Annotated in this window: 220 protein-coding genes, 5 pseudogenes and 1 riboswitch (2 of these 226 running past the window's edge); of the genes and pseudogenes, 100 read left to right on the top strand and 125 right to left on the bottom strand. The window is 52.8% G+C overall.

What is annotated here, in order from left to right; all coding sequences use genetic code 11:
• Positions 1-475 carry the 5' portion of a dicarboxylate transporter/tellurite-resistance protein TehA gene (gene tehA / locus ACT9TW_RS16590; protein ID WP_446493083.1) on the bottom strand. It extends 530 nt beyond the left edge of the window, so 475 of the gene's 1,005 nt are visible here — the first part of the coding sequence; its start codon is at positions 473-475; the stop codon falls past the left edge of the window.
• Between the two features lie 122 nt (positions 476-597).
• Between tehA and ydcK the strand changes: the two genes are divergently transcribed.
• On the top strand, positions 598-1,578 hold the full coding sequence (gene ydcK / locus ACT9TW_RS16585) for a YdcK family protein (protein WP_446493082.1): 981 nt from the start codon (positions 598-600) through the stop codon (positions 1,576-1,578).
• Here ydcK and rimL read toward each other — a convergent pair.
• From rimL to ACT9TW_RS16565, 4 genes are all read right to left on the bottom strand, one after another.
• Positions 1,573-2,112 (bottom strand): 50S ribosomal protein L7/L12-serine acetyltransferase, encoded by a 540-nt coding sequence (gene rimL / locus ACT9TW_RS16580; RefSeq protein ID WP_446493081.1) that lies wholly within the window; start codon positions 2,110-2,112, stop codon positions 1,573-1,575. The two genes, ydcK and rimL, sit on opposite strands and share 6 nt — an antisense overlap.
• Before the next feature lie 65 nt (positions 2,113-2,177).
• On the bottom strand, positions 2,178-3,833 hold the full coding sequence (locus ACT9TW_RS16575) for a glucan biosynthesis protein D (protein WP_182061058.1): 1,656 nt from the start codon (positions 3,831-3,833) through the stop codon (positions 2,178-2,180).
• A 285-nt stretch (positions 3,834-4,118) separates the two neighbouring features.
• Positions 4,119-4,892: an ABC transporter substrate-binding protein gene (locus ACT9TW_RS16570; RefSeq protein ID WP_446493080.1), complete on the bottom strand. Its 774-nt coding sequence runs from the start codon at positions 4,890-4,892 to the stop codon at positions 4,119-4,121.
• 10 nt (positions 4,893-4,902) lie between these two features.
• Positions 4,903-6,072 (bottom strand): methionine aminotransferase, encoded by a 1,170-nt coding sequence (locus ACT9TW_RS16565; protein ID WP_446493848.1) that lies wholly within the window; start codon positions 6,070-6,072, stop codon positions 4,903-4,905.
• Positions 6,073-6,185: 113 nt separating this feature from the next.
• Between ACT9TW_RS16565 and ACT9TW_RS16560 the strand changes: the two genes are divergently transcribed.
• Positions 6,186-7,028 (top strand): LysR family transcriptional regulator, encoded by an 843-nt coding sequence (locus ACT9TW_RS16560; RefSeq protein ID WP_446493079.1) that lies wholly within the window; start codon positions 6,186-6,188, stop codon positions 7,026-7,028.
• Here the strand turns inward: ACT9TW_RS16560 and ACT9TW_RS16555 are convergent.
• Both ACT9TW_RS16555 and hglS read right to left on the bottom strand, forming a co-directional pair.
• On the bottom strand, positions 7,015-8,523 hold the full coding sequence (locus ACT9TW_RS16555; protein WP_446493078.1) for a carboxylesterase/lipase family protein: 1,509 nt from the start codon (positions 8,521-8,523) through the stop codon (positions 7,015-7,017). The two genes, ACT9TW_RS16560 and ACT9TW_RS16555, sit on opposite strands and share 14 nt — an antisense overlap.
• Before the next feature lie 42 nt (positions 8,524-8,565).
• The gene (gene hglS, locus ACT9TW_RS16550) at positions 8,566-9,909 is read right to left on the bottom strand and encodes a 2-oxoadipate dioxygenase/decarboxylase HglS (protein ID WP_446493077.1); all 1,344 of its coding nucleotides are present in this window, start codon (positions 9,907-9,909) and stop codon (positions 8,566-8,568) included.
• A gap of 272 nt (positions 9,910-10,181) precedes the next feature.
• On the opposite strand from hglS, the gene ACT9TW_RS16545 reads away from it, so the two are divergent.
• A complete protein-coding gene (locus ACT9TW_RS16545; RefSeq protein ID WP_446493076.1) occupies positions 10,182-11,105 on the top strand; it encodes a LysR substrate-binding domain-containing protein in 924 nt (307 codons plus the stop codon).
• Positions 11,106-11,395: 290 nt separating this feature from the next.
• Positions 11,396-13,780: a membrane-bound PQQ-dependent dehydrogenase, glucose/quinate/shikimate family gene (locus ACT9TW_RS16540; RefSeq protein WP_446493075.1), complete on the top strand. Its 2,385-nt coding sequence runs from the start codon at positions 11,396-11,398 to the stop codon at positions 13,778-13,780.
• A 121-nt stretch (positions 13,781-13,901) separates the two neighbouring features.
• Here ACT9TW_RS16540 and ACT9TW_RS16535 read toward each other — a convergent pair whose 3' ends face one another.
• The 3 genes from ACT9TW_RS16535 to ACT9TW_RS16525 form a co-directional block, all read right to left on the bottom strand.
• Entirely contained in the window at positions 13,902-15,593 is a 1,692-nt protein-coding gene (locus ACT9TW_RS16535) for a methyl-accepting chemotaxis protein (protein ID WP_446493074.1), read from the bottom strand.
• Positions 15,594-15,752: 159 nt separating this feature from the next.
• Positions 15,753-16,871: an S-(hydroxymethyl)glutathione dehydrogenase/class III alcohol dehydrogenase gene (locus tag ACT9TW_RS16530; protein ID WP_014070233.1), complete on the bottom strand. Its 1,119-nt coding sequence runs from the start codon at positions 16,869-16,871 to the stop codon at positions 15,753-15,755.
• 32 nt (positions 16,872-16,903) lie between these two features.
• Positions 16,904-17,179: a metal/formaldehyde-sensitive transcriptional repressor gene (locus ACT9TW_RS16525; protein ID WP_006175178.1), complete on the bottom strand. Its 276-nt coding sequence runs from the start codon at positions 17,177-17,179 to the stop codon at positions 16,904-16,906.
• Positions 17,180-17,311: 132 nt separating this feature from the next.
• Here ACT9TW_RS16525 and ACT9TW_RS16520 point away from each other — a divergent pair, with 132 nt between their 5' ends.
• A complete protein-coding gene (locus tag ACT9TW_RS16520) occupies positions 17,312-18,055 on the top strand; it encodes a DeoR/GlpR family DNA-binding transcription regulator (protein WP_446493073.1) in 744 nt (247 codons plus the stop codon).
• Positions 18,048-19,157: an oxidoreductase gene (locus ACT9TW_RS16515; RefSeq protein ID WP_446493072.1), complete on the top strand. Its 1,110-nt coding sequence runs from the start codon at positions 18,048-18,050 to the stop codon at positions 19,155-19,157. Before ACT9TW_RS16520 ends, ACT9TW_RS16515 begins: the two co-directional genes overlap by 8 nt.
• A 36-nt stretch (positions 19,158-19,193) precedes the next feature.
• Here the strand turns inward: ACT9TW_RS16515 and ACT9TW_RS16510 are convergent, their stop codons facing one another.
• Together ACT9TW_RS16510 and cybB are read right to left on the bottom strand one after the other, a co-directional pair.
• Complete coding sequence (locus tag ACT9TW_RS16510) at positions 19,194-20,471, bottom strand: MFS transporter (RefSeq protein WP_446493071.1); 1,278 nt, start codon at positions 20,469-20,471, stop codon at positions 19,194-19,196.
• The gene (gene cybB, locus ACT9TW_RS16505) at positions 20,468-20,998 is read right to left on the bottom strand and encodes a cytochrome b561 (RefSeq protein ID WP_446493070.1); all 531 of its coding nucleotides are present in this window, start codon (positions 20,996-20,998) and stop codon (positions 20,468-20,470) included. The genes ACT9TW_RS16510 and cybB overlap by 4 nt, the downstream gene beginning before the upstream one ends.
• Positions 20,999-21,188: 190 nt before the next feature.
• Between cybB and gap the strand changes: the two genes are divergently transcribed.
• The gene (gene gap / locus ACT9TW_RS16500; RefSeq protein ID WP_446493069.1) at positions 21,189-22,190 is read left to right on the top strand and encodes a type I glyceraldehyde-3-phosphate dehydrogenase; all 1,002 of its coding nucleotides are present in this window, start codon (positions 21,189-21,191) and stop codon (positions 22,188-22,190) included.
• Between the two features lie 38 nt (positions 22,191-22,228).
• Here the strand turns inward: gap and aldA are convergent, their stop codons facing one another.
• Together aldA and ACT9TW_RS16490 are read right to left on the bottom strand one after the other, a co-directional pair.
• Positions 22,229-23,668 carry an aldehyde dehydrogenase gene (gene aldA, locus ACT9TW_RS16495; RefSeq protein WP_446493068.1) on the bottom strand — a complete coding sequence of 480 codons (1,440 nt, stop codon included), beginning with the start codon at positions 23,666-23,668 and terminating at the stop codon, positions 22,229-22,231.
• A gap of 198 nt (positions 23,669-23,866) precedes the next feature.
• Positions 23,867-24,670 carry a YdcF family protein gene (locus ACT9TW_RS16490; RefSeq protein WP_446493067.1) on the bottom strand — a complete coding sequence of 268 codons (804 nt, stop codon included), beginning with the start codon at positions 24,668-24,670 and terminating at the stop codon, positions 23,867-23,869.
• Between the two features lie 337 nt (positions 24,671-25,007).
• Here ACT9TW_RS16490 and ACT9TW_RS16485 point away from each other — a divergent pair, with 337 nt between their 5' ends.
• Positions 25,008-25,667, top strand: coding sequence for an O-methyltransferase (locus ACT9TW_RS16485; protein WP_446493066.1), 660 nt, complete (start codon positions 25,008-25,010; stop codon positions 25,665-25,667).
• 44 nt (positions 25,668-25,711) lie between these two features.
• On the opposite strand, the gene hrpA is transcribed toward ACT9TW_RS16485, so the two are convergent.
• On the bottom strand, positions 25,712-29,614 hold the full coding sequence (gene hrpA, locus ACT9TW_RS16480) for an ATP-dependent RNA helicase HrpA (protein ID WP_446493065.1): 3,903 nt from the start codon (positions 29,612-29,614) through the stop codon (positions 25,712-25,714).
• 204 nt (positions 29,615-29,818) lie between these two features.
• Between hrpA and azoR the strand changes: the two genes are divergently transcribed.
• Together azoR and ACT9TW_RS16470 are read left to right on the top strand one after the other, a co-directional pair.
• On the top strand, positions 29,819-30,424 hold the full coding sequence (gene azoR, locus ACT9TW_RS16475) for an FMN-dependent NADH-azoreductase (RefSeq protein ID WP_014070219.1): 606 nt from the start codon (positions 29,819-29,821) through the stop codon (positions 30,422-30,424).
• Between the two features lie 90 nt (positions 30,425-30,514).
• On the top strand, positions 30,515-31,201 hold the full coding sequence (locus ACT9TW_RS16470; RefSeq protein WP_446493064.1) for an RluA family pseudouridine synthase: 687 nt from the start codon (positions 30,515-30,517) through the stop codon (positions 31,199-31,201).
• 7 nt (positions 31,202-31,208) lie between these two features.
• Here the strand turns inward: ACT9TW_RS16470 and ACT9TW_RS16465 are convergent, their stop codons facing one another.
• Complete coding sequence (locus ACT9TW_RS16465) at positions 31,209-31,748, bottom strand: DUF2058 domain-containing protein (RefSeq protein ID WP_182061025.1); 540 nt, start codon at positions 31,746-31,748, stop codon at positions 31,209-31,211.
• A gap of 245 nt (positions 31,749-31,993) precedes the next feature.
• Between ACT9TW_RS16465 and ACT9TW_RS16460 the strand changes: the two genes are divergently transcribed.
• The 13 genes from ACT9TW_RS16460 to ACT9TW_RS16400 all read left to right on the top strand — a co-directional run bounded on the left by ACT9TW_RS16460 (position 31,994) and on the right by ACT9TW_RS16400 (position 46,766).
• On the top strand, positions 31,994-32,302 hold the full coding sequence (locus ACT9TW_RS16460) for a hypothetical protein (protein WP_446493063.1): 309 nt from the start codon (positions 31,994-31,996) through the stop codon (positions 32,300-32,302).
• Positions 32,303-32,972: 670 nt separating this feature from the next.
• Positions 32,973-33,320 (top strand): HNH nuclease YajD, encoded by a 348-nt coding sequence (yajD, locus tag ACT9TW_RS16455; protein ID WP_014070216.1) that lies wholly within the window; start codon positions 32,973-32,975, stop codon positions 33,318-33,320.
• A 388-nt stretch (positions 33,321-33,708) separates the two neighbouring features.
• Complete coding sequence (locus tag ACT9TW_RS16450; protein WP_446493062.1) at positions 33,709-35,097, top strand: undecaprenyl-phosphate glucose phosphotransferase; 1,389 nt, start codon at positions 33,709-33,711, stop codon at positions 35,095-35,097.
• Positions 35,087-36,373, top strand: a complete 1,287-nt coding sequence (locus ACT9TW_RS16445) for an outer membrane beta-barrel protein (RefSeq protein WP_446493061.1) — start codon at positions 35,087-35,089, stop codon at positions 36,371-36,373. Before ACT9TW_RS16450 ends, ACT9TW_RS16445 begins: the two co-directional genes overlap by 11 nt.
• Positions 36,370-36,924, top strand: coding sequence for a polysaccharide biosynthesis/export family protein (locus ACT9TW_RS16440; protein ID WP_182061011.1), 555 nt, complete (start codon positions 36,370-36,372; stop codon positions 36,922-36,924). The genes ACT9TW_RS16445 and ACT9TW_RS16440 overlap by 4 nt, the downstream gene beginning before the upstream one ends.
• 1 nt (position 36,925) lies before the next feature.
• Positions 36,926-39,013 (top strand): GumC family protein, encoded by a 2,088-nt coding sequence (locus ACT9TW_RS16435; protein WP_446493060.1) that lies wholly within the window; start codon positions 36,926-36,928, stop codon positions 39,011-39,013.
• 5 nt (positions 39,014-39,018) lie between these two features.
• Positions 39,019-40,236, top strand: a complete 1,218-nt coding sequence (locus tag ACT9TW_RS16430) for a lipopolysaccharide biosynthesis protein (protein ID WP_446493059.1) — start codon at positions 39,019-39,021, stop codon at positions 40,234-40,236.
• Positions 40,227-41,609 (top strand): capsular biosynthesis protein, encoded by a 1,383-nt coding sequence (locus ACT9TW_RS16425; protein WP_446493058.1) that lies wholly within the window; start codon positions 40,227-40,229, stop codon positions 41,607-41,609. The genes ACT9TW_RS16430 and ACT9TW_RS16425 overlap by 10 nt, the downstream gene beginning before the upstream one ends.
• The gene (locus ACT9TW_RS16420) at positions 41,602-42,627 is read left to right on the top strand and encodes a glycosyltransferase family 2 protein (RefSeq protein ID WP_446493057.1); all 1,026 of its coding nucleotides are present in this window, start codon (positions 41,602-41,604) and stop codon (positions 42,625-42,627) included. Before ACT9TW_RS16425 ends, ACT9TW_RS16420 begins: the two co-directional genes overlap by 8 nt.
• On the top strand, positions 42,608-43,822 hold the full coding sequence (locus ACT9TW_RS16415) for a glycosyltransferase family 4 protein (protein WP_446493056.1): 1,215 nt from the start codon (positions 42,608-42,610) through the stop codon (positions 43,820-43,822). Before ACT9TW_RS16420 ends, ACT9TW_RS16415 begins: the two co-directional genes overlap by 20 nt.
• A complete protein-coding gene (locus ACT9TW_RS16410; protein WP_446493055.1) occupies positions 43,819-44,919 on the top strand; it encodes a glycosyltransferase family 4 protein in 1,101 nt (366 codons plus the stop codon). The genes ACT9TW_RS16415 and ACT9TW_RS16410 overlap by 4 nt, the downstream gene beginning before the upstream one ends.
• An 11-nt stretch (positions 44,920-44,930) precedes the next feature.
• Positions 44,931-45,344 carry a hypothetical protein gene (locus ACT9TW_RS16405; RefSeq protein ID WP_182060998.1) on the top strand — a complete coding sequence of 138 codons (414 nt, stop codon included), beginning with the start codon at positions 44,931-44,933 and terminating at the stop codon, positions 45,342-45,344.
• A gap of 6 nt (positions 45,345-45,350) precedes the next feature.
• Positions 45,351-46,766, top strand: a complete 1,416-nt coding sequence (locus tag ACT9TW_RS16400; protein ID WP_446493054.1) for a DUF4832 domain-containing protein — start codon at positions 45,351-45,353, stop codon at positions 46,764-46,766.
• Positions 46,767-46,782: 16 nt separating this feature from the next.
• On the opposite strand, the gene ACT9TW_RS16395 is transcribed toward ACT9TW_RS16400, so the two are convergent.
• Positions 46,783-48,744: a putative bifunctional diguanylate cyclase/phosphodiesterase gene (locus ACT9TW_RS16395; protein WP_446493053.1), complete on the bottom strand. Its 1,962-nt coding sequence runs from the start codon at positions 48,742-48,744 to the stop codon at positions 46,783-46,785.
• Between the two features lie 17 nt (positions 48,745-48,761).
• Positions 48,762-49,256 carry a molybdopterin-dependent oxidoreductase gene (locus tag ACT9TW_RS16390; protein ID WP_446493052.1) on the bottom strand — a complete coding sequence of 165 codons (495 nt, stop codon included), beginning with the start codon at positions 49,254-49,256 and terminating at the stop codon, positions 48,762-48,764.
• A 945-nt stretch (positions 49,257-50,201) separates the two neighbouring features.
• On the opposite strand from ACT9TW_RS16390, the gene ACT9TW_RS16385 reads away from it, so the two are divergent.
• The 4 genes from ACT9TW_RS16385 to ACT9TW_RS16370 all read left to right on the top strand — a co-directional run bounded on the left by ACT9TW_RS16385 (position 50,202) and on the right by ACT9TW_RS16370 (position 55,237).
• Positions 50,202-50,735: a fimbrial protein gene (locus tag ACT9TW_RS16385; RefSeq protein ID WP_446493051.1), complete on the top strand. Its 534-nt coding sequence runs from the start codon at positions 50,202-50,204 to the stop codon at positions 50,733-50,735.
• A 131-nt stretch (positions 50,736-50,866) separates the two neighbouring features.
• A complete protein-coding gene (locus ACT9TW_RS16380) occupies positions 50,867-51,556 on the top strand; it encodes a fimbrial biogenesis chaperone (protein WP_446493050.1) in 690 nt (229 codons plus the stop codon).
• An 83-nt stretch (positions 51,557-51,639) separates the two neighbouring features.
• A complete protein-coding gene (locus ACT9TW_RS16375) occupies positions 51,640-54,207 on the top strand; it encodes a fimbria/pilus outer membrane usher protein (protein ID WP_446493049.1) in 2,568 nt (855 codons plus the stop codon).
• Between the two features lie 82 nt (positions 54,208-54,289).
• Positions 54,290-55,237 (top strand): fimbrial protein, encoded by a 948-nt coding sequence (locus ACT9TW_RS16370; RefSeq protein WP_446493048.1) that lies wholly within the window; start codon positions 54,290-54,292, stop codon positions 55,235-55,237.
• 201 nt (positions 55,238-55,438) lie between these two features.
• Here ACT9TW_RS16370 and ACT9TW_RS16365 read toward each other — a convergent pair whose 3' ends face one another.
• The 6 genes from ACT9TW_RS16365 to ACT9TW_RS16340 form a co-directional block, all read right to left on the bottom strand.
• Positions 55,439-55,900, bottom strand: coding sequence for a LuxR C-terminal-related transcriptional regulator (locus ACT9TW_RS16365; RefSeq protein WP_446493047.1), 462 nt, complete (start codon positions 55,898-55,900; stop codon positions 55,439-55,441).
• 131 nt (positions 55,901-56,031) lie between these two features.
• A complete protein-coding gene (locus ACT9TW_RS16360; protein ID WP_446493046.1) occupies positions 56,032-56,514 on the bottom strand; it encodes a hypothetical protein in 483 nt (160 codons plus the stop codon).
• Complete coding sequence (locus ACT9TW_RS16355; protein ID WP_446493045.1) at positions 56,511-57,395, bottom strand: winged helix-turn-helix domain-containing protein; 885 nt, start codon at positions 57,393-57,395, stop codon at positions 56,511-56,513. Before ACT9TW_RS16355 ends, ACT9TW_RS16360 begins: the two co-directional genes overlap by 4 nt.
• Positions 57,396-57,725: 330 nt before the next feature.
• Positions 57,726-58,124: a cell envelope integrity TolA C-terminal domain-containing protein gene (locus ACT9TW_RS16350; protein WP_446493044.1), complete on the bottom strand. Its 399-nt coding sequence runs from the start codon at positions 58,122-58,124 to the stop codon at positions 57,726-57,728.
• A 10-nt stretch (positions 58,125-58,134) separates the two neighbouring features.
• Positions 58,135-58,989 carry a diaminopimelate epimerase gene (gene dapF / locus ACT9TW_RS16345; protein ID WP_446493043.1) on the bottom strand — a complete coding sequence of 285 codons (855 nt, stop codon included), beginning with the start codon at positions 58,987-58,989 and terminating at the stop codon, positions 58,135-58,137.
• A 186-nt stretch (positions 58,990-59,175) separates the two neighbouring features.
• Positions 59,176-60,108, bottom strand: a complete 933-nt coding sequence (locus tag ACT9TW_RS16340; protein WP_446493042.1) for a LysR family transcriptional regulator — start codon at positions 60,106-60,108, stop codon at positions 59,176-59,178.
• A gap of 86 nt (positions 60,109-60,194) precedes the next feature.
• Between ACT9TW_RS16340 and ACT9TW_RS16335 the strand changes: the two genes are divergently transcribed.
• Complete coding sequence (locus ACT9TW_RS16335) at positions 60,195-60,671, top strand: N-acetyltransferase family protein (RefSeq protein WP_446493041.1); 477 nt, start codon at positions 60,195-60,197, stop codon at positions 60,669-60,671.
• Between the two features lie 125 nt (positions 60,672-60,796).
• Positions 60,797-61,687, top strand: a complete 891-nt coding sequence (locus ACT9TW_RS16330) for a LysR family transcriptional regulator (protein WP_446493040.1) — start codon at positions 60,797-60,799, stop codon at positions 61,685-61,687.
• 39 nt (positions 61,688-61,726) lie between these two features.
• Here the strand turns inward: ACT9TW_RS16330 and ACT9TW_RS16325 are convergent, their stop codons facing one another.
• On the bottom strand, positions 61,727-62,473 hold the full coding sequence (locus ACT9TW_RS16325) for an SDR family oxidoreductase (RefSeq protein ID WP_446493039.1): 747 nt from the start codon (positions 62,471-62,473) through the stop codon (positions 61,727-61,729).
• Positions 62,474-62,869: 396 nt separating this feature from the next.
• A complete protein-coding gene (gstA, locus tag ACT9TW_RS16320; protein WP_446493038.1) occupies positions 62,870-63,475 on the bottom strand; it encodes a glutathione transferase GstA in 606 nt (201 codons plus the stop codon).
• A 127-nt stretch (positions 63,476-63,602) separates the two neighbouring features.
• On the opposite strand from gstA, the gene ACT9TW_RS16315 reads away from it, so the two are divergent.
• Positions 63,603-64,478, top strand: a complete 876-nt coding sequence (locus ACT9TW_RS16315; RefSeq protein ID WP_446493037.1) for a LysR family transcriptional regulator — start codon at positions 63,603-63,605, stop codon at positions 64,476-64,478.
• A gap of 26 nt (positions 64,479-64,504) precedes the next feature.
• Here the strand turns inward: ACT9TW_RS16315 and ACT9TW_RS16310 are convergent, their stop codons facing one another.
• From ACT9TW_RS16310 to ACT9TW_RS16295, 4 genes are all read right to left on the bottom strand, one after another.
• Positions 64,505-64,987, bottom strand: coding sequence for a glutathione peroxidase (locus ACT9TW_RS16310; RefSeq protein WP_446493036.1), 483 nt, complete (start codon positions 64,985-64,987; stop codon positions 64,505-64,507).
• Positions 64,988-65,250: 263 nt separating this feature from the next.
• Positions 65,251-66,294 carry an alpha/beta hydrolase gene (locus tag ACT9TW_RS16305; RefSeq protein WP_446493035.1) on the bottom strand — a complete coding sequence of 348 codons (1,044 nt, stop codon included), beginning with the start codon at positions 66,292-66,294 and terminating at the stop codon, positions 65,251-65,253.
• A gap of 85 nt (positions 66,295-66,379) precedes the next feature.
• The gene (locus tag ACT9TW_RS16300; protein ID WP_446493034.1) at positions 66,380-67,588 is read right to left on the bottom strand and encodes an arabinose transporter; all 1,209 of its coding nucleotides are present in this window, start codon (positions 67,586-67,588) and stop codon (positions 66,380-66,382) included.
• Positions 67,589-67,786: 198 nt separating this feature from the next.
• Positions 67,787-68,524 carry an SDR family oxidoreductase gene (locus ACT9TW_RS16295; RefSeq protein WP_446493033.1) on the bottom strand — a complete coding sequence of 246 codons (738 nt, stop codon included), beginning with the start codon at positions 68,522-68,524 and terminating at the stop codon, positions 67,787-67,789.
• A gap of 243 nt (positions 68,525-68,767) precedes the next feature.
• Between ACT9TW_RS16295 and ACT9TW_RS16290 the strand changes: the two genes are divergently transcribed.
• On the top strand, positions 68,768-69,664 hold the full coding sequence (locus tag ACT9TW_RS16290; protein WP_182060965.1) for a LysR family transcriptional regulator: 897 nt from the start codon (positions 68,768-68,770) through the stop codon (positions 69,662-69,664).
• Between the two features lie 122 nt (positions 69,665-69,786).
• Here ACT9TW_RS16290 and ACT9TW_RS16285 read toward each other — a convergent pair whose 3' ends face one another.
• The 3 genes from ACT9TW_RS16285 to ACT9TW_RS16275 all read right to left on the bottom strand — a co-directional run bounded on the left by ACT9TW_RS16285 (position 69,787) and on the right by ACT9TW_RS16275 (position 72,903).
• Positions 69,787-71,166, bottom strand: a complete 1,380-nt coding sequence (locus ACT9TW_RS16285) for an MFS transporter (RefSeq protein WP_446493032.1) — start codon at positions 71,164-71,166, stop codon at positions 69,787-69,789.
• A gap of 202 nt (positions 71,167-71,368) precedes the next feature.
• Positions 71,369-72,310, bottom strand: coding sequence for an AraC family transcriptional regulator (locus tag ACT9TW_RS16280; RefSeq protein WP_446493847.1), 942 nt, complete (start codon positions 72,308-72,310; stop codon positions 71,369-71,371).
• Between the two features lie 101 nt (positions 72,311-72,411).
• The gene (locus ACT9TW_RS16275) at positions 72,412-72,903 is read right to left on the bottom strand and encodes a hypothetical protein (protein WP_182060962.1); all 492 of its coding nucleotides are present in this window, start codon (positions 72,901-72,903) and stop codon (positions 72,412-72,414) included.
• A 323-nt stretch (positions 72,904-73,226) separates the two neighbouring features.
• Between ACT9TW_RS16275 and ACT9TW_RS16270 the strand changes: the two genes are divergently transcribed.
• Together ACT9TW_RS16270 and ACT9TW_RS16265 are read left to right on the top strand one after the other, a co-directional pair.
• On the top strand, positions 73,227-74,957 hold the full coding sequence (locus ACT9TW_RS16270; protein WP_446493031.1) for a SulP family inorganic anion transporter: 1,731 nt from the start codon (positions 73,227-73,229) through the stop codon (positions 74,955-74,957).
• Positions 74,958-74,982: 25 nt separating this feature from the next.
• A complete protein-coding gene (locus ACT9TW_RS16265; protein WP_446493030.1) occupies positions 74,983-75,201 on the top strand; it encodes a DUF7661 family protein in 219 nt (72 codons plus the stop codon).
• A gap of 231 nt (positions 75,202-75,432) precedes the next feature.
• Here the strand turns inward: ACT9TW_RS16265 and ACT9TW_RS16260 are convergent, their stop codons facing one another.
• Genes ACT9TW_RS16260 through ACT9TW_RS16240 form a run of 5 tightly spaced genes read right to left on the bottom strand, consistent with a single transcriptional unit; the run spans position 75,433 to position 79,559 of the window.
• Positions 75,433-76,638 (bottom strand): MFS transporter, encoded by a 1,206-nt coding sequence (locus ACT9TW_RS16260; protein WP_446493029.1) that lies wholly within the window; start codon positions 76,636-76,638, stop codon positions 75,433-75,435.
• 4 nt (positions 76,639-76,642) lie between these two features.
• Entirely contained in the window at positions 76,643-77,671 is a 1,029-nt protein-coding gene (locus ACT9TW_RS16255) for a zinc-binding dehydrogenase (RefSeq protein WP_446493028.1), read from the bottom strand.
• A 27-nt stretch (positions 77,672-77,698) separates the two neighbouring features.
• Positions 77,699-78,217, bottom strand: a complete 519-nt coding sequence (locus ACT9TW_RS16250; protein ID WP_446493027.1) for a carboxymuconolactone decarboxylase family protein — start codon at positions 78,215-78,217, stop codon at positions 77,699-77,701.
• Positions 78,218-78,254: 37 nt separating this feature from the next.
• Positions 78,255-78,737 (bottom strand): OsmC family protein, encoded by a 483-nt coding sequence (locus tag ACT9TW_RS16245; protein WP_446493026.1) that lies wholly within the window; start codon positions 78,735-78,737, stop codon positions 78,255-78,257.
• Between the two features lie 45 nt (positions 78,738-78,782).
• The gene (locus ACT9TW_RS16240) at positions 78,783-79,559 is read right to left on the bottom strand and encodes an SDR family NAD(P)-dependent oxidoreductase (RefSeq protein WP_446493025.1); all 777 of its coding nucleotides are present in this window, start codon (positions 79,557-79,559) and stop codon (positions 78,783-78,785) included.
• Between the two features lie 176 nt (positions 79,560-79,735).
• On the opposite strand from ACT9TW_RS16240, the gene ACT9TW_RS16235 reads away from it, so the two are divergent.
• The 5 genes from ACT9TW_RS16235 to ACT9TW_RS16215 all read left to right on the top strand — a co-directional run bounded on the left by ACT9TW_RS16235 (position 79,736) and on the right by ACT9TW_RS16215 (position 83,344).
• Positions 79,736-80,650: a LysR substrate-binding domain-containing protein gene (locus ACT9TW_RS16235; protein WP_446493024.1), complete on the top strand. Its 915-nt coding sequence runs from the start codon at positions 79,736-79,738 to the stop codon at positions 80,648-80,650.
• A gap of 216 nt (positions 80,651-80,866) precedes the next feature.
• Positions 80,867-81,148 (top strand): hypothetical protein, encoded by a 282-nt coding sequence (locus ACT9TW_RS16230; RefSeq protein WP_446493023.1) that lies wholly within the window; start codon positions 80,867-80,869, stop codon positions 81,146-81,148.
• A gap of 36 nt (positions 81,149-81,184) precedes the next feature.
• Positions 81,185-81,529, top strand: a complete 345-nt coding sequence (locus ACT9TW_RS16225; protein ID WP_446493022.1) for a carboxymuconolactone decarboxylase family protein — start codon at positions 81,185-81,187, stop codon at positions 81,527-81,529.
• Between the two features lie 34 nt (positions 81,530-81,563).
• Positions 81,564-82,253, top strand: coding sequence for a cupin domain-containing protein (locus ACT9TW_RS16220; protein ID WP_446493021.1), 690 nt, complete (start codon positions 81,564-81,566; stop codon positions 82,251-82,253).
• Positions 82,250-83,344, top strand: a complete 1,095-nt coding sequence (locus tag ACT9TW_RS16215; RefSeq protein ID WP_446493020.1) for a flavin monoamine oxidase family protein — start codon at positions 82,250-82,252, stop codon at positions 83,342-83,344. The genes ACT9TW_RS16220 and ACT9TW_RS16215 overlap by 4 nt, the downstream gene beginning before the upstream one ends.
• Positions 83,345-83,521: 177 nt before the next feature.
• Here ACT9TW_RS16215 and ACT9TW_RS16210 read toward each other — a convergent pair whose 3' ends face one another.
• Positions 83,522-84,412, bottom strand: coding sequence for a LysR substrate-binding domain-containing protein (locus ACT9TW_RS16210; protein ID WP_446493019.1), 891 nt, complete (start codon positions 84,410-84,412; stop codon positions 83,522-83,524).
• A gap of 165 nt (positions 84,413-84,577) precedes the next feature.
• Here ACT9TW_RS16210 and ACT9TW_RS16205 point away from each other — a divergent pair, with 165 nt between their 5' ends.
• The 3 genes from ACT9TW_RS16205 (at position 84,578) to ACT9TW_RS16195 (ending at position 86,580) form a co-directional block, all read left to right on the top strand.
• Positions 84,578-85,099, top strand: a complete 522-nt coding sequence (locus tag ACT9TW_RS16205; protein WP_182060955.1) for a sugar ABC transporter — start codon at positions 84,578-84,580, stop codon at positions 85,097-85,099.
• 50 nt (positions 85,100-85,149) lie between these two features.
• The gene (locus ACT9TW_RS16200; RefSeq protein ID WP_446493846.1) at positions 85,150-85,989 is read left to right on the top strand and encodes an MBL fold metallo-hydrolase; all 840 of its coding nucleotides are present in this window, start codon (positions 85,150-85,152) and stop codon (positions 85,987-85,989) included.
• A gap of 126 nt (positions 85,990-86,115) precedes the next feature.
• Positions 86,116-86,580 (top strand): Lrp/AsnC family transcriptional regulator, encoded by a 465-nt coding sequence (locus ACT9TW_RS16195; RefSeq protein WP_446493845.1) that lies wholly within the window; start codon positions 86,116-86,118, stop codon positions 86,578-86,580.
• Between the two features lie 31 nt (positions 86,581-86,611).
• Here ACT9TW_RS16195 and ACT9TW_RS16190 read toward each other — a convergent pair whose 3' ends face one another.
• The 8 genes from ACT9TW_RS16190 to ACT9TW_RS16155 form a co-directional block, all read right to left on the bottom strand.
• A complete protein-coding gene (locus ACT9TW_RS16190; RefSeq protein ID WP_446493018.1) occupies positions 86,612-86,821 on the bottom strand; it encodes a hypothetical protein in 210 nt (69 codons plus the stop codon).
• A 107-nt stretch (positions 86,822-86,928) separates the two neighbouring features.
• Positions 86,929-88,248, bottom strand: coding sequence for a branched-chain amino acid transport system II carrier protein (gene brnQ, locus ACT9TW_RS16185; protein ID WP_446493017.1), 1,320 nt, complete (start codon positions 88,246-88,248; stop codon positions 86,929-86,931).
• Positions 88,249-88,285: 37 nt separating this feature from the next.
• Entirely contained in the window at positions 88,286-88,579 is a 294-nt protein-coding gene (locus ACT9TW_RS16180) for an AzlD family protein (protein WP_446493016.1), read from the bottom strand.
• Complete coding sequence (locus tag ACT9TW_RS16175; RefSeq protein WP_446493015.1) at positions 88,576-89,310, bottom strand: AzlC family ABC transporter permease; 735 nt, start codon at positions 89,308-89,310, stop codon at positions 88,576-88,578. The genes ACT9TW_RS16180 and ACT9TW_RS16175 overlap by 4 nt, the downstream gene beginning before the upstream one ends.
• A 255-nt stretch (positions 89,311-89,565) precedes the next feature.
• Positions 89,566-90,561, bottom strand: coding sequence for an LLM class oxidoreductase (locus tag ACT9TW_RS16170; RefSeq protein ID WP_182060949.1), 996 nt, complete (start codon positions 90,559-90,561; stop codon positions 89,566-89,568).
• Between the two features lie 152 nt (positions 90,562-90,713).
• Complete coding sequence (locus tag ACT9TW_RS16165) at positions 90,714-91,871, bottom strand: NADH-dependent flavin oxidoreductase (RefSeq protein ID WP_446493014.1); 1,158 nt, start codon at positions 91,869-91,871, stop codon at positions 90,714-90,716.
• Between the two features lie 153 nt (positions 91,872-92,024).
• Positions 92,025-93,014 carry an LLM class flavin-dependent oxidoreductase gene (locus ACT9TW_RS16160; RefSeq protein ID WP_446493013.1) on the bottom strand — a complete coding sequence of 330 codons (990 nt, stop codon included), beginning with the start codon at positions 93,012-93,014 and terminating at the stop codon, positions 92,025-92,027.
• A 170-nt stretch (positions 93,015-93,184) separates the two neighbouring features.
• The gene (locus ACT9TW_RS16155) at positions 93,185-94,108 is read right to left on the bottom strand and encodes a LysR family transcriptional regulator (RefSeq protein WP_182060946.1); all 924 of its coding nucleotides are present in this window, start codon (positions 94,106-94,108) and stop codon (positions 93,185-93,187) included.
• 204 nt (positions 94,109-94,312) lie between these two features.
• Here ACT9TW_RS16155 and ACT9TW_RS16150 point away from each other — a divergent pair, with 204 nt between their 5' ends.
• Both ACT9TW_RS16150 and ACT9TW_RS16145 read left to right on the top strand, forming a co-directional pair.
• A complete protein-coding gene (locus tag ACT9TW_RS16150; RefSeq protein WP_182060945.1) occupies positions 94,313-95,224 on the top strand; it encodes a nuclear transport factor 2 family protein in 912 nt (303 codons plus the stop codon).
• A 26-nt stretch (positions 95,225-95,250) separates the two neighbouring features.
• Positions 95,251-95,772, top strand: coding sequence for an NAD(P)H-dependent oxidoreductase (locus ACT9TW_RS16145; protein ID WP_182060944.1), 522 nt, complete (start codon positions 95,251-95,253; stop codon positions 95,770-95,772).
• Positions 95,773-95,928: 156 nt separating this feature from the next.
• Here the strand turns inward: ACT9TW_RS16145 and paaY are convergent, their stop codons facing one another.
• The 13 genes from paaY to paaA all read right to left on the bottom strand — a co-directional run bounded on the left by paaY (position 95,929) and on the right by paaA (position 107,059).
• Entirely contained in the window at positions 95,929-96,525 is a 597-nt protein-coding gene (paaY, locus tag ACT9TW_RS16140; RefSeq protein WP_446493012.1) for a phenylacetic acid degradation protein PaaY, read from the bottom strand.
• A 9-nt stretch (positions 96,526-96,534) separates the two neighbouring features.
• Positions 96,535-97,470 carry a phenylacetic acid degradation operon negative regulatory protein PaaX gene (gene paaX, locus ACT9TW_RS16135; protein WP_446493011.1) on the bottom strand — a complete coding sequence of 312 codons (936 nt, stop codon included), beginning with the start codon at positions 97,468-97,470 and terminating at the stop codon, positions 96,535-96,537.
• Positions 97,471-97,549: 79 nt separating this feature from the next.
• Entirely contained in the window at positions 97,550-98,866 is a 1,317-nt protein-coding gene (gene paaK / locus ACT9TW_RS16130; protein ID WP_182060942.1) for a phenylacetate--CoA ligase PaaK, read from the bottom strand.
• Between the two features lie 26 nt (positions 98,867-98,892).
• On the bottom strand, positions 98,893-100,095 hold the full coding sequence (gene pcaF / locus ACT9TW_RS16125) for a 3-oxoadipyl-CoA thiolase (protein ID WP_446493010.1): 1,203 nt from the start codon (positions 100,093-100,095) through the stop codon (positions 98,893-98,895).
• A complete protein-coding gene (gene paaI, locus ACT9TW_RS16120; protein WP_014070176.1) occupies positions 100,095-100,517 on the bottom strand; it encodes a hydroxyphenylacetyl-CoA thioesterase PaaI in 423 nt (140 codons plus the stop codon). The genes pcaF and paaI overlap by 1 nt, the downstream gene beginning before the upstream one ends.
• Positions 100,507-101,934 (bottom strand): 3-hydroxyacyl-CoA dehydrogenase PaaH, encoded by a 1,428-nt coding sequence (gene paaH / locus ACT9TW_RS16115; RefSeq protein WP_446493009.1) that lies wholly within the window; start codon positions 101,932-101,934, stop codon positions 100,507-100,509. Before paaH ends, paaI begins: the two co-directional genes overlap by 11 nt.
• A 1-nt stretch (position 101,935) precedes the next feature.
• Complete coding sequence (gene paaG, locus ACT9TW_RS16110; RefSeq protein WP_088201862.1) at positions 101,936-102,724, bottom strand: 2-(1,2-epoxy-1,2-dihydrophenyl)acetyl-CoA isomerase PaaG; 789 nt, start codon at positions 102,722-102,724, stop codon at positions 101,936-101,938.
• Entirely contained in the window at positions 102,724-103,491 is a 768-nt protein-coding gene (gene paaF, locus ACT9TW_RS16105) for a 2,3-dehydroadipyl-CoA hydratase PaaF (protein WP_446493008.1), read from the bottom strand. The genes paaG and paaF overlap by 1 nt, the downstream gene beginning before the upstream one ends.
• Positions 103,488-104,558, bottom strand: coding sequence for a 1,2-phenylacetyl-CoA epoxidase subunit PaaE (paaE, locus tag ACT9TW_RS16100; protein ID WP_446493007.1), 1,071 nt, complete (start codon positions 104,556-104,558; stop codon positions 103,488-103,490). Before paaE ends, paaF begins: the two co-directional genes overlap by 4 nt.
• A 7-nt stretch (positions 104,559-104,565) precedes the next feature.
• Positions 104,566-105,063 (bottom strand): 1,2-phenylacetyl-CoA epoxidase subunit PaaD, encoded by a 498-nt coding sequence (gene paaD, locus ACT9TW_RS16095; protein ID WP_182060937.1) that lies wholly within the window; start codon positions 105,061-105,063, stop codon positions 104,566-104,568.
• Positions 105,064-105,074: 11 nt separating this feature from the next.
• Entirely contained in the window at positions 105,075-105,821 is a 747-nt protein-coding gene (gene paaC, locus ACT9TW_RS16090) for a 1,2-phenylacetyl-CoA epoxidase subunit PaaC (protein WP_446493006.1), read from the bottom strand.
• 8 nt (positions 105,822-105,829) lie between these two features.
• Positions 105,830-106,117 (bottom strand): 1,2-phenylacetyl-CoA epoxidase subunit PaaB, encoded by a 288-nt coding sequence (gene paaB / locus ACT9TW_RS16085; protein WP_003857353.1) that lies wholly within the window; start codon positions 106,115-106,117, stop codon positions 105,830-105,832.
• Positions 106,118-106,129: 12 nt separating this feature from the next.
• A complete protein-coding gene (paaA, locus tag ACT9TW_RS16080) occupies positions 106,130-107,059 on the bottom strand; it encodes a 1,2-phenylacetyl-CoA epoxidase subunit PaaA (protein WP_446493005.1) in 930 nt (309 codons plus the stop codon).
• Between the two features lie 284 nt (positions 107,060-107,343).
• Between paaA and paaZ the strand changes: the two genes are divergently transcribed.
• The 4 genes and pseudogenes from paaZ (at position 107,344) to ACT9TW_RS16060 (ending at position 115,291) form a co-directional block, all read left to right on the top strand.
• The gene (gene paaZ, locus ACT9TW_RS16075; RefSeq protein WP_446493004.1) at positions 107,344-109,389 is read left to right on the top strand and encodes a phenylacetic acid degradation bifunctional protein PaaZ; all 2,046 of its coding nucleotides are present in this window, start codon (positions 107,344-107,346) and stop codon (positions 109,387-109,389) included.
• Between the two features lie 165 nt (positions 109,390-109,554).
• Entirely contained in the window at positions 109,555-111,828 is a 2,274-nt protein-coding gene (gene tynA / locus ACT9TW_RS16070) for a primary-amine oxidase (RefSeq protein ID WP_446493003.1), read from the top strand.
• Positions 111,829-112,150: 322 nt separating this feature from the next.
• Positions 112,151-114,114 (top strand): annotated as a pseudogene (locus ACT9TW_RS16065) (alkyl/aryl-sulfatase).
• A 70-nt stretch (positions 114,115-114,184) separates the two neighbouring features.
• Entirely contained in the window at positions 114,185-115,291 is a 1,107-nt protein-coding gene (locus tag ACT9TW_RS16060) for a membrane-associated sensor domain-containing protein (RefSeq protein WP_446493002.1), read from the top strand.
• 59 nt (positions 115,292-115,350) lie between these two features.
• On the opposite strand, the gene ACT9TW_RS16055 is transcribed toward ACT9TW_RS16060, so the two are convergent.
• Entirely contained in the window at positions 115,351-116,850 is a 1,500-nt protein-coding gene (locus tag ACT9TW_RS16055; protein ID WP_315688575.1) for an aldehyde dehydrogenase family protein, read from the bottom strand.
• Positions 116,851-117,091: 241 nt separating this feature from the next.
• Here ACT9TW_RS16055 and feaR point away from each other — a divergent pair, with 241 nt between their 5' ends.
• The gene (gene feaR, locus ACT9TW_RS16050; protein WP_182060929.1) at positions 117,092-118,000 is read left to right on the top strand and encodes a transcriptional regulator FeaR; all 909 of its coding nucleotides are present in this window, start codon (positions 117,092-117,094) and stop codon (positions 117,998-118,000) included.
• Here the strand turns inward: feaR and ACT9TW_RS16045 are convergent, their stop codons facing one another.
• From ACT9TW_RS16045 to ACT9TW_RS16035, 3 genes are read right to left on the bottom strand one after another with little or no spacing between them, the layout of a single operon-like run.
• On the bottom strand, positions 118,001-118,321 hold the full coding sequence (locus tag ACT9TW_RS16045; RefSeq protein ID WP_446493001.1) for a YdbL family protein: 321 nt from the start codon (positions 118,319-118,321) through the stop codon (positions 118,001-118,003).
• A gap of 7 nt (positions 118,322-118,328) precedes the next feature.
• Entirely contained in the window at positions 118,329-118,520 is a 192-nt protein-coding gene (locus ACT9TW_RS16040) for a YnbE family lipoprotein (RefSeq protein ID WP_014070162.1), read from the bottom strand.
• The gene (locus tag ACT9TW_RS16035) at positions 118,517-121,159 is read right to left on the bottom strand and encodes a YdbH family protein (RefSeq protein WP_446493000.1); all 2,643 of its coding nucleotides are present in this window, start codon (positions 121,157-121,159) and stop codon (positions 118,517-118,519) included. The genes ACT9TW_RS16040 and ACT9TW_RS16035 overlap by 4 nt, the downstream gene beginning before the upstream one ends.
• Before the next feature lie 394 nt (positions 121,160-121,553).
• Between ACT9TW_RS16035 and ACT9TW_RS16030 the strand changes: the two genes are divergently transcribed.
• The gene (locus tag ACT9TW_RS16030; RefSeq protein ID WP_446492999.1) at positions 121,554-122,543 is read left to right on the top strand and encodes a 2-hydroxyacid dehydrogenase; all 990 of its coding nucleotides are present in this window, start codon (positions 121,554-121,556) and stop codon (positions 122,541-122,543) included.
• 612 nt (positions 122,544-123,155) lie between these two features.
• Positions 123,156-124,298: an IS481 family transposase gene (locus tag ACT9TW_RS16025; RefSeq protein ID WP_446493844.1), complete on the top strand. Its 1,143-nt coding sequence runs from the start codon at positions 123,156-123,158 to the stop codon at positions 124,296-124,298.
• A gap of 133 nt (positions 124,299-124,431) precedes the next feature.
• Here ACT9TW_RS16025 and dcp read toward each other — a convergent pair whose 3' ends face one another.
• A complete protein-coding gene (dcp, locus tag ACT9TW_RS16020; protein WP_446492998.1) occupies positions 124,432-126,462 on the bottom strand; it encodes a peptidyl-dipeptidase Dcp in 2,031 nt (676 codons plus the stop codon).
• 143 nt (positions 126,463-126,605) lie between these two features.
• Here dcp and ydfG point away from each other — a divergent pair, with 143 nt between their 5' ends.
• Both ydfG and ACT9TW_RS16010 read left to right on the top strand, forming a co-directional pair.
• Positions 126,606-127,352: a bifunctional NADP-dependent 3-hydroxy acid dehydrogenase/3-hydroxypropionate dehydrogenase YdfG gene (gene ydfG, locus ACT9TW_RS16015; RefSeq protein WP_182060924.1), complete on the top strand. Its 747-nt coding sequence runs from the start codon at positions 126,606-126,608 to the stop codon at positions 127,350-127,352.
• A 91-nt stretch (positions 127,353-127,443) separates the two neighbouring features.
• Positions 127,444-128,130, top strand: coding sequence for a GntR family transcriptional regulator (locus ACT9TW_RS16010; RefSeq protein WP_182060923.1), 687 nt, complete (start codon positions 127,444-127,446; stop codon positions 128,128-128,130).
• A gap of 43 nt (positions 128,131-128,173) precedes the next feature.
• Here the strand turns inward: ACT9TW_RS16010 and ACT9TW_RS16005 are convergent, their stop codons facing one another.
• Positions 128,174-128,605, bottom strand: a complete 432-nt coding sequence (locus tag ACT9TW_RS16005) for a universal stress protein (protein ID WP_182060922.1) — start codon at positions 128,603-128,605, stop codon at positions 128,174-128,176.
• Positions 128,606-128,892: 287 nt separating this feature from the next.
• Here ACT9TW_RS16005 and ydfZ point away from each other — a divergent pair, with 287 nt between their 5' ends.
• Positions 128,893-129,096, top strand: a complete 204-nt coding sequence (gene ydfZ / locus ACT9TW_RS16000; protein WP_446492997.1) for a putative selenium delivery protein YdfZ — start codon at positions 128,893-128,895, stop codon at positions 129,094-129,096.
• Positions 129,097-129,138: 42 nt separating this feature from the next.
• On the opposite strand, the gene ACT9TW_RS15995 is transcribed toward ydfZ, so the two are convergent.
• The 6 genes from ACT9TW_RS15995 to ACT9TW_RS15970 form a co-directional block, all read right to left on the bottom strand.
• Positions 129,139-130,602, bottom strand: a complete 1,464-nt coding sequence (locus tag ACT9TW_RS15995; protein WP_446492996.1) for a mannitol dehydrogenase family protein — start codon at positions 130,600-130,602, stop codon at positions 129,139-129,141.
• Between the two features lie 216 nt (positions 130,603-130,818).
• Positions 130,819-132,375, bottom strand: coding sequence for an MFS transporter (locus ACT9TW_RS15990; protein ID WP_446492995.1), 1,557 nt, complete (start codon positions 132,373-132,375; stop codon positions 130,819-130,821).
• Between the two features lie 183 nt (positions 132,376-132,558).
• Positions 132,559-133,935: an MFS transporter gene (locus ACT9TW_RS15985; RefSeq protein WP_315688500.1), complete on the bottom strand. Its 1,377-nt coding sequence runs from the start codon at positions 133,933-133,935 to the stop codon at positions 132,559-132,561.
• A gap of 73 nt (positions 133,936-134,008) precedes the next feature.
• Positions 134,009-135,028, bottom strand: a complete 1,020-nt coding sequence (locus ACT9TW_RS15980) for a Zn-dependent oxidoreductase (protein WP_446492994.1) — start codon at positions 135,026-135,028, stop codon at positions 134,009-134,011.
• 14 nt (positions 135,029-135,042) lie between these two features.
• The gene (gene manD, locus ACT9TW_RS15975; RefSeq protein WP_446492993.1) at positions 135,043-136,257 is read right to left on the bottom strand and encodes a D-mannonate dehydratase ManD; all 1,215 of its coding nucleotides are present in this window, start codon (positions 136,255-136,257) and stop codon (positions 135,043-135,045) included.
• Between the two features lie 111 nt (positions 136,258-136,368).
• Positions 136,369-136,695 (bottom strand): YnfA family protein, encoded by a 327-nt coding sequence (locus ACT9TW_RS15970; protein WP_041162057.1) that lies wholly within the window; start codon positions 136,693-136,695, stop codon positions 136,369-136,371.
• A 152-nt stretch (positions 136,696-136,847) separates the two neighbouring features.
• Here ACT9TW_RS15970 and ACT9TW_RS15965 point away from each other — a divergent pair, with 152 nt between their 5' ends.
• Together ACT9TW_RS15965 and speG are read left to right on the top strand one after the other, a co-directional pair.
• The gene (locus ACT9TW_RS15965) at positions 136,848-137,186 is read left to right on the top strand and encodes a DUF1283 family protein (protein ID WP_182060917.1); all 339 of its coding nucleotides are present in this window, start codon (positions 136,848-136,850) and stop codon (positions 137,184-137,186) included.
• A 15-nt stretch (positions 137,187-137,201) separates the two neighbouring features.
• Positions 137,202-137,762 carry a spermidine N1-acetyltransferase gene (gene speG / locus ACT9TW_RS15960; protein WP_182060916.1) on the top strand — a complete coding sequence of 187 codons (561 nt, stop codon included), beginning with the start codon at positions 137,202-137,204 and terminating at the stop codon, positions 137,760-137,762.
• Positions 137,763-137,783: 21 nt separating this feature from the next.
• Here speG and ACT9TW_RS15955 read toward each other — a convergent pair whose 3' ends face one another.
• Positions 137,784-138,530 carry a YnfC family lipoprotein gene (locus tag ACT9TW_RS15955; RefSeq protein ID WP_395678269.1) on the bottom strand — a complete coding sequence of 249 codons (747 nt, stop codon included), beginning with the start codon at positions 138,528-138,530 and terminating at the stop codon, positions 137,784-137,786.
• A gap of 74 nt (positions 138,531-138,604) precedes the next feature.
• On the opposite strand from ACT9TW_RS15955, the gene ACT9TW_RS15950 reads away from it, so the two are divergent.
• From ACT9TW_RS15950 to dmsD, 5 genes are all read left to right on the top strand, one after another.
• Positions 138,605-138,898, top strand: a complete 294-nt coding sequence (locus ACT9TW_RS15950) for a DUF1161 domain-containing protein (RefSeq protein WP_446492992.1) — start codon at positions 138,605-138,607, stop codon at positions 138,896-138,898.
• Between the two features lie 144 nt (positions 138,899-139,042).
• A complete protein-coding gene (ynfE, locus tag ACT9TW_RS15945; RefSeq protein ID WP_446492991.1) occupies positions 139,043-141,481 on the top strand; it encodes a selenate/tellurate reductase subunit YnfE in 2,439 nt (812 codons plus the stop codon).
• A 10-nt stretch (positions 141,482-141,491) separates the two neighbouring features.
• A complete protein-coding gene (locus tag ACT9TW_RS15940) occupies positions 141,492-142,109 on the top strand; it encodes a DMSO/selenate family reductase complex B subunit (RefSeq protein ID WP_446492990.1) in 618 nt (205 codons plus the stop codon).
• 1 nt (position 142,110) lies between these two features.
• Positions 142,111-142,965, top strand: coding sequence for a dimethyl sulfoxide reductase anchor subunit family protein (locus ACT9TW_RS15935; RefSeq protein ID WP_182060911.1), 855 nt, complete (start codon positions 142,111-142,113; stop codon positions 142,963-142,965).
• Between the two features lie 44 nt (positions 142,966-143,009).
• The gene (dmsD, locus tag ACT9TW_RS15930; RefSeq protein ID WP_182060910.1) at positions 143,010-143,624 is read left to right on the top strand and encodes a Tat proofreading chaperone DmsD; all 615 of its coding nucleotides are present in this window, start codon (positions 143,010-143,012) and stop codon (positions 143,622-143,624) included.
• Positions 143,625-143,667: 43 nt separating this feature from the next.
• Here dmsD and atzF read toward each other — a convergent pair whose 3' ends face one another.
• From atzF to ACT9TW_RS15880, 10 genes are all read right to left on the bottom strand, one after another.
• Positions 143,668-145,470 (bottom strand): allophanate hydrolase, encoded by a 1,803-nt coding sequence (gene atzF / locus ACT9TW_RS15925; protein WP_446492989.1) that lies wholly within the window; start codon positions 145,468-145,470, stop codon positions 143,668-143,670.
• Entirely contained in the window at positions 145,467-149,069 is a 3,603-nt protein-coding gene (gene uca / locus ACT9TW_RS15920) for an urea carboxylase (protein WP_446492988.1), read from the bottom strand. The genes atzF and uca overlap by 4 nt, the downstream gene beginning before the upstream one ends.
• 152 nt (positions 149,070-149,221) lie before the next feature.
• Positions 149,222-149,854, bottom strand: a complete 633-nt coding sequence (locus ACT9TW_RS15915) for an urea amidolyase associated protein UAAP2 (protein WP_182060907.1) — start codon at positions 149,852-149,854, stop codon at positions 149,222-149,224.
• A 10-nt stretch (positions 149,855-149,864) separates the two neighbouring features.
• Positions 149,865-150,578 carry an urea amidolyase associated protein UAAP1 gene (locus ACT9TW_RS15910; RefSeq protein WP_446492987.1) on the bottom strand — a complete coding sequence of 238 codons (714 nt, stop codon included), beginning with the start codon at positions 150,576-150,578 and terminating at the stop codon, positions 149,865-149,867.
• A 4-nt stretch (positions 150,579-150,582) separates the two neighbouring features.
• Positions 150,583-151,359: an ABC transporter ATP-binding protein gene (locus ACT9TW_RS15905; protein ID WP_182060905.1), complete on the bottom strand. Its 777-nt coding sequence runs from the start codon at positions 151,357-151,359 to the stop codon at positions 150,583-150,585.
• The gene (locus ACT9TW_RS15900; RefSeq protein ID WP_446492986.1) at positions 151,356-152,171 is read right to left on the bottom strand and encodes an ABC transporter permease; all 816 of its coding nucleotides are present in this window, start codon (positions 152,169-152,171) and stop codon (positions 151,356-151,358) included. Before ACT9TW_RS15900 ends, ACT9TW_RS15905 begins: the two co-directional genes overlap by 4 nt.
• 18 nt (positions 152,172-152,189) lie before the next feature.
• On the bottom strand, positions 152,190-153,248 hold the full coding sequence (locus tag ACT9TW_RS15895) for a putative urea ABC transporter substrate-binding protein (RefSeq protein WP_446492985.1): 1,059 nt from the start codon (positions 153,246-153,248) through the stop codon (positions 152,190-152,192).
• Positions 153,249-153,304: 56 nt separating this feature from the next.
• A riboswitch (guanidine-I (ykkC/yxkD leader) is annotated at positions 153,305-153,403 on the bottom strand.
• Positions 153,404-153,760: 357 nt separating this feature from the next.
• Positions 153,761-154,201: a GNAT family N-acetyltransferase gene (locus tag ACT9TW_RS15890; protein ID WP_446492984.1), complete on the bottom strand. Its 441-nt coding sequence runs from the start codon at positions 154,199-154,201 to the stop codon at positions 153,761-153,763.
• A 333-nt stretch (positions 154,202-154,534) separates the two neighbouring features.
• Positions 154,535-154,984, bottom strand: coding sequence for a nuclear transport factor 2 family protein (locus ACT9TW_RS15885; RefSeq protein ID WP_446492983.1), 450 nt, complete (start codon positions 154,982-154,984; stop codon positions 154,535-154,537).
• Positions 154,985-154,996: 12 nt separating this feature from the next.
• On the bottom strand, positions 154,997-155,551 hold the full coding sequence (locus ACT9TW_RS15880) for a VOC family protein (protein WP_446492982.1): 555 nt from the start codon (positions 155,549-155,551) through the stop codon (positions 154,997-154,999).
• A 124-nt stretch (positions 155,552-155,675) separates the two neighbouring features.
• Here ACT9TW_RS15880 and ACT9TW_RS15875 point away from each other — a divergent pair, with 124 nt between their 5' ends.
• The 3 genes from ACT9TW_RS15875 (at position 155,676) to ACT9TW_RS15865 (ending at position 157,571) form a co-directional block, all read left to right on the top strand.
• Positions 155,676-156,593, top strand: coding sequence for a LysR family transcriptional regulator (locus ACT9TW_RS15875; protein WP_446492981.1), 918 nt, complete (start codon positions 155,676-155,678; stop codon positions 156,591-156,593).
• A gap of 141 nt (positions 156,594-156,734) precedes the next feature.
• The gene (locus ACT9TW_RS15870; protein ID WP_446492980.1) at positions 156,735-157,139 is read left to right on the top strand and encodes a nuclear transport factor 2 family protein; all 405 of its coding nucleotides are present in this window, start codon (positions 156,735-156,737) and stop codon (positions 157,137-157,139) included.
• Between the two features lie 39 nt (positions 157,140-157,178).
• The gene (locus tag ACT9TW_RS15865; RefSeq protein WP_446492979.1) at positions 157,179-157,571 is read left to right on the top strand and encodes a putative quinol monooxygenase; all 393 of its coding nucleotides are present in this window, start codon (positions 157,179-157,181) and stop codon (positions 157,569-157,571) included.
• 224 nt (positions 157,572-157,795) lie between these two features.
• Here the strand turns inward: ACT9TW_RS15865 and ACT9TW_RS15860 are convergent, their stop codons facing one another.
• Positions 157,796-158,812 (bottom strand): GlxA family transcriptional regulator, encoded by a 1,017-nt coding sequence (locus tag ACT9TW_RS15860; RefSeq protein ID WP_446492978.1) that lies wholly within the window; start codon positions 158,810-158,812, stop codon positions 157,796-157,798.
• Between the two features lie 118 nt (positions 158,813-158,930).
• Between ACT9TW_RS15860 and ACT9TW_RS15855 the strand changes: the two genes are divergently transcribed.
• Genes ACT9TW_RS15855 through ACT9TW_RS15845 form a run of 3 tightly spaced genes read left to right on the top strand, consistent with a single transcriptional unit; the run spans position 158,931 to position 160,683 of the window.
• Positions 158,931-159,710 carry an alpha/beta hydrolase gene (locus tag ACT9TW_RS15855; protein WP_446492977.1) on the top strand — a complete coding sequence of 260 codons (780 nt, stop codon included), beginning with the start codon at positions 158,931-158,933 and terminating at the stop codon, positions 159,708-159,710.
• Between the two features lie 25 nt (positions 159,711-159,735).
• The gene (locus ACT9TW_RS15850; RefSeq protein WP_446492976.1) at positions 159,736-160,371 is read left to right on the top strand and encodes an FMN-dependent NADH-azoreductase; all 636 of its coding nucleotides are present in this window, start codon (positions 159,736-159,738) and stop codon (positions 160,369-160,371) included.
• Positions 160,372-160,374: 3 nt separating this feature from the next.
• Positions 160,375-160,683: a YciI family protein gene (locus ACT9TW_RS15845; RefSeq protein ID WP_446492975.1), complete on the top strand. Its 309-nt coding sequence runs from the start codon at positions 160,375-160,377 to the stop codon at positions 160,681-160,683.
• 214 nt (positions 160,684-160,897) lie between these two features.
• Here the strand turns inward: ACT9TW_RS15845 and ACT9TW_RS15840 are convergent, their stop codons facing one another.
• The 3 genes from ACT9TW_RS15840 to ACT9TW_RS15830 all read right to left on the bottom strand — a co-directional run bounded on the left by ACT9TW_RS15840 (position 160,898) and on the right by ACT9TW_RS15830 (position 163,334).
• On the bottom strand, positions 160,898-161,812 hold the full coding sequence (locus tag ACT9TW_RS15840) for a pyridoxamine 5'-phosphate oxidase family protein (RefSeq protein WP_446492974.1): 915 nt from the start codon (positions 161,810-161,812) through the stop codon (positions 160,898-160,900).
• 117 nt (positions 161,813-161,929) lie between these two features.
• Positions 161,930-162,322: a VOC family protein gene (locus ACT9TW_RS15835; protein WP_446492973.1), complete on the bottom strand. Its 393-nt coding sequence runs from the start codon at positions 162,320-162,322 to the stop codon at positions 161,930-161,932.
• 97 nt (positions 162,323-162,419) lie between these two features.
• A complete protein-coding gene (locus tag ACT9TW_RS15830; RefSeq protein ID WP_446492972.1) occupies positions 162,420-163,334 on the bottom strand; it encodes an alpha/beta fold hydrolase in 915 nt (304 codons plus the stop codon).
• A gap of 92 nt (positions 163,335-163,426) precedes the next feature.
• Between ACT9TW_RS15830 and ACT9TW_RS15825 the strand changes: the two genes are divergently transcribed.
• The 4 genes from ACT9TW_RS15825 to ACT9TW_RS15810 all read left to right on the top strand — a co-directional run bounded on the left by ACT9TW_RS15825 (position 163,427) and on the right by ACT9TW_RS15810 (position 166,895).
• Positions 163,427-164,002, top strand: coding sequence for a CGNR zinc finger domain-containing protein (locus tag ACT9TW_RS15825; protein ID WP_446492971.1), 576 nt, complete (start codon positions 163,427-163,429; stop codon positions 164,000-164,002).
• 577 nt (positions 164,003-164,579) lie between these two features.
• Positions 164,580-165,155: a TetR/AcrR family transcriptional regulator gene (locus ACT9TW_RS15820; RefSeq protein ID WP_446492970.1), complete on the top strand. Its 576-nt coding sequence runs from the start codon at positions 164,580-164,582 to the stop codon at positions 165,153-165,155.
• Between the two features lie 49 nt (positions 165,156-165,204).
• On the top strand, positions 165,205-165,681 hold the full coding sequence (locus tag ACT9TW_RS15815) for a nuclear transport factor 2 family protein (RefSeq protein WP_315688485.1): 477 nt from the start codon (positions 165,205-165,207) through the stop codon (positions 165,679-165,681).
• A gap of 206 nt (positions 165,682-165,887) precedes the next feature.
• Positions 165,888-166,895, top strand: coding sequence for an alpha/beta hydrolase (locus tag ACT9TW_RS15810; protein ID WP_446492969.1), 1,008 nt, complete (start codon positions 165,888-165,890; stop codon positions 166,893-166,895).
• Positions 166,896-167,111: 216 nt separating this feature from the next.
• On the opposite strand, the gene ACT9TW_RS15805 is transcribed toward ACT9TW_RS15810, so the two are convergent.
• Positions 167,112-167,837 (bottom strand): type 1 glutamine amidotransferase, encoded by a 726-nt coding sequence (locus ACT9TW_RS15805; RefSeq protein ID WP_446492968.1) that lies wholly within the window; start codon positions 167,835-167,837, stop codon positions 167,112-167,114.
• Positions 167,838-167,951: 114 nt separating this feature from the next.
• Here ACT9TW_RS15805 and ACT9TW_RS15800 point away from each other — a divergent pair, with 114 nt between their 5' ends.
• Entirely contained in the window at positions 167,952-168,719 is a 768-nt protein-coding gene (locus tag ACT9TW_RS15800) for an AraC family transcriptional regulator (RefSeq protein WP_446492967.1), read from the top strand.
• Positions 168,720-168,801: 82 nt separating this feature from the next.
• Here ACT9TW_RS15800 and cynS read toward each other — a convergent pair whose 3' ends face one another.
• Entirely contained in the window at positions 168,802-169,272 is a 471-nt protein-coding gene (cynS, locus tag ACT9TW_RS15795; RefSeq protein WP_446492966.1) for a cyanase, read from the bottom strand.
• Positions 169,273-169,299: 27 nt separating this feature from the next.
• Positions 169,300-169,959, bottom strand: a complete 660-nt coding sequence (locus tag ACT9TW_RS15790; RefSeq protein WP_446492965.1) for a carbonic anhydrase — start codon at positions 169,957-169,959, stop codon at positions 169,300-169,302.
• Between the two features lie 109 nt (positions 169,960-170,068).
• On the opposite strand from ACT9TW_RS15790, the gene cynR reads away from it, so the two are divergent.
• A complete protein-coding gene (gene cynR / locus ACT9TW_RS15785) occupies positions 170,069-170,956 on the top strand; it encodes a transcriptional regulator CynR (RefSeq protein ID WP_446492964.1) in 888 nt (295 codons plus the stop codon).
• Positions 170,957-171,171: 215 nt separating this feature from the next.
• Here cynR and ACT9TW_RS15780 read toward each other — a convergent pair whose 3' ends face one another.
• Both ACT9TW_RS15780 and ACT9TW_RS15775 read right to left on the bottom strand, forming a co-directional pair.
• Positions 171,172-171,606, bottom strand: coding sequence for a VOC family protein (locus tag ACT9TW_RS15780; RefSeq protein ID WP_446492963.1), 435 nt, complete (start codon positions 171,604-171,606; stop codon positions 171,172-171,174).
• A 128-nt stretch (positions 171,607-171,734) separates the two neighbouring features.
• Positions 171,735-171,902 (bottom strand): annotated as a pseudogene (locus ACT9TW_RS15775) (transposase); the annotation flags it as partial.
• Positions 171,903-172,276: 374 nt separating this feature from the next.
• On the opposite strand from ACT9TW_RS15775, the gene cspE reads away from it, so the two are divergent.
• Positions 172,277-172,489, top strand: coding sequence for a transcription antiterminator/RNA stability regulator CspE (gene cspE / locus ACT9TW_RS15770; RefSeq protein WP_182060886.1), 213 nt, complete (start codon positions 172,277-172,279; stop codon positions 172,487-172,489).
• 382 nt (positions 172,490-172,871) lie between these two features.
• Positions 172,872-173,030, top strand: coding sequence for a YnfU family zinc-binding protein (locus tag ACT9TW_RS15765; RefSeq protein WP_220458419.1), 159 nt, complete (start codon positions 172,872-172,874; stop codon positions 173,028-173,030).
• 323 nt (positions 173,031-173,353) lie between these two features.
• Here the strand turns inward: ACT9TW_RS15765 and ACT9TW_RS15760 are convergent, their stop codons facing one another.
• From ACT9TW_RS15760 to ACT9TW_RS15735, 6 genes are all read right to left on the bottom strand, one after another.
• Positions 173,354-173,572, bottom strand: a complete 219-nt coding sequence (locus ACT9TW_RS15760; protein ID WP_182060885.1) for a cold shock domain-containing protein — start codon at positions 173,570-173,572, stop codon at positions 173,354-173,356.
• A 152-nt stretch (positions 173,573-173,724) separates the two neighbouring features.
• Positions 173,725-173,967, bottom strand: coding sequence for a hypothetical protein (locus ACT9TW_RS15755; protein ID WP_446492962.1), 243 nt, complete (start codon positions 173,965-173,967; stop codon positions 173,725-173,727).
• Positions 173,968-174,072: 105 nt separating this feature from the next.
• Positions 174,073-174,720, bottom strand: coding sequence for a formate dehydrogenase-N subunit gamma (gene fdnI, locus ACT9TW_RS15750; RefSeq protein WP_446492961.1), 648 nt, complete (start codon positions 174,718-174,720; stop codon positions 174,073-174,075).
• Positions 174,713-175,600 carry a formate dehydrogenase subunit beta gene (gene fdxH, locus ACT9TW_RS15745; protein ID WP_446492960.1) on the bottom strand — a complete coding sequence of 296 codons (888 nt, stop codon included), beginning with the start codon at positions 175,598-175,600 and terminating at the stop codon, positions 174,713-174,715. The genes fdnI and fdxH overlap by 8 nt, the downstream gene beginning before the upstream one ends.
• Before the next feature lie 11 nt (positions 175,601-175,611).
• Positions 175,612-178,665: a formate dehydrogenase-N subunit alpha gene (gene fdnG, locus ACT9TW_RS15740; protein ID WP_446492959.1), complete on the bottom strand. Its 3,054-nt coding sequence runs from the start codon at positions 178,663-178,665 to the stop codon at positions 175,612-175,614.
• A 77-nt stretch (positions 178,666-178,742) separates the two neighbouring features.
• Positions 178,743-179,917 (bottom strand): IS3 family transposase gene (locus tag ACT9TW_RS15735; RefSeq protein WP_446492749.1). Its coding sequence is split into 2 segments (ribosomal slippage): positions 178,743-179,659 and positions 179,659-179,917, totalling 1,176 coding nucleotides; the frame shifts between segments, so codons are not numbered across the junction.
• A 121-nt stretch (positions 179,918-180,038) separates the two neighbouring features.
• On the opposite strand from ACT9TW_RS15735, the gene ACT9TW_RS15730 reads away from it, so the two are divergent.
• Positions 180,039-180,575 carry a dihydrofolate reductase family protein gene (locus tag ACT9TW_RS15730; protein ID WP_446492958.1) on the top strand — a complete coding sequence of 179 codons (537 nt, stop codon included), beginning with the start codon at positions 180,039-180,041 and terminating at the stop codon, positions 180,573-180,575.
• 22 nt (positions 180,576-180,597) lie between these two features.
• Here the strand turns inward: ACT9TW_RS15730 and ACT9TW_RS15725 are convergent, their stop codons facing one another.
• Positions 180,598-181,122 (bottom strand): phosphoribosyltransferase, encoded by a 525-nt coding sequence (locus ACT9TW_RS15725; RefSeq protein WP_446492957.1) that lies wholly within the window; start codon positions 181,120-181,122, stop codon positions 180,598-180,600.
• A gap of 361 nt (positions 181,123-181,483) precedes the next feature.
• Here ACT9TW_RS15725 and ACT9TW_RS15720 point away from each other — a divergent pair, with 361 nt between their 5' ends.
• On the top strand, positions 181,484-181,963 hold the full coding sequence (locus ACT9TW_RS15720) for an RrF2 family transcriptional regulator (RefSeq protein ID WP_436355098.1): 480 nt from the start codon (positions 181,484-181,486) through the stop codon (positions 181,961-181,963).
• A 67-nt stretch (positions 181,964-182,030) separates the two neighbouring features.
• On the opposite strand, the gene oqxB is transcribed toward ACT9TW_RS15720, so the two are convergent.
• Together oqxB and ACT9TW_RS15710 are read right to left on the bottom strand one after the other, a co-directional pair.
• The gene (gene oqxB, locus ACT9TW_RS15715) at positions 182,031-185,183 is read right to left on the bottom strand and encodes a multidrug efflux RND transporter permease subunit OqxB (protein WP_446492956.1); all 3,153 of its coding nucleotides are present in this window, start codon (positions 185,181-185,183) and stop codon (positions 182,031-182,033) included.
• Between the two features lie 24 nt (positions 185,184-185,207).
• Entirely contained in the window at positions 185,208-186,383 is a 1,176-nt protein-coding gene (locus ACT9TW_RS15710) for an efflux RND transporter periplasmic adaptor subunit (RefSeq protein ID WP_446492955.1), read from the bottom strand.
• A gap of 336 nt (positions 186,384-186,719) precedes the next feature.
• Here ACT9TW_RS15710 and ACT9TW_RS15705 point away from each other — a divergent pair, with 336 nt between their 5' ends.
• Complete coding sequence (locus tag ACT9TW_RS15705; protein ID WP_182060868.1) at positions 186,720-187,073, top strand: helix-turn-helix domain-containing protein; 354 nt, start codon at positions 186,720-186,722, stop codon at positions 187,071-187,073.
• 33 nt (positions 187,074-187,106) lie between these two features.
• On the opposite strand, the gene ACT9TW_RS15700 is transcribed toward ACT9TW_RS15705, so the two are convergent.
• Positions 187,107-187,982, bottom strand: coding sequence for a LysR family transcriptional regulator (locus tag ACT9TW_RS15700; RefSeq protein WP_446492954.1), 876 nt, complete (start codon positions 187,980-187,982; stop codon positions 187,107-187,109).
• Positions 187,983-188,082: 100 nt separating this feature from the next.
• Here ACT9TW_RS15700 and ACT9TW_RS15695 point away from each other — a divergent pair, with 100 nt between their 5' ends.
• Entirely contained in the window at positions 188,083-189,063 is a 981-nt protein-coding gene (locus tag ACT9TW_RS15695) for a nitrilase family protein (protein WP_446492953.1), read from the top strand.
• Between the two features lie 77 nt (positions 189,064-189,140).
• On the top strand, positions 189,141-189,458 hold the full coding sequence (locus ACT9TW_RS15690; protein ID WP_182060865.1) for a YebG family protein: 318 nt from the start codon (positions 189,141-189,143) through the stop codon (positions 189,456-189,458).
• A gap of 329 nt (positions 189,459-189,787) precedes the next feature.
• Here ACT9TW_RS15690 and ACT9TW_RS15685 read toward each other — a convergent pair whose 3' ends face one another.
• Positions 189,788-191,221: an aminotransferase-like domain-containing protein gene (locus ACT9TW_RS15685; RefSeq protein ID WP_315688463.1), complete on the bottom strand. Its 1,434-nt coding sequence runs from the start codon at positions 191,219-191,221 to the stop codon at positions 189,788-189,790.
• Between the two features lie 94 nt (positions 191,222-191,315).
• On the opposite strand from ACT9TW_RS15685, the gene ACT9TW_RS15680 reads away from it, so the two are divergent.
• A complete protein-coding gene (locus ACT9TW_RS15680; protein WP_446492952.1) occupies positions 191,316-192,086 on the top strand; it encodes an arylamine N-acetyltransferase family protein in 771 nt (256 codons plus the stop codon).
• Between the two features lie 91 nt (positions 192,087-192,177).
• Here ACT9TW_RS15680 and ACT9TW_RS15675 read toward each other — a convergent pair.
• The 6 genes and pseudogenes from ACT9TW_RS15675 to ACT9TW_RS15650 form a co-directional block, all read right to left on the bottom strand.
• Positions 192,178-192,321, bottom strand: a pseudogene (locus ACT9TW_RS15675) (glyoxalase); the annotation flags it as partial.
• Between the two features lie 53 nt (positions 192,322-192,374).
• Positions 192,375-193,325: a bifunctional helix-turn-helix transcriptional regulator/GNAT family N-acetyltransferase gene (locus ACT9TW_RS15670; protein WP_446492951.1), complete on the bottom strand. Its 951-nt coding sequence runs from the start codon at positions 193,323-193,325 to the stop codon at positions 192,375-192,377.
• Positions 193,326-193,424: 99 nt separating this feature from the next.
• Positions 193,425-193,739 carry a PTS sugar transporter subunit IIB gene (locus ACT9TW_RS15665; RefSeq protein WP_315688462.1) on the bottom strand — a complete coding sequence of 105 codons (315 nt, stop codon included), beginning with the start codon at positions 193,737-193,739 and terminating at the stop codon, positions 193,425-193,427.
• Between the two features lie 195 nt (positions 193,740-193,934).
• Positions 193,935-194,366 (bottom strand): hypothetical protein, encoded by a 432-nt coding sequence (locus ACT9TW_RS15660; protein WP_182060860.1) that lies wholly within the window; start codon positions 194,364-194,366, stop codon positions 193,935-193,937.
• Positions 194,367-194,394: 28 nt separating this feature from the next.
• The gene (locus tag ACT9TW_RS15655; protein WP_446492950.1) at positions 194,395-194,604 is read right to left on the bottom strand and encodes a hypothetical protein; all 210 of its coding nucleotides are present in this window, start codon (positions 194,602-194,604) and stop codon (positions 194,395-194,397) included.
• Positions 194,605-195,475: 871 nt separating this feature from the next.
• Positions 195,476-196,360: a LysR family transcriptional regulator gene (locus ACT9TW_RS15650; protein ID WP_182060858.1), complete on the bottom strand. Its 885-nt coding sequence runs from the start codon at positions 196,358-196,360 to the stop codon at positions 195,476-195,478.
• A gap of 113 nt (positions 196,361-196,473) precedes the next feature.
• Here ACT9TW_RS15650 and ACT9TW_RS15645 point away from each other — a divergent pair, with 113 nt between their 5' ends.
• The 3 genes from ACT9TW_RS15645 (at position 196,474) to ACT9TW_RS15635 (ending at position 199,627) form a co-directional block, all read left to right on the top strand.
• Entirely contained in the window at positions 196,474-197,601 is a 1,128-nt protein-coding gene (locus tag ACT9TW_RS15645) for an alpha/beta hydrolase (protein WP_182060857.1), read from the top strand.
• Between the two features lie 48 nt (positions 197,602-197,649).
• Positions 197,650-198,825: an MFS transporter gene (locus tag ACT9TW_RS15640; RefSeq protein WP_446492949.1), complete on the top strand. Its 1,176-nt coding sequence runs from the start codon at positions 197,650-197,652 to the stop codon at positions 198,823-198,825.
• A 178-nt stretch (positions 198,826-199,003) separates the two neighbouring features.
• On the top strand, positions 199,004-199,627 hold the full coding sequence (locus ACT9TW_RS15635; protein ID WP_182060851.1) for a glutathione S-transferase family protein: 624 nt from the start codon (positions 199,004-199,006) through the stop codon (positions 199,625-199,627).
• 31 nt (positions 199,628-199,658) lie between these two features.
• On the opposite strand, the gene ACT9TW_RS15630 is transcribed toward ACT9TW_RS15635, so the two are convergent.
• Positions 199,659-200,159: an Lrp/AsnC family transcriptional regulator gene (locus ACT9TW_RS15630; protein ID WP_182060850.1), complete on the bottom strand. Its 501-nt coding sequence runs from the start codon at positions 200,157-200,159 to the stop codon at positions 199,659-199,661.
• A gap of 83 nt (positions 200,160-200,242) precedes the next feature.
• On the opposite strand from ACT9TW_RS15630, the gene ACT9TW_RS15625 reads away from it, so the two are divergent.
• Complete coding sequence (locus ACT9TW_RS15625) at positions 200,243-201,418, top strand: MFS transporter (protein ID WP_446492948.1); 1,176 nt, start codon at positions 200,243-200,245, stop codon at positions 201,416-201,418.
• A gap of 13 nt (positions 201,419-201,431) precedes the next feature.
• On the opposite strand, the gene ACT9TW_RS15620 is transcribed toward ACT9TW_RS15625, so the two are convergent.
• Positions 201,432-201,830, bottom strand: coding sequence for a MerR family transcriptional regulator (locus ACT9TW_RS15620; RefSeq protein ID WP_446492947.1), 399 nt, complete (start codon positions 201,828-201,830; stop codon positions 201,432-201,434).
• 101 nt (positions 201,831-201,931) lie between these two features.
• Between ACT9TW_RS15620 and ACT9TW_RS15615 the strand changes: the two genes are divergently transcribed.
• The 6 genes and pseudogenes from ACT9TW_RS15615 to clcB all read left to right on the top strand — a co-directional run bounded on the left by ACT9TW_RS15615 (position 201,932) and on the right by clcB (position 208,000).
• A complete protein-coding gene (locus ACT9TW_RS15615) occupies positions 201,932-202,873 on the top strand; it encodes an NAD-dependent epimerase/dehydratase family protein (RefSeq protein ID WP_446492946.1) in 942 nt (313 codons plus the stop codon).
• A 280-nt stretch (positions 202,874-203,153) separates the two neighbouring features.
• Entirely contained in the window at positions 203,154-203,867 is a 714-nt protein-coding gene (osmY, locus tag ACT9TW_RS15610) for an osmoprotectant ABC transporter permease OsmY (RefSeq protein WP_446492945.1), read from the top strand.
• 18 nt (positions 203,868-203,885) lie between these two features.
• Positions 203,886-204,785 (top strand): osmoprotectant ABC transporter substrate-binding protein OsmX, encoded by a 900-nt coding sequence (gene osmX, locus ACT9TW_RS15605; protein ID WP_446492944.1) that lies wholly within the window; start codon positions 203,886-203,888, stop codon positions 204,783-204,785.
• A gap of 8 nt (positions 204,786-204,793) precedes the next feature.
• Positions 204,794-205,441, top strand: coding sequence for an osmoprotectant ABC transporter permease OsmW (gene osmW, locus ACT9TW_RS15600; protein ID WP_446492943.1), 648 nt, complete (start codon positions 204,794-204,796; stop codon positions 205,439-205,441).
• Positions 205,441-206,587: pseudogene (osmV, locus tag ACT9TW_RS15595) on the top strand (osmoprotectant ABC transporter ATP-binding protein OsmV). Before osmW ends, osmV begins: the two are co-directional and overlap by 1 nt.
• 102 nt (positions 206,588-206,689) lie before the next feature.
• Complete coding sequence (gene clcB, locus ACT9TW_RS15590) at positions 206,690-208,000, top strand: voltage-gated ClC-type chloride channel ClcB (protein WP_446492942.1); 1,311 nt, start codon at positions 206,690-206,692, stop codon at positions 207,998-208,000.
• Here the strand turns inward: clcB and bioD are convergent.
• The 3 genes from bioD to ACT9TW_RS15575 all read right to left on the bottom strand — a co-directional run bounded on the left by bioD (position 207,935) and on the right by ACT9TW_RS15575 (position 211,007).
• Entirely contained in the window at positions 207,935-208,630 is a 696-nt protein-coding gene (bioD, locus tag ACT9TW_RS15585; RefSeq protein ID WP_446492941.1) for a dethiobiotin synthase, read from the bottom strand. The two genes, clcB and bioD, sit on opposite strands and share 66 nt — an antisense overlap.
• Before the next feature lie 130 nt (positions 208,631-208,760).
• A complete protein-coding gene (gene mlc, locus ACT9TW_RS15580; RefSeq protein ID WP_182060840.1) occupies positions 208,761-209,981 on the bottom strand; it encodes a sugar metabolism global transcriptional regulator Mlc in 1,221 nt (406 codons plus the stop codon).
• Positions 209,982-210,101: 120 nt separating this feature from the next.
• Positions 210,102-211,007: a LysR family transcriptional regulator gene (locus ACT9TW_RS15575; protein WP_446492940.1), complete on the bottom strand. Its 906-nt coding sequence runs from the start codon at positions 211,005-211,007 to the stop codon at positions 210,102-210,104.
• 122 nt (positions 211,008-211,129) lie between these two features.
• Here ACT9TW_RS15575 and ACT9TW_RS15570 point away from each other — a divergent pair, with 122 nt between their 5' ends.
• From ACT9TW_RS15570 to ACT9TW_RS15535, 8 genes and pseudogenes are all read left to right on the top strand, one after another.
• Complete coding sequence (locus ACT9TW_RS15570) at positions 211,130-212,383, top strand: MFS transporter (RefSeq protein ID WP_446492939.1); 1,254 nt, start codon at positions 211,130-211,132, stop codon at positions 212,381-212,383.
• Between the two features lie 174 nt (positions 212,384-212,557).
• Entirely contained in the window at positions 212,558-213,040 is a 483-nt protein-coding gene (locus ACT9TW_RS15565; protein ID WP_446492938.1) for an Hcp family type VI secretion system effector, read from the top strand.
• 13 nt (positions 213,041-213,053) lie between these two features.
• Positions 213,054-213,502: pseudogene (locus ACT9TW_RS15560) on the top strand (STM2901 family protein).
• A complete protein-coding gene (locus tag ACT9TW_RS15555) occupies positions 213,502-213,840 on the top strand; it encodes a DUF1493 family protein (protein ID WP_182060835.1) in 339 nt (112 codons plus the stop codon). The pseudogene ACT9TW_RS15560 and the gene ACT9TW_RS15555 overlap by 1 nt, the downstream one beginning before the upstream one ends.
• Before the next feature lie 99 nt (positions 213,841-213,939).
• Positions 213,940-215,427, top strand: a complete 1,488-nt coding sequence (locus ACT9TW_RS15550) for a carboxypeptidase M32 (protein ID WP_446492937.1) — start codon at positions 213,940-213,942, stop codon at positions 215,425-215,427.
• A gap of 160 nt (positions 215,428-215,587) precedes the next feature.
• Entirely contained in the window at positions 215,588-216,130 is a 543-nt protein-coding gene (locus ACT9TW_RS15545; RefSeq protein WP_446492936.1) for a thioredoxin fold domain-containing protein, read from the top strand.
• Between the two features lie 177 nt (positions 216,131-216,307).
• Positions 216,308-216,772 carry an acid resistance repetitive basic protein Asr gene (asr, locus tag ACT9TW_RS15540; RefSeq protein WP_446492935.1) on the top strand — a complete coding sequence of 155 codons (465 nt, stop codon included), beginning with the start codon at positions 216,308-216,310 and terminating at the stop codon, positions 216,770-216,772.
• A gap of 277 nt (positions 216,773-217,049) precedes the next feature.
• On the top strand, positions 217,050-217,871 hold the full coding sequence (locus tag ACT9TW_RS15535; protein WP_446492934.1) for a trypsin-like serine peptidase: 822 nt from the start codon (positions 217,050-217,052) through the stop codon (positions 217,869-217,871).
• A 1-nt stretch (position 217,872) separates the two neighbouring features.
• Here the strand turns inward: ACT9TW_RS15535 and ACT9TW_RS15530 are convergent, their stop codons facing one another.
• The 4 genes from ACT9TW_RS15530 to ACT9TW_RS15515 all read right to left on the bottom strand — a co-directional run bounded on the left by ACT9TW_RS15530 (position 217,873) and on the right by ACT9TW_RS15515 (position 221,087).
• On the bottom strand, positions 217,873-220,035 hold the full coding sequence (locus ACT9TW_RS15530) for a bifunctional diguanylate cyclase/phosphodiesterase (RefSeq protein ID WP_446492933.1): 2,163 nt from the start codon (positions 220,033-220,035) through the stop codon (positions 217,873-217,875).
• An 84-nt stretch (positions 220,036-220,119) separates the two neighbouring features.
• Positions 220,120-220,449 carry a multidrug/spermidine efflux SMR transporter subunit MdtI gene (gene mdtI, locus ACT9TW_RS15525; protein ID WP_331410624.1) on the bottom strand — a complete coding sequence of 110 codons (330 nt, stop codon included), beginning with the start codon at positions 220,447-220,449 and terminating at the stop codon, positions 220,120-220,122.
• The gene (gene mdtJ, locus ACT9TW_RS15520) at positions 220,436-220,798 is read right to left on the bottom strand and encodes a multidrug/spermidine efflux SMR transporter subunit MdtJ (protein ID WP_166716786.1); all 363 of its coding nucleotides are present in this window, start codon (positions 220,796-220,798) and stop codon (positions 220,436-220,438) included. Before mdtJ ends, mdtI begins: the two co-directional genes overlap by 14 nt.
• A gap of 118 nt (positions 220,799-220,916) precedes the next feature.
• Positions 220,917-221,087, bottom strand: a complete 171-nt coding sequence (locus ACT9TW_RS15515) for a protein YdgV (RefSeq protein WP_446492932.1) — start codon at positions 221,085-221,087, stop codon at positions 220,917-220,919.
• 134 nt (positions 221,088-221,221) lie between these two features.
• On the opposite strand from ACT9TW_RS15515, the gene ACT9TW_RS15510 reads away from it, so the two are divergent.
• Positions 221,222-222,256 (top strand): AI-2E family transporter, encoded by a 1,035-nt coding sequence (locus tag ACT9TW_RS15510; protein WP_182060829.1) that lies wholly within the window; start codon positions 221,222-221,224, stop codon positions 222,254-222,256.
• 24 nt (positions 222,257-222,280) lie between these two features.
• On the opposite strand, the gene ACT9TW_RS15505 is transcribed toward ACT9TW_RS15510, so the two are convergent.
• Together ACT9TW_RS15505 and ACT9TW_RS15500 are read right to left on the bottom strand one after the other, a co-directional pair.
• Entirely contained in the window at positions 222,281-223,228 is a 948-nt protein-coding gene (locus tag ACT9TW_RS15505) for a zinc-dependent alcohol dehydrogenase family protein (protein ID WP_446492931.1), read from the bottom strand.
• A gap of 84 nt (positions 223,229-223,312) precedes the next feature.
• A complete protein-coding gene (locus ACT9TW_RS15500) occupies positions 223,313-224,182 on the bottom strand; it encodes a LysR substrate-binding domain-containing protein (RefSeq protein ID WP_182060827.1) in 870 nt (289 codons plus the stop codon).
• Between the two features lie 109 nt (positions 224,183-224,291).
• On the opposite strand from ACT9TW_RS15500, the gene ACT9TW_RS15495 reads away from it, so the two are divergent.
• On the top strand, positions 224,292-224,873 hold the full coding sequence (locus tag ACT9TW_RS15495; RefSeq protein WP_182060826.1) for a nuclear transport factor 2 family protein: 582 nt from the start codon (positions 224,292-224,294) through the stop codon (positions 224,871-224,873).
• A 45-nt stretch (positions 224,874-224,918) separates the two neighbouring features.
• Here ACT9TW_RS15495 and ACT9TW_RS15490 read toward each other — a convergent pair whose 3' ends face one another.
• From ACT9TW_RS15490 to ACT9TW_RS15470, 5 genes are all read right to left on the bottom strand, one after another.
• A complete protein-coding gene (locus ACT9TW_RS15490; RefSeq protein ID WP_182060825.1) occupies positions 224,919-225,395 on the bottom strand; it encodes a hypothetical protein in 477 nt (158 codons plus the stop codon).
• 10 nt (positions 225,396-225,405) lie between these two features.
• Positions 225,406-225,966, bottom strand: a complete 561-nt coding sequence (locus tag ACT9TW_RS15485; RefSeq protein ID WP_446492930.1) for a hypothetical protein — start codon at positions 225,964-225,966, stop codon at positions 225,406-225,408.
• Between the two features lie 104 nt (positions 225,967-226,070).
• Positions 226,071-227,333: a translesion error-prone DNA polymerase V subunit UmuC gene (umuC, locus tag ACT9TW_RS15480; protein WP_446492929.1), complete on the bottom strand. Its 1,263-nt coding sequence runs from the start codon at positions 227,331-227,333 to the stop codon at positions 226,071-226,073.
• Entirely contained in the window at positions 227,317-227,802 is a 486-nt protein-coding gene (umuD, locus tag ACT9TW_RS15475) for a translesion error-prone DNA polymerase V autoproteolytic subunit (protein WP_446493843.1), read from the bottom strand. Before umuD ends, umuC begins: the two co-directional genes overlap by 17 nt.
• Positions 227,803-227,936: 134 nt before the next feature.
• A protein-coding gene (locus ACT9TW_RS15470) for an EAL domain-containing protein (RefSeq protein ID WP_446492928.1) crosses the window boundary here: on the bottom strand, positions 227,937-228,173 show its 3' portion. It continues 1,287 nt past the right edge of the window; only the last 237 of its 1,524 coding nucleotides appear in the window; the start codon falls outside the window, past its right edge; its stop codon occupies positions 227,937-227,939.

Genomic DNA, 228,173 nt, shown 5'->3' with positions numbered 1-228,173 from the left:
CCATAGCGCTGATAAAATTGTTGGCGACCGTCGGCAGGTAGAGCCCTGGTGTGGTGGCCTCTTCAGGGTGTTTACCCCGCCATAAACCGGCACTCTGCCAGGCAGAGTAGCTCAGCTGCATCACCACGCCTGCGCCGAAAAGCACCAGCGAAATGGGTCGAAACCAGGGAACAAATCCAATTGATACCAGCATGGTGGTCGCAGGAAACAAGCTCACAAAACTGCTCATCACCGGGTGGCGCATCTCAGTCAGTATGCTGTGCGGAAAACGAATGGCGCGGGTAATAAATGCCAGCGTCAGCAAAAACCAGATACACACCGCCAGCCCGACCAGAATATCGCCCGGCCAGCGCGTCACTGGCCAGAGGGTGCTGGCATAACGCCAGGCAAACCCCATACCAATCGTCCCCAGCACCATACCGAAGTAACCCGAGGGTAAGTTAAGGACTTGTTGAGTTCTGTTACTTTTGCGCATTTATTTTAAATTATAAAATGTATTTTAAATGCCATTTTATGAGGTTTCAGTGGTAAGCGCCAGCATTTCGAAACGCCTAAACTTTGCTACGTTTAGTTAAGACGCTTATCAGGGATAATACGATGAAAAAGTATCGGCTTGGCGATGAAATCCGCCTATGGCAATGGCAAAACGGCGAAAGCAAAACCACAACCCCACTGCGGCAGATTATCGCGACCACTGATTTTAACGATATCGTCAGCGGGACAAAAGGCGGATGGGTCGACGATGAGCGCGCGCTCGCCCAGGAGGGACATTGCTGGATCTACGACGAAAACAGCGTGGTCTTTGGCGGTGCCAGAGTGCTCGGCAATGCGCGGATAACCCAGCCCTGCGTGATAAGCCATAATGCCTGGATTAGCGGCGACTGCTGGGTCGATGGCGCGCAAATCAGCCACGGCCCCCAAATAAGTGACAACGTCACCATTCAGCATTCTGATATTCGTGGTGAATGCCACATATTTGGCAATGCCCGTGTCCTTCATCACAGCCAGGTCATCGCGGCAAAAGGCTTAACCCCCGACAACGATCAGATTTTACAGATTTACGGCAACGCCACCGTGAGCCAGTCCCGGGTAGTTCATCAGGCGCAAATCTACGGAGACGCCCTGGTGAATTACGCCTTCATTGAGCACCGCGCCGAGGTGTTTGAAAACGCCATTCTGGAAGGTAATGATCTGAATAACGTCTGGGTGTGTGACTGTGCAAAAGTGTACGGCAATGCCCGCCTGATTGCCGGTAAAGACGATGATGCCATCCCCACGCTGCGCTACAGCTCGCAGGTGGCGGAAAACGCCGTCATCGAAGGCAACTGCGTGATAAAACATCATGTGCTTATCGGCGGCCAGGCCTGGTTACGGGGCGGACCGATCATGATTGACGACAAGGTGGTTATCCAGGGGCGCGTACGCATCAGCGGAGATGTGCTGATCGAGCATCGAATAGAGATAACCGATGATGCCGTGATTGAAGCCTTTGCCGGGGAAAACATCCACCTGCGCGGCGAAAAGGTGATTAACGGCAATCAGCGAATTACCCGCACGCCGCTTCTGGGCGCGCTATAGCGGGAATAGTCTGGCGTAGCTGTTCACATCGTCAAAGCGGCCATTAAGGTATTCCGCCTCTCGCAGACAACCTTCAAGCGTAAAGCCATTACGTATCGCGACTTTATTGCTGCTGACATTGTCTACGCGGCACTTAAGCACAAAGCGACGGACTTCGCCCCGGCTGGCGTAATAGTGCATAAACGCCTGTAACGCCCGGGAAATAATCCCCTGTTTCTGGTGATGCTCGTCCAGCCAGTAACCGATGTAGCCCGTTTTGTTGGTCGGCTCAATGGCATTAAACGACAACACGCCCACCAGAATATCGTCCTGAAAAATAAGAAACATTTTGGCGTAACCGCGTGCGTGCAGCATCTGGTTACTCTGCACGTTGCGCCGGGTGTCGTCTTCAGTCCCCACGTGCTGCGCCCAGTCGAATGCGGTTTGCAGAAAGGTTTTATTTTTGATGACGAGGTTGTGCAACTCGGCGGCGTAGCGATCTTCGACGGCACGAAGCTCGATGTTGTGGGTAACGGGGATGATTTCAGAAGACATGATCACTCTCAATGGTCTGGTAGGCCGGGTAAGCGTTAGCGCCACCCGGCACAATCCCACAAGAACTAACGCATAACCCGGTCGTCAACGTAATTACGTTTATCCGGTGCTGGCGGGAAGTACTGGTAGAGCCAGGTTTCACTGATAGCATCGCCCTGGCAGCGCAGGAACATCCGCATATCCACCGGCTCCGTTGAGTCGGACGTTGGATACCAGTCAAACAGGATGCGATACCCATCGAACGGCTCAACGTAGAGGATCTCAATCTGCTTAGCTTCACCGTTTGAAAGTGTAATCACAGGCTCAATCCCCTTCGGTGCCGCGGCTTTCAGATCGCCACCGACAAAATCAATGGCAAAGCGACGCGCCCAGGTTTTCGGGTAGTTTTCACCCGGTGCCCAGCCTTCAGGGAACCCACCCATGCCGGTGCGGGTCGCGAAGACGTTGGCCAGCGGCGAGCGCACCGGAGGCTGTGCGCTCCAGTACAGGCGATATTTGAAGTCCAGCTCATCGCCCGCTTCCACCGGTTTTTCGGGCTGCCAGAAGCAGACCACGTTATCCAGGGTTTCACCGGTTGTCGGGATCTCCATCAGACCAACAGCGCCCTTACCCCAGTTGTTACGCGGCTCGACCCACAGGCTTGGGCGTTTGTTATACCAGCCCATAATGTCCTGATAGTGCGAGAAATCGCGGTCAAGCTGGAGCAAGCCGAACCCTTTCGGGTTTTTATCCATGTAGGCATTGAACTGCAATTTCTGCGGATTGTTCAGCGGGCGGCAGATCCATTCGCCATTGCCCCGCCACATCGCCAGACGGTCGGAGTCATGGATTTGCGGGTGAATGGTGTCGCACATGCGGCGCTCGTTATTCCCGCAGCTGAACATGCTGGTCATCGGGGCGATGCCAAGCTGTTTGATGTCTTTACGTGCATAGAGGTGGTTTTCGACGTCCATGATCACCTGGCTTTTCTCGCAGTGGATCACAAACTTGTAGGCACCGGTAATGCTTGGGCTATCCAGCAGCGTATAGACGGTAAAGGTGGTATCGCCAGGCTTAACGGTTTCAAACCAGAATGAGGTGAAATCCGGAAACTCTTCCGGCGTATCCGTAAAGGTATCCACCGCCAGACCACGGGCAGAAAGACCGTATTGATAGGTGTCATCGACCGCGCGGAAATAGCTCGCGCCGAGGAACGAAACGATATCGCGGCGTGCCAGCTCTGGCGCTTTGAACGCGCGGAAGCCCGCAAAACCGAGGTCGCTCTGCCCTTGCAGCTGTTTGGTATCGACATCCGTCTCGTTATAGCTGAACAACTCAGGACGGAAGTGGATCTCACGTGCCTGAGACGTAGACGGGTCCAGCGAGAACATACGCACACGGCGACGGAACCCCATCCCCATATGGAAGAACTGCACGTCGAGCTGACGGCCTTCAATGTTGTTCCACAGCGACTGCTTTTCGTCGTAGCGAATGGCGTTGTACGCCTGCGGGGTCATGTTCGCCAGCGTTTCCGGCAGCGGACGCGGTGCTCCACCCCACGGGGTTTTTGCCAGGTCATGTGCCATGGATTGCAGTACGGAGTAGTCAAAACGTCGGCTCTGACCGTCAGCAATGTCAGAGTCAGCAGCGAATGCCGCTTTAGAAAACAGTGAAGCAAGGCCTGATGTGCCGCTCAGGGCAGCCATTGCCAGCGAACCTTTTAAAAAACGTCTGCGATTCATGCCTGGAAAAACGTCCTTATGGTCGTGTGAATGTGTTTCGCACTCGGCGAAATGACGGCAAGAAAGAACGCACAGCCTAAACAAAAACGGTTAAGAATCCAATTGTTGCCGGGTGATTATATGAGCAAAGTGAGAAATATTTTCTGTCGCCCGGAACAGCCTGAAAAAGGCGTAAAGAAAGGTAACGTCATTAAACACGCAAGGCGGCAGGTCTGAGGGGAAATGAGAGTGGCAGGAAGAAAAATGCCCCGGCTGGACATCGACAGCCGGGGCAAAACGAGGCGATTATTTTACGCTGACATCGATACCCGGGAAGTACTTATCAGCGAGTTTAGCGATCGTGCCATCGGCACGTACTTTATCAATCGCGGCATTAAGCTGCTTCTGGGTGGCCTCATCCCCCTTGCGCAATCCAAAACCGATCCCACTGCCCAGGATAGTGTCGTCAGACACCGGTTTGCCGATAAAGCCAAACCCTTTCCCCTGGGGCTTGCTCAGGAAACCTGCCTGCCCGGCCGCGGACATGACTAACGAGGCATCGATACGGCCATTCAGCAAATCTCCCCACGCCATGTTCTGATCTTTATAAGACACCACGGTGACACCCTGCTTTTCCCAGTGCTCTTTGGCGTATGTCTCCTGGATAGAGCCCTGCAACACCCCGATGGTTTTACCTTTCAGCCCGTCAGGCGTTGCTTCTACCGCCGTGCCCGCTTTCCCCACCAGCTGTGACGGAATGCGATAAATCGGCTGCGTAAAATCAATGCTTTTGCGGCGTTGTTCGGTAATGTTCATGGCCGAGTTGATGGCATCAAATTTTTTCGCCACCAGGCCCGGGATCAACGCATCAAACGAGGTTTCAACCCAGGTACATTTCAGCGCTGCCGCTTTACAGATGGCATTGCCCAGCTCAACGTCGAACCCTTCCAGCTCGCCAGAGGCATTACGGCTTTCAAACGGTGGATACTCTGCTTCCAGCCCGTAACGCAGCTCTGTGGCGGCAAAAGAAGAGAACGTACACAGCAATCCCATGCCGACAACTAACGCGCGTAATTTCATGTAAAACTCCTTAGCGTGGTTTAACCCGACACAGGGCCTGGGCACCTGCCCGTAACGTTGCCTCATCTTTCGCAAAAGAGAGACGGATCAATTTATTATCTGTGCCATCAGCATAAAACGCCGACAGCGGAATGGTTGCAACACCGCACTCGGTAATCAACCGCTTCACCATGTCACTGTCGCTTTCATCACTAAAATGGCTGTAATCGGCCAGCAGGAAGAATGAACCGGCGCTTGGCAGCAAGCGGAACGGTGATTCTGCAAGTAGCGATTGCAGCAGGTCGCGTTTACGCTGATAAAACGCGGCCAGTGACAGCCAGGTCTGCGGATCGGTCATGTGTTCTGCAAATGCGTGCTGCATTGGGGTATCGGCAGAAAACATTAAAAATTGATGGACCTTGCAGATCTCTTCCATCAACACTACCGGTGCAACACAGTAACCGACGCGCCATCCGGTGACGTGATAGGTTTTTCCGAAGGATGAAATAATGACGCTACGCTCCGCCAGCTGCGGGTGTGTGGCCATCCCGTGATGAGGTTTGCCATCAAAGACGACGTGTTCGTACACTTCGTCAGACAAAATAATGATATCGGTATTACGTGTCACTGCCGCCAGCTGTTGCAGATCGTTCGCAGAGAAGACCTGCCCGCTTGGGTTGTGCGGAGTATTGACGATGATCATCCGCGTTTTCGGGGTGATGGCGGCGCGCACTTCATCCCAGTTCACGGCAAAATCTGGCACGGTCAGTTTAATGGCAACAGGAGTTGCACCCTGTAATCGCACGATAGGCGCATAGCTATCAAACGACGGTTCAAAGTAAATAACCTCGTCACCCGGATGCACCAGCCCACTTATCGCCGAATACAGCCCTTCGCTGGCGCTGGCCGTGACCAGTACTTCGCTACCGGGATCATATTGCGTGCCATACAGCGTTGCGATTTTCTCGGCAATCCGCTCTTTCAGTGTCTGAAGGCCGGTCATCGCCGCATACTGGTTATGCCCGGCTTCCATGGCGCGGGTGACACCGGCGACCAGTTTAGGGTCACAGGAGAAATTCGGTGCGCCCTGAGAAAGGTTGATGGCGTTATGTTGTGCCGATAGCTGGCCAATAACGGTAAAAATCGTGGTGCCAACATCAGGCAGTTTTGACCGGGTTTGCACCGGAGTTCTCAAAGTCATCATCTTTCCTTTCTCATAAAGATTGCATAACTATTCAAACAATAAGTCGGTTGTGGCGACAAACGAATTGTTGTCATAATAGCCATGAGAAAAATGCATACCTGAGGAGTTCTATGTCGCGCCGTTCCTTCCCGCTTAATGCCGTTGACGCATTTTTAAAAACGGCCCGTCATCTGAATCTTACCCATGCGGCAAAAGAGCTGTGCCTGACCCAGGGCGCTGTAAGCCGTAAAATTGCGGCACTTGAGGCCTGGTTCGGCTTTCCACTTTTTGAGCGTCACGCCCGTGGGCTGCGGCTCTCCCCCCAGGGCAGCGCCCTGCTTCCCGAACTGCAATCCGCCTTTGAGCATCTGCTGACCGTGGCTGAGCAGGCGCGCGCGCAGCAAACCGTTGTGCGACTGAAAGCGCCAACCTGCGCGATGCGCTGGCTGATCCCACGTTTGTTACAGGTAGAGCGCGAGCAGCCCGAACTGCAAATTGCGCTCACCACTACCACCGATCACAACGTCAATTTCAAAACCGAATCCTACGATGCCGCCATTGTTTTTGGCACGCACATGAGCGCAGGTGATCTGCTGTTTGAAGAGGCGCTGACGCCGGTCATCAGCCCGTTACGCGCGGGTGCTGAGCTGGAGTCGTTAACCTTCCTGCACCCCACTCGTGACAAAACAGACTGGTCGCTGTGGCTGGCAAAACAGGCGCTGTCCCCTAAAGCCATGCTCAAAAATCAACACTTCGATACGATGGATCTGGCCATCACCGCGGCCATTCAGGGGCTTGGGATCGCCATTGCTGATGAAACGCTGGTGGAAGAAGATGTCCGCGCCGGAAGGCTGACGCGGCCTTTTGAGACGAGTATTAAAACCGGTGCGAGCTACCGACTGGTGTTACGCGAGTCGCATAGTCAGGATAACGGACTCGCAGCGTTTCGCTCCTGCCTCCTCAATCAAGACTGACGTGGTGCTTCATGACCCGTTTGAAGAGGCTCATGCGGGCGCGCATAAAGCGGTTTTCAAGCCTGAAACCTGCATTTTTATTCACTCCGATCCGTAACAGCACATCCCGACCTTTACGGCAGGCAGGCCAGTGGGTCGGCCCCTGGAGCGTGTCACGACTGCTGCTGGCATGGTGAGCGAAACTCACCCAGTAGTCAGCCACCTGAGCAGAAAACTGCATATCGCGGGAATTAACATAATGGCGGGACGGCTCCACCTGCCCCAGCGTGTCGAACACGTAAGGCACTTCGTTACCGTGCCAGGCGCCGTTGATATAGGTGGCATGTTCCGCTTCGGCAACATAGTCAAACCAGTACCGCCAGCACGGAGCCCCCGCACGCTGCTGCGCCTGCATCACCACAAATCCCATGGTGGTAAATGCCATATCGCGACAGACCTGTCTGCCAAGCTCTTCATCCCCTTTAACACCTGGATAAAGCAGTTTAATTAACCCCAGACCAAACCGGCGTTCACGGCGCAGCTTCTGAATTTGCCCGGCAAGATCGATCCCAAATACCGCCATTACGCTTGCTTCATCACTGTTTGAGCCAATCATCACCGGAACCGGATGCTGACGGGCGGCAAAGAACACATCGAGCATCGCTTCCGGTAGCACGCAATCGCCCACTACCGGTGCCGGGGCGATATTCAGCGGCGAGGCCAGCGGCCAGAACGCCTCAGGAGGAATGGCACGCAGCTGTTCTGCCGTCGCGTTTTCAAAACCAAAATGGGCAGCCAGTGCTTCGCCTTTTTGCAGCGCCTGTTCGCGCGGCGTGTCCGGTAAGGTGTAACCGCTCTGCACAATCGCTTTATGGAAAAGCCCGCCTGCCAGCGGAGAGGCCAACAGCGACAGCACGCTTCGCGCGCCAGCAGATTCACCAAACAGGGTTATCGAATTCGGATCGCCGCCAAAGGCCGCAATGTTGTCCCGCACCCAGTTCAGCGCAGCGATTTGGTCCAGTAGAGCAAAATTGTGCACCACCTGGTCCTCTTCCCCGGCAAGAGCCGGATGGGCGAAGAAACCAAGGTGCCCAAGGCGATAATTGATGGTCACCACCACCACATCACGTCTTGCCAGCGCTTTGCCGTTATAGGGAGGAAGCCCGCCGGCCCCAATGGTAAAGCCACCACCATGCAGCCAGACCATCACCGGCAGCGGCGTGGTACGCGCAACCGGCGACCAGACATTCAGATAGAGACAATCTTCGGAGAACTGGCCCGGATCGCCACCGCCCAGCTCCTGACAATACTCGCTGTTTTGCCAGCTTGATGCCGAAAACGCCGTAGCAGTGCGCAGCCCTTCCCAGGCTGCGGGAGGTTGCGGGGAACGCCAGCGCCATGCGCCCACAGGCGGAGCGGCGTAAGGAATTCCGCTCCACACGTGTACATCCTCATCGGTAAAGCCAGCGAGTGCGCCCTGGCGCGTTTCAACCACAGGGGCGGAGGGATTTTGCATACTAACCTTCTTTTTCCGTCACACCCCCGCAGAGTAACGTTTTCAGAGCAAACCGCAACGGTGTTTGCTGCGCGCTTCCGCCTCCTGGTACAACGTAAACTCGTCATATACCGCACAACCAAGCGCGGCTTCAAACGCATCGCGGCTGGCGTTTCCGTGGCTACGCGCCTGAGTTTCATTCCCAAGATTTGACTGGAAAATGCCCGCCGCACTCACCGGCAGGAAATCTTCGTAGGTAATCGGCTGAGCGACCATCCATCCCCGCTCGATCAGCGGTTGCGGATCGTCGCCCGGGCGGAACGCCTTGCGATGCGCTTCACCCGCAGGCGTCAGACGGTAACGGAAATAGGCCAGCTCCTGACGTCGCAGGAACATTTCGCTGTCCGGGAAGGCGCTGAACACCTCTTGCAGATGCAGCTGGTGCGTCAGGTTGTCTTTTCCCGTACCGGCCTGCCCAAGAAGGCTATCGTACAGCTCGCGGCCTTTCGGCGTCAGCGCCACGCCGCGCTGTTCAATTTCACCAAAACGGGCAGTATGAGTGCCCAGATGTTCCCCGGAAAACAGCACCGGCTCCTCAAGGGCTTTGAAACTGGTCTGGCGCAGTAAAATCGGCACTTCGCGGCGCGGCGGACCTTCAATCAGGATTTTCGGTTCAATGCCGTATTTCGGCATCAGCTCCTGCGCGCGGTCAATATCCAGCGTGCGAGGGGTCAGGTGATTAATGTGGCATCCCGGGAAACAGACCACATCAGCAATCAGTCGGTGTTCATTGCTCAGCGCCAGATAGGTTTCCTGGTCAACCGTGGCATGGCGATGCCAGCGGAAGGTTTCAATTGCCTCTTTCACAAACTCGCGAGCCTGCGCCTCTGTAAATCCCCCTTCTGACTCATACAATTCAATCAGCGCCAGACAGCGCGGGGTAAAGATATTCCTGTTCGCCAGAATTTGCGTGGCGCGCTCACGCAGTGCGACGTTTTCTATCAGCTCCAGGCGCAGCAGCGAGGTAAAAATACGAAACGGATTGCGGGACAACGCGTCATCATCAATCGGGCGGAAAGCCGTTGAGTGGACGGGTACACCCGCCTGGGAAAGGTCGTAATAGCTGACGGGGAACATCCCCATAATCGCAAACATCCGGCGTAGTGTGGACAGCTCAAGCGCCGTGCCAACACGGATCGCGCCATGCCGTTCAACGTTCAGGCGCGCCAGTTCATCTGCGTTCGCCAGTTGTTCATGTAACAGGGGATTGTTTTCCAGAACGGCCAGGTTAACGTCGGCAACCAGTTCAAGTAACGTGCCGTACTGCGGAACTTCCTGCTGGTACATCGCCGACATAGCCTGCGAAAAGTGTTCCCGAATATCATCAGCCGTGATGGTGTTCGCCATGATGTCATGCCTCCAGTGAATATTACCTGGAGTGTAGAGAAGCCCGTCCTGGTTGGCGGGAAGAATTTACAAATTGTGATCCAGGCAGATGAGTGGTTAAAGGCTGTACTTTCGGGTGTAAATTCAGGTTATTGCGTGCGGGAGTAAAATCGGTCAGTTGAAAAACAGCTTGTAACTCAAATAGATCAAATGTTAAAAATATTTTGCTATCAGGTTATCAAAATTAAACAACTTAACTTGTCACCCGCATCGCTCTGTTTTTAACATCGCCTATGGAAAAAAATGGTCAGTTCAGTCAGCGCATACGCTTGCGCCATTTGCATACATTTGTGGCCGTCGCTCAACAGGGAACGCTGGGGCGAGCGGCTGAAACTCTTAACCTAAGTCAGCCCGCACTGTCTAAAACACTCAACGAGCTGGAACAACTTACCGGAACCCGGCTGTTTGACAGAGGACGCCTGGGCGCACAGCTCACGCTCGTGGGCGAGCAATTTCTGACCCACGCTGTGAAAGTCCTGGATGCACTCAACACCGCAGGCCAGGCGTTAAACCGCAAAGACGACCACACCAGCGAAATTGTTCGCGTGGGCGCGCTGCCAACGGCGGCGCTGGGCATTCTGCCTGCCGTAATTGGCCAGTTTCATAAGCAGCAAAAGCACACCACGATTCAGGTTGCGACCATGAGTAACACCATGCTGCTTGCGGGGCTCAAATCTGGTGAACTGGATCTGGGGATCGGTCGAATGTCCGACCCGGAACTGATGACGGGTCTTAACTATGAACTGTTGTTCCTGGAATCGCTCAAGCTTGTCGTTCGGCCAAACCACCCGTTGTTGCAGGATACCGTCACCTTAAGCCGCGTCATGGAGTGGCCGGTGGTGGTGTCACCAAAAGGTACAGTCCCGCGTCAGAACGCCGAAGCGTTGTTGCAGCTACAGGGCTGCACCCTGCCAACAGGCTGTATCGAAACCCTGTCAGCTTCCCTTTCACGCCAGCTGACGGTTGATTTCGACTATGTGTGGTTTGTGCCTTCGGGTGCGGTGAAAGACGATTTACGTCACGGCACGCTCACGGCGCTACCGGTCACATCGCCCGGAGCCGGAGAGCCTATCGGTATTCTGACCCGCGTCGATATCCCATTTTCAACAGGCACACAGACGCTGCTCAGCGCCATCCGCAAGTCAATGCCTGCCTGATCCTCCCTTAGCAACCTCTCCTTTCACCCGCCGCCACGGCGGGTTTGATCTATTCTCTAATCAAATAATGCGAAATCTTTCATTAACAATTGCGTAAAACAATTTAACAGTTTTATCATAGCCGCGAATTCACCAAATGGTTCGCAGACTATTTGTTACCTGTGAATTCCTGCGCTGTATGACAGGTTCATTAGCGTAAAACCACCATAACCCTCGTCTTTATTTACCCATTTGGTACAGATGCCGCACAGCACAGACCTGAAAAGACGAGAGTATTTAAGGAGACAGAAATGGCATTTGGCAGCGCGCCGCGTGGGTTACCTCGTATCCTACAGTGGCTCCTTGCCGGATTGATGGTACTCATCGGTCTGGCAGTCGGCGGCTTGGGCTTCAAGCTCGCCACAGTAGGCGGAAGTTGGTACTTCCTGATAATGGGCGTGGTGATGGTCATCGCTGCGGGACTGATTTTCACTAACCGCACCAGCGGCATTGTGCTTTACGCCATCGCGTTTATTGCGTCACTGTTCTGGGCCGTCAGCGATGCAGGCTGGGATTTCTGGCCGCTCTTCTCGCGCCTGTTTACCTTCGCGGTGCTGGCGTTCCTGTGCGCGATTGTCTGGCCTTTCCTGCGCGCGGCAAACAGCAATGCGCCCGTCAGAAAATCCGCTCCATTCGGTATCGCCGCAGTGCTGGCCGTTGCCATGCTGGCAAGTTTCGGCTGGATGTTTAAACCGCAAACGCTGGTTACTGCCAACGAGCCGGTTCCGGTTAAACCTGTCGCTCCTGGCGAGCAGCAAAAAAACTGGGAACACTGGGGTAACACCACCCACGGTGACCGCTTTGCCGCACTGGATCAGATCAACAAGCAGAACATCGGCGATCTGAAAGTGGCCTGGGTTGCCCATACGGGCGATATCCCGCAGAGCAACGGCTCCGGCGCTGAAGATCAGAATACCCCTCTCCAGGTTGGCGACACGCTGTATGTCTGTACCCCGTACAGCAAAGTGCTGGCCCTGGATGTGGATTCCGGTAAAGAAAAATGGCGTTATGATTCCAAAGCCACCGCGCCAAACTGGCAGCGTTGCCGTGGTCTGGGCTATTTTGAAGACCACAATAACGTGACAACGTCACAGGCAGAAACATCGCCTGCGGCCTGCTCCCGTCGTCTGTTCCTGCCAACCACCGATGCGCGTCTGATTGCCATCAATGCCGACAACGGCAAAGTCTGTGATGACTTTGGCGACCACGGCATCGTTGACCTGAGCGTGGGCATGGGTGACATCAAACCGGGTTACTACCAGCAAACCTCTACGCCACTGGTGGCGGGTAATGTGGTGGTGGTCGGTGGACGCGTGGCCGATAACTTCTCCACTGGCGAACCGCCGGGCGTTGTGCGCGCTTACGATGTTCACACCGGTAAACTGGCCTGGGCATGGGATCCGGGTAATCCGAACCTGACCGGCCTGCCGCCGGAAGGCCAGACCTACACTCGCGGTACGCCGAACGTCTGGTCTGCGATGTCTTACGACGCAAAACTGAACCTTATCTATCTACCAACCGGTAACGCCACGCCAGATTTCTGGGCTGGTGAACGTACCGCGCTGGATGATAAATACAGCTCGTCTATCGTCGCCGTTGATGCAACCACCGGCCAGGTGCGCTGGCATTTCCAGACCACGCACCACGACCTGTGGGATTTCGACCTGCCATCTCAACCGCTGCTGTATGACCTGCCAGACGGTAAAGGCGGCACCACACCTGTGCTGGTTCAGACCAGTAAACAAGGCATGATCTTCATGCTCAACCGCGAAACGGGTAAACCTGTTGCGAAGGTTGAAGAGCGCCCGGTTCCTGCTGGTAATGTGGAAGGCGAACGTTACTCCCCGACTCAGCCGTACTCCGTAGGGATGCCGATGATCGGCAACCAGACGCTGACGGAATCCGACATGTGGGGTGCCACACCGGTCGATATGCTGCTGTGCCGTATCCAGTTTAAAGAGATGCGTCATCAGGGGGTCTTCACCCCGCCGGGTCTTGACCGTTCATTGCAGTTCCCTGGCTCGCTGGGCGGGATGAACTGGGGCAGCGTTTCCGTTGACCCGAACAACAGCCTGATGTTCGTGAATGATATGCGCCTGGGCCTGGCTAACTACATGGTTCCGCGTGCAAACGTTGCGAAAAATGCCAGCGGGATCGAGATGGGTATCGTGCCAATGGACGGCACGCCGTTCGGCGCTATGCGTGAGCGTTTCCTGTCGCCTCTGGGTATTCCGTGCCAGAAACCACCGTTTGGTACCATGTCTGCGGTGGATCTGAAAACCGGTAAGCTGGTGTGGCAGGTTCCGGTTGGCACCGTGGAAGACACGGGTCCGCTGGGGATCCGTATGCACATGCCTATCCCAATCGGGATGCCTACGCTTGGTGCATCGCTCTCTACACAGTCTGGCCTGCTGTTCTTCGCGGGTACTCAGGACTTCTACCTGCGCGCGTTTGATACCGCAACCGGGAAAGAGCTCTGGAAAGACCGTCTGCCGGTTGGCAGCCAGTCTGGCCCGATGACCTACGTTTCACCGAAAACCGGTAAACAGTACGTCATCATTAACGCAGGTGGTGCACGTCAGTCACCGGATCGGGGTGATTACATCATCGCGTATGCGTTGCCGGATAAGCAGTAACGGATGAAAAAAGGGACCTTTCGGTCCCTTTTTTTTGCCCGGTGGTGCTTCGCTTACGCGAGCCTACAGGCCTGGTTTTGTAGGTCGGGTAAGCGAAGCGCCACCCGACACTGCTGGCGACTCAGAACGTTTCCCAGTTATCCCCGGATACAGCAGCAGCGGGACGCAATGGCGCGCTTTTAACAGCGGGCGAAGACGCTACCGAACGGCTTGCCGTTGCTCCGTTCAGACGAAACGCACCAACCGCCTCGGTCAGACGCGCGCCCTGTTCTTCCAGAGACGCTGCCGCCGCAGAGGCTTCTTCCACCAGCGAGGCGTTCTGCTGGGTCACTTTATCCATCTCAGAGATGGCCTGGCTCACCTGCACTATACCACGGCTTTGCTCATCGGAAGCCGCAGCAATCTCCAGCATGATGTCGGTGACGCGCTTAACGGCTTCGACGATTTCATTCATGGTGTTACCTGCGGCAACCACTTCACCAGAGCCCTGGTCAATCAGCGACACGGATTCGTTGATCAGGCTTTCAATCTCTTTCGCTGCGTTCGCACTGCGGCTTGCCAGGGTACGAACTTCACTCGCCACCACCGCAAAACCACGCCCCTGCTCACCGGCGCGCGCAGCTTCTACTGCGGCGTTCAGCGCCAGGATATTGGTCTGGAAAGCGATGCTGTTAATCACCGCGGTGATTTCAGAGATTTTCTTCGAGCTGGTAGAGATATTGCCCATGGTTTTCACCACGCCGGACACCATCTGGCCGCCACGGCTGGCTTTACCGGAAGCATCTTCCGCCAGTTTGCTGGCATGGTGTGCGTTATCGGCGTTCTGCTTCACGGTAGCGGTCAGTTGCTCCATGCTGGCTGCTGTCTGCTCAATGGCGGCCGCCTGCTGCTCGGTGCGTGACGAAAGATCGGTATTGCCGGCAGAAATCTCGCTGGTACCGCGATAGATCTCTTCCGCCCCCTGGCGAACCGTACCCACAGTCGTCACCAGCGAGTGCTGCATAGTTTGCAGGTCACGCGTCAGACGGCCAATTTCGCTGCGGCCAGTTGCGTCGTCCGGCATCGTCAGGTCGCCTTTAGCGATATTCTCAATGCGCTTAGCGGCACGCTGAAGTGGGTTAATCACCGTGCGGCGCAGCACGATAAATGTTGTCGCCGTCAGCACCAGCGCCAGCGCAAAGGCACCGACCATAAACATCAGCCCCATCTGCGTGCGGGTATGTGCCTGTGCCGTCAGTGCATTCGCGCGATCGGTACGGATTTTAATCGCCTTCATCAGCACGTCGTTATACCCGTCATCCAGCGGACGTGCGGTTTCGTTTTCGTGGTTGATAATGGCTTCGAACATGCCATTTTTGGCATATTTCAGCATCGGCTGGAGCCCGGCGACGTAGGCGTCGTAACGCGCTTTCAGATCCGCGTCCAGGGCTTCATCTGCCGGGGTGCGAACCGCGCGATTCATATACGCCGCAAAACTGTCCTGGGATTGTTTAATGCGCGTTTCCGCCTCGTGGATGTTCTGCTTCATTGCATCCATTTCGGCGATACGGCTCGCCGCACCCGCGTGGATCATATTGATACGGGCGGTGCGTAAGTGGTTTGAACTGTTCGATAACCCCAGACGAACCTGAATTTCGGATGTGACATCCTGCTGATCGGTGTCAGCTTTTAAAAGGAAGTAACCCGCCAGACCGGAGCTCAAGGCAAACAGAAGAATAATGCCACCGAGAATGGAGGAAAACAGCGGAACCAGCCTGATGTGATGCAAGAAGCTCAGCTTGTGCTGTGCCTGCATCGAAGTTGTGTTGTCCATGACCGTCGACTCTCTTATAGGTAAGATGCGTAAAAACACGCCTGTAAAATAGTCATCGGCACAGCGGGGAATTTGATTACGGCTAAAATCGCCAGCCAGGTCACAGTTTCGAGAAGATTATTAAAGAAATGCCAGCGGCAAAAACCGCTGGCAGAATAATTAGTTGTCGCCGAAATGGATGACGGTACGGATCGATTTACCTTCGTGCATCAGGTCAAACGCTTCGTTTATCTGCTCTAACGGCAGACGGTGGGTAATGAACGGATCGAGCTGAATCTTTCCGCTCATGGCATCTTCAACCATACCCGGCAGCTGGGTACGGCCTTTCACACCACCGAACGCAGAACCTCGCCATACGCGGCCCGTCACCAGCTGGAATGGACGCGTGCGGATCTCCTGACCTGCACCAGCCACACCAATGATGATGCTTTCGCCCCAGCCTTTATGGCAGCATTCAAGCGCAGAACGCATCACGTTGACATTACCGATACATTCAAAGCTGAAATCAACGCCGCCGTCGGTCAGCTCAACAATCACGTCCTGAACCGGCTTTTCGTAATCTTTCGGGTTAACGAAATCGGTCGCGCCCATTTCACCGGCCAGCTTGAATTTTTCCGGGTTGGTATCCACCGCAATGATACGACCGGCTTTTGCCTGCACCGCACCCTGGATAACCGCCAGACCAATCCCGCCCAGGCCGAACACCGCCACGGTATCACCCTCTTTCACTTTCGCCGTATTGTGTACCGCCCCGATACCGGTGGTTACACCACAACCGAGCAGACACACTTTATCCAGCGGTGCCTGCGGGTTCACTTTGGCCAGGGAAATCTCGGCGCATACTGTGTATTCGCTGAAGGTACTGGTGCCCATATAGTGATAAATCGGCTCACCGTTGTAAGAGAAACGGGTTGTTCCGTCTGGCATCAGTCCTTTACCCTGGGTGGCACGCACGGCCTGACAGAGGTTGGTTTTGCCGGATTTACAGAACTTACACTCGCCACATTCTGCGGTGTACAGCGGAATAACGTGATCGCCAGGTTTCAGGCTGGTAACGCCTTCCCCCACTTCAACCACAACACCGCCGCCTTCATGGCCAAGTACCGCCGGGAATACGCCTTCAGGATCATCACCAGACAGGGTGAACGCATCCGTATGGCACACGCCGGTGTGGGTGATTTTAATTAATACTTCGCCTTTTTTCGGCGGCGCAACGTCAATTTCGACGATTTTCAACGGCTGGCCTGGGCCAAATGCGACAGCAGCGCGAGATTTCATAATGTCTTTCCCTTGTTGTGAGGTCTGTGGGTTTATTTTAGATAAGAGCGCAGCAAATGGCCGACTTCTGCCATTCTGACTGCCCGCTGGTCCGGGGTTGTCTCCCCCGTCACCAGCTCATCTTTGAGGTGAATTTCGACCATTTCGCCCATCAGACCATTTGCAGCACCGCGCACGGCGGCGATTTGTTGCAGGATGGCCAGACAGGGTTCGCCGGATTCCAGCGCACGTTCCAGGGCGTCAACCTGCCCACGGATACGCCGGACGCGAGTGAGGATTCGTTTTTTATCTGCGGGTGAATGTGGCATACGCCCTCCTGATACTATAGGGGGGTATAGTAAATTGTTATTCATTCCCTGTAAACCGTCAGTTTCTTATGGTTTTCCGGCAAAATGCTGTAATATGCGACTTATTGCGATATTTTGCAGGATTGAACCCAGATGCATAAAACCGCTCGTCAGAAATACTTGCTTGATATTATTAGTGAAAATGGTCAAGTCAGTATCAGCGACCTCGTTGAAAAATTGCAGGTTTCTGCGGACACCGTTCGCCGGGATCTTACAGACCTTGAGAATCAGGGGCTGGCGCAAAAGAACCACGGTGGCGCCATTGCCCTCGATCTGTCGGCGATGAACCGCCAGAGCAGAAATACGTTGCTGCCCAAAACCAAGCAGCAGCTTGGCAAAAAGGTCGCAGAGAGCGTGCCCGCAGGCTCAACCCTGTTTCTTGATGCCGGAAGTACGGTAATGGCCGTCGCCACCTTTCTTCAGGGGCCGCTGAAGGTCATCACCACCTCGCTGGATATCGCCCAGCATTTCAGCGACCGCGCCGACATCGAACTCATTCTGCTCGGGGGCCAGTGGGATCAGAAACAGCGCCTGTTTGCCGGTAGCGCCACCCTTTCACTACTGTCACGCTACCGGGCGGATATCGCCATTCTTGGTGCCTGCGCCATTCACCCTCAGTTGGGCCTGAGTGCCAGCAAAGAAGCCGATGCTGACGTAAAACGGGCCATGCTGGCAGCCAGCCGTGAACACTGGATCGTTGCCGATCACCTGAAACTCAACCACTGCGAGCCCTACCTGGTTTCCGGGTTAGCCGACATTCATCAATTGTTCTTAGATCGTCCCTGGGCAGAGCTTGGGGACAACAGCGCACTACAAGTCACTCTTGCAGATGCTTAATAACGTGGAGATGGTCATGAATAAAGTTGTCGCTCGAAACGGTAAGACAATCAACATTGCGCTGATCGGCTATGGGTTCGTGGGAAAAACCTTCCACGCGCCGCTGCTCCAGTCCGTCGATGGCCTGAAGCTGGCGGTTGTCTCTTCCCGCGACGAAGAAAAGGTCAAACGCGATATCCCGGATGCCATCGTGGTGGCCACGCCTGAAGAAGCTATTCAGCACCCGGATATCGATCTGGTGGTGATCGCCTCCCCTAACGCAACGCACGCGCCGCTGGCAACGCTTGCCCTGAACAGTGGTAAGCATGTGGTGGTGGATAAACCCTTTACCCTCGACATGCAGGAAGCGCGTGATCTGATCGCACTGGCAGCGGAAAAACAGTTACTGCTGTCTGTCTTCCATAACCGCCGCTGGGATAGCGATTTCCTCGGTATTAAGCAGGTTATCGGGCAGGGTCAAATCGGTAAAGTTAAGCATTTTGAGTCTCACATTGACCGCTTCCGCCCGGAAGTTCGCGTGCGCTGGAGAGAACAAAACGTCCCGGGCAGCGGCCTGTGGTTTGATATCGGGCCACACCTGATTGACCAGACGTTGCAACTGTTTGGCCTGCCGCAGTCCGTGCAGGGCAATATCGCCACCCTTCGCGCAGGTGCGGAAATTAATGACTGGGCGCATGTGGTATTAAATTACCCGGAACATAAAGTGGTTCTGCATTGCAGTATGCTGGTTGCCGGTGGCACGTCGCGCTTTACGGTTCACGGTGATAAGGCAAGCGTGGTTAAAGCCAGAATCGACCAGCAGGAAGCGCAGCTTCTGGCAGGCGTCATCCCTGGCAGCGACACCTGGGGTGAAGACAGCGATAACATGGTGCTGTTTGATGCCAACGGTGAGCCGCATGCGGTTAGCACGCCAAAAGGCGATCAGCGCCAGTATTACATTAACGTGCGTAATGCACTGAACGGTGAAATCGAAAACCCGGTTCACCCGGTTGAAGCGCTGGCGGTGATGGCCGTACTGGAAGCCGCCGTGACCTCTTCCGAAACAGGTACCACTCAGCCGCTGGCATTAACCGCAGGCGAGCGCGCTCACCTGCAAAAATAACCTATGCGGTAACCTGCGGTTTTCCGCAGGTTACTCTTACCGCGGTAGCGGTTTACCGGCTGTTTCTTTCGCCCGCATCACCGTCAGCAAGGTGATTAACGCAGCGGCGATGATATACCCGGCAGGAGAAAATGGGTTACCGGTGATCGTCATCAGATACACCGAAAACCACGGTGTGAACCCACCCAACAGCGCCGCCACAATATTCCCGGCCATCGCCATACCACCAAAACGCACGCGGGTCGGAAAAAGCTCGGCCATTGCCGCACTGCTCGCGCCATCAAACGCCGCAATAAAGCCCCCAAGGATCAACATTGCCAACACGGCAGAGGCCATATCCCCGCGCGCCATCAGCATCATGGCAGGCAAGGTAAAGACGATTAATCCGCCGCAGCCTACCAGCATCAACGGTTTACGGCCCACGCGATCGGATAACCACCCCATAAGCGGTATCAGCAGGACAATCGCAAATAATCCAAGAGTGGTTATCGCGTAGGCATCCCGCTGCGAATACGCCATTGCACCCGAAAGATAGTGAGGAATAAAGGTTTGCAACGTCCAGTGTCCCACCGCCTTGATGACCATAAAGCCGGCACAAAACAGCAGAACAGCCCGGGAATGTGTCACCAAGGAATGAAGGGGTGCTGCGTCGGTTTTGCCGCTTTTCAGCGCGGCCAGAAATTCAGGGGAATCCTGAAGGTAAAGACGCAGATACAGCCCCACAATCCCGAGCGGGCCAGCAATCAGAAAAGGAATGCGCCAGCCCCAGTCATTCATTGCGCTTTCACCCAGCACAGCCGTCAGAAGGAACACCAGCCCGGAGCCTGCGACAAACGCCAAAAAACCGAAGCTGTCTGTCCAGCTGGTGAAATAGCCGCGGCGGTTAGCTGGCGCGTATTCGGCCAAAAATGCGGTTGCCCCTGCACTTTCACCGCCGACTGCGAATCCCTGAACCAGGCGGGTGAGCACCAGTAAAACGGTGGCGCTTACCCCCAGTTGCGACCAGGTGGGTAAAATCCCCATCACGAAGGTCGCGCCCGAGGTAAGTAAAATGACCGTGGCCAGCACTTTCTGCCGGCCAATGCGATCGCCAAGCGAACCGAAAAACAGCCCCCCAAGCGGGCGCATAATGAACCCTGCGCCAAACACCGCAAACGATGAGAGCAGCGCTACGCCCGGGCTGTCGGTATGAAAAAATTGCATACCGATAATCCCCGCCAGCGTGCCGTAAAGGCCAACGTCAAACCATTCGACAAAATGGCCGATACCGGTGGCGAGGAGTACCTTGCGCAGTTTTCCCACGGCGGGTGTCACTGACGTTTCTTCGGCATCATGCGCAGCAGCGTATTGTCTTTCCAGAAATAGTGGTGGATTAACGCCGCCAGAGCGTGAATACCAATGAGGAAATACCCGGTATTTGCCAGAATGGAGTGCCACTCTTTGAGCGAGTCGACCCGGTCAAAATTCGCTTCTGCCGCGTGAGGCATAACCAGACCAAAGGCATACCAGTCGCTGCCACGGAAATACATCATGGTCAGGCCAATAACCGGCAGCGCCATAAACAGCAGATACACCGCCAGATGCCCCAGGTGGGATAAACCGGTGATCATGGCCTTTGGTTTTGGCTGAATAGGTGGCGCCGGATGTTTAAGGCGCATCAGCAAACGAGCACACATCAGAACCAAGATAGAGATGCCGCAGGAGACGTGGATCATGTTGATCGCTGGGCGGGCGGTACGCGGGAATAAGCCTCTGAATTCCATGGCACAGTAGGCCACTATGACCAACATAAACACCATCCAGTGGATGCCAATTTGCAGGCCCGTATATTTAGTGCGCATATGATTTCCTGAGAAAAAACGAATTTACGGCCAACATAACCAGCTTTCCTTAAAAATTCATTAACTTTTCTGTATGGTTTTTCAAATGTTTCCCGACGCATGACATATCTTCAATTGCCTGCGCGGGTTTCATGGTCTAAGCCTGGATGAGTTCAAACTGTCACTTCGACAGATTCACCAGGAGAAAGCCATGAGTAAAATTGGTATTAACGGATTTGGTCGCATTGGACGTCTTGTATTGCGTCGCCTACTCGAAACCCAGGACAGCAACAGCGTGGTTGCCATCAATGACCTCACCTCCCCCAAAGTGCTGGCCTATCTGCTCAAACATGATTCTAACTACGGTGGTTTTCCGTGGAGCGTTGATTTCACAGAAGACTCGCTGATTGTCGACGGAAAATCCATTTCGGTTTATGCCGAAAAAGAGGCGCAGCATATTCCGTGGAAGGCTGCGGGGGTTGAACTCGTCGTGGAATGCACCGGTTTTTATACCTCTGAAGAGAAATCAAAAGCGCACCTGAATGCCGGCGCTAAAAAAGTGCTGATTTCTGCCCCTGCGGGTGAGATGAAAACCATTGTGTTCAACGTCAACGACGACACTATCACCGCCAGCGATACCATTATTTCCGTGGCATCCTGCACCACCAACTGCCTGGCACCGATGGCAAAAGCGCTCCACGACGCGTTCGGCATTAAAGTGGGGACGATGACCACTATCCACGCCTACACCGGGACACAAGCGCTGGTCGATGGCCCACGAGGTAAAGATCTTCGCGCCTCACGCGCGGCGGCGGAAAATATCATCCCGCACACTACCGGTGCCGCGAAAGCGATTGGGCTGGTGATCCCGGCCCTGAGCGGCAAGCTGAAAGGCCACGCCCAGCGCGTGCCGGTCAAAACTGGCTCCGTCACCGAACTGGTGTCCATTCTGGATAAAAAGGTCACGGTAGAAGAGATCCACCAGGCGCTGAAACAGGCCACGAAGGATAACGACTCGTTTGGCTACACCGATGAAGAGATCGTCTCATCCGATGTTATCGGCTCACATTTTGGTTCGGTGTTTGACGCCACCCAGACGGAAGTGACGGATGCCGGGGATGTGCAGCTGGTGAAAACCGTTGCCTGGTACGACAACGAATATGGCTTTGTTACCCAGCTGGTACGTACGCTGGATAAATACGCCGCGCTGTAAAATAAAAACCCCCTCTGCAATTGAGAGGGGGTTTTCGCTTATGACTGCAAATAAACCACCTGAGTTTGCAGATACTCGTTCAGACCATGTTTACCATCGGCCCCACCAATCCCTGACTTGCGCCAGCCCGCGTGGAAGCCCTGCATTGCTTCAAAGTTTTCGCGGTTGATATAGGTTTCGCCAAACTTCAGCCCTTTGATGGCCTTCATCGCGACATTCAGATCCTGCGTATAAATAGAGGAAGTCAAACCGTAATCGCTGTCGTTCGCCATCTTCAGCGCCTCTTCCAGCGTGTCGAAGACCACTACGGGCAGCACCGGGCCGAAGGTTTCTTCATGCATGATGGTCATCTCCTGACGGACATCCAGCAACAGCGTTGGCGGGTAGTAATAGCCTTTGCCCTCAATCGCTTTTCCGCCGAGCACCACTTTTGCCCCTTCCTGTACCGCACGCGCCACTTTTTGTTCCACGCGTTCAAGCGCGGCGGCGTTGATAAGCGGCCCCATCGCAATATCATTGCGTTCGGCCGGGTTGCCAAACTGCACGGCTTTCATCGCCTCGCCCAGACGGTTCACAAAGCGGTCGTAAATGCCCTTCTGCACATAAACACGCTCGGCACAGTTACAGACCTGCCCGGTGTTAATCACGCGCGAATCAACGATAGCCTTCACCGCCAGCTCCAGGTTCGCATCGTCCATCACGATAGCCGGCGCTTTACCGCCCAGTTCCAGGCCAACCTTAGTGATGTTTTTCGCGGCGGCGGCCATGATTTTCTCACCGGCACCGACGCTGCCGGTCATGCTCACCATTGCCACTTTCGGGTTGCCAGCCAGTTCCTGGCCCACGGTTTCACCACGCCCCAGAACGAGGTTAAACACCCCTTTCGGCAGGCCGATTTCATCCACAATTTTGGCAAAGGCTATGGCGTTATTCGGGGTAAATTCGCTCGGTTTGATCACAATCGTGTTGCCGGTCAGCAGCGCGGGCGCGAGCTTGCGGGCAATCAGGAAGAACGGGAAGTTCCACGGCAGAATGCCGGTGGTCACGCCAAGCGCGCGTTTGAAGACCAGAATATTCTCGCCTGGTCTGTCGCTCTGGATGATTTCCCCTTCGTAGCGACGCGCCCACTCGGCCATGTAGTCGATATAGTCGGCAGTAAATGCCACCTCAACCTCAGCCAGCTGCTGAATTTTCCCGCCTTCGGCCACGATTAAGGCGCTAATTTCACTAGCACGCTCGCGAATACCCGCTGAAATTTTCCGTAGCCAGTTGGCACGCTGAATAGCAGGCAGTGCTTCCCAGTCGGCCTGGGCGCGGTCAGCGGCCTCGATAGCTTTACGCGCGTCTTCAGCGCGACCGTCGGGAATACGGGAAATGACCTCTTCGGTTGCCGGGTTGATCACATCAATCCAGGCATCACCCTGCCAGGCAACAAACTGACCATCAATATACATCGGATGTTGTACGGGTACTGTCATGACCTGCTCCTGTAATTACACTGTTTTCGACAAGTAAATTTATTGTTAAAAACTACAATCACAGGGCAGCATTCCTACCCTATCGCGCTGTTTTTGTGAGATATCTCATAAAAGAATCGCATCAGCAGATTTTTATAATTACAAATTGGCAACATAAATTGCCCGTTTGCGGAAAACCCTGCGCAAACGGGCAACAGGCTAGATAAGTGAGCGGCTGGTCAGGGCGTCGGTCAGAATGGTGTCGTGGCGTAAAATCTCCCATGCCCTGAGTACCGCATCAGGGAAATCAACGTGCGCGATAAAGTCGCGACCCGCAGGACCATACCCGTTGGCATCATCAAACAGGCGCGGCAGCTCCCCAAGCACCAGCGACAGATAGCGGTCGACAGGCCACACACCTTCGCCGCCACCGCAGAATACCAGCCCCTTGTCGCTGTTTTGCAGCTGCGGGACAAATCCAGGGTGGCTAATCCACTGCGGTGATACCGGTTCATCGCGGCAGACACGGGCAAAGGTCGCCATTGTGCGCCGTTGCATTGTCGGATCCTGAACCACCAGCACATGCTCCGCCTGTGGGAGTTGCTGCTTCATCATATTCCAGCTAAAGCGGGCATTCTCGCCACAGTTGGTTGACTGATCGTCAACCCGGATATGCTCAGGCGGAACCTGCCAGAACTGGCGCGCCACATCCGCGAGGATGCTGGCTTCCGCCCTGCCCGTGGTGGCAATAGCCTGGTAGCGCGGGTGATGGGCAATTTCGGCATACAGAAACGACGTGGAATGGCCGATCCCACCGCTAATCAGCAGCGGCACGTTTTGCGTTGCCGCAAACCGACAGGCAGCATCAATGGTCGGGATCACCGCATTTCCCGCCAGCACTACAAAATCAATGTTCTGCGCCGCAGTGCCCGCGTTGACATCATCCTGCGCCAGCCACTCACCTACGGTGTTGACGGCGGCCAGTGTTTCGTCTGGCAGGCACGGAAAGATCGCCCGGTTCATTGTATACTCCTTATGCGTTTTTCTGTTCAGGGTAGCGGTTTTTTCCTGACAAAACAGAGGAGCACTCTGAAAGCCGGGACACCAAAACCCGCTCAATTTGTCATCTTTCCAAATAACCAAAAACATCCAAAAATCGTCGGGTTGCACCTGCATTTTATGCTTTTAATGACAACTCATACAAAAGATAATGCCACTCATACCGCCAGAAAAAGCACCGGTCGCTGCTTATTTCATCGTATCCTGACCAGTGCGCGCTCCTCTCCGGTGGGCTAATCAGTAGCAACATGACGGGCGGTAGCTGCGCCTTGCCCGGCCATTAATCCCAGGGAGTCAATCTATGCAACAACAATGGTCTGCCGTAGATAATTTCATGATTTCTTGTCTTATACCCCAGGATGACGTGCTCCGGCAGGTACTTGAAAACAATAAACGCGCCGGACTACCGGAACATGATGTCGCCGCCAATCAGGGGCAATTTCTGGCGTTGTTTGTCCGTATGACACAGGCAAGGCGCGTTCTGGAAATCGGCACTCTGGGTGCATACAGTTCAATCTGGATGGCGCGCGCCCTGCCGCCTGACGGGCAACTCATCACCCTGGAAGCAGACCCGACCCATGCAAATATCGCCAGACAGAATATTCATCTGGCAGGTCTGGACACGCGCATCACCTTGATTGAAGGCCCTGCGCTGACATCACTTGAAAAGCTGGGCGATATTCTGCCGTTTGATCTGATCTTTATTGATGCCGACAAACCAAATAACCCGGGTTACCTGGAGTGGGCGCTGTACTACTCCCGCCCGGGAACCTTGATTATCGGCGATAACGTGGTACGTGATGGCGAAGTGATTAACGGACAGAGTGACGACGCGCGCGTACAGGGCGTGCGGCGGTTTATCGAGATGATTGGGGATAACCCACGTTTAACCGCCACCGCGTTGCAAACGGTGGGGGTTAAAGGTTGGGATGGGTTTACGCTGGCGATGGTGAATGGGTGAAGGTACGGCTCCCTCGCCTTGTGGGAGAGGGAGAAAACAGAGATTTAACCGGAAATCTGCTCCATCGCCTGCAAAATACGCTTATCCGAAATCGGATACGGCGTACCCAGTTGCTGCGCGAAGAAGCTGACGCGTAACTCCTCAATCATCCAGCGGATTGCCTGAACATCTTCATCGTCACGGCGGGCTGGCGGCAGTTTATTCAGCCACTGCTGCCAGGCCTGCTGCACACTTTCCACTTTCAGCATTTGCACGCGATCGCGATGCGGATCCACGGCCAGCTTCTCAAGGCGTTTTTCGATGGCCAACAGGTAGCGCAGCGTGTCACCCAGACGCTTAAAGCCGTTGCCGGTGACAAAACCACGGTACACCAGCCCCGCCATCTGGGCTTTTACGTCCGACAGCCCCAGCGCCATGGTCATATCCACGCGCCCTTTCAGGCGTTTGTTAATATTGAACACGGCCGTCAGGATCTGCTCTACCTGTTTGGCGATGTCGACCACGGTGTCGTTCAGCTCTGCGCGCACTTTATCGTGCAATTTCGCAAACGCCTCTTCCGTCCAGACCGGGCCGCCCGCCTCGTCAATAAGCTTGTCCACGCCGCAGGAGATGCAGTCGTCAATCAGGTCCAGCACTTTCCCGTACGGGTTAAAGTAGAGACCCAGTTTGGCTTTGTTCGGCAGTTTTTCGTGCAGATACTTAATCGGCGACGGAATGTTCAACAGCAGCAGGCGGCGTAAACCGCGCCACATCATTTGCTGCTGCTCCAGCGGATTATCAAACAGCTTGATCGCGACACTGTCACGTTCATCCACCAGCGCAGGCCAGGCCTTCACCTTGTAGTTTCCGCGTTTCTGCTCGTAGCTTTCCGGCAGTTGACCAAAGCTCCAGATATGCAACCCGCTCTGTTCGATACCGTCATCCGCCACGGCAGACAAGGTTTCCTGTACCTTACCTTTGAGCGCATCTTTCAGCTCCGTCAGGGAACGCCCTTCCAGGAGCTTTTTGTTTTTATCGTCCACCACGCGGAAACTGATTTTCAGGTGATCGGGCACCTGATCCCAGTTCCAGTCGTCGCGGTCGATGGTCGTGCCGGTCATACGTCGGAATTCACGTTCCAGCGATTCCAGCAGCGGCAGTTCCAGCGGTGTAACGCGGCCCAAAAATGCCTCGGCATAGTTCGGCGCCGGAACAAAGTTACGGCGCACCGGTTTTGGCAGCGACTTAATCAGGGCAATCACCAGCTCGCGGCGCAGGCCGGGGATCTGCCACTCAAAACCGCTCTCTTCCACCTGGTTTAACAGCGGCAGCGGGATATGTACCGTCACACCGTCGGCGTCTGCCCCTGGCTCAAACTGATAGGTCAAACGCAGCTTCAGGTTGCCCTGATGCCAGAAGTTCGGGTAGTCCAGCTTGCTGACCGACTCCGCCCCTTCTTTGATCAACATGCTCTTTTCAAAGTTGAGCAGGTCTGGCGTCTCTTTACTGGCTTTCTTCCACCAGCTGTCGAAGTGACGCGCAGAAATCACGTCATGGCTAATACGCTGGTCATAAAATTCGAACAGCGCATCGTCATCCACCAGAATGTCGCGGCGGCGGGATTTGTGCTCAAGCTCTTCCACTTCGGCGCGCAGTTTCAGGTTTTCACGGAAGAACGCGTGGCGCGTCTGCCAGTCACCTTCAACCAGCGCATGACGAATAAACAGCTCGCGGCACAGCGCCGGGTCAATCTGGCTGTAGTTGACCTTACGCGCCGCCACTACCGGCAAGCCGTAAACGGTCACTTTTTCTGTCGCCATGACCGCGCCCTGCGCTCGCTCCCAGTGCGGTTCACTGTATGAGCGTTTCAGCAGGTGCTGAGCAACCGGCTCAACCCATTCTGGATCGATGCGGGCAGCAATACGCCCCCACAGACGGCTGGTTTCCACCAGCTCGGCCACCATTGTCCACTTCGGCGGTTTTTTGAATAAACCCGAGCCCGGGAAGATAGAGAAACGGGCGTTACGCGCACCGGTAAACTCCTGCTTATCGGCGTCTTTCATCCCGATATGGGACAGAAGCCCCGTCAGCAGTGAAATATGAATTTCGCGGTATTCAGCCGGCTCGCTGTTCACCGGGATGCCAAGCTCTTTCACCACCTGGCGCAGCTGGGTGTAGATATCCTGCCACTCACGCACGCGCAAATAGTTTAGGAAATCAACCCGGCACTGACGGCGGAACTGATTAGACGACAGCGCTTTCTGTTGCTCGCCCAGATAATTCCACAGGTTCACAAAGGCGAGGAAATCAGACTCTTTGTCGTGGAAACGGCGGTGTTTCTCATCGGATGCCTGCTGTTTATCCATCGGACGCTCGCGCGGATCCTGAATGGATAGCGCAGAGGTAATGATCATCGCTTCACGCACGCAGCCATGTTTTTGCGCTTCTAGCACCATACGCGCCAGGCGCGGGTCAACCGGCAACTGGCTGAGCTGACGCCCCTGCGGGGTCAGTTTATACGCCGTTGCCTGTTCGTCAGTGGTGATGGCGCCTAACTCTTCCAGCAGGCGCACGCCGTCCTGAATGTTGCGTTTATCCGGTGCTTCCACAAACGGGAACGCGGCAATATCACCCAGCCCTAACGCTGTCATTTGCAGGATGACGGACGCCAGGTTGGTACGCAGGATCTCCGGGTCGGTAAACTCCGGGCGAGAGAGGAAATCGTCTTCAGAGTAAAGACGAATACAGATCCCTTCCGATACACGGCCGCAACGCCCTTTACGCTGATTAGCAGAGGCCTGGGAAACCGGTTCAATCGGCAGGCGCTGCACTTTGGTGCGGTAGCTGTAGCGGCTGATACGCGCCGTACCCGGGTCGATAACGTATTTAATGCCTGGCACGGTCAGTGACGTTTCCGCCACGTTGGTTGCCAGCACGATACGACGCCCGCTGTGGGCCTGGAATACGCGGTTTTGCTCGCTGTTCGACAGACGGGCATACAACGGCAGGATCTCGGTATGGCGCAGATCACGCTTGCTCAGCGCGTCGGCGGTATCGCGGATTTCGCGCTCGCCGCTCATAAAGATCAGGATATCGCCCGCACTTTCGTTCCCCAGCTCATCGACGGCATCGAAAATAGCCTGCAACTGGTCGCGCTCGGTATCGTCCGCCTCTTCAACAATCGGGCGATAACGCACTTCCACCGGGAAGGTACGGCCAGAAACTTCGATAATCGGTGCATTGTTGAAATGCTTCGAGAAACGTTCCGGGTCGATGGTCGCGGACGTAATGATGATTTTCAGATCCGGGCGGCGCGGCAGTAGCTCTTTCAGATAACCGAGCAGGAAGTCGATATTCAGGCTGCGTTCGTGCGCTTCATCGATGATGATGGTGTCGTACTGCATCAGCAGGCGATCCTGCTGGATTTCCGCCAGCAGAATACCGTCAGTCATCAGCTTGACCATGGTGTTATCGCTGACGTGATCGCTGAATCGCACCTTGTAACCAATGCAACCGCCCGGCTCCGTTTGCAGCTCTTCGGCAATACGGTTCGCCACGGTACGCGCCGCCAGACGACGCGGCTGCGTATGGCCAATCAGCCCTTTCACCCCGCGCCCCAGCTCCATACAGATTTTAGGCAGCTGCGTGGTTTTCCCGGACCCTGTTTCCCCCGCCACGATCACTACCTGGTGGTCGCGCACGGCGTTGAGGATGTCCTGTTTCTTCTGGCTGACCGGCAGGTTTTCCGGATAGGTGATCGCCGGACGCGCAGCTTCGCGCAGCACAACTTTCCCTGCCGCCTGTTCAATCTCTTGCGCCATCTCCTGGTAAATGGCCTGTTGTGCATCAGGATTTTTAACCTTCTTAACCCCATGCAGACGGCGGGCAAAACGCTGTTTGTCCCGCAGCATCAGGGAATCGAGCTGTTGCAGGAGCATCGGGAAGGATAATTTTTGTTGTTCTGTCATAGCGTTAACGGGCAGTGCTCTGCCTGGTAAAATCTCATTTTAATGATTGGTATAGATTACCACATCGCAGCTTTGGTCGCCTTATTCAAAAAAATCGAACATAGGATTCGATATATTGCGCTATCCCTGCGACAGGATTGTGAATAGAGTGTCAACAAGCAACGGGGCAACCCCCTTCAATCAAATGCACAACAGGAATCACCCATGAGCAAAGTATTAGTTTTGAAATCCAGTATTCTGGCAGGGTACTCTCAGTCTGGTCAGCTGTCCGACTATTTCGTTGAACAGTGGCGTGAACAGCATTCCGCTGACGAAATCACCGTGCGTGACCTGGCAGCTAACCCGATCCCTGTACTGGACGGCGAACTGGTTGGCGCACTGCGTCCGAGCGATGCTCAGCTGACTCCACGTCAGCAGGAAGCGCTGGCGCTGTCTGATGAGCTGATTGCTGAATTGCAAGCTCACGACGTTATCGTGATCAACGCTCCAATGTACAACTTCAACATCCCAACCCAGCTGAAGAACTACTTCGACCTGGTGGCGCGTGCTGGCGTAACCTTCCGTTACACCGAAAAAGGCCCTGAAGGTCTGGTGAAAGGCAAACGTGCGGTTGTGCTGACCAGCCGTGGTGGTATCCATAAAGATACCGCAACTGACCTGGTGACCCCATACCTGAGTGTTTTCCTGGGCTTCATCGGTATCACTGACGTGAACTTCGTGTTCGCTGAAGGTATCGCTTACGGTCCTGAAGTGGCGACCAAAGCTCAGTCTGACGCGAAAGCCGCTATCGACGGTTTCGTAGCAGCCTAAGATATTCCCCTCTCACCGCCCGGTGGGAGGGTTTTAATTTTCCCCAGTATTTCGCTATCATCCGCTCCCACTCTCCAGCCGGGTTGCCTGATGTCTGTCATTGTTGATACGTTTATTGCCCCACCTTGTCCTGATGAGATAGAGATCCTCTGGCAGGACGAACACATCGCGCTTATCAATAAACCGTCCGGGCTGCTTAGCCTTTCCGGTAAAAATCCGCAAAACCTCGATTCCGTCCATTACCGGCTGGTTAAAATTTTCCCTGGCTGCACGCTGGTGCATCGCCTGGATTTCGGCACATCCGGATTAATGGTGATTGCCCGCAATAAAGCCATCAACGCCGCTCTGTGCCACCAGTTCAGCCAGCGTGCCGTCAGCAAGGTCTATACCGCCCTGCTTTGCGGGCATATGGAAGACGATGAAGGAGTAATCGACGCGCCGATTGCCAAAGATCCAGCACTGTTTCCGCTGATGTCGATTTGTGCTGTCACCGGCAAACCGGCACGCTCTCGCTACCGGGTTATCGATCGCTTTTATCAGGGTGCGGAACTGCCGTTAACGCGGGTCGAGCTTATCCCGGAAACCGGGCGCACCCACCAGCTGCGCATTCACTGCCAGCAGACAGGACACCCGATTTTAGGCTGTGATTTATATGGAGGGCTTGCGTTGCCGGGCACAGAAAATACCGCGAGGCTGATGCTACACGCCAGCGGACTGGATTTTGTTCATCCGGTCACCAGGGAGTTGATAAAGGCGCGTAACGCCAGCCCGTTTTAGATACGACTTACCACATCAAATCGTCAGGGATTTTGAAATCTGCGTAAGGGTCGTCTTCATCTTCCGCTTCTTTGCTGAGCGCGCTGTTCAGCACAATGCTGTCTGCATCACGCTGGGCAATTTTATCCGCCACAACTGCCGGGATAATCGCGTATTCACAGTCACCGCTGGCGTTAATCACCAGACGCGCAATGGCGAGGCGGCCATTAATCAGCTGCGTCTGGGTTTGCTTATCCACCTCAATCTTTTTGATAAGATTGCCGTCGGTGAAGTTAAATGTGATATTGCCTCTTGAGACCGAAATGCGGTTCATTTCAATCAGCTGCTTGACCTGAGCTTTAAACTCTTTCGCTAACACAGCCTGTTTCTGCTGCTCGCTCAACTGCTTATCACGCTCGATCTGCGCTTTTTTGTTCTCTTCTACTGCTTCTCTCGCCTCGCGGGCCTGAACGCGTGATTTTTTTGCCGTGCGCTGAACTTTGGCCATTTTCTTGCTGGTCACTAAGCCCGCTTTTAGCATCTGCTCTTGTAAGGTGAGTTTTGTCATGTTCGTTTCTAAACCGGTTGGAGAATTTCGGGGGATTATACAGGGGATCGGTCAGAGTGTGCCACGCCGGAGGCGGTGATCGTGAAGAAGTAACCGCGAGGGCGCATAACCGGGACAATTGCATTGCAATTGCATCCCTGGTTAAACAATATTACGTTCATCTCATTGTTTGTAATAATCTTTACGCTTTATCGTGCAGCTAATCTAAACCTAATGCCCCCTATTAAAAAAACAGGAGTTCAGAGATGATCAGGATCTTCCATAGTGACCGGATGGATAACAGTGAACAGGCATATAAAGCATGGCTGTATGAAAACCCGACGGGCTATGTTGTTAATTTGCCGAAAAGCGCCAACGGTACCGGGCGAAAAACAGACGCTACGCTCACCCGCGTCCATAAAGCGTCCTGCCCAACCATAAATGGCGGAGAAGATTCAGCATTTACCACTTCTGCATATTTCAAATGCTGCTCGCCAGGGCGTGAAGAGGCGGAGCAGGAAGCAAAAGACATTACCGGCCTGGTGTCGTTGCAACCTTGTGCTAAATGCATGTGATTCATAACGACTATACGGTGTTCAGACCTGACAGAAATGCCCCAACCCTGTGAGTGCCAGAACTCCGGGGTTGCGGCACCTGTTCTTATGAATGCCCGGGTGTAAATCACTAGCTATGATATGCCATTAGCAACGTACCATATAGCGTCACAGCACAGATCAGCCGCACCAAATATATTTCTAGTACTCTTTCGCTTTCTAAATAAGACTGATGATCCAGCTTATCTTTTATCGTCCTTTTTTCGGCCTTATCACGTCCCCCCGTGATTAACATCTTCTTCAGCGAAACGAGAAACATAATAGACCCTACGTAAAAGCATACCCTGTTAACTACTATGATAATAAATGTCCGGATTGTTAAAAGTGAATTAACTTGATACCTTTATATTTTCAAAACAATTAAACGGAAAATAAATACCCAATAAATCTCTTATCTCCTCGTCAATTAACCACACAAACAACAACACCTTTCGTTCAATCCCAGTGTAAAAATCTGGCGTCCCGCCGCCCCAAAAACCATAAACTCAGGTTAATACTCAAGCGGTGTGATTTTCACGCCTGGTGGGTTGCTAAAGAGACGGCTCGCGCAGAGTGGTATCTCGCTTATTCTCCTTCTTTCCATTATGGGATATATTGTGAAACCCACTCTTTTTAGCAGGTAACATTGGCAATGGCTCTGATCCCCAAAAACTACGCGCGGCTGGAAAGCGGCTATCGTGAAAAGGCGCTTAAAATCTACCCCTGGGTATGCGGGCGTTGTTCGCGGGAGTTTGTATATTCAAACCTGCGCGAGCTGACGGTGCACCACATCGATCACGACCATACCAACAATCCGGAAGATGGGAGTAACTGGGAGCTGTTGTGTCTGTTTTGCCACGACCACGAACACTCTAAGTACACCGAAGCTGACCAGTACGGCACCACCGTTGTGGCGGGTGAAGACGCGCAAAAAGATGTTGGCGAAGCAACCTATAATCCCTTCGCTGATTTAAAGGCGATGCTCAATAAGAAAAAATAATATCGTTACAGCGCTTGTCGGCTCATCCCGCGGGGAGAGGAAAATATATCTCCCTGCCAGGCCGGTAGCCATGTGCCACCTGAACGAAATCGACTGTGCCCGACATCCCCGTTCGTGCAGCAAGCTCAGCGCCGGATAACCCGCTTCTCAATACGGCCCTACATCGCGCCTTTTAAATAATTGAATAGTCCCCTCAACGCGCATTTAAAGGCGACATGTTTTTTTGTTTGCGATATCTCGACATCGCTCTGACCATGGTCTAATGTGATGAATAGTAGAATTTTATTGTAGCTGTGAATGCTTCTCACGCGTTTTTGGGTTGGTTGGAAAAAAACATATTGATGTTTAATTAACGCCATTAAACGGGTAAAACAAGACAGATAACAATATGAAAATTTATAATTCACGCTATAGCAAGCTGATAAAACTACTGGATTTTTTCACAGTCAATATTCTGGTCTTTACCTATTTAAAGTATTTTTATACCGACCCCACCACAGCCAGCGCACTTCTGGGCATCATCTTCTCATTGGTATTTATTCGTATTAACGAATATTTTCACCTGTACACTGGAAAGCTGAAAGGTCGTTATTTAACCAAATCACTGACACTCATTATAAGCATATGTCTGAGCAGTATTGTTTCGTTTTTATTTTTTGTGATTGCCGAAAAACTTATCAATAAGCAACCGTTGGAGAATTTTATCCTGCTGGCCGAGAGTCTGGCAAAATGTTCGGTGTTTATATTTATAATCGTATTCCTTGTTCGTGTAATCAGTTCTTATTATCTTTTTAATTCACCGTTACGCGTAGCGATCCTCGGCATTACGCCGGCAGGTCTGGCCATTAAAAACGCGCTACAAAAAGAATATTCACAGCGTGGCTTCACCATCACCTACTTTGAAGACCGCAATAACCAGCGCGAAAGTTCGCTTATCGGCATCGAACGACACGGCACCCGCAGCGATCTGCTGGCTATGGCGAAAGCGGGCGAAATCGACGAAATTTATATTGCGCTACCCATGGTCGCCCGTCAGCGCATTAAGCAGTTTCTGAACGAATTCTCGGACACGACCGTGGATGTGTTTCTGGTACCGGACCTGTTCTCTTACAGCCCGCATATTTCCCAGCTGCGCATGTTCGGCAACCTACAAACCATCAGTATCTTTACCTCCCCGTTTGACGGTGAAGGCGCCATCATCAAGTACATTGAAGATATGATCCTCGGTTTTTTCTTTACCCTGATCAGCCTGCCGGTCATGATCCTGGTGGCCATTGGTATCAAAATTACCTCCCCCGGTCCAATTCTGTTTAAGCAGACCCGCTATGGCCTGAACGGTAAGCAAATCGAGGTGTGGAAGTTCAGAACCATGCGAGTAATGGAGAACAGTACCGTCGTTACTCAGGCGACCCGCAACGATCCGCGCATTACCCGGTTTGGTGCATTTTTACGTAAAACTTCACTCGATGAGCTGCCGCAATTTTTCAACGTCCTTCAGGGGCGAATGTCGATAGTCGGCCCACGCCCACACGCGGTGGCGCATAACGAGCAGTACCGCGTACTGGTCGAAAACTACATGATTCGCCATAAGGTAAAACCGGGGATAACCGGGCTGGCACAAATCAACGGTTTCCGCGGCGAAACCGATACGCTGGATAAAATGGAAAAGCGCATTCAGTTCGACCTGGACTATATCCAGTCGTGGTCGCTGTTCCTCGATCTTAAAATCATAATTTTGACCTTCTTACGGGGCTTTGTAGGTAAAAATGCGTTCTAGGTTCGCTATCCTGGCTGGTCTTCTCTCCGTGCCTTACGCACATGCCGACCTCCAGGCAAAACCGCACACGGGTATCGCTGGCATCGATTTCGAAAGCCAGTTGGGCTATGACATTGGCTATGATGACAACGTGACCTGGCAGCACGATAGCCAGGATGCAATTGGCTCAAGCTACCAGAACATTAAACCTGTCGTGAAAGCCATGGGCGAACGCCAGGAAGACCGGTACTTGCTGATGTATTCAGGCGATTATCGTTACTATGCCAACGATAGCGCGGATAATCGCAACAACCATTATTTCATGTTCAACGGGAACTGGCGCTTCGGCGACAAACATGGACTGGCTCTTGACCTCGAAGAAACACTGGGTCATGAAGAGCGTGGCCGCGATACCACTGAAGGCTTTTTACCCGAGCAATTTAAAGAATTTGGTATCGATAAACCTATCGGTACCCGCTTTTTCAACAGCGAGTTGCGCTACAGCTACGGTGCGCCAGAGGCTCGCGGTAAGGCAGAACTCGCGCTACAGCATAAGCAGTTGCGTTTTCGCGATATCGACGGCATCAAAGATGCCAGTGATGACTTCGGCTACTACATGCGCGATCAGGAGTGGCATGAAGACAGCCTGGTGGCTGACGTGTTCGACCAGAAAGCAAAAACGCTCCGCTACCGCTATAGCTTTATTACTAACCAGCGGCGTTACGAGCTCAATGAGCTTAAAGACAGCAATGAGTATTACCTGCTGTTCGGTATGAAAAACCGGCTGACGGGGAAAACGGAGATCAACGCCAACATTGCCTGGCTGTACAAAGAGTTTATCCATAACCCGAATTCGCAGGGCTTTAACGGCCTGAACTGGGATATTACCGCTGACTGGGCACCGCTCGAGCAAGTTAACGTTAACCTGCACAGCTCGCAGCGAATTAAAGACCCAACCGATTCTGGCGGATATATTCTGGTATCGACAACAGGCATTGGCTATGAACATCACTGGGTGGTGGATCGTTTTTCGACCTTGATCGATTATTCCTATATTACCGAAGACTATAAGCACCAGAGTGATAAGCGCAAAGATACGTCAAATCTGGTGTCATTGACCTTTAACTATGATTTTCGTCCATCCATTAACTTTAAGCTGAAGCTGCAATGGAACACCATGCACTCCAATAAAGACACGGATACTTTTTATATTGGCCCGGACTACACACATGCAGTTGACCGCACCCTGGGCTATGACGATTCGGCCATTATTTTTATGACGCAGGTACAAATATGACCTTTTTAAACAGGAATCTGGCGATGCTTCCGCTGCTGGCGCTGCTGCTAGCGGGATGCTCAACCCCGCAGCAGTCCATCAAAACGCAGCCGAATACCGTTTACCTGCTGAGCCATGGCGATGAAGTCAATATTAACGTCTCCGGCGAACAGGATATGTCCATGCGGGTAAAAATAGATAATAGCGGCAACGTTGATTACCCGTTTATTGGTGTGCTGCAACTTCAGGGCAAGACCCCTGAACAGGTCAGCAAAGAAATTGCTGATAAGTTGCGCGGCAACTACCTGAAAACGCCGATGGTCACGGTAAGCGTCGCCGAATACCGCAAAGTGTATCTGCTGGGTGAAGTGAAAAAACCGGATGGCTACGCCTGGGAGCCAGGCTTAACGGCGGAAAAAGCCATTGCGCTGGCGGGCGGTTTTACCGATCGCGCTGACCGTAAAGATATTCAAGTTAGACAGTCTGGCAGCGGTCAGCTGCTGAACAATGTCGCCGCAGACTCCGCCGTTCAGGCTGGAGATACCATCATTATTGGCATGAGCTTCTTCTAATATGGCAATTTCATTGGTAGAAAACGGAAAAAAGAAAGAAGGCTTTATCGACTTCACGCCTTATTTCAACAAGATTAAGCACAAGCTTATCTGGTGCCTGGTGGTGGTGATCGTTGCCGCCGTGGCGTCATTTATTTTGACTCGCTTAATGTCCTCGAGCTATACGGCGACGGCTACCGTGCTGTTTAAAGCGCAGTCATCGGATATCTCTCCCCTGCCACGCGTAGATAATTACGATTCCACGCGCAACGATTACTACGAAACCAAGTATGCATTAATGGGTTCGCGAGTGGTGCTCGATGCCGCGGTGCGTAAATTAAAGCTGTATGAGGATCCCGAGTTTAACGACGGCGATAAACAGGATGAAGCCGGGCGTATCGATAATGCGATACTGGCGCTGCAAAAGAAACTGACCATTTCCGGCGTGCGTTCTACCCAGCTGGTATCCGTTTCTGTAGAAGCCAAATCGGCACAAAAAGCGGCGGATATCGCCAACGGCGTCGCTCAGGCCTTTATCGATTACAGTTTGCAGCAGAAGAAAAACACTCTGCTTCAGGCACAAAGCTCGAACGAACAAATGATGGACGAGCTGAAAAGCAAAATGGATCAGCAAAAGGCGGAAATCGATACCTTCCTCAAGCAAAATGGGTTGCTGACCTTCCGCAGCGTGGATGGCTATGAAACCGAGCGCATGGGGATCGCGATAAACCGCCTGGCCGATGCGACCCAGCGCCGACTGAAAGCGCAGACCGAGTGGGACAAAGTCCGCCAGCAGCAAGGCAAACCGGTTGAGCAGATTATCTCTCTGCCAGAAATATCCGGTCATCCACAGATTCAGGATCTGCGCATTGCCATGATCCAGACGCGCCGTGAGCTTTCCGATGCGGCGGAACACTATGGACCGCAGCATCCGAAGTATCTCCAGGCACAGGCGCAAATGAAGGCGGTGAGCGCCCAGCTCGGTCAGGTATTAGGTGAGCTGTCAAACGGCCTGCACCAGCAGTATCAAATCGCGCTCGACGATGAGCAGCACTATCAGCAAATGCTCGACGAGGAAAAAGCAAACTTCCAGGCCCTCGGCGCCAGGCGGGATCAGTACAACACCATGACCACCACGCTGAACAAAACCGAAGAGCTGTATAAGTCGCTGTACCAGCGCGCCAGTGAGCAAAAGCTGTCGGAGAGTCTCTCGGCGCCAGATGAGGTGATTTACGATGCTGCCGTTCCACCGGATCGCCCGTCAAAACCACAGCGCGGCCTGCTGATTGTGATGATTACCCTGATGGCGCTGGCGCTGTACATCATGTACCTGATCGTCGGTACCGCGATGGACAAATCCGTTAATAGCCTCAGCGAACTGAAAGCGAAAGCCGCTCTCGACGCCAGCGGTGAATTCCCGCAGTTGCCGCATCTGGACAGTGCGAAACAGATTTTCCACAACGTCCAGTATGCCGACATGATCCACAGCCTGCGCCTGGCATTGCTTAATCGCCGGGATAAACCTGCGACCATTCTGGTGACCTCAGTACAACCCCGGTTCGGCAGCTCGCTTATCGCCGAACTGCTGGCCAGCTCAGCCAGCAAGTCACGCAAAACGCTGCTTATCGATCTTGATTATCTGGCCTCTAAGGGGTTATCGGCGAAGTATCCGCAGCAGAAGCAGGGCTTCAGCCAGCTACTGAACGGCACCGCCACAGCGGAACAGGCGATCGTTAAACTTGATGACCAGCTGGACTTCCTTGCGCGCGGCGAGCTGAACGACTCTTCCCTGCTGCTTTTAACGTCCGAACGCTTACCCGCCCTGCTGGCAACACTGCACCAGACGTACGATACGCTGGTCATCGATACACCAGCTCTGAGCCTGGCGCAGGATAGCCTGCTGCTGGCAGCGCAGAGCGACATAAACCTGCTGGTGGTGAAAGCCGGCGAGCAGGCGGCACGGGTTCGCGAGGCGGCGCTTCGTCTCAAAAGCGCTGGTGATGCCCCGGTCGCGCTCCTGCTCAACCAGGTGAAAGAAGAGAACCTGGAAACGCAGGAAGGGAAACGTCTGCTCGATCGTGAAATGCACGAACTAATTTCACCGAAATAGCGATTATGAATCTCATCAGGAGCATTTCATCCATCGCCAGTTCGTCAGTGCTTTCGCAGCTGATCGGTGCCTTTTCGGTCTGGCTTATCTCGCATCGCTACGGGATGGCGGAGGTCGGCCATTACGCGATGATCTACAGCAATGTGCTGATCGGCGCACAGGTGTGTATGTTTGCCTCCCAGCTGCTGATCCCCCGCCAGGAGGATCACCAGTTAGGGCAAAACGTGGTGTTTTGTGTGTTACAGAGTCTGGTGATGGCTATCCCCTGGGCGGTGATCACCGGGCTTATCTTCAACCTGAACATTGCCTTTCTCTATTTGCTGACTTTCGGCTATGCGCTGGTACTGGTTGCCGAAAACCTGTCGCTGCGCGGCGGGAATTACCCGTTCCTGACCTTCCAGCGTATCGCCGTGTCGCTGGTTGTGGCTGTCGCCCTGCTGGTGATGCCCAATCCGATGCTGTTCTATCTGGCGTGGATGGTCGGCATTTTATTGCTGATAAGCGGCTGCCTGATCCGCCTGTTTAATTTCCGTAGCCTGACGCTGAGCAACTTTTCACTGAGCGCTAACGCCCGCTTTTTACGCGAACACTGGCAGCATATCAGCCGCGTTGGCAGTGCCGAGGTCCTGGCAATGGCCAGTAATAACCTGCCGACCATGCTGATTAACATCTGGTTCTCGCCGCTGGTCGCCGGGTATTTCTCGGTGGTCAGTCGCTTCTGTTTATCGCCGGTGATGATCATTGGCAACGCGGTGCGCAACTCCATCTTTTCTAAATGGTCGATGGATTTTCGTAACAACACCTTTAACTACCCGGAATATAAAAAGGTACGCCTGATGCTGATGGGTGCTTCGGTGGTGTGCATTCTCGGCATCTGGATTTTCTATCCGCTGGTGATGCGTCTGGGATTCAGTCAGGAGTGGCTGAACTCGATCCCGACCTCACGCTATATGCTGCCCTATCTGTTTGCCGCACTGGCAGTCAGCCCGCTGACGGTCATTGAGCTGATTTTCGGCTCCCGACGCTATTTTCTGCGTATTCAGATTGAGCAGATCCTGATTATTGCCGTCGCCTTTATCGCCCTGCCAAAATTTGGTGTGGGTTATCAAATCGCACTGTTGACCTTCTCGGTGCTGACCAGCGTGCGCTATCTGTTCATTCTCATCAAAATGAACCAGCGGGCGAAATCGCTCTGGGTACAGGAGCAGAAAATATGCAGTTAAATACTGGCCGCTACCTTGAAGCCTACGCCCTGATAACCCTGGTATTCTGCGGCACTGTTCAGTACTTCACCGGCATTGCGGCGATCCTGTGGCTGCCCTTCTTTATGGTGCTGGTCATGGCGGTATTGCTGCTGATGCAAAACCGCCCGCAACCGCTGCGCCTGACCGGGCGCGAAAAGGTGATACTGACGCTGTACCTGACGTTTATTTCCCTCGGGCTTGTCTCTACTGTTCTGCAATCGGGGATTGTGACCACCATCGTCGGCTTTAAAAACGAGCTGGCGTTGTCGCTGCTGATGCTCTGTATGTTGCTTGGGATGGTCCGTGAATCGCAACTGCACAGGTTGACCCAGCTTTTCTACTGGATCTTCTACGTGCAGATCCCGGTCGCGATTTATCAGGTGATTTTTATCGTTCCCCAACGCGTGGCCCTTCGTGGTGAGGATGAGAAGTGGGACTCGGTGGTCGGTACGTTCGGCGGCGACCCGATGGGCGGCGGCAACACTGCGGCAATGGGGGCATTTTGCCTGCTGATCATGCTGCTGAAGCTATCGGAGTATAAACACGGGATCTGCTCGTTAAAATCGCTGGTGGTCCACATCGCGCTGGGCTTTTTCCTCTGCGTGGTGGGCGAAGTCAAATTCATTATCCTGCTGTCGCCATTCCTGCTGGCACTGCTGTGGGTTATGCCCGGCTATGTGCGCGGAGTCAGTGCCGTCAGCCTGCGCTCGCTGCTGATTATCGCCGTCGGGATGGCGCTGTTAATCTTTATCGCCATTACCGTTTTGGCATCAAACTATTCGGCGGCCTTTGGCGGGGATCCAACCCGCAGCGCGCTTTCGGTATTTATTGACTCGCTAAGTTATATTTTTGATGCCAACTACATCATGCCAAGCGGCGAACTGGGACGCTTCACCACCGTCTTCTTCTGGCTCCAGCATAACGACCTTTTCGGCCCGGGCGGGATGCTGTTCGGCTACGGTCTTAACGCCACCAACAGCGGCAGTACGGTTTCACCGGGGTATATCGGCGCCTGGTATCACCTGATCCTCGATTCAACGTCCTTAAGCATGTTGCTGTGGGAAGTGGGCATTATCGGCATCGTGCTGTTTGTCTGCATGATTGGCGCCGTGCTCGTGGCGATGCGGCCAAAAGAGACCTTTGCCCGTCAGGATCTTAATCGTGAGGATCTCCAGTTGCTCAGCTCGGCACCGGCGTACTACGTCTTTGTCATCGGCTGTCTGGTCAGCCTGCCCTACAGCCAGATCCTGATGATTGTGCCGATGCTACAGTTTTTATTATGGGTGGCCCTCGGGGCGCTTATCGTCATCCACCGCACTATCCGTCTGAACTCCGGTAACGAACATGAATAAAAAACCCTCTATTACCGTCAGCATTAAGACCCTGAATGAAGCGCAGGGCATTGAGAAAACAATCGACAGTGTCCGCAAACAGCTGCAACCCTATCCGCATCAAATCATTGTTGCCGACAGCCTCTCGACGGATAACACGCGGGAGCTCGCGTTAGGTAAAGACGTGATGGTGGTGTGCCTGGATAACATCAACGATCGCAGTTGCGGTATCGGCCACCAGCTCGGCTGGCTGTATAGCGAGGGCGATTACCTGCTGCTGCTGGATGGTGATATGGAGCTGGAGCCGGGCTTCCTTGATACCGCCGTCGAATTTCTGGAAACCCATCCTGAGTATGCGGGGGTAGCCGGTAGCGTTGATATGGATGATGCATCCAACTACGAGTTCAAATCACGTAAGCAGCGCCTGCACCTAATCTATCCCCACGGTGATACCGACCACTTAGGCGGCGGGGGTCTGTATCGTCGTTCGGCCATCGAAAAAGTCGGCTACCTGACCAACCTGAACCTGCACGCCTATGAAGAGGCAGAGCTGGGCATCCGTCTGGGTGCTGCGGGCTACAAGCTGCACCGCCTGGATGTGCCCTACTTTAGCCACACCTCCTACACCATGCCGACCTTCAAAATGCTGATCTACCGCTGGAAGAACCGTTTCCTGTGCGCGCCTGGTGAGCTGCTGCGCGGCTGCTGGGGCAAAGCCCATTTCCCGGCCGCGTTGCGCATTGTCCGTAATGAGCTGATTTTCACCCTGTATCTGCTGATTTTGCTTGTCTGCCTGCTGACTTTTAACGGTAAGGTTATCGCCATTGCGCTGCTGCCACTGCTGGCGTTTATCGCCCTGAAAACAATCAAAAACAGATCCCTGCGCGATGGTGTACAAAGCGTGATTAACTTATTTATGTTTTCAGCGGGGATGCTGCGCGGGATGGCCCGTGCAGTCCGTGACCCGATGCAACGCCCGGCGGTGACCGTGTTTAATCCAAAGCATATTGATACTGAAAATGAAAATTCTCTTCGTTAACAAGTTCTTTTTTATCAAAGGAGGCGCGGAAACCGTTTATTTCCAGGAGCGGGATGCCATGCTGCAGTCCGGCTACCAGGTCGTCGACTTCAGTATGAAGCACGTTGAAAACAAACCGTCACCGTGGGAAGAGTTTTTCGTCCATAATGTCGATTATCACGACAGCCACGGTCTGATGAGGCGGGTCAGAGCCGGGGTGGATTTTATCTATAATTCGCAGGCCTGTTCGAAGCTCAACACGTTACTGCTGCGCGAGCGGCCGGATATTGTGCATTTTCACAATATCTATCATCAGATAACGCCCGCCGTCATTGGCGTGGCGAAGCGCTTTGGCTGTAAAACCGTGCTGACCGCGCACGATTACAAAATTGTCTGCCCCTCCTACACCATGCTGCGCGACGGCCACGTCTGCGAAGAGTGCCTGACCGGGTCAGTCAGCAACGCGTTTCGCCACCGCTGCCAGCAAGGCGATACCTTTAAAAGCCTGCTGCTGTCGCTGGAAGCTTACTGGCAGAAGTTCGCCAAAAATTACGCCATGCTCGACTGCATCGTCGCGCCAAGCGAGTTTATGCGCCAGACGCTGCTGCGTAAGCTCCCTGACACCCGCATCGACGTTATCGTTAATGGTATCGATGCCAGCACCACCGTGCCTGGCGAAACGGCGGGCGACTATTTCCTCTATATCGGTCGCCTGAGCCGTGAAAAAGGGGTATCTACCCTTGCCCAGGCACAGCAGAAAATGACCCATAACATGCCGCTTAAAATTGTCGGCGATGGTCCGCTCGGCAAAGATCTGCGCGCCCGCTTCAGTGGGCCAGAATTCCTCGGGTATATGAAACACGGTGAGGCACTGAACAACCTGATTCGTGGGGCCCGCGCTGTTATTGTTCCTTCCGAATATTACGAAAATTGCTCAATGTCAGTGCTCGAAGCCATGGCCTTTGGCCGCCCGGTTATCGGCGGCAACATTGGCGGCATTCCGGAACAGATCCGCGACAACCGGGATGGTTATCTGGTGGAGCCAGGCGACAGCGACTCGCTGGCGCAGTTGATGGACCAACTGGCCGCAGACCCGCAACGTGCGCGTGAAATGGGGATTAGCGCCCGCCAGCGTCTGGAAGAAAAATACGATCTTGCCCGTCATATGCAGGTGCTACAGGCGCTTTATCAGCAACTTGTGGGAGAGACAACATGAAAGCCAAGGTGACGGTGCTGGGTACCCGCGGCATTCCCGATGTTCAGGGCGGCGTAGAAACCCATTGCCAGAATCTGTACCCGGAGATCTATCGTCTGGGCAACGCGGAGATCTGCGTGCTGGCCCGCTCGCCCTACGTGAACTATCGCCGCAGTGAATATAAAGGTGTTAAACTCAAGAGCTTATGGGCGCCGAAAAGCCGTAAGTTCGAGGCCATCGTTCACTCAACGCTGGCAGCGCTCAGTACCTTATTTGACGGCTCCAGTGTGGTTCACGTTCATGCCATAGGCCCTGGGCTGGTAGTGCCGTTGTTGCGCCTGCTGGGAAAACGCGTCGTGTTTACTCATCACGGCCCGGATTATGACCGCCAGAAATGGGGAAAAGTCAGTAAACGGATGTTGCGACTGGGCGAAAAATGGGCGGTAACCTACGCCAATGAGGTGATCGTCATTTCCGAGGTTATCAACAATCTGATTAAGCGCAAACATGGCCGGCATAATGCCCACGTTATCTATAACGGCGTCCGCCAGACCGCGCTGCCATCCGCTGAAGAACAGGCGACAATCCTTGAAAGGCACGCCCTTAAGCCGGGACAGTATATTGTTGCCGTGGCGCGCTTTGTGGAAGAGAAAGGGCTACACGACCTGATAGCCGCTTATGCTGCGGCGGGTTGTAGTATGCCACTGGTGTTGATTGGCGATGCCGACCATGCCGATGAGTACAGTGAACAGCTAAAGAAACAGGCCTTCAGCACGCCGAACGTCTTCATGACCGGTTTTGTCAGCGGCCCGACGCTTCATACGCTGTTCTCACAGGCCGGGTTATTCGTCCTGCCCTCCTACCATGAAGGCTTGCCGATCGCCCTGCTTGAGGCCATGTCGTGGTCATTGCCGGTCATTGTCAGCGACATCCCGGCAAATCTCGAAATTGGCCTGCCGCAAGCGGACTATTTCCCTGTCGCTAACGTTCCGGCCCTGACGCAGAAGCTTCAACAATGGGTCGGAGGAGAGAAAGCGGATTACAGCCAGTTCCTGCCAAAGTACCGTTGGCCGGAAATTGCCGCCCAAACCGCTCAAGTGTATCAGCGCCTAACGTAAACAGGAAACACGTGTCGAAATCTACAGCAGAACTGGTCGTCGAGCGCTTCTATGCCGCACTTGACCAGGAGGTCGAAACCTCATTAACCCCGGAACAAAAGCGTGGAATTGAGCAGGCACTGGTCCGTACCAATCTGGCGACGCGTCACCGGCTCGATTTTCGCCATAGCTTCCCGTTCCTCCACCGCCGCTATTTCGTGGTGTTTCTCTTTGGCCGTGATGTGCGCAAGGTATCGCGCGAAAGCACTCTGGTCGGGCGCATCTTCACTACACTGATCATTACCCTCGGGGTGTTGTTCTGCCTGCTGTCGGTTCTGCTGGCACTCTATATGCTGAAATCGGCATTAGGCATCGACGTATTTACCAACTTCCACGTCGGTATCTGGACGTGGTTTATGGACCTTCATGACAAAATGACAAGGTGAAATGAAATGCCGATGTCGTCTCTTCGTAAAGCGCCTTTGTTTCGTGCATTGCTGCTGGCGGGCTTGCTGACTTCAGGTTCTGCGGGTGCAGTCACCACGGTGGTTTCACCTCTGCCCTTCGACGGTCTGTTGACCAATCCGGGTATGGGTGTTGCCAGTTTTCATGACGGTTACGGTCAAAAACCCACCCTTGCGCAGTATCCCGACACCGGCTTTGAATACGAGCGTTTTTACTGGAGCGAACTGGAGCCACAGGAGGGGGTTTATAATTTTGCCCTCATCGACAACGCTTTTGCCGTTGCCGCCAGACACCAGCCGGCGATGAACGTCGGCCTGCGCTTTATGGCGCTCGATGAACCACAAACCGGTTCAAAAATTCCCGCCTGGCTGATTGCCAAAGGCATTAAAGGACAGTGGGTTGAAAACGGTAAAACCTTCGTACCGGATCTCAGCGATCCCACCTTCATCGCCTACGCACAGAAACTGGTCGGCACCATGGGCAAACGCTACGACGGAAACCCTGAGCTGGCCTTTATTGATATCGGCATGGTCGGTTCATGGGGGGAATGGCATAACTCCAATTTTCCTGACGTGCCGAAATTAATGGATAAATACACCCCCGCGCAGCTCAATCGTTATGTCGATATGCACTTTGATAGCTTCCCGAAAACCCCGAAAGTGATGCTCATCAGCGGCGGAGACTCGCTGGCATGGGCCAGCCGCCGGGGTGCAGGCTGGCGTGCGGACTGCTGGGGCGACTGGCGTAACTTCTCAACCGAGTGGAGCCATATGCGCGATGACTACCCGCAGCGTCTGGCTGCCGCGCAGGCCGCCGAGCCGGGCTTTAACGACAGTTGGAAACGGGCACCGGTTAGCCTTGAGATTTGCGGCTATATGACTGAATGGCAAACCGTGCAGCACTATACCCGCGAGGAGGTCCAGGCGACCTTCGACTGGGCGATACAGCAGCACGCCAGCACGCTGAATATTAAATCGCGACCGATCCCCACCGAATATCGCGACATTGTCGATAAGGCCTTACTGCGCATTGGCTATCGCTACCGGGTGAATAAGCTGACGTTTGACACTCCACTTCTGGCCGGGCAACCGCTGACGCTGACCGTTAACTGGCGTAATGACGGTGTTGCGCCGGCTTATCTAGCCTATCCGGTGCAGTGGCGGGTGGTTAATGCCGCAGGCACAACCATTCTGAAGCAGAAAACGCAGGACGATATTCGCCGCTGGTTACCCGGCGATATTCAAAGCCGCGTGGTGCTGGCCCTGCCTGCAACCCTACCCGCAGGCAACTATTCGCTGCAAACGGCAATTACCGATGCCCAGGGCGCACCACGAGTCCAGCTTGCCAACAAAGGGAAAACCACCGATGGCTGGTATCAGATGGCGACTTTTGCTATCAGGTAAGCCTTCAGAAACATGCTCAGGATAAACGTTCGCAGTTTACCTGTTCCTGATAACCGTTGCGTATTTCCCCAGCAACATAAGGCTGGGGTTTACCAAATAGATACCCTTGTGCGAAATCGCAGCCGAGTGCCTGAAGACTCTCCAGCTGTTCCTGCGTTTCAACACCTTCTGCAATAGCCTTCATATTCAGTGATTTCGCCATACCCGTGATCAGTTTGATGATATTAATGGCGTCTTCCTGAGTGGCCAACGAATGGACAAAGGACTTGTCTATTTTGATTTTATCGAAGGCAATCCGGCTCAGCCGCGAAAGAGAGGAATATCCCGTACCAAAATCATCGATAGAAATTTTCACGCCCAGGGATCTGAGCTTGTTCAGGGTATTCATCGGCGTCGTGCTCTCCGTAAAGAGAGAGGATTCAGTCACTTCCAGTTCAAGACGTTCAGTTGGAAGCCCTGTTTCCTTCAGAATGGACAGCACTGTTGCGGCAAAGGTTTTACTGCTGAGCTGGACAGGAGAGACGTTGACTGAAATTTTTGCCGGAATCGCCCAGGTCGCCGCTTCCCGACAGGCCATTTCGAGCACCGATTTCCCCATCTCGTTGATCATGCCTGTTTTTTCAGCAACCGGAATAAAGCTATCCGGTGACAGGATCCCCTTCAGTGGATGTATCCAGCGAATAAGGGCTTCATAGCTGTAAATTTCCCGGCTGAATGAATCAACAATAGGCTGATAATAAACCACGAACTCTTTGTTAACGATTGCCATGGCCATATCATGTTCGAGGGTTCTGCTTTCTTGCAGTTTGTCTAACATGCGCTGGCGGAAGACTTTTATCTTCCCTGAACCTTCATTTTTGGCTTCATAAAGCGCCAGATCGGCAAATTTATACAGGAAGTCAGATCGGCGTTCAGTGTCTGAAATAACGATGCCCACACAGGTGGTAATATTAATAATGGTGTTATAAATCGTGTACGGCTGGTTGATAAATTCGCAGATTTTTTGAGCGCGGGAAACCGCCTGGCTTTCTGTCATGCCACGCGAAAGGAACGCAAACTCATCCCCACCTAAGCGGTAAAGCGTATCTGAAGCAAGGCTCATCGACACCAGACGGTGGGAGATCTGGCGTAATAAAATATCACCCGCATCGTGCCCGTACGTATCGTTGACCTCTTTGAATCGATCTAAATCAAACAACATGACAGCCACAGAGTGATTATCTTTTTCTGCCACTTCGATGGTTTTAGTTAAATTTTCCCAGAAGAAATGGCGGTTATTCATCTCGGTGAGAGAGTCGTGGTAGACGTCATACTCCAGTTTTGTGTTCTGGATTTGCAGTTTTTCTTTCGATTTTTGCAACTCTTCGGCAAGGCTTTTAACCTGAAGATGCGCCTTCAGAATATTTCTGTTTTGATAGAATATCAGCACGCCTAATATCGCACTGAGTATTATTAGCAGTACCGACGTCGCTGAATAAATATAGTACAGCGTTTGAATATTGTGGTTCGCATTATTAATCGAGTTAACATCTTTATCTAATGCACCAGATGAGAGGCGGCTTAGAGGCGAATCAAGTTCATGCATGATTTTCAGGTACTCTTTGATGTCTGAACGGTTCATTTTCTCAAGATGAACATCCAGATATTCAAGCGTACTTTGCAGTTGTAAAGCCAGTTCATGATGGGCTTTACTGCTGTCTATATAATGCCCTAAATCGCCGCCTTTCATTAAATCACTCTGGCTGAGCATAATGTCGAGACGCAGGCGTACGTCATCGATCTCCATCGTATCCACAAAAGTGTAAAGACCAAGCCATGACTCGAAACGGTAATATTCTGACACCAGCTGGGCAGCAGACCATGAGTCGGTGTAACGACTTAGCTTCTGTAACTCTTGTTGCCTTTCATGCACAAGGAAAGAGATATACCCTGTGGATATAAAAAGGGAAAAGATTATGCCAGCCAGTATTCTGTTCATGATGCTCCTCTGAACTCTTACTCAATACTCATACGGCTGACCTGCCATGCTGATCGTGAATAATAGATCTGATTATTCAGCTCAGGCAAACTGTCATAGGGATACACAATGAAGAACGGGCCTTTATCACGGACACGCATATATTCCCCGTTGATTTTGAATGCAAGGATCACATTGTAATTTTTGAAATCACTGAGAGGGATAACGGTAGTATAGTCATTGAGCGCGGTGACCTTAACAACAGTCCCTTTCGCCCCGACATAATCCATGAGCTTTTGCATGGAAATACCCGTAAAAGTCGTGCGCCCATTATACCAGGGAGAGGTGGTCTGGAAACTCACCACGCCCAGTTTCTCAAGGCTCGCGATATCAAAAACGGCTTTGCCGTTATCGTTGGTATTTTCTATTTTACCCGACATGGTTAAAAGGACTTTACCGGTAGGTTTGGTAAGTTCCCCTGCCCAGACCTGAGTGCAGACCACCAGGCTCAACAACATGACAATTAAACGCATTCTAACCTCACCTATCTACCCGATGTTAAAGGATTATAATTTAGATATCATGCCTTTAGTATATGCTGCCTGGCTAATCTTGTTGCAATAAGTTCAATAACATTTTAACTGTGTAGAATCAATGAGTTAGTCCATGTCATTTTTTTAATATTGATTAATAAATGTCAGCGCTGTTATTTGATGTGCGATTAATCCTATGGTTTCTGTACAAAAAACAAGCCACCAGTTTAGGTAGCCCAATGAAGACCTACTAATGCAAAGGTCTTATTGCACAGTCAACATGGGACTTTTTGTGTAAAACCCAGGCCTTTTGTAAGGCGAAACCGTCAGTTAAACCGTGATTCGCGATAGTGGAATTGGGTGCCTTTTTCATTATCGAGAGGGTTGTTGAAGAGCCCGCATTAACCCTTTCGAAACCGTGTCCTGGAAGCGTTTACCTGATTTATCCAAGCAGGTTATCAACTGAGTGGTGTAGAAAACCAGTGAGAGGTAACATTTGATTACCGCGCTGCTTTTTTAGCCTACCCGTCTAATATAAGTGAAACAGCACATAACCACCATCAGGAAATACCTGACTCCTTTATATCCGCACTCATCCTTTAATATCATACCCCCCTCCCGTAATCCACAAATTGAATAACCACCGGTCACTTTCAAACATTTGAATGAATAATCCTCCTCGTAAAAATCAGAACCTGGCTAGACAACCAAACCAACAACACGCCCTTAACCCACCTCACAAAAAATCGTAACTCATTGTTTTTAATTGAGCCCAAAACACCTTAAACTTTTGAAGACATCAATTTAAAGTTATTTAAGGGTATTTAAGATGCGTTTTATTTACAACCCACCACCACATAGAGATAATTTTCACTATAAGTCACCCATGGTATTTATCATGTGACTTTATAAAATAAGAAACTCACAACACTTATAGAGACCACCATGATTAACAAATTATTTATTTTTGCTATAGTTGCAGGTTCTACATTTATCTCCAACGTCAATGCCGCTGATGGGAAAATTAACTTCACCGGTACGATCACCGATGTTGCTTGCACTATTAGCAGTACGACCGCCACACAAAATATTCCCATGGGCAATATTAGCACTTCATCATTCAACTCTGCGGGGGATAGTGCAGGCCCACAGAAAGTCAGCATCGTACTAACGTCATGTCCGAGTACGGCCAAAGGAGCGACAGTGCGATTTGACGGCGCGTCCCACCCTGATAATAGCAATCTATTGGCAATATCGGCGGCATCTGGCGGCACGGCGGCTAGCGGCGTGGGTATAGGTTTTTATGAGGAAGATGGTACGACACTGATTCCAATGGCGAGCCGGTCGGCTGAAAAAATCTTGTCTTCTACAGCTGATACGACTTTCAATTTTATCGCAAAATATGTCGCCACGGCGGCAGTTGTGACTAAAGGTGAGGCAAATGCCAGCACCGATTTCACCATCGATTATAACTTCTAACGTCGGACTTTAATCAACGTCCATGTAAATGCAGTGAGCAATGAAAGTAGTTCAACGGATGATTTTTTAGAACTGCAAGGATGCAGCATTGTTTTACTGTCATTGCTCTCTGATGATCCAGGGTTTTTTCCATGTTTCGAAAAATATCTACATTGCTTACAGCGTTCGCCCTGATAGTTAATGCGTTTCCTGCTTCTGCTAACGTGACTATTGGAGGCACTCGCGTGATTTATGATGGTGCACATAAGGAAGCGTCTATTTCAGTCATTAATTCAGATAACCATTCGCCATATTTAATTCAAAGTTGGGTCGAAAATTTTAATGCAGGAAATACAAGTAAACCGCCGTTTATCGTCACACCGCCAATGTTCCGACTCGACGCCGGAAAAGAAAACATCTTGCGTATTTTACGTACTGGCAATCATTTACCTATGGACCGAGAATCAATTTTCTGGCTGAGTATTAAATCAATTCCATCAAGTGTTAAATCAAGTGAAAATCAGTTGCTTATATCTGTAAAATCCAGACTAAAACTGATTTATCGTCCTAAGGACCTTAAAGGTAATCCCAATGAAGCGTATAAATCAGTAGTTTTTATACAACAAGGGAAAAAATTACAAGCAATGAATCCGACACCTTTCTACGTTTCATTCAACACAATTAAAGTGAATGGTCGGGAAATATCGCTTAAGGATTCAGCAACTATTGCCCCGCAGGGCAAGTTGAGCTGGGAACTGCCCTCGAGTAAAACTGCCAGAGTTAGCTGGAATGCCGTCAATGATTATGGTGGCGTCACAGAAGAAATCAGTACTCAACAATAACTGACTCAGTCTCGTCATCATTTTTTCTATTTGATTTTTATTGGTCTGAGCTGCTTATGGGCAGCCTTCGGGAGGGTATTCCTATGGTTTGCGATCGCCACGGCGGTAAGCGGTGTAAAGACCATTCTATCCTGTACATTCGATTAGCAGTTCATGAACATGCTTCCACATTCGCGTTTTCACTGCTGGCACTGAGCATTGTTGCTACAACTGAGGAAGCAAGAGCTGAGGATTACTTCAATCCTCTCTCATTAGAGATTAACGCGGGCGATGCACAAATCGATACCGAGGTTTTTTCTAAAAACGGTAGCCAGTTACCGGGACGTTATCTCGTGGATCTCTATTTGAATGGCAGCAAAGTCGAGACTCGCGAGATAACCTTTGTCACCGAAAACGGCAAGCTGGTACCTGAACTGACTCCTGCGCAACTGAGCGAAATGGGGGTTAGGGTAAACGCTTTTAGCGGCCTTGAGCAATTACCGGCAGATACGCCTCTCCACAATATCAATCAGTTCATTCCAGGTGTGAATAGTCAGTTTGATTTCAGTACTCAACGGCTGGATCTGAACATTCCACAGGCCGCGTTGACGAGTCAGGCTCGCGGTAATATTAACCCTGCGCTATGGGAACAAGGTGTCCCCGCCCTGTTAGCCAATTATAGTTTCAATGGGTCAACGACCTTCCGGAATCAATCAGGTAACAGGGAAGATGCGCAATATTTTAACTTACGAAGCGGCGCAAATCTGGGAGCATGGCGTTTCAGAAACTATTCAACATGGAACGGTGGTTCAGGGAAAAGCCAGTGGCAAAATGTTAACGGGTATTTGCAGCGTGATATCCAGTTTTTAAAAAGCCAACTTACAATCGGGGACGGTGCCACATCCGGTGATGTTTTTGACAGTTTCCAGTACCGTGGTATTCAGCTCGGGTCGGATGACAATATGTATCCTGATAGTTTAAAGGGCTTTGCACCCGTGGTTCGTGGTATTGCCCGGAGTAATGCGCAAGTTGCGGTCCGTCAGAACGGATATGTTATTTATCAAACTTATGTTCCAGCTGGACCGTTTGCTTTCAACGATCTATATCCCACGGCAAACAGTGGCGACCTTGAGGTCACGATCACTGAGGCTGATGGTAGTGAACAGCGTTACTCCCAGCCATTCTCTGCTGTTCCTGTAATGTTACGCGAAGGCAGATTGAAATATACAGCTACTGTGGGTCAATATCGTTCGAATACTCAGGATGCAACAACACCTACATTTGGTCAGACAACGCTTATCTACGGGCTGTCTAACAATTACACCCTCTATGGTGGAACCTTATTTGCCGAAAACTACCTGTCACAGGCTCTGGGAGTCGGTCAGAGTTTAGGCTCGTTTGGGTCCTTATCACTAGACATTACCCATGCCAAAACACGGTTATCGAAAGACCTTGAAAAGCGTGGCCAGTCGGTGCGCTTTCAGTATGGCAAAGATATAGATGCGACTAACACAACATTTACCCTTGCGGGGTATCGCTACTCTACCCGTGGTTTTTACGATTTCAATGAAGCTAATACCGTGGCGCAAGGGAGTGAACGTGATTTACAGCGCCACTTCAATAAGCGTAGCCGTATGCAATTTAATGTAAGCCAGTCCCTGAAAGAATACGGCAATCTTTACCTCAACGCTTATCAACAAGATTTCTGGGGGATTAAAGGAAATGAGCGTAGCTTGAGCGCAGGTTATAACGTGACATGGAACACGATTTCATGGGGGCTGAGTTACACCCTTAATCAATCCCCCTGGACTCACGAGAACGATCGACAAGTAGCCTTTCAGATTCAGGTCCCTTTGGGTCAATGGCTACCTGACAGCTTCGCGAACCTAAACATCAGTGCGCGCAAAAACGGGTCTACCGGCCATGAATCTGGAATCAGCGGTACCGCTCTGGAAGGAAATAGTCTCAATTATCTTATCCAGCAAAGTTACGAGAATCGCAGTCAGGGCCGCAGCGGAATTGCCAGTGCTAATTACCGCGGGGGGATGGGGCAGATACGGGGAGCTTACAGCTATGCCGAGAATGCGCAAACCCTGAATTATGGTCTGGATGGAGGCATCGTCGCCCATCCCTATGGAATCACGTTATCCCAACCTCTCGGTGACAATATTGTTCTGGTGCGAGCACCAGGAGTAAGCAATATCGATGTGAAAAACCAGTATGGTGTTTCAACAGACGATCGCGGTTATGCCATCGTGCCATATGTGAGTAGCTATCGCCTGAATCGCATTGCCCTGATGACGGAAACATTGCCTGATGGCGTTGATATCGAAGAAAACGTACTTAATGTCGTGCCAACTAAAGGCGCTGTAGTGTTGGCAGATTTTAAGACCAGGACAGGTAGCCGGGTTCTAATGAACCTTACCTATCACGGAAGCCCGGTACCATTTGGCGCAACAGCTCTTCTGCAACAGTCGAAGGCTGAAAGGGAAAACAGTGGAATTGTCGGACCTGATGGTCAGCTATATCTCAGCGGAATGCCCCAGCATGGCATTTTAAAGGTGCAATGGGGTAATGATGCAGATCAGCGCTGCCTGGTAAAATTTTCACTGTCATCAACGACCGATAGCAATCCAGTGCAGGAACTGGACGCTATGTGCCTACAGGGATAAAGGTACCCAACCTGATATTTCACCCGAAACGCTTAAGCCTTCCACTGCTGGTATAAACCTTTCAGTAAATGAGGAATTTCAAATGTATTTCAAAAATCTCGGCACAATAATGTTGGCCGTACTTTTCTATGTCGTGGCTTTCCCGGCGCTGGCGGTCTGCGACGCGAGTCTGCTCCAGAACCCGGTGATTAATGCACCTAATCTATCCATCCAGAGAGATGTACCTGTCGGCGCCCTCCTGCACAGTGGAATAACGACGGCAAAAGTGAACGTGAAACAAAACGGTTCGAACAGCCCATTTTATTTGCAAGGAACCGGCCCTGCGTACGGTAAGAATGATATTAAGTACAATGGGTTCAGCATATTTAATACCAGTATAACTGGGCTCGGGATTGCCTTTAATGCATCAGATGCAACGAATGGCGTCGATTTTGCCAACACAAAACCTGGGTTTATTGGCATTTTTGAGACGGAAATCGAGTATTACTTTGTTAAAACAGCCCCCATTAAAGCCAGCATGGTTAATACCGATGTAATAGATCTGAGTTACGTTTGTTTAGGCGATAGTAAAGGCATCTCGTTTGGTGAAAAAATCAAGGCTATCGGTGGTTCCACTACCGTCGTGGCATGTTCGGTTTTAAATACAAACATATCCGTTTCTTTCAATAATGTTGATAAGCGAAAATTTGCGGGCGTAGGTTCAACGGCAGGTGAAACCTCATTTGCTATCAAACTGGATTGCGATGCTACCGCTAACGTCAATCTACAAATAGATGCCACACCAGATCCTGGTGGCGCACCAGGCGTTATTGCTCTTGCGAGTGCGGCTACGCCTGCGGATGGCATTGGTGTTCAGATAATAAATGAAGACCGAAAACCTATACCGTTAGGAACAACAATAGTAATGGGTACAGCCCTGAACAATGGTCCTTTTGATATTCCACTTAAAGCTCATTATTATCAAACTAAAACAGACATAACACCAGGCACGGCTAACGCAGTTGCCAATTTCACGTTATCTTATAATTAGTTTTTGCCGCAATAAAAGGCCGTCTTTGTATGAAGACGGCCTTTTATTCCCCCACCCTTCTCGGTTTATCTTTTCGACATCAAACTATTTTACACCTCTAATAACGGCGAACATATTTAAATATCAGATAAAGCCCGACAGCCCAAACAGAGAAATAGAAGGCAATTACAATGTAAAAAACAAGAGCTGACATTTATCCCTCTAATGAAATTTAACCCATGCGTCAAGAGTTCTTAAGAAATCAGCCATACCTGATAGTTCTAGCTTTTTAAATGCATTAATTTTATGAGCGCTGATTGTTTTTTCACTCACTGCACAGACTTTTGCGATTCTGCATGGTGGCAAACCACGCAAAAGCATCTTAATTATTTTTAGCTCTGTATTTGTCAATCGTCCCTTTCTCTTCGGTAAACGCTGATGTTCCGTGGCCAATGCTTTTCTTAGTTCTGCGCTGGTTGAATTTCTTTTGATAACGATTTTATCACTCATCAGGAAATAATGAACAAGGTCCCAATCATGACTAAATGGAATCATTTTCAAAATATATAAATACTTAAGCCCAGCATCAAAAACAATATCAAAACAAGTTTCCCTAACATCTTTATGTTCCAGAAGTTCAGTCAAACCCATAATGAGGTAGCTATCTGTCGATAATATTTTCATGTAAATCCCGAAATGAAATCCCGGGGAGATCATCACAAGACAGTGTAAACATGTAAATAAAATACAGCTTAAATAGTCTTAAGAACTCTTAAACAGACTTAAGCTCATCCAGTTAAGCGCGATACAGTACTTCAGCGATAGCAGAGAAACACAGGGCGTTTGCCAACCGTAAACATAAAGCTATTCATTCCCTGGGGAAGAATAGAATATGCAATGCTTTTATCAGGGTAAACAAAGAAGTCAGGGAGAATTTCACTCACGTCTGAGTCCGAGACTGAGTCATCATTAATTACTTTATTAACCTTTACTGAATGAAAATGAAAAACATCTTTATTTTCTGTCCAGGTATAGGACACATCTCGTCGGATAGATCCAATAACCTTATCATTTTTATAATAAGAACCTGTTACCGCGACAACACCTGTGTTTTTATTCAAAACATACATAAAATCGAGTGTTATATTAGCGCGAATATTATTGCTAAAGACGACTACTGACGCTGAACACACTTCTGTGTCACGATCTTCATCTTGTCGTAGATGATAATACCAGGATGTCAGTGAACCTGTCACAAAAAGGAACATGCACGATAAAGCAATTAACTTTCTACTCACAGTTTATTCCACCTAAAATAGAGCGTAACACACCCAGAGTTTGAGGGCTTCTCATAGGGTTCCTTACAAATGAAAGCTGAAAGTGCTGGAACTGTGCTGGATGAAGAGAAGTAAATCCAGGGATATTTTTTGCAATCAAGTCCTGTCTGTACGATCAGATTTTTAAACTTTGAAAAATTTCCTATTTTTTTCATGTCATCATTTTTAGAGATAAAATGGCAACCATCTTCTGTCTGGTTGATAGTATAACTGTTAAAAAAGTCTTTTCCTGGATGCTGATGCCACGGTAACTGAGAGACTGATATGCCCAGACCCAATGAAATTAATAACATAAGAACCGTCAGTAAAAAACTGTAGCGCCCCCCTACTTTCTTATCCGCTTTTATCGCTGGGATTTCAGTTGGCGTTTTTTCAGGTGCAGGTATCAATTCGTCGCGTTGAGCCTGAAAATCTTCCTCGCTTTGGCTTAAATCATCATCGTTTTCGATTCTGGTGACCTTGATACCACTTGCAATCTGGAAACCCTTGCGTGGCACGGTAGAAATGAGAGTTTCATCAGTCTCACCGGTTGAACGTAGCCCACGGCGAATGATTGAGATATTCTGATATAGCGTATTTGCCGGGACTAGCATTCCATCTTCTGCCCATACATAGGTAAAAAAATCTTTTTGATTAACAACTTCAGGTGCAGATTCAAGTAATAGTTTCAGGCAACGACCAGCCGGAGCAGTAATAATTACACTCAAATCGGGTTTGCTTACGGAGATCAACTTGTTTTTATCTGGATAGAATTTAATATTATCGTTAATTATCCAAAACATATATAAATTACCATAGCCGAATGAGCATTTAAAAATATATTTAATTATACTATCAATCATTACCTTGTCAAAGCTCTACATGTGCATTGAGTTACACTTGGGTTTCACCTACCTAACAAATAATCAGCAAATGTAATTAATTAGTGAAATTTAAGCATCTCTAAAAAATGCAACCTGTGATTACACGACAATAATTTTTGTTCGCACCTGGCGCATCCGTTGTGCAAGCTCAGGAGTGGTGGTTATACTTTGGTAGAAGATTTCTGGGCTACGGTTGTGGGGCAAAAACTTACCCCACTCAGACACTGTTGGCTTAACGCATGACGCAGAATTTTCGTTTAACATGCCAGCTTTAAACCAAAAATAAACATCCTGCGGGTCATTTAATAATTACCCCTGCATATCAAAACCGGATTTCTGGAAATCTCGATAAACATCCGGGTTAGTAAAGGCCGGGAACCGGGCTTTCTGAGCGGCTGATAATACAGCCTCACAATAAGCTTTATTGCCGTTGCTGGTTGATATGTTTAACGCCGTACCATCTTCGGCAAATTCCAGATGCAGCCTGCATTTCTTCCCTTTCCAGCGTTGTGGATCTGCAATTTTGGCATTGACTGCGTCTCTGATTGCCCGCGCTTGTGCACCCCATTGATCATTGTCATCCCAGCGACCAGAGCCGCAACTACCCGTTGCCGTTGTTTTATGGCATCCGGACGGATGTAACGGCGCACACCCTGCTGCCAGGCTGGCCACAACGGCCAGCATCACGATTGTCTTCACCCTTTTCATTCCCTTTCCCTTATTTCTGCGTTATCGCCGCGTTGAAGCAATCTTCATCTACCGTCAGGCTGGCAATTTTATGCACCGGGCCGCACATGCTGACCTGAAAATCATGGCTGAAGCTAATCTGCAGCTGCCCACCGGGCATATTGACGTTGACCCGATCGTCAACATGCCCCAGCTTGCGCATCACACTGGCGGCCGCGCAGCTGCTGCTACCGGATGCTGTCGTGAATCCGACCCCTCTCTCCCAGATACCGATGCGCAGCGTAGCGCGATCAACGACTTCAACGAATTGCACATTCGTGCGTCTGGGGAACAGAGGATGGTTTTCAATCTGCGGGCCTAAACGGTGCACCTGTGCCAAATCCAGCTTATCGACGGGTACGACACAATGGGGATTGCCCATTGAAACCAGTGACACTGACAGGGTTTCATCTTTCAGTTTCAGGGGATAATTCAGGGCTTCGGGCAGATCCAGTAAGGCAGGCAATGCCGCCGTATTAAAATTCGCCTGGCCCATTTCGACCGTAATCTGATGAGGATCGTCATGAACAGTGCAACGGACGTCTCCACCTGCGGTATGCACCAGAAACGGCTGATGTCCCACCCGACCGATATCAAAAAGATAACGTGCGTAAATTCGCAAACCATTTCCGCTTTTTTCGGCTTCAGAACCGTCAGGATTAATGATCCTCAGTGTAGGGTGAATCTTATCGCCGCTGTCGATAAGCAGGCCGTCAGAACCGATGCCATAGTGGCGATGGCACAAGATCTGAATCTGTTCATTGGTCAGTCGGTCGGCAATATCTCGATGGCAAACCAGGTAGTCATTACCGAGGCCATGATATTTATGCAGAAGAAGTGATGTCATAGGGTTAATCGACTAGCAGCGGAAGAGTTAACTTCATAATACAACAAGTTATTTATCTGCAAATAAAAACAGCTTCATGCGGAATCAAAAAAGCGGACGCAGTTTGCGCCGTACTGGGAAATGGATCCAACGGATGCTAGCGTTTTAAACTTTGCCATCTTTAGCCAGAACACCGGGTTTCGGCCCTCACAAGGCTGTATTCATCTCGTCAGCCAGGATTTGCAGTTGTGCTTTCAGCCAGTTAGTCACGCCTCGCTTACCGCTGCGTTTATGTGAATAAATCTTCACTTCAAACGGGCGGATCGCGAATGGCAGTGGGAAAATCCTGATATCCGTCGCCGGAACCAGTTTCTCAGCGGCATATCGCGGGATTGCCATCAGCAGATCGCTCTGGGCAACAATAAACGGTGCGCTGAGCATTGACGGCGTTTTGATCGCAATTTGCCGTGTATGCCCCATCTGTTCGAGCTGTAGATCCAGAACGCCCTGCTTCTCATTCCAGGGCGTCACCACCAGATGGCGGGCAGCGAGATAATCCTCCAGCGTCAGTTGCGTCCGGTGGGTATTACTGATGACGACATATTCATCCTCAAACCAGCTTATCTCGTCCAGTTCCGGGTGACGAATGTCATCCGACGTGCTGAACCCGAGCGCCAGATCCACTTCCCCTGCCAGCAGTTCCGTCAGTGCCGGGCTATGTGGCAAATAGCGTAACTCCAGGCGCAAACCTGGCGCCTCATGCTGCAACTTGTGCATCAGCGCCGGGAAAATACAAAACGCGGTGAAGTCCGTAATCGCAATCTGCAAAGACTCCGTGCTCACCGAGGCTTCAAATTCCGGCTGTGGCGTCAGCTCGTGATTGAGGAATTTCAGTGTCGATGCAATCGCAGGCGCAAGCTGGGTGGCATACACACTGGGGCACATGCGATGACCTTCCCGATAAAATAACGGATCGTTGAGGGTAATACGCAGACGCGACAGCGCATGGCTCAGCGCCGATGTACTCATCGCCAGTTCATCCGCGGCCAGCCGCACAGAGCTGTGCCGGTAAATCGCGTCAAAAACAGGAAGAAGGTTTAAATCAAGACGCCTCAGAGTTGGATGCATAATATTCATCATTTGTTGATTTCATTGCACTTAATTCTTCTGACGATAACCCTTATGCTTAGCGCCATCAACAAAATGCAGAACATACAGGAAAACTCATGAGCATCACGATTCGTCAGGCCCGCCCGGAAGATGCATCCGCTATTTACGATATGATTTACGAGCTGGCGGTGTACGAAAAAGCCCCGCAAGAGGTTGTCACCACGCCAGACGAGATCCGGGAAACACTTTTCGCCGCAGGCAGTAAAACCGAAGCGTTGATTGCCGAAAGTGAAGGTAAAGCCGTGGGATACGCCGTTTTCTTCACCAGCTATTCAACATGGCTGGGTCGTAACGGTATCTATATGGAAGATTTGTATGTTTCCCCGGATTATCGCGGCCAGGGTGCGGGAATAGACTTGCTGAAAAATATCGCGCAATGCGCAGTGCAGCGCCAGTGCGGCCGCCTTGAATGGAGTGTTCTGGACTGGAACCAGCCCGCCATTGACTTTTATCTGAGCATTGGCGCGTTGCCGCAATCTGAATGGGTTCGCTATCGTCTTGATGGTGAAGCGCTGATCAAATTTGCCGGGTAGTTACATCCCCTCCTGACAGGCTCGCTGAAATGGCGGGCTTTTTTGTGCCAGCAATTTTAATACTTCCATATTGATAAGATCAGCGTGATTATTGCATTAATGCTAATTAGCCGAGCTACTTAATCATGGAAAACTTTAACGAACTGGCCGCCTTCGCTCTCGTTGCCCGTGAACGCAGTTTCACCCGGGCAGCGGCAAAAATGGGGATATCTCAATCCGCCCTGAGTCAGACAATACGGAATCTTGAATCCCGCCTTGAAGTACGCCTGCTGACACGCACGACCCGTAGCGTATCACCCACCGAAGAAGGTGAATTCCTGTTAACGCATCTGGCCCCGAAGCTGGACGATATTGTTAGTGTCCTCAACTCACTCAGAGGGATGCGGCAAAATCCGGCGGGAATGGTCAGGATCTCTGCGGCGTCACATCCGGCGGTTTCTGTCATTGAACCAGGGCTGCGTAATGTGTTGCGGGAAAACCCTGACATTAAGGTTGAGATTGCCGTGAATGATGCGTTAGAGGACATTGTTGCTGAACGTTTTGACGCAGGTGTCAGGCTAGGGGAACAGGTCGCCAAAGATATGATAGCCCTGCGTATCAGCCCGGATATACGGATGGTTGTCGTTGCCTCCCCTGAGTATTTTTCACGCCATCCGATACCAGAATCACCGCATCAATTGACTCATCATAATTGCATCAATTTACGTCTGGAAACCTATGGCGGTCTTTACCCCTGGGAGTTTGCAAAAGCGGGTAATGAGCTAAAGGTAAAGGTGGATGGCCAGTTGATTTTTAACAATCTGGAGTTGCGGTTAAACGCTGTTCGGGCAGGCGGAGGGATAAGTTGTTTTCCCGAAGACACTGTCATAGACGATATTAGGGAAGGAAGGCTGATTCAGGTGCTCGACGACTGGTGCCCGACATTACCCGGATACCATCTCTATTATCCCAACAGGCAACATCATTCCCCGGCATTTCTGCTCGTGTTGAACGCCCTCAGATACACGAGCATGTAGCCTGAACGGGCAGAGCCGGATGCCCTGCCCGTTCGGGGCTTACAATTCCTGCGCGGTGGGACGGAAAATAATCTCGCTGATGCCCACATCGTCAGGCTCGCTGATGGCGAATGCGACCATACGGGCATAGGTTTCAGGCGCGACACCGACATTTTCGACATATTCACGGTTCGCCGCCTGCACGTCTTTATCAGAAATGTGCTCCAGCAATTCAGTCTTAACGGCTCCCGGTGAGACAAGCGTGACACGAATGTTCAGTGCGGCAGTTTCCTGACGTAATCCCTCTGTCAGCGCGCGAACGGCGAATTTTGTCGCGGAATAGACGGCTGAACTCGGGAAAATAAGATGTGCAGCAACCGATGCAGTATTGATAATGTGCCCGGATTTCTGTTCCTTCATATAGGGCAGAACCGCCGCAATACCGTGCAGTACGCCGCGAAGGTTCACATCAATCATCTGATCCCATTCGTCCACATTGCACTGGTCGAGGCGTGAAAGAGGCATCACACCGGCATTGTTGATTAACACATCCACGCGGCCAAAACGGTTAACGGCAGACTGGATGAGGTGCTGGACATCATCACGTTTTGTGACATCAGTCGCCACCGCAATCGCCTCTTTGCCCTGCTTCGTTAACTCGCTGGCAATCGCGTCGATACGGTCGGTACGGCGGGAAGCCAGCACGATTTTCGCACCATTCGCAGCAAGGTGACGAGCCGCAGCCTCACCCATACCGCTTGATGCACCGGTGATCACAATCACTTTATCTTTGATGTTATCTGTCATTTTTTTCTCCTGCTGATGGGATGATTCGCAAGGTCTTACTTCGACAATGGGTGTGAGCTTAACCTTGAGTATCCTGACTGTTATCACAGCCGGAAACGGGTAACGCGGATAATCCTAGCAGGGTGGGATTAATACGATAATACGTATAAATTGCTAACAAACATTAGTACAACTAATCAATCTCCCAGAGATTAATGAGGTGGCGTAACCCGCTATGAAAATGGCGCATTGAAGACGAAGCGGGAGATGTTTTTTTCACTGAAACTCATCGGGCTTGACTCAACAGAATCATTCGCTCCGCCGCTTTTTGCTGCGCTGTGCAACACCAGTCTGGCGCAGGCAACTACAGCTCTGCGCTCAAGTATTAAAGGCGTTCGTCTAGTGGTGCTGACGACCTTAATCAGAGGCTTCAGCACGTAATGCAGCCTGCACCGCAGGCCGTGCATGGATTCTGGCCATATAGGCTGATAGCACAGGCCAGCTATTCAGGTCGATGGCGAAGAATTTACACCAGCCCAGCACGGTGAAAAGGTAGGCATCAGCAACACTGAACGCCGAACCCATCAGACAGGTTTTACCCTTGAGCTGCTCCTCAAGAAAATTGAATCGCCGGAACAGCTTTTCGCGATACATCGATTTGACCTCTTCGGGCAGCGAGGAATTGAATAACAGCGCCGAGCCCGCGTGTATTTCACTGGTAATAAAGTTAAGCCATTCCTGGAGACGAACCCGATCCCAGGTGCCCGCGCGCGGAGCCAGCCCGCTTTCCGGTTTACGATCCGCAAGATACTGCACAATGGCCGGACCTTCAGTGAGTATCTTGCCATCGTCAAGTTCAAGAGCTGCTACATAGCCTTTAGGATTAATGGTCAGGAAATCGCGCCCGTCAGCAGTCCGCTTGCTACGGTTGTCCACTTTAACCAGTTCAAACTCAAGCTCCAGTTCGCGCAGCACGATATGGGGGGAAAGTGAACAGGTATCAGGGGCGTAATAGAGTTTCATGTTGTCTCCTTTGAATTGAAAATATTAATCAACGCTTACTACTTTCCTGAAAACACTCTGCTTAATGGCGTTGTTGCTGTAAAATTAATTATTCATAATTTAACTATTAGCTGAGCTACTGATACTCATGATGAATTTGTTGCACTGGCGCCTGGTGGTAGCCGTCGCAGATGCCAACAACATTTCGCGGGCTGCCGAAGAAATTGGCATGACGCAGTCTGGTGCCAGCCAGGCAATTGCTCAGCTGGAGGCCGCACTCGGGTTTCCGGTGTTCACACGTGAGCGGCGCTATATTGGTGTAACCGCTCTGGGTGAGCAGGTTGTTGCATATGCGAGGAGCATGATATTGCAGCTGAATGCGATCCGTTCCCTGGCAGACCAGAGCCGGAAGTTAAACGGCGGGCGCATTCGCCTGGCCAGTTTTCCCTCTGTGACGTCTACATTTTTGCCCAGGTTATTACGGGACTTTAAACGCCTGCATCCCGGTATTGACGTGGTTGTCCTGGAAGGCACAGACGAGGAAGTTGAGGAGTGGCTCGCGCAAGACACCGTTGAACTCGGGGTTGTCATGAACCCTGCCCCCGGACGCGCACATATTGTTTTAGGAAAAGATGCCTGGGTTGCGGTAATGCCGGCTCGTCATCCACTGGCAGGTCTCGCAAGAGCATCCGGAATAACGTTAGCAGAACTGGCAGATCAGCCCTTTATTCTTGCCACCGGAGGATGTTTGGTGAATGGACAAAGCCTGATGGAAAATGCTGGCTTGCAGTTAACCGACGTACGCGTGAAAGTACGCGATTGGGTCAGCGCCTGCTTGCTGGCAGGTGAAGGTATGGGCGTTGCGCTTGTCCCTGAATCAGCCCTGCCGGAGGAATTACGCGGACTGTGCGTGGTACCCGTGGCACCTTCCCTGTATCGTGAATTCGGGCTGGTGTGTTCGCAATCAGGAAACGCTTCCGCTGCGACGCAGGCACTGCTCAAGGGTCTGTTTTCTAATAAGTAATGCCGACTTCTGGCACAAACGGCCTGCTACATTTCAAGTGTGGCAAGAATGTCGGCTTCCATTTTCTCCGGGGTAGTATACGGTGCAAAACGCTTGAGTGGTTTACCGTCACGTCCAATCAGGAACTTGGTGAAGTTCCACTTGATCCGTCCCCCCAGCACGCCGGGCAATTCGTTTTTCAGATACCGAAACATCGGGTGAGCTGCGGTTCCGTTGACCTCGACTTTCGCGAACATTGGGAAGCTCACCCCGTAATTGACGTGACAGATCCGCGCGATGTCGTCGGCATCACCGGGCTCCTGTTTGCCGAACTGGTTACAGGGGAAACCCAGCACCACCAGCCCCTGGGCGGCGTATTTCTTGTAGAGCGTTTCAAGGCCTGCATATTGCGGCGTGAAGCCACACTGGCTGGCAGTATTAACCACCAGAACCACCTTACCCGCGTAGTCGGCCATTGGGATCTGCTGGCCACGAAGGCTGGTGGCTGAAAACTGATGAAAAGTAGTCATATCGGGCTCCTTAAAGCAGAACTCGTTCAAAATCAACATGGCAACATTGTGCGTTGCTGTCAGAGCAGGTCTGAAAATGTGTGTGATACATCTTTGCAAAGTCGAACGAAAAGAACAACAAACCCTCAACCTATGTCCCCACGGATGAGAATGACACGGCCGTCAGTGAAGCCAGAGCAAGTAATATTGGTTTGATCATAACACTCTCCATTTTTATCTTTATAGTGATAACGGCACTGAAACAGTGCCGTTCAAGTAACGTATTATTTATTTGTATTCAGGTTGGTATTAAAGAATGAGACCAGCTTATCCCACGGGATAAGTTCAGTGCGATCATACAGATCGATACGGTTAGCGCCCTTAATCTCCATAAGCTCTTTCGGCTCAGCCGCCATTTTATATGCCGTATCGGTATAGGTGCGGGAAGGTGCCGCATCCCCCACGATAAAAAGTATTGGTCGTGGTGAAATGGATTCAATATCAATAAACGGATGGAAATTCATCAATCTGGCGTAGGTTGCCGGCGTGGTTCGGCGATCGTTGGATGCCACTTTACCTCGCTCGGTCTGATAGAAGTCATTCGACTCCTTTCCTTCAATAAACACCGGATCATTTTGCCCTGGGCCGTAGACGGGCTGCCCGGTTTTAAACGTTTTGTAGCGCTGCTCAGCTGCGGTTGCCAGGTCTTTGTTTCTCATTGCTGCGGTCCGTTCGTGGTTCAGACCGGTACGGAAATACTCCCCCATATCGTACATGCTGACGGTGGCGAGCGCCTTGATGCGCGGGTCCACTTTGGTTGCCGCGATAGCGAAGCCGCCACTACCGCATATGCCTATCACACCAATCTTATCTCGATCTACAAACGTGCGTGTTCCGAGAAAATCAACAGCAGCACTGAAGTTTTCTGCATAAACATCAGGCAGCACCGCTCCACGTGGCGTACCGGCACTCTCCCCCCAAAAGGACTGATCGAAAGAGAGGGTAACAAAACCAGCCTCCGCCATTTTCGTCGCATATAGATTAGCGGCCTGCTGTCTTACCGCGGCAAATGGATGGCCAACAATAAGTGCATCGTATTTTTTCCCAGCCGCCATATTCCGGGGAGTAAATAACGTGCCAGTGACTTCCATACCGTAAATATTTTTGAATTTAACGATTTCAGTATTCACTTTATCGCTTTTATAGAAATTATTTGCACCATGAGACATATCCGCAGCGGTAGCTATGTTTGTACCCGCAGTGAATGCGATGCTCATAATTGCCAGCGTGGCCAACAATTTTAATTTCCCTTTTGAATGTAATTTCATATTACCTCCTGAATTAAACGACGGTATTAGGACGAACGAAGTGAAACATCCATACAATGAAACACCTCAGGACAGCAGAGCCCTTTCAGGCTGGATTTTCTTTGACTTGTTTTGCGCGTTTTAACAGCAGTAATGCCACCACGGCAGTGGAGAGTACAACCAGCGCACCGGCCAGAAATATGGCGTTGAGTCCCAGATGCCCACCGACCCAGCCAAGTGCAGGACTGCCGATTGCCATCGCCACATCAAGAAATGCTGTGTAGATCCCCATCACCGTGCCCCGGTTCTGTGGTGTCGAACCACTGATGGCTTCGATACCCAGTCCCGGATACACCAGCGAGTAGCCAAAGCCAGCGAAGGCGGCGCCAAGGGTTGCTATCAGGGATGTTCCCGCAAGCCAGATAAGGAAAAGCCCTGCGGCCTGGACGAGGACAAATATCAGCGCAACACGCGCGCCGCCAAAGCGATCAGGCAGGTGGCCCGCAGCGGTTCGGGCAACAATCAGCGCTACACCAAAGGCGGTAAATGCCAACCAGACGGGTTGCCAGTTCATCGAGCTGTAATAAAGCGAGCTAAAGGCCAGGATGGTACAGTAGCCTGTACTCGCAAGCGCAGCACCCAGGCCTGGTAACCAGACTGCGCGCATCACAGAGCCAACAGAAGTCTGTATAGCATGTGGATGAGGAGCCACAGCGGGCATACGAGCGAGATACATGAGCACCATCAGCGGAAGCAGCAAGGTCAGTAACGCAACCGCCTCAAAGCCGAATGCATCGTATAACAGCGTGCCCACTGGCCCACCAAGCGCCATAGCGGCAAACATCGCGGTGCCCACCCAGGCAATGACCTTACCCGCATGCTCTTTATGAACCAGGGCCAGCCCCCATGCCACTGCACCGGTAATGATGAAACTTTCTGCACCGCCAAGGATCGCACGCCCAGCCAAAAGTACGCTCACTGACAGTGACGGAATACTCACCAACCAGAGAGAAGCCTGGTATAACAACCCTGACACAGCAGCGGCGATGAGTCCTGCGACCACGCCCTTTTTAGCACCGCGCTTGTCTGAATAGCTCCCGGACCATACTCGGGAAATAAGCGATGCAGCAAACTGCGCCCCGGCAACCAGACCCACAATAAAAGTCCCGAAACCCAGACCATTTTTGACATGTAATGGCAGGACGGGTAGTGCAACGCCGATAATAATAAAGCCGACCAGAACGGCGGTCATTACGGGTATTAACGTAGCGACAACTGAAGTGCCGGAAATATGGTGTGATTGTTTTACAGGCATATAACTCAGCCCCTTCCCTTTTCATGTATAGAATGTCGTATATCTGTTTTATTTTTCAGGCACGAAGTGGCCTGCAGAAAATTCCATTTAGAATTTCCTGTTTGTCTTCAGGGATAAATTAGTGCGTTTCTTTCTTAATCCTGGAGAGTAAAAATCATCCGGAAAAACAGGCGCGGAGATTACGCGCCTGATACGCTTTTAATAAACCTGTAGCGTTGGCCGGAAAAGTATTTCGTTAACGTCCACGTCGTCAGGCTGGCTGATAGCAAATGCTACTATTCGCGCAAAGGCATCCGCCGGAATTGCATTCTCATAGGTCTTAGACATACCTTTTGCAACATCTTCGTCGGTGATGGTTTTGATCAGTTCGGTGTCTACCGCCCCAGGAGAGACGATAGTCGTGCGGATATTCCAGGGTTTCACTTCCTGACGCAGTCCTTCTGAAATAGCCCGGACAGCCCATTTAGTGCCTGCGTATACGGCCCCACCGGGACCCACCTTATGCCCGGCGACGGATGACACGTTGATAAACTGCCCGGACTTCTGTGCTTTCATATACGGCAGCGCGGCGGCAATACCGTAAAGCACTCCCTTAATGTTCACGTCAATCATCCGGTCCCATTCATCTACTTTCAGTTTGTCGAGCATGGAGCTCGGCATTAAACCCGCGTTACTGATGATGACATCAATGCGACCATGCAATTCTACCGCCCGGTCAACAAGGGCCTGAACCTGAGCGCGATCCGTCACGTCGGTACCCAGTATGGCTCTGCGATCCAGCCCCAGTTCCGCGGCAATATGTTCCAGCCTTTCCATACGACGGGCTCCCAGAACCACTTTCGCGCCCAGCTTTGACAGATGTCGGGCTGTTTCTGCGCCCAAACCGCTGCTGGCACCGGTGATGACGATGATTTTGTTTTCGATACCCTGAGACATATTGTCCTCCTGTAGGGCGTTGTTAATTCGACTCGCGCTGTTCAAACACCGCGTTGAAAACCGGTGCGGCAATGATTGACTTCATCTTCACCTTGCTGGTTGACTTCGACAAATGGCGTAGCGGCTTACATAAAGCCCTCAGACCGGGTGGGTGGTTATTTAGTGAACGAAGAAAGTATATCTGAGGACGCATTAAGTGATTAGATGGTAAAATGAGATTGAAATTATAAGGAAAACCTTTAAATGGCCGATGATAATCTGAATGCCCTCGCCGCATTTATGGTGGTGGCTAAGGAACAGAATTTCACGCGAGCAGCAAAACGTCTGGGAGTCTCACAGTCAGCACTCAGTCAGACCGTTCGCGTTCTGGAAGCCCAGCTCGGGCTCCGGTTGCTTAACCGAACCACCAGAAGAGTCGTCCCGACTGAAGCCGGGGAACGTTTACTCTCTTCAGTCGGACCTCAGATAGAGGATATTCAGCGTCAGTTAATGGTGCTGAGTGAATTACGTGATAAGCCAGCTGGTACAATACGCCTTACAGCAACGGAATATGCAGCAGAGTCAATACTCTGGCCAGCAGTAGCGCGTCTCGTTAAAAAATACCCCGATATTAAGGTCGAAATTCTTACAGATTATGGGCTAACTGACATCGTAAGAGATCGTTTTGATGCCGGTGTACGTCCCGGCGAAACTATCGCCAAAGACATGATTGCCATTCGTATTGCGCCAGATATGCGGATGACAGTGGCAGGATCACCTGATTATTTCAGTAACAGGCATGTGCCCATTACTCCGCAGGAATTGACAGATCACAATTGTATAAACCTGCGCCTTTCAGGACATGGAGGGCTCTATGCGTGGGAATTTGAAAAAGACGGACGAGAACTAAATGTGCGAGTTGATGGTCAATTGGTTTTCAATACGGGAAGCATGATACTGAAAGCGGCACTTGAAGGTCGAGGACTAGCCTATCTACCAGAAGGGCAGCTTGAACCTTATATCGCATCCGGAAATCTTATTCGCGTACTTGAAGATTGGTGTGAACCATACTCTGGATACCATCTTTATTATCCAAGCCATCGTCAACCCACCCCGGCATTTAGCCTGTTGGTTGACGAACTACGCGCTTCAACGCGCTAAACCAATAGAGTTAATCTTTCCTGACAAATGGATGTCAGCTTCTTGCACAGGGCTGCTGTTGCAGCCCTGACTCACTCATACCTCAGATAAAGAAACAGGGTTATATTTCTGGCGGATGAACTTTAATCATGGGAATAAAGCTCATGCAACTTAAGAGAGGGTAGTTTTTTAAAGCTGATCATTACCCAGACGAGTGTAATTGAGGCAGCAGTAAAAGCGACTTGTTGTAAACCCCGTGTCATATCATCTCCGCCTGCTCCCAGAACAAGGCCAAAAACTGCAACTCCGGTTACTCCCCCCATTTGTCTGGCACAGTTAAAGAAGGCGGATGCAGATCCAGCAGAACGCTGTGTTGCCTGCGAAAGCACCATGTTGGTCATGATGGGCATAGCAAATGACGTCCCGCTTCCCAGCAGTATCATGGGTAGGAATAACTGATAAGCGGTCCATTCAGGTGTGATAAAGAAAATTATCACAAACCCAAACATGCTGATCAGGCTACCCAGGATGGATAGTGTCCGAACAGAGCACCATGACGAGAACCATCTTGAACAAAAATTAACGAGGGCAGTTAAAGCCATCATCGGCATGAAGGCAATACCCGTTTCAAGGGCCGATAAGTGTAATCTGTTCTGGAAGAAAATACTGAAGATAAAAACAGCACCATAGAACACCAGGTTACAGAGGAGTCCAACAAGTACAGCGCTGATAATAAGTGGATTTTGTCTGACCTCTCTTGCAATAACGGGATTGGCTGAAAGGCTATCAACACGACAGAAAGTTGCCATCATTATTACAGCAAGCGTCAGGGTCGTGAGGATCACCGGACTTGTCCAGCCATATTCCCCGGCCTCGGTAAGCGTAAAGGTCATCATCGCCAGTCCCAGTATAATGAACGCCTGACTCAGCAAATTCATTTCAGTTCTGGATGGGCTGCTGGCTGGAGCAAGGCGAAGGATCACAATAATACTCAAGAGTCCCAGCGGGAAATTGATAAAAAATATACTTTTCCAGCCAAAATACTTAATCAGCAAACCACCTGCTACGGGGCCTGCAACAAGCGCGAGTGAACCCGCCGCAGCCCACATTGCAATAGCAGAAGCGCGTTCATGCGAGTTGGAGAAATACTGGCGAAGGAGCGTAAGTGAGCTGGGCAGTAAAAGAGCAGCCCCAACACCCTGTAAGCCCCTGTTAAAGTCAAGCCAGTAAATGGTCGGTGCCAGAGCACAGCATACTGAGGCAACGATAAAAATGGTCACACCGCAGATAAATGTGTTTTTTGAACCGAAACGGTCAACAATGCTACCGGAACTGAGCATCAATGCGGCAAAAACAAGTGCATACGCATTAATGACCCATTCCAGATCGGAAACCGTAGAATTGTAGGCGTCCTTAAGTGAATGCAATCCGACGTTTACAATGCTTACGTCAAGCTGGACAAGAACGATCCCAAGGCAGGATGCAGCAGTAAACCAGCGTTTACTGGTCCGTGATTCAGTCATTTATATTTCCCGTTTTTATTCAGATTTTCCCGCCATATGACGGAACAATTTCAGCCTGACGGCCGCGCCCTAAGTTAGGCTGACGCACACGTTGATGTGCCCGGAAAATAATATTTGAAAGAAGAGAGACGTTTAATAATCAAAAGTCCAGATTACTTTCGTAATAGTATCAGTCTATGACGATTTTAAAGTTAAAGAGGCTTTAGTTCGTGTATGGTCGAAGTGGGTATACCGGTCCTTCCCGGTATTGAGCCCGATGTGCTGTGGGTGACATCCCATAAACACGCTTGAATACGGTACTGAAGGTGCTTTCATTTGCATAACCAAGCCTGAAAGCCAGATGCTTGACCGGCTCACTGCTGAGTCTGAGTGCCCTGCTGGCAATGTGCATACGCCAGTGAGTGAGGTAACTCAGCGGCGTGGTTCCAGTCAATTCGTTAAACCGCCGCGCGAATCCTGCCCGTGACATACCCGCAACGTTGGCCAGGTCTGCCAGTTGCCAGTTCCTTTCGGGGGTTGTATGGACAGCGCCGAGGGCTTTAAGGATACGTGGATCTCTCAATGCGCCCATCCAGCCACTCAGTCCTGATTCTTCAGAACAGATCCAGCCACGAATACCTTCAATCATAATGAGTTGCATCAGATGGTTGCCCGCAAGTGAAGCGCCCGGGAGCAGGGATAGATTTTCCTCGTGAAGCCGGGCCATTAACCAGTACAACGTTGAGGATGATCCCGTGCCTGTTTTAATGGGAATCACCAAAGGCAGTAAACCAAGTAGCAAACCAGCAGGCATCGGATCTATCTCCATTTTTCCGGCAAGCAGTATGCTGTCGTCACCACCGTAATCCGCAATACCGTCACGACGCTGATAGGGGACGCTCTCCGAAGGTACAGCAGACAGGTTTGGATCTGTTGCCATTATGAATGGGGTTGAACGGGTCAGAATTAAGCCGTCACCGGGGTTCATTAGATGCCAGTCCTGCTCAGCTTCAAGCCGAAACCATAAAGTCCCTTTACGAAGAGAGATATATTTCATACCGGAGAATCCCGGATAACGCATGGCCCAACACGAACCAGCGGACTGCCCGCTCGTAATGTAACTGCTCGCCGATAGCAACTGTAGAACATCAGATAAAGGGTCCATTGAGATTCTCGAATAAGAAATCATGAATAATCTTTCTTAAAATACCATTTCCCAGAGACCAAAACCTTGCAAGTTAACTGAAAGACCCACACTGTGTGAAATCATTGTCTGGAAGATGCAATAGAAGGTACAGGTTCACCAATATAAGTGTGTGTGCAACAGCGGCAAGCTACCACAACGTCCTTTCCGCTAATTGACGGGTTTACCTGTTGCAGGATTCCATTCTCATCAACAAACAGACCCGGATAAAAGCTACTTTCGCCAATGCAGACTAAGTCTCTTCGCTGATGCTCATGCAGCGCGACCAACCAAAATACAGGTTCTGTGGTATCAAGGCGTCCACATACTTCGCTAAATATGTCATCCCAGGGCTTACCAATCTGTTTGATCAGAAAATAAAACAAGGGTGTGTAGTCCCGTCCACGCTTCTGCCCGCTATGCATCGTCTCGCGCTTCGCCAGTAGTTCATCACCGACCTTTTTACGATTGCGTTCCCAGCGATACTCCGCACCTGGATTATTAGAATGGTGCCGCGTCGTCGTGTTAACACTGCGATACAGTTTATGGGACTTGCTCAGTTGATGGGTACGCATAGCGCGATCTCCTGCATCCTTTCTTTTGTGGGTCAGTCACCCTGCCGGAACCTGATTCAATAATTTGTGACTGTACAAATAGCGGTCATTATTAAAGGCGGTTTCATTCTGCTGAAATACCTCCCCACTGACAACTACCAAAAAGTCCACTCCGGCTAAGCGGCAGTTTTTGAACTATGTTTAACACCAGTCAGAATAATACGTGTTGCAGTGTCATTATGGCCGGAGCAGCGACTGCCTCATTCCGGAAGCATTTGAAAGCCAGAACCTCACTCAGAAGTGTGCCAACATTGCGTGAGTAAGATCCATATCCGGAGAATAACGTGTTCGGTAAATTTTTATTAAACTACATGCCAGGTTTACAGAATTTATTAGCCTACGATAAAAGCTGGCTAAAACATGATGTTAAAGCCGGGTTATCTGTTGCGGCTGTCGCACTACCGGTTGCTATTGCTTACGCTGAGTTGGCGGGTGTTGGCGCTATCGTAGGACTGTATTCCTGTGTTTTACCGATGATAGCTTATGCACTGTTTGGTTCTTCACGTCAGCTGATTGTTGGTCCTGATGCAACTACCTGCGCGGTGATTGCGGCCGTGGTGTTTCCCCTTTCAGCAGGCAATCCAGAATTGCACTGGCAACTGACGATCATCATGACATTGATGATGGGCGGCTGGTGCCTGCTTGCCAGTAAATTTCGCCTGGGCGCACTTGCCGATCTGCTTTCTCATCCTATTCTTACTGGTTTGCTTAATGGCGTAGCTGTGACGATTATTGTTGGGCAATTAGGTAAGGTTCTGGGGATCACGCTTGATGAGGCGCAGGTTATTGAGAAAATAATTGCCTTGCCAGGCCGAATTGCAGACAGCCATTTATTAACTTTAGGGCTATCACTTTTAACGTTAGCTATTTTATTGGTTATCAAAACGTATCGCAGCCACTGGCCCGCACCGTTGATTGCCATTGCGATAACAACGGCACTGGTATGGGGAACATCTGCGCAAAATTATGGTATTGCCACTATTGGAGGGGAAGGTTTCCAGCCTGGTTTACCCGTCGTTAACTGGGCGGCGTTTCAGCCAGGTCCGATGCGTGATTTAGTGATCCCGGCGCTGAACCTGGCGTTGGTCAGTTTTGTCAGTCTGATGCTGACCGCCCGCAGCTTTGCCGCGAAAAATGGCTATGACATTAATGCTGATGCTGAGTTCAGAGCTCTGGGTATTGCGAATATCATGTCTGGATTATCTCAGGGGTTTGCTATCAGTGGAGCCGATTCCCGAACCGCAGTGAATGATTCAACTGGAGGGAAAAGTCAGCTGGTTTCTGTGGTCGCAGCCCTACTCATCGGTATCGTGGTCGTATTTTTCACTCAGCCATTACAGTTTATTCCGGTTTCTGCATTAGGTATCGTTCTAATGTATGCATCGTGGTCATTGATTGATTTACGTGGGCTATGGAACCTGAGGCGAAGAAATAAACAGGCATTTCGCCTGGCCTTCTTCACGTTTGGCTGTGTTTTAATTATCGGCGTTATCCAGGGGATCGGCCTTGCGGTGTTGCTGGGTCTGTTACAGTTCCTGCGTACAGTCTTTCGTCCCTCTGAGCACTTACTGGGAACTGACGAAAATGGAATGATTCACTCATTAGGTAATTCAACTGATATTAAAATGGTCCCGGGCGTGCTGATGTATCGATTTAACTCCCCGTTGACCTATTTTAATGTGGCTTATTTTAAACGTCGGGTTTTGAACTTAGTTGATGGTGCCGCATTGCAACCTAAATGGGTGGTTATTGATGCCGTTGCCTGCTTCACCTATTCAGATATCAGTGTCCTGGCCACCATTAATGAGTTAAAGCGCGACCTGAAAGTTCGACAGATTACGTTAATCCTTGCGGGCCGGAAAACGGAATTAACACGCTGGTTTAAAGACAGTCGGCCAACAATGAATGATGATGACATGATTCTGGCGCCAGACCTCTATTTGGCACTCCGGTTCATTCAAAGTAAAGAGAGTGCGAGTGAGGGTGAATCAGACGGTGATGAACCATCCCAGTGACACAATTCCTGAAAGGGGGCCAATAGTGCTGATCTACAACGTTTTTGGACGACATATAGGGGGCAAGCGTGAAGATGGTCGCTGGCTGGTATTTCGCGCGGACCTGACGGAACGAAAATTCTCCCGGCTTTACGACATTGCTATTCCGGACAATATGGCGGAAGACGAGATACCGGGCTGGCTGGGCGATATCTTCCATGAAGCAGCAACAGAGCGTCATCCTGATGTGAAACGTATAGAATAGGGATCGGTCAGATAGCGACTCCTCGCTACAATTAGATTTACCACTAGTCCATCAATTCCCTCTCATGGCACATGGCAGAAAAGCTCGTGACGCTGAAGGTCCGCTGTGAGCGAAGTGCGGACGTTTATAAGATCGTGAAACAAGTAAGCCCAAAATCATGCTCGTTGATTTTGGGCTTTATATACTTTTCACATCAACATAATCCGCTTCCAGGCAGCAGATAAAACTGCGTCAGAAACTTAATTTATCCTGCTTTTTTACCCGCAACTCGTTAACAATACCTAAAAAGGCTAGCCCGACGGGAACAAGTGATCCCCACAGGACGGCGTTCCAACCGTAGAGACTGAGCAGAGCACCTGAAGAAAATGACCCTACAATCATCACCCCAAACACAACAAAATCGTTGAGGGACTGGACCTGGGTTTTCTCTTCGGGACGGTGATACTCAATGATCTTCGCCGACGCGCCGGTGAAGCCAAAATTCCAGCCGAGGCCCAGCAAAATCAGCGACAGCCAGTAGTGAAAAATATCGGTTCCACCGAGTCCGGCCAGGACAGAGCATGCTGTGATAAGCAGGCCCGCAGCGGCGATACGCATGGCACCAAAGCGGTTAATTAATTTGCCGGTAAAAAAACCCGGACCGTACATGGCAATAACATGCCACTGGATACCGAGATTGGACGCCTGCTGAGAAATGCCGTGCATGTGCATCGAGAGTGGTGCTGCCGTCATCAGGAAGTTCATCACCATATAGGTTACCGCACCGCTGAATACGGTCCTGGCAAACCCCGGCTGACGGACTATTTCGCTCAGAGGTCGTCCACCTGTTCCTACCGTGCTGGCAGAATCTATCGTTTTCACGCCTTTAAGAATGAACGCTGATATAACGGCCACGAGCGCCTGGGCGATGAACGTGACGGCGAAGGTATGAGGCGGCCAGAGGTGCATCGTTCCTGAAACCAGCATGGGGCCAATAACACCGGCAATCACTCCGCCCCCCATCACCAGGGACAGTGCCCGGGCCCGACGTTCGGGCGTGACGCCGTCCGTTGCCGCAAAACGAAAGCTGAGCGCGACCGCCGCATAGGCACCGCCCATAAATGCAGCAATGCAGAACAGCAGGAATGAGCCGATGAAGACGGCCAGAGCAGCTGTCAGACCGGTGATCACGCCCGCCCCGGTGCCGACCATAAAGGCGGCTTTACGGCCTTCTTTTCGCGCCAGTGAACCTAACGGCAGGATACAGGCTGCCATCCCCAGAACAAACATGGTGATGGGAAGTGTGGCCAGCGAACTGCTGGGAGCCAGTGCGTTACCCACAATTGCACCTGTGGCATAAAAGACGACGGAGTTAGCACCGGCGAGTGCCTGTGCGGCCGACAGGCGGATGATATTATTTTTCTGGTCTGCAACAGGCAGGAAATGTTCTGCGGACATGTGATTAATTATCCTGATTCATGGTGAGCACTATCCGGTATCGCGCCAGACCCTGCTTCAGTCTGCTGAGCGCCTCATTTGCCCTTTCAAATGACAGCAGCTCTGTAACGGGCAACGTCTGAAAGAGGTGGCTGAACTGCAGCGCGAGCTCGGTTTGTGCAGGTGTGCTGACGAAGGATCCTGTCAGGGTGCGTTCAGCGCCGATCATCATACCTGGCGTGACCTGCAGCGGCGTTTGTCCGGTACCCAGCAGGATCGTTTTTCCCCGGGGGGCCAGGGCGGACAGAAGGGCTGATACCGTTTCTGAAGCCGGTGCCGTTGCCACAATAAAATCCACACCGCCGTCCTTTTTCAGCCGTTCTGATGCGTTTTCCTCAAGTGTATCGATGTAGCGATGCGCACCCAGTTCAATGGCCGATCGTTCTTTTTCGCTACCCCGTGCCACCACCGTAACATCAAACCCCATTTTACGTGCGTACTGAACGGCCATATGGCCAAGGCCACCCATTCCGAGAACCGCCACTCTGTCGCCCGCCCTGGCGCCAGAATTACGCAGCGCGTTGAAGGTTGCCGTACCGGCGCAAAGGATCGGGGCAGCATGCACGGAAGAGAGTGCGGAGGGGATGGCTATCAGCGCGGTGTGCCGCATGATGACATACTCTGCGTAGCCGCCATCACAGCTGAGTCCTGGCGTAAGCTGGTTTTCACAAAGATGAAAAAGCCCGCTGCGGCAGGGTTTGCAGTGCTGACAGTACCCCCCCAGACGCCCGACGCCTACCCGCTGACCGGTTTGCCAGATTTCAGGTACCCTGTTCCCCTTCCGGGCAATAAACCCGACAATTTCATGTCCCAGTATACGGCCGGGCTGGCCCGCATGCGGCGCTTTTTCCGCGTCCCGGAGATCGGCACCGCATACGCCGCATGCTTCAATTCTGATGAGCACCTCGTCCGGGCCGGGAGCGGGTACCGGCCGCTCTGTCATTTCCAGCACCCCAGGAGCAACGATCTGCATAGCGCGATATTTTTTATTCATAAATTGCACCGGAAAAATTAGGAGTTGTCAGATTGCAAGGGCGACGAGAAAACGGGATACCATGTTATAGGCGGCGACAGTGGCAACGGCTTCCACGGTCTCTTTTTCACCTAACAGGCTTTTCAGCGCCCCGATGACGTTCTCCTCAACCACGACGTTCCGGGTGGATTGGTCCGTAAGATGTATCAGCAACGTTTCGGTGTCATTAAAGACGTGTGGCGCGGAGGATAACCGCAGGGCTTCTGCTTTTTCAGCTGTTCCGCCTGCATCCAGATAGGCAGGGTAGTGCACGTTCCATTCAAATTCTGCTTTATTCAGCCAGGCAACGCGCAGCATGATCAGTTCCCGGTATTCAAGGCTGAGCGAAAATTTCTGACGTACCCGTACCATCAGTTCGTTCCAGCCCGTGGCCAGGGGGGCACTCTTCAGTAATACCCGGTCAATACCTATCAGTTTTCCACCGGGCCGACGGGCCTTTATCGCGTTGAGAAGATCGGCGTCAACTGGCTCTCCATCCTGCCAGGGGGTTACTCTCGGTGTGGTCATATCAATTTTTCCTGTTGAGCAGAACAATCCAGCCGCGTCAGCGGAGTATTAAGTCACCTTCGATCAGCATATTCTGGGCCAGTAACCACCGGTTCAGGGAAGAGTTAATAACCCGCTGATGGATCCCGTCAAACTGATGCACAGTGCCGTCGCCGCTTACGTGGATGACATACTGAAGCCTTCCGGAAACATCCTCAGTAGGTCTGTCGCCTTTTGCTGTTATACCCTTCGGAAGGTGCCCGTCAGTGTGTATCTCAAGATGTGTAAGGGCGAGACCTTCAGCCCTGGCTTCCTGAATAAAGGCGGCCATCATGCAGGCATTAAACGCAGCGAGCATCAGCTCCTGGGGATCGGGAGCCCGCCCTTCGCCACCCAGCGAAACCGGTTCATCGGAATCGATAACATGGCTTTGCAGGACAGGCGGAGCGTTGTCTGCCGAAAAGGACTGGCAGAGCGTCCGGCTGGCCATGCCCCCCTGCCAGGTGGTGACAAGATCATAATGCGCGGTCTGGATTTGCATAATTACTCCAGTGCCGCACGCGGGTAAGCGCGTGCGGCATGGTCATCAGGCGTTACGGCCAGCCATCACGCCGCCATCGATATCCCAGATAGCGCCAGTGACCCAGCCAGTCTTGTCAGAAAGCAGGAAAGCAACGGTTTCCGCGATATCGACCGTGGTACCCACGCGACCGATCGGGTGGAAGCTGTCAAAGCTGCTCATCACGTCCTTCACGTCGTCTTTCGGAATGAAGCCTTCGTAAATCGGCGTGTGAACAACGGCCGGAGACACCGCATTCACGCGGATCCCTTTTTCACCCAGCTCAATGGCCAGGTTTTTGGTCAGCGCGTGCAGACCCGCTTTTGCCATTGAGTAAGCTGAAGACGGAGTGGCACCGATGGCCTGCTGTGCCCACATGGAACCGATATTAACGATGGAGCCTTTAATGCCGGCTTCGACCATATTGCGCACCACGTCACGGGTAATAAAGAACGTCGCGCGGTTAATGCTCATGTACATGTCATAGTCTGACGCTTCATGTTCGGTGAACGGTTTCGGGAAAAACACGCCAGCCGCATTGACCAGCAGGCTGATATCTTTGTGTTCCGCGTTAATGGTATCCGCCACGTGCTGCATACCTTCTTCTTTCATCAGGTCGGCAACGATAATGGAAACCTGACCATTTGCGGCCAGCACCTGGCGGGCCTGCTCGGCTTTGTCCTGACGATTGCCAACCAGCACAACGCTGCCACCGTTTTTCAGAACCAGCTTCGCTGTTTCGAAGCCCATACCGCTTGTACCGCCGACCACTAACAGTTTTTTACCGGCAAAAGATGCGTTCATCGCTAACCTCTTTAAATTCATATGGCTGTTATTGATGAAAAGCCGCGCTCCTCATCGTGTGAAATCAGAATGCCACCCGGGCCCCTGATTGACGACTGAGAAGAAATTGCGACCCAGGAAAGAAAATCTTTCTCGCTGGCGTATACTGAGGAAAATAATGAATCAGGATGACCACAATGCGATCGCTAAACCGACTTAAATGGCTGCATGCTTTTGAAGCCACCGCCAGGCATGGCAGCTTTACCGGCGCGGCACATGAGCTGGGCGTTACGCCCGCCGCCGTAGGCCAGCTAGTACGTTCGCTGGAAGACTGGGTCGGACACCCGCTTCTTCACCGCACCCGCTCAGGAAAAGAGCGGCTGACGCTGGTTGACGAAGCGCAGGAGGCGCTACAGGACATCACGCAGGGGCTCGACAAACTGGAAACCGGATTAAACAAGCTTCGTGGTCGCCGGTCACGCTCGGTGGTGGTGGTGACGGCATCGCAGGTACTGATGATGAACTGGCTGATGGATCGCCTGAACCGGTTTTCGGAAACGCACGAAAATATCGATCTGCGGCTTAACGTCACGGAAAAGCTAATGGACGTGTCGCATGGCGAGGCGGATATCGGTATTCGCTGCGGCCAGGGCGACTGGCCAGGCGTGAATAAAACCTGGTTGATGGATGAGGAAGCGGTGCTGATCTGCAGTCCGCACATGGTGCCGCCCAGGAAAATGGCCTGCCGTGACTGGCTCGCCACGCAAAAACTCATTCACGATGACACTCCCCATCCCGGGGCGGATTTTCCGTCATGGAATGATGTACTGATGGCAGTCGGTGCACCCGACGCGCTGGAAAGCGGGCTGCATATCAACTCCACCTCGGCCGTGATCCTGTCGGCCCTGAGCGGCAGAGGCGTGGCTATTGTCCGGTATGCTCTGGTGAAAAAGCTTATCGAAACCGGGCAGCTGGTCCAGCTGCATCCCGACCATCGGTGGCCGCTCAAGTGGTCCTATTATCTGGTCACCCCGCAGCAAAAAGTCATGCGTGATGAAGTAAAAGTTTTCCACGACTGGCTTCTTCAGGATGTCGTCTCGGACCGTTCATAAACTGCCCCCTCAGGTATTACGCTGCCCCGACAATCACGCGGGGCGCGTGACACTTATTCCCCGACAAACCACGACATAGAATTTCTTCTCTGCCTCGCAAGATTATCTGATTTGTTGAAGCTGTCTGGCTTGCTGATAATCGCCCTCAACGAAAGGTAATACAGACCGGGTTTTTCACCGGGCGTGTTACCTCAACCCTGAGCGAAGGAGAGAACGATGGCTTATCTGCAAATCACCCTGGATATCAGTAATGAAAACCGTGCGGCAGCCGCGGGGGTATATCAGAAGTACAAAACCCCGTTTCTGACCACCATCGAGGGTGCCACCTCTAAAGAGCTGCTTGTCCGTGAAGAGGACGTCCAGGTGCTGCACGGCTTTACGACTGTGGCGCAGGCGCAGGCATACCTTAGCAGTCCGCTGTTCACGCAGGATGTTGTTGCAGGATTAAAACCGTATTTAAACAGCGCGCCTGACGTACGTATTTTCGACGTCATGTAATGACTTTTCTGAGACAAAAAATAACCGGAGTTTGGAATGTTCTTAAACTGGAATGAATATCGCAGTGGCCTGCTCGCCACCATCGGCAAATTTGCCAAACTGCAGCCAGAGTTTATGAAAGGCTTTCAGCAGATGGATAAAGGCGCGTCAGAAAACAAGCACCTCGATCCCAAAACCCATGAACTGATTGCACTGGCCGTGGCCGTAACCACCCGCTGTGACGGTTGCCTGGCCGTACACGTGGACGCTGCAGTTAAGCTCGGTGCCACGCGTGAAGAGATCGCCGAAGCGCTGGCCGTTGCCATTAACCTGAATACCGGCGCAGCGCTGACGTATACCGCGCGAGCTCTGGATGTGTACGATAATCTGCCGAGCAAATAGGCCTGCAGACGGCCCCCTGTGGGCCGTCTAATCAATGACTATGATGTTACTGAATTCTGATTTTTCGCAGTGTTCGATCGTTACCCCGGATGATTATCAGTGGGTACCTTCTCCACAGCCCGGCGTTGAGCGCGTGATGCTTGACCGGATTGGTCACGAGCAGGCCCGTGCAACCAGCCTTGTCAGGTATGCGCCCGGATCCAAATTTCCCGTACACAGCCATCCCGGCGGAGAGGAGATTCTGGTACTCGAGGGAACTTTTACCGAAAACGGTGTCGATTACCCTGCCGGCTGGTACCTGCGCAGCCCGGACGGTTCTTCTCACCAACCCTCAAGCCGCGACGGCACAACCATTTTCGTCAAGCTGCGCCAGATGTCTGCCGATGAACGCCAGCCGGTCAGGATAAATACCCAGGAGGCAGTTAACTGGCACGGTCAGCCACAAAGACAAATCTGCCTCTTATTCTCCGGTACTTCAGAAATCGTTCTGCTTCAGAAGCTTTCTCCGGGCGAGCGGATCTTCTGTGGGCCGCTTGTTGGCGGAGCAGAGCTCCTTCTTCTGAAAGGGCAACTCGGGGCACCGGAAGGTTGCTATGAAGCAGGAAGCTGGCTGCGGTTTCCACCAGGTGATATGCCTGCTCTTATGGCCACCGCCACTGGCGCACTTTTTTATCTGAAAACAGGACATCTCAGTTCGATAACCCTGACCGGAGCGAAATTATGAAGCAGAGCGCTGTTATCATTGGTGCAGGCATAAGCGGCCTTTATGCCGCCACGCTGCTTGAAAAAGCGGGTGTTGATTATGTGATCCTTGAGGCACGTGACAGAACGGGCGGACGCGTGCTGTCAGGTCTGGAACTGGCGGGCACATCCGATGGCATTCATGTAGATATGGGGGCAGCGTGGTTCTGGCCTGATATTCAACCGGACTTCGCGCAACTGATCGAGCGGCTTAATCTTCCGGTAATAGCACATGGCCGTCCGGGAGACATGCTCTACGAACGCCAGCTGAATTCGCCCCCCGAACGATACCCGGCATGGGAGAGCTCCCCGGTGTCTTTCAGGCTGAAGGGAGGAATGCAGGTGCTGAGGGCGGCACTTAAAAGTCAGATCCCGGATGAGAAGATTAAAACCGGACATCAGGTGGTGGCTGTTTCCCGGGCTGGCAAGGAAGTGCAGGTCCATACCCGATCCAATGGCAGTAAAAAAGCAGTGTTTCCCGGTAAGCATGTCTTCCTCGCTTTGCCTCCTGCCCTGGCAGCTAAAATAGATTTCAGACCGGCGATGCCGGAACAGGTGCTGTCAAACTGGCGGAAAATCCCGACATGGATGGCCCCCCATGCGAAATATGTCGCTGTATATAAAACAGACTTATTGCATGCACGACAACTTTCCGGGAATGCAGGAAGCCGCGTGGGGCCAATGGTTGAGATCCACGATGTATCCGAGCCAGATTCGGGTAAAACGGCAATTTTTGGTTTTATTGGCGTACCGGCAAAATCGAGAGGGACTGTCAGCGAAACTGTTCTCAAAAGCCTTTGCCGGGAGCAGCTCGTACGCTTATTTGGGCAGGATGCGGCAGAGCCCGAAGCTGAGTATATAAAAGACTGGGCGGCCGATCCGTATACTGCGACGAAATTTGATCTCCTGCAGGAAGTCGGGCACGCAATGCCTGAGCAACTTCCCGCCAGGGGAGAGTGGTCCGGTGAGATAACAGGTATCGCCAGTGAATGGTCGCCGCAGTTCTCGGGCTATCTGGCAGGCGCTATTGACGCTGCATCATCGGGCGTTCAACGCTGGCTACAACAGAATTAACCTCGGGAAAATAGTTTTTACTCTTTCGAACCGGAGACGGGTTGTTTAAAATATAAGAATCCGGTTCAATTATACATCAGCTATTGGAAACAGCTGGCTTCTGAAAGGTCCACTCACGGCACGAAAGCAAACAAGTTAACCGCTCTGAAGACCCAGTCGTAACGCCATCATTCGGCATTACGAGGTGCGTGTAAGCGTGTCAAGCAACCAGCCTTCAAAGCTTTCCAGTGCGGCCTGATTCACTCCCGTTTCCGTCGGTTTGACTAAACAGAATCGTTTGTTCAGCCTGTCTGAAGCAGGCCAGGGTGAAACAAGCAGGCCGCAGTTCAATTCCTTCTCGACATACATGCGCGGCACCAAGGCTACGCCCTGTCCTGCCATCACGGCAGCGATGGCCATTTCATGGAGATCGTACCGCACCCCCTGAGCCGGATTATCGAGGAGTATTCCACTTTCCCGGGCATAGTGATGCCATGCATCGGGATTCTGTCGACGGTGGATGCGCGGCAGTTTGTTTAACTGTTGATTGACGTCATTACGGGCCAACAGTGCCGGATGGCAAACAGGCACCAGATTTTCCTGAAACAGAAATTGCGTACGCATTCCTGCCCATGCGGAATGTTCAAAATGAATGACCGCGTCAAAACCACTTCCCGGCAAGATAAAAGGATCCGTTCTGGCAGCGAGATTTAACGTGATATCCGGGAATAAAGAGGTAAAACCGTTAAGACGGGGAATAAGCCAGCGGCTGGAAAAAGTCGGCAGCACAGCGATATCCAGACTCTTACTGCCTTCAGGCATTCCCATTACGTACTGCGTATCTCTTTCGAGCCTGTCGAGCGTTTCACGCACGTGATGTGCATAGCGCGTGCCGACAGGGTTAAGCTTTACCCGGCTTCCCACACGATCGAACAATTTACAGTTCAGCAATGCTTCAAGTCGCGCAATCTGACGGCTAATGGCCCCTTCCGTTAACGATAACTCCTCAGCGGCGCGGGCAAAATTACCGTGCCTTGCGGCGGCCTCAAACGCCTGAAGCGACGCACTACTGGGTATTTTTCTGCGCATTCAACCTGTTCCTGTCTCTGTGCCTGTAGCTCGCACGCATTGACTTAATGTCACTAATTCATGACTTATTATCGATTTTACGGTGTAAAACTAGCTTGTAGCATGATGAAAAATCATTGAGCAACTGTATTTGCTTGCGCCTGCGACTTATGTGGAGATGAACTGATGTGGTACACCGTGGAATGTTCGTATAACGATGCTGGAAGCGAGGCAGAATGGAATGCCTTTTACAACCAGCAAAAATTACCCGCATTGCTATCCGTTACCGGGTTCGCGACATCGCAACGTTTTCGTGCAGTTACATCCGGCTGCCCTGTTTACCTTGCCATTCATACTGTTAAAAATGCAGAAACACTCAACAGTGATGATTACGCTTTAAAAGGAGGCGGTAATTTCGCGCGTTGGCAGGCCTGCATTACGGACTGGCATCGTAACCTGTATGAAGCTGATAGCCTTGCTCCAGCCATATCGTCTGATGAAATTCTGTTATTGAGTTCAACGCAAATAGACTTTTTGGAAACAGAAATGGGATATCGGGGGCTGGAAATGCGTGCTACAGGGCTGGATAAATCTCCTGAATATCGCGTTGCCTATGTTTTACCTGTTGAAATTAGAGCGTTATTTACGGATACACCCGGGGTGTACCTCTACGAGCCTCTTACTCCGCAGTTGCAGCGTGCTGAATAAGACACTGCCCTGGAAACACCTATTCACCCACAACTAATCCCGAGGTAATGATGAGCCACCCCCTTCCATTCCGGCAGATTGGCGATTTTCAGATAACGGCGCTGAGCGACGGCACGATGTCAGCCAGTCTGGAATTACTGTCAGGTATTGAAAACGCTGATGCGGACGCAATTCAAAAGAGTGCCGGAATCGCTGAGCCAGGCGATATCCATATCAACTGTTACCTTATCCGTGGTCGGGGTCGGGTCATTTTGGTCGACGCCGGCGCAGGGCCTCTGCACAATGCAGGGGGGCAACTCAACGTAAACCTTGCAGCCATTGGAGTCAGCCCTGACGACGTCGATACTGTTTTGTTGACGCACTGCCATCCGGACCATATTGGCGGTCTGCAGGATCCTGAAAAACAGCCGGTTTTTAAACACGCTGAAATAATGCTTCATCCTCTTGAAGCGCAACACTGGCAGGATGATGAAAAACTCAGCATGGCGAATGAACGCGCGCAACGTAATTTCAGGCTGGCCCGCCAGACGTTAAACGCTTATGCGCAGAAGCTGCGTTTTTTTAACGGGGATAAAATAGCAGGCGCTATTCTCCCGGTAGGGTTACCGGGGCATACGCCTGGGCATACAGGGTTTCAAATCGATGCGGATGACCAATGCTTATTAATATGGGGAGACATCGTCCATTATCCGCATATTCAGTCCGCGCACCCGGATGTTTCTATTTTATTCGACGCCGATCCCGCTCAGGCCGAGGAAACAAGGAAGAACATTATGGAACACGCTGTCAGCAAAAAAATGCTCATTGCAGGTATGCACTTAGGCCAGACAGGGTTTGCCAGTATTCTCAGGGCGGGTAATGGCTACCGCATGTTCTGGTCTGAGCAATAAATGGGGATGTCCGACTGTCTTGTTATTGAATAGCGCCGTTAAACGACAAAATTGTCCGCTTTAGAATCGTCATTCTTCAAAGAAGAAGCGCTATAATGCAGACCGTTTCTCAGCGGTTAAATGCAGGTGATAAAGTTGGATAAAATAGATCGGGCCATTCTTGCGGAATTACAGAAAGACGGCCGGCTCCCCAATAATCTTCTTGCTGAAAAAGTCGGCCTGTCTCCATCCCCATGTCTTCGACGTGTAAAAGCACTGGAAGATGCAGGGATCATCGATCATTACGTGGCAGTACTCAACCCGCAGGCTGTGGGAATGAAACTGACGGTTTTCGTTCGGGTCTGGCTGAACAGTCAGGATGCTGACACAACTGACCATTTTTCCCGGGAGGCCAGTCTATTGCCGGAGGTCATGGAGTGTCACCTGATGGTAGGAGACTGTGATTTTCTACTACGTGTTATGACAACTGACCTGGCGGCCTATCGTCAGTTTCAGACACAGCATCTGACGCGTATTAAGGGTGTGAAAAGCGTCAAGACCGAACTGCCGATGCAGACCATCAAGCAAACGACTGAAATTCCGCTGAGCTGAACCACCGGGCTCATTGGCCCGGTCTAGTCTGTTAATCTTTATAGCGCTCTATCCGGTAAACGCCTTCCAGGGCTGGCGTGCCGCATCTCAGATACAGGCCGTTCTGTTTTCTTTTGAGCTCAGGCTTCGTTAGCGGTAAACCACAGATCTCCCTCAAGGCCTGCGGCGTAAGCAGAGTGACATCATCGACATAGCGAACCTGAGCGAGCACGGCAGGATAGCTGACGCAAGTGCGCCACATCAGGTATTCCATTCCTGTAAACAGTACCAGTGCAGCAGCGGCCAAACACGGATAAAGCACCGCTCCGGGAACAGCGGTTCTTTGAATGTTCCTTGTTCGACTCATCTTCAGCTTTCCCTGCTCAAAACCGGGCGCGCCGCACCTATCAGCCTGTCAATCGCAGCGGCGACGAACATGACAGCCAGTACGGGCAGCAGCCATGCAAGCCCTTGATTGTGTAGTGGTAGCTGCCGGGTCAGCGTAAATGGCCATTGTGTCATCCCGGCGGCTTCCAGTGCATCAGCCACGCCGAAGAGAAAGGCAACAAACGCAGCTGGCACAACCACACGGGGTGCAGACCTGAATACTCCCCTCAAAAAATACGTCAGGATGAGCACCACAAATACGGGATAAACTGCCGTCAGCGCCGGAACTGAAATATTGATAAGCTGCGTAAGACCCAGATTGGAAACCAGCGTCGAAAAGGCGGCGAAAAACCAGGCATAGGCTCGATAACTGATACGGGTAATACTGCTGAAGTAGCCAGCGCAGGCACAGTTCAGGCCGATAGCTGTGACCAGACAGGCAATGGTAATCAGCACCCCAAGGAAAATATTGCCTCCGGTGCCATAGCTGAAATGCACATAGGCGCTAAGAACCTGAGCACCATTAGTGGCATTCTCAATCAGCCCGGTACTGCCGGTGCCGAGCCGGAACAGGCTCAGGTATACCAGGGCCAGGCCCGTACCAGCAATGAGACCGGATATAACAGCGTATCGAGTGATGAGTCGGGCAGACGTGATCCCGCGTGACTGAATGGCACCGACAATGACCAGTCCGAAAGCCAGCGCGGCCAGGGTATCCATGGTCAGGTAACCATTCGTCAGCCCTTGTGAGAAAGCCGAAGAAGCATAGGCTCCTGAAGGCTCCTGGGGTTGGCCGGCAGGCAGAAACATCGCTGTTACAGCAAGAATAATAAGAGCGACAATTTTAACAGGGGAAAGTAACTTGCCTACCGTATCCAGCAATCTGCCAGGGTTAAGTGAGATCAATAAAACGAGACCAAAATAGATCACGCTCCAGAGCGGCAACCAGCGCTCACTGCCTGTAAATGGCAGCAAGGCAAGCTCGTAAGAGACAGTGGCAGTTCGTGGCGTGGCAAACAGCGGACCAATACAGAGATAACAGATAACCGTTAGCAGGATGCCGCACAGACGCCCCACTGGCTTCGTAAGAATAGCCATAGACCCACCCGCTTTTGCCATGGCAATCGACGTAATGACTGGCAGCCCTACCCCCGTCAGAAGGAAACCGGCTGCGGCAAGCCAGACTGATGTGCCGGCCTGCAGGCCGATAAAAGGCGGAAAGATGATGTTCCCTGCCCCGACGAACAGGGCAAAGTTCATGAATCCCAGGATGAATATGTCTCTGATGCGAAATGTTGTCATTTTAATGTCTGTGTTGGGTTTGAATGTAGTCACCGGTTCATAGCAGGTGACGTAAAAAAGCAGTGGCTACCACACTGATAATGACCACTGGCAACAGCGAAAAACGCATAGCTGCCACCAGGGATATCGCGAGCGCCAGTAAGTCGGCCGGATGCGTGGTCACAAAATGCGGCGCAATGACGGTGATAAGGACGCACCCGGGGGCTGCATCCATGACGGCCCGGGTGCGTGGGCCCAGAGTTCGGTTTCGCAGTAGCAGATAGCCTGCTACTCGGGTCAAATAAGTGGTCAATGCCATCAGCAGAATGGTTACGGTAGTCAGCAGGCTCATGCTTTTCTCCTCGTCAGCAATATCGCCAGAATCCCGCTTACCGCACCTACAGGCACGTAGGCCGCCCCCGGAACAAAATGATACGCTGCGGCGGCACAGACCAAACTCACCAGCCACGGGAGTGCAACACGCAGGCCTTTCCACATTCCTTTTAGCAGCACAAAAAATACAGCAGGAAATGCCATATCAAAGCCCCAATGCGTCACGTCACCCAACGCTGGGCCGATAATCACGCCCGACGCAGTGGAACTTATCCATAGCAGCCACATAGCACTGACCATGCCGGCGTAGTAGCCCATACTGAAATACGGAGAAAGGCCCACTGCTCGCCGGCGTGCCGCGTCCGCCATGCTCATAGCCCAGCTTTCATCGCACATAAAAAACAAGGCTGGCATGACCTTACGTGCAGGAAGATGAGCGAGATAAGGAGCAAGGGATGCCCCCATGACCAGATGCCTGCTGTTAACGAGCAGGCTAACCAACACAATCGTCAGCACGTGCGGCGGAGAGGTCCAGAGAGCAAGGGCTGCAAACTCTGAACCACCACCGAAATTAAGGCCAGTCATTAGCGACAGGCTAACGACAGAAAATCCTTTTTGTGCCGCCTGCGCCCCTAACAGCAGGCCAAAAGGAAGCACGCCGACAAGGACCGGCACGCAAGCTGTAGCCCCGCGCACCATTTCTGAACGAAAAGAAGGATAATGAGTAAAATCAGAATACTGAGCAGACATGAGCGACCTCCGTAAAGGCCGAATATTGTATAAAACTTCTGTTGGCAGCAGGTTGCGATAATGCGTTATAAACACCGAATTAAGGTTGTGGATTTCAATAATAATTAGATTAGTGACATTAGATTTCTCAATGGCATTGCTGATTGTATTTAGAATGCGTGAGAGTGAAGCAGACCCAATTGAAATTAACTAATAAACGCCTCGATTTGCAACGACAGGGAGCGAGCCACATTCCGCCCGCCCCTTGCCATGACCTTAAGATGCCGTAGCGTCATTAACCGGAGTTGCGCAGAACGACGGCAGAACATCCTCAATCAACTCCTGTAGTACCTCTTTCGCCGGACGCTGGCTTGGCTTGAGGTTCAGCGTGATATGCGATACGCCCACACCTTCCTGCTGCTTCCAGAATTCCATCAGCGTGTTACGCCCAGCGCGCAAGAAAATATTGTTGAACAGGCGTAAAGGCTCATTTGGATTTTCACTCAGCTCAAGGAAGTTTGCATAACCAAAGGGATGCCAGGTTTGACCATCGCCCAGCTCAGCAATTTCCTTCACGATAGCGCCGGAGCGTTTAGGATCAACACCGTGCCAAATCCAGGCATCGGAGTGATTCGCGATCCAGGACATATCCTGACGCGCACGACCAATCGTGATCATTGGCAGGCGCGGAACCGCGGGTTTTGGCACTAAATCAATCCCACCGTTGAAATTGCCGTAATATTCCGTCGTGCCTTTTGGAAAACTGTTCTCCGTGAGCAAACGAATAACATCCCACGCTTCCCTGAACCGGTCGGCACGATTGTTAAACTCATAACCAAACGCCGGGTACTCTACAGGACGGTCACCGCTCGACATGCCCAGCAGCAAGCGGCCGCCTGACAAGCGATCCACACTTGCCGCCTGTTTTGCCGTGAGTACCGGATTTCTCAGCGGGGAGACTATTCCGGCAGTACCCAGCGCAATATTTTTGGTCACAGCGGCCAGGTAGCCCAAATCAACCATCGGGTCATACACCTGACCTGCGTCACCAAAGTTGGGGTCGTAGAATGGGACATCACGCAACCACAAGGCAGAAATTCCGCCTTCATCCGCCATTTGTGCTAATTCACGGTGATCGTCCATATTCGGGATGGGACCTTCCGGATAACCCTTGAAGGGTGCGATAAGTCCGAAGGTCAGTTTGCCGGGCTGGAACACGCGTTTGAAAGCAGAATGCTGTTGCAGATGCGATGGTAATGTGAGTTGAGTCATTTGAATTCCTGCTGTTTAATTTAATTAGGTCTGTTGCAATAAAGTAAAACAAATATTCGGGAATGTGCTTCCCATGTGACGGGACGAATTTATTCAGTTAAGTAATAGGCAATAAAAAGCCCGCTACAGGAGCGGGCTTTGAGGGAAGATAATCAAAGATAGGTGACGTTATCTATCTGCCGTTTTGAGTCGTCATTAAGACCCAGAATATCAAATCCTGGCATGTCGCGTATAAATTCCAGGAATGGCGGTTTGATCCCTAAATCATCAAAGTCGGCGGCGTGGAGCTGGTAACGAATAGCCTCTTCATCGCCGGAGATAACTTTTTCCACCCAGTTAGGTTCAATAATGAGCTGGTGTCCAAGCGCGACAAAATCGATATCAGCTTGTACCACTTCCTCGGCTTGTTGAGGCGTGCGAACATTGCCAACGGCGATGATCGGCTTTTTCGGGCTAACTTTTTTCAATTGGGTAATAATAGGTTCAACGTTACCCTTATCACGCATCGACGTACGCCATACCGAGCCCATAGAAACGTGGATATAATCAAGCTCAGTATGCTGCAACTCGCCAATGAAATATTGAGTATCGTCCAGCGTAATGCCGGGTTCTTCCAGCTCTTCCGGCGACAAGCGGTACCCGACAATAAATGACGGAGAAGCGTATTTATTTTTTACTTTCATCACTTCGTCAATCACCGCCAGTGGCAGATTAAGTCTTTTATCCAGGCTGCCACCCCATTCATCGGTACGACGGTTTGAGTGTGGAGAGACGAACTGCTGTAACAGGTAGGTGTTTGCGCCATGAAGTTCGATGCCATCAAATCCGGCCTCAATGGCACGACGTGTAGCCTGGGCGAAATCTTTGATGAGGTTGACCACTTCATCTGCACTTAATTCTCGCGGTATTGCTGCCCCATTACGCGGGGCAGCAACAGCACTGGCGCTGACCGGCTGAAGGCCGCGAGTGATCCATGGGTTAGTCATACGACCTGCACTGAAAATTTGCAAAATGGCTTTAGCCCCGCGCGCCTTAATCGCATGTGCAAGTTTCGCTAGTCCTGGGATTTTGCTGTCGTCATCAGCACCTAATTGCCCTTCAAAGCCTTTCCCTTCTTTATTAATATAGGCCACAGGTGTAATAAATAACCCAACGCCACCTGCGCGCTGCTGCATATAATTAATTTCTTCGAGAGTCACCGTCCCATCTTCAAATGACATTTGCTCAGTCATCGGTGGCAGTACAACACGATTTTTAATGACGACACCATTAGGCAACGTGAAAGGTTTTAAAAAGCGATAATCCTTCATTTCAACTCCAGAATGAATGTGAAAACAACAACGTGATTTATCAAGTTTTCACATACTAGAGTAAATATTCGGGAAAGTGCTTCCCATAACCGGGGAATATAAGGAGCAAATTGCGGCAAACACATCATAGTATTCGCCGCATAGCTGTCAGGTTCAGGAGGCCTCAGCAATATCTCGCATCACTTCAGCGGCCAAAATATGAGATCGCTGACGGGCCAGCGGGTCATAGATGCGGCTGTCGATAATCAGTTCGTCAAACCCCGTGCTCGCGATAACCTCACGTAACCACGTGCCGACTTTCTGCTTATCTCCCGCAGCGGTAAACGCCATAACCTGATTTAACACCTGCCGCTCATGCGATGGCAGGCTGGCTATATAGTTTTCTACCGGTGGCTGAAGCAACCCAGGGCGTCCCATGTGTAAATCCAGCATCCATCGCTGATGTGAACTGGCAAGGTACTCTGCTTCCTCATTCGTGTCCCCCAGGAACAGATTCACGCCCGCCATCACGTAGGGTTCAGCCAACTGTGCTGAAGGCTTAAAATTGTTACGGTAATGCGCAATCGCCTGCATTAAGAAGCGTGGTGCAAAATGCGAAGCAAAGGCATACGGCAGCCCAAGTTTTGCCGCCAGATCGGCCCCGTGAAGGCTGGAGCCAAGTATCCACACAGGTACATCGTGCGGTTCCGGTACGGCACGTACGGGGCGTCGATGATTATCAGCCAGATAATCCATGACCTCCACGACATCCTGATTGAAGTCTCGCTCAGGCGTCAAACCACGCAAGGCGCGTACTGTGGCACCACCACTACCCGGCGCACGACCGACACCGAGATCAATACGACCTGGATAAAGCGCATCAAGCGAACCAAACTGCTCTGCCACCACCAAAGGCGCATGATTTGGCAGCATGATGCCGCCGGAGCCAACCCTGATAGTGTTTGTTGCCGCGGCAAGCTGAGCGATGATGAGGGAGGTAGCAGCCGAGCCAATACCCGGCATGTCGTGATGTTCGGCAATCCAGTAGCGACGAAAACCGTGCTGCTCGACAGTTACCGCCAGTTCACGCGATTCATTAATCGCGGTAGCCAGGTCCTTGCCTTCACCAATCATGACAAGATCTAATACAGATAAAGCGGTCATTGTAACTCCAGAATGAATGTTAAAAATAATAAGTAAATATTAATTTTTCACATACTAGAGCAAACATTCGGGAAAGTGCTTCCCATCATCAGGGAAACACTGGCGCAGATTAAGGTCAGACATTACTGTCTAAATAATAATGCCAGAACAATTAAATAAAAGCGTGAGAATTAATTTTGTGGCCTCTTCCAGGGCACACCATTTTCCGTCCAGTCTTCGGCAATCATATCGACAAATCCGCGTATTCTTGGCGATAGATGGCGTTTACTGGGATAAATGATTCTCACGGGTTCTGGGTCAACTTTGAATTCCGTCAGAATAGCGGTTAACTCACCGCGCTCCAGTGACTGGAACGCCAGGTAATCAGGCAACTGAATAATGCCAAACCCGGCAATAGCGGAAGAAAGCATCGCCTCTGAACTGTCGATGTCCATTCGGCCCGGTCCGTCGTAGAGGTAGTACCCATCAGGTGTTTGATACCGCCAGACACGGCGTTTATCGGCGCTGCGGAAAAAGATAGTGTCATGCCTGGAGAGATCTTCGGGCACGGCGGGTACACCGCGTAAAGAGAGGTATTCGGGTGAAGCGCAGGTCACCATGTGCTGAGTGGCAATAGTACGGGTTAATATCCTGGAGTCATCTTTCGGCTCGCCAATACGAATGGCGATATCGAACCCTTCTTCGATCAAATCAACATAGCGATCGCTGAACACAATATCTGCTCGTAATTCTGGCCATTTTTTTAAGAATCTGTCGATAACCGGCAGTATATGCCGCTGTCCAAGAGACAGTGGTGCGGTAAGGCGAAGCGTACCCGTCGGTTTTTCCCGCCGCAGCGCCATGGTGGCATCGACCTCTTCCAGATCTTCCAGAATCTGTTTACACCGGTCATACATAATCCGCCCTTCTTCCGTCAGGCTGAGCTGTCGTGTTGTTCTGTTAAGAAGGCGCACACCCAGCTGCGCTTCCAGCCGCGTAATACTCTTGCCAATAGCCGAACGTGAAAGGCCAACGCTTGACGATGCGCGGGTGTAACTCCCCGAGTCGACAGCCGCGACAAAGGCAGCAATATCACCAATACGATTCAGTTCCATCAGTTCACTCCCTGCATGGAAGCGTCTGCTTCCCGTGATATGGGAATCACATTCCCCAAATTTTCGATTACTCTTCGCATTAGCTTAACAACAAGACGTTAACAGAGAAGCTTTATTTTTCGTACATCTGCTATGCAGCACGTTTGACTAACAGACTTCCCACAGAACAGCTGGCGAAGTCATACTCAGGAAGTGAGAAAATTCATGATGTTAAAAGAATCTGATGCCATCCTTGATGACATTATTACCGCGTGGTCGGGCAAACGCCACTGGCCATCATTTATGGCCGATAATGTCGTTTACGAAAGTAATCACCAGGGAAGTGCTACCGGAGAATTTGCCGTCAGACAGCTGTTTGAAGATAACTTTCCCGGTGGAATGACCGTACAAGTCAATACCACCAATAAAGTTGTCCGGTCACAAACCCAATCCAGCACTATCGCTGCCTATTTTTACGGGAATACAACGGATACACGTTTGCAGAATAACGACGACGTGAATTACGGTGGAATGATTGTGATTAATACCTTTAGCGGGTCTGTCGAACGCGTACGCGTCCATTTGAACTGGCTAAAAGGTAACAAGAATATTGTGCATCACTGGCACTTCCCCTACGAGCGCCAATGGCAACCCGGTGACCGCGTTTCCCCTCTGATCAGTGAAATTGACGCCCCGTGGCACGCCTATAAGCAAGCGCCTACCCCTTTAAGTGACGAAGACGCAATTGCCGAAGCCTGGTTCCAGTATGCATGGGCGCTGGATATGGCGGATTATAGCTTGTTTACTGGCGCGTTTTCCGGCGATGCGACCGCAGACTTACCCCCTATGGGAAAACTAAAAGGGCGTCGCATGCTGGTAGCAACGCTAAAAGCCTTCAGAATGCCCTGGCCCTGGATTCAGCATTACGGTGTCCCATTGCAAATCGACATCGCTGAAGACCGCCAGTCTGCTTCATTGCTGCTTGGCCGCATTATTCCGGAGCAAGATAAAACTGCCGACGGCGAATCATTGTATGGTGCGCATTATAAAATTGAGCTGAAAAAAGAAGACGGCGAATGGAAAATGTCGCGCATGGATTATTTCCCTGGATGGTTCACAGTCAAAAACGAGGATTAATCTTGCATTTGGCAGGAATACCCATCATGAACAAAATAATTGGATTAACTGGCGTTATGAGCACCCCCTCAAGAACTGAAGGCCTGGTCGGTCATTTAACCGAAGCATTCGTTTCCCAAACGGGATATGAGCATTCTTTTATCAACCTGAAAGACTTTGGCGAGAGTCTGCCATTAGCAAAAACATTCACAGATCTCGACCAGAACGCACGGAAACGGGTTGATGAAATCATCAATGCAGATGCGCTGATCATTGGTGTTCCAACATGGAACGCCGGTTATCCGGGGATATTCAAGCATTTATTCGATCTGATTCCTCTGGATGCCCTTGTCAATAAGCCTGTAATGTTATCCGCAACAGGTGGTTCCGATCGTCACGCATTAATGCCCGAGTATCAGTTGCGGCCATTATTTACCTATTTACGGACGCGTGTTGCGACAACGACATTATTTGCCACTACGAATGATTTTGATGGTAACCAATGCTCACCAGAATTTGAAAATAGAATGCTTCGGGCAGTTGATGAATTAAAAGCTCTTGTTCATTGATTCCAAAGCAAACCATACGATCAGAAACAGAAACGAAGGTAAATTTATGCTCAGCAGACAGTTCATGCAAAACGGCAATTACCTCCGTTATCACAAGGAGATAATTGTCAGGAAAGGATAATCAAAATACCGTTTGTCGTTCCCGCCTTTACGCCCTCACCCTGCCGACTTCGGCCGTAAATTTTCATCAAATTCCAGCCGTTTGCGGCCAGGTTCTTCCTCACGCAGCGGCTCGACCTGGTACATGGTCAACTTACAGCGTTCAACCAGAACCTGGTATTCCCGTGTCCCCTGCATTTTCCACTCGATTTCCTGAGCGCTGAGTTCGCGTATCGCTTTAGCCGGGCTGCCAATAATCAAATGGTTTGCCGGCATCTCTGCCTTCGATTTCACGAATGCCGCAGCGCCAACAATGCTGTTTTCGCCGATCACAGCCCCGTCCATCACCACGGCATTCATGCCCACCAGCGCGTTACGCCGGATGACGCAGCCATGCAAAATCGCGCTGTGGCCGATATGTCCGTCCTCTTCCACCACGGTGTCTTGTTCTGGAAAGCCGTGCATCACGCAGTTATCCTGGATATTCGCCCCATCTTTCACCACGATACGACCAAAGTCCCCGCGCAGGCTGGCATTAGGGCCAACGTACACCCCTTTGCCCAGGATCACATCGCCAATCAGCACGGCGGTCGGGTGAACATAACTCTCTTCAGGCACAACCGGCGTCAGGCCGTCAATTTGATAAACAGGCATTCCCACTCCTTATGCGATAGTCAGGCCACCAAAGCGCTGGTAATAGAGCGTGCCAGGCACAGGCAATTCGCCTACCGAGGTTTCACCTTTCTCGCTGACAAACGCCAGCGCCCCCGGTGCTACGCGCTGGTAGATATTAATGCACAACTGTCTTGCGCTTTGTCCTGCCCAGTGCGCCGGGAGCAACTCCTCCGGCAGCAGCGGATCTTTAAGCACAACACGACGATAAAAGTGAATCAGTAGCAGCTGGATCTGGAAGCAACGTTCCGGCGTCAGCTCTTCCGGCGCTGCCTCTTTAAGCAGCGGCAGTAACGGACGGAATGAGTCGATAAACGCCTCATACATCGTATTCTGTTCAGTCAGTTGCCAGCACTCCTCCACGCGCGAGCGTAGAGCTGCGCGGGAGAGCGCCAGCGGTGAATGCGCTTCAAAAAAGATAACGTTTTCCGCCACACCCGCGTCATGCAGCAACGACTGCACATCTGCCAGATGCTGTGAAGGCGACGCCATCAGGCTCGGGGCCAGCGTGCCAAACCCCTGCCAGATCAGCTGTTTTTTCACGTCAGCGAGAGTGGTTTTATCCAGCCCTTCAGACAGTAACAACAGCCATTTTCCGTCCCAGGCGGGCAGCTCTGCGCGGTAAATTTTATTTTCCGCGCGACGGGTCAGACGTAGCCCTTTATCGCTCAGGCGGTAAAAACTGCGACGTCCGATGCGGGACACATCCAGCCAGCCCTCTTTGTTGAGGCGAAACAGCGCGGTACGCACAAAACGTTCGCCAAAGCCCATACCTTCGAGTAGTGCGGCAAGGCTCCCAAGCCAAATCTCGCCGCCGCGATGGGAAAGCGCATCACCATAGAGGGAAGAAATAAGCGAAGTACCGCTGATGGGAACCGAGCTGACAGCGTGCTGGATAAAGGCGTCGAGTTTATTCATGTGATTCATTCTGTTGTGATTTTTTTCCTGGATGAATCATAGCACAGTTTTAAAACACCCCTCTCTCCCCAGGAAAGAGGGGTGACGGTTAGCCGTTAGCGGCCACTTTACGCAGGTCGAACACGCGACACGCTTTACCTTCGGAGCGTGGGATACTGCCGCAGTTGACGATAGTGACGTCGGTTGAGATCCCCACCATCGACTTAATGCGGTGGCGCAGGTTATGGCACACCTGGCAGCGCTGCTCGTGGGTTAACGTCAGGCTACTCTCTTTCAGCTCGACCTTCACAGAAAGCGAATCAAGATGACCACGACGATTCACCTCCAGCTGGTAGTGCGGAGACAGGTGCTCAAACTTGACGATCTCCTCTTCGAGCTGTGACGGGAAGACGTTTACGCCGCGGATAATGAGCATGTCGTCGCTGCGTCCGCTAATCCGGTCCATACGACGCATGGTGCGTGCCGTACCGGGCAGCAGGCGGGTCAGGTCGCGGGTGCGATAGCGAATCACCGGCAATGCCTCTTTAGTCAGCGTGGTGAACAGCAGTTCGCCCAGTTCGCCATCTTCCAGTGGCGTGCCATCGTTCGGGTTTACAATTTCAGGATAGAAATGGTCTTCCCAGATTGTCGGGCCATCAGCGGTTTCAATGCATTCCATCGCCACGCCCGGGCCCATCACTTCTGACAGACCGTAAATGTCCAGCGCGGTAATGCCCAGACGTTTTTCGATTTCACGACGCATGGCCTGCGTCCACGGCTCTGCGCCAAACACGCCCACGCGCAGGGAACACTGGCTGGCATCGCCACCCATCTGGCGCTCAAGCTCTTCAATCAGGTTGAGGCAGTAAGATGGCGTCACCATGATCATGTCCGGCTGGAAATCACGGATAAGCTGCGCCTGTTTCTCGGTCTGACCGCCGGACATCGGGATCACCGTGGCCCCTAAACGTTCTGCGCCATAGTGCGCGCCCAGCCCGCCGGTAAACAGCCCGTAACCGTAGGCCACGTGGATTTTATCTTTCGCGCTGCCGCCTGCGGCACGCAGAGAGCGGGCGACGATGTTGGCCCAGGTATCAATGTCATTCTGGGTGTAACCCACCACGGTCGGTTTGCCGGTCGTGCCGGAAGAGGCGTGGATACGCACCACCTGCTCCATCGGCACGGCAAAGGTATCGAACGGGTAGTTATCACGCAGATCCTGTTTAGTGGTGCACGGGAATTTGCGGATATCGGCCAGCTCTTTGAAATCATCAGGGTGAACGCCCGCCGCATCAAACTTGCGTTTGTACATTGGTACGTTGTTATAAGCATGGTTCAGCGTCCATTTCATGCGCTCAGTCTGCAACGCCTGTAACTCATCAAAGGACGCGGTTTCGATCGGATCAAGCTTTGTTGTATTTGTCATTGTAGGGTACTCACATTGTTTTTCGCTCAAACACGCTCAAGGATCATGGCAATGCCCTGACCCACACCGATGCACATCGTACAAAGCGCATAGCGCCCGTTGCGTCGGTGCAATTCGTTGCTCGCCGCCAGCGCCAGTCTGGCACCGCTCATACCGAGCGGGTGGCCTAACGCAATCGCCCCCCCGTTCGGGTTAACATGCGCGGCATCATCCGGTAAGCCCAGTTGACGCAACACACCCAGCGCCTGCGAAGCAAAAGCTTCGTTAAGCTCAATGACATCCATATCGTTAATGCTTAGCCCCGCACGCTCCAGCACTTTACGGGTCGCCGGAACCGGTCCCAACCCCATCAAGCGCGGTTCAACGCCTGCCGTTGCCATTGCCACAATGCGCGTGCGTGGCACTAAACCTTGTGCCAGCGCCATGTGCTCGCTGGCGATAATCAACGCTGCCGCACCGTCGTTCACGCCAGAGGCGTTCCCCGCCGTGATCACACCGTTTTTACGAAACGGCGTTTTCAGCGCAGCCAGCTGTTCCAGGGTCGTCTCGCGAGGATGTTCATCAACGCTGATTTCCGTTACGGCCACTTTTTTGCCCGCCACCAGCACCGGCACAATTTCCTGAGCCAGAATGCCGTTCTGCTGAGCCAGCGCAGTACGCTGCTGGCTACGCAGCGCGAAGGCATCCTGGTCGGCACGGCTAATATTTAACAATTCAGCTACATTCTCTGCCGTTTCCGGCATACTGTCAGTTCCGAATTGCTGATGCATGAGCGGATTCACAAATCGCCAGCCGATCGTGGTATCGAACATCTCCGCCTGACGCTGAAATGCCGATGTCGCTTTGCCCATCACAAACGGGGCGCGGGACATTGACTCCACACCACCGGCAATCAGCAGATCGCCGTCGCCTGCTTTAATGGCGCGTGCCGCAAAGCCAATGGCATCCAGCCCGGAGCCACACAGGCGGTTAATCGTGGTGCCAGACACCGTTTGCGGCAACCCGGCAAGCAGCGCCGACATACGTGCCACGTTGCGGTTGTCTTCCCCGGCCTGATTCGCGCAACCGAAGATCACATCGTCTATGCGTTCTGCGTCCAGCTGTGGGTAGCGTGTCAGCAATGCACGCAGCGGCACTGCACCTAAATCATCGGCACGGACGCCCGACAACACACCGCCATAACGCCCCACCGGGGTACGAACACCATCACAAATAAATGCATCACGCATCAGGCTTCTCCTGTCACACTGCCGCCAATGCGGTGAGATTTACCGCGAAAGAGAGCGACCGTTTTTTGTTGTTGGTTTTGGATTTCAATGTCGTACACGCCGGTCAGTTTGCCCTGATGCTTAACCCGCGCGATGGCGGTCAGCTTGTCCCCGGCAAATCCCGGACGCAGAAAGTCGATGGAGCAGCCAGACGCCACTGCCGCCAGCCCCTGGCTGTTGCAGGCATAAGCGAATGCAGTATCTGCCAGCGAGAACAGCTGGCCGCCGTGGCAGGTTTTGTGGCCGTTGAGCATCTGCGGGGTGATGGTCATCGTCACCACCGCGTACCCTTCGTCCATTTCGATAATGTCGATCCCCAGCGCCTGGGCGCAGGCATCCTGTTCATACATCGTACGGGCGTTATGCCAGGCGTTATGACTCATAGCTACTCTCCAGAAGCGCACGCTGGCGCAGCAGTGAACAGGGGCGATAACGTTCCTCGCCGTAGTGGCGTTGCAGGTTTTCCAGCAGCACTAACAGGCGTTGCCAGCCCAGACGTTCGCCCCAGGCAATCGGTCCGCAGGGGTAATTCACGCCAAGGCGCATCGCGGTATCAATGTCTTTCTCGCTGGCGACCCCTTTTTGCAGGGCGTCCAGCGCTTCGTTAGCAATCATCGCCACCGTGCGCCAGATGAGCAGGCCAGGGTAATCTGCAATCTGCACCACCCGTTTTCCCTGCTGTTGCAGCCAGAAAATGGCTTTTTGCGTGGCCGAATGCGGGTTACTGGCGGCAGCGGCGATCACCGCCACATCGCCTTCCATCCGATCGACCACCACCACCGGGCTGTTTAAACGCAGCGCCAGCGCCTGGGCGGTCTCCCCCTGGGTTTCAATCAGCAGCAGCTCATCAATTTCAGTGACACCGTCACTTCTTCGCTGCGTGTTCATCGGGCTAAAACTGTCGCTGACAGCATCGAGCCACTTCACGTCAGGTTTATTCCCATTCCAGTCGTACACGCCCTTTCCGCTCTTTTTACCCAGACGCCCGGCCAGCACCAGCTCTTGCTGGACCAGTGATGGCAGGAAACGACGCTCCTGCCAGAAGGCGTTGAATACCGAACAGGTCACGGCAAAATTGACGTCCTGACCAATCATGTCGGTCAGCTCCAGCGGCCCCATTGGGAACCCGCCGCCTTCGCGTAACGCGGCATCGATGACTTCGGGCGCAGCCACCTGTTCTTCCAGCGCACGCCAGGCTTCAGAATAGAAAGGACGCGCCACCCGGTTAACGATAAAGCCCGGCGTGGACTGGCAGCGCACAGGCTGTTTTCCCCAGTTTGTTGCCAGCTCGCACAGTTCGTCCGCCACTTCCGGAGATGTCGCCAGCCCGCTGACCACTTCGACCAGCTTCATCACCGGGGCCGGGTTGAAAAAGTGCAGCCCGGCTACGCGCTCAGGATGACGAATATCTGCCGCAATCGCGGTGACGGAAATGGACGAGGTATTACTGGTCAACAGCGTCTGCGGCTGGCAAATCTCGGCCAGTTGAGCAAACAGCGCCTTTTTCACTTCCAGGCGTTCGGATGCGGCTTCAATCACCAGATCCGCCGCAGCAAGCGCGTTAATATCGGTTACCGGAATGAGCCGGGCGAGGATCTGGCCGCTGGCATCCGCAGACAGTTTTCCGCGCGTCACGCGGGATGCCAGGCGCTGACGGATACCGTCAATGGCACGCGAAATGGCGGCAGCGGCGATGTCGTAAATCAGGACCTGATGGCCGTGGCTGGCTGCCACTTCAGCGATCCCGGCGCCCATCGTGCCGCTGCCAATCACGGCAACAGTGCGAATATTCATCACCATTTTATTTCCCCGTGAAGTTCGGCGTACGTTTTGCCAGGAAAGCGCTCACGCCTTCGCGATAGTCGTCGCTGCGCCCGGCCAGACGCTGGTAATCACGCTCCAGGTCGAGCTGCGCATCCAGCGTATTGGTTTCGGCGGCGTTAATGGCCTGCTTGATAAGCCCCAGGCCAAAGGTCGGCTGGGAGGCAAAGTGCAGTGCCATCTGCTGGGCGGTACTGGAAAGTTGCTCGTCATCCACCACCTGCCAGATCATCCCCCACGCCTGCGCCTGCTCGGCACTCAGTTTGTCTCCGAGCAGCGCCAGGCCCATGGCACGGGCGCGTCCTGCCACGCGTGGCAGCAGCCAGGTACCGCCGCAGTCCGGCACTAAACCAAGCTTACTAAAGGCCATGACGAAATTTGCTGAACGCGCGGCAATCACCATATCGCAGCCCAGCGCCAGGGTTGCACCCGCGCCCGCCGCCACGCCGTTTACCGCGGCAATGACCGGTTTTGGCAGTTTCGCCAGGCGGCGCACCAGCGGGTTGTAGAAGGTTTCCACGGACATTCCCAGATCCGGCGCCGGGCCGTTCGGGTCGACGTTGCGGTCGTTAAGATCCTGCCCGGCGCAAAAACCGCGCCCCGCTCCGGTTATCAGCAAACAGCGGATGGTGTCATCACGCTCGGCCTGTTTCAGGCATTCGGAAAGTTGCTGATGCATGACATCGTTAAAGCTGTTTAAACGCTCCGGGCGATTGAGCGTAATGGTCATTACGCCTTGCTCTACTTGACTCAGAATAAATTCCACAATTAGCGTCCTTTAAAGTCGGGGGTGCGTTTTTGTAAGAAAGCCTCGATACCTTCACGGCGATCGTCAGTGGCTGAAAGTAACGTAAACAGCTGTCGCTCTTGCGCCAGCCCGGCCTGGAGCGGCACTTCCTGAGACTGACGCAGTGCCTGTTTCGCAGCCTGTAACGCCAGCGGCGAGTGGCGCGCCATCAGCGCCGCCTGCTTCAGGGCATATTCCAGCGTCAGCGGCGCAGGGAAGATATCGCTCACCAGCCCGGCGTGTTTCGCCTGCTGCGCGGTAATGCTTTCACCGGTCAGCACCATTTTGCTGGCCAGCGATTTCCCCACGCTGCGAATAAGCCGCTGCGTACCACCAGCACCCGGCATAATGCCGAGGGTGATTTCCGGCAGCCCAAAACGCGCGTTGTCACCGGCGATCACCACATCGCACAGCAGCGCAAGCTCGCAGCCCGCACCCAGCGCAAAGCCGTTAACGGCGGCAATCAGTGGTTTAGGAAAGGCGTTAATCCGCGCCCACAGCTGGGGGCGAATGTCATTCAGCGTGGCAGGCAGATCTTTTTCCGCCATTTCGTTGAGATCAGCCCCTGCGGCAAAGCAGCGTTCGTTGCCGTAAATCACACAGGCCGAGATATCACCATCCACCGCCGCGGCTTCCAGTTCAGTGGCAAGCTGGGTCAACAGCGCATTGTTCAGGGCATTGCGCGCGGCCGGGCGGTTCAGCGTGAGCTGCAACACGCGGCCATGACGGGTGACAATCAGTTCGCTCATGCCATCCCCTTCGCATCAAAGTCGACAATGACGTCAGCGGTTAGCGGCAGCGCCTGGCAGCTCAGCACGTATCCGGCAGCCAGTTCGTCCGGCTCCAGGCTGTAGTTAGTTGCCATATCCACTTTGCCGCGCACCACTTTGCATTTACAGGTGGCGCACACGCCGCCCTTGCAGGCATACGGCAGGTCAGCGCCCTGACGCAGGGCCGCATCAAGAATGCTTTCGTCGTCAGCGGTCAGGGTGATTTCGCGGTCACGGCCATCCTGACGCACGGTCACTTTTTGCCCCCGCGCCTGCACGCTGAGGGTACGTTTCACGCCAGAGCCAGGGGTATTAAAGCGCTCAAGATGGATGGCTTTTTCCGGCATCCCCAGCGCTTTTAACGTCGCTTCGGCATCGTCCATCATTGCTGACGGACCGCAGATAAAGGCTTCGTCATACTGACGGAAATTGATCAGGGTCTTTGCCAGCGCCTGAAGTTTTTCGCCATCAATACGCCCGTGCAGCAAATCGCTGTCGAGGGTTTCCTGGCTGAAGATGCACACCAGTTGCAGGCGCTGCGTGTATTTGTCTTTCAGGTCAGCCAGCGCCTGACGGAACATCATGCTCTGGCTGCTGCGGTTACCGTAAATCAGGGTGAAATGGCTGTTCGGCTCGGTGGTCAGCGTGGCGGACAGGATCGCCAGCATCGGGGTGATCCCGGAGCCCGCGGCAATGGCCAGATAGTGACCTTCACGTTCGGCCTGCGGCTGGTAGCCAAAGTGCCCTTGCGGAACCATGACCTCCAGGGCCATGCCCTGTTTGATCTCATCCCTGGCGTAGCGCGAAAAGCGCCCCCCTTCGATGGCTTTCACGGCCACGCTGATTTCGCCAGGCGTCACGCTGCGACAGATAGAGTAGCAGCGGCGCAGTTCATCACCGCCCAGCGTGGCTTTAAGGGTCAGGTGCTGCCCCGGACGAAAGCGGTAAGCCTCCTGCAACGCCTGTGGTACCGCAAAGGTAATGGTCACCGCATCGCGGGTTTCGGGTTCTACTTTTGCCACAGTTAAGGAGTGAAACGTTGTCATGGCAACCTCAAATACATTTGAAATAGTCGAAAGGTTCACGGCAGCTATTGCAGCGATAAAGCGCCTTGCAGGCCGTCGAACCAAATTCACTGATAAGCGAGGTGTCGGTGCTGGCACAGCGCGGGCAGCTGACTTCAGCCGGTGCATGGGCGTGGCAGCTGTGGCCGACTGGCGGGCTGATGCCATATTCACGCAGACGCTCGCGGGCATCGGCGGTCATCCAGTCGGTGGTCCAGGCTGGCTCAAGCTGCAACACGATATGCACAGGGGTAAAACCGTGCGCCGTCATCGTTTCGCGAATGGCACCCAGCAGGTGTTCCGTTGCCGGGCAGCCCGAATAGGTTGGCGTAAAACCAATCACCCAGCCTTCGCCCTGCGCGGTAACGCTGCGAACCATCCCTAAGTCGGTGATGGTCAGAACCGGCACTTCCGGGTCCGGGATCTGGCTCAACAGCGACCAGATTTGCGGGATTTCCGCAGGGGCAATCTCGACGAAACGTTGCATAACCGCTCTCCTTACCACTGCTGGCCTGGGTTGACGCGCTGGAGATATTGCATCTCTGCCAGCATCGGCCCCAGGTGTTCGGTGTGCAGCCCTTTCTTGCCGCCGGTGCGATACGCAACTTCTTCTGGCACGTGCAGCTCGGCTTCCTGCAATCCGGCAAAGACTTCGCTTTCCCAGCCCTGACGCAGTTCGCGCGGATCAACGGCGATACCCTCTTCAATCAGCGCCAGCTCAACGTCATCGGCTTCAAACAGCTCTGCCGTAAAGCGCCACAGGTTATCCACCGCCTGCTGCATCCGCTGCGCGGACAGTTCCGTGCCTGCCCCCAGGCGGACCAGCCAGCCACGGCTAAAGCGCAGGTGATAACGCGCTTCTTTAATTGCTTTCGCGGCAATAGCGGCCAGTTGGCGATCGCGGCTCTGGGTTAACCGGCTGAACAGCTCCACGTGCCAGGCATCCATAAAGTACTGGCGGGCAATGGTATCGGCGAAGTTGCCGTTTGGTTGTTCCACCAGCAGTAGATTCTGGAACTGGCGCTCATCGCGGCCATAGGCCAGCGTGTCTTCATCGCCCAGGCCTTCCAGCTCTGCCGCGTAGGTCAGGAAATTGCGCGCCTGCCCAAGCACATCAAGGCCGATGTTGGCCAGCGCCAGGTCAATTTCCAGCTCCGGCGCATGGCCGCACCAGGCGCCAAGACGCTGTGAAAGCACCAGACCGTTGTCGCCCAGACGCAGGGCATATGCAGTTGTTGTTTTCATCCCTGACCTCACATGTGCTCGATGCCATCAGGGATGGTATAAAACGTCGGGTGGCGGTAGACCTTGCTTTCCGCCGGGTCGAAGAACTCACCGCTCTCTTCCGGCTGTGAAGCTACGATCTCACTCGCCTTCACCACCCAGATGGAACAGCCTTCGCTGCGACGGGTGTAAGCATCGCGTGCATTTTCCAGCGCCATGCGATCGTCGGCAGCGTGGAGGCTACCCACATGACGGTGGGACAACCCTTGTTTGGATCGCACAAAAACTTCGTATAACGGCCAGTAAACATTGCTCATTGTTGTTTCCTCTTATGCGACCTGACGGGCGCGCTGTTTTTCTGCGTGCACCAGTGCGGCTTCGCGCACCCACGCCCCGTCTTCCCAGGCTTTTCGCTTTGCGGCCAGGCGTTCGTGGTTACACACGCCGCGCCCGTTAATCACGTCTTCAAATTCGTGCCAGTCAATTTCACCGAAGCGGTAATGGCCGCTCTCTTCGTCAAAACGCAGGTCGGCATCCGGTACGGTCATGCCCAGCATTTCCACCTGCGGTACGGTGTTATCAACAAAACGCTGGCGCAGCTCGTCGTTGCCAAAGCGTTTGATTTTCCAGGCCAGGCTGCGGGCGCTGTTTGGCGAGTTGTCATCGTTTGGCCCGAACATCATTAATGCCGGCCACCAGAAACGGTTGATGGCGTCCTGCAACATCTGACGCTGGGATCCACTGCCCTGCGCCAGCGCCATGCAGGCTTCAAAGCCCTGACGCTGATGGAAACTCTCTTCTTTACAGATTTTCACCATCGCACGGGCATAAGGGCCATAAGAGGTACGGCACAGGGCCACCTGGTTGACGATGGCGGCACCGTCCACCAGCCAGCCGATCACGCCAATATCGGCCCAGCTCAGTGTCGGGTAGTTAAAGATGGAGGAGTATTTCATCTGACCGTCGAGCATCTTCTGGTAGATGTCTTCCCGCGCGCAGCCCAGCGTTTCAGCCGCGCTGTAGAGATACAAACCGTGTCCGGCTTCATCCTGCACTTTCGCCAGCAGAATCGCTTTGCGTCTCAGCGTCGGGGCGCGGGTGATCCAGTTCCCTTCAGGAAGCATCCCGACAATTTCAGAGTGCGCATGTTGTCCAATCTGGCGGATCAGCGTCTTGCGGTAGGCATCAGGCATCCAGTCCTGTGGCTCGATGGCCGTCTCCTGCGCTATGCGCTGCTCAAAGCGTTGTTCTTGCATCACATCATCACCTTTATGATTCGTTAACTGATTACGTTAAGTGAAATGGTGAATCACTTCATTTCTTAAAAGTTACACAAAGGTTAAATACAACCCCAAGAAACGTTTGTGTAATTTGTGACATCGCTCGCAAGGCTTTTCAAACCTGGGGGAAGCACACAGAAGAATGGAAGGGTGTTTCGTCAGGTGAGATCACAATGTTAACAATTCATTAAAACATCGCTTGATTTTTATGATTCGCGATCAAAGTATTTATAGTGAAATCACGTAACACTTGGAGATAAGAAATGCAGCAGTTAGCCAGCTTCTTGTCCGGCGCCTGGCAGTCTGGCCGGGGCCGTGAGCGCCATATTCATCATGCCATTAGCGGCGAAGCACTGTGGGAAGTGACCAGCGAGGGTCTGGATATGGCGGCGGCTCGCCGTTATGCCATTGAGCATGGCGGTGAATCACTTCGCTCCATGACCTTTATTGAACGCGCTGCCATGCTGAAAGCGGTGGCAAAACACCTGCTGAGCCAGAAAACAGTGTTCTATGCGCTGTCGGCACAAACCGGGGCAACCAAAGCCGATAGCTGGGTCGATATCGAAGGCGGTATCGGCACCCTCTTCACCTACGCAAGCCTTGGAAGCCGCGAACTACCGGACGATACGCTGTGGCCGGAAGACGAACTGATCCCGTTATCAAAAGAAGGCGGGTTTGCCGCACGCCATGTCTTAACGTCCAAATCCGGTGTGGCGGTACACATCAACGCCTTTAACTTCCCCTGCTGGGGAATGCTGGAAAAACTGGCGCCGACCTGGCTTGCCGGGATGCCTGCCATTATCAAACCCGCCACCGCTACCGCGCAGGTGACGCAGGCAATGGTGAAATCCATCGTCGACAGTGGCCTGGTGCCGGATGGGGCAATCAGCCTGATTTGTGGCGGTGCCGGGGATCTGCTGAGCCAGCTCGACAGCCAGGACGTGGTGACCTTTACCGGCTCCGCCAGCACCGGGCAGAGCCTGCGCGTACACCCGAACATTGTCGCCAACTCAATTCCGTTCACCATGGAAGCCGACTCGCTGAACTGCTGCGTGCTGGGCGACGATGTCACCCCGGAACAACCAGAATTTGCCCTGTTTATCCGCGAAGTGGTGCGGGAAATGACCGCCAAAGCCGGGCAGAAATGTACCGCCATTCGCCGCATCATTGTGCCGCAAAGCCAGGTGGATACCGTGAGCCAGGCGCTGATTGCCCGCCTGGAAAAAGTGGTGGTGGGCGACCCGACGCAGGAAAGGGTAAAAATGGGCGCACTGGTCAACCACGAACAGCGCGCAGATGTGCAGGAAAAAGTGGATCTGCTGATTGCCGCAGGCTGCCAGGTTCGCCTGGGGGGCAAAGCGGATATGCAGGCGGCTGGCGCGTTCTTCCCGCCAACCCTGCTCTTCTGCCCTCAGCCTGATGAAAGCCCGGCAGTCCATTCCACTGAGGCCTTCGGCCCGGTTGCCACGCTGATGCCATACCGCACCGCCGACCACGCCATGCAGCTTGCCCGTGCGGGCGGCGGCAGCCTCGCCGGGACGCTGGTGACAGCAGATTTAGCGATTGCCCGCCAGTTTATTGCCGGTGCCGCGCGCGCTCACGGACGCATTCAGATCCTCAACGAAGAGTCCGCCAAAGAATCTACCGGGCACGGTTCTCCGCTGCCGCAACTGGTTCACGGTGGCCCGGGACGCGCGGGTGGCGGTGAAGAGCTGGGTGGTTTGCGGGCAGTAAAACATTACCTGCAACGCACGGCCATTCAGGGCAGCCCGTCGATGCTGGCGGCGATCGGCAAACAGTGGGTTCGCGGCGCACAGGTGCAGGAAGACCGGGTTCATCCGTTTCGCAAATACTTCGAGGAGTTACAGCCGGGTGATAGCCTGCTGACACCGCGCCGTACCTTGACGGAAGCCGATATCGTCAACTTTGCCTGCCTGAGCGGCGATCATTTCTACGCTCACATGGACAAGATTGGCGCAGCGGAATCTATCTTCGGCGAACGCGTGGTCCACGGTTATTTCCTGATTTCCGCCGCTGCGGGTCTGTTTGTGGATGCGGGCGTGGGGCCGGTGATTGCCAACTACGGCATGGAAAACCTGCGCTTTATCGAGCCGGTCAAGCCAGGCGACACCATTCAGGTTCGCCTGACCTGCAAACGCAAAACGCTGAAAAAACAACGTGCCGCCGATGAAAAACCGACAGGCGTGGTGGAATGGGCGGTTGAGATCTTCAACCAGCATCAGCAAGCCGTTGCCCTGTATTCCATTTTGACGCTGGTCGCGCGCCAGCAAGGCGATTTTGCAGAGTAAGACGCTACGCGCTTTGACCGGGGATGTGATTTACCCCCGGTCTTTTTTTAACCTGGCAAGACTGACAAATAACCTGGCAGATGCAGGCAAACGCTTTTCACACAGCCCTGCCAGGATAACGCTGGCACAACACAAAAAACACAACAAAACAAAATGAGGTCAACGATGGGAAGCAACTCTTCTTTTTCTGCCCGTAAAACGGCACTGGCCATGGCAGTTGCTCTGATTTGCGCCTGGCAAACCCCTGTTTTCGCCCACGGCAGTGAAGCGCACATGGTTCCGATGGACAAAACGCTTCAGGACTTTGGCGCAGATGTGCAATGGGATGATTACGCTCAGATGTTTACCATCGCCAAAGACGGTGCATTTGTGAAGGTCAAGCCAGGTGCGAAAACGGCGATCGTCAACGGCAAAACCCTGAAGTTACAGGTGCCCGTGGTGATGAAGGGCAAAAAAGCCTTTATCTCTGATACCTTCATCAACGATGTTTTCCAGTCCGGCCTCGACCAGACCTTCCAGGTAGAGAAACGTCCTCACCCGTTGAATGCGTTATCTGCCGATGAAATTAAGCAAGCCGTAGAGATTGTTAAATCCTCTGCGGATTTTAAACCTAACACCCGCTTCACCCAGATTGCGCTGGCCGAGCCGGAAAAAGCCAAAGTCTGGGACTTTGTGCTGAACGGCACGGCGGTAGATTCCCCTCGTCAGGCGCAAGTCACTATGCTTGACGGTAAACACGTCATTGAAAGCCTCGTTGATCTGAAAGACAAAAAAGTGCTGAGCTGGGAGCCAATCAAAGATGCGCACGGTATGGTGCTGCTTGATGACTTCACCGCCGTACAGCAGATTATCAATGACAGCCCGGAATACGTTGAAGCGCTGAAAAAGCACGGCGTAACCGATCCGAAGAAAGTGATCACCACCCCGCTGACCGTGGGTTATTTTGACGGCAAAGATGGTCTGAAGCAGGAAGACCGCCTGCTGAAAGTGGTGAGCTACCTCGATACCGGCGACGGTAACTACTGGGCGCACCCGATTGAAAACCTGGTGGCCGTTGTCGACCTGGAACAGAAGAAAATCCAGAAAATCGAAGAAGGCGCCGTGGTGCCAGTGCCAATGGCACCGCGTCCGTATGATGGGCGCGATCGCATAGAGACGCCGAAAAAACCACTCGAGATTATTGAGCCGGAAGGCAAGAACTACACCATTACCGGTGACATGGTGCACTGGCAGAACTGGGACTTCCACCTGAGTCTGGATTCCCGCGTGGGGCCGGTTATCTCTACCGTGACCTACAACGATAACGGCAAAAAACGCCAGATTATGTACGAAGGTTCTCTGGGCGGGATGATCGTGCCTTACGGCGACCCTGACGTGGGCTGGTACTTCAAAGCGTATCTGGATTCCGGCGACTACGGTATGGGCACCCTGACCTCTCCGCTGGTGCGCGGCAAAGACGTCCCGTCTAACGCCATATTGCTGAATGAAACCATCCCGGATTACACCGGTGCGCCAATGGAGATCCCACGCGCCATCGCCATTTTCGAGCGTTACGCGGGCCCTGAGTACAAGCATCAGGAGATGGGTCAGCCGAACGTCAGTACCGAACGCCGCGAGCTGGTCGTGCGCTGGGTCAGTACCGTGGGTAACTACGACTATATCTTTGACTGGGTGTTCCACGAAAACGGCACCATCGGTATTGATGCCGGTGCAACCGGGATTGAAGCGGTGAAAGGCGTGCTGGCGAAAACCATGCATGATGCCACCGCCAAAGACGACACCAAATACGGCACGCTGATCGACCATAACATCGTCGGCACCACCCACCAGCATATCTATAACTTCCGTCTGGATATGGATGTGGATGGCACCAACAACAGCCTGGTGGCAATGGACCCTGAAGTGAAGCCAAACACCGCGGGCGGCCCACGTACCAGTACTATGCAGATTAATCAGTACAATATTGATACTGAACAACAGGCCGCGCAGAAATTTGACCCGGGCACCATCCGTCTGCTGAGCAATACCAGCAAAGAGAACCGCATGGGTAACCCGGTTTCGTATCAGATTATCCCGTATGCCGGCGGTACTCACCCGGTTGCCACTGGGGCAAAATTTGCGCCGGATGAGTGGATTTACCATCGTCTGAGCTTTATGGACAAGCAGCTGTGGGTCACGCGTTACCATCCGAACGAGATGTACCCGGAAGGGAAATTCCCGAACCGTTCCACCCACGACACGGGCCTCGGCCAGTACAGCAAGGATAACGAGTCGCTCAACAACGAAGATGATGTGGTCTGGATGACAACCGGCACAACCCACGTTGCCCGTGCCGAGGAGTGGCCAATCATGCCAACGGAATGGGTTCACACCCTGCTGAAACCATGGAATTTCTTCGACGAGACGCCAACGCTCGGCAAGAAAAAAGAGGATAAGTAACCGCAGACAAGCCGGGCATAATGCCCGGTTTATTTATCAGCCTGATGCGCCAAATCAGTACAATCGCAAGGATATATTATTCATCCTTCCCGAATTGTAAGGGTTAATTAACAACAACCTGCGAATAATTACCGCCATATCTTATTTAGCGCGCCCTCCTCTCTTTCAATTCAATAAGTTATTTTGCGTTCATTCACTTGCTGAATGAATTCCCTCGATTATATTTATTCATACTTTGCTCTCTATTTTATTTCTTGAACCACTTTCAGCCAGGACACGAAGTTCACACCCATGACGTCGTACAATCACTGAGAGGTTTAGGATGAAATTCAATTTGATAGTCAGGAGTCTCGCGCTGGCGGGATTTTTTATTTCAGCAAGTACCTCCATTGCAGCCGAAACCCAGAAGGACGCGTCCGCTGCGACACAACAGGCAAACAACGCCCTGTATAGCCAGTTACCGTTTTCTGATAACACCGATTTTACCAACGCCCATAAAGGCTTTATTGCCCCTATTCCGCAAGAGGTTATCAAAGGGGAGCAAGGGAATGTTATCTGGGATCCGCAACAATATTCTTTTATTAAAGAAGGCGATAAATCTCCGGATACGGTTAACCCAAGTTTATGGCGTCAATCTCAGCTGATTAATATTAGCGGGCTGTTTGAAGTGACGGAGGGGGTGTATCAAATTCGCAATCTTGATCTGTCGAATATGACCATCATTGAGGGTAAAGAAGGTATTACGGTTGTTGACCCGCTGGTATCGGCAGAAACCGCAAAAGTCGGGATGGATCTTTATTATAAAAATCGTGGTAAAAAACCGGTGGTGGCAGTTATCTATACCCACAGCCACGTTGACCACTATGGCGGTGTGCGCGGCGTGATTGACGAAGCGGATGTGAAATCCGGCAAAGTGAAAGTGTACGCACCTGCCGGGTTTATGGAAGCCGCTGTTGCGGAAAACATTATGGCCGGTAACGTGATGAGCCGCCGCGCCAGCTACATGTACTAAAACCTGATGCCAAAGGCCAGGTGGGCGCCGGGCTGGGTACGACAACCTCTGCGGGGACTGTCACCCTTATTGCCCCGACAAACATCATTGAAAAAGATGGCCAGAAAGAGGTTATTGACGGCCTGACCTATGACTTTATGCTCGCGCCAGGTTCGGAAGCGCCATCAGAAATGCTCTGGTATATCGAAGAGAAGAAACTGATTGAATCCGCCGAAGACGTAACCCACACGCTGCACAACACCTACTCCCTGCGTGGGGCGAAAATTCGTGAGCCACTGCCGTGGTCGAAATACATCAACGAAGCCATTGTGCGCTGGGGTGATAAAGCTGAAATCATCATGGCACAGCACCACTGGCCTACCTGGGGCAACGATAACGTGGTCAAACTGCTGAAGAGCCAGCGTGACCTGTATCGCTATATCAACGACCAGACGCTGAGAATGGCAAATGAAGGCCTGACGCGCGATGAAATTGCCGCCAACTTCAAGCTGCCGGATTCGCTGGCGCACACCTGGGCAAACCGCGGGTATTACGGTTCAGTCAGCCACGACGTGAAAGCTACCTATGTGCTCTATCTGGGCTGGTTCGACGGCAACCCGGCAACGCTTGATGAACTGCCGCCGGAAGAAGGCGCGAAGAAATTCGTCGAGTACATGGGGGGCGCGGACGCCATCCTGAACAAAGCGAAAACCGATTTTGACCAGGGTAACTATCGTTGGGTGGCGCAGGTGGTCAGCAAAGTGGTATTTGCCGACCCGAACAACCAGGCGGCACGTAACCTGGAAGCCGACGCTCTGGAGCAGCTTGGTTATCAAGCGGAGTCTGGCCCGTGGCGTAACTTCTACCTGACCGGGGCGCAGGAGCTGCGTAACGGCGTGGTGAAAGGCCCAACCCCGAACACCGCCAGCCCGGATACCGTGCGGGCCATGACGCCAGAAATGTTCTTCGATTATCTGGCGGTGCATATCAACGGCCAGAAAGCCGGGGATGCGAAATCGGTGTTTAACATCGATCTCGGCAACGATGGCGGCAAGTATAAGCTGGAGCTGGAAAACGGCGTGCTGAACCACACGGCAAATGCCGAAGCCAAAGACGCCGATGCGACCCTGACGTTAAATCGCGATACGCTGAACAAGATCATCCTGAAAGAAGTCACGCTGAAGCAGGCGCAGGATAGCGGTGATATCAAGATCACAGGTGACAGCGCGAAACTGGACGCTATGCTGGGATATATGGATAAATTTGAATTCTGGTTTAACATAGTGACACCGTAACGTTAAATACTGACGGGCGGATTATCCGCCCGTTTTTCTTCCACTCCATTTGATACGGAAATCGGCTTTGATGGAAAAAAGACACAATACAACGTCCGACCTCGCCACCTGGCCTACCCGTAAATCGATGGTGCGTCACGGCCTGGCAATGAATCTGCCGTGGCTGGCTTTTGTGAACGTGAGCTTCGCGCTCATGCTCCTGCTGCGCAACGTCCTGTTTGGTGATATCGACAGTCTGATTGGTACGACGAAGCAGCTGGCGTTGATGGTGGATACCTCAATGCTGGGGATTGTCATTATCTCGGCGGCCCTGCTGGTCATGGCCTGGCAACATATCGCCGGGATCAGCATCGTTTTGTTTATTTGTAGCCTGCTGTGGGCGATATGCGGGTATCTGTTAATCGTTTTAGTGCAACTTCCTCACGCATGGCCAATCTTCATTGTGCTGCTTTTAGCGGGCATGACGGCACTCTATTTTCACCCTTCCGGGCTGTTGGCTTTTGTTATACCGCTGTGGCTTAGCTTGCCCGTTTCCAGTATCGCCCTGAACCAGGGTGTTAACCTGCGTTTTGCCGTCATCTGGATTGTGTTTACCCTTATTCTGATCTGCGGGCGCTTTATCCTGTTGAGCTGGTTCGAAGAGGCCTGGCGGCGCAACCAGCAGAACCAGCGCTTAATTTTGCGGCTCGATGCGCTGGCACATCTGGATGCATTAACCCAGACGGCAAACCGGCGGGCGATGGAAACCGTGCTGGAGAACGCGGTTGATCAGAAAAAAGCCTTCTCGCTGATTATGCTCGATGTCGATTATTTCAAGCTTTATAACGACACTTACGGCCACCAGGCCGGTGATGACTGCCTGATGCGCGTGGCGCAGGTGTTGAAGAAATCGGTGCGTACGCCGCACGATGTCGTGTCTCGCTACGGCGGCGAGGAGTTTGTGGTGATCCTGTTCGACTGCCCGGAAAACATGGCGGAACAGGTTGCCGTGCGTATTCAGGATGGACTGCGCGAAGCGGCTATCCCGCACAGTGCCTCAAAAGTGAGCGGTGTGGTTACCGCCAGCATGGGCATTGCGGCCATGGAGGAGGGGCTGGCCGGGACGGAGATTATCGCTCGCGCCGATGCGGCGCTGTACCGGGCGAAAGAAGCCGGTCGGGACCGGTGGTCGCATTAAAAAATGCCGGGTGGCGGCTGCGCCTTACCCGGCCTACAACACTAAAATAACAGAGTGGCTTAATACCGCACACAAACCGACTTCGTCTCACACCAGCCATCCAGCCAGTCCGGGCCGAAATCACGCCCGGTGCCCGACTGCTTCATGCCGCCAAACGGCAGGTTGGCGTCTATCAGCGTATGGCTGTTCACCCACACGGTGCCAGCCTGGAGTCTGTCGGTGTACTCCAGCGCTTTGCTCATGTTCTGTGTCCAGACGCTTGCCGTCAGCCCATATTCCGTATCGTTCGCCAGCTGTAAAGCCTCTTCGCCATCAGCCACCCGGACCAGGTTAACCACCGGGCCAAACACCTCTTCACGCGTCAGACGCAGGCTGGCCTCCGGGTTCACCACAAGCGTTGGCGAGACATAATAGCCCTGCCCATCCGGGCCACGGTTGCCGGTGATAAGCTCCGCGTTGCGCGACTTCGCTTCATCGAGGAATGTCTGAACCTTGTCACAGTGAGCGCGCGACACCAGCGGGTTAATAAACGCCTGCTGTGACATGCCCGGGCCCACGCTCAGGGATTTTACTGCCTGCTCAAAACCACTCACCAGGGTATCAAACAGCGGTGCTTCAATATAAATACGCGAGCTTGCCGCACACACCTGCCCTTGGTTAAGGAAGCTGCCGGTCATCAGACCTTCAATCACCCAGGCCGGGTCGGCATCTTTCAGGACGATGGCCGGGTTTTTACCGCCCAGCTCAAGCGTTACGCCCGTCAGCGTATCTGCCGCGGTGCGGGCAATCTGTTTGCCCGTCGCCGTGGAGCCGGTAAAGCTGATTTTGGCAATGTGCGGATGAGAGGTTAACGCCGCTCCACACACGGCGCCGCTGCCGGTCACCACGTTAAACACGCCATCGGGAATGCCCGCTTCGCTTGCCAGCTCCGCCACGCGCAGCATGGTCAGCGGCGTGGTTTCGGACGGCTTAATCACAATCGAACACCCTGCCGCCAGCGCTGGCATCACTTTCCACATGCCAATCATTAGTGGGAAGTTCCACGGCACAATCCCGGCGACCACGCCAACCGGCTCTTTGCGCGTCCAGGCCTGATAGCGTGCGCCCTGTGGCAATGGAATAGAAAGGTCGAGCGTTTTGCCCGCAATTTTGGTAGTCAGCCCGGCGGTGTAACGCATCCAGTTAAGGGTGCATCCCACTTCAAAGGCGCGGGAAATATTGATGGATTTGCCCTGCTCCAGGGTTTCAAGCTGCGCCAGCTCTTCGCTGTGTTGTTCGACCAGATCGGCGAAACGCAGCAGAATACGCTCGCGCTCGGCGGGCAGTTTTCCGGCCCAGCTGCGGGCCACAAAGGCACGCCAGCCAGACATCACCGCGCGATCGACATCCGCTACGCTGGCATCGGCGGTGGAGGCAATGACTTCACCGGTTGCCGGGTTATACACGTTCAGGCGTTTTTCACTGTCGGATGCAGCCTGACGGCCTTCGATCCACAGTCCATGATGTCTATCTAAAAACTGCTGTACGCCTGGCAGGACTGCGACCTGTGATTCAGACATAGGGTACTCCTTCGTTATTATTCGCAGGGTGTTATTGCAGTCTAAGAGGCGTTTTGCATTACCGCTTTTGTCTGTGTGACATTCGCTTTGCCACCTGTGACAGGCTCCGCAAAACATGATAATTCCCGCTTATAACACTGTTCCCGGTGAGTGTTCTTTCCTATAGTCAGCCTCATGGCTCTGACAAAATGCAACACAAATGCAACAATGCAAAAACATTGAAAGTGCAGCGAGATAAACGATGGCGTGTGCAAGCGAGCAGGAAAAGTATCAGCAGTGGCTGGCGCAAATTAACCAGGTTTGTGGGCGTTTTGACGCTCGCCCGTTAGAGGGTGAGTTCATTGGCGAACTGGAAACCAGCTATGCCCGTAGTCTGAAACTCAGCACCGTTACCGCCGGTGGTGTGAACCTGTTTCGTACCCGACAGGAGATTAAAAACGGCAACGATGCCTGGTTTTATACCGTGTTTCAGCTTGAAGGCAGCGCGGAGCTGGAGCAGGACGATCGCCGCTCCATTCTTAAAACGGGTGATATCACGCTGATTGATGCTTCACGCCCCTGCTCGATTTACTGGCAGGAAAAATCCCGCCAGATTTCGCTGCTTGTTCCCCGTCAGATTATTGAGCAACAGTGCCGTTTCCAGGAAGTTAGCTGTGCGCTTACGCTATCGCGCAGCCTGCCAACGGTGCAGCTGAGCCACCGCCTGTTGCAGGAGAGTATGGGCAACGCCGACCTGAGTGATTTAGAGAGTGAAGCGGCACTTGAGGCCATGGTTTGCCTGCTGCGTCCTGCATTTCAGCAGCGCGAAGCGGTCCAGCCGCGCAAAGAGCGTCAGTTCCAGAACGTGCTGTCCCTGATTGATGACCATATTCAGTCTGAAGCTTTACGCCCGGAATGGATCGCCACTGAAAGCGGGATGTCGGTGCGCAGTCTGTACCGTATGTTTGCCGATAAGGGACTGGTGGTTGCGCAGTATATTAAAAACCGCCGTCTCGACCTGTGTGCGCAGGTGTTGCGCGCCGCCAGCGATGATGAAAAGCTGGCGGGGATTGGCTATAGCTGGGGGTTTGCTGACCATAGCCATTTTTCAACGGCGTTTAAGCAGCGCTTTGGCGTGTCGCCTGGCGAGTATCGTAAGCGTTGCCGCTAACTACTTTTTCAGCCATTTCCCGTTAATGCCCTTCACGTACTCACCCGGCTGCGCCCTGGCGACCAGCTTTTGGCCTGCCATTTTCGCCACTTCATCCACCGGCAGATTGTTGCTGTCGGCCAGTTTCTGATAGCTTTCGGTCCGCGCGGCATTGATCTGATTTACCAGGGCCAGGGTTTCTGCATCCTGACGCAGTGGCGCGATATAGCCGCTCAGCGTTTCTCCTACACGCCCCTCGGCTCGCGCCTCATTCAGGGTGAGTGTTGCAGCCTGCACGTTCATGCCCAGCGCCAGTAAAGTCAGAGCTAATATTCGTTTCATGGCGTCCTCAGAACAGATCGCTGCGCGATTTCAGCAAGGTTTCGACGTCTTTATCGACCTTGATATGGATCTCATGCTCAATTTTCACGTTCATATTGATGGTAATTGGCTCTTTTGGCGCCGCAACTTCAATACGCGGCGTACAGCCTGTCAGCAACGCGACTACGGCCACGGTGAGTACACCCGCCATCTTTTTCATTGTTGTTCCTCACTTTCCTTGCCTGTCGAACTGCGGCTGATATTCGGTAATGCCGCGTGTTGCTCAAACCATGTTTGCAGATTGTCCCCAAAACGCAGACTGCGCCAGAGGGTAAAGACGTTCTCGTCATGGGTGTAATTAAGGTGAACGGTACTGCTTTTCCCGTCCACACGGCTGGTTCCACTGATCGTAGCCTGCATGGTTAATTCACCCAGATTATCTAAATTGATTCTCGTCCACGAACGCGAAATCTCCATATAGCGGAGCCAGTTAATTGCCGCCCCCGCAACCATATTATCGTTCACAATGGCATCGGCCGTGTCTTTGTCGATACGCAGCGTCATGGGGCCGGGGTTGGTTAACCAGCCGTCCTTGATTATCCATTTTTCGTTGTCCAGCCAGAAAGGCAACGCCCCGCTTACCGGGCCGGACACCGCAAACTGCTTCGGGTTTACCGCGCTGATAAGTTCGCTGGAGGAAATATTATTCACCCGCAGCAGAGCCGGATCGTGCTGCGGCATTCGCAGCTGTTGCATGGTGATTTTGCCACCCAGCGCGTCGACGCTGACGTTGGTTAACAGCAGAGGATTATCTTCGCTCCACGGGTAGTCACCCTGTAAATCCGCCGTGATATTACGCGCAGTGATCAGGTTGACGACCTCGCCAATACGTAACGTGACCGGGCCGCGCGTGCCAAGTGACCAGGTGCCTTCGCTAAAGCGGAACGGCAGCACAAAATCGACGCCGTTGATCTGGTTATCTGGCATCCAGGCGCTACCGGATTTCAGTACCCCATGCCCGCCCGCTTCGAAGCCTTGCCCCGCCGCGGCAGAGAACGCCACCTGCGCATAGAGATTGCCGTCCCGCAGCATCATTTTCCAGTCTGGTGGAAGAAGTGGCTGGAACACGGTGAGGGACTGTTTCGGCCACCAGGCCTGGCCGCGCAGGCGTTCACCATCCCAGCGCCCGTTCACCTGTACTGGCCCAATTGCGCCCGCATGAAGGGAGCCTTTGTACTGGAAAATCGTCGGGTCGTTGCCCTCTACGCTAAAGGTCAGCACGGATGGAGGAAGCACGCTGCCGCCGGAAAATGAGGTTTGTCCAGCATTCAGTGACAGCGCACCGCTGAACTGGGGGTTAGCCGGATCGCGTAGCCAGCGAACCGGTTTATCCAGCACCAGACGTGGCGTGGTGACCAGCATCGTTCCGTACTGAAGTTTGTCGAACCCCGTCGACAAATCGGTAAGCTCGATAACGTTGTCGCGCCATTCGCCTTTACCGGCCACATCCCAGCGCGCGTTCATTGGCGTGAAGTTCCCTTTCCCCCAGTAACGCCAGCGCCACAGGCCGTTATCGGGTAGGAAGTCATTGGCCTGGCCATCCAGATGCAGCTCAAAATCCCCCATTTCATTTTCGTGGGCGCGCAAGATGGCCTGTAAACGACCGTCTACGCCCTTCCGGGCAAGCTTAACACCGGCTAAAGGCCAGCGAATTTCATCAATATTCAGGGAGTCAATCACACGCCCGCGCGAACGCAATAACGCCCCTGGCTCGAACGCCAGCTGCGGGTCGTTCAGGCTTCCGGTCAGTTTTGCCGGTAGCATGGCGTAAAGGATCAGATCATTTTGTTTGGCTTCACCACTCAGATGCAGCGGCATATCGCTGTTATCCATACTGAGCTTACCCGGCCCGATGATCAGCACGGCGTTACCTTTGCCCGCATCGCCCTTCGTCAGCACGTTAAGACGGCCTGAGAGGGTTGCTTTCTCCAGCCCCTGCTGCCAGTTATCGATATTCAGACCAATGCGCCCGCTCAGTGGCATTCCGGAGAGGAGCCAGTTCCAGCGACCATCACTGATGGACAGCTGCTGAGGCGTAATTTTCCATGGCAGGTCGAGGAGCGGGTCGGGGTTATCGCGCGACATCACAACCAGTTGGCCCTGATTTTGCTCCCAGTCCAGGTCTGCATCTACCAGCGAGGAGAGCTGCGGCACATTAAAGGTTGCCACCGCATGACCTTTAACCGGCACGCCGTCTGGCACCAGTGGCAAGGTGAATTCCCCCACCAGCGACACAGGCTGCGGGTAATCGGGCAGATGGGCTTCAAACTGGCTGATGGTCAATGTTTGCCCGTGCAATTTGCCCTGCACGTTGACCTGCTCGCCCTTATAGCTCAACTCTTGTATGGCAGGCGTTAGCGACGCCTTGAGCTCACCCTGCCATTGCTGCCAGGGAGAGAGCGTCAGCCGGTGGACGCTAATCCAGGTGTTGGGAAGCAGCGCCTGCCATTGTGCCAGCGTTTTGGGCGCGACCGTTGACGGCGCGGTTTGCGGTAATTTGCTCAGACAGGCGGTGTTGAGATCCAGCGCACCAATATCCATCTTCCAGCGGCTGGGATGTGACAGTGTCGCGTTTTCGACTCTGGCAATCTCACAGTCTTCAACCAGATATCGGAGATCCGGGATAACTATCGAATGGCGAGTCAGACGGGGGCTTTTTTCAAAGGCGATACGCGTCCCCACGGGTAGCCAGACTCCGGCAAGCGTAGGCACCCACTGGGCGAGCGTCATCAGCAGCGTCAGCGGCAAAAGTATTATCAGCAGTAGAAGCGCGAGCGCGGCTTTGTATTTACCCTTCATGGGCAGTTAATATCCTGATTTATTGTAAAAAATAAGCCGACAGTGCCGATCATTGTCGCATGTTTAGCCAGTCAGTTGAAGAGAACGCCATTCTTTAGGATAGATGCACCATCGGGCATAGGTAAAATTTCGTTTATCGTCGCAGGGTTTCGAATCCGTACACTGCGGACCTGCTGATTAGAAGTCCGTAGCGCCGGATGTCGCAAAACCAGCGGTGACATTCCCTGTGCAAAATATCTGCGAAAGAAACCCCTGTGGTTGGAATACCCTAGGGTTATTGCCCGCAGATGCTCTAGAATTATCCATAGAACCTATTGAATTCAATAATATTTTATAAATTGTAAGATTATTTTAATCATGCTAACGTGAATGCAAAATCACTGGAGAAAGTCTTATGAAACTCGCGGTATATAGCACAAAGCAGTACGATAAAAAGTATCTGCAACATGTTAACGAGACTTACGGATTCGAACTTGAATTTTTCGACTTTCTGCTGACTGAAAAAACGGCCAAAACGGCTCACGGCTGTGAAGGTGTCTGTATCTTTGTGAACGACGACGGTAGCCGCCCTGTTCTGGAAGAGCTGAAAAGACATGGCGTGAAGTATATCGCCCTGCGCTGCGCGGGCTTTAACAACGTTGACCTTGATGCCGCTAAAGAACTGGGCCTGAAGGTCGTTCGCGTTCCGGCTTACTCACCTGAAGCGGTCGCTGAACACGCTATCGGGATGATGATGTCGCTGAACCGTCGCATTCACCGCGCGTATCAGCGTACCCGTGATGCGAACTTCTCTCTTGAAGGCCTGACCGGTTTCACCATGTACGGCAAAACCGCTGGCGTGATTGGCACCGGTAAAATCGGCATTGCTACCCTGCGCATTCTGAAAGGCTTTGGGATGCGTCTGCTGGCATTTGATCCGTACCCAAGTGCAGCCGCGCTGGAGCTGGGCGTGGAATATGTCGATCTGCAAACGCTCTTTTCCCAGTCTGACGTGATTTCCCTGCACTGTCCGCTGACGCCGGAAAACTATCACCTGCTTAACCAGACGGCGTTTGACCAGATGAAAGACGGCGTGATGATCATCAACACCAGCCGTGGTGGTCTGATTGACTCGCAGGCGGCTATCGAAGCGTTGAAAACCCAGAAAATTGGCGCGCTGGGTATGGACGTGTATGAGAATGAACGTGACTTGTTCTTTGAAGACAAGTCTAACGACGTTATCCAGGATGACGTGTTCCGTCGTCTGTCCGCCTGTCATAACGTGTTGTTCACCGGCCACCAGGCGTTCCTGACTGCCGAAGCGTTGATCAGCATTTCAGAAACCACGCTGAGTAATTTGCAGCAGCTGGAAAAGGGTGAAGCCTGCCCTAATGAGCTGGCGTAAAGGTGTGATGCCGGGTAGTGACGGCGAGAAATAAACAAACGGCAACCTTCGGGTTGCCGTTTTGCTGTATGCCGCTGATATTTCCCCGGCTTCCTTTGTCTTACCAGGCGATAACATTACACCATTGAAATAAAAGGCTTACAGCGATGCCATGGTCCGGCCGAAAATCGCCGAAGCGTTTACGGAAGGCCGGGGCGACGCGCATGGATGCGCGGCGAGGGCGGCTTTACAGGGACGTTTCATCCGCCCGTCCCCGATTAGCCTGGAGCAAACGCTGAGGACAAAATTGCCGGGAGCAATTTTGGACAGCGCTCGCGCTGGCCCCGAAGGGGTGAGCCCCAGGGATGGGGCGAACAATTCGCGTAGCGACGATTTTCTTGCCGGGAGCCCGGGTCGCCAGGGTGGTGGCGGTGAGCCACCCTGGCACGTTCACCGGTAATGTGGTGACAGAGTAGCAAGGAACATAAAGTGAACGGAATGACCACCACAGCTGTATGTTCCCCCTCACCCCAGCCCTCTCCCCTGTACAGTCCGGGGACATAGTGAACGCTTGTTCGGGGACATGGTAGACACTTACAACTAAGGCATAAGAACCCGTTTATGGAGTCGCTTATGCCCTGGGATGCGAGAGATACCATGTCATTACGTACCGAGTTTATATTGTTCGCCTCGCAGGACGGGGCGAACATCCGTTCCCTTTGCCGTCATTTCGGCATTTCACCTGCCACCGGCTACAAGTGGCTTCACCGCTGGGCGGAGGAAGGTGCTGCCGGTCTTCAGGACCGTCCCCGCATACCTCATCACTCTCCGAACCGCTCATCAGACGATATTGCTGACCTGCTGCGTATGGCGCATGAACGCCATGAACGCTGGGGCGCGCGCAAGATTAAGCGCTGGCTCGAAGACCAGGGGCACGTCATGCCTGCCTTCAGCACCGTCCATAACCTGATGGCCCGTCACGGCCTGCTGCCGGGCACAGCACCGGGTATTCTTGCCACGGGCCGCTTCGAACATGCTGCACCCAACCGGCTCTGGCAGATGGATTTTAAGGGGCACTTCCCCTTTGGCGGGGGCCGCTGTCATCCGCTCACCCTGCTGGACGACCACTCCCGTTTCTCCCTGTGTCTGACACACTGTTCCGATGAACGGCGTGAGACCGTACAGCAGCAACTGGTCAGCGTGTTTGAACGCTACGGCCTGCCGGAGCGGATGACAATGGACAACGGCTCGCCGTGGGGTGACACCACTGGCACCTGGACGGCGCTGGAGCTGTGGCTGATGCGCCTGGGTATCCGGGTGGGTCACTCACGGCCTTATCATCCGCAGACACAGGGCAAGCTGGAGCGTTTTCACCGCAGCCTGAAGGCGGAAGTACTGCAGGGTAAGTGGTTCGCAGACAGCGGTGAAGTGCAGCGCGCCTTCGACCACTGGCGCACCGTCTATAACCTGGAACGGCCACACGAGGCCCTGGATATGATGGTGCCGGGGTCGCGGTATCAGCCGTCTGCGCGGCAGTACAGCGGCACCATGGCGCCACCGGAATACGATGAAGGGGTAATGGTCAGGAAGGTGGATAGCAGCGGGAAGCTGAGCGTCAAAGGTATCTGTCTGAGAGCAGGTAAGGCCTTCAGGGGGGAAAGCGTCGGGCTGAAAGAGACACGGGAAGAAGGGTATTACGAGGTGTGGTGGTACAGTACAAAAGTGGGGGTGATCGACCTGAAGAAAAAGTCGATCACCATGGGTAAAGGATGTTAAAAAGTGTTCACCATGTCCCCGAACACCTGTCTACCATGTCCCCGGACTGTACACCCCAAAGAGGAGAGGGAGCGGATTATGCTCGTCATTGTTTGTAGGGCTACCTCAATCCTGTGGTAGCTGCGCACACGTACTAACTCAACCCACGATTCTTCAACATCGGCTCAATCTTTGGATTGTGCCCGCGCCAGTCACGGTACAGCGCTTCCAGGTCACTGCTGTTGCCGCGCGATAGAATTGCGTCACGGAATATCTGCCCGTTTTCACGCGTTAACCCGCCCTGCTCAACAAACCACTGATAGCCATCGTCTGCCAGCATTTGCGTCCACAGATACGCGTAATACCCTGCCGCGTAACCGCCACCAAAAATATGGGCGAAATAGCTGCTGCGATAACGCGGGGGAACAGCAGGAAGATCCAGTTCTTCTTTTTTAAGCGCGGCAGATTCAAACGTATCAAAATCTTCCACCGGTTCAGCAATCCCATGCCAGTTCATGTCGAGCAACGCGGCACTCAGCAGCTCCGTCATGTCGTAGCCTTTATTGAACTGGGTAGCATTTAACATCTTATCACGCAGCGCTTCCAGCATCGGTTCGCCCGTTTCGTAATGCCGCGCATAATGGGCAAACACCTGCGGATGGCTGGCCCAGTGTTCGTTAATTTGCGACGGGAACTCTACAAAATCACGCGGCGTATTGGTACCGGAAAGCGTGGCGTAGCGCTGGCTGGCAAACAGGCCATGCAGGGTATGGCCAAATTCGTGGAACAGCGTGACCACATCATCCCAGGAGATCAGCGCCGTTTGCCCGTTAGCCGGTTTTTGATAATTGCAGACGTTATAAATAACCGGACGCGCGGCGAATTCGTAAGATTGTTCCACGAAATTGCCCATCCACGCCCCACCGCCTTTTGAGTCACGGGCAAAGAAATCACCATAGAACAACGCCATCCCTTCGCCCGTGTGGTCGAATATTTCCCACACACTGACATCAGGGTGATATGCCGGAATATCAAAACGTTCGACGAAACTAATGCCAAACAGCTGGCTGGCGGCCCAGAACACGCCATCTTGCAGCACGGTATTGAGCGCAAAGTAAGGTTTAATTTGCGACTCATCGAGGGCGTATTTTCCTAAGCGCACGCGCTCAGCGTAAAGCGGCCAGTCCCAGGCCTGCGCGGTGAATCCGCCTTGTTCGTCGTCGATCACTTTCTGGATATCCGCCAGCTCCTGTTCCGCCCGGCCACGCGCCGCCGGGACAATACCGCGCATAAACGCCAGCGCAGCGTCAGGTGTTTTGGCCATTTGATCGGCGGTGCTCCAGCTTGCGTAGCTTTCGAATCCTAACAGGTGGGCCTGACGCGCACGTAATGCTGCCAGGCGTAGTATCAGTTCGCGGGTATCATTTTCATCACCCTTCTGAGTGCGCAGCCAACCAGCTTTGAACAGGTTTTCACGCGTCTGACGGTTTTCGAGTGCCGAAAGCGCAGGCTGTTGCGTGGTATTAAGCAACGGGATAAGCCAGCGATCGTTCAGCCCCTTTTCAGCCGCTGCCTGGGCGGCAGTCGCAATTTCATCGGCACTGAGGCCTTCAAGCTGGTGAACATAATCCACCACCAGCCCACCCGTTTTATCCGCCGCCAGCAGGCGCTGGTTAAACTGGCTTGTCAGAGAGGCGGACTCGGTGTTCAGGGATTTCAGTTCAGCTTTTTCACCAGCGTTCAGGCGCGCACCTGCCAGCACAAAGTGCTGATGGGTTTCTTCCACCAGACGGCGGGATTCCGCATCCAGCGTTGCTCTTTCCTGCCAGACGGCTTCTACGCGGGAAAAGAGCGTTTCGTTCAGCCAGATATCGTTGGCAAGCCCTGCCAGCTCGGTTGAAAACGCCTCGTCCAGCTCCTGTAAATAATCATTGGTGTGCGCCGACGTCATGGCGAAAAACACGCTATTGACGCGCGACAGCATGGCGCCGCTTTTTTCCAGCGCCAGCACGGTGTTGGTGAAATCGGGTGGTGTTGTTTGCGCAATGATGGCATCAATGTCGGCGCGCTTCTGGCGCATAGCTTCATCAAATGCCGGACGATAGTGGCTATCGTTAATGACGTCGAAACGCGGAGCCTGGTAAGGTAACAGGCTGATTTCAAAAAAAGGATTACTGGCCGACATCGTTGACTCCTGAGAACGGGATATCCCCCCAGAGTAGGACAGCCGCTCACCGCCTGCAATCCTGACATAGAAAAGTTGCCTTAACGCGCTCCCTGAGAGCGTGCTATGTTAGTACAACATAAAAAGCGTTGAGGAACAGTGAGATGATTATTTTAGTTACCGGGGCGACGGCAGGTTTTGGTGAAAGCATCACGCGCCGTTTCGTTGCCAACGGCCATAAAGTGATTGCAACAGGCCGTCGTCAGGAGCGTTTGCAGGAGCTGAAAGACGAGCTGGGCGACAGCATCCTGACGGCGCAACTGGACGTCCGCAACCGTGCTGCAATCGAAGAGATGATTGCCAATCTGCCTGCTGAATGGCGCGCCATTGACGTGCTGGTCAACAATGCCGGTCTGGCGCTGGGCCTGGAGCCTGCACACAAAGCCAGCGTGGAAGACTGGGAAAACATGATCGACACCAACAACAAAGGCCTGGTGTACATGACGCGCGCGGTTCTGCCAGGAATGGTTGAGCGTAATCGTGGCCATGTGATTAACATCGGCTCCACCGCAGGCAGCTGGCCTTACGCGGGCGGTAACGTCTACGGTGCGACCAAAGCCTTTGTTCGTCAGTTCAGCCTCAACCTGCGCACCGACCTGCACGGAACGGCAATTCGCGTTACGGATATCGAGCCGGGTCTGGTGGGCGGTACTGAATTCTCCAACGTGCGCTTCAAAGGCGATGATACTAAAGCCGACAAAACCTATGAAAACGCCAATGCGCTGACGCCGGAAGATATTACCGAAGCGGTCTGGTGGGTGGCAACGCTGCCAAAACACGTCAACATCAACACCGTTGAAATGATGCCGGTTAGCCAGAGCTTTGCCGGACTTAGCGTGCATCGCGGTTAATCGACCCCTACCCGGCCTGCGGGCCGGGTCTGTGATGGCAGGCAAAAGAATGGTAGTATGTTCGCGTTAACTCTCTGAGAAATCACAACCCATGGCCGCTGAATCGCAACTCAACCCTACCCAGCCTGTTAATCAGCAAATCTATCGCATTTTGCGACGTGATATCGTGCATTGCCTGATCCCGCCGGGGACGCCTCTTTCTGAAAAAGAAGTGTCGGTGCGTTTTGACGTTTCTCGTCAGCCCGTTCGCGAAGCATTTATTAAACTCGCTGAAAACGGTTTGATTCAGATCCGCCCTCAGCGCGGCAGCTATGTGAATAAGATTTCACTTTCTCAGGTACGTAACGGCTGTTTTGTACGCCAGGCCATTGAGTGCGCCGTCGCACGCCGTGCCGCTTCGTTTATCGACGACAATCAGTGTTACCTGCTGGAGCAAAACCTGCATCAGCAACGAATTGCTATCGATCGCAAGCAGCTAAATGACTTTTTCCAGCTTGACGATGAATTCCATCAAAAACTGGCGCAAATTGCCGATTGTCAGCTTGCGTGGGACACTATCGAGAATATCAAAGCTACCATCGACCGCGTGCGTTATATGAGTCTGGATCACGTCTCGCCGCCGGAAATGCTGCTTCGTCAGCACCATGATATTTTTAAGGCGCTGGAAAAACGCGATCCTGATGGGGTAGAAAAAGCGATGACGCTGCATTTACAAGAAATCAGCGAGTCAGTGCAGTTAATTCGACAAGAAAATAGCGACTGGTTTAGCGAAGATTAATGTCTGCCGCATCCCTCAACTTTCGGGGGATGCGGCGGTGATATTAGCGAACCACTAATACCGGGATTCTGGCGTAGCGTAATATCGATTCCGCATTTGAACCAAGCAAATGCGTTGTAATGGTTGGGTTTTTCGAACCAATAACAATGATGTCATATTCGCCTTCTTTGCTCATGGCGATAATTTCATCGCGGACGTTACCAAAGCGTACCGTGCAATGAATATTCTCTGGTGCTATATCAAACAAGCGTTTTAATTCGCCCATCTTTTTTTCTGACTCATTCGTCATGTATTCTTCAAACTTCTTGATATCCGCGTTGAAGCCGCGCAGAAGAGAGCGACTGCTGCTGGGCAGGATGTTCACCAGCGTGATCGCCGCCCCTTCTGACTTCGCCAGATTTTCTGCGTGGCGCACCGCTTTATCGCTCAAATCCATTTCAAACACATCTACAGGCATCAAAATGTTTTTATACATAAGCCTGGCTCCTTATTCCGCTGAAGAGTTATTTTCTGAATACAGAGTGACATTCGCTATATAAACAAACCTTAAACAGTCACATGCAGAAACTATCAATAAAAGAAAATAACTGTCCGCTTTGTAAATACCTGTTGGGTTACGTCAACCCCTACGAAAATTGAGAAAAAAGTGTGAGTTTGATCAAAAACAAAAAAATGCGTGGCTGAGAGGCGTATTTATAGTTCTCCGAAAGCGGCAAGAGATGAATATCGCCGTAACGGCTAAGCAAGAGAGGAGAAAATACCATGATGACTTACGATCGTAACCGTAACGCAATTACCACTGGCAGCCGCGTGATGATTAACGGCACAGGCCGCACCGGCATTATTAAAGCGATTCACAGCAACGGCCTGGATGCCGCACACATGCGTCGTAGCAAAACGGTTGAAGTGGAAGGATGCGAAGGGAAGTTTGAACCGATAGAACTGATTCGCCTTGGTATGCACTAAAACGTGCGGAACATGCCGCCGCGAACGGCGGCATGTGATGGATTACAACTGCCCGGCGTAGGCTTCAACCGTGGCTTTCGCACCGTTCGCCAGTAATGACTGATAGGCTTTCATCACCGCATCAACAAAGACAGTCTCCTGCGGCAATTCCTTACCGAAGATGGCGTCAATGCCCAGCAGCGCTTTCACCCGGCTTTCACCTTCGGCACTGCCTTTCACTGCGGCCTGAATCACCGCCAGCTGCGGATCGCTCACCTCAATGGCGTTACCCTGCTCATCCACACCACCGACATAACGCATCCAGCCTGCCACACCCAGCGCCAGCAAAGGGAAGCTACGCTGATGAACCAGATGCCAGCGCACGGAATCCAGCATCCGCTGAGGCAATTTCTGGCTGCCGTCCATCGCAATTTGCCAGGTACGGTGACGCAACGCCGGGTTGCTGTAACGTGCAATCAGCTGATCGGCATAATGTGCCAGATCGACCCCTTTCACTTTTAACGTCGGCGCTTGTTCTTTCAGCATCAGCGCGTGCGCCGCATGGCGATAGTGGACATCTTCCATGCAATCGTTGATGTGCTGATAACCGGCCAGATAACCCAGGTACGCCAGGAATGAGTGGCTGCCGTTCAGCATCCGCAGCTTCATCTCTTCAAACGGGATGACGTCTGCAACCAGTTCTGCACCGGCTTTTTCCCACTGCGGGCGACCAGCAACAAACTTGTCTTCGATAACCCACTGACGGAACGGTTCGCAGGCCACACCTGCCGGGTCACGTACGCCGGTCAGTTGCTCAATTTTATCCAGCGTTTCAGCCGTTACTGCCGGAACAATACGATCCACCATGGTGGACGGGAATGTGACGTTCGCTTCAATCCACTCCGCCAGTTCGCTATCCAGCGCGCGGGCATAGGCACAGGTGACATTGCGCATCACATGGCCGTTTTCAGGCATGTTATCGCAGGACATCACCGTAAAGGCCGGTACCCCTGCCGCTTTACGTCGTGCCAGCGCTTCGACAATCACGCCAGGCGCAGATTTTGGCTGGTGAGGATTTTGCAGGTCAGCAACGATGAACGGATTGTCGAGCATCAATTGTCCGGTCGCCGGAGAGTGGCAATAGCCTTTCTCTGTAATGGTGAGCGACACAATCGCGATCTGGGGTTCGCACATCACCGCTAGCACGGTTTCCAGGCCATCAACCTGAACATGCAGCGCCCTGTTCACCACGCCTACCACGCGTGAAGTCCAGGCATCGGCAGACATTTCAGCCACGGTGTAGAGATTATCCTGAGCCTTGAGATCGGCAATTTGCTGCTCGCCACCAATCAGGTTAACTTCGCAGTAACCCCAGTCGCTTCCCTGTTCAGCGGCAAGGATATCGGTATACACCGCCTGGTGCGCACGATGGAAGGCACCAAACCCTAAATGAACAATGCGCGTCTTCAGGCTGTCGCGATCGTACTGAGGAAGCGTAGCTTTCGCCTTTAATAACCGGTTTTCCATGATTGAGACTCGTTGTCGTAAATGAAAATGTAACCCCGCAGCGGCAATATCATCACCGCTGCGGACTTGCTGACTACACCAACTAGAATGGCAGTGTGTATAAATTCGAATAAGCCATAACCATACTGAATGCTCCGGGCCGAATATTGATTTACATTAACTTTCGTCTAATTGGTGTGATATAAAAATTAAGTTGTGTGACATCTAAGACAGAAGCTATAAACCACTCTGCTTCGCGGAAAATGTCCCTTGCGGAATGCTGCCCGCCCAGGCGTTCTCCCCCAGACACAGCGTGTCATAAGAATACCCCGTCAGATCTTCCACCACCCGGCGTGCTTCAGGCGTGGCCTGCTGCGCTGAGCCATTCGCTTTCAAACGATCCAGTTCATCAACAAAAATCTTGTGGGTGCGTTTGTTGAGGTGGAACGTCAGCGCCTGCCACAGAGCCAGGATCAACAACCCGGCAGTGCCGATGAACAACAGCATGGCGATGGTATGAATCGCTTCCGGCGGCTGGGTCTGGCTCCCCTTCACGAAACCACCATTTTGCAGCAGCAAACCGACAATAAAGGTCGCAACTGCAACGGTTGTTTTCCGGGCAAAAGTCATAACGGCAGCAAAAAGCCCTTCGCGTCGCTGGTGACTGACCATTTCGTCAATATCCGGAATGAACGGGAACACATTCCACGGTGTGAACTCCAGCACCGAACGCCCGACCTGGTAAAGCCCGGCCAGAATAACCAGCGTGGACACCGTGTTGAGCGCCGGGATTTGGTACACCGCGAAGAAACCGCCCAGACACAGCATCATCAGCGAATACGCAAAGATATAGAGTTTTGACGGGCCAAATTTGATGATCCCGATACCTGCAAGAAGCGTAACGGGCAGCCCGACAATACTCATCGACAGCAAGCTTCCCGCCAGCGATGAAGAGACATTCAGGCAGTAAACGCAAAAGAAGACGAACACCGTGTTGTAAACATCTTTGCCGGTGAAGGAGAGCAGATAGATAGCCAGATGTTTTCTGAACGCGCGGATCTTAAGAGTGGAGCCGTAATCCTTGAAAAGCTGGCAAAAGGCCGCCAGTTGTTCCACCCGCGTTTTACGTGGTTCGCGTTTATCTATACTCGCTTTCATTTCTGGCGTCAGTTCGCGTTCCCAGGTGACTTTCCAGGAAATGAACACGCAGACCATAAACAGCACCGCAAAGATAACCCCGTTAATCAGGTACGCATGGGCACTCTTTTCGCCAAAGTAACCGATGAGCAGTCCTGGAATAAAGGTGGCGAGAAACGTACCGGACGCCGATAAAAACATTCGGCAGGTCGATAGCTTGGTACGTGAATTGAAGTCTTTGGTCATTTCTGATGGCAGAGTTTCCCACGGGATGAGAACCATTGCCGCAATAATTTCGAAGGCTAAATATACGGCAAGATAAAAACCATAATTCATACCATCAAGCCAAAGCAGTGCATATACCAGCATTAAGGGCGCGCCAATCAACAGGAAAAAGCGTCGACGGCCAAATTTCTTGCCAAAATAGTTTTTATAAAAGTGGTCGGTAAAACTGCCCATAAAGAGACTGACGATGGCATCGACGATACGCGCAATCGCCACAATAGATGCCGCCTCTACCGGGGATAAGCCAACAAAAGTGGTGTAGAAAAAGAGTAGCCAGGCGCCAATAACGGTAAAAGCACCGCCACCCATAATATCCGTCAAGCCGTATCCGATACTAACCGGAATGGTTATTTTTCTGTTTTTCCGTGACATGATCCATTCTCACAAGATAAATAACATTTAAAAATCGAAATAGTCCCTGGCATTATCGTGACAAATATTTATTATCATTCTGGAAAGCACTTATTTATTGTCTGGTATACCTCCTTTTAATTCATCACCCAGCCAACGCCGGGTGATGAATGCTGAATGACTATTATCGGTTAGTAATAAAACTCATGGCTGCACCCCGTATTTATGCGCGTTAACGTTTAACGCTTTAGCCTCGGCGGCATCTTCGGCTTCGCTCAAATCCCGGTCGCACACTTCCGGCATCAAAATTGCGGACAACAAGCCTATCAGTGAGTACACCACCATCATCACCACAATTGGCCACCAGGAGCCGGTCATGTTGCAGAAGATACCCGCCAGCACCGGACCAAAGCCAACCGCCACCAGACCGCCCGCCTCTTTCGAGATAGCCATGCGGGTAAAGCGGTTACGCGAGCCGAACATTTCCGCCATGGTGATGTTTTCCAGCGCGAACAACCCCAGTACGGCGAAGTTGTGGATAATAATGATCGAGAGCATGATCACACCCGGGGTGTAGGTTTTATCGACGATGATCGACAGCATCGGGTACGCCAGGATGATGGCCGAGATGTTAAGAACAATGTAAGGCAGACGACGCCCGATTTTGTCAGACAGCCAGCCCAGCAGCGGAATGGTGATGAACCCCAGAATGGAACTGATCATCAGCGCATCGGTTGGAATGCTTTTATTAAACAGCAACGTCTGCACCAGATAGCCCGCCAGGAAGGTCTGAATCAGACCAGAGTTACCCGCCTGACCAAAACGCAGACCGGTTGCCAGCCAGAACGATTTGCTTTTGAACATCGCACCCAGCGTCGTTTCCTGCTCAGGGACCTGCGCCACGCTGTCTTGATCGCTGACCTTCTCAAAGACCGGGCTTTCTTTCAGGTTCATTCGCAGCCAGATAGCAAATATCATCACCACCACGCTTGCCAGGAACGGAATACGCCAGCCCCATGCCACCAGCTCTTCACGATCGAGGACAAAGAACATCAACGCCCAGATGGCTGTCGCGCTCAGCGTTCCGCAGTTGGTCCCCATTGCCACCAGTGAAGAGATGATGCCGCGCTTACCTTTCGGTGCATATTCGGCAAGCATGGTTCCCGCACCAGAGATTTCTGCCCCGGCGCCAAGCCCCTGGATAATGCGTAATGTGACGAGCAGAACAGGGGCAAAGATACCTATCTGTGCGTAGGTCGGTAATACGCCAATCAGGGTGGTACAGATCCCCATCATCGTGATGGTGATGAACAGCACTTTTTTGCGGCCGATTCTGTCGCCCATTCTGCCGAAAATAAACGCCCCGACGATGCGCGCAATATAGCCTGCACCATAGGTTCCCATCGCCAGGATCAATGCCATCGCAGCGGATTGCTCCGGGAAAAAGATCTCATGGAAGACAAGGGCAGCACCCAGCGAATAAAGCTGAAAATCCATGAACTCGAGCGCGGTGCCAAGCCAGCCGGAAACAGCGGCTTTCACCAGATCCGAGGTCGTTCTTTGAGGTTGTGTCTGAGTCATAATGGCTATCTCTGAAAGGTAAGATGCGTACCACGTAGAGCCTGTCTGTGCAGGCTCTTAACCGCACTTGTTGTTATTGGTCGAATGTGAGCAAGACTTTGCAGCACTGCCGCTGGTCTTTCTCAAACAGTTCAATGGCGTCTGTTACGTGGTGATAGTCAAAGGTATGAGTAACCAGTTTTTCCGGGTCGATAAGCCCTTTTTCCAGCCACTCAATAACAACCGGGAATTTGTGTGCATTCAGGCGCGACGAGAAAATCGACAGTTCTTTGCCGGTAATACCCTGCTGCACAATCTGGCTGGGTTCACTGGAGAAGCCCATCAGCACAATGCGGGCTGCCGGTGCGGCCAGGGTGATAGCCTCCTGTAGAATGGACGGATGACATGCGGCATCAATAATCAGCGTGGGTTTGATGCCTTTTTCTTCCAGTACGGACTGCACGGAGCGTTCGGCGTTGTTGAATACCCAATCCGCGCCGCTACGTTCGGCCATCGCCAGGCGTTCGTCGATCCTGTCGACGACGATGACCTGCTTCACCTTGTAAACCCCTTTCAGCGCTTGCACGGTGACAAGACCCATCGGGCCAGCACCGAAAATCAGGGCCACATCCTGTTCCGTGGGTTTGGCCTGCCCAGTTACGTTCGCCGCAATGGTAAAAGGCTCGACCATGACCGCATGTTTATCGGGGATGGCATCGGGAATAACCCACGCATTTTTTGCTGGCACCACGGCGTACTCGCTGAAGCCGCCGTCACGGTGCACGCCCAGCACCACGAGGGATGCACAGACGTTTGGTTTACCGACTGAGCACTGATAGCAGTGACCACAGCTAATGACCGGGTCAACCGACACGCGCTGTCCAACACGTGAGGCATCAATCCCCTCACCCACAGCATCAATCACGCCAAAGAATTCATGGCCGATCACTCGCGGATATTTGGCGAAGGGGTTGTGGCCACGATAGATATGACTGTCTGAACCACAGATCCCGGCAAGTTTGATTTTGACGCGGACCTCACCCGCTTCAGGAGCCGGGAGCGGGCGCTCTTCAATCACCAGTTCGTTCGGTTTTTGAATCACTACGCTTTTCATTGTTCGCTCCTCTATTACCAGTTCCACAGCGTGCCATCTTCGAGACGTGCAACCGGCAGGTAGGCCGGATCGTACGGATATTTCGCTGCCAATTTTTCGTCGAACTCGATGCCCAGCCCTGGTTTTTCGCCCGGGTGCATATAGCCGTTATCAAAACTCCAGCTATGCGGGAACACTTCCAGCATCTGTTCGGAATAGCCCATATATTCCTGCACGCCAAAATTCGGCACCCACAGGTCAAAGTGCAGTGCAGCCGCGTGACATATCGGTGACAAATCAGACGGGCCATGCGAGCCAGTGCGCACCTGATACAGCGAGGCGAAATCAGCAATACGACGCATCCCCGTGATCCCACCCGCATGGGTGATGGTGGTACGGATGTAGTCGATAAGCTGCTCTTCAATGAGCTGTTTGCAATCCCAGATGCTGTTGAACACTTCGCCCACCGCAATCGGGGTAACGGTGTGCTGGCGAATCAGACGGAAGCACTCCTGGTTTTCCGCAGGGGTAGGATCTTCCATCCAGAACATGCGGAATTCTTCGATGCTCTTGCCGAAACGCGCCGCTTCAATTGGCGTCAGGCGGTGGTGCATGTCGTGCAGCAGGTGTTCATTAAAGCCATACTTGCTACGCACGGCATCAAACAATTTCGGCGTGAAATCGAGGTATTTTTCCGTTGACCACAACTGCTCTTCCGGCCAGTGGCCCTTGGTGGCAGGTTCATAGGCCAGCCCTTTTCCTTTAGACATGCCGTAAGTGGTTTTCATTCCCGGTACGCCGCACTGGACGCGAATGGCTTTGAAGCCCATCTCTTTGTGACGCGCATAGTCTTCCAGCACATCATCAATGGTGTGACCCGTGGTATGGCAATACACCATCACGCCTTCACGGGATGCGCCACCCAGCAGCTGGTATAACGGCATATTGGCTGCTTTCGCTTTGATGTCCCACAGCGCCATATCAACGGCAGAAATCGCCGACATGGTGACCGGCCCGCGACGCCAGTAGGCGCCTTTATAGAAGAACTGCCAGATATCTTCGATTCGGTGGGCATCGCGACCAATCAGCTGCGGGCAGAGATGATCTTTCAGGTAAGAGGCAACGGACAGCTCACGCCCGTTCAGCGTGGCATCACCCAGGCCGACAATTCCCTCATCGGTGGTGATTTTAAGGGTGACAAAGTTGCGCCCCGGACAGGTCACAAATACTTCAGCCCCGACAATCTTCATAATCCAGTTCCTTACATCGCTCGTTGTGATGCAGGAAATTTACTCAACTACACTACTACCATACAAGTATAATGATCACAAAATAAGCGAGCGATCACAAAATTGGGGCACCTACGTGCGCCCCCATCCTGCCACGATGATCAGCATCCCGCACAGTGCAACCAGCGCGCCAGCCCAGTCGTACAGGCTCAGTTTGACGCCGTCCACAACCCGAAGCCAGAGCAGCGCCGTGCAAACGTATACGCCACCGTAGGCCGCGTAGACCCGGCCACTGGCGGCGGGATGCAGCGTTAACAGCCAGACAAAAAGTGCCAGCGCTATCCCGGCGGGAACCAGCAGGAATACCGAGGCCCCCTTTTTCAGCCAGAGCCAGGGTAAGAAACAACCGATGATTTCACACAGTGCGGTGGCAAAAAAAAGCAGCGTTGTTTTAATCATATCGAACATCTTTTGAGGATTGATTGAGACATCATACGCGATAATCTCCTTTACTTTTCCATACCTGCCGCACGGGTATGCCGTCCTTTTGGATTGGTGTAGAATCCGGGTTGGGTAAAACGTTTATCTGCACCCATTAAAAAGGAAACGCGATGACTACATTAAGCAAACGCCTTTGTCTGTCAGCGATACTCGCGCTGTCAACGTTCGCCTTCGCCGCCACCGCATCAGCCGAAACCAGCAAGCTCGTTATCGAGTCTGGTGATAGCGCGCAAAGCCGCCAGAACGCTGCTATGGACAAAGAACAATGGAATGACACCCGCAACCTTCGTCAAAAGGTGAACAAGCGGACTGAAAAAGAGTGGGACAAAGAAGATGTCGCTTTTGATGCGCGTGATAAGTGCCAGCAAAGCGCGAACGTCAATGCCTACTGGGAACCTAACACGCTGCGCTGCCTGGATCGCCGTACCGGCCGCACTGTTGCCCCCTGATGTCACGGAGTCAGTATGGCCGATATGTTAGCCGTTAAACTTCGTCCACTGGAACGCGAGGATCTGCGCTTCGTCCATCAGCTCGATAACAATGCCAGCGTGATGCGCTACTGGTTTGAAGAGCCTTACGAAGCGTTTGTCGAGCTGTCAGATCTCTACGATAAGCACATTCACGACCAAAGTGAGCGGCGTTTTGTAGTGGAGTGTGAAGGCGAAAAAGCCGGTCTGGTCGAACTGGTTGAGATAAACCACGTTCACCGTCGGGCAGAATTTCAGATAATTATTTCGCCGGAATACCAGGGTAAGGGCCTGGCGTCACGGGCGGCAAAGCTGGCGATGGATTATGGGTTTAACGTCCTGAATCTCTATAAGCTGTATCTCATCGTCGATAAAGAGAACGAAAAAGCGATCCATATCTACCGCAAACTGGGCTTTATGGTGGAAGGTGAGCTGATTCATGAGTTCTTTATCAATGGTGAGTACCGCAACACCATTCGCATGTGTATCTTCCAGCATCAACACCTGGCCGGACACAAAGCATCTTCTGCAAGCCTGCTAAAACCAACCGCGCAATAACCTGCGCGGTTTTCATTTTCATCAATAGTAATCAATGCTGTTCTTGATGGTGTACTTGCGTTCAACTGCCGGTTTTACGCTGTCGTCGGTGATAAGCAATTGGCAGGTGACCGGGTTGTTATGTCGATCGTAATCACAGCTCTGTTTTACGTGCCCGAGCTGCTTGTCGTTCAGCAGGCTGATTGCCGTGTAGTCCAGTTTTTTACGCACATCTTTTGACGGCGTGGCCTGAACAGACAGATGTTGCTCACCGGATACCGTTGTTTTTCCCAGCGGATACCCTTCTGCATCATAGCGATATTTCACTTCCATCTCTTTTCCGTGCGCGGCCACCACAAACCCATTGTCGTCGGTGTCCCAGGTCACACCTGCCGAAGGCAGTTCCGCGAGCTGGCATTTGCCCTGCAATTTCACCTTACGTTGCTGCGTTTCCGCGTCGAGATAGTAGTTGGCATCAAGTACCAGCGCGACACCGGTATTGGCCTCCAGGTCGTGTAATTCCAGCGTATCAAAGCACCCTTCTGTTGATACCGTGCCCGTTACCCGTTTCGAGACTTCACCCTTATCGTTGAGCAACGTCTGGGTAAAGTCTTTTACCGGCCCGCGAAGGGGATCAAAATCAAACTCATTTGAGAAACTGGCCATCTCCGGCGAAAAAGACAACGGCGTAGAGGCGTTATCGCACCCCACCAGCACCGTAGCCAGAAGCGTCATCACTGCGTATTTCTTCACATTATTTACCGATACAGGGAGATAATTCCCAATCATATTAGCAAATACATATGTTTACGCGAACCCTGCTAAAATCATTCTATATACAGAGAAGAGAAAAGGAGCTACAGATGAAACGGTTACCCTGGATTACCGCCCTGCTGTTGATGAGTGTTTCCCCGGCCATTCTGGCTGCCCCGGATTCGTGCGAGCGAATTAAAAGCGACATCCAGCAGAAGATTGTTAACAACGGCGTGCCTGAAACCGGCTTTACGCTGAACATCGTGCCGAACGATCAGGCCGACCAGCCGGATGCACAGGTAGTTGGGCATTGTGCCAACGATACCTTCAAAATTTTGTACATCCGCACAGGAAGCGGTGCGGCAGCGGGCGCTCAGGACAGCACGCAAAGTGAACCGCAGTGATTTTTATCCAATTTCGCTGCAACAATACCCTTTGATTTGATGAGGATTAATATTTAGTACCCTCAAATAAGTAAAACTCACCCATCATTAGCCCGGTTGTAATAACGGGCGTAAATAATTCCCACTACAATGATGGAGTGAGTCATGTCCGAGGCAGATATCCACGGCGGGATTAGCCGTCGAACGCTGGTTAAATCCACCGCAATTGGCTCACTGGCGCTTGCCGCCGGTGGGCTTTCATTACCTTTCGGTTTGAAAAGCGCAGCCGCAGCGGTGAAAGATGCCGTGTCTCCCGCTGAAGATAAAGTGGTCTGGGGAGCCTGCTCCGTAAACTGTGGTAGCCGGTGTGCGCTGCGCCTGCACGTGCGCGATAACGAAGTGTATTGGGTGGAAACCGATAACACCGGCGACGATATTTACGGCAATCATCAGGTTCGCGCCTGCCTTCGCGGACGGTCAATCCGTCGTCGTATCAACCACCCGGACCGCCTTAACTACCCGATGAAACGCGTGGGTAAACGCGGCGAGGGCAAGTTTGAGCGCATCAGCTGGGATGAAGCCCTGAATACCCTGACTGCCAGCCTGAAAGGCGTGGTGGAAAAGTATGGTAATGAAGCGGTGTACATCAACTACTCCTCCGGCATTGTCGGCGGTAATATCACCCGCTCCTCCCCTTATGCCTCGTTAGTGGCGCGTCTGATGAACTGCTACGGCGGTTTCCTGAGCCATTACGGCACCTACAGTACGGCTCAAATTGCCTGTGCAATGCCTTACACCTATGGCAGCAACGACGGCAACAGCACTTCCGATATCGAAAACACCAAACTGGTGGTGATGTTCGGCAATAACCCCGCGGAAACGCGCATGAGCGGCGGCGGGATCACTTACTATCTGGAACAGGCCCGCGAGCGTTCCAATGCCCGCATGATCGTTATCGATCCGCGCTACACCGATACCGCCGCCGGACGCGAAGACGAGTGGATACCGATTCGTCCGGGCACCGATGCCGCGCTGGTCGCCGGGATTGCGTGGGTACTGATCGACGAGAACCTGGTTGACCAGCCATTCCTGGATAAATACTGCGTAGGATACGACGAAAAAACGCTGCCGGAAGGCGCGCCAGCCAACGGCCACTACAAAGCCTATATCCTCGGCCAGGGCGATGATGCCACCGCCAAAACGCCGGAATGGGCGTCGCGTATCACGGGTATTCCTGCCGACCGTATCATCAAACTTGCCCGTGAAATCGGCTCCGCAAAACCAGCCTATATCTGTCAGGGATGGGGGCCACAGCGCCAGGCGAACGGTGAGCAAACCTCGCGCGCTATTGCCATGCTGCCAATTCTGACCGGCAACGTAGGGATCAACGGCGGCAACAGCGGCGCGCGTGAGTCTACCTACACCATCACCATCGAACGTATGCCGCTGCCGGATAACCCGGTAAAAACGCAAATCTCCTGCTTTAGCTGGACGGACGCCATTGTGCGCGGCCCGGAAATGACGGCGCTGCGCGACGGCGTGCGTGGCAAAGATAAGCTCGACGTGCCGATTAAATTTATCTGGAACTATGCCGGGAACACCATCACCAACCAGCATTCCGATATCAATAAAACCCACGACATTTTGCAGGACGAAAGCAAATGCGAAATGATCGTCGTGATCGACAACTTCATGACCTCGTCCGCGAAGTACGCCGACATCGTGTTGCCAGACCTGATGACCGTAGAGCAGGAAGACATTATTCCTAACGACTACGCCGGTAACATGGGTTACCTGATATTCCTCCAGCCGGTTACCGCACCGAAGTTCGAACGTAAACCGATCTACTGGATCATGAGTGAAGTCGCTAAACGACTCGGCCCGGATATTTATCAGCAGTTTACTGAAGGGCGCACTCAGGAGCAGTGGTTACAGTATCTCTACGCCAAAATGCTGGAAAAAGACGCCAAACTGCCTTCGTATGATGAGCTGAAAAAAATGGGTATTTATAAGCGCAAAGATCCTGCCGGGCACTTTGTCGCATACAAGAAATTCCGCGATGACCCTGCGGCGAACCCGCTGAAAACCCCTTCCGGTAAGATTGAAATTTACTCCAGCCCGCTTGCGAAAATCGCCTCGACTTGGGAGCTGGAAAAAGACGAAACCATCACCCCGCTGCCGGTGTATGCCTCCACGTTTGACGGATGGGATGCACCTGAACGCAGCACCTACCCGCTGCAGCTGTTTGGCTTCCACTTTAAGGCCCGCACCCACTCAAGCTACGGCAACGTCGACGTACTGAAAGCGGCGTGTCGCCAGGAAGTCTGGCTGAACCCGGTCGATGCGGCGCAACGCGGGATTAAAAACGGCGATATGGTGCGCGTCTTCAATAGCCGTGGGGAACTGCGTATTCCGGCGAAAGTCACGCCGCGCATCATGCCGGGCGTGAGCGCCATGGGCCAGGGTGCCTGGCACGATGCCAACATGAATGGCGATCGGGTTGACCACGGCTCCTGCATCAACACGCTGACCACGCACCGCCCTTCTCCGCTGGCGAAAGGTAACCCACAACACACCAACCTGGTGCAGATCGAGAAGGTATAAGGAGTAACCGATGACAACCCAGTATGGATTTTATATTGATTCCAGCCGCTGCACCGGTTGCAAGACCTGCGAACTGGCCTGTAAGGATTACAAAGACTTAACCCCGGGTGTCAGCTTCCGCCGTATTTACGAATACGCAGGTGGCGACTGGCAGGAGGATAACGGCGTCTGGCATCAGAACGTGTTTGCCTACTACCTGTCGATTGCCTGCAACCACTGCGAAGATCCGGCCTGCACCAAAGTGTGTCCGAGCGGGGCGATGCACAAGCGTGACGATGGTTTTGTGGTGGTGGATGAAGATGTCTGTATCGGCTGCCGCTACTGCCACATGGCCTGCCCGTATGGTGCGCCGCAGTACAACGCCGCCAAAGGCCATATGACCAAGTGCGACGGCTGCCACACCCGCGTGGCCGACGGCAAAAAACCGATCTGCGTGGAATCCTGCCCGCTGCGCGCGCTGGACTTTGGCCCGATTGAAGAGCTGCGCCAAAAGCACGGCCAGCTTGCAGCGGTAGCGCCCCTGCCGTCTGCGCACTTCACGAAGCCGAGCATTGTGATTAAACCTAACGCCAACAGCCGCCCGACGGGTGATACCACCGGCTACCTGGCAAATCCGAAGGAGGTGTGAGATGGGAAGTGGATGGCATGAATGGCCGCTGGTGATCTTCACCGTCTTTGGGCAGTGCGTGGCAGGTGCGTTAATTGTCAGCGGATTTGCCTGGTTCAAAGAGGAAGACGCAGTTGCAAAAGCGCGCATTGTGCGCAGCATGTTCTTTTTATGGGTTGTGATGGGGATTGGCTTTATCGCCTCGGTGCTGCATCTGGGCTCCCCGATCCGCGCGTTTAATTCGCTTAACCGCGTCGGCGCCTCCGCGCTCAGTAACGAAATCGCGGCCGGTTCGGTGTTTTTTGCCGTTGGCGGGTTCTGGTGGCTGGTGTCTGTTATCGGTAAAATGCCCCCGGCGCTGGGCAAAATCTGGCTGCTGGTGAGCCAGCTTCTTGGCCTGGTTTTTGTCTGGGCGATGACCCGTGTATATCAGATAGACACCGTCCCCACCTGGTACACCGGCTACACCACGCTGGCGTTTTTCCTGACGTTAGTTCTTGGCGGCCCGCTCTTTGCCGCACTGTTGCTACGAGTGGCCAGGGCACCCTTTAAGGGTTCTGCCGCCGCGACGCTGAGCGTCCTGGCACTGCTGGCAAGCGTGGGTGTGATTGTGCTGCAAAGTAACGAATTAGCCACGATCCACAGCTCAGTCCAGCAGGCCAGCGCCCTGCTACCGGAGTATGGCACATGGCAAATCTGGCGTATCCTGTTAGTAACAGCCGGATTAGGTTGCTGGCTGTGCCCGCTTATTCGCCGCCAGGAGCCAAAAACGCTCGGCCTGTTCGCCGGGATTGTGCTGGTGGTATTCGGTGAGCTGATTGGCCGCGGGCTGTTTTACGGCCTGCACATGACCGCAGGTATGGCGATTGCCGGTTAATACACGCGTGCGGGGCAACCCGCACACGCGCAAGGAATGTCGTAATGATTGAATTATCACAACGCGAGTCTTTCGCTTTCAGTGCCCGGGTTCTGGGCGCACTGTTCGGGTATGCCCCGGACAGCGAACAGGCTGCACCGCTGGTGAGTGCGCTCACCACAAGCGACTGGTATCAGGACTGGCCGTACGCCCATCAGTCGCTGGTTAGTATCGCGCAGACGTTTAAAACCCCTGCCGATGAGCCGTTATCAGAGGCCTGGCAACGCCTGTTTATTGGCCCCTATGCACTCCCGGCCCCGCCGTGGGGTTCCGTCTGGCTGGATCGTGAGTCCGTTTTATTCGGTGAGTCGACCCTGGCCCTGCGCCAGTGGATGCGTGAAAACGCGATAGCTTTCGACATGCAACAAAACGAGCCAGAAGATCACATCGGCACGTTACTGATGCTGGCAGCCTGGCTTGCGGAGAATGGTCGTGATACGCAATGCGACCAACTGCTGGCATGGCATCTTCTGCCGTGGAGCCACCGCTTCCTCTCGGTGTTTATCGACAATGCCGGGCACCCTTTCTACGTTGCCCTCGGAAAACTGGCGCAGCTTACGCTGGCTGACTGGCAATCTACCCTGCTGATCCCGGTCGCGGAAAAACCGCTTTACCGTTAAACCCTCGCAGCCAGTGTTTCCACTGGCTGCCCTTTTCAGCTTTTTATTGCTTACTGCTGGCAAGCCACGCGCGCCACCCGCCAAACTCCGTAATGTCCCGCGCATTCTGCAATCCATACTCTTCGCAGATAAACCCGGTTAACCAGCGCCCGTCCTCCAGCTCGATTTTGCCTAACCCCAAAGGCGCGGGAATACCGGCCAGAAACGATCCCACTTCGCTGTGCGGCACGTCCCACACCTCAACCGCGATAGCTGCCCCCTGCTCCCGGGTACGTACCATGCCGGGCCGTTTACCATCTGCCAGTGCATACAGCCGGTAATGCGGCGCACTGCGGGTGGCGTTCTGCAAGGTGGCTCCACGCTGACGCAACTGGTTATTTAGCGCCAGTCCGTCGAGATGCGCGCCGCAAACTACAATGGCCATTTTGTCGTGGGTTGCACAGTTTGCCGGGGCTTCAGTGCGCATTTCCCGCCCGCCAGGCAAAGCCAGCGGCTGAGTGCGTTGTAAGGCATCGGCAAGGCTCAGCAAATACTGGTCTGTAAAAGCACGGCCAAACAGCGTCACGCCAGAAGGCAACCCATTCGCCATAACGCCCGCCGGAACCGCAACCGCCGCGTAGTCGAGCAGGTTCATAAAGTTGGTGTATACCCCAAGGTCGGAATTGCGTTTCACCGGCTCCGCCGCCAGCTCCGCCAGGGTCACAGGCCGTGGATAGGTTGGCGTTAATACACATGAAACCCCTGCCATAATGGCATCACACTGCATTTTGTAATGCTGCAATTTGTACTGGGCATCAAACGCCGCCACTGCATCCGTTGACGGTGCTTTTTGCAGGACATCGCGGATCACCGGCAGCACGGCATCCGGTTGCTGCTCAATCAGTTTACCCGCCACGTGGTAACGCTCTGCCACCCACGGACCGTCGTATAACAGCTTTGCCGCGGCCAGGAACGGCGAGAAGTCGATGATTTCCGGCACGCCACCGAGCGCAATCAGGCGCGTTTTGGCGGCATTAAACAGCGCTTCACTTTCGGCGCAGCCCAGGAATTCCAGGGTGTCCGGGATCCCAAAGCGGAACCCGGGCTCCGGCGCGCCAAAGGCCTGAATACCATTCCAGGATGGGTTAGCGCGGCTGTAATCATCACGCGGGTCAAGTACCGCCGTCAGCGCCAGCAAGCGGCTGGCCTCTGCGGCGGTAGCGGTAAAGAAGGTTACGCAGTCCAGGGTGCGACAGGCTGGCACCACGCCAGCCGTTGAAATTAACCCTTTGGTGGCTTTCAGCCCCACCAGGTTATTCAGCGAGGCTGGAACGCGACCGCTTCCCGCGGTGTCCGTGCCAAGGGCGAAACTCGTCATTCCCAGGGCTACTGCCAGGGACGACCCGGCACTGGAGCCACCCGACGGATAATCCGCATGAACGCTATTACGACACAGGCCATACGGTGAACGAGTGCCGTTTAACCCGGTGGCAAACTGGTCAAGGTTGGTCTTTCCGAGCGGTACTGCACCCAACGCAATCAACTGCCCGACAATGGTCGCATCCTCTTGCGCCCGGTAGGCAAACGCCGGGCAGGCCGCGGTGGTTTCAATCCTCGCCAGATCGATGTTGTCCTTGATGGCAAAGGGGATGCCATAGAGCGGTAACGATGCAGGATCAGCCCCTTCCAGCGCGGCGAGATACGGCTCCAGCTCGGCTGACGTCAGGATATAAATAAAGGCGTTAAACTCCGGGTTTAACGCCAGCGCACGCTCACGCAGCGTGGTAATAACTTCACGCGGCGTAAAACGCCCCTCACTGTAGGCCTGAGCCAGAACATCAAGACGTAAATCAAATGGATGCATCATGCTGTTTTCTCCAGAACGACCACACACTGCCCTGCGCGAACCGATGACCCCGGCTGCACGCGCACCTGGCTTACCACACCGTCCTGTGTGGCAAGCAGCGGGATCTCCATCTTCATGGATTCCAGCACCACCAGCACATCACCTTCCCGTACCGGCTTGCCGACTTCAACATTCACTTGCCACAGATTGCCAGACACCGGGCTTTCAACCCCTTCCTGGCCGGGTTTGAGCGGTGCATCGTCCCCTTCATCCACCAGCACATCACTGCTGTCGAAATGGGCCTGACCGTTGGCAATCCAGCGTTCGCGCTCAGCGTCAAACGCCCCCTGCTGATGCGTGCGAAACGCGGCAATTTCTGTGGCTTCATCGGTAAGGAACTGCTGATATTCCGCCAGCTTCAGTGTGGTGTGCTCGATGCGTAGCGGGTAGCGTCCCAGCGGGAAATCACGCCGGATGGTCAGCAGCTCGTCGGCAGAGACAGGATAGAAACGGATCTGGTCGAAGAAGCGCAGCAGCCAGGGCTTACCGCCGAAGTCCTCAACCGCGTGATAGCGATTCCACATCTGCAACGTGCGCCCGACAAACTGATACCCGCCAGGTCCTTCCATCCCGTAAACACACAGATATGCCCCACCGATACCCACCGAGTTTTCCGCAGTCCAGGTACGCGCCGGGTTGTACTTGGTGGTCACCAGACGATGACGCGGGTCGAGCGGCGTGGCCACCGGCGCACCGAGGTAAACATCCCCCAGCCCCATCACCAGATAGCTGGCGTCAAACACCGTTTTGTAGACCTGGTCGATATTCGCCAGATCGTTGATACGGCGAATAAACTCCAGGTTGCTCGGGCACCATGGCGCATCACGACGCACGGTGGTCATATATTTGTCGATAGCCTTCTGGCAGGCAGGATCGTCCCATGACAGCGGCAGCCAGACAATACGCGAAGGCACATCCAGATCCTCGCGCTCGCAGACGCTTTGCCACAATCCGGCAACCACATCCAGCAGGCTCGCCAGGCTCAGCTCTTCCGGCTGATAGTGAACCTGCAACGAGCGAATCCCCGGCGTCAGATCGATAACCCCGTCAAGCGCGCGACTTTCCAGAACCTGCATCAGCGCATGGGCGCGAAAACGCAGCACCAGATCCAGCTCCGGCTCACCAATCTCCAGCAGCAGGTGCGTATCGCCGGACAGCCGCGCCACCAGACGTTTGTCCGCATGACCCTGCTCAAGAACTATGGGTGACGTGAGCTCTGACGGTTGCCACGCCACATCCTGCGGATGCAGGTTGTTGACTAGCGCTTCCTGCGCCTGCGCCAGCCGCCGTGCAGTGGCAATATCCACGGGCACAAAGCGCACCTTATCGCCAGCTTTCAGCTGTCCGACGGCGTGTAAATCGGCTTCGATGATGGTGACCGGGCACACAAATCCACCCAGACTCGGGCCATCCGGGCCGAGGATCACCGGCATGTCACCCGTAAAATCAACAGCGCCAATGGCGTACGGGTTATCGTGAATGTTCGACGGATGCAGCCCCGCTTCGCCACCGCTTTCACGCACCCACTCTGGTTTCGGGCCAATCAGCCGCACCCCGGTGCGGCTGGAGTTGAAATGCACTTCCCACTCGGTTGCGAAAAAGGTCGCCACATAGCCCGGAGTAAAATATTCCGGCGCGCCGTGCGGCCCGTAAATCACCCGCAGTTCACGCACGGGCGCAAACGTGGTGCGCAGCGCCTGGGGTAAAACGGCCTCGCTGCCTGCAGAAGTAAGCGGCGTAAGGTGCAGTACATCCCCGGTACGCAGCGCGCGCCCGGCGTGCCCGCCAAACTGGCCCAGGGTGAAGGTACTTTTGCTGCCCAGATAATCCGGCACGTTAAACCCGCCGCGCAGGCAAAGATAACTGCGCACGCCATCACCGCGAATATCCCCCATGCGCAGCGTCATCCCGGCACGCACCGTAAAGACGGCGTTGTTTGCCAGTGGTTCGCCGTCCAGCGTCAGGTCTATTTCAGCCCCGGTGACGGCCAGCTGCGCGTCGCAGTTGAATTTCAGCGTGGGGCCGCTGAGGGTGATTTCCAGCGCCGCAGCGCTCTCTTCGTTGCCGAGCAGGCGGTTACCCAGGCGCAAGGCACGGCTGTCCATTGGCCCGGAGGGCGGCACGCCCACGGCCCAGTACCCCACGCGTCCCGGATAATCCTGAACCGTGGTTTGTGTCCCGGCGCTAAGCACCTCCAGGGTGGAAGCCTGGTAAGTCAGTCCTTCCAGGCAACGCGTCCAGGGTTCGCCGCTGGCAAATGGCGTGAAGGTTAAAATCTGTCGGAGGTAACTGCGGTTCGTCTCCACGCCGTAGAGCCGCGTTTCGCCCAGTGCCGCGTGCAGCGCGCGAATGGCCTCATCCCTTGTCGGTTGCCACGCAATAATCTTCGCCAGCATTGGGTCAAAAAACGGTGGTACCTCACAACCAGATTCCACCCAACGGTCGATACGCAACGTGGCGCGGTCATCTTCCGGGAAGACCACTTCGGTCAGCAGGCCGGGCGAAGGCTGAAACTGACGACCGGGATCTTCAGCATACACACGCGCCTGAATGGCGTGCCCACTGGCGGTGAGGCTTTCGCGCAGCGCAGCAAGCGATGGCATCTCGCCTGCGGCAAGCGTAATCATCCAGCGCACCAGGTCGACGCCCCAAACCTGCTCCGTTACGCCGTGCTCGACCTGCAAACGGGTATTCACTTCGAGGAAATAAAAACGTGCGGTATCGCTGTCGTAGACGAACTCGACCGTGCCCGCGCTGCGGTAATTCACCGCTTTACCAAGCTTAATGGCCGCCTCGCACAATGCGCTTTCCATGCCTGCAGGCAGGTTGGGCGCGGGGGTTTCTTCCAGCACTTTCTGGTTACGGCGCTGTACCGAACAGTCCCGCACACCCAAGGCAATCACCTCGCCCTTGCCGTCACCAAACAGCTGCACTTCAAGATGGCGAGCCCGCTCGATGTACTTCTCAATAAACACGCCCGCATCGCTAAAGTTGTTTTTGCCCAGGCGCACCACGGCATCAAATGCCTCGCTGAGTTCGGCGGCGGAATAGCACACGCGCATCCCGATACCGCCGCCCCCGGCCGTGCTTTTTAGCATCACCGGGTAGCCCACGGTTTCAGCGGCCTGAAGCGCTTCGCCAACATCCGCCAGCAGTTCCGTGCCTTCCAGCATCGGTACGCCATGCGCTTTCGCCAGTGCGCGGGCGGTGTGTTTCAGGCCAAACAGACGAAGCTGTTCCGGCGTAGGGCCGACAAAGGCGATCCCTGCGGCTTCACAGGCTTCGGCAAAGGCGGCATTTTCCGAGAGAAACCCGTAGCCCGGATGAATAGCCTGTGCGCCGCTGGCTTTCGCCGCCGCGATAATTTTATCGGTGACCAGATACGTATTCGCCGCCGGGCCCTCGCCCAGACTCAGGGCCTCATCGGCTTCACGAATATGCAGGCTGCTGATATCAGCTTCAGAATAGACTGCCACACCGCCCACATTCATGGTGCGCAGCGTACGAAGAATGCGGCAGGCAATGGCCCCGCGGTTAGCGATCAAGAGTTTAGTAAACATAGTTAAGACTCAATCGGGGCGGGTCGTCCCGCCGAAAATCGGCTCGCCGCATGGTCGTCCATGGGGAAAAAGCAGTTACGGCAGGATGCGTCCGGCGCGTACTTCAAACAGGCGATAAATCATCTTTCGCAGACGCTGCCAGCGCCCTGGCGTCAGTTCCATACCAGCACCTCGGCAGGCGTTGGGTTCCAGCCGTTGCAGGGGTTGTTGAGCTGCGGGCAGTTGGAAATCAGCACAATAACGTTGCACTCCGCGCGCAGCTCAACGTATTTCCCCGGCGCGGAAATACCGTCTTCGAAGGTTAATCCCCCCTGCGGCGTAACCGGCACGTTCATAAAGAAGTTGATGTTGGCACCAATATCGCGCTTTTGCAGGCGACCATCATGCAGACAGGCGCAAAGGAAATTATCGCGACAGCTGTGCATATGGCGTTTATCGAGGGAATAACGCACGGTGTTACTTTCCTGAGCACAGGCCCCCCCGAGGGTATCGTGGCGTCCGCAGGTATCGGCAACGATAGTCAGCAGCGGGTTACCAAGGTTGGAGTACAGTACGCTGCCGGTGGTGAGGTAGGCATTATTCTGGCGGCGCAGTGTGCGCTGGGCATCGTAGCGTTCGCGCGGGCTATCGGCGTTATAAAACAGCGTGTCGACGGCCTGGTTACCTTCCAGGTCAAGCAGGCGCAGGGTCTGCCCTTTTTTCACTTCGAACAGGTAAGGTTCGCCCGCCGGGATCACATGGCGGAAGCTAGCGTGTTGGGCGTGTTTTTCGCTGGCAACGGTCATTTGCGGCTCCTTACAGGGCAAAAAGTTGAGTGTTGGTGAAGGCGCGGCCATTTTCCGGGCGCGTGAGCAGCGCGTTAATGGCCGCCTCTTCGTCTTGCGCCTGTCGCCAGCTTAGCGCTACCGGGCGAGGCGCATACTCGGTGGAAGGGTCCATCGGATGCTGCAACGCCGTCATCACCACCAGCACGTCCATCGGCGCAAACAGTTCGACATAACTGCCGGGCTGAGAATGACCGCTGTGGAAGCTGAACTGGCCGTTGTTGTCTACCGACACTTTGCTGAAGAAGTTCACCACCATCAGCAGGTCTTCCAGGTTGAGATCCCACTTGCCCATCTCCACCAGCAGGTTATCCGCGCCGTTACGGAAGTAGCCGTTACGTAATTCCTGGTAACGTCCCTGACCGTATTTTTCGGCTACTTCGACCGCGTTGAGCACGCCGCCAAACGGATCATGCCAGCCGCAGGTATCGGCGGTGATCCCCGTCAGCACGCGGCCCATATCGGAATAAAAGCAGTGCCCCGCCGTCAGGCGTGCGGTGTGCTGGCCTTTCAGGGTGTCTGGCAGGTTCAGACGTTCACTTTTCTGGTGGGCGTTGAGCATCATCAGGCTGACGTTTGCACCACCGTCGGTGTCTGTCATGCGCAGGATCTGCCCGCGCTTGAGGATAAAAGAGAGATGGCCGCCGCCGGGGAGGATCTCTTCGCGTAATGTTGTTGTATTCACAGGATTAACCCCTTAATGCGTAAACGTTATCTTGTGCGGTACCGCTCAGCGCTGAAAGGCGCGTCTCGTTGAGCGGGATGTCGTAAGTAATGCGCGCGCCATAGGCATTAGGCGCCTGCGGATCAATGCGCACTTTGTCGAACACCAGCAAACGGGTGCCAAGATTGAAGCCTTCAGAAAGATCGTGCGTGACCATAAAGACCGTCATGCGGGTTTCACCCCACAGTTGCAGCAGCAAGGCGTGCATGTCTTTACGAATTCCCGGGTCGAGCGCACCGAAAGGTTCATCAAGCAACAACACGCGCGGCTGCATAATGAACGCCTGGGCAATAGCCAGACGCTGCTGCATCCCGCCGGAAAGTTGCGCGGGGTATTTGTGCAACGCGTGACCAAGGCCGACTTTTTCCAGCATCTGCGCGGCCCGTTCCCGCGCTGCGCGTTTTTTCGCGCCAAACAGCCGCCCGAACAGCGGTGATTGCGGCAGCTCAAGACCGATGGCAACGTTATCCAGCACGCTGAGGTGCGGGAAAACGGAGTAACGCTGAAACACCACGCCACGGCTGCTGTCGGGTTCAGCGGCCAGCACGTTGCCATCCAGAGTGATGGAGCCCCGGCTTGGAGATTCTTGCCCCAGCAACAGGCGTAAGAATGTCGATTTCCCGCAGCCAGACGCCCCGACCATCGAGCAGAACTCGCCCTCTTTCACCGTTAAATTCAGGTTCTCCAGCACCACGTGTTCGCCGTATTCCTGCCAGATATTGTTGATGGTGATAAAACTCATGCTTTTCCTCCTTCCGCCCACGGGAAACAGGTCTTGTGAAGCTTGCGCAGCGCCAGATCCATCACCCATGCCAGCAGCGTGATCCACAGGACATAGGGGATGATGACGTCCATGGCCATATAGCGGCGCACGAGGAAAATACGGTAGCCAAGCCCGGCGGTTGACGAGATAGCCTCTGCTGAAATCAGGAACAGCCACGCCGAGCCCAGCAGCAGACGCAGCGAGGTTAAGAGGCGGGACAGCAGCTGCGGCAGCACCACCCGCAGCACCAGCGTCCAGCTGTTTGCTCCCAGCGTCTGGGCCTTGATCAGGATCTCCGGCGGGATTTCACAGGCACGATGTTCAAGGTCACGGGCCAGCATAGGGGTGATGCCGATGACAATCAGCATCACTTTTGATAGCTCGTCCAGCCCGAACACGATAAACAGCACCGGTAAAATCGCCAGCGGTGGGATCATCGACAACACCGTCATCAGCGGTGACAGCGAGGCCCGCCACAGCGGGAATACACCGGCGGCGACGCCAATGCACAGGCCAATCAGCGACGCAATCGCCAGCCCGGTAAGCAGACGGGCAAGGCTCACCAGGGTGTCCACCCAGAACAGGTACTCACCGCTGCGTTTATCCGGGCTAAACGCCATCCGTGAAAGTGCATCCAGCATCTGTTGCAGGCCGGGCAAAAGTTTGTCCTGCGGGTTGGCTTCCAGCCGCACTGCGGAGCCAAAAAAGTAGGCGGCCAGCAGCAGGACAAAAGGCAACATCACAAGCATCAGCCTCATGCCTGAGGTGGGATGGCGGTTAATTTGTCGCATGGCGAACTCCGTCAGTTATCACAGCTTGCCGGCAGCGGCCATTTTCACGAAGCTGTCGTCAAAGCGCAGTTTCACGTTGTTCGCGTCACCCTGGGTGATATTGCCCGGGAAGCTCATGCCGATAAAATCAGCACTCTGCGCCCCATCGCCCAGCAGCCCTTTCTCGAAGGAGAATGACGCCACGCGCTGCATGGTTTTCGCCAGCTCTGGCGAGGTGACAAAAGCGATGTTGTCCTGCGGGGTGTAGAACAGGTGCGTCGTTTTCAGCTGCGCCTGATAACCCGCCAGATCGGTTCCCGAGGCGGCGGCCATCTCATTCAGGGCGTTTGCGTCCTGCGCTTTCATCAGCCCCATCATTTCGTACCATGCGCCGGTCAGCGCTTTACCCAATGCCGGGTTGTCTTTCAGGGTTTCACTGTTGACGACCATCATGTCGATGAGCTCGCCCGGTACCTGAGAGGAGCTAAAGACTTCGGTGGTTTTCGGAGTGCCTTTGATAACGGAAAGCTGCGGGTTCCAGGCCACGGCTGCCTGCACGCTTGCCGTGCCAAATGCCGAGACGATATCCGCATCAGAGGTGTTCACCACGGTGACATCTTTCTCGGCCAGCCCGACTTTTTCCAGGCCGCGCACCAGCAGGTAGTGGGAAACGGACAATTCCGGCAGGTAGACCTTCATCCCTTTCAGGTCCTTGAGGGTTTTGCCCTCGCCTTTCATGACTACGCCGTCATTGCCTTCCGAGTAGCTGCCGAGGATAAGCGCAGTGGTATCAACCCCGCCCGCCGCAGGAATGGTCAGCGCGTCCATGTTGGTCATGGTGCAGCCATCAAACTGGCCTGCGGTGTACTGGTTGATAGATTCGATGTAGTCGTTGAGCTGAACGACATTGATTTTGATGCCGTATTTACTGGCCCATTTATCGATGATTTTGCTACTGCTGATGGTGCCCCAGGGCATCCACCCGGCGTAGATGGTCCAGCAAACGTTGAATTCTTTTTTAACAGCAGCAAACGTGGGGAGACTGACCAGCATCGCCAGCGACAGTACAAGAGAGCGGAGTAATGGCGTTTTCTTCATTCTTGACCTCTGAGTGGCACAAAATTAGGGGGCAGCGCGACACCGTTGGTGCTGCTGTCTCCCGGGTTTTTGTCCCGCCGTGTAACCTCTCAGAGGTCGCCAGCTCTTGGACCAGCCATTCACCTTAGTGAACCGGAACCCTAGCCAGCTATTGTTCAAATTGTGTGGAGCTGCCCTTCAGTGAAAGAGTTTGCAAAGGGTGTGCCAGAAATTTTTATGTTGTTTATTAGTGATTTGGAGTTTTGCGTCGGTTGGATTTCACCGTTTTGGGGAGGGAGCGCGGGGTTGGTGCACTGTGGTGGGGCGTTTGAACGTTGAAAAATCGACTCTATTTTTCGGGGATAGATCCGCGTCAGTACCTTCTGCCATTCAGCAAGCGCTTTGCGGGTAATGAATCCTGGGTTTAGCATGTCTCTTCCTGGTCATCCGTTGAGCCCAGCCAGATTAACAGATACGCCACCACACACAATTACCAGGAAAATGTAGTACTGAAGGATACGTATCACCATGGATTAAATGCCGCGGGATTTCTCTAATCTGATATCCGTGCCATTGATGTTCTTTTTTTTACCCCAGCCGAGTTGCATATAGAATTGCGCCGCACGACTATTTTTATCCGTTTCCAGCCAGGCCGTTTCATGGTGTTTGAATAATTCATGCTCGGCTAGCTCAACAAGGCTAAGGCCAATACCCCTGCCCTCGTATTCTGGCAAAACAAACGCTGCAAAAAGACAGCCCTCATCCGGCAAAATCATCGAGAAACCAATGATGTTGTCGTTTAGGGTTGCAACCCATGCGCATTGGCTCTGCTCAATCATATTGGCAACGGCACTTTCGGTAATCCCCATCAGTTGCATTTCTTCACGGCTCAGATGATTCTCGGTAACCGACGTTCTGACGACGAAAATACTATCAACATCAGAAGGTTGAGCTGTTCTTGTATAGATAGTCATAGGGCTTAATCCCTGTATGGCAAAAATACATATTGAGAATATGCTCGAAGTTCCTTATTCAGGAGGCAGTATCAGGCATGATTTTTCTCCACCAGTCAGGTTTCATATCCTGAAACGAGTGGGACTGGGGCGAAAATATAGCGCATTCGTTGTGGTCAAAAACACCGCTGAGTAAAGCCGTCACCGGCGCGTCATCGATAGCATCCATTGATGTGAGTTCAACGGGTCGATACAACGCTATCCTTAAAGTACACCACGCACGTTGGTGCCAAAATTACAGTATAAATTGGCTTATTAAGTCTCCCGGTTACGGTGAATGACCTACCCGCTGCGCTATTTACTGATAAAAACGCGGGCGCTCGACAACCTGCCCTCGCTAATTGTAAATACATCTTCACCCCTGACCAGATACGGATTGTCTTTCGGGCCGTAGCCCCAGGTCACCCGGGCAATGCCGTGATTCCACTCGACAGGTGCCGGAGTGAAGATAAAGCCTGGGTGCTGTGACTGAACCTTGCTGATAGCAGCATTCACGCGGTCCGCGCCTTCGTTCAGTCCGTCATAATCGGCCACGAAAAAATCTGAGGAATAAACCGCAGCAAACTCTTTCTCCCGCTCAGCAGCATCGGTGTTATTCCAGATTGCGAAGTGACGTTCTATAAGTTGCTGCAGGCCTGCGGGCTCGATGGTCGTGATATTCATGGTTATGCTCTCCGCTAATACGTTATGTGTGCCAGTCAGCAATGCAGCCAGCAGCAGGGTTTGGGTGAATACATTTTTCATGTTCGAGTCCTGTCAGTTTGCTGATTTCGCTTTACCAACCAGTTCAATCTGCGAGCCCCACGGCGTCAGGAAATAAAACCACTGCGTGCCATCGGCGTTGGTTACCGGCTCATTCAGGGTTTTAAGTCCGGCTTTTTGAACAGCCTTAAAGCTGGAAGGCACGTCATGCGTTTTCAGCGCGACATGTGTCGCTGCGTCATCATCCTGATGAGGACGTGCGTGGTCGATTTGCGCACCGCTGTACTGGAAAAGTTCTACTCCAGTGCCATCCGGCAGGCGCATCATGACAAAACGCTTGAGGTCACTGGATTGATGCCAGTTAAACGCAGTTTTCCATTCATCCGGTATAGCTCCGGGCGTGATGTCTGACTCCAGTCTGGCTCCAAAAGTCGTCTGGAAAAACGCGATGGCTTTGCTCAGGTCTGGCACGTTAATGCCAACATGATCTACCCCTGAAATGGTGACCAGTGGCATCGGGGCAGCGCCAAAAGCCGGCTCAGAGATACTGGCAACTCCCAGCAGCAAAGAAGAGGCGAAGAGCGTTGAAGCAATACGGCGAGTTTTCATATCTCTATTCCTGTAATGAGTGAATCAACTGACGACAGCGGTTGTTGTCGGGATGAGAGAAGCATATCGACGTGCGATCACTTTCAAAATAGAATGATTTGAAACTCATCATTGCAGATTTGAAATGAACAGATTCCCCGATTTCGAAGGGCTCGCGATGTTTGCGAAAGTGGCAGAGGAAGGTTCTTTTGTGGCAGCAGCCAGAGCCATGGGCGTCTCCGTCCCCACCGTATCGCGTGCGGTTGCACGACTGGAACAGCGACTGGGCGGTCGGCTGTTTAACCGGACGTCACGTCAGCTGGCGCTGACGGAGTTCGGTCAAAGCATGGCGGCAAAGGCATCAGAGATGTATCGCCAGGCAGAAGAAGTGGAAAGTGAGGCCCATGAACTGTCGGTGCAGCCGCGTGGTCAGGTTCGTTTAGCGGTACCCATGTCGTTTGGTTTACGCTGGGTAGCCCCCCTGATGCCAGAGCTTATCCGCCAGTTCCCGGAGCTGAGTGTGGATCTGCATTTATCTGATGCGTCCGTCGACCTGATTGCCGAAGGTTTTGACGCCGCGTTACGTATTGCTGCGCTACCGGACTCATCTCTCGTGGCTCGCAGGCTGTGTGCTGTGACGCAATTTCTGGTGGCCTCACCAGTCTATCTCGCGGAACAGGGCATACCGCAGCATCCGCGCGAACTCACAGCCCGGCAGTGTTTCAGCTATGCCTATCGTGCCCGAAGTCAGGTATGGCGCTTTACTCATGCTTCCGGCACGCAGGAAGATATTGTCCCCAGCGGTCCACTTAGGGTCACCAACTCTGACGCGCTGCTGCCGCCCCTGCTGGCAGGCCTTGGGATTGCGGAGTTGCCGGAGTTTATGGCAGCAGAGTATCTGAAAGATGGTCGACTGGTACACCTGCTGAAAGAGTGGTCGATGACACAAGGCGGGCTCTATTTTGTCACGCCTACCTCGCGTAGCCGTCCGCTGAAGGTCAAAGTGCTGTCGGACTTCTTTGCCATGCATCTCAGCGATCCTGAATGGCGTTGGCCACAATAACGCGCTTCTTCAACGTCTGTATTGTTGCATTAATGAAATGATGAGTTTCATCCTTTGCTATTTTGATGGTCCCTGAGTTGCATTACTGTTATTTCACACCGCCGGCAGACGTCCGGCACTGAAAACAGGAGCACTCTTACCATGAAAACAGCCGTGCAGTTACTCCAGAGCTACCTGGACAGTATCCAGGATCCTAAAGCTGCCGCTCGTCTTTTTTCCGCAGATGGCGTGCTGGAACTGCCCTATCTACAGACGCTTGGCCTGCCGCACCGTGTGCAGGGCCCGGCCGAAATCGAGCGCTTCATCGCCGGATTGCTGGTTAAATTGCCCGATTTTCGCTTTCGCAACATCCAGTTCTTTATCGATACCCCGACACAGGCTTTTGGCGAATACAGCGTAGAAGCCGATGTGGCTGGCACCGACCGGATATATAAGCAAACCTATGCCGGAAGACTGGTGGCGGAAGACGGGAAAATTAAACTGCTGCGTGAATCACTGGATACGCTCGCCGCCTGGCATGCATTTAACGGCGAGCCGACAGCCTGAATTTGATTCTGCACCTGACAACGTTATCTGGAGATAAAAATGAGTCTGAACACAACTGAGACATGTATTTCTTCTGCGGGCGATCATGATAAAACCGAATCGACCGAAATCATCGTCAGCGCTTATTATCGCGTGCACCCCGATGACCGGGAAACCTTCATTGAAGCGGTAAGACCGGAAATGCTGGCCGCGCAGCAACTCCCGGGCTGCGTGTATTATGCTTTTTCTCAGGATCTGGTCAATCCCGACGCTTTTCATCTGTCCGAGGGCTGGGCGGATATTGAGGCCTATGAACGGCATGAGCATTCGGAAACGTTTTTGAAAGCGCTGGCTACCGTGGTTAAACACGTACGTATCCTGCGCCGTGAAGGCATTCGTTATGATGTTGCGAAGCAGCATATTGATGATCCGCGCGGCAAGGTCTCATCCTGATTGATAAGTTAAAAAACGCTAGATAACTAATGATTTCCAATGTCCGCTTCGTGCTGTGAGTTCAACCAATGTGTTGCATCCATCGGCTGAACTCACAACCAGGAGCGGACATGCCCGGAGTAAAGGTATGTTGTTCTTACTACCGGACAGAAATTAAACCAGTTCAGATCAGCAACTGAGGCTTATACAAACCTGAACGTAATAAAGTTGAAAGCGCAGCGCACTCATTCACAGCCAGAATTTGAAGGGCTCTTTGTCAAAAGCCGCTTTCTGAAACTTCCGGGGGACATCCCCATCATGGCGCTAAAGGCGCGTCTGAAAGACGTTTCATCGCCGTACCCGCAAGCATTTGCAATCTGAGAAATAGTTTTTCCCGGGCTTTCCAGAAGCACGGATGCCGTTTCAATACGAACCCGCGTAATGAAGTCTTTCGGGCTTTCCTGGATGAGCGTTTTCATTTTACGGTTCAGTGTCCGGGTAGTCATATTCAGAGCTGCAGCGAGTTGCTCTACCGTCATTGCAGGGTTTTGATAACGAAGCAGATTCTCTGCTTTAGTCAGTAGAGGATGTCTTGAGTTGAGGAAACCTGCGGGCGCATAAATTTGCTGTGACAAAGGCTGGCTGTCAGCAACGGCCATGTCAGCTGTCAACTTTGCCAGCTCATTACCTGCATGATTGCGGACGATGTATATAACCAGATCGACCCATGAGAGTGGTCCGCCTGCGGTTATCACATTGTCCTGTTCGGCCAGGGCTTTTCCCCATATGGGTTTGGCAAGTGGATAGCGTTCAGCGAAAGTTGGATATAACCACCACGTTGTGGTGCAGATCCGTCCGTTGAGTAAACCCGCCTCTCCCAGCACAAAACCGCCTGCACAGGCTGAGGCAATACAGCTTCCCTCTGAATACTTAACTCTCAGCCACTCGGCCGCACTCGATACAGCGGCTCTGTCAGCCGGAAATTTATGCTCATCCAGCTGCATACCGCTGGCAATAATCAGCCCGAAGTTGTCAGGTTCACTAAATGAGCCATCACTTTCAATAATCCTTCCCTGAACGTCCCTGACAGGCTGACCATCAGCGGTAATCGTCCTGACGTCAAAAAATGGAATATCCCTGGATATTTCAGGGTTCACCGTAGGATTTAGCCTGATCACCTGATTCGACAGCCAGAACATATCAGCCAGCCCCGCCAGCGCCGAACGCATGTTGCCCGGAAGCGCAAGTAATGCAACTCGCATTTAAACCCCAGTACCGAAGAATGTCTTATTTCGCATGTTACCTGTCATTAATGACACTTCATACCCTCTGTCAGGATGATTACACTGCCCGAAACTAAAAAACGCGGGAAATACAGTCATGCGTAAGCAAAATTTAATGTCCGGCGCGCTGCGAAAAGGAGCATTTGCTTTGTGGCTTTTATTCATGAACAACCCGCCGCTTATGGCACAGGATTCGGGTGTAAAAAATATCGTGCTGGTTCACGGTGCCTTTGCTGACGGCTCGTGCTGGTCAGCCGTCATCGCTCTCCTTCAGGGCCGGGGCTACCACGTTACGGCTGTTCAAAATCCCCTGACTTCATTACGAGATGATGTTGCTGCAACTGAGCGTGTACTTGAGCGCCAGAATGGTAACGTTCTGCTCGTTGGCCATTCATGGGCCGGGGCGGTGATCACCCAGGCTGGTAATGCGATGAACGTAAAAGGACTCGTCTATTTGTCCGCCCTTGTCCCGGACAGCAATCAATCAGTTTCTGACGCACTGGCGCGCCTCAATGACCCAATGGAAGGTATGGAAGCCGATAAAAACGGCCTTATCTGGCTTGATAAGCCAGAGTTGTTTCATCAGGTTATGGCTAACGAACTGAGCATAAAACAGAGCCTGCTGCTTTCTGCGGTGCAACAGCCTATCGCCGCTGCCGCTTTTAACGAAAAAGTGGATGCAGCTGCCTGGCGAGAGAAACCCTCCTGGTATCTCATTACAGAAAACGACAACGCGCTGACCCCTTCAGTACAGGCAGGTTTTGCCCGTGAAGCAGGCGCACATATCACGCGAATTCACTCAGATCATATGTCCATGGTTTCTCATCCCGAAGAAGTTGCCGCACTGATTGTAAAGGCGGCACAGAGTATCCACTGATCCTTACACACCAGGAAAATCTGCAATGAAAATTCTCCATCTTGATTCCAGTATCAACCATGAATTTTCAGTAACCCGACAGCTGTCGGCTGAAATCGTGAAGCAACTGATGGCAACTGGTCAGGAGCATCAACTGACTTACCGGGATCTTGTGAAAGACGAAATCAGTCATCTCACCGGGGAGATCGCTTCAGGATTCAGGCCTGTTGCCGGACGGCCAATAGCTACAGCCGAGCTGGAGTCTGAGCGACAATTATCAGATGCTCTGGTCTCAGAGTTTCTTGAAACCGAGATGATTGTTCTCGGTGCGCCAATGTACAACTTTTCTGTTTCCAGCCAGTTGAAGGCCTGGATGGACAGAATCGCTCAGCCAGGGAAAACCTTCAGCTACACTCCAACGGGGCCTGTCGGTCTTGCGGAGGGCAAAAAAGTCATCATTGCCTCAGCGCGGGGTGGTTTTTATAGCGGTACGACACTGGAAAATATGGACTTTCAGGAGCAATTCCTGCGTAAATTTCTGGGCTTCCTGGGCATCTCGTGCGTTGAAATTGTTCGGGCTGAAGGCGCATCGAAAGGCGAGGAAGTCAAGCTCAGGGAAATTTCCCGTGCTTTGTCCTTAATTCCACGGGCCATTAATGCTGTTTCTGCCGCGAAGGAATAAACCATGCTGCACGCCGTAACGCTGACTTACTTGAAACAACCCGACGCAATTGCTTCTCACCTTGACGCACATAAGCAATGGCTGGTCAGGGGTTTTAATGAAGGCAAAATCCTTTTTGCCGGCCCGCTCAGTAATCATGCTGGCGGCTACATACTTTTTCAGGGGGATAGCGTAAGTGAAATTCAAAATTATCTTCAGGATGACCCCTTAATCATGCATAACATTGTCGATGCAGAAATAATCGGCATTGAGCCGACGTTATGCGCGCAGGGATTCCCTGCGAAATGGGCGGAGAAAGCCCGTTTCATATGACCATTACTCACTGTAAAGCGTCCTGAAACCTGTGAAATGAGTCTGTTTCAGGTATTTAGAGGGCGCTTTCACTTTACATGGCTATGTCCGCTGCTCGCTCACGGCGGACCTTCAACTCAGTAAGTTCTTCCGCTCCGAGCCAGAAGCGGACGATGTTCACGCGTCAGGAAAGTTGACTGGAGAAAGAGTATCACCGAATGACGGCCTTAATACTCTATTGCTCGGATTTCGTACCAATAACCGGCAGCACAGCATCTGCATGCCAGATTTCTACCGGCACCACGTCTATCACACGTTCGGCACCTTCGAACGTCTTGATGCGTTCGGGGTCCCAGTCGATGGAACCGCGCCCCGTAAGCACTATTGCCTCTCCCGTTTCAAAATCCGGAACGAACAGGCCGACCCGGCCATCACTCTCAATGTTGCCCAGTGTGTTGAAAAAGCGATTGCCAGAGAAGTCGGGAAAGGAGAGCGTGCCATTTCCGTTGATACCAAGAAATCCCGGGTTCCCCCCTCGGTGCGAAGCATCGACTCCGGCACTTCCACCATCCAGAGAACCAGCCGCACGCGAGGCGATGAAAAAAGTGTCTGCGGCCTCGATAATTCGCCGAACTTCCGGATCGGTTATGCTGCCGCGTCGGCGGGCCACAACAGCCGGTTTGTCCTGGCCTGAGGGCAGATGTCGGGTCTGAATGTATTGCGGACAGTTTCCGTAGCTCTGATCAACCACAATGGTCATTTCACCAGGTGAGGCATGTTGTATCCGGCCATTCAGCCGATTGCGACGTCTGCTGGTCAGATCAATCCCGAGTATGCCAACACTGGCGCCGACTGACCGACCCAGGCCAAGTTCACTCAAGAGCATCGGGTCCCGATGAATTTCGAGTGTATCCGGAGTGGGGGAAACCAGGAATCCTGGTGGCCCGAGCGCTGGAACGCACCATGGCCGGCCATCAGAATCGAGCAGCCCCAGAAACAGCATCTGAAGATTCTCAAAGAAGTTACGATGCTGCTGAGGCATCTCGGAGCGCACAAAGCTTTCCGACCGATTAAGCCACTCGCCTGAAACTCCGGCACGCGCCTGCACTGCACGCTCACCGTCATGAAAGATACTCCGTCTCTGCTGCATAGGGTCTCTCCTGGGATCATTTACCGTTGCTGGAAGGCCAGAACCCGCTACGATGAAGCGCAATATTTGCCGGTACTCGAAGCGAAAATGCCCCTGGCACTGGAAATCAGAAATTACTCAACCAGGGTAATAAAATTCAATTCGTATTCCACTCGGCTCATAGCACATCATATGCATAGACGGCCCCTCGCGGATCAAGGTGGGTTCGAATTCAATTTCGACCTGATTTGCCTTCAACACTTCAAGGATCTGATACAGACCCTCTTTGGTTTCCACCCGCAAAGCCAGGTGATGGAGCCCGACATTGTTTTTACGATTGAACTGAACAGGCTCTTCTGTTTGCGTTTTCCAGAGCGTGAGCGTCATCGCGCCGTCTTTTACAAAGATGGCCGGATAGTCTTCGCGTCGTTTAACTTCCTGCCAGCCCAGTAAACCAGTGAAGAACGCGGCGCTAGCTTCAAGATTTGATACGGCTAAGCCAATATGTTGTACACCATGAGTCACTGACATTGTTCCTGTCCTCTTTCTTAAAGGTTTCCGTTTTTTTAAGTGAGTCCATTCACCATTCTGCTCGCCCGGCCCCGGGCCGACGAGCCTCTGAAGGGAATCACCCCGCCTGACGGACATTACGATCAAGAAATTCCCGAACGTCATCGCCTATCTCTTTCGCATGCGTTTCAAGCGCGAAGTGGCCGGTGTCATAGAAGTTTATCTCGGCATTCGGGATATCGCGCTTCCAGGCTTCGGCACCTGCGGCCATGAAAAACGGGTCGTGTTTTCCCCAGACCGCCAGCAGCGGTGGCTGATATTCCCTGAAATACTGCTGAAACAGAGGGTACATTTTCACGTTTGAAGCGTAGTTCAGCAGCAGGTCCAGCTGGATCTCCGCATTGCCCGGCCGCACTACCTGCATCCCTTCAAGTGAATAGCCGTCCGGGGAAACCAGACTCGGATCGGTGACACCTTCCAGATACTGCCATTTGATTGACGCAGGAGTTGGAAAATCACTCAGCGCGCTCCGGTTTTCGGGGGTCGGGTCGGCCCAGTATTTCTGAATAGGTGCCCAGGCTTCTCCCAGCCCCTCTTCGTAAGCATTTCCATTCTGGGAAATGATAGCGGTAACCCGCTGAGGATGCGCCAGCGCAAGACGCCATCCGACGGGAGCACCGTAGTCGTGAACCATCAGGGCATAAGAGTCGAGGCCCAGCGCTTCCGTGAACACGTCGATGGTCTCAGCCAACTGGTCAAAGGTATAAGCATAGTCACCCCGCTCTGGTGCCTCGGTAAACCCAAAGGCGGGCAAATCCGGCGCTATCAGACGATAACGATCTGCCAGTTGGGCAATAAGGTCACGGAACATAAATGATGAGCCCGCGAAACCGTGCAGCATCAGCAGGACTGGCGATGCCGGATCGCCTGCTTCACGGTAAAAAACGTTAACATCGCCCGCCTGTTTATAGCGGTAATGAACCTGTGCTGGCGTGTTATCTGCAGTTGATAACCCCGAGAATGAAGATGTCATAACAAACCTCATGTAACCGTTAAAGTGTGAAATTGAAGGTTACACACAATTATGGTAACCTGTCAAAAATATTTAATGGGTTACAGGTGCGTATGGAAATCAAAAGTCCTTCTTCCCCGCCGCTCTTCCTGGCCGACAACCTCGCGCTGGACTTTATCAACAGCGAGTACGGGACAGGCGACGATCGACACGATTGCTTTGATGACGATCGAAGCGTTATCGACTGGCTGCAAACGGCGGGCCTTGTGCCGAAAGGAACTGTGGCTCCGCCTGAGTTACTGGGGGAGGCTCGCCAGCTTCGCGATGCAGCAAGAGCAGTCGTACATGCCGCGATGAAGTCCAGTGAGGCAGACCTGACGGTGATTAACAGAATGCTTGAAACAGGGCGTCCTGAAACGAGGCTGGAATGGGATCAGGATACGCAGCGCTATCGTGTGGATGTTCGCTCAGTCGCTGACAGCCCCGCAGGCCTCCTCTGGCCCGTTGCCAACGCGCTGGTAAAACTGCTCACAGATGACAAATTCGAATACGTTCGGCAGTGTGAAGCCCACAACTGTATTTTACTGTTTCACGATTTGAGTAAATCCCATCGCCGGCGCTGGTGCAGTATGGCCACCTGCGGTAATCGCATGAAAGTGGCCGCATTCCGAAACAGAAAAAGCTCATAGCAAACCAGGCCGCACATGCAAACGTGTGGCTTCAGGACATGCTCGTAAGAATATACAGTGCCAGGCTGGTAGGCAGATTTAGCGCTTCGCGTATTGAATGGATTGAAAGTGAACTGGATTATCTGGAATGATCGACGATATCTAATTTCCTCGATGCCATTACATGGCGAGTACAGGCTCACTGTCCCCGGCGAGCGCATCAGTATTATTCTCGACAAACTGCAAATGAAACGCGCTGTCAGGGAGAGCCTGGGTTTATCAGGCAAACCTCAAGTAAAAGCCATCAACCGGAGTTGATCGGCAGGACAATAGTAAAAACATTCCCCTTTTTTTCGATTTATATCCGCTCTCACCAGTGCCACCCTACCCCTGCCTGAAACGTAATTTATCCCTGAAGAAGGTGTTCTTTTCAGAAAACCCTCTTTCGTTAAAGATATTTTTCTTTATCTACTCATTGATTTAAATGAATATTATGAATTTTTAACCCATTTCAAAAAATATAATTCATAATCAACGCTTGACCAAGTAGAACGATCGTTCTACCTTTAAGGCATGAACAAGAGGCAACTGATAAACCATGAACAAGAAGCCAACTGATACGCGAGAAAAAATCCTCGCAACCGCCGAGCAACTTATCTATCAGAACGGGATCCATGCTATGGGCATGGACCTTCTGGTAAAGACCTCTGGTGTTGCAAGGAAAAGTATTTATCGCCATTTCGCGAACAAAGAGGACGTGGCATCGGCCGCGTTGAATGAACGTGACGAACGGTGGATGCAGTGGTTCAGAACCGAGTCTGATAAAGGCAAAACGCCTCAGGATCGCATTCTGAACATGTTCACGGTTCTGAAAAGCTGGTTTGAGTCTGAAGGCTTCCGGGGCTGTGCCTTTATCAACACAGCCGGAGAAGTAGGAGACCCGGAGGATCCCGTTCGCCAGATAGCGAAAATGCATAAACAAAAACTGCTGGATTATACGCTCGAACTCTGCGGGCAGCTGAACACTGAGCACTCTGCAGATCTGGCAAGACAACTGCTGATTCTGATTGAAGGGGCTATCACCATGACATACGTGATGGGCGACCGGAACGCCGCTGACAACGCACGGGACGTTGCGAAAGTTTTGCTGGAAAGGGTCTCAGCCGGGGCCTGAGTATCGAATATTGCTATTACCTATAAACCAAATTAACAGGAGTTTTACCATGACAGATACACAAGTTCGTCCTCCGCTTCCGCCATTTACGCTGGAAACTGCTATTGAGAAAGTTCGACTGGCTGAAGATGGCTGGAATTCCCGAGACGCGGCAAAAGTCGCGCAGGCTTACTCGCTGGATACCAAATGGCGTAACCGCGCCGAGTTCGCGAATAATCGCGAGGAAGCCGAAGGATTCCTCGCCCGTAAGTGGAAAAAAGAGCTCGAGTACCGCCTTATCAAAGAACTGTGGGCTTTTGGCGGAAACCGGATCGCCGTCCGTTACGCTTACGAATGGCGTGATGACTCAGGTAACTGGTTCCGCTCTTACGGCAACGAAAACTGGGAGTTTGAGGCCGACGGCCTGATGAAGCGCCGATTCGCATGTATCAATGACATGCCTATCAAAGAAAGCGAGCGCAAGTTCTTCTGGCCGCTGGGGCGTCGTCCAGACGATCACCCAGGCCTGTCTGACCTGGGTCTGTAAGTCATTGAGTTACCCCGCGTAAGACCCGCGACTACTTTCCTGGTCGGGGTTTTACTCAGCCAGTTGATGTAAAAGCAAGCTGGTTGGTGCGGGGAGCGCTTAAGTTTTCTCAGCGCGTGGTTTTTCAGGATCAAGTACACGTGATGTACTTCACCCTCATAAATCGCGCACTATTTAATAGTAAACAATATTATTAAGGCCGTATTATGAATATTAAATCTGTGTTGCTGACTGCCGCAATGGCAGCCGTTTCCGCCAACAGCTTTGCCGATGCTTCTCAGCCGGATCGTCACGTGCAGGAATTTCTCAATGCCCTGAACGGTGCCGGAGGTAAGCCTATTGAACAATTGTCTCCACAGGACGCACGTCAGGTGCTAATCAACGCCCAGAAAGGTGCGAAACTGCCTGCTGCCGACGTCACTGAAAAAACGATCAACGTTGATGGCAGCTCCATCAAACTTCACATTGTGAAGCCTCATAACACACAGGGGACCCTGCCAGTCTTCATGTTCTTCCACGGTGGTGGCTGGATACTGGGCGACTTTGCGACCCACGAACGCCTCGTTCGTGACCTGGTCAGTGAGTCCGGTGCTGCGGCCGTTTTTGTCGACTACACGCCATCGCCGGAAGCGCATTTCCCGGTTGCGATTAATCAGGCTTATGCAGCAACCCGCTGGGTTGCCGAGCACGGTAGCGAAATTGGCGTTGATGGTGGTCGCCTGGCGCTGGTAGGTAACAGCGTAGGTGGGAACATGGTTGCAGCCGTAGCGCTCCAGGCCAAACAGCATAAGGCACCAGCCATCCGCTATGAGGTGATGCTCTGGCCTGTAACTGACGCGAATTTCAACACCGGTTCTTATAACCAGTATGAGAACGGGTATTTCCTGTCGCGTAATATGATGAAATGGTTCTGGGATGCCTACACAACAAAAGAAAGCGATCGTAACAACATCCTGGCATCGCCGCTGCGTGCCACGCCTGAACAGTTGAAGGGACTGCCACCCACTCTGATTCAGACTGCTGAATTTGACGTATTGCGCGACGAAGGTGAGGCGTTTGGCCGCAAGCTTGATGCCGCCGGCGTCAACGTGACGGTTACCCGCTATAACGGGTTGATTCATGACTACGGTCTGCTGAATGCACTGAGCGACGTGCCTGCCGTGCGGACCGCACTTGGCCAGGCCGCCTACGAACTGAAAGAACACCTGAAATAACTGCCAGTTGGCCGGTCGTTTTCCTCGGCCGGTTGTTTTTGCCCTCTGCCCGTTGTCCGGATTGCGCGTAATATTTTTTGGAACCGGACCATTCAACACTTTCACACTTCCCCCGTTAAGCGTGCGGTCTGTTACCTGTCGGGGGCTTTTTTCTACTTAGTAATAACTGATAAACAGCCAATCACACGGCATGTCGTTCCGCTGCAGGTAACGATGTCATGTACCTGTCTGGCGGTAGCGCGCCTCGAGTTTGTCGAGAAACGTGAATAATGCTCTGTTCATTTCGCTGTAGTCGTGGCTCCGCAATTCTTCCGGTGTCTGAACGAATCGATAGTCTGCGGCCCGACGTAAATCCCTGTCAGAATGCGCGATCAGCAATTCGATAAGGGGCTGTGTAAGTTCCATATGGCACTGAAACCCGTAGACCAGCTCAGAATAAGCAACTATCTGTCGTGGGCAACCTTCGCTCCAGGCGACGATCTCCGCCGCGGGAGTAAGTCCCGGCATGTCGTTATGCCAATGCCCGACATCAAGCTTATTACCGAAGTGAGAAAACAGCGGGTTCTGCTCGCTCTCAGCGGTCATAAAAATTGGAAACTTGCCGATCTCTTTTTCCGGGCTGTGCGCAAAGCGTGCGCCCAGGGCTTCCCCAATCAGTTGGGCACCCAGGCAAACGCCGACGACGGCTTTATCCATACGCACAGCAGAGGCAATAAGCGCCTGTTCAGCTCTGGAATCAAAATGTGCACATTCATCAGGGGTGACGGACGGATCCTGTGGCCCCCCCATCACTACCAGCAGATCGATATCCCCTGCATCTTCAGGAAGCTTTTGACCCGCATAAACGCGCGAGAAGGTTGCTTCGTGGCCACGAATCATGGCCCAGGTTTCAAACGCGCCGGGTGCTTCAAAATGTTCATGTACAATAAAATGTACTCGCATAGGTTTATATCCTTCTGAATCTTGTTAAGTAATAAGTCAGGCGCACATCCCCCTGCGAAATACCGGTCGGGTAACGCCAGTCGGATCATGATAGACGTGAGGTTTGAATCTGAAATGCCAGTAAGTATCGATAAAGCGCCAAGACACGATGACTCAACAGGCTGGTCAGCAACGGCCATTTCCTACCGGCGCGGGGAAGCGGATCCTCCCCATTACCACCTGGAAGGACAACTTTTATACGCTAGCAGTGGCGTTCTGCTGGTTGAGGCCGCAGGCAGGCGATGGGTTATTCCCCCTCAGCGGGCGCTCTGGCTCCCACCGTTGATGGAACACTCATACAGACTTCTGTCGCATACGGAGCTGCGCGCGATTTACCTCAGCGGTAGCCTGATTTCTGAATGCACACATTTCACAAAGAATGATCGGGTACATGTGATCGACGCAGTTCCGCTGGTAAAGGAGTTAATAGCCGGCCTGTTTATTAGTGATTACCACACGCTGACGAAGCGAAAAATGGCACTTTTACTTCTGGATATTATCGGCGAGGCAGCATCCGTACCCGCAGAACTACCGATGCCGCACGATGACCGATTATTCCGTGCCGCAGGAGAGCTGATGCTCAGCCATCGCTGGGAAACCTCGTTAACTGATATGGCTGACATAGCAAATATGTCGGAAAGGTCTTTCTCCCGCCTGTTTTTACGTGATACGGGGTTCAGCTTCCGGACATGGAAGCAGCGAGCAAGAATATACGCATCACTGGATCTTCTTTCTGAAAACGTACCTGTTAAACAGATTGCCTGGCAGCTTGGCTTTTCTTCGCCAGCCGCATTTTCTGCTGCGTTTCGCGCAATTATGGGTGTAACACCCGGTGAGTTTTGACAGGAAGTCAGGTGGTGAACGGTGACAAATCGGATATCGCTGCAGCCCGGCTCTTAGGTTGCCGGGCTGAGTCAGGAGGGGATCAGAAAGGCCTGGTCGGCAGGTATTTGCCGTCCAGGGTGATCACCGCGCGGTGGCCCCCCTCTGGATCTTCAACTTTCTTGATATCCAGTTTGAAGTTAATGGCGCTGATGATGCCGTCACCGAACTTCTCATGGACAAGAGCTTTAAGGGTGGGTCCGTAAACTGACATCATTTCGTAGAAACGGTAGATTGTCGGATCGGTCGGAATGCCATCGGCAAAGCTGCCGCGAACAGGCACTGACTGCAACAGTTTAACTTCATCAGCATTCAGGTCGAGCTTCTTGCCGACAACTACTGCTGCGTCGGCAGGTAACGGATGCTGACCAAGCAAGGCCGCGGTAACGAAGGCTTCCGACAAACCGGTCCCGTCAACGATTTCTGCGAAAGAGAGTTCCTTGCGGGCTTTAGCCTGAATGATGGTTTCAGTAAGTGCCTGACGTGCAGCCTGAGTGACTTGGGTCTGGATCATGGTCTTTTCTCCTGGTAAGTAAGAGGTTCAGGCAACATGCCTGGCTTGTGAGGAAACGGCGTTTACTTCTGGATTTTCAGCAAGGGTTACGAAGGTACCGGTTCTGCCATCAAAAGCATCAATACGACCGCTCTCAATGTCATAGATCCAGCCGTGCAGCGATATCCGGCCTTCTTCAAGCGCCAGACGAACGGAAGGATGAGTCTGGATATTAGCCAACTGAGCGATGACGTTTTCGCGCACCATAGCCGCGACTTTAGCGGACGGGTCGGGATGCTGTCGGGCCTCATTCACCACACGGGCAGAGTCGGCATAGCGCAACCAACTCGACACGGCGGGCATATGATCGAGGCATTTGCAGGTGGCAACGGCAGTCATAGCGCCACAGTCAGAGTGGCCGCAAATCACGATGTCATTTACCTTGAGCGCGGCGACCGCATATTCCACAGAGGCTGAAACGCCGCCGGGCTCCGGGCCATAAGACGGTACAATGTTCCCGGCGTTACGGATCACAAACAAATCGCCGGGTTCACGCTGGGTAACCAGCTCTGGTACCAGACGACTGTCAGAGCAGGAAATGAATAATGCTCTCGGACTCTGCTGATTGGCCAGACTTTTGAATAGTTTAACTCGCTCGGGGAAGGCATTTTTCTGGAACTTCAGAAAACCTTCAATAATCTCTTTCATGGTTGCGATCTCAGTGTCGGTTGTGTGCGACAAAGAGTAAGCAATCTCTGGTATAAGATAAAAGTCTAAAATATTATGGAGTAATTCAGATAATCTTATGAGGTAAATTATGCTCGCCCGGCGTATACGGTATTTCCAGGCGGTTGCTGAACATCTCAGCTTCACCAAAGCTGCAGCATCGCTGCACGTTTCTCAGCCAGCTCTCTCACAGCTCGTAAAACAACTGGAGGAAGAACTTGGCACCCAGTTATTCGATCGGTCTGGTCGTACAACACGTCTGACAGATACCGGGCATGCTTATCTTCAGTATGTTCGCCGTGCGTCTCATGAGCTGCGGGAGGCTACGCGCGCGATCCACGACGTAAACGATCTCAGCCGTGGATCGCTTCGCTTAGCCGTGACGCCAACCTTCACAACGTATCTTGTCGGGCCGCTGGTCGAGGCATTCCACCTTCGCTACCCAGAAATTACCCTCAACGTGCGGGAGATTTCGCAGGAAAGCATGGAAGAGCTTCTCCAGGAAGGAGAGCTGGACCTGGGGATAGCATTTGGTGATGTTCACTGTCCGGACATCGACGCGATACCGTTGCTGGACGAAACGCTTGCCCTGGTGGTCAACACCGGGCACAGGCTTGCGAAGGAAAAATCCGCCGGGTTACAGGCTCTGAACACCGAGTCCCTCGTATTACTCAGCAAGGAATTCGCGACCCGCGAACAGATTGACAGCTACTGCCGTAAACACAACATTCATCCAAAGGTGCTGATGGAAGCTAACGCTCTCGGAGCGGTAATAGAAATTGTCAGCAGGACATTTTTATCCACGCTCCTTCCCGCCAGAACCGCCCTTGCCCAGGATAATCTGGTGGCGATCGCGCTCGAACCCGAGCGCCTGACGCGAACCGCGGTTCTCATGCGGCGAAGGGATGCTTATCAGAGTTTTGCTGCACGCGCATTTACTGAACTGGCAGTAGAAGTATCCGCTCAACTGAACGGGTAACCGCCCTAATAACAGTTACAGACAGGCACTGCTAATCTCTTAAGACCCGCAGCCAGGTCAGCGCAGTCGCAGTAATGCTCTGCGCAAATATTGAGGCTGACTTCAGTAAAAGAGTGGTTACGGCGGCGATTGAAAAAGTTTTGATAATTTTCATGGATGGATTGAGAAGCTTGTGAGGGCTGCAACAGCAGTCCTGCGCCAGGAGCGGACATTGTTTACCCGCGAAGCCAGGGGGTTATCGTAAGCCCTGTGAGCAACCCTTCAGGACTAAGCAGACGAGTAACGGTTTGCCCCCAGGGTTCTGTGCGGTTAGCCACCAACAGGCGATAACCCTTCTCACTCAAAATACGGGTAGCAGAATCGAGATCCTGAACTTCATATTCAATCCATCCCTGCGGTATTGGGTGTTCGGTTGGCCACTCCCCAGTGCCAAAACATGAATTTGCGGCCTGTGATAACGGCCAGACGGCAAAATGCTTGACGCTATTCAGCATGTTTTCCGATAACAGGTAATCGCAGTTACCCTCCATTGGCTTAAGTGGCAGACCGAGTACCTGTACATAAAACTCGAAGCTGTCTTCAGCATTCTGCGAGATGGGCCCAAACCCAGCGACAAACAAGACGTCAACTCCCGGTAAATTCTGCGACATACCAGCTTCCTTAATTGTCTGAAATTGAACACTGAATTTATCCTACCACTCACTGAATCACCACGCCCAATTTTGGCATCTTAGTGCCTTATAAGCGGCAACAATAACGTCTTCTCCTCGCTGTGAGTTCAACCGAGGGATGCAACACGGTTAAGTCTTTGCTGACTGTGAACCGATAAGTCAGTACCTTTTGGAAAATATTGTCTGAGCAGCCTGTTCGTATTCTCATTTGAACCACGTTGCCAGAGAGACTGAGGATCACAGAAATAAATCTGAATGTCCGTCACTACAGTAAACCAGCGCCCTGCCCCCGTATCGAGTAAATCTCAACGGAGGTGATCCGTCATAGTGTGATCCCCCCCGGTTCTGTGTAAATCGTATCTATTCTTGCCATGTTCAGTAATTTATCATCCGTTCAGCCATCCGGGTGTTTAAATGGTTAAAATAAATAACATATACATTGCAGAATTATTTTTTCTATGTCTTAATAGCGACATCGGTTTGGAAAACAGACCTTATGAAAGCAGTTTTAGTAAAGCAGTCCTCTGTTCAAGAGCTATCCATAGATATCCCTTCTTCATGAGCCTCCTCCTAAGTGCCAAATAAGTAACTCTCTAAATACAGGCCATCTTCGCCGCTTTTAAGTGGCTCATAAATTAAGGAATTATCAATGTCTAATAAAATGACTGGTTTAGTAAAATGGTTCAATTCAGATAAAGGTTTTGGCTTTATCACCCCTGACGACGGCAGCAAAGATGTATTCGTACACTTCTCTGCTATCCAAAGCGACAATTTTAAAACACTTGATGAAGGCCAGAAAGTCTCCTTCACCATTGAAAATGGCGCTAAAGGTCCCGCAGCTGGTAATGTCTCACCGCTGTAATCCGCGCTAATTATAAGTAATACTTGCGATAGCGATGAAGACAATAGTCTGAGCAGTTAAGTATTACTGATAGTAAAAGAACCCGCTCTGTGCGGGTTTTTTATTAACCACTTCTAATATGAATTCTGATATCGTCTCTTACTGTCAACCAGAATAAACTCACCGAAATTTTTAACCCAGAAGCTAAACATCTTTCTTATGCAGGAAGGATGTCCATATCAAAAAACATTCATCTGGTAGTTTATCTGCTGTTTCTGTATCTTTTTTGTCAAAAACCTTGTTTTTCTGCTGTTTTTAACATTTATAAAGTTATCTAAAAAAAACACAAGTAATTATCATATTTAACGTGTATCGTTGTCGTCCCTTATCGTAGGAGATTCAGATGTCAGAACGTAAAAAAATGCAAAATCGTCGTAATTACCTGGTCAAATGTCAGTGCCCAAACTGTTCAAAAGATTCAGAACATAGTTTTAGCCGCGTTCAAAAAGGTTCTCAGCTTGTCTGCCCATTTTGTAGCACTTTGTTCAAGTCTTCAAAATGATTGCCGGAGCGTTCTTGTTGACAATTAAAGTTAAAAAAATCAAGAGCCCCACCGTTATCAATATTTAATAAAAAGCCATAAAATCAGTGCAATGATGCTGTTGCAGGTCGTCTGTTCATTAACACACTTTATTGTTAATACAGCCCGTTAACGTCTGCTTTCAGGCCGTTCATGCGGGAGACCTGCACTCGATTATACAGAACAGCACACCTGTAAATCGGTATAAATTACTGTTCTGATTTTAAATTATTGGTCTCTCGTTCAGCTTGCGGTTCTTTTTGTTCAGGCCTAATAACTGACTTATATCACCGAACCACACATATTTATTTATCACAAAGAATTACTTTAGACGCTGCGGGCCCTTTGTTACCGTTATAAACGGTGTACTCAACCTTCTGCCCTTCAAACAGAGTGTTAAAATTATCACCCTGAAGCTCCGAAACATGAACAGAGATATCTTTGCTTCCATCAAGAGGAGAGATGAAACCAAAACCTTTGTCTTCCTTAAACCATTTTACCAGGCCAATAAATCTTGAGGGCATACTGACTCCAATAACACATGATAAGAGTGGTTATAAACGTATAATATTAAACTTACGGACTCAAAAGGAGGGGGTATCAGTGATAGCACCTGGGAATGAGTACTGTCCGGAAAAATGTTTACGTTTGCGTGTACTTCAAACAAATCATTTCATTAAGGCACGGACTCTGATAATAAGCAAAATATTCTTTCACGTCCGACTCTCCAGGTCCAGGGCGCTGTACCGACTTTTTTCAGTATGGCTCCCAGGGTCTGACCTCTCGCGTCTTCATAAAATGCTATCTTTTCTGCCGTTTGAGTGGAGTTCACATCAAGTTTTGTTCTTGTAAAAGAAGGCTCAACCAGCGTGACGCGAACGCCGCTCTCACGTAGCTCGTGATCCAGCGTTTCAGACATCTGATCACCACAAATAAACCAACAATGAAATAGAAACGCCTGATAACATTCCACCAGGCGTTTTTCTACTTCAAAAATAAGCTTTGAGTATATACGTAACAGTACTTATATCTGGTTGTCTCGGGTTACTTCTTTGGCTTCCACTTCACGATACCAGCGCGGGTGATGTTTCTTCGCCCAACGGCGACTCACCTTACCTTCAATCATTCCTTTAATTGACCCTTTCACCCAGAATGCCATATATATGTGGATGAGGATGGCGTGGATCAACACAATCGCCACCGTCGCATGAGTCAATAGACACCAGCGGATGAGTTTTATCGGAAAATAATGAGCAAAGTACAGACGCCAGATAATAAAACCGGTCACCAGCAGGACAAATATCATGCTCATAATGGTCCAGAACATCATCTTCTGTCCGGCGTTATATTTTCCGACATCCGCCACCTTATGCTCGTTGCCCTTCAGAACCTCCACAATACCTTTAATCCACGGAAGGTCCTGTTTATCGGGAATATTGTGATGCACAAAGCGGGCAAACATAAACATCAGCACGAAAAAAATCACCACACCAAAGAAAGGGTGCAGAATGCGCCCCATCTGCGGTGTACCAAAGGTTTCCGTCAGCCACTGTAATGTCGGGAAGAAAAGCGCAATGCCTGATAATGACACCAGGAAGAAGAAAATCACTACCGTCCAGTGACAGGCGCGATCGATAAATTTCGTGCGCAGAATCATCTTACTTTTACTCATGATCATTCTCCTCTTCCTCGTCATCGATCTCCTTGTTTGGCCCTATTCCCACATAGTGGTAAATCAGCCCGGCAAAGGTGGCAATAAACCCGGCAGCAGACAGCGGCTTGAGGATCCCTTTCCACAGGTTAACTGGCAGATCGATTTTAGGGTCGTTCGGCAGATTGTGGTAAAGCGCCGGTCTGTCGGCATGATGCAGTACGTACATCACATGCGTTCCACCCACGCCCTCAGGGTTATAGAGCCCGGCATTACGGTAACCTCGCCTTTTTAGCTCCATTACGCGCGTTTTGGCAACTTCCAGCATCTCCGCCTTGGTACCAAAGTGAATTGCTCCGGTCGGGCAGGTTTTCACACAGGCTGGTTCCTGGCCGACGCTGATACGATCAACGCACAGCGTGCATTTGTAGACACGGTTATCGTCCGGGTTCAGGCGTGGAATATTGAAAGGGCACCCGGCAATACAGTAGCCGCAGCCAATGCAGTGCTCAGACTGGAAATCGACAATCCCATTGGCGTACTGAATAATCGCTCCGGCGGACGGGCAAGCTTTCAGACAGCCAGGATCGGCGCAGTGCATGCAGCCATCTTTGCGGATGAGCCACTCCAGCTTGCCGTTGCTGGAGGTTTCGCTAAAGCGCATCACCGTCCAGGACTTGGCGCTGAGATCGGTCGGGTTGTCGTAGACACCGACACATTCACCCACACTATCGCGAATGTCATTCCATTCGGCGCAGGCCACCTGACACCCTTTACAACCGATGCAGGTCGAGACGTCGATAAGTTTCGCCACCTCCTGCTTGTAGTTACGCGCCTGCGGCGGCGGGGTCAGATCGTTGGTGGCGGAACGCTTGATAATATCCTGTGATTCCATTGACATAATTCGCCTCCTTACGCCTTCTCAATGTTGACTAAAAACGCCTTAAACTCTGGCGTGTTTGAGTTGGCGTCACCCACGGACGGCGTCAATGTATTGGCCAGGAACCCTTTTCGGGTAGCACCTTCAAAACCCCAGTGGCATGGAATACCGATGGTCGGCACGGCTTTCCCGGCGACGTTCAGGGTTTGCAGACGCGCGGTCACCACTGCTTTAGCTTTGATAAAGCCACGTCGGGAGGAGACTTTCACCCAGTCACCCGCGTTGATGCCTTTTTCCTGCGCCAGTTGCTCGCCAATTTCAACAAACTGCTGCGGCTGAGCGATGGCGTTGAGTCGTGCATGCTTGGTCCAGTGGCGGAAGAGTTCGGTAATCGAGTAAGTCGTGCCGACATACGGGAAGTCTCGCGCCTCACCGAGCATCGCTTTATCGCTTTCATAAAGGCGCACCACCGGGCTGTGGATCACATTCGGGTGCAATGGATTAGTGCCAATCGGGCTTTCCATCGGTTCGTAATGTTCCGGGAACGGGCCGTCCGCCAGTTTGTTGAGGGCAAACAGATGGCCCAGACCATCCGGCAGCATAATAAATGGCCCTACTTTGTCTTCTGGCGCAGAGGTCGGCGGGAAGTCCGGCACATCGAAGCCCTGCCATTTTTTACCGTTCCACTGCATCAACGGACGTGTTGCATCCCACGGTTTCCCCTGCGCATCCGCTGATGCGCGGTTATAGAGAATGCGGCGGTTGAGTGGCCACGCCCACGACCAGTTGTTTACCGCACCGAGACCAGATGGATCCGCGTTATCGCGATTCGCCATCTGATTGCCCTGCTCGGTCCAGCTACCGGCATAAATCCAGCACATGCTGCTGGTTGAACCGTCAGCGCGCAGATGTGCAAACGAGCTAAGTTGCTGCCCCGCTTTCGCCAGCAATGTACCGTCTTTATCATGAACATCTTTCAAGGCACGACCGTTGCCCTCGCCCGCCAGCTCTTCCGGCTGAGGGTCGAGTGGGTCAGCGTAGTTCCAGTCAATAGCCATCAGCGGCTCAGGCGCAACGCCCCCCTCCTGGCGGTAGAGTTCACGCAGACGCAGGAACAACTGAGCAAGAATTTTGCTGTCGTGCAGCGCTTCCCCCGGCGGTGTAGCTGCGGAATAGTGCCACTGCAACCAGCGGGAAGAGTTGGCTACTGAACCATTTTCTTCAGCAAAGCAGGAGGTCGGCAGGCGGAACACTTCGGTCTGGATTTTGCTGCTGTCTACATCGTTCATTTCTTCATGGTTTTGCCAGAAACTGGCAGTTTCAGTCGCCAGCGGATCCATCACCACCATAAACTTCAGCTTCGAGAACGCTTCAACGGCTTTGTTTTTATTCGGGAATGAAGCCAGCGCGTTAAAACCCTGCACCAGCAGGCCGTTGAACTGACCATCGACCATCATGTCGACCTGGCTGAGAACGTCGTACTTTTTGTCCCACTTCGGCAGATAATCGAAGCCCCACTGGTTTTCTTCCGTGGCGGCATCGCCATAAAAACCTTTAAGCAGGCTAACCATAAACGCAGGCGTGTTCTGCCAAAAATTCACCTGACCAGGTATCGTTGTTTTCGGTGTCGCCTGTTCAAGCAGCATTTGCAGCGTGGTCTGTTTTTCACTCGGCAGTGGCAGATAACCCGGCAGTGAGCCATCGAGCAAACCGAGGTCGGTGTAGCCCTGAACGTTTGAGTGACCACGAAGGGCGTTAATCCCACCGCCCATCATGCCGATATTGCCCAGCAGAAGCTGAATAATCGCGGCGGTGCGGATGATCTGCGCACCGTTGGTGTGGTGCGTCCAGCCCAGCGCGTAGAGAATCGATGCCGTTTTATTGGTGGCGGCGGTTTCCGCCAGCGTCTGTGCGACGCGCAGGAATTCTCTGCGTGGCGTGCCGCAGACGTTTTCGACCATTTCCGGCGTATAGCGGCTGACGTGCGTTTTCAGCAGATTAAAGACACAACGCGGGTGGCTCAGCGTTTCATCACGTTTGACCTGGCCGTCGTCGCCCAGCTCATAGGCCCAACTGCTGCGATCGTACTGGCGCGTAGCGTCATCGTAGCCACTGAACAAGCCGTCATCGAAACGGTAATCTTCACGAACAATCAGACTGGCATTGGTGAAATCACGCACGTACTGATGCTGAATTTTGTCATTCGCTAACAGATAGTTGACCACGCCAGAAAGGAACGCGACATCGCTACCGGGGCGAATCGGCGCATACTGATCGGCAACGGCAGCAGAGCGATTGAAGCGTGGATCAACCACCACCAGCTTCGCGCCTCGATTTTTCTTCGCTTCGATAACCCATTTAAAACCGACCGGGTGCGCTTCTGCAGCGTTGCCGCCCATAATCAGAATGACGTCGGCATTGCGGATATCAATCCAGTTGTTGGTCATCGCACCACGCCCAAAGCTCGGCGCCAGTGCGGATACTGTCGGCCCATGGCACAGCCGCGCCTGGTTTTCTACGGCAACCATTCCCAGGCCACGGGAAAATTTATTGTCGATGATCCCGGTTTCGTTACTGGCGGCAGAAGAGCACAACATGCTGGTCGTCGCCCAGCGGTTAACCGTGATACCTTGCTGGTTTTTCACCGCAAAGTTGGCGTCGCGGTCATCTTTCATCAGGCGTGCAATGCGCGTAAATGCCTCTTCCCAGCTAATACGCTGCCACTTGTCGCTGCCCGGGGCGCGATATTCCGGGTAATGCAGACGGCTTTCACTGTTGATGAAATCCACCACGCCCGCGCCTTTCGGACACAGTGAACCGCGGCTGACCGGATGGTCCGCATCACCCTCTACGTGATAAATACTTTCGCTGACGTTTTTTGCGTTATCGCCAAGGCTGTACAGGAGCATTCCGCACCCGACAGAGCAATATGTGCAGTTGTTACGCGTCTCTTTGGCTTTTAAGAGTTTGTATTGACGAGTTTCCGCGTGAACGGAAAATGAGGATAGAAATCCGAGAGAGGCAACAGTTGTTCCTGCCATACCACCCGCGCAGATTCGGAAGAATTGCCTCCGATTAAGCTCCATGTAACCTCCAGCTTAAACTTAAGACTTGAAAAGGAACGGGTATTATCGTCATATGCACGACAATAAACCTGTAGTGGTCAACAAAAACTGGCCACGGCTTTGGAGTTTTTCCAGAACAATCGTTCTGATTCATTCGGCGTCAAGCCACCATTATATTGATGGGGTCTGAGCTGGCTGTAATATCCCGTGATGTAGTTCGTTATCGCTGCGCTGGCTTCGCTAACATTAGCGTATCCATTATCCGGCACCCATTCTGTTTTCAGACTTCTAAAAAAACGTTCCATCGGACTGTTATCCCAGCAATTTCCCCGGCGACTCAGGCTTTGCTTTATCTGATATCTCCACAGTAACTGCCTGAAATTCCTGCTGGTATAGTGGCTACCTTGATCCGAGTGATACAGCAAATTAGCTGGCTTTCCTCGCGCTTCCCAGGCCATGGACAGCGCTTTCGCTGTCAGTGCTGAGTCCGGGAAAAATGACATCGCCCAGCCAACCGGTTTACGTGAAAACAGATCAAGCACTACGGCCAAATAAGCCCAGCGTTTACCCGTCCAGATATAAGTCACATCACCACACCAGACCTGATTAGGCTCTGTTACAGCAAACTGGCGTTCCAGATAATTAGGGATCTCAACGTGTTCTTTAGACACCTTTTTATATCGATGACCTGGCTGCTGACAGCTGATGAGACGAAGCTCTTTCATCAGTTTTGTTGCCCGCCAGCGGCTAAGTTTTACACCTTTGTTCGTGACCATCGCGGCAATATTACGAGCACCTGCGGAACCATTACTTTCGCGATAGCTTTCACGGACAAGACTGAGTAATACCACGCGTGTGGCATCAGGCTTCTTTGGCTGCCGCCAGTATTTATAGCTGCTGCGGTGAACCCCAAACACGTTGCACACGACGGCAACGGGAAACCGCGCCCTGAGCTTCTCAACTAATGAGAACTGTTCAGGGAGCCTGACATCAAGAGCGCGGTAGCCTTTTTTAATATATCTCTTTCCATTTCAACGCGTTGAAGTCTTTTCTTTAGCTCGCGTATTTCAATCTGCTCAGGTGTCATGGGTGAAGCTATGGGTGATTTTCCCGATCGTTCTTCTTTCAACTGGCGGACCCACTTATCCATCGTGGATTTGCCGACATTCATTGCCGTGGCAGCGGCGGCAACGGTGTAATGCTGATCGAGTACAAGCTGGGCAGCTTCAAGGCGAAACTCGGGGCTAAAATTGCGTCTGTTACGTCCGGTCATAATGTCACCTGTTTTTGACTATGAGGCGATGATATCACCTCTATTCAGGTGGCCAAATTTAGTGTGCCACTACAGTTGCTAAACTCAACGAGATATATGCAACCTGAATATGGAGCACTTTATGGTCACCACACATGTTTTCATCGCGGTCAGTCTTGATGGTTATATCGCTCGACAGGATGGCGATATCGACTGGCTATTGAAGCGCGATGACCCGACAGAAGATCATGGCTATGCCGCATTCATCGCGGACAAAGATTGGATCATTATGGGGCGAGGCAGCTATGAGAAGGTGCTGACTTTTGACGGATGGCCTTATGATCGACCCGTACTGGTGCTTTCCCGGCAGCTAACCGATACCCCCGTGCCCGAGGCGCTGAAGGGTAAAGTGCAGTTTTCATGCCGCACGCCAAGGGAGGTTCTTGCTGAACTGAAGGAGAAGAACGTGCATCGGGTCTATATCGATGGTGGGCAGTTAATACAGTCGTTCCTGCGCGAAGGTCTGGTTGCCGATATCGTTATCACTATCGTTCCTGTCCTGCTTGGTTCGGGAAAACCTCTGTTCGGAGTACTGCCCCATGATATCGATTTGACGCTATTATCCAGCCGCAGCTTCCCTTCGGGTCTGGTGCAGTCGCACTATCGGCTGACGTCATAAGTTGAATTAACCCGAAGCCGACTCAGTGGTCTTTGTTCAGTTGAGCCACACAGGGCAGATTGCGGAACTTGTTCTGCCAGGGCATCCCGTACCCTATGAGCAGCTCATCATTCTCCATTTCATAAGCGTAATAACAGTGTGCAGGAATGGATACGCGTCCGGGCTTAACGAAAAGGACAGCAACCGAGACTGACTGTGGGTTATATTTTTCGTTAAGATGCTCCACAAGCCGTTTCATTGTCCCCCCGGACTCGATCGCGTCATCGATAACAATCACATTTCGTCCTTCGATGCCGATGTTATTATGGAAAACAATCTCTGATGAATTATTACGTTCACCAGGCGTGTGCGGGCAGGAAATATAATCCATCTCAATATCAAATTTCAGTTTTCTGGTTAAGTCAGCAGTGAAAAATATACCGCCCGGTATGACGGTAATAATCACAGCATCGCTGAAGTCAGAATTAAGCCTGTCGGCAACACGACTGACACCTTCAGCGATTGTGGATTCGTCGAGAATGATCTTTCCAGCATGTGTATGTTTCATTTTAGCTACGTTCCTTTATTGAATATGTCTTAACACCCTGACCGGCAACCCACTGATGAAAAATACGGCCGGACCTTGTCGACCCTCTCACAAAGCATCACGAAAGAGCATAAAACAAATCAAAAAACATCACAATAGAGCATAATCAAGCTATCATATAGCATCAGGCTCTGATGACGATGGCTCATGGTGGCGTTGGGCTTCCCGCATCGCGCGTTCGCGTGAAAAGAATATGATGTTCGATCACGAATGCCGCAGATTGCTTCAAAATAATTACCGTATTTGTTATATTGTTGTTTATTGCTTATTCACCTCTGCGGTGCCAAAAAGAACAAGATTCACCGCAACCCAGGACAGAAAAATGTTAGATTACCGCTTCCCGACAGCTTTGCAGATGGTTCTCAGCGTAGCGATGGCGGAGCAATTGGGTGAACGTTCGACGAGTGCAATTCTGGCCTACGGCCTGGAAGCAAACCCGAGCTTCATCCGCAAATTGATGGTTCCGCTCACGCGTGACGGTATTATCGTCTCAACGCTTGGCCGTAACGGCTCAATTCACCTTGGTCGCCCACCGGAAGAGATCACCCTGCGCGACATCTACCTCTCCGTTATCGAAGATAAAAAGCTGTGGGCGTCGCGCCCTGATGTACCGCCCCGCTGCGTGGTCAGCGCTAACGCCTGCTGGTACTTTAAATCGATTTCTGAAGAAGCTGAGCAGGCGTCGTTAGCGGTATTAGCCCAACATACCGTGGCAAGCGCCCTGGAAACGGTGAAAAACGCCGATAGCAGCGGATGTGATCAGCTCCCCGAGCTTATTGCCCAGTATCAAAAAACCTCTTAACGCTTTCCTTGTTGCGAAAAAAAACCGCCTTCACAATGAAGGCGGTTTTTTATTATCTGCAACGTTCCTACGCAGGCAGAACTTCTCTTTCCACTTTGCCGCGCGTCACGAATTTACGCAGCGTCACGTAGAACACCGGCGTCAGGAACAGACCAAACAGCGTCACGCCCAGCATCCCGGAGAATACGGTGATCCCGGTAACGCCGCGCACTTCGGCCCCCGCGCCGTGGCCGAGGATCAGTGGAATGGTCCCGGCAATAAAGGCGATTGAGGTCATCACAATCGGGCGTAAACGCAGGCGGCAGGCCTCCAGCGCGGCTTCCATAATGCCTTTGCCCTGAATTTCCAGCTCGCGGGCAAACTCCACGATAAGGATCGCGTTTTTACACGCCAGCCCCATCAGTACCACCAGCCCCACCTGCACGAATACGTTGTTATCGCCACCGGTCAGCCAGACGCCAAACAGCGCCGACAACATGGTCATCGGAGCGATAAGGATAACCGCAAGCGGCAGCGTCCAGCTCTCGTACAGCGCGGCCAGCACCAGGAACGCCAGCAGCACCGCGACCGGGAAGACAATCAGCGCCGTATTACCCTGCGTGGCCTGCTGGAAGCTCAGGTCCGTCCATTCAATATTCATCCCGTTCGGCAGGATTTGTTTAGACATCGCATCCAGCTGCGTCATCGCCTGCGAGGACGAGAGCACGCGCGGGTCGGCATCACCAATCAGATCTGCCGCCGGGTAGCCATTGTAGCGGATCACCGGATCCGGGCCGTATGTGGTTGTGATTTTCACCATACTGCCAATAGGCACCATTTCGCCCTGGTTATTACGGGTGCGTAAATTCGCAATATCTTCCACGCTGTCGCGGAACGGCCCGTCTGCCTGCGCCATCACGCGCCAGGTACGCCCGAACTGGTTGAAGTCATTCACGTATGACGAGCCCAGATAGGTTTGCAGCGTACCGAAGAGATCGGTCAGCGACACGCCCTGCGCTTTCGCCTTATCACGGTCGACCTGTACGTCCAGTTGCGGAACGTTAGCCTGATAGGTTGAGATCGGGAAATGCATCCCCGGCGTCTGTATAATCGCACCGGACATGGTATTCACCGCGTTTTGCAGCGCGCCATAGCCCAGACCCGCGCGATCCTGAATGTACAGGGAATAACCCGACCCCTGACCCAGCCCTAAAATCGGCGGCGGCAGGATGGAGAAGCCAAAGCCCTCCTGAATTTGCGCAATCTTGGCGTTGATCTCAGCGTTAATTTCCGCCGCAGTATGTTTACGCTGATCAAACGGTTTCAGGCCAAAGAAGACTGTTCCGGTATTCGGCGTGTTGGTGAACTGCAACGCATTCAGCCCCGGAAACGCGACCGCATAGTCCACGCCTTCGGTGTTCATCCCAATTTCGCTCATTTTGCGGATCACCGCATCGGTGCGCGCCAGTGATGAACCTTCCGGCATTTTCACGCCGCCAATCAGGTACAGCTTATCCTGCGTCGGAATAAACCCGCCGGGTACCGCTTTAAACATCACGCCCGCCGCACAGAGCAGCAGCAGATACACTGCAAACACCGCGCCGCGTCGGCCCAGCGTTTTACCCACAAGCCCCTGATAGCCGTTCGAGCTGCGGTGGAAAAAGCGGTTAAACGGACGGAAAATCCAGCCGAACAGACGGTCGATAAGTCGGGTCGGAAAATCCTTCGGCGCACCGTGCGGCTTCAACAGCAGTGCCGCCAGCGCCGGAGAGAGCGTCAGCGAGTTAATGGCGGAGATCACCGTTGAAATCGCAATTGTCACCGCAAACTGCTTGTAGAACTGACCGGTAACGCCGGACAGAAACGCCATTGGCACAAACACCGCGCACAGCACCAGCGCAATCGCGATAATCGGCCCGGACACTTCCCGCATCGCCTGATGCGCCGCCGCAAGCGGAGCAAGCCCCTCTTCAATATTTCGCTCGACGTTTTCTACCACCACGATGGCGTCATCCACCACGATACCGATGGCCAACACCAGCCCGAACAGGCTCAGGGTATTTAGCGAGAAGCCCAGCAGGTAGAGAATACTGAAGGTACCCACCACTGATACTGGCACCGCGATCAGCGGAATGATCGACGCACGCCAGGTTTGCAGGAACAGAATAACCACCAGCACCACCAGCACGACCGCTTCCAGCAGCGTTTGTACGACCGCACGGATGGAGTCGCGGACAAACACCGTCGGATCGTAAGGTGCCGCCCACTTCATATCTGCCGGGAAACGCGTAGACAGATCGTCCATTTTGGCGCGCACCGCGTTAGACAAGTCGATGGCGTTTGCCCCCGGTGACTGGAAGATACCAATCCCGACCGCGTCTTTATTGTTCAGCTGGGAACGCAGCGCATAGCTGCCGGAGCCCATTTCGATACGCGCCACGTCGCGAAGGCGCACGACTGAACCGTCTTGCGCCGTTTTCAGGACAATGTTGCCAAACTCTTCTTCAGTATGCAGACGGCCCTGAGCATTAATGGAAATCAGAAAATCGCTCTCTTTCGGCAGCGGCTCGGCGCCAAGCTGCCCGGCAGAAACCTGCACGTTCTGCTCCTGCATCGCAGTGACCACATCCGAGGCGGTCAACCCACGTGACGCCACCTTGTTTGGGTCCAGCCAGATGCGCATCGCGTATTCGCCGGAGCCGAAAATCTGGATCTGGCCGACACCAGGCAGACGCGCCAGTTCATCCTTCACTTTCAGCGTGGCGTAGTTACGCATATACAGAGAGTCGTATTTCCCGTTGGGTGAAAACAGATGCACCACCAGCGTCAGCGTTGGTGACTGTTTCTGGGTGGTAATGCCCAGACGCCGCACATCCTCCGGCAGACGTGCTTCAGCCTGCGCGACCCGGTTTTGCACCTGAACCTGCGCCTGATCCGGATCAGTCCCCGGACGGAAGGTAACGGTGGTCACCAGCACACCGTCCGAGCCCGCAACGGATTTCATGTACATCATGTTCTCAACACCGTTGATCGCCTCTTCCAGTGGCGTCGCCACGGTTTCGGCAATCACTTTCGGGTTGGCACCCGGGTACTCCGCGCGTACCTGCACGCTTGGCGGCACGACGTCAGGATATTCGCTTACCGGCAACAGCGGGATGGCGATCAATCCTGTGATAAAAATCAGAATCGACAGGACGGCGGCAAAAATCGGCCTGTCGATGAAAAAACGGGAAAAGTCCATGGGTTGGATTCTCAGGTCAAGGGATCAGTTAAGGGCGGTGCTGTCGGTCATGGCAACGGTTTTCGCGTTAACCGGCATCCCCGGCATAAACACTTTTTGTAAACCATCGACGATGACTTTATCGCCAGGGTTCAGCCCCAGCCGCACGATGCGTAAACCGTCTGCCAGACGCCCCGGCGTAATGTCGCGGCGCTGCGCTTTCCCTTCTTTATCCACGATATAAACGTATTTGCGATCCTGATCGGTCAGCACCGCTTTGTCGTCGATAAGCGTGGCTTTGAATTCCGCGCTGCCCGGCAGGCGTACGCGGGCGAAAAGTCCCGGCGTGAACTGCCGCTGCGCGTTATCCAGCAGCGCGCGCATACGGATCGTGCCGGTACTCGGCGTGAGCTGATTATCAAGGAAGTCTACTTTGCCCTGATGGGGATAGCCGTCTTCGCCCGTCAGGCCAATCTCAACGGGAAGCGCCATGTGATTACTGGACGCCCCCTGCCCGTTGCGGGCCAGATTTTGATAGTGAAGGTAGGTCGACTCATCCACGTCAAAGTAAACGTAAACCGTTTTCTGCGAGACCAACGTGGTCAGCACGCTGGCGGTGTCGCCCGCAGTGACCAGGTTACCGCTGGTGATCAGTGCACGACTGGCGCGGCCGTCGATAGGTGCGGTGACTTTGGTGAAATCCAGGTTGAGCTGTGCGGCATCCACCGCCGCCTGCGCGGCGCGAATATCGGCCTGCGCCTGAGTAGCGGCCGAACGACGCTGCTCCCACTCTTCACGAGAAACCACGTTGGTATTGACCAGTTTATCGGTGCGGTTTGCCTCACTTTGCGCCAGGCTGGCCTGCGTTTTGGCTCTCGCCAGGTTCGCCTGAGCCTGTTCCAGCGCCGCACGATAGGTTCGGTCATCAATGGTGAACAGCACCTCGCCCTTTTTCACTTCCTGGCCGTCGGTGTAATTCACTTTATCAATGTAGCCGGAAACGCGCGGGCGCAGCTGAACGCTCTCCACCGCTTCAATCCGGCCGTTAAAACTGTCCCACTGGCTAATGGATTTCACGACCACATCAGCGGCGCTGACGGCGGGCGCAGGTGGCGCGGCGTTTTGCGCGACGCTGTTATCACATCCGACGAGCAGCAGGGAGAGCAACATCGCCCCCAGTGCGCTCGGATAAACGTTACCCCAGGTTTTTTGCAGGCTCATTATTTTTATTCCGGTATTGGTAGCCGCCGGGCAAGACGCTGCGGGAGACGCCGCGCCACTTCCTTTGTCCGGTAGCTGGCTTAAGGCCATTTGTGTCGTTCATCGCCACAAAACTGTAACAGTTGCGAATACACTATTCGCGGCGATTGTAGGAAGGCGCTTAATTAAGTGCAAGAATAATTGTTGCACTTTATGTGCTATTTGTATCGATGTGAAAAGACCCGTTTCGGGCAGGGATTTAAATGCAACAATAAAACTTGCAATTAATACAAAAACACGCCACCTTTAAATGCAACAAACAAAGATACCTTTAGATATACTGCGTGGGGTAACCAGATGAACACTGGCGCATTTATGCATGATTTACTTGACTGGATCGACAACAACCTGGATAGCCGTCTGGACATTGAGTCCGTCGCCAGGCGATCCGGCTACTCAAAATGGCACCTCCAGCGCCTGTTCAAAGAACATACGGGGTATCCCCTCGCCGGGTATATTCGCGCGCAAAAGCTCCAAAAATCAGTTGAGCGCTTAACCCGCAGCGATGAACCCATTCTGAACGTGGCGATCGCGCTGGGCTTTGACTCCCAGCAGTCCTTCAACCGCAGCTTCAAGCGTCAATATGGTCAGGCGCCTGGGGCATGGCGGCGCAGTATAGGTAGCCCGGAAGCGCAGCAGCTGCGCCAGTAATCCAGGTCGTGCGGGTCACTAACTCAGGAATCATCACTCGCAATCGACGGAAATACCCTTTCGGATGCTGGCAATAAAATTGTCACGGATGACATCCTCCTTGCTTGCGTCCCATGCGATGCCCACCTGCCAGCTTATCGACGCCCCCGTTAACGGCATAATCACCAGTTCCGGCGGCGCGATATGCGTAACGCTGGTGGGCAGAATGGCAACACCGATCCCCGCAATCACCATCGCGACGATAGTTTGAATATCGTCAGTCAGTTGCGTTGATGAGATGAAAAGATCGTTGTCGTGCAGATAACGGTCTATCTGCGTATTTAAACCCCGTCCTCGCTCATCATAAAGGCGTAACAGGGGACGTTTTATTAGCCACTCAGCAGCAGACATAGTCGGCGACGTTGCGGGCGCCACCAGAACCAGCCTATCGGTAAATAACGGCAGGTATTCAAGCGCCACGGGGGGAGGAACCCTGACAAAACCGACCTGAAGCTCATCATTTTGCAAAAGCTCGTACTGCTGGAATGAGGGAAGATCCGTCAATGACATCTCTACGCCCGGGTAATCGCGGCGAAAGTCAGCGATACAGCGCGGTGCCAGATAAAAGCTTGAGAGACCGAACCCAACGGCGATATGCCCCTCCATTCCTTTTGATACCCACTCAGCATGTTGCATAAATGACTGGGTTTTCCTGACCACTTTTTCAGCTTCTGGAAGCAAACGCCTGCCAGAGGCCGTCAGTATTGCGCCGTGACGACCGCGTGAAAAAAGAGACATATTCACCTGAGATTCGAGGAGATTAATCTGTTTGGTCAGCGCCGGTTGCGAGATAAACAACGCCCGCGCCGCATCGGCATAATTTCCTTTTTCAGCCAGTACCATAAAGGCTTTGAGCAAACGGATGTTCAATTTTACATTCCAGATGGTTATCGAAATCAGAAATCATTTGATTATACAGTTATTGATTATCGTTATGTAATTCAGTTTCGATGACAACTGGAGACGCATCATGAACGAACTTCAATCTTTAAAGGTGGCAACCGTACAGTTTCAGCACCGGGCCAATAACAAAAAATACAACCTGCTGATAATGGAGAAATTTATTGAACAGGCGGCGCTTGAGCAGGTGAAAATTCTCACGTTCCCTGAAATGTGTATCACCGGGTATTGGCACGTACCCAAGCTCACCGCAACTGAGGTGTCTGCTCTGGCAGAGCCGATTGCTGATAGCCCTTCCCTGACATTAATTCGCTCTCTGGCGATAAAACATCAAATGCTGATTGGCGCCGGTCTTATTGAAAGAGCCGACGATGGCCGCCTTTATAATGCCTATGTTGCCTGTATGCCGGACGGCTCAATGCATACGCATCGCAAACTCCATGCGTTTGAACATCCGGCCATCAGCAGCGGAGACAGTTTTACCGTTTTTGATACCCCCTGGGGAGTGAAAGTCGGTATCCTGATTTGCTGGGACAATAATCTGGTCGAAAATGTGCGCGCAACGGCGCTGCTGGGTGCAGATATTCTTCTCGCGCCACACCAAACAGGCGGTACCGATTCCCGCAGCCCTCATGGGATGAAGCGTATTCCGCTGGCACTCTGGGAGGAGCGGGAAACGCGCAAAGAAGAAATTACGGCTGCATTCAAAGGACCAGGCGGTCGGGAATGGCTCATGCGCTGGCTGCCTGCCCGTGCTCATGACAACGGGTTATTTCTTCTTTTCAGCAACGGTGTCGGTGCAGATGATGACGAAGTGCGTACAGGGAATGCAATGATCCTCGATCCTTATGGAAGGATTATTGATGAAACCTGGGCGGCTGAAGATGCTATGGTGAGCGCTGAACTGGATTTAAGCCTGCTTGCAATGAGCACCGGACGCCGCTGGATCCACGGTCGCCGTCCTGATTTATACCAGATACTGACACAGCCGCAGGGCTATGAACGTGATGCGATCAGTGCACGATTTTCGAATGAACCCCCTGCCCGCTAAAAATGTAAGCACTTTTTAGCTGCAACTTAAATCCGGAATCGATATACTGTACATAACTACAGTGTGAGGTGCGCATAATGGCTGTTGAAACAAAATTTGTTGTCGTAAGAAAAGGTGAAGAGAAAATGACATTTGCCAGTAAGAAAGAGGCTGACGCTTACGACAAACTGCTCGATATGGCAGACGCGTTCACCGACTGGCTGTTGCAAAGCGGAATGCAGATGGATGAAACGCAGGCTGAAAATCTTGGCCTGTATCTCGCCGAGCAGAAAGAGACCGTGCAGCATATTCTGCGTACCAGCAAGCTTCCCGATCTCAATGTCCCTGTTGAAACGGATAAAACAGAATCCGATGCGGCAGACACGAAAAAAATCAAAGCCGTGAAAGCGGCCTGATTGTCAGAGAAATAAGCACCGTTCCTCCAGCCGTAAGCAGGCAGCTGCTTACGGCTTTTTCAGTTGTCTGAAGGGATCAGCAACGAGGTGAGAGGAAACTGTCTTGCTTATATTTGTCCCAGATAATCGCTTTCTGTTCCGGCGTGTAGTTAATACGCGTTCTTCGTTTCATGGCAACGTCCCCCTTCAATTAAGGATAGCGTTGCACCAACCCCTTGAACTCACAGCCAAAAACGGACGTGACTAACATCATGCTGAAATAATCTCATCAGAGCAGACAAGCCCACTTTTTTCCTCCTGGAGTAGTGGGCCTGGGCATGTATTAGTCATTAGCGCTGACCAGCCAGTTCATGACAAAGCGCACCGATCTGTTCCACTGCATTTAGCAACCTGGGCGAGGGTTCATTCGCACAATTTAGCCGCAGGAAGTTCTGAAATTCCGCCCCCGGGGAAAACAGAAGGCCAGGACTGACACCAATGCCCAGCGCCAGCGCGCGACGGTGTACCACCAATGCATTCAGTGGATGCGGAAGTTCTATCCACAACAAGAAACCGGCTGTCGGCACGGCAATACGAGTGCCAGGAGGGAAGCTTGCTTTGACCCGAGCGATGACGGCTTGTACCCCCTCTGTGACCCGAAGCTTCAGGCGCCGCAGATGACGCTCGTAGTCTCCACTTGCCAGTATATCGCTCGCAGCTGCTTCAAGCAGCGGTGCGCCTGCCCAATCCCCGGCCATGCGAGCCTGCAATACCTGCGTGTGGTAGCGTCCTGCCGCAACCCAACCGATTCTCCAGCCAGGTGCAAGGGTTTTGGATAATGAACTGCAGTAAATCACACTCCCACTCTGGTCGAACGCCTTACAGGCCGGAGGACGCTGCCCCTCACCTGCCAAGTCACCATACACATCGTCCTCAATTAAAGGGATGCCTGCACGTTCAATCAGAGCAACAAGTTCCTGCTTGCGAGTGACGGGCATACTGGCACCGAGTGGGTTTTGCACAGTGGGCGAGGCTAGTACGGCTGCGGGACGGTGGCGCTGGATAGCTTCATCCAGAGATGCCAGTAACAGACCTTCAGCGGGATCCGTGGGGATTTGTAATGCCTTGAGGCCTAAGTCCTCCAGCAGCAGGAGCGTACCGAAGTAGGCGGGTTGCTCAATTGCCACTACATCACCTGGCTGACATACAGCTCGAAGAGCCAGACGCAGTGCCTGCGTCGCTCCAGCCGTGATGACGAGATCTTCCGGACCAAAATGGGCCCCCCACTGTGCAGCGCGTACGGCTATATTTCTACGCAGGTCTGCCCTTCCCGGCGGTAGGCTGTAGCTCTGCCCGTGTGCTTCCAGGCGACGGCTTGCAGTCTGTAGCGCCCGCTGTAGCGTATCTGTTGGCAGCCATATTGGATCGGGCAGCGCTGCTCCAAGTGGTACCAGACGGGCTTCTGCGCTACTGAATATTGAACGGGCTACTGCCGACATGGTCACGGGGACTGGGCCAGGTAAATGATGGGAAGACTGCATGTTCTGAGGTGTGTTTATCTGGCAAACGAAGTAGCCCGAACGCGGACGCGCAACGATCAGGCCTTCGGCCTCAAGACAACGGAGTGCTTCCAGAGCCGTCGGGAGGCTAACTTGCTCGCGTTCGGCCAGTTTGCGCGCGGAGATCATCCTGTCTCCGACTCGCAATACACCTGATGCAAGGGTAAAGCGCAGCATTTCAGCAATACGGCGGTAATGTGGGGACAACAGACGTGGGACGGACATAGCGAACTGTATAGTCTGATTTTCGATAGATCTGACTATACAGACAATGATGTGGCCCTTCTATAGTGGTGCCGAACCCAATCAAGGAGGCATTATGCATAGCGACAACTTCGACCTTTCTACTTATTTCCGTCGTATAAACTACACTGGGCATGCAGCCGCTGATACCACTACGTTGCACGCGCTCATGCGTCATCAACTCTTTTCGGTGCCCTTCGAGAATCTGGATGTACAGGCTGGCAAAGTCGTCTCCCTGGTACCCGAAGACATTGCAGACAAACTGCTACAACGAGGTCGTGGTGGATACTGCTATGAGGTCAATGGGCTATTTGCCATGGCGTTGGGCGCTTTAGGTATTCCCTACCGTTTCGTTGCAGCTCGTCCGATGTTCTACCCGGCACTCCGACCGAAAACGCATATGGTATTAATTGCTGAGGTCGATGACCGCCTGTGGCTTTGCGATCTAGGATTCGGCAGCTATGGTATTCGCGCACCGATCGCCATCGACATGCTAGACACGGATATCGAACAGGATTTCGACACTTTCCGACTTATCCGTGATGTTAATAGCGAGTACCTGCTACAAGCGAAGGTGGAAGGCGAATGGGCCAATCAATACAGTTTTAATCTGTCACCCCAGGAATGGATTGATTTCATCCCGGCCAATTACCTCAACTCCACCCATCCTGATGCCATCTTTGTGCAGAAGTTACTGATCGTGCAGCACAGCTCCGAGGGTCGCCAGATTTTGCTGGGTAATGTGCTGAAGACAATCACTGCAGATGGCGTAGAAAAGCAGCAACTGACGGAGGACGATATCGCCCATGTACTGAAAAAACGCTTTGCTCTTCCTGTACCGCAATAAATGGGGAATACAGTTTAATCCCGGGCACAGCCTTCCCTTTATTTATCCTGATGAAAATATACAGAGGGCTGGCTGGCATATCTATCGCAGACTACTGGCGAAGCCAGGGTGTTATCGTCCGTCCGGTGAGCAGCCTTTCAGTACTGAGCATACGAGTGACTGTGTGTACCCATGGCTCTGTGCGGCTAGCCATTAACAGGCGATAACCCTTCTCGCTCAAAGCAGGCCTTGCTGTTTTCACACATGTCCGCAAAAACCGCGTTCAAAAGAGTAACCACTGAGGGATGTTTAGATGACTTTTCGGGTGAACTGTTGCTCAGTAATGGTACTGCCCCACTGATCGCCTTCCCATTCTTTCGACAATTCAAATCCGAATGATTCGTACAATCGCCTTGCCGCTGTAAGTTTATTAAACGTCCATAATTGTACTGAAGAGAACTTTTGCTCATCGCAAAATTTCATCGCCTCGGCAATGAGTTTTCTGCCCACCCCGCTGCCACGACATCCGTCGTCAAGGATGAACCAGCGCAGATGTGCCTCATTATCTCCCAGGTCTTCCCCGTCAATTGCAACTGAGCCGACTATGCGATCGTTCACCATTGCCAGCCATATCTGATTACAGGGCTTTTCCAGGCGGTCAGAAAAATCAACAAGGCCTGCGGCAACCTTCCTTTCAAAAAAAGAACCGAAGTGATGCTCTCTGGCGTAATAGCGGCCATGCATTTCAGTAATTCGGCCAATCATACCGGCATGATAACCCGTGACTATTTCGACGCTGTTTCGCAATTTGCATTCGCTGTTTTCGCGGCTTGCTTTCAGCGCGCTGGCATATGAAGAAAGGCCCTGTGACACAGCGTGCTGGGTAAAGTGATCCAATTTCCCGAGTGCCGCTGCGACCTGTTCGTCAGCGTAAGTATTAATGTTGCGTACGGTCTCTCTGCCCTTCCCGGTAAGGCTTAGCAGCTTCGTCCTCGCATCTTCAGCGGACGGGTTTTCTTCGAGTTCTCCAGCTTTGACAAGTTTAGCAAGCATCCGGCTGACGCTGGATTTTTCTAACCCTATAATCTGAACCAATTGAGCGGCAGTCATTGACCCGTGCGCGTCAACCTCAAGCATGGAGTGAACGGCTGAAGGCGGATAGTCCGTTGTCGCCAGGTTTTGGTTCATGAACCCCAGCTCTCGCACCATTAAGCGTGATGCCGCACGTATAGTTTGTATGTTCTTCAGTTCAGAAATCATCAGTATTACCCTGCATAGATGGTTGTGCCATACAACCATCTATGCAGGGAATGTGTCAATCACTTCATGTCTGCTTCATGCCCGGTGCGGTCTTTGGTGTCAGCCCGCCAGTTCTGGCATTTGCGCCATCACAAACGCTAAAACTTTTTCCGCATCGAGTGAGGCATAGGGAAGACTTTCAATCACAGCAATAGAACGGGAGTCGCCAACAATTCTTTCAATCTCCTCGGCCTTATACTGAATATGCGGGGCAATGAGAAATGCGTCGAAAGCGGGAGCCACGCTCGCAAAATTATCCAGGCCTACCGCACCTACAATAAGAGGATGCCCCTTGTGTTCCGCCAGTAACTGCATCTTTTTGGCGAGAGAATTTGCTGTGTTTCCAAACAAACAACATATCAGTAGCTTTTTCATCTTTTTACCTCCTGAGAATTATGCACAGGATATGACTCGCCATGTTCATAAAATGAGCACTACCTCATATTTGTGTGAAGGACCCATAATTATATTGATGAACTTTATGGCAAAGATGACGGGGCATATTGGTGAACGACAAGATTGGGTTATCTCTTTTAAGTCACAGATTGTCTGCTTGTTTAGCGATTGTGGTTAATGACCAATGGTGCCGCCAGTATTGGTGCGGTCATCCAGCCAGGTACCCAGTTCGCTCCCGCGCGTACCCGTGATTGAGTATTGTGCCAGGTCGACACTGAACAGCAGTACGCCATTAATCACGCGCGGTCGCTCTACCAGATGACCGTCATAACGAACCTCGTGCGGCTTCACGACAATCACCCGATTACCGAGACGCTGGCCGTTTGCGGCAAACACTGAGTAAGTGCCTTTGAATTTGGTGAAGTCCTGGCTTTTCTTCTCCGCTGCGGCATTCTGGGCCGGGGTTTTGTGGATATCGCAGGTAGATCCGGCGTTCATTTCATTACAACCGGAGCGCTCCAGCTGCTCGCGGTATTTGGCACTGATGGCGTGAGCCGGGGCTGCGGCGACGGTCGCCAGCGTGAGTGCAATCATCAATTTTTTCATGGTCAGTCCTTAGCGGTTAGCGTCTTTTTCAATAGCAATAATTTGAGAGCGTGCGGGTTTCACAAAACTGTTTCAGCAGCGTGTTTTCCTGCCGTGATTTCCGGTGCTGGAAAGACAACACCCGGACTGCTTCATGCAGCGACTCATCGAGTCTGGTACTGAACATGACCCGCTTTGACGCTGGCGTGTCCTTATTCCCTTTTCCTTTTTGGGTTGCTTGATTATGTTCGGTATTCATAACGCCTCATCGTGCTGCTGTTGAACCGTATTCGCGTTTCGGGATTGGAAATTGAGGCTTTTGTGGAAACATGTCAACACACAAAAGTGTTTTCAAATTGTTAATATAGCCTTGTATATAATTCATTCACATATCCAAAAACCGTTCAAATGAAAACCAAATTAAAGTCAATACAAAATAGTAATATTAGTGACTATTATTTATTCAAACTTATATTTCAATGTAATTAAATAGTCTATAAAATGTCTATTAGGCTACCCAATACCGCGCACTGCAACACTTCGTAACACCTGATGGCCACCCTCCAGTGCTTCGCCGCCCCCATATTGAAGCCCCGTGAAGTCAAATTTCCAGTAATTTTAGCCAGCAGAAATGCGCTCCCTATAAGCTTCCGGTCTTTGTTTTAATCTGGTTAATTTTTTAAAATTGATGTAAAAACACGTAATCGCAGACTGTATTTGAAGTGCAAATAAAACACTATAAAGTTTGATGTTAGTCATGTTTCAGTGTGAGGTGTCTGACAGAAATTGACTGGCACAGTGTGTGTAATGACAGGGTAAACATAAAGATCACCACTTGCGGTGATCTTTTATAGACATTTTATGAGGATGATCTCCGGGAAAAAAAGAGAAATTAGTCAGTCAATAGTGTACCATGACGAGACATTTCCTTTTGGTCATTGACGACGAAAATCCCCCAATTTATCACCAGCGCGGCGCAGTGGTCAGCAACGTCAAAGAGGCATCCTCAGTGTAAAATTGGGTTGAACCCTATGCCCGATTGCGGGTATACCGTGACGTTACGACCGCGATCATTGCACAAGGTTACTTTGCCGGTTTGCGAGGCATCTTCCAGAACAACAGCGCCCGGCCTACATTTTCAGCGTATCGATCACCGCTCTCAGCGCGGGCGACACGTTGCGGTGCGGATAGTAAAGGAACAGTCCCTCCATGCGCAGGCTATAGCGCAGCAACACCCGGATAAGCGTTCCGCGTTCAAGGTCGTCCGCCACCAGCTCTACCGGCACATACGCCAGCCCCAGACCCAGCCGTGCGGCTTCAGCTTCCATATAGCTGTCGGATAACGACCACTGTCCTTCTGGGCGATGGGTAATTATCTTCTCATCCTGCACCAGTTCCCAGTGGTAAAGACTGCCGTCGGCGAACTGATAAGCAATACAGGGGTGAGCCGTCAGTTCAGCAGGCGTTTGCGGGAAACCGTAGCGGCGAAAGTGATCCGGCGTGCCCACCACCGCCATATCCATGTCGGGCGTGATGCGCACCGCTATCATTCCCTGCCCCACTTCCGGCCCCAGGCGCACGCCGGCATCGAACCGCTCGGCGATGATGTCGACAAAGCGGCTCTCGTTCATCAACTCCAGCCGGATATCCGGGTAGCGCTGCTTAAATACTGCGAGTTTCGGCAGCAAACATTTGTCGATAGCGTGCTGGCTGGCATTAATGCGCACCGTGCCGGAGGGTGTCTCACGAAAATGCGCCAGGGTGGCAAGACCGTTATCCAGCGCATCAAATCCCGACTCAGTGGTGCGATAAAGTTGCTCGCCAGCCTGAGTCAGGGACAGTTTTCGTGTGGTGCGTACCAGCAACTGAACGCCCAGCCGCGCTTCCAGTTCGCGCACCGAACGGCTGATCCCGGATTGTGCCAGGCCAAGACGTTGCGCGGCTGCCGTAAAGCTTCCTTCCCGCACTACCTGCATAAACAGGTAAAGCTCATTGTAGTTTTCCCGCTTCGCCATCTCACACCCACATTTATAACAACATGGTATGAATCCTAGCAGTTTTAGCCCTCTAATCAGCACTATTTCTGCTAACTATAATGGCCGCATCACAACAACGCACGGTACCTCTTATGAAAAAATTCACTCAAAAACTATCAGTTGCGATGCTGCTCTGCGCATCATTAAGTGGAGTCACGACAATGAGTTATGCAGAAACTACCAACCCAAACGCCCCCGTTTCAATGGTGACCACCTGGGACAAAACCTTCGCCGAAAGTGACAAGGTCGATCATCGCAAGGTGTCATTCCAGAACCGCTATGGGATAACCCTGGTGGGAGATTTGTATCTTCCTAAAGATCGTGGCGACCGCAAACTGGCGGCGATTGCCGTCAGCGGGCCGTTTGGCGCGGTTAAGGAGCAGTCCAGCGGCCTGTACGCACAGACTCTGGCTGAAAACGGATTTGTGACCCTGGCATTCGACCCGTCCTATACGGGCGAAAGCGGCGGTCAGCCGCGCAACGTTGCCTCGCCAGATATCAACACCGAAGACTTTAGCGCGGCGGTGGATTTCCTCGGTATTCAGAAAGAGGTGGACCGAAACCGTATTGGCATTCTCGGCATCTGCGGCTGGGGCGGCATGGCGCTCAACGCGGCATCCATGGATACCCGCGTGAAAGCGGTCGCCACCAGCGTAATGTATGACATGAGCCGCGCCATGGGTCACGGTGTGGGCGACGGGAAAGATCGTTACACCACCGCGGACCGCCATGCCGTATTGCAGTATCTGAACGAACAGCGCTGGAAAGATGCCGAAAGCGGCACCTTCGCCCATGCGGGCCATGACATTTATGTCGATGAGCGCGGTAAGGTGACTGTCGCCGACCGTATCCTGCCGGAGTCATTACCTGCAAACCCGCATCCGGTGCTGAAAGAGTTCTTTGATTACTACCGGATGCCGCGTGGCTACCATGCGCGTTCCGTCAACTCAACCGGCGCATGGACGGCGACAACGCCGTTATCTTTTATGAACATGCCGCTGCTGAGTTATGCCAAAGAGATAACCATCCCGACGCTTATCGTCACTGGCGAGAAAGCGCACTCCCGCTATTTTGCTGAAGATGCGTTCAACGCCGTGGGCAGTAAACAGAAAGAACTGGTGATTGTCCCGGGTGCAAACCATGTTGATCTCTACGACAACGTTGCCGGAAAAATTCCGTTTGCCCACTTTGAGCAGTTCTTCAAAACCAGCCTGAAATAACCTGCAACGCCACCCGTTTTTACGGGTGGCTCTTTGTGAAATCTGACTATGTCCACACTGAACCATACCTCATCAGCAAACGCTGAACCTGCGCACTGGGGCGGTATTTTTGCCATGACCCTGTGCGTGTTCGTCCTGATAGCCTCGGAATTTATGCCCGTCAGCCTGCTCACTCCCATCGCCCGGGATCTGGGGGTGACAGAGGGACTCGCAGGCTATGGCATTGCCATCTCCGGTGCGCTGGCGGTGCTGACCAGCCTGAGTCTTTCTCAACTAGCCGGGAAGATGAATCGCAAATATCTGCTGCTGGGCATGACGATGTTGATGGCGATATCGGGGATCATTATTGCCTACGCGACTGGCTATCTGATGTATATGGCAGGCCGTGCGCTTATTGGCATCGCGATCGGCGGATTCTGGTCGATGTCCGCCGCGACGGCTCTCCGTCTTGTGCCGCAACATCAGGTATCCCGCGCTCTGGCTATCTTCAACGGCGGTAACGCGCTGGCGACGGTCATCGCCGCCCCGCTTGGCAGCTATCTCGGTGCGACCATTGGCTGGCGCGGTGCCTTTCTGTGTCTGGTGCCTGTCGCCATCATCGCCGTTATCTGGCAGTGTTTTAGCCTGCCTGACATGAAGAGTCATCAGAGCCCGCGCGGGAGCGTATTTCGCCTGTTCCGCCAGCGCGTGGTACGTACAGGGCTGATGGCCTGTGGCCTGTTCTTTATGGGACAGTTTGCGTTATTTACCTATATCCGGCCGTTCCTGGAAAACGTCACCCGTGTCAGCCCTTCCGGCTTATCGCTGATTCTGCTCGCCATCGGTATGGCGGGTTTTATTGGTACGCTGATCGTTGCCCGTGTTCTGAACACCGCATTTTACCCAACGTTAATAGCGATCCCGTTACTGATGGCGGTCATTGCCGGCGCGTTAATCCTGGCCGGACACAGCGTGTGGATGGTGGCGGTGCTGGCCGGCGTGTGGGGGATGCTGGCAACGGCGGCACCCACAGGCTGGTGGACATGGCTTGCCCGCACCCTTCCCGATGACGCAGAGGCAGGCGGCGGACTGATGGTTGCCGTGATCCAACTCTGCATTGCGCTGGGCTCAACGGTGGGCGGCATGGTGTTCGACCATTCCGGCTGGCAGAGCACCTTTGCGATGAGTGGCCTGTTACTGCTGAGTGCCGTTGTACTGACCTTTTTCACGTCACGGCCAAGGTGAGGTAACCTAACAGGTCAGAGCCTTGCTCGGGGATGTGCATAAAATACGGCAACATATCCGTGAAGGATCCGTCAGTTTGCCCTTCCCGTTGTGCTCTGCCATTTCTGGTAGCTTTGCGGTAAAAACGCAATCTGGCCTATTGTTTGAATTAATTCATCCCCTAAAGGACACCTGCACCATGCTCAAGATCCTCGGCAAAACCACCTCGATAAACGTTCGCAAAGTACTCTGGACCTGTGAAGAAGCCGGGCTGGACTATCAGCAGGAAGATTTCGGCATCGGTTTTGCCTCGACGGAAACGGAAGAATTTCGCGCCCTTAACCCAAACGCGATGGTGCCGGTGCTGATTGATGCGGAATTTGTATTGTGGGAATCCAACTCCATTTGTCGCTATCTGGCGCGCAAAGCCGGACGCGACGACTTGCTACCTTCTGAGCCAAAAGCCTGCGCGAATGTTGAACACTGGATGGACTGGCAAGCCACGGAATTCAACAACGCCTGGCGCTACGTCTTCCCGGCGCTGGCGCGCAAGAACCCGGACTATAACGACCCAGACCGCATAGTCGCAGGCATTAAAGAATGGAACCACTGCATTGGCATCCTTGAACAACAGCTCCAGCGCACAGGGGCGTGGGCGGCGGGCGATACCTTTACCCTTGCGGATATCGTGCTGGGATTGTCGGTAAACCGCTGGAAAATGACGCCGTTCGAGCACCCTTCTGTCCCGGCCATCGATGCCTGGTTTGCGCGCCTTAACCAGCGTCCGGCATTTTTACGCCACGGCAATAACGGAATGGTGTAAGGCTTATGCGCCGTCTTCTGATTGCCGCAAATCAGTCCGGAGACGGCCCACGCTCCAGGAAGGTGGAGAGCGCGATATAACTGCGCACGGAACGCACGCCGTCAACGCTCTGAATTTCCATCAGGAAGTTCTCCAGCGACTCGGTATCGGCAGCCCGCACCTTAATCAGTACGCAACCATCCCCGGCAACAGTATGCAGCTCTTCAACCTCTTTTCGGCTGGTGAACTGGAGCAGATCCCTGGTGGCTTTATACGTGCTGGTGTCGATAACTAGAAAGGTCAATAACGTCCTTCCGAGCTTGCAGCCATCCAGCACTGCAACCGTGTTTTTAATCACCCCGTCGCGTTTCAGGCGCTTCACGCGGTCGTGAACCGCCGGGGCTGAAAGATGCACAATTTCGCTCAACTCGACGTAACTCCGCCCGGCGTCTTCAGCCAACGCGCCTAATATTTTTCGGTCGATCGCATCAAGATCCGCCGGTTTGTGCTTCACCGGCTTAATGCCATCTTTTTCTTTATCAACGTCACCCATACAACCTCGATTGCAGAATAAAAATATGAATATACTTAATTTTACTTAATAACATTCATCCTGCAATCATTACCGGAGTTAACATGCCTGTCGCACTTTTCGCCCTCGCCATCGGCGCATTCGGCATCGGTCTTACCGAATTCGTTATCGCGGGGATCCTCCCACAAATCGCCGCTGAATTTGCTGTCAGCATTCCCGCTGCCGGGCAAATGGCCACCTCCTACGCGCTCGGTGTGTTTATCGGTGCGCCGCTGCTGACAATTGTGGGGTCACGTATTCCGCGTAAAACCATGCTGATGAGTCTGGCGCTGATATTCACGCTCGGCAACATCATCACCGCACTCGCCCCGACGCTGGCGCTTGCCGTGACAGGCCGGATAATCACTTCCTTCAACCACGGTGCTTTTTTTGGTATCGGCTCGATTATTGCGGCTTCGCTGGTTGCACCAGGGCGTCAGGCCAGCGCTATTGCCTTTATGTTTTCCGGGCTGACGCTGGCAAATCTGGTGGGTGTCCCGGTGGGAACCTGGCTTGCTCAGACATTCAGCTGGCGTTTGGTTTTCTGGGTGATTGCCGGAATTGGTCTTGTCACCATTGCCAGCATTGCCCTGCTGGTGCCGCGCATTGAGAAAGCTAAGCCGATCGCCCTGAAAACGGAGCTGCGTGCGTTTGTTGATCCTCAGGTATTACTGGTGATGGGCATTACCGTATTCGGCCCGGCCGCTTTTTTCACCTCCATTACCTACATCGCGCCGATGATGGTCGAAGAAGCCGGTTTTTCTGCCGGTGGCGTCGCCTGGCTGATGGTACTGTTTGGCCTTGGGCTGGCAGTCGGAAACTGGATCGGTGGACGCTTTGCAGACCGTTCGCTGTTTGGCACCCTTTTCGTCACCCTCGCCGCACAGGGAATTGTCCTGCTGGTGTTCTGGGCCGGCGTCGATAACCAGATTGTCGCGGCAGGCTCCGTATTCCTGATGGCGGCCTTCGGTTTTGCGACAGTGTCACCGATTCAGAAACTGGTGATGGATCGCGCAAGCCATGCCGGTGCACCCACAATGGCGGCATCCGTCAATATCGGCATGTTCAACCTGGGGAATGCGCTGGGTGCCTGGGCGGGCGGTGCCGCCATCGCGGCCGGTTTTGGCCTGGCATCACCCAACTGGGCTGGCGCTATCCTGTCGGTTATTGCACTCGGGCTTGCGCTGATTGCGTGGCAGAGTGCGCGCAAAGAATATGTTTTACAGGTGAATGCGGAATAACCACCACTCGTTTTTAAAGCAACTGCCCCAGCAAACGTTGCATATTGTCGTCACAGGAAATCTCGTCAGGCCGGTTAACAATACTGCCGACCAGGCTCAGCAACGCTTGTTTGTTCTCCTCGAGCTGTTTTTGCATCGTCTCAATTTCCGCAATACGTGTGTTCAGGGACTGGATCAGTCCCTCATGATCCCACTGTTTTTGCGGTTGTGGCAGAAAGCGGCGAATTTGCTCAAGCGAAAAACCGGTGCGCTGCGCGTTGTCGATAATCTTCAGCAGATTTGCCGCTGGCGCAGAATAGGTGCGATACCCGTTGCCTTGTCGCGAAGGTCTGGGAAGCAGACCTTCCGCTTCGTAAAAACGAATTCGCGATGGTGTAATTCCCGTGATTTTTGCCAGCTCGCCAATTTTCATTTCATCCGCCCTTGCCTGTTGACCTTAAAGTTAACTTTAAACTTATACTTTTTGCACGGTCAACTGACGATCGCAAAATGCGTCTTCACTGAGGAGCTGAAATGCAAACCATTCTGGGTGCCAGCGGGCAAATTGCCCGCGAACTGGCCCGCGAGTTAAAGCGCAATTACACCGATAACCTGCGACTGGTCAGCCGTCACCCGCAGAAAGTTAACGACAGCGATATGACGTTTGCCGCCGATCTGCTTGATGCGCAGCAAACCCGGAACGCGGTGAAAGGCAGCGATACGGTCTATTTTGCTGCGGGTTTGCCGCCCGACACCACCCTGTGGGAGCGACAGTTCCCGGCCATGCTGAAAAACGCGCTTGAAGCCACCCGAATGGCCGGGGCGAAATTCGTCTATTTTGACAATACCTATATGTACCTCCAGAGCAACGCACCGCAAACCGAAGAGACGCGCTTTGCCCCGCGCGGGCGAAAAGGAAAAGTGCGGGCAGCGATGGCAGACAGGGTGCTTGATGAGATGAAACGCGCAGAGATCCCCGTGCTTATAGGACGTGCACCTGAATTCTACGGGCCCGGTAAGACGCAAAGCTTTACCAATGCGCTGATCCTCGACACGCTACAAAGCGGCAAACGGCCACGCGTTCCGGTACGTGACGATAAACTCCGCACGCTCATCTGGACACCTGACGCCAGCCGTGCGCTGGCTGTGCTGGGCAATACGCCCGACGCCTACGGTCAGAGCTGGCATTTGCCCTGCTGCGATGACCGTCTTACCTACCAGCAATTTGTCACGCTCGCCTGTGACATCTTCGGCCAGCAGGCGGATTACAGCGTCATCAGTAAACTGGCGTTTACTGTGGCAGGAGTCGTTTCGAAGGGTGCCCGTGAAATACGCGAACTGCTGCCGAGGTATGAGTTTGATAACCTGTTTGAGTCAGCAAAATTTAAACAGCGCTTCCCCGATTTCGCCGTCACCACCTACCGTGAAGGGCTGGAGAAAATCAGGCAGGAATGGAACAAGTCCGGCACGTTGTAAGGTAAACCGCGTCGCCCGCACACCGGGCGCGCGGCCCAATATGTGACGGTGTCACATTTCATTTTCGTCTTTAGGACTATTCTGCCTCTCCCATAGCCAGCCCTTACCCCATCTGGCCTGACACAAGGTTTACTCATTAATCATAGGGTTACTGATTTCCCCTCTTCGCTGGAACCCTTCCCGGTCACTTGCTATAGCTCATCTACCCCTGCCAAAACATGGCATAACAACAGGCAACCTGTGGTTGCTATAACGCATGAGCACAGGGAGACACACCGCAATGCACGCGTCATTACTAAAACGTTCTCTGCTTTTTATCGCCGCCATTATCGCTGTTCTTGCTCTTCTGGCCTGGGGCATTGGGCTTGAGACAATCAAAGCGCGCCAGGTTGATTTGCTCTACCTCGGGCAGCAGCACCTGATACTGGTTTTCTCCTCTATGTTCTTCGCTCTGCTGATTGGCATCCCAAGCGGGATCCTGCTGAGTCGCCCCGCAGCACGCGGGATAGCAGAATACGTGATGCAAATCTTTAACGTGGGCAATACCCTGCCGCCGCTGGCCGTTCTGGCACTGGCGATGGTGGTGATCGGAATTGGCGATAAACCTGCCGTTATCGCGCTGTTCCTGGCGTCTCTGCTGCCGATTGTGCGAAACACCTACGCCGGATTGTGCTCGGTTCCAGCATCCTTGCTGGAAGCCGCGAACGGCATCGGAATGACGCGGCGGCAACGTCTGCTTCAGGTCGAAATCCCCAACGCCTGGCCGGTGATGCTCTCCGGTATTCGCATTGCCACAGCGATCAACGTAGGTACGGCACCATTGGCCTTCCTGATTGGTGCCAGCAGCTACGGTGAGCTGATTTTTCCCGGCATCTACCTTAACGATTTCCCGACGCTGATTTTAGGCGCAGCGGCCACCGCCCTGTTCGCCCTTATCCTCGATACCCTGCTGGCTGCGCTGGGTCGCGTGATGAGTCCGCATCTCGCTCGATAACAATAACAAGGAGCTTTTATGAGATTACTTTCCGGCCTCACGGCCCTCTGTGCTGCAGCGCTTTTTTCCAGCCAGACGCTCGCCGCCCCGCTGATTCTGGCGACCAAGAGCTTTACCGAACAGCATATTCTCTCGGCTATGACCGTACAGTACCTGCAAAAGAAGGGCTTTCAGGTGCAGCCGCAAACCAATATCGCAACGGTGATTTCCCGTAACGCGATGATCAATAAGCAGATTGATATGACCTGGGAGTACACGGGTACGTCCCTCATCATCTTTAACCACATCAACAAACGCATGTCGCCGCAGGAATCTTACGAGACGGTAAAACGCCTGGACGCGAAGCACGGTCTGGTCTGGCTCAAACCTGCGAATATGAACAACACCTATGCCTTTGCCATGCAGCGTAAGCGCGCCGAGGCCGAGCACATCAATACCCTGTCGGAGTTAGTGGCCAAGATTGAGCAGATCCGAAAAACCGACCCGGACAACAACTGGCTGCTGGGTTTAGACCTGGAGTTTGCCGGGCGCAGCGACGGGATGAAGCCCCTACAGGCAGCGTACAACATGGCGCTGGATCGCCCGCAAATCCGTCAGATGGATCCGGGGCTGGTTTATAACGCCGTGCGCGATGGCTTTGTCGATGCCGGGCTGATTTACACCACCGACGGGCGCGTGAAGGGTTTTGACCTCAAGGTACTGGAAGACGATAAAGGCTTCTTCCCGAGCTACGCAGTTACCCCGGTGGTGCGCAAAGACACGCTGGCGGCCAATCCCGGGCTGGAAGAGGCGCTGGATACCCTTTCCGGCCAGCTCAATAACGACGTTATCACCGAACTGAATAAAAAAGTGGATATCGATCATCAGTCACCGCAGCAGGTCGCCCGTGATTTCCTGCGTAGCAAACAGATGCTGTAGGAGGCGCTATGGATACCGTTCATTACATCCTTGATAACTGGAGCTACCTGTTAACCCTGACGCTACAGCACCTGTGGCTGGTGGCGCTCGCCGTTGGCTTAGCCATCATCACCGGCGTGCCGCTGGGTATTTTGATTGTCCGCCATAAATGGCTGGCCACGCCCGTACTCGGTGTTGCCACTCTTGTGCTGACAATTCCGTCTATTGCCCTGTTCGGCCTGATGATCCCGCTCTTTTCGCTGATCGGTCAGGGTATTGGTGCCCTGCCCGCCATTACGGCGGTGTTCCTCTACTCGTTACTGCCGATTGTGCGCAACACCCATACCGCGCTCGACAGCCTGCCGCCGGGCTTGCGGGAAGCAGGACGCGGCATCGGTATGACCTTCTGGCAACGTCTGCGCTGGGTCGAAATTCCGATTGCGCTGCCGGTGATTTTCGGCGGGATCCGCACCGCCGTGGTGATGAACATTGGGGTCATGGCGATTGCCGCAGTCATCGGCGCGGGTGGGCTGGGCCTTCTGCTGCTTAACGGCATTGGCGGCAGCGATATCCGAATGTTGATTGCGGGCGCACTGATGATTTGTCTTTTAGCAATTGTGCTCGACTGGCTGCTGCATCGCCTCCAGGTCGTGCTGACTCCGAAGGGGATTCGATAATGATAAAACTGGAAAATCTCAGCAAACACTTTTCACAGAAACAAGGGCAGACCGTGAAGGCTGTCGACAACGTCAACCTGAATGTCCCCGAAGGGGAAATGTGCATCCTGCTTGGCCCTTCCGGGTGCGGGAAAACCACAACCCTGAAGATGATTAACCGCCTGATACCCCCCAGCAGCGGGACGATCCTCATCAACGGCGAAGACACCAGCACCATGGATACCGTCACCCTGCGCCGCAACATTGGTTACGTCATCCAGCAAATCGGTCTGTTCCCGAATATGACCATTGAAGAGAACATTACCGTGGTGCCGCGCATGTTGGGCTGGGACAAAGCCCGCTGTAAAACCCGCGCGCAAGAGCTGATGGACATGGTGGCGATGGATCCGCATAAGTTCCTGAACCGCTATCCCCGTGAGATGTCCGGCGGGCAAGCAGCGTATCGGGGTGATCCGCGCTCTGGCGGCAGATCCGCCAGTGTTGCTGATGGATGAACCTTTCGGCGCCGTCGACCCGATTAACCGTGAGGTGATCCAGAATCAGTTCCTGGAGATGCAGCGTAAGCTGAAAAAGACGGTAATGCTGGTGAGCCACGATATCGATGAAGCGCTAAAACTTGGCGACCGGATCGCCGTCTTCCGTCAGGGGCGGATAGTTCAGTGCGCCAGCCCGGACGAGCTGCTGGCGAAACCGGCGAATGAATTTGTCGGCTCGTTTGTCGGGCAGGACAGAACCCTGAAACGCCTGCTGCTGGTTTCTGCCGGTGATGTGACCGATCAGCAGCCTACCATCACGGCGCGTGAAGCGACGCCACTGTCAGAAGCCTTTGCCACAATGGATGATAACGATATCCGCGCCATTACCGTGGTGGATGACCAGGGCAAACCGCTGGGCTTTGTGAAGCGCCGTGAAGCGCGCAACGCCAGCGGAACATGCCGCGATATCCTGCACCCGTTCCGCATGACGGGCAAAGCCGAAGATAACCTGCGTGTGGTGTTGTCCCGTCTGTACGAGAGCAACGCCAGCTGGATGCCGATTGTCGATGAAGATGGGCGCTATAACGGCGAAATTTCTCAGGATTACATTGCAGAGTACCTGAGCTCAGGCCGCACACGTCGGGCGCTGAATATTGCTAGCGAGAGCTAATACCGGGCCGGGCAATGCCCGGTTTTTTTTCGCACGCATACCTTTTGCTAACCTCGCGATTTCCCATCACAATATTGTATCTTTCCCGTTTACGCGTGCCCCATGCAACGTCTTCATACTTACCCCGACATTCGTGCCATGTTTCGCCGGCTCCTGATTGCCACTCTTACAGGCGTGCTGGCCGCGTTGGCTGTTGCTGTTTTTCGCCACGCGATGTTTCTGCTTGAATGGCTGTTTCTGGCTAACCAGAGCGGCAGCCTGGTGAATGCTGCGGGTGCGCTTTCCCCTTGGAGACGGGCGCTCACGCCAGCACTGGGTGGGCTGGCGGCGGGGTTATTGCTGTGGGGATGGCAACGACTGACCGCGCAACGCCCGCAGGCGCCCACCGATTACATGGAAGCCCTCGAAACGGGTGACGGGCAGTTCGACTACGGCGCCAGCCTTGTTAAATCGCTGGCATCTTTGCTGGTGGTATCCAGCGGCAGCGCCATTGGCCGTGAAGGCGCGATGATCCTGCTTGCGGCGCTCGCCGCATCGTTTTTTGCCCAACGCTTCACCCCGAAATCAGAATGGAAATTGTGGATTGCCTGCGGTGCCGCGGCCGGGATGGCCAGCGCCTACCATGCGCCGCTGGCCGGAAGCCTGTTCATCGCGGAAATTTTGTTTGGCACGCTGATGCTGGCCTCACTTGGTCCGGTGGTGATTGCGGCCGTTGTGGCATTGCTCACCACGCGTCTGCTCAGCCCGGGTGCCAGTACGCTCTATGAGGTGCATCTTAGCGACACGCTGACCGCCGTTGATTATGCGCTCATGCTGGGGATGGGACTGCTGGCGGGCGTGTGTGGCCCGTTGCTGATGTGGCTGATGAACGCCAGCCACTCTCTTTTTCTGCGGCTCAAACTTTCGCCGCCGTTCCAGCTTGCGCTTGGCGGCCTGATTGTCGGGCTGTTGTCGCTACTGACGCCAAAAGTCTGGGGCAATGGCTACAGCGTGGTACAGGCATTTCTGCTGTCACCGCCGTTGCTGGCGGTAATTGCCGGGGTCTTTATCTGCAAATTGCTGGCGGTGCTGGCAAGCAGCGGTTCGGGCGCGCCGGGCGGGGTGTTCACCCCGACGCTGTTCGTCGGTATGGCGACAGGAATGCTGTTTGCGCAGATCTTCGCGCTATGGTTTCCCGGTTCAGAAACCGCGATTTTGCTGGGGCTGGCGGGAATGGCAACGCTGCTGGCGGCCACCACACATGCACCGATTATGTCGGCACTGATGGTCTGTGAAATGACCGGACAGTATTCGCTGCTGCCCGGTTTACTGGTTGCGTGTGTGATTGCCTCGGTGCTGTCTAGGACGTTACGCCACGACTCTATCTACGGACAACATGCTACCGAGCGCGGAGAGATTGATATACTGCGATAGCTCACGCTGTTCGGCACGGGGCAGATAAGGCAACTCGCCAACTAATGGCCCAGGCAGTTTTTTGCTCAGCACATCGATAATTTCAGCGTAATGCGCCAGCCCCGGGTTGATGCGGTTTGCTACCCACCCCATCAATGGCAGGCCGTCATTGGCAATCGCCTGTGCTGTCAACAACGCATGGTTGATGCACCCTTCCTGAATGCCCACCACCATAATGACTGGCAGTTGTTCCTGAACAACCCATTCTGACAGCGGGCGCAAATCGTTCATCAGGCTGCGCCAGCCGCCCGTCCCCTCGACAACAACGTGGTCAACCTTTTCACTCAGGTTTGCCAGGCCGTCTGACAAAAGGGTGTAATTGATAAGGCCGCTGTGCGCCACGCTGCTCTCATCTTCGCTTAACGCGATAGGATTTACGGCGTGATACGGCAATTCCAGCGTTGAGACACTTTGCAGGACCAGCGCATCTTTATTACGCAATCCTTCAGGCGTCTCTTTACTGCCTTTTGCGACCGGTTTGTACCCTGCTACACTTTTACCGTTTGCCGCCAGGGCTTGCAGCAAAGCACGGGACACAACGGTCTTGCCGACAGAGGTATCAGTACCCGTTACAAAGAAACGCTTAAGCATGACTCATCCCACCTCTTGGTGATGCCTCGAAAATATAAACCAGGTAAATAATTCAGTGGGGGAAGTCTAAGGGATGCATACGCTACCCGGCTTGAGATAGCGCAATTTTTCTTACATCTGTGGAAATGAGTTAGCCCTGGAGCAAACGAATCAGTAACGAACCGTTGTACATAGCGTCTTTTACCAGCGCCGCACCGGCCATGGTTCCCTGGTTCGAGAACTGGGTGCTTTCGACCACGATATTCTTACTGTATGCAGGGAGTGACTGCTGGCGAATGCAATCCGAAATAGCCGGGAACAGGATGTCCGCCGCCTGGCTGAGCGGTGAGCCAATCAATATCTTTTGCGGGTTAAACAAATTCACCATGATGGCGAGAATGCGGCCGACGTTATTGCCCACACCGGTGATGATATCTTTTGCCAGCAGATCGCCCTGCCTCGCCGCCGCACACAGAGCATCGACCGTTAACGGCTGGCCATGCAACGTAGAACTCATCGACTGGCTCAGTCGCACCTGCGCGAGTTCCATCACGCTTTCAACGCTGGCGATGGTTTCCAGGCATCCGTGGTTACCGCAGTAGCAGCGCTTACCATAGGGATCGACCTGAGTATGGCCAATTTCCACCAGGCTGCTGCTACCGGCATGAAGCAAACGACCATCAGTGATGACCCCGGCCCCCACGTTATGATCGATAACCACCTGAATAACATCGCGTGCGCCGCGGGATGCGCCAAACAGCGCCTCTGCCATTGTCCAGGCACTGATATCGTGCTGAATATAGACCGGCACGCCGGTATGGTTTTTCAGCACTTCGCCAAGCGGCATCTCTTTGACGCCATCGTAAAACGGCATCCGATGCACAATCCCGTTTTCCGTGTCGATGATACCCGGCATGGTGATGGCAATCGCCGTTAAGCGCTCAAGACGCTGCTGATGGCGAATAAAGAACTGGTCAATATGCGTGAGGATCGCGTCCAGAAGTGACTGTTCGGTATCAAGCGGCAGCTCCAGGCGGTCTTCAACCACCAGTTTGCTGCTCAGATCGCGCAGGGCGAGGAAAATTTCGCCACGGCTGATACGCAGCGACAGGTAGTGCCACGCCTCGGTTTCCACCACCAGCCCCACCGCAGGGCGGCCACGGCTGCCCGGCTCCTGAATTTCGGTCTCCTGAACCAGATGTGCTTCCAGCATTTCACGAACAATTTTGGTAATACTGGCAGGTGCCAGTTGTGCCAGGCGCGAAAGATCGATACGCGAAACCGGACCAAGCTGATCAATCAGGCGATAAACCGCGCCAGCGTTGGTCTGCTTAATCTGATCAATGTGCCCTGGCTGACTATCAGCAACCACCTCGTACTCCCTTATTTTCGAGCTTCGAAATAAACTGTGGGCTATGGTGAAGCACTTCAATGGTGCTCGTCAAATATTTACTTAGCCATGTGATTTACTGCACATTTTTTCCCGCTTTCCTTATACATTTCGCCCCCGCGAAGCCGTCATCAACTGCGTTTTGAAACGCTGTGCCGCATGACTGAGTTCCCGGTGTTTTGACCATACCAGCCACATCTCAGAAATGGCGTCGTCTTCCTCAATGGCCACCCAGCGCATTTCCCGCAGCTGTACCCGCTTAAACGAAGCTGGAAGGATAGAAACGCCAAGCCCGGCGGCTACCAGGCCGATAATGGTCATCGCCTCGCCCACTTCTTGCGTAATGGTCGGGGTAAGACCGTAACGACGCATCAGCCCCAGAATGTCGTCATATAACCCGGTTCCTACCTGCGGGTCGAAAAAGACGAACGGCTCGTTAGCCAGTTCTGCCAGCGAAACCGTGGAGCATGAGGCCAGCGGATGGTCATGCGGGATCATCGCCATCAGCGGCTCGCGCAGGATAACCTGCCATTCAAGCGAGTCCGGCAGCTGGGTGTTTCGCATCAGGCCCAGGTCAAGCGAGCCTTCATTCAGCGGGGCAATTTGTTCGCGGGTGTTGATTTCACGGGTCTGAAGATGGACATCCGGGAAATGACGGCGAAACGACGAAAGCGTGGCCGATACCGCGCTGATAAAGGGGGCGGATGAGGTAAAACCAATGCGCAGTTCACCGGCCTCTCCCAGGTAGAGTCGCTCTGCCCTGGCGGCAGCGTCATCAACCATGCTCAGGATCTGGCGGCTGTCGATAAGAAACTGTTTCCCCGCCGCCGTCAGGCTCACACTGCGGTTGGTCCGTGCCAGTAAGCGCGCCCCAATTTGCTGCTCCAGGATCTGAATTTGCTGGCTTAACGGTGGCTGGGAGATATTCAGACGGGCGGCAGCGCGACCAAAATGCAGCTCTTCTGCCACGGCAATAAAGTAGCGCAGGTGACGCAGTTCGATATTCATATTTTTAAAGTATCATTTGAGATTATTAATATATTAGACAGAATATTTACATTTTCCTACCCTGATCATGTGGTCATACCCGTCACCAGCCAATCACGGGGATGTTTAAGCAAGGAAACTGTGTGAGTCGTACAACAACCATTGATGTCGCGCCGGCAAGCGATATCGATGATTTACCCCCAGCATCACAGCCGGTTCAGTTCATTAAACGTGGTACTCCTCAATTTATGCGCGTCACGCTGGCGCTCTTCTCAGCAGGCCTGGCAACCTTTGCCCTGCTGTATTGCGTTCAGCCTATTCTGCCGGTCTTGTCCCATGAATTTGGCGTATCCCCTGCCAGCAGCAGTATTTCGCTCTCAATTTCCACCGGGATGCTGGCTATCGGTTTGCTGTTTACCGGGCCACTTTCAGATGCCATTGGCCGCAAGCAGGTCATGGTAACGGCATTAATGCTGGCCTCCGTCTGTACGCTGCTTTCAACCATGATGACCAGCTGGCACGGCATCCTGGTGATGCGCGCCCTGATTGGTTTATCGCTTAGCGGAGTCGCCGCGGTCGGGATGACCTACCTCAGCGAAGAGATCCACCCCAGTTTTGTGGCCTTCTCGATGGGGCTGTATATCAGCGGTAACTCGATCGGTGGAATGAGCGGACGCTTGCTGAGCGGGGTGTTTACGGACTTCTTTAACTGGCGTATTGCGCTGGCGGTCATTGGCTGCTTTGCCCTGGCCTCTGCGCTGATGTTCTGGAAAATTCTGCCGGAATCACGCCATTTCCGCCCGACGTCCCTGCGCCCGAAAACGCTGTTTATCAACTTCCGTCTGCACTGGCGCGATAAAGGGCTGCCGCGGCTGTTCCTGACCGGCTTTCTGTTGATGGGTTCGTTCGTGACCCTGTTCAACTACATTGGTTATCGGCTGATGCTTTCTCCGTGGCATCTTAGCCAGGCGGTGGTCGGCCTGCTCTCTGTTGCCTATCTCACCGGCACCTGGAGCTCACCTAAAGCCGGGGCGATGACCGCACGCTTTGGACGTGGCCCGGTCATGCTGGTCTCAACCGGCGTGATGCTGCTCGGTCTGCTGATGACGCTGTTCTCTTCGCTGTGGCTGATTTTCGCCGGGATGCTGCTCTTCTCCGCAGGCTTCTTCGCCGCGCACTCGGTCGCCAGCAGCTGGATTGGCCCACGTGCGCGCCGCGCCAAAGGCCAGGCCTCTTCGCTGTACTTGTTCAGCTATTATCTGGGATCCAGTATCGCCGGGACGCTCGGCGGTGTGTTCTGGCATAACTACGGCTGGAACGGTGTGGGCGGGTTTATTGCGCTGATGCTGTGTATGGCGCTGCTGGTGGGGAGTAGCCTTCACCGGCGTTTGAAGTAACCGAACGATATCCCCCTGCATGAGTACTTAAGTGCAGGGGATCTTTTCTCTCGTTAGTTTCTCTTAATTTAATATTAAGTAAAATCAATATATTATAGCCATTTCGTGCATCCAGCACTCCTCTCTCGTCCTGTAAACTCATCAATTCCATCACATGAAAGAGGTTTTTTAAAAATGGCAATTCCAGGCAATATGTGGTTGTACGATGACGGTGGTGCACTTATTAAAGGAGGTTGTGATGTGCAGCACAGGGAATACAGCATTGAGTTCAAAGGATTTCATCACAATCTTTCGACGCCAACCGATAACCTGACAGGTAAACCTACTGGTAAACGTATCCACTCTCCGATGATGATCATAAAGGAATTCGATTACTCATCACCTTATCTCTATAAAGCCGTCGCCACTGGTCAGGCTCTGCAAAAAGCCGAACTCAAGTTCTACAAGATTAATGATGCTGGTCTGGAAGCGGAATACTTCAATATTCTTCTTGAAGGCGTGCGGATAGTTTCTGTATCACCTGCCATGGCCGCTCCGGGCGACAACAATAACAATCACCTCGAAACTGTTGAATTGCGCTATGAGAAAATTACGTGGAAGCATAACGACGGCAATATTATTTTCTCTGACGCATGGAATGAACGGGCGACGGCTTAACTGGGGTATTGGTATGGATACGACCGAAGAGATTAACGGAACCTACTTCTACAGAGGCCATTCAAACGTCACTCCGGGTGAGTTACTCGAGATCATTTTTCTGGAGGAGTTCTGCCTGGAATTAGGGATAGATGCCGTTTCAGGTGCGGCAATTTTGGGTGGGCAACCATGGCTAGGTACCCGAACTAAGCCAGGGACAGCCATTAAAGGACAAGCGTAATTTCAAAGTACGCACGAATGATTTTGAAGGATGTTAAAACCCCATTCGGAATTCGAGTAAAAACGCCGGTGGGAGTCAGGATGAGAACAACAACCAGCCTTGCCGCTGTTATTGCCCGCTATTGTCCCTGGTTGGGTTGGGGATCATTAGTTACCTCCCTTTACAGGATTTCGACGCGCACTCAGGAGAAATATAACCTGATTGCACGACCTAAAGACCGTATACAGTGGACCTCATTCTAATGTTAACTGACGAAATTACCTCTAAAGTTCTTGATATGTTCAACGATGAAATTTCACGTGAACTTGACGATGACTGGAATGAGATATTGCTGGAACTCGATTCTGATTTATTCGGTTCTCCAGGTGATGACTTTCATGATGCATTAAACCGGTACGAGAAAGAGTTTAATGTGGATTTGTCTGGTGTGAATTGGTCTCGCTATTTCCCCTGGCAGAACACGCCTTTATTAAAGCGCTGGTTCAAGTTAAAACGGGAAGAAGTAGAAGCAAACCGCATCCCGTTAACCGTAAGAATGTTTGCAGAGTCCGCAAAAGCAGGCAAATGGCTCTATGACTAACTGACGAGAGGCTTCACGCCCCTTGCATTAAAAAGCATTAATCCTCTAAAAATCGCGTTAAACTCCCCTGAATACTTCACCTGAACGAGAACAATAACGATGACGAAAAACGTGTCTTATCAGCAACTCACCCGCACCTTCCAGCGTCTCTCCCGCTTCTCGCATCTCTCCTCCATCGCCAGTTGGGATATGTTCACCATGATGCCGCCAGGCGGCAGCGCTGCCCGGGGTGAAGCCCTGGCTGAGATGAGCGTCTTGCAGCACCAGATCCTGACGGACAAGAAAGTGGGCGACTGGCTGGCCGCAGCGCAAAGCGAAGATCTGAATGACGTGGAACAGGCAAACCTGCGTGAAATGACGCGCCACTATCAGCAGGCGTCACTGCTGCCGGAAACGCTTGTAGAAGCGAAGTCTCTGGCGGGCAGTAAATGTGAGCACGCCTGGCGTTCGCAGCGTCCGGCAAATGACTGGCAGGGTTTTTCTGCAAATCTGAAAGACGTGGTCAGGCTGAGCCGGGAAGAAGCTCGCCTGCGTGCAGAGGCGAAAGGTTGCTCACCTTACGATGCCCTGCTGGATATTTTTGAGCCGGACATGACCAGTGCCCGTCTCGATGTGCTGTTTGCTGACATGAAATCCTGGCTGCCAGACCTGCTGGCGAAGGTAGTGGAAAAACAGTCCCAACAGTCGTTTGTCCCACCGCAAGGCCCCTTCGCGACCGCCGATCAGCGGGAGCTGGGTCTGGAAGCCATGAAAATGCTCGGCTTCGATTTTAACGCCGGTCGTCTGGACGTTAGCGCTCACCCGTTCTGCGGCGGCGTGCCAGAGGATGTGCGTATCACCACGCGTTATGATGAAGACGAACTGCTGAGCGCGCTGTTTGGCGTGGTTCACGAAACCGGTCATGCCCGCTACGAGCAAAACCTGCCGCGTGCCTGGGCGGGTCAACCCATCGCGCAGGCGCGATCCACGGCAATCCACGAATCACAGAGTCTGTTCTTTGAAATGCAGCTTGGTCGCAGTAACGCATTCCTGAAACATCTGCTCCCTGCCGTACATGCCCGTTTCGGTAGCCAGGCCGCCTTTAGCGAAGAGAACTTTATTGCCTGGAACCAGCGCGTGAAGCCTGGCTACATTCGCGTCGATGCCGATGAAGTGAGTTATCCGGCGCATGTTGTGCTGCGCTATGAAATTGAACGCGCACTGATTAATGGTGAGATTGAAGTTGATGATATCCCGGCTCTGTGGGATGAGAAAATGCAGGCCTGGCTTGGGTTGTCCACCAAAGACAACTACCGCAATGGCTGTATGCAGGACATCCACTGGACCGACGGCGGCTTTGGTTACTTCCCGTCTTACACCCTCGGGGCAATGTACGCCGCACAGCTCTTCCACGCGGCGAAAACCGCGCTACCCGGGCTTCAGGCGTCTGTTGCAGACGGTGATTTCTCTGCCCTGTTTGACTGGCTGCGCCAGAATATCTGGCAGCATGGCAGCCGCTTTAGCACCTCGGAGTTAATTACCCAGGCGACCGGGGAAGATCTGAATATCCGTTATTTCCGTGAACACCTGACCGCGCGTTACCTGTAATGCATTCTGCCGGAGTTCGCTCCGGCCATCCCCCCTAATTTACGCACTAAGAATATGATTTTGTGCATATCCTGACGCTTGCGCTTAATGCCATAATTCCTTTTCTGGCCCAGAAATAAACCGTTCTCAGGCCAGGCATAAAAAATAAATAAAGGGATGAATGATGAAAGGCAAAATGAAAACGATGGCCTTAGCCATGCTGTGTGCGACGAGTCTAAGTACCTTCGCCGCCACGGATAACACGCCAAAAGAAGCGTACGACGATATTACACACTCTCTGGCTGACCTCCAGCCCATCACGTTTCAGGCTCCCGCTGAAAAGTACAAGCTGCTGGTGTTTATTGATAACCAGTGCGTCTACTGTAGCAATGTGGTGAAAAACGTTAAGCAATATACGGATGCCGGTCTGACGATGTCGTTTGTGACCATCGCCCCCGACTCTATTCGTGATTCTGTGATTGAAGACATGGGGCGCGTCTGGTGTTCCGCCGATAAGGTGAAAAGTCTGCAAAAAGCGATGACCGGTTTTTTACCCGATAACGACTCGACTCCGGCCTGTTCTGCGCTGGTCGAGCGGCAATCAGCGCTGGCTGCAAGACTGGGTATTAACATCACGCCATTCATGGTGGTGATCGAACCTGAATCACGTTCAATCGTAGGCAGCCTGCCACCCGCGGCCATCCTTGCCGGCCTGAAGAAATAGCCCCGCAGTGTACGAACAGGCGCGTGCAGCCTTGTTCGTACACCTTGTACCAGCCTTTGTACATTACGTTACACGCCGATACCAATCACTCACGGAAACCTCGGGTTTACAGGGATATAGTTCTTTCAACGGCCCCGCAGTGGGGTTAAATGAAAAGCCAAATTCGAGGGTATGAGAATGAATAAAGTATTAGCTCTGGTTGTTGCCGCTGCTATGGGTCTGTCTTCTGCTGCATTTGCTGCTGAAACTACTGCAACTCCTGCACCAGCTGCTGCTGCAGCTGCAACTACCACCGCAGCGCCAGCAAAAGCGGTTCACCACAAGAAACATCATAAAGCAGCTGTGAAAAAAGAAGCAGCAGCTCCAGCAACCGCAGCGCCAACTGAACAGAAAGCGCAGGCTGCTAAAAAACACCACAAAAAAGCCGCTAAGCCAGCTGTAGAGCAGAAAGCTCAGGCTGCTAAAAAGCACCACAAAAAAGCCGCTAAACCAGCTGTAGAGCAGAAAGCTCAGGCTGCTAAAAAGCACCACAAGAAAGCCACTAAACCGGCTGTAGAGCAGAAAGCTCAGGCTGCTAAAAAGCACCACAAAAAAGCAGTAAAACACGAAGCTGCTAAACCAGCTGCACAGCCAGCTGCGTAAGAGTACAAGCTTAACCGTGCCCTTCGGGGCACGTTGGTAAACCGGCGCTGAACCGGAAAGGTACAGCGCCGTTTTTTTATCCGGAGGGCGTATGCTGCGACGCTATCGGTTTGAGCTCATTCTTATTCTGCTTATTTTATGCGCGCTCATCGCAAGCCACTTTTATCTTTCCTGAATGTAGCACGCTGATTTTACTCCCACTTTAACGCCGTCCCGTCTATAGTATTTTCATAGGGTTCACTTTTAATAATCATAATTACCCCCACCAGAGTGTGATATGCGTAAATCTGTAGTGTTGTTACTGGGAACGTTTACTCTTTTTTCTGGCTTTTCACATGCGGATGATGGTGGCGATGACACCATGAGCGCTAAAGATGTAAAGACGCTTTTTTTTGGTCATGACGATCGTACGCGTGTTGCCAACCCTACTCAGCCCCCGTGGGATGCTATTGGCCAGCTGGAAACCGCCAGCGGCAACTTATGTACTGCCACCTTAATTACCCCTCAGCTTGCACTGACCGCAGGCCACTGCCTGTTAACACCGCCAAACGGCAAACCGGATAAAGCCGTTGCGTTGCGCTTTGTGTCGCAAAAAGGGGTGTGGCGATATGAGATCCACGGAATTGAAGGCCGGGTCGACCCGTCGCTGGGCAAACGCCTGAAACCGGATGGTGATGGCTGGATTGTGCCGCCAGCTGCGGCTTCCTGGGATTTTGGCCTGGTGGTGTTACGTTACCCGCCGTCAGGCATTACGCCGCTTCCGCTGTTTGACGGTGACAAAGCCGCACTGACTGCCGCGCTGAAGGCCGCTGATCGCAAAGTGACACAATCGGGTTACCCGGTTGATCACCTGGATTCGCTTTACACCCATGCGGATTGTATTGTCACGGGCTGGGCGCAAAACAGCGTGTTGTCACATCAGTGCGATACCTTACCGGGTGATAGCGGTTCGCCGCTGATGCTGAAAACAGACAACGGCTGGCAGCTGATTGGCGTTCAAAGCTCTGCGCCTGCCGCTAAAGACAGATGGCGTGCCGATAACCGCGCGTTGTCCGTTACCGGTTTTCGCGACAGACTCGAAGCGCTGGCGCAACAGTAGGTCAGCACTGTCTGACCTGACGTAACTCAATGATTGCCTCAATCGGCATCGGCTGGCTGAACCAGAATCCCTGCAACTGATCGCAGCCAGCCAGCCGTAAGAGTTTCATCTGTTTTTCGTTTTCCACACCTTCCGCCACCACCGCCATCCCCAGCGCGTTAGCGATGCGCACCGTGCCACTCACCAGCGCGGCGGCCTGTTCGTCGTTATCCACCAGCCCAGCCAGCGATTTGTCTATTTTGATGGTGTCGAAATTGAATCGGCGCAGATAGCCGATGCTTGAATAGCCCGTGCCAAAATCATCCAGCGCAACCGCCGTACCCAGCGCTTTCAGGTTAACTATCGCTGAACGTGCACGCTCCGGGTTTTCCAGAACATAGGTTTCCGTCACTTCAAGCTGGAGTCTGTTCGCCGGGAAATGGGTGATATCCAGCACGTTGGCGACCTTATCTTCAAACTCAGGGTCGCGGAACTGCGCCGGAGAGATATTAACGGATAATTTTAAATCACCAAAAGGCTCCAGATCGCTACAGGCCCGGTGCAGGACAAACTGACCGAGTTTATAAATCAGGCCACTGGTTTCAGCAATCGTAATAAAGGTGTCCGGGCCAAGTTCCCCTTCCGGGCGGCGCGGCCAGCGTACAAGTGCTTCTACGCTGGTCATTTTCTGGCTACGCGCATCAATAATCGGCTGATACCAGACCTCAAACTCATCACGTTCAAGACCGCTACGGATCTGGTTTTCAAGTGCCAGCTGCCGTTCCCGCACGCTGTTCAGCTCTGCATCGTAGTGTGTAACCCGCCCTTTTCCGGTCATTTTGGCGTGATACATGGCAATATCGGCCCGACGGAACAGCTCAGAGCTGGTGCACTCAATTAAGGTTCCACTGGCAATTCCGATGCTGGCGCTGATATGAATCGTGCGCTCCCCCAGGCGAATCGGGCTATTCAGGAAGTCGAGCACCGCCCCGGCAAAGGCTGACGCCTGCGCCTCCGAGCGATCGCCACCTATGGTCATGGCAAACTCATCGCCCCCCATACGCGCCAGCATCCCGCCAGGCGGGACCCGTTCACGCAGTGTTTTTGCAATGGCGATGATTAAGTCGTCACCGACGCTGTGGCCATAGATATCGTTCACATCCTTAAAACCATCAAGATCGATGAATACTACGCTTTTCACGTCAATATCACCGCGCAGGCTGACCTTATCCAGCGCTTCTATCAACGCGCGTCGGTTGGGTAAGTGGCTTAACCAGTCCGTTCGCGCCACCAGCCGGGCCTGACTTTCCCCCCTGGCAAGCTTATACAGCCCCACGCTACTCACAAGAATAAACAGCAAGATCAGGGCAGCCGCCAGGACCACGATTTGCGTGATGTCTGACGAGGCCGCTATCGCCGCCTGCGCCCCCGGAAGACGCGCCTGCCAGTTGAGATAGCCCAGAAGCTCCCCGGCCGAACTGTTAAGCGGCATACTCATATCGTTGATCTTATTGGGCGTATAATTGAGACGGTCTATCTGAAACGTGGCACCCAGATCGGACAAAATCTGGGAATTAAGATGGCGGGTAATGACCAGATAACGGCGCGTATCGCCGCTAATCTGGAGCGGCCCTACCATCGGGCGAACAAGCCCGATACCAATAAACGCCACGCCGTTACGTGTGCGGGTGATCCCGGCGTAAATATTCTTGTCTTTGGCTAATGCGCTGCTGTGCTTATCAATCAACGCTTTCAGGCCTGAACCAAAAAACGAAAGATTCTTTTCCGTAAAAGGTTGGCTCTGAAATGATCCCCACAGCACATTGAAATGTTCATCCAGTACAAATGTACCATCGTAAAGATTATTGATTTTAAAACCAGCGCCCCAGGTTTTATACAGCCATTCGGTATCCAGTTTAGGGCTATAAAGCTCACGTACGGCGTCGTCCCAGACGGCATTATCAATCACCAGCGAAGAGACACGATTAACAGATGTCTGGATCGCCCCCTGAACCGATAGCGCAGTGCGGTGTTCATCAATTTCATTGGTTTTGGTACTGATAAGATGAAGAGACAGGTAAAGCAACGCGATAACAGACACGATTAAGCCGATCCCCGCCATGAATATCATGACGAACAGCGTTTTTGCCGTGGGGATATTACGCCAGCTAAAGGTGAGATACATCAGCCATCCTCTTTAAAGTCATGCTTTTATAAGAGTAATACAGGCAGCGGATTTCGCTGCCCGTAAACACTGACTGTATTCGTGTCAGGCAAGTTTGATCATCACCATACCTGCTAACAATAGCACCAGCCCTATCCAGCCTTTGTTATTTAAACGCTGGCCGAAAAGTATCCAGCCAGCGGCAAGCGTTGCGGCGATACCAAACCCGCCCCACAACGCATAGGCCACTGACAAATCGATACCTTTTACCGCCTGCGACAGTGCACTGAACGCGCCCAGCACAGCGGCAATGGACATCAGGCCGTAAAATTTACGGCGAAAACCATCGGAGAACTTCAGAAAGACGTTGGCCACAATTTCCAGCACAATGGCGAACGCCAGCCAGGCCGCGTGGATCCATTCAAACTGCTGCATGGGTCTTCTCCTTCAGCTGTTTTGTCGGTTTACGTGTACCCGATTTAATCAGCACAATCCCGGCAACCAGGGTCGTCAGTCCGGCAATTTTCATGGTTGATAATGCTTCGTCAAATAACATGACGCTGAACAGCGTAATCAACAAAATACCGACACCTTCCCACAATGCATAGGCCACACCCAGCGCGATTTTCTTTACCGCAAAGGACAGGAAAATATAGGAAAGTGAAATCATCACCAGCATTAAAATAAAGCCAGTGTTGCCATCACTGACACTTGCCCATTTCATAGACAAGGTGCCGGTAATTTCAGCGACGATAGCCAGAGCTAATAAAATCCAGTAAAACATGTTCTTCTCCTGCTTGAGAATATAATCCATCGTGGCTCGCCTCAGACGGAAAACCAAAAAAATATGAAATTAAATCAGATAGCTAAGCGCATAGCGCCAGCTCAGGCAGAAGACGTGACTATAGCGCGGTGCGCCAGTGTTGCTCACCAGACAGAAGGCAGAAGGAGGTAGAAAATACAGCGGTGTTTTTTGAAATGTACGTCCTGAACAAATTGTCCATAAAATTACAATTATCCGCGATCTTGCTTCTCGTCTTTGCGGATGAAAATTGTCCTCGGTAGTTGAACACGCCTGATTTGTACCATAAGCCAGGAATTTACTCAAAGTCTTTTCATTTCTTTACCCATCCTGTTTGACCCCGGTTAGTTTATTGAATCGGCATTCGCATCTATTATAAATAAAAGAATTATTTCAGGAATCTCCATGGCTAAACCCATCATTACCCTGAACGGGCTTAAAATTGTCATCATGCTGGGCATGTTGGTGATCATTCTGACGGGCGTCCGTTTTGCGGCGGACATCATTGTGCCCTTTATTCTCGCGCTTTTTATTGCCGTGATACTCAACCCGCTGGTTCAGCGCATGGTCCGTCTCCGCATACCTCGCGTGCTGGCCATTACGCTTCTGATTGGCATCATCATTGTCGCCATGGTGCTGTTGGTGGCGTATCTGGGAACCTCCCTGAACGAGCTGGCACGTACGCTGCCTAAATATCGTTCATCGCTGGTGATCCCGCTGCTGCAAATTGAGCCCTGGCTGCAACGTGCGGGTATTGAGGTGTCGGTTGAGGAGCTGCTGAAGTATATCGATCCCAATGCTGCCATGACCCTTGTCACCAGCCTGCTGGCACAGCTTTCGAATGCTATGACGTCTATTTTCCTGCTGTTTTTAACGGTGGTCTTCATGCTGCTTGAAGTGCCGCAACTGCCGGCAAAGCTGCAACAGATAATGACTCGTCCTGTGGAAGGCATGGGTGCGATTCAACGCGCGCTGGATAGCGTTTCGCGCTATCTGGTGCTGAAAACAGCCATTAGCCTGGTCACGGGGCTGGTTGTCTGGGGGATGCTCGTCGCGCTGGATGTCCGTTTTGCGTTCGTATGGGGGCTGCTGGCCTTTGCGCTTAACTATATTCCCAATATCGGCTCGGTGCTGGCGGCTATTCCGCCCATCCTTCAGGTGCTGGTCTTCAGCGGGTTTTACGATGCACTCATTTTACTGGCGGCCTATCTGGTGATTAACCTGGTCTTCGGCAACATCCTGGAGCCGCGAATGATGGGACGCGGGCTTGGGCTTTCCACTCTGGTGGTGTTTTTGTCCCTGATTTTCTGGGGCTGGCTGCTCGGCCCGGTCGGTATGTTGCTTTCCGTGCCGCTGACCATCATTGTGAAAATTGGTCTGGAGCAAACGGCGGGTGGGCAAAGCATCGCCATTTTGCTCAGCGACATGAGCCATAAGTAAGTGTGGCCCCTGCCTGTCAGGGGCTTACAGGTTCATATCCAGCAGCGGTTTACTGACTCTCCCGGCCTGGCGGTAGCACTGTAGTGCCGCCTGCCATTGCGTCAGCGGATAAACCGTGACGTCGCTGTACTGGCTTGCACACAGTATCGGCCAGATGTGCCGGAACTCTGCCTGCCACGCCTCCACGCTCAGCGCATCCAGGTAATTGCGAATGTGGAACCACTCAACACGTGGAAAGGCCCGTTGCTGCCGGAACGTTTGCCCGCTAAGCAGCCCATAACAGACAAATACCCCCTCTTCGTGCATCAGGATCAGAAGGGTTTCTGCCAGGCTGCCGCCCGTGGCATCGTACACCACGTCCGCACGCGCGGCGATAGCGGTCACCATCGCCGTATTACCTTGTTCTATCGGAGTAATGCCCATTGCAGCCAGCCGTTCGCCATGAACAGGCGAGCGGTGAATACCGTATACCTCTGTCGCCCCGGCACTGCGCGCCCACTGCCCGAGCAAAATAGCGCAATCCGAACCTGCGGCCGTTAGCAGCACCCGTTTCCCCTGCGGCGGATAGAGGTTTAGCATCATCCTGGCGGCCAGCGGGTTAATGTATGCCCGCGCGGCAAGGTGCGAGTGAACCTCTTCCGGCACCGGGATCGCATATTCCGCCGGACAATCAACATACTGCTGCCAGGTGCCTTGCCCCCGCAGCGGCAGCACGCGCTTGCCCAGAAGATGCGCGAACGCAGCGGGCGCTTCTGTCACCTCTCCCACCCCTTCATAACCCGCTACAGCCGGTAATGGCGTGCGGTGACGATAGGCACCGGTAATGGGGATAAGATCGGAGGCATTGACCGGGGAATAGCGCATACGCACCCGCAGCGCCCCCGGTTTTAGCACGCCAGGTACAGTGATTTCAGGTTGCAGGACGGACGCAGGTTCGCCAAAACGGCGATACCAGAGAGCGAGGTTATTCATGACTTTCTCACCGAACAGAATCAGACCGGCTGATACGCCGCCAGAAGCTGCGTCAGCAAATGCACACCCTTTAGTGCGCCCCTTTTATACCAGCCTGAGATAGGCTTTTACCGCTTCGCTGGGTTCTTTTTCCCGGCTGATAATCACCAGATTGGCGGTTAAATCCGGCTCATTCAGCCGACGATAGACCAGCCCTGGAATATGTACCTGTTGCAACGGGGCCGGGATTAACGCCAGACCCAGCCCGGTAGCCGCCATCGCCAGAATACTCAGCGTACTGCCGGAGCGGTAGGCAATATGACACTGCTCCCCAAGCCGTTGCGTCAGCATGATAAACAGATGTTCATGGGTATCGTGCGCGTCATATAAAACAAGAGGTTGCCCGGCAAGCATCTCTATCGTTAAGTCTGCATACTGTGCGAGAGGACTTTCCTCAGTCAGTGCGACCAGGATTTCCCAGTCGCCAATGCGCCTGACGGCAATGTCCGGCCCTGCGATATTGCTGTGCGCCGGGGTATAACCAATGTCCAGATGCCCGGCAAGAATGGCATCGACCTGCTCCTGCGGGCCAACTTCCTGAATCATCAGCTCTGCATCAGGAAAGCGTTGATGAAATAGACGCAGGTCCGCTATCAACTTCCCGCTAAAGATAGCATTACCGGCAAACCCTACCCTGACCCGCCCCGTTTCCCCACGCATGGCGCGCTCAACGGTGAGCCGGGTATGTTCTGCCTGCTCAAGCGTTCGTCTGGCTTCAGTGAGTAACAGCACGCCCGCCTCGGTAAGCTCAACCCGGCGGCTGGTGCGAATAAAAAGAGCGCCCCCCAGCTCGGTTTCAAGGGCCTTTATCTGCATACTCAACGCGGGTTGCACAATGTTGAGTCGTTCCGCGGCGCGGCCAAAATGCCCCTCTTCAGCGACGGCCAGAAAATAGCGCAGGTGACGTAATTCCATACTGAACCCCATCAATAACTAAAATTGATTGATCGGTAATATCTATATATTTCATTTTAGCTTTATCAGACGGCAAACTGAACCCCGTCAAACAACAGGAGCAACGACCATGCGTAATCAACAAAATGACCGCCAGCAACTTAATGACCTGATGAACGGCTGGATGCACCGGGATCTGGGCGAATGGGAGCAGCTAAATGAATTGTTCCATCCCGACGGCACGATTGAAATCACCTGGTTTGAAGGGCTGGGAAGCGATTTTGTGAAGGGTTCAATGCGTATGGGCACATCGGATTTACGGACCAAGCACCTTATCGCCTCTCCCGCGGTGACCTTTAATGCTAACGGAGATAAAGCCATCCTTGAAACGAATGCCATCATCATCGCGGAAAACGTAAAGCTGAATATCGGCTGTGAATGCCACAATCGTTTTTATGATCTGGCGGAAAAAAGAGAAGGTGTCTGGAAGCTGTTCCGCCGTCAGAGTATTTATGACATGGGTACGTTTACCTTCCCGCTGGGCCCGGTTGAAATTGATCGGCGTACTGCCGAAAAGTACCCCCGGGAATATGCAGCACTGGCGTATTTACTGGAGCAGAGCGGATTCCCACTCGGGCGCGTATTTGCCACCAGGGGCAGCGAACTGGAAACAAAAATGAAAGCGGATGCGCAACGCTGGCTGTCAGCCTGAGTGTTTTACGCCCTGTCGCCTGCGGGGATTAACACCGGTAACGGGTTAATCTCCTTTGAATGGCTTATCCGTCAAATGACTTCCGCCCCCGCCGCCAATACCACCGTTGAACCCGCCACCGCCCTGAGCGAAACTACCATGCTCGGATGGGAAAAAATCGCTCGGCGAAGCTGCCGTCATCGCTTTATCGATGAGATCTGACAACACAGCACGTTGCTGTGCTTCAGATACATCGGTATTCGCGCTGTCCTGGGCAGTTTTAGTCCCGGAGTCCGGATGAATCAGAGGATTACTTGACATAATAACCGCAGCCGAGATTAACAAGGGTACAACGACGGTCGAGTTATACCAGTTCACGATAACCGCCACCATGCCTTCTGAATGGGAGGGCACGGTCTTATTCGCGTTAAAGTTCTTAACATCATCTCCTTGCGTACACCCGGCGAAGGACAACCGTGGATATAACGTCAGAAACAGACAGGAGAACGATGATAGTAAAAAGCATCGGCGGTTCATGTTCATGATGGCATCCTCACTTTACATTCCCCATATAGGGTGTTGCAGTCACACCATATAACTGATTAAGGCCTGCCGTTGTCACCAGTGAAGATATTGCCGCACGCTCTGGGGTATAACTGGTATTTACTTTATCTATTGGCACATTCGATAATATCTTGTCCAGCATTTCCTGGATATCATTATAGTTTTTCCGTTGACCATCAAACTCAGTGCTAATACGGCCATCAAACTCATACTTATAAAGTGCTGATACTACTGACATCCTGTAGGCTGCTTTTATTTTTGCCAGTCTGATCCAAATATTTAAATCGTAATCATTACGGATAAAATTGGCCATCACCATACTTTTCCCTGACCTTAGCATTGGAACAACCTGAGTAATAAAAGTTTTTTCCGAGAACGGACACGTCAGGCTAAATATAAATATCCCACTGTTTTTATTCACACTCCCGACGGGAATAGCACAACTGTTCTCCAGGTCGTTATGAGACAGTTTTCGCCCCACACCTGACGTCAAATTAACGGTTGAGAAGTCACTAACCTTAAACTGTTTCGGATGCGCTGAAATATCCATGTATGACCTCAGAAAGAGAGTGGCACATAATAAAAATAACCACATCCGTGCAAAACGGCATGATATAAAAGTATGAGTTAAAATGAATTACGGGCATTCTCCCCCTACCGTGCCACCGGCAAATCCGCATACTTTGTCGTATAAGACGGGGACAGCATCTCACGCTTCATCGACCAGGCTTTCTCGATCCCCTGCCCGGCAAACCAGACTTTCCCTTTCCCGGAATGATTAAGCCTGTCTATCGCCTCCATCAACGCCATGCTATTGGCTCGCGGGCGGTTGTCATCGAACAAATTTAGCTGTGCGACCCCGCTACTGAAAAAGTCTGCCAGCATCACCCCCGCTTTCATATAGCGATACCCATCGAGCCATATCCGCTCTAACGCTTGCGTGGCAGCGCGGATGATATCGCGTGAGTCGTTGCTCGGCGTCAACAGGGTGACAGACGCCTGATTGCCGTAATACACCTCATTATCCGCATGAGGGCTGGTCCGCAGAAATACGCTGATGAAGCGGCAATACTGGCGCTCGCCACGCAGTTTTTCCGCTGCGCGTTCGGCGTAAGCGCAAATCGCCTGATGCATCTCAACATATTGCGTAATGCGGTGCCCAAAAGAGCGGCTACAGATGATTTGTTGCTTTGTGGGAGTAAATTCTTCCAGGTTAAGGCAACGCTCACCGCGAAGTTCACGAACCGTGCGATCCAGAACCACGTTGAAATGTTTCCTTATTACCCACGAAGAGCTGTCGGCCAGCTCAAGCGCCGTGGTAATGCCCATCGCATTTAGCTTTTTGGTGATCCGCCGCCCAACCCCCCATACCTCTTCCACCGGCACTGCGGCCAGCAGTTTGCGCTGACGATCGTGGTCTGACAAATCAACAACACCGCCCGTGCTGCGCCATTTCTTCGCTGCATAGTTCGCAAGCTTCGCCAGCGTCTTCGTCTGCGCAATCCCTACGCCTACCGTCAGCCCGGTATTTTTCAGTACCTGGTTGCGCATCTGGTGCCCGAAAATATCCAGTGGCATACAGCTGTCGATGCCCGAGACATTCACGAACGCCTCATCAATGGAATAGATCTCTATCGCCGGGGAAAGATCGGTCAACGTCTGCATCACGCGGCTGCTGAGATCGGCATACAGCGCGTAATTCGAGCTAAACACGTAGACCCGCGACGGATAGCGTTTCTCCTTGAACTTAAAGTATGGTTCACCCATTTTTATCCCCAGCTGCTTTGCCTCGCGTGAAAGCGAAATAATGCAGCCATCGTTATTGGACACCACCACAATGGGCTTTCCCTGAAGGTCGGGACGAAAAACCGTCTCGCAGGACGCGTAGAAGCTGTTGACATCAACCAGTGCGAACATGGTTATGCATTTCCGGGCCACCCACGCGATGGCTTTTTACTCCACCAGAATGTTGATGTGTTTTAAGCGTATGCGTCACCACACCGAAGATTTGCAGCTCCTCTTCGGAGTGAAACGTAATAGGCTGATAGCGAGCATTGTGGGGAAGCAATCTTAAGACCGGCCGGGTTTGTAGCTCTTTTACCGTAAACTCCCCGTCCACCGCCGCCACAACAATGTCGCCATGTCCCGCCGTTAACGAACGATCGACCACCAGCAGATCGCCATCGCCGATCCCGGCCCCGATCATGGAATCCCCGCTGACTTTCACGAAATACGTTGCACTGGGGTGTTTTACCGCCAGCTTGTTCAGGTCGATACGGTCTTCAACGTAATCCTGCGCAGGGCTTGGAAAACCACAGGCAACACGCTCCAGAAACAGCGGTAACTCCATGTCCTGCCGGGGATAATACGAAAAGAGAGTGCTCATCATTGCCTTTCCTGCCATGTACTGTATATGCATACAGTATTACGTATTATGGGTAAGGATCAAGGCACTTTCCGGGCGATCGCGCAAACACGTTGATGTGTGAAGGGATTTAATCCTGCACCTCATCCGGTCGGTTACTCCACCATGACTTTCACTTTAGGCTTCGACAGCAAAATTTGTATCAGCTCCGTAAACGGAACAGGCTTAAAGAAGTAATACCCCTGCTGGAAGACGATATTATTCCGGTTGAGGTAATCAAGCTGCGCTTTGGTTTCCACACCTTCGGCGACAATACTTATCGAGAGTTTACGCGCCAGATCCAGCACACAATCCAGGATCCGGGTGGATTCCTCATGCTCATTGACCCGGCT

The organism is Enterobacter sp. C4G1 (assembly GCF_052886895.1).
This window is presented reverse-complemented; position numbering and strand designations above follow the sequence as displayed.

Excerpts from the sequence above, each read along its gene's own strand:
- ydcK (WP_446493082.1), top strand. The coding sequence starts at position 598 with ATGAAAAAGTATCGGCTTGGCGATGAAATCCGCCTATGGCAATGGCAA.
- rimL (WP_446493081.1), bottom strand. The coding sequence starts at position 2,112 with ATGTCTTCTGAAATCATCCCCGTTACCCACAACATCGAGCTTCGTGCC.
- ACT9TW_RS16575 (WP_182061058.1), bottom strand. The coding sequence starts at position 3,833 with ATGAATCGCAGACGTTTTTTAAAAGGTTCGCTGGCAATGGCTGCCCTG.
- ACT9TW_RS16570 (WP_446493080.1), bottom strand. The coding sequence starts at position 4,892 with ATGAAATTACGCGCGTTAGTTGTCGGCATGGGATTGCTGTGTACGTTC.
- ACT9TW_RS16565 (WP_446493848.1), bottom strand. The coding sequence starts at position 6,072 with ATGACTTTGAGAACTCCGGTGCAAACCCGGTCAAAACTGCCTGATGTT.
- ACT9TW_RS16560 (WP_446493079.1), top strand. The coding sequence starts at position 6,186 with ATGTCGCGCCGTTCCTTCCCGCTTAATGCCGTTGACGCATTTTTAAAA.
- ACT9TW_RS16555 (WP_446493078.1), bottom strand. The coding sequence starts at position 8,523 with ATGCAAAATCCCTCCGCCCCTGTGGTTGAAACGCGCCAGGGCGCACTC.
- hglS (WP_446493077.1), bottom strand. The coding sequence starts at position 9,909 with ATGGCGAACACCATCACGGCTGATGATATTCGGGAACACTTTTCGCAG.
- ACT9TW_RS16545 (WP_446493076.1), top strand. The coding sequence starts at position 10,182 with ATGGAAAAAAATGGTCAGTTCAGTCAGCGCATACGCTTGCGCCATTTG.
- ACT9TW_RS16540 (WP_446493075.1), top strand. The coding sequence starts at position 11,396 with ATGGCATTTGGCAGCGCGCCGCGTGGGTTACCTCGTATCCTACAGTGG.
- ACT9TW_RS16535 (WP_446493074.1), bottom strand. The coding sequence starts at position 15,593 with ATGGACAACACAACTTCGATGCAGGCACAGCACAAGCTGAGCTTCTTG.
- ACT9TW_RS16530 (WP_014070233.1), bottom strand. The coding sequence starts at position 16,871 with ATGAAATCTCGCGCTGCTGTCGCATTTGGCCCAGGCCAGCCGTTGAAA.
- ACT9TW_RS16525 (WP_006175178.1), bottom strand. The coding sequence starts at position 17,179 with ATGCCACATTCACCCGCAGATAAAAAACGAATCCTCACTCGCGTCCGG.
- ACT9TW_RS16520 (WP_446493073.1), top strand. The coding sequence starts at position 17,312 with ATGCATAAAACCGCTCGTCAGAAATACTTGCTTGATATTATTAGTGAA.
- ACT9TW_RS16515 (WP_446493072.1), top strand. The coding sequence starts at position 18,048 with ATGCTTAATAACGTGGAGATGGTCATGAATAAAGTTGTCGCTCGAAAC.
- cybB (WP_446493070.1), bottom strand. The coding sequence starts at position 20,998 with ATGCGCACTAAATATACGGGCCTGCAAATTGGCATCCACTGGATGGTG.
- gap (WP_446493069.1), top strand. The coding sequence starts at position 21,189 with ATGAGTAAAATTGGTATTAACGGATTTGGTCGCATTGGACGTCTTGTA.
- aldA (WP_446493068.1), bottom strand. The coding sequence starts at position 23,668 with ATGACAGTACCCGTACAACATCCGATGTATATTGATGGTCAGTTTGTT.
- ACT9TW_RS16490 (WP_446493067.1), bottom strand. The coding sequence starts at position 24,670 with ATGAACCGGGCGATCTTTCCGTGCCTGCCAGACGAAACACTGGCCGCC.
- ACT9TW_RS16485 (WP_446493066.1), top strand. The coding sequence starts at position 25,008 with ATGCAACAACAATGGTCTGCCGTAGATAATTTCATGATTTCTTGTCTT.
- hrpA (WP_446493065.1), bottom strand. The coding sequence starts at position 29,614 with ATGACAGAACAACAAAAATTATCCTTCCCGATGCTCCTGCAACAGCTC.
- azoR (WP_014070219.1), top strand. The coding sequence starts at position 29,819 with ATGAGCAAAGTATTAGTTTTGAAATCCAGTATTCTGGCAGGGTACTCT.
- ACT9TW_RS16470 (WP_446493064.1), top strand. The coding sequence starts at position 30,515 with ATGTCTGTCATTGTTGATACGTTTATTGCCCCACCTTGTCCTGATGAG.
- ACT9TW_RS16465 (WP_182061025.1), bottom strand. The coding sequence starts at position 31,748 with ATGACAAAACTCACCTTACAAGAGCAGATGCTAAAAGCGGGCTTAGTG.
- ACT9TW_RS16460 (WP_446493063.1), top strand. The coding sequence starts at position 31,994 with ATGATCAGGATCTTCCATAGTGACCGGATGGATAACAGTGAACAGGCA.
- yajD (WP_014070216.1), top strand. The coding sequence starts at position 32,973 with ATGGCTCTGATCCCCAAAAACTACGCGCGGCTGGAAAGCGGCTATCGT.
- ACT9TW_RS16450 (WP_446493062.1), top strand. The coding sequence starts at position 33,709 with ATGAAAATTTATAATTCACGCTATAGCAAGCTGATAAAACTACTGGAT.
- ACT9TW_RS16445 (WP_446493061.1), top strand. The coding sequence starts at position 35,087 with ATGCGTTCTAGGTTCGCTATCCTGGCTGGTCTTCTCTCCGTGCCTTAC.
- ACT9TW_RS16440 (WP_182061011.1), top strand. The coding sequence starts at position 36,370 with ATGACCTTTTTAAACAGGAATCTGGCGATGCTTCCGCTGCTGGCGCTG.
- ACT9TW_RS16435 (WP_446493060.1), top strand. The coding sequence starts at position 36,926 with ATGGCAATTTCATTGGTAGAAAACGGAAAAAAGAAAGAAGGCTTTATC.
- ACT9TW_RS16430 (WP_446493059.1), top strand. The coding sequence starts at position 39,019 with ATGAATCTCATCAGGAGCATTTCATCCATCGCCAGTTCGTCAGTGCTT.
- ACT9TW_RS16425 (WP_446493058.1), top strand. The coding sequence starts at position 40,227 with ATGCAGTTAAATACTGGCCGCTACCTTGAAGCCTACGCCCTGATAACC.
- ACT9TW_RS16420 (WP_446493057.1), top strand. The coding sequence starts at position 41,602 with ATGAATAAAAAACCCTCTATTACCGTCAGCATTAAGACCCTGAATGAA.
- ACT9TW_RS16415 (WP_446493056.1), top strand. The coding sequence starts at position 42,608 with ATGAAAATTCTCTTCGTTAACAAGTTCTTTTTTATCAAAGGAGGCGCG.
- ACT9TW_RS16410 (WP_446493055.1), top strand. The coding sequence starts at position 43,819 with ATGAAAGCCAAGGTGACGGTGCTGGGTACCCGCGGCATTCCCGATGTT.
- ACT9TW_RS16400 (WP_446493054.1), top strand. The coding sequence starts at position 45,351 with ATGCCGATGTCGTCTCTTCGTAAAGCGCCTTTGTTTCGTGCATTGCTG.
- ACT9TW_RS16395 (WP_446493053.1), bottom strand. The coding sequence starts at position 48,744 with ATGAACAGAATACTGGCTGGCATAATCTTTTCCCTTTTTATATCCACA.
- ACT9TW_RS16390 (WP_446493052.1), bottom strand. The coding sequence starts at position 49,256 with ATGCGTTTAATTGTCATGTTGTTGAGCCTGGTGGTCTGCACTCAGGTC.
- ACT9TW_RS16385 (WP_446493051.1), top strand. The coding sequence starts at position 50,202 with ATGATTAACAAATTATTTATTTTTGCTATAGTTGCAGGTTCTACATTT.
- ACT9TW_RS16380 (WP_446493050.1), top strand. The coding sequence starts at position 50,867 with ATGTTTCGAAAAATATCTACATTGCTTACAGCGTTCGCCCTGATAGTT.
- ACT9TW_RS16375 (WP_446493049.1), top strand. The coding sequence starts at position 51,640 with ATGGTTTGCGATCGCCACGGCGGTAAGCGGTGTAAAGACCATTCTATC.
- ACT9TW_RS16370 (WP_446493048.1), top strand. The coding sequence starts at position 54,290 with ATGTATTTCAAAAATCTCGGCACAATAATGTTGGCCGTACTTTTCTAT.
- ACT9TW_RS16365 (WP_446493047.1), bottom strand. The coding sequence starts at position 55,900 with ATGAAAATATTATCGACAGATAGCTACCTCATTATGGGTTTGACTGAA.
- ACT9TW_RS16355 (WP_446493045.1), bottom strand. The coding sequence starts at position 57,395 with ATGATTGATAGTATAATTAAATATATTTTTAAATGCTCATTCGGCTAT.
- ACT9TW_RS16350 (WP_446493044.1), bottom strand. The coding sequence starts at position 58,124 with ATGAAAAGGGTGAAGACAATCGTGATGCTGGCCGTTGTGGCCAGCCTG.
- dapF (WP_446493043.1), bottom strand. The coding sequence starts at position 58,989 with ATGACATCACTTCTTCTGCATAAATATCATGGCCTCGGTAATGACTAC.
- ACT9TW_RS16340 (WP_446493042.1), bottom strand. The coding sequence starts at position 60,108 with ATGATGAATATTATGCATCCAACTCTGAGGCGTCTTGATTTAAACCTT.
- ACT9TW_RS16335 (WP_446493041.1), top strand. The coding sequence starts at position 60,195 with ATGAGCATCACGATTCGTCAGGCCCGCCCGGAAGATGCATCCGCTATT.
- ACT9TW_RS16330 (WP_446493040.1), top strand. The coding sequence starts at position 60,797 with ATGGAAAACTTTAACGAACTGGCCGCCTTCGCTCTCGTTGCCCGTGAA.
- ACT9TW_RS16325 (WP_446493039.1), bottom strand. The coding sequence starts at position 62,473 with ATGACAGATAACATCAAAGATAAAGTGATTGTGATCACCGGTGCATCA.
- gstA (WP_446493038.1), bottom strand. The coding sequence starts at position 63,475 with ATGAAACTCTATTACGCCCCTGATACCTGTTCACTTTCCCCCCATATC.
- ACT9TW_RS16315 (WP_446493037.1), top strand. The coding sequence starts at position 63,603 with ATGATGAATTTGTTGCACTGGCGCCTGGTGGTAGCCGTCGCAGATGCC.
- ACT9TW_RS16310 (WP_446493036.1), bottom strand. The coding sequence starts at position 64,987 with ATGACTACTTTTCATCAGTTTTCAGCCACCAGCCTTCGTGGCCAGCAG.
- ACT9TW_RS16305 (WP_446493035.1), bottom strand. The coding sequence starts at position 66,294 with ATGAAATTACATTCAAAAGGGAAATTAAAATTGTTGGCCACGCTGGCA.
- ACT9TW_RS16300 (WP_446493034.1), bottom strand. The coding sequence starts at position 67,588 with ATGCCTGTAAAACAATCACACCATATTTCCGGCACTTCAGTTGTCGCT.
- ACT9TW_RS16295 (WP_446493033.1), bottom strand. The coding sequence starts at position 68,524 with ATGTCTCAGGGTATCGAAAACAAAATCATCGTCATCACCGGTGCCAGC.
- ACT9TW_RS16290 (WP_182060965.1), top strand. The coding sequence starts at position 68,768 with ATGGCCGATGATAATCTGAATGCCCTCGCCGCATTTATGGTGGTGGCT.
- ACT9TW_RS16285 (WP_446493032.1), bottom strand. The coding sequence starts at position 71,166 with ATGACTGAATCACGGACCAGTAAACGCTGGTTTACTGCTGCATCCTGC.
- ACT9TW_RS16280 (WP_446493847.1), bottom strand. The coding sequence starts at position 72,310 with ATGGACCCTTTATCTGATGTTCTACAGTTGCTATCGGCGAGCAGTTAC.
- ACT9TW_RS16275 (WP_182060962.1), bottom strand. The coding sequence starts at position 72,903 with ATGCGTACCCATCAACTGAGCAAGTCCCATAAACTGTATCGCAGTGTT.
- ACT9TW_RS16260 (WP_446493029.1), bottom strand. The coding sequence starts at position 76,638 with ATGTCCGCAGAACATTTCCTGCCTGTTGCAGACCAGAAAAATAATATC.
- ACT9TW_RS16255 (WP_446493028.1), bottom strand. The coding sequence starts at position 77,671 with ATGAATAAAAAATATCGCGCTATGCAGATCGTTGCTCCTGGGGTGCTG.
- ACT9TW_RS16250 (WP_446493027.1), bottom strand. The coding sequence starts at position 78,217 with ATGACCACACCGAGAGTAACCCCCTGGCAGGATGGAGAGCCAGTTGAC.
- ACT9TW_RS16245 (WP_446493026.1), bottom strand. The coding sequence starts at position 78,737 with ATGCAAATCCAGACCGCGCATTATGATCTTGTCACCACCTGGCAGGGG.
- ACT9TW_RS16240 (WP_446493025.1), bottom strand. The coding sequence starts at position 79,559 with ATGAACGCATCTTTTGCCGGTAAAAAACTGTTAGTGGTCGGCGGTACA.
- ACT9TW_RS16235 (WP_446493024.1), top strand. The coding sequence starts at position 79,736 with ATGCGATCGCTAAACCGACTTAAATGGCTGCATGCTTTTGAAGCCACC.
- ACT9TW_RS16230 (WP_446493023.1), top strand. The coding sequence starts at position 80,867 with ATGGCTTATCTGCAAATCACCCTGGATATCAGTAATGAAAACCGTGCG.
- ACT9TW_RS16225 (WP_446493022.1), top strand. The coding sequence starts at position 81,185 with ATGTTCTTAAACTGGAATGAATATCGCAGTGGCCTGCTCGCCACCATC.
- ACT9TW_RS16220 (WP_446493021.1), top strand. The coding sequence starts at position 81,564 with ATGACTATGATGTTACTGAATTCTGATTTTTCGCAGTGTTCGATCGTT.
- ACT9TW_RS16215 (WP_446493020.1), top strand. The coding sequence starts at position 82,250 with ATGAAGCAGAGCGCTGTTATCATTGGTGCAGGCATAAGCGGCCTTTAT.
- ACT9TW_RS16210 (WP_446493019.1), bottom strand. The coding sequence starts at position 84,412 with ATGCGCAGAAAAATACCCAGTAGTGCGTCGCTTCAGGCGTTTGAGGCC.
- ACT9TW_RS16205 (WP_182060955.1), top strand. The coding sequence starts at position 84,578 with ATGTGGTACACCGTGGAATGTTCGTATAACGATGCTGGAAGCGAGGCA.
- ACT9TW_RS16200 (WP_446493846.1), top strand. The coding sequence starts at position 85,150 with ATGAGCCACCCCCTTCCATTCCGGCAGATTGGCGATTTTCAGATAACG.
- ACT9TW_RS16190 (WP_446493018.1), bottom strand. The coding sequence starts at position 86,821 with ATGTGGCGCACTTGCGTCAGCTATCCTGCCGTGCTCGCTCAGGTTCGC.
- brnQ (WP_446493017.1), bottom strand. The coding sequence starts at position 88,248 with ATGACAACATTTCGCATCAGAGACATATTCATCCTGGGATTCATGAAC.
- ACT9TW_RS16180 (WP_446493016.1), bottom strand. The coding sequence starts at position 88,579 with ATGAGCCTGCTGACTACCGTAACCATTCTGCTGATGGCATTGACCACT.
- ACT9TW_RS16175 (WP_446493015.1), bottom strand. The coding sequence starts at position 89,310 with ATGTCTGCTCAGTATTCTGATTTTACTCATTATCCTTCTTTTCGTTCA.
- ACT9TW_RS16170 (WP_182060949.1), bottom strand. The coding sequence starts at position 90,561 with ATGACTCAACTCACATTACCATCGCATCTGCAACAGCATTCTGCTTTC.
- ACT9TW_RS16165 (WP_446493014.1), bottom strand. The coding sequence starts at position 91,871 with ATGAAGGATTATCGCTTTTTAAAACCTTTCACGTTGCCTAATGGTGTC.
- ACT9TW_RS16160 (WP_446493013.1), bottom strand. The coding sequence starts at position 93,014 with ATGACCGCTTTATCTGTATTAGATCTTGTCATGATTGGTGAAGGCAAG.
- ACT9TW_RS16155 (WP_182060946.1), bottom strand. The coding sequence starts at position 94,108 with ATGGAACTGAATCGTATTGGTGATATTGCTGCCTTTGTCGCGGCTGTC.
- ACT9TW_RS16150 (WP_182060945.1), top strand. The coding sequence starts at position 94,313 with ATGATGTTAAAAGAATCTGATGCCATCCTTGATGACATTATTACCGCG.
- ACT9TW_RS16145 (WP_182060944.1), top strand. The coding sequence starts at position 95,251 with ATGAACAAAATAATTGGATTAACTGGCGTTATGAGCACCCCCTCAAGA.
- paaY (WP_446493012.1), bottom strand. The coding sequence starts at position 96,525 with ATGCCTGTTTATCAAATTGACGGCCTGACGCCGGTTGTGCCTGAAGAG.
- paaX (WP_446493011.1), bottom strand. The coding sequence starts at position 97,470 with ATGAATCACATGAATAAACTCGACGCCTTTATCCAGCACGCTGTCAGC.
- paaK (WP_182060942.1), bottom strand. The coding sequence starts at position 98,866 with ATGACAAATACAACAAAGCTTGATCCGATCGAAACCGCGTCCTTTGAT.
- pcaF (WP_446493010.1), bottom strand. The coding sequence starts at position 100,095 with ATGCGTGATGCATTTATTTGTGATGGTGTTCGTACCCCGGTGGGGCGT.
- paaI (WP_014070176.1), bottom strand. The coding sequence starts at position 100,517 with ATGAGTCATAACGCCTGGCATAACGCCCGTACGATGTATGAACAGGAT.
- paaH (WP_446493009.1), bottom strand. The coding sequence starts at position 101,934 with ATGGTGATGAATATTCGCACTGTTGCCGTGATTGGCAGCGGCACGATG.
- paaF (WP_446493008.1), bottom strand. The coding sequence starts at position 103,491 with ATGAGCGAACTGATTGTCACCCGTCATGGCCGCGTGTTGCAGCTCACG.
- paaE (WP_446493007.1), bottom strand. The coding sequence starts at position 104,558 with ATGACAACGTTTCACTCCTTAACTGTGGCAAAAGTAGAACCCGAAACC.
- paaD (WP_182060937.1), bottom strand. The coding sequence starts at position 105,063 with ATGCAACGTTTCGTCGAGATTGCCCCTGCGGAAATCCCGCAAATCTGG.
- paaC (WP_446493006.1), bottom strand. The coding sequence starts at position 105,821 with ATGAAAACAACAACTGCATATGCCCTGCGTCTGGGCGACAACGGTCTG.
- paaB (WP_003857353.1), bottom strand. The coding sequence starts at position 106,117 with ATGAGCAATGTTTACTGGCCGTTATACGAAGTTTTTGTGCGATCCAAA.
- paaZ (WP_446493004.1), top strand. The coding sequence starts at position 107,344 with ATGCAGCAGTTAGCCAGCTTCTTGTCCGGCGCCTGGCAGTCTGGCCGG.
- tynA (WP_446493003.1), top strand. The coding sequence starts at position 109,555 with ATGGGAAGCAACTCTTCTTTTTCTGCCCGTAAAACGGCACTGGCCATG.
- ACT9TW_RS16060 (WP_446493002.1), top strand. The coding sequence starts at position 114,185 with ATGGAAAAAAGACACAATACAACGTCCGACCTCGCCACCTGGCCTACC.
- ACT9TW_RS16055 (WP_315688575.1), bottom strand. The coding sequence starts at position 116,850 with ATGTCTGAATCACAGGTCGCAGTCCTGCCAGGCGTACAGCAGTTTTTA.
- feaR (WP_182060929.1), top strand. The coding sequence starts at position 117,092 with ATGGCGTGTGCAAGCGAGCAGGAAAAGTATCAGCAGTGGCTGGCGCAA.
- ACT9TW_RS16045 (WP_446493001.1), bottom strand. The coding sequence starts at position 118,321 with ATGAAACGAATATTAGCTCTGACTTTACTGGCGCTGGGCATGAACGTG.
- ACT9TW_RS16040 (WP_014070162.1), bottom strand. The coding sequence starts at position 118,520 with ATGAAAAAGATGGCGGGTGTACTCACCGTGGCCGTAGTCGCGTTGCTG.
- ACT9TW_RS16035 (WP_446493000.1), bottom strand. The coding sequence starts at position 121,159 with ATGAAGGGTAAATACAAAGCCGCGCTCGCGCTTCTACTGCTGATAATA.
- ACT9TW_RS16030 (WP_446492999.1), top strand. The coding sequence starts at position 121,554 with ATGAAACTCGCGGTATATAGCACAAAGCAGTACGATAAAAAGTATCTG.
- ACT9TW_RS16025 (WP_446493844.1), top strand. The coding sequence starts at position 123,156 with ATGCCCTGGGATGCGAGAGATACCATGTCATTACGTACCGAGTTTATA.
- dcp (WP_446492998.1), bottom strand. The coding sequence starts at position 126,462 with ATGTCGGCCAGTAATCCTTTTTTTGAAATCAGCCTGTTACCTTACCAG.
- ydfG (WP_182060924.1), top strand. The coding sequence starts at position 126,606 with ATGATTATTTTAGTTACCGGGGCGACGGCAGGTTTTGGTGAAAGCATC.
- ACT9TW_RS16010 (WP_182060923.1), top strand. The coding sequence starts at position 127,444 with ATGGCCGCTGAATCGCAACTCAACCCTACCCAGCCTGTTAATCAGCAA.
- ACT9TW_RS16005 (WP_182060922.1), bottom strand. The coding sequence starts at position 128,605 with ATGTATAAAAACATTTTGATGCCTGTAGATGTGTTTGAAATGGATTTG.
- ydfZ (WP_446492997.1), top strand. The coding sequence starts at position 128,893 with ATGATGACTTACGATCGTAACCGTAACGCAATTACCACTGGCAGCCGC.
- ACT9TW_RS15995 (WP_446492996.1), bottom strand. The coding sequence starts at position 130,602 with ATGGAAAACCGGTTATTAAAGGCGAAAGCTACGCTTCCTCAGTACGAT.
- ACT9TW_RS15990 (WP_446492995.1), bottom strand. The coding sequence starts at position 132,375 with ATGTCACGGAAAAACAGAAAAATAACCATTCCGGTTAGTATCGGATAC.
- ACT9TW_RS15985 (WP_315688500.1), bottom strand. The coding sequence starts at position 133,935 with ATGACTCAGACACAACCTCAAAGAACGACCTCGGATCTGGTGAAAGCC.
- ACT9TW_RS15980 (WP_446492994.1), bottom strand. The coding sequence starts at position 135,028 with ATGAAAAGCGTAGTGATTCAAAAACCGAACGAACTGGTGATTGAAGAG.
- manD (WP_446492993.1), bottom strand. The coding sequence starts at position 136,257 with ATGAAGATTGTCGGGGCTGAAGTATTTGTGACCTGTCCGGGGCGCAAC.
- ACT9TW_RS15970 (WP_041162057.1), bottom strand. The coding sequence starts at position 136,695 with ATGATTAAAACAACGCTGCTTTTTTTTGCCACCGCACTGTGTGAAATC.
- ACT9TW_RS15965 (WP_182060917.1), top strand. The coding sequence starts at position 136,848 with ATGACTACATTAAGCAAACGCCTTTGTCTGTCAGCGATACTCGCGCTG.
- speG (WP_182060916.1), top strand. The coding sequence starts at position 137,202 with ATGGCCGATATGTTAGCCGTTAAACTTCGTCCACTGGAACGCGAGGAT.
- ACT9TW_RS15955 (WP_395678269.1), bottom strand. The coding sequence starts at position 138,530 with ATGATTGGGAATTATCTCCCTGTATCGGTAAATAATGTGAAGAAATAC.
- ACT9TW_RS15950 (WP_446492992.1), top strand. The coding sequence starts at position 138,605 with ATGAAACGGTTACCCTGGATTACCGCCCTGCTGTTGATGAGTGTTTCC.
- ynfE (WP_446492991.1), top strand. The coding sequence starts at position 139,043 with ATGTCCGAGGCAGATATCCACGGCGGGATTAGCCGTCGAACGCTGGTT.
- ACT9TW_RS15940 (WP_446492990.1), top strand. The coding sequence starts at position 141,492 with ATGACAACCCAGTATGGATTTTATATTGATTCCAGCCGCTGCACCGGT.
- ACT9TW_RS15935 (WP_182060911.1), top strand. The coding sequence starts at position 142,111 with ATGGGAAGTGGATGGCATGAATGGCCGCTGGTGATCTTCACCGTCTTT.
- dmsD (WP_182060910.1), top strand. The coding sequence starts at position 143,010 with ATGATTGAATTATCACAACGCGAGTCTTTCGCTTTCAGTGCCCGGGTT.
- atzF (WP_446492989.1), bottom strand. The coding sequence starts at position 145,470 with ATGATGCATCCATTTGATTTACGTCTTGATGTTCTGGCTCAGGCCTAC.
- uca (WP_446492988.1), bottom strand. The coding sequence starts at position 149,069 with ATGTTTACTAAACTCTTGATCGCTAACCGCGGGGCCATTGCCTGCCGC.
- ACT9TW_RS15915 (WP_182060907.1), bottom strand. The coding sequence starts at position 149,854 with ATGACCGTTGCCAGCGAAAAACACGCCCAACACGCTAGCTTCCGCCAT.
- ACT9TW_RS15905 (WP_182060905.1), bottom strand. The coding sequence starts at position 151,359 with ATGAGTTTTATCACCATCAACAATATCTGGCAGGAATACGGCGAACAC.
- ACT9TW_RS15900 (WP_446492986.1), bottom strand. The coding sequence starts at position 152,171 with ATGCGACAAATTAACCGCCATCCCACCTCAGGCATGAGGCTGATGCTT.
- ACT9TW_RS15895 (WP_446492985.1), bottom strand. The coding sequence starts at position 153,248 with ATGAAGAAAACGCCATTACTCCGCTCTCTTGTACTGTCGCTGGCGATG.
- ACT9TW_RS15890 (WP_446492984.1), bottom strand. The coding sequence starts at position 154,201 with ATGACTATCTATACAAGAACAGCTCAACCTTCTGATGTTGATAGTATT.
- ACT9TW_RS15885 (WP_446492983.1), bottom strand. The coding sequence starts at position 154,984 with ATGAAAAATGTATTCACCCAAACCCTGCTGCTGGCTGCATTGCTGACT.
- ACT9TW_RS15880 (WP_446492982.1), bottom strand. The coding sequence starts at position 155,551 with ATGAAAACTCGCCGTATTGCTTCAACGCTCTTCGCCTCTTCTTTGCTG.
- ACT9TW_RS15875 (WP_446492981.1), top strand. The coding sequence starts at position 155,676 with ATGAACAGATTCCCCGATTTCGAAGGGCTCGCGATGTTTGCGAAAGTG.
- ACT9TW_RS15870 (WP_446492980.1), top strand. The coding sequence starts at position 156,735 with ATGAAAACAGCCGTGCAGTTACTCCAGAGCTACCTGGACAGTATCCAG.
- ACT9TW_RS15865 (WP_446492979.1), top strand. The coding sequence starts at position 157,179 with ATGAGTCTGAACACAACTGAGACATGTATTTCTTCTGCGGGCGATCAT.
- ACT9TW_RS15860 (WP_446492978.1), bottom strand. The coding sequence starts at position 158,812 with ATGCGAGTTGCATTACTTGCGCTTCCGGGCAACATGCGTTCGGCGCTG.
- ACT9TW_RS15855 (WP_446492977.1), top strand. The coding sequence starts at position 158,931 with ATGCGTAAGCAAAATTTAATGTCCGGCGCGCTGCGAAAAGGAGCATTT.
- ACT9TW_RS15850 (WP_446492976.1), top strand. The coding sequence starts at position 159,736 with ATGAAAATTCTCCATCTTGATTCCAGTATCAACCATGAATTTTCAGTA.
- ACT9TW_RS15845 (WP_446492975.1), top strand. The coding sequence starts at position 160,375 with ATGCTGCACGCCGTAACGCTGACTTACTTGAAACAACCCGACGCAATT.
- ACT9TW_RS15840 (WP_446492974.1), bottom strand. The coding sequence starts at position 161,812 with ATGCAGCAGAGACGGAGTATCTTTCATGACGGTGAGCGTGCAGTGCAG.
- ACT9TW_RS15835 (WP_446492973.1), bottom strand. The coding sequence starts at position 162,322 with ATGTCAGTGACTCATGGTGTACAACATATTGGCTTAGCCGTATCAAAT.
- ACT9TW_RS15830 (WP_446492972.1), bottom strand. The coding sequence starts at position 163,334 with ATGACATCTTCATTCTCGGGGTTATCAACTGCAGATAACACGCCAGCA.
- ACT9TW_RS15825 (WP_446492971.1), top strand. The coding sequence starts at position 163,427 with ATGGAAATCAAAAGTCCTTCTTCCCCGCCGCTCTTCCTGGCCGACAAC.
- ACT9TW_RS15820 (WP_446492970.1), top strand. The coding sequence starts at position 164,580 with ATGAACAAGAAGCCAACTGATACGCGAGAAAAAATCCTCGCAACCGCC.
- ACT9TW_RS15815 (WP_315688485.1), top strand. The coding sequence starts at position 165,205 with ATGACAGATACACAAGTTCGTCCTCCGCTTCCGCCATTTACGCTGGAA.
- ACT9TW_RS15810 (WP_446492969.1), top strand. The coding sequence starts at position 165,888 with ATGAATATTAAATCTGTGTTGCTGACTGCCGCAATGGCAGCCGTTTCC.
- ACT9TW_RS15805 (WP_446492968.1), bottom strand. The coding sequence starts at position 167,837 with ATGCGAGTACATTTTATTGTACATGAACATTTTGAAGCACCCGGCGCG.
- ACT9TW_RS15800 (WP_446492967.1), top strand. The coding sequence starts at position 167,952 with ATGCCAGTAAGTATCGATAAAGCGCCAAGACACGATGACTCAACAGGC.
- cynS (WP_446492966.1), bottom strand. The coding sequence starts at position 169,272 with ATGATCCAGACCCAAGTCACTCAGGCTGCACGTCAGGCACTTACTGAA.
- ACT9TW_RS15790 (WP_446492965.1), bottom strand. The coding sequence starts at position 169,959 with ATGAAAGAGATTATTGAAGGTTTTCTGAAGTTCCAGAAAAATGCCTTC.
- cynR (WP_446492964.1), top strand. The coding sequence starts at position 170,069 with ATGCTCGCCCGGCGTATACGGTATTTCCAGGCGGTTGCTGAACATCTC.
- ACT9TW_RS15780 (WP_446492963.1), bottom strand. The coding sequence starts at position 171,606 with ATGTCGCAGAATTTACCGGGAGTTGACGTCTTGTTTGTCGCTGGGTTT.
- cspE (WP_182060886.1), top strand. The coding sequence starts at position 172,277 with ATGTCTAATAAAATGACTGGTTTAGTAAAATGGTTCAATTCAGATAAA.
- ACT9TW_RS15765 (WP_220458419.1), top strand. The coding sequence starts at position 172,872 with ATGTCAGAACGTAAAAAAATGCAAAATCGTCGTAATTACCTGGTCAAA.
- ACT9TW_RS15760 (WP_182060885.1), bottom strand. The coding sequence starts at position 173,572 with ATGCCCTCAAGATTTATTGGCCTGGTAAAATGGTTTAAGGAAGACAAA.
- ACT9TW_RS15755 (WP_446492962.1), bottom strand. The coding sequence starts at position 173,967 with ATGTCTGAAACGCTGGATCACGAGCTACGTGAGAGCGGCGTTCGCGTC.
- fdnI (WP_446492961.1), bottom strand. The coding sequence starts at position 174,720 with ATGAGTAAAAGTAAGATGATTCTGCGCACGAAATTTATCGATCGCGCC.
- fdxH (WP_446492960.1), bottom strand. The coding sequence starts at position 175,600 with ATGTCAATGGAATCACAGGATATTATCAAGCGTTCCGCCACCAACGAT.
- fdnG (WP_446492959.1), bottom strand. The coding sequence starts at position 178,665 with ATGGAGCTTAATCGGAGGCAATTCTTCCGAATCTGCGCGGGTGGTATG.
- ACT9TW_RS15730 (WP_446492958.1), top strand. The coding sequence starts at position 180,039 with ATGGTCACCACACATGTTTTCATCGCGGTCAGTCTTGATGGTTATATC.
- ACT9TW_RS15725 (WP_446492957.1), bottom strand. The coding sequence starts at position 181,122 with ATGAAACATACACATGCTGGAAAGATCATTCTCGACGAATCCACAATC.
- ACT9TW_RS15720 (WP_436355098.1), top strand. The coding sequence starts at position 181,484 with ATGTTAGATTACCGCTTCCCGACAGCTTTGCAGATGGTTCTCAGCGTA.
- oqxB (WP_446492956.1), bottom strand. The coding sequence starts at position 185,183 with ATGGACTTTTCCCGTTTTTTCATCGACAGGCCGATTTTTGCCGCCGTC.
- ACT9TW_RS15710 (WP_446492955.1), bottom strand. The coding sequence starts at position 186,383 with ATGAGCCTGCAAAAAACCTGGGGTAACGTTTATCCGAGCGCACTGGGG.
- ACT9TW_RS15705 (WP_182060868.1), top strand. The coding sequence starts at position 186,720 with ATGAACACTGGCGCATTTATGCATGATTTACTTGACTGGATCGACAAC.
- ACT9TW_RS15695 (WP_446492953.1), top strand. The coding sequence starts at position 188,083 with ATGAACGAACTTCAATCTTTAAAGGTGGCAACCGTACAGTTTCAGCAC.
- ACT9TW_RS15690 (WP_182060865.1), top strand. The coding sequence starts at position 189,141 with ATGGCTGTTGAAACAAAATTTGTTGTCGTAAGAAAAGGTGAAGAGAAA.
- ACT9TW_RS15685 (WP_315688463.1), bottom strand. The coding sequence starts at position 191,221 with ATGTCCGTCCCACGTCTGTTGTCCCCACATTACCGCCGTATTGCTGAA.
- ACT9TW_RS15680 (WP_446492952.1), top strand. The coding sequence starts at position 191,316 with ATGCATAGCGACAACTTCGACCTTTCTACTTATTTCCGTCGTATAAAC.
- ACT9TW_RS15670 (WP_446492951.1), bottom strand. The coding sequence starts at position 193,325 with ATGATTTCTGAACTGAAGAACATACAAACTATACGTGCGGCATCACGC.
- ACT9TW_RS15665 (WP_315688462.1), bottom strand. The coding sequence starts at position 193,739 with ATGAAAAAGCTACTGATATGTTGTTTGTTTGGAAACACAGCAAATTCT.
- ACT9TW_RS15660 (WP_182060860.1), bottom strand. The coding sequence starts at position 194,366 with ATGAAAAAATTGATGATTGCACTCACGCTGGCGACCGTCGCCGCAGCC.
- ACT9TW_RS15655 (WP_446492950.1), bottom strand. The coding sequence starts at position 194,604 with ATGAATACCGAACATAATCAAGCAACCCAAAAAGGAAAAGGGAATAAG.
- ACT9TW_RS15650 (WP_182060858.1), bottom strand. The coding sequence starts at position 196,360 with ATGGCGAAGCGGGAAAACTACAATGAGCTTTACCTGTTTATGCAGGTA.
- ACT9TW_RS15645 (WP_182060857.1), top strand. The coding sequence starts at position 196,474 with ATGAAAAAATTCACTCAAAAACTATCAGTTGCGATGCTGCTCTGCGCA.
- ACT9TW_RS15640 (WP_446492949.1), top strand. The coding sequence starts at position 197,650 with ATGTCCACACTGAACCATACCTCATCAGCAAACGCTGAACCTGCGCAC.
- ACT9TW_RS15635 (WP_182060851.1), top strand. The coding sequence starts at position 199,004 with ATGCTCAAGATCCTCGGCAAAACCACCTCGATAAACGTTCGCAAAGTA.
- ACT9TW_RS15630 (WP_182060850.1), bottom strand. The coding sequence starts at position 200,159 with ATGGGTGACGTTGATAAAGAAAAAGATGGCATTAAGCCGGTGAAGCAC.
- ACT9TW_RS15625 (WP_446492948.1), top strand. The coding sequence starts at position 200,243 with ATGCCTGTCGCACTTTTCGCCCTCGCCATCGGCGCATTCGGCATCGGT.
- ACT9TW_RS15620 (WP_446492947.1), bottom strand. The coding sequence starts at position 201,830 with ATGAAAATTGGCGAGCTGGCAAAAATCACGGGAATTACACCATCGCGA.
- ACT9TW_RS15615 (WP_446492946.1), top strand. The coding sequence starts at position 201,932 with ATGCAAACCATTCTGGGTGCCAGCGGGCAAATTGCCCGCGAACTGGCC.
- osmY (WP_446492945.1), top strand. The coding sequence starts at position 203,154 with ATGCACGCGTCATTACTAAAACGTTCTCTGCTTTTTATCGCCGCCATT.
- osmX (WP_446492944.1), top strand. The coding sequence starts at position 203,886 with ATGAGATTACTTTCCGGCCTCACGGCCCTCTGTGCTGCAGCGCTTTTT.
- osmW (WP_446492943.1), top strand. The coding sequence starts at position 204,794 with ATGGATACCGTTCATTACATCCTTGATAACTGGAGCTACCTGTTAACC.
- clcB (WP_446492942.1), top strand. The coding sequence starts at position 206,690 with ATGCAACGTCTTCATACTTACCCCGACATTCGTGCCATGTTTCGCCGG.
- bioD (WP_446492941.1), bottom strand. The coding sequence starts at position 208,630 with ATGCTTAAGCGTTTCTTTGTAACGGGTACTGATACCTCTGTCGGCAAG.
- ACT9TW_RS15575 (WP_446492940.1), bottom strand. The coding sequence starts at position 211,007 with ATGAATATCGAACTGCGTCACCTGCGCTACTTTATTGCCGTGGCAGAA.
- ACT9TW_RS15565 (WP_446492938.1), top strand. The coding sequence starts at position 212,558 with ATGGCAATTCCAGGCAATATGTGGTTGTACGATGACGGTGGTGCACTT.
- ACT9TW_RS15555 (WP_182060835.1), top strand. The coding sequence starts at position 213,502 with ATGTTAACTGACGAAATTACCTCTAAAGTTCTTGATATGTTCAACGAT.
- ACT9TW_RS15550 (WP_446492937.1), top strand. The coding sequence starts at position 213,940 with ATGACGAAAAACGTGTCTTATCAGCAACTCACCCGCACCTTCCAGCGT.
- ACT9TW_RS15545 (WP_446492936.1), top strand. The coding sequence starts at position 215,588 with ATGATGAAAGGCAAAATGAAAACGATGGCCTTAGCCATGCTGTGTGCG.
- asr (WP_446492935.1), top strand. The coding sequence starts at position 216,308 with ATGAATAAAGTATTAGCTCTGGTTGTTGCCGCTGCTATGGGTCTGTCT.
- ACT9TW_RS15535 (WP_446492934.1), top strand. The coding sequence starts at position 217,050 with ATGCGTAAATCTGTAGTGTTGTTACTGGGAACGTTTACTCTTTTTTCT.
- ACT9TW_RS15530 (WP_446492933.1), bottom strand. The coding sequence starts at position 220,035 with ATGTATCTCACCTTTAGCTGGCGTAATATCCCCACGGCAAAAACGCTG.
- mdtI (WP_331410624.1), bottom strand. The coding sequence starts at position 220,449 with ATGCAGCAGTTTGAATGGATCCACGCGGCCTGGCTGGCGTTCGCCATT.
- mdtJ (WP_166716786.1), bottom strand. The coding sequence starts at position 220,798 with ATGTTTTACTGGATTTTATTAGCTCTGGCTATCGTCGCTGAAATTACC.
- ACT9TW_RS15510 (WP_182060829.1), top strand. The coding sequence starts at position 221,222 with ATGGCTAAACCCATCATTACCCTGAACGGGCTTAAAATTGTCATCATG.
- ACT9TW_RS15505 (WP_446492931.1), bottom strand. The coding sequence starts at position 223,228 with ATGAATAACCTCGCTCTCTGGTATCGCCGTTTTGGCGAACCTGCGTCC.
- ACT9TW_RS15500 (WP_182060827.1), bottom strand. The coding sequence starts at position 224,182 with ATGGAATTACGTCACCTGCGCTATTTTCTGGCCGTCGCTGAAGAGGGG.
- ACT9TW_RS15495 (WP_182060826.1), top strand. The coding sequence starts at position 224,292 with ATGCGTAATCAACAAAATGACCGCCAGCAACTTAATGACCTGATGAAC.
- ACT9TW_RS15490 (WP_182060825.1), bottom strand. The coding sequence starts at position 225,395 with ATGAACATGAACCGCCGATGCTTTTTACTATCATCGTTCTCCTGTCTG.
- ACT9TW_RS15485 (WP_446492930.1), bottom strand. The coding sequence starts at position 225,966 with ATGGATATTTCAGCGCATCCGAAACAGTTTAAGGTTAGTGACTTCTCA.
- umuC (WP_446492929.1), bottom strand. The coding sequence starts at position 227,333 with ATGTTCGCACTGGTTGATGTCAACAGCTTCTACGCGTCCTGCGAGACG.
- umuD (WP_446493843.1), bottom strand. The coding sequence starts at position 227,802 with ATGAGCACTCTCTTTTCGTATTATCCCCGGCAGGACATGGAGTTACCG.